Annotated in this window: 217 protein-coding genes, 12 tRNA genes, 6 rRNA genes, 1 pseudogene, 6 riboswitches and 1 other annotated feature (2 of these 243 only partly in view); of the genes and pseudogenes, 189 read left to right on the forward strand and 47 right to left on the reverse strand. The window is 38.2% G+C overall.

Translation table 11 applies throughout. From position 1 onward, the window contains the following. The 3 genes from MKX67_RS01855 to MKX67_RS01865 form a co-directional block, all read right to left on the reverse strand. On the reverse strand, positions 1 to 208 hold the 5' end (the start) of the coding sequence (locus tag MKX67_RS01855; protein WP_342488799.1) for an IclR family transcriptional regulator. The gene continues 554 nt to the left of window position 1, outside the view; 208 of the gene's 762 nt are visible here — the first part of the coding sequence; its start codon is at positions 206 to 208; its stop codon lies beyond the left edge, outside the window. Positions 209 to 405: 197 nt separating this feature from the next. Next, a complete protein-coding gene (locus tag MKX67_RS01860) occupies positions 406 to 1,401 on the reverse strand; it encodes a polysaccharide biosynthesis protein (RefSeq protein WP_322910294.1) in 996 nt (331 codons plus the stop codon). A 40-nt stretch (positions 1,402 to 1,441) separates the two neighbouring features. Continuing rightward, positions 1,442 to 2,041: a glycosyltransferase family 2 protein gene (locus MKX67_RS01865; protein WP_322910295.1), complete on the reverse strand. Its 600-nt coding sequence runs from the start codon at positions 2,039 to 2,041 to the stop codon at positions 1,442 to 1,444. Between the two features lie 154 nt (positions 2,042 to 2,195). On the opposite strand from MKX67_RS01865, the gene MKX67_RS01870 reads away from it, so the two are divergent. Next, the gene (locus tag MKX67_RS01870) at positions 2,196 to 2,516 is read left to right on the forward strand and encodes a hypothetical protein (protein WP_095370923.1); all 321 of its coding nucleotides are present in this window, start codon (positions 2,196 to 2,198) and stop codon (positions 2,514 to 2,516) included. Positions 2,517 to 2,852: 336 nt separating this feature from the next. Here MKX67_RS01870 and MKX67_RS01875 read toward each other — a convergent pair whose 3' ends face one another. Continuing rightward, positions 2,853 to 3,197, reverse strand: coding sequence for a DUF6176 family protein (locus MKX67_RS01875; protein ID WP_322910296.1), 345 nt, complete (start codon positions 3,195 to 3,197; stop codon positions 2,853 to 2,855). 112 nt (positions 3,198 to 3,309) lie between these two features. Between MKX67_RS01875 and MKX67_RS01880 the strand changes: the two genes are divergently transcribed. Continuing rightward, positions 3,310 to 4,173, forward strand: a complete 864-nt coding sequence (locus tag MKX67_RS01880; RefSeq protein ID WP_322910297.1) for an alpha/beta hydrolase — start codon at positions 3,310 to 3,312, stop codon at positions 4,171 to 4,173. A 51-nt stretch (positions 4,174 to 4,224) separates the two neighbouring features. Here the strand turns inward: MKX67_RS01880 and MKX67_RS01885 are convergent, their stop codons facing one another. The 5 genes from MKX67_RS01885 to MKX67_RS01905 all read right to left on the reverse strand — a co-directional run bounded on the left by MKX67_RS01885 (position 4,225) and on the right by MKX67_RS01905 (position 9,602). Beyond that, positions 4,225 to 5,577 (reverse strand): aromatic acid/H+ symport family MFS transporter, encoded by a 1,353-nt coding sequence (locus MKX67_RS01885; RefSeq protein ID WP_095370919.1) that lies wholly within the window; start codon positions 5,575 to 5,577, stop codon positions 4,225 to 4,227. Positions 5,578 to 5,695: 118 nt separating this feature from the next. After that, positions 5,696 to 6,907 carry an FAD-dependent monooxygenase gene (locus MKX67_RS01890; RefSeq protein ID WP_095370918.1) on the reverse strand — a complete coding sequence of 404 codons (1,212 nt, stop codon included), beginning with the start codon at positions 6,905 to 6,907 and terminating at the stop codon, positions 5,696 to 5,698. A 123-nt stretch (positions 6,908 to 7,030) separates the two neighbouring features. Further along, positions 7,031 to 8,140: a cupin domain-containing protein gene (locus MKX67_RS01895; protein WP_322910298.1), complete on the reverse strand. Its 1,110-nt coding sequence runs from the start codon at positions 8,138 to 8,140 to the stop codon at positions 7,031 to 7,033. Positions 8,141 to 8,160: 20 nt separating this feature from the next. Beyond that, positions 8,161 to 8,658: a DinB family protein gene (locus MKX67_RS01900; RefSeq protein ID WP_095370916.1), complete on the reverse strand. Its 498-nt coding sequence runs from the start codon at positions 8,656 to 8,658 to the stop codon at positions 8,161 to 8,163. Positions 8,659 to 8,660: 2 nt separating this feature from the next. Continuing rightward, positions 8,661 to 9,602: a fumarylacetoacetate hydrolase family protein gene (locus MKX67_RS01905; RefSeq protein WP_095370915.1), complete on the reverse strand. Its 942-nt coding sequence runs from the start codon at positions 9,600 to 9,602 to the stop codon at positions 8,661 to 8,663. 340 nt (positions 9,603 to 9,942) lie between these two features. Here MKX67_RS01905 and MKX67_RS01910 point away from each other — a divergent pair, with 340 nt between their 5' ends. The 11 genes from MKX67_RS01910 (at position 9,943) to MKX67_RS01960 (ending at position 19,462) form a co-directional block, all read left to right on the forward strand. Continuing rightward, positions 9,943 to 10,695, forward strand: a complete 753-nt coding sequence (locus tag MKX67_RS01910) for an IclR family transcriptional regulator (RefSeq protein WP_095370914.1) — start codon at positions 9,943 to 9,945, stop codon at positions 10,693 to 10,695. Between the two features lie 4 nt (positions 10,696 to 10,699). Next, on the forward strand, positions 10,700 to 10,825 hold the full coding sequence (locus tag MKX67_RS01915; protein WP_267892260.1) for a hypothetical protein: 126 nt from the start codon (positions 10,700 to 10,702) through the stop codon (positions 10,823 to 10,825). Between the two features lie 366 nt (positions 10,826 to 11,191). After that, entirely contained in the window at positions 11,192 to 11,590 is a 399-nt protein-coding gene (locus tag MKX67_RS01920; protein WP_095370913.1) for a hypothetical protein, read from the forward strand. 87 nt (positions 11,591 to 11,677) lie between these two features. Further along, positions 11,678 to 11,769: riboswitch (SAM riboswitch) on the forward strand. Between the two features lie 287 nt (positions 11,770 to 12,056). After that, positions 12,057 to 13,334: an O-acetylhomoserine aminocarboxypropyltransferase/cysteine synthase family protein gene (locus MKX67_RS01925; protein ID WP_095370911.1), complete on the forward strand. Its 1,278-nt coding sequence runs from the start codon at positions 12,057 to 12,059 to the stop codon at positions 13,332 to 13,334. Between the two features lie 334 nt (positions 13,335 to 13,668). Then, positions 13,669 to 14,163, forward strand: a complete 495-nt coding sequence (locus MKX67_RS01930; RefSeq protein ID WP_322910299.1) for a DUF1648 domain-containing protein — start codon at positions 13,669 to 13,671, stop codon at positions 14,161 to 14,163. Positions 14,164 to 14,323: 160 nt separating this feature from the next. Continuing rightward, positions 14,324 to 14,590, forward strand: coding sequence for a Parvovirus coat protein VP1-like protein (locus MKX67_RS01935; protein WP_095370909.1), 267 nt, complete (start codon positions 14,324 to 14,326; stop codon positions 14,588 to 14,590). A 129-nt stretch (positions 14,591 to 14,719) separates the two neighbouring features. Continuing rightward, positions 14,720 to 15,718: a DUF3231 family protein gene (locus tag MKX67_RS01940; RefSeq protein ID WP_095370908.1), complete on the forward strand. Its 999-nt coding sequence runs from the start codon at positions 14,720 to 14,722 to the stop codon at positions 15,716 to 15,718. Positions 15,719 to 15,848: 130 nt separating this feature from the next. Next, positions 15,849 to 17,054: an MFS transporter gene (locus tag MKX67_RS01945; protein ID WP_322910300.1), complete on the forward strand. Its 1,206-nt coding sequence runs from the start codon at positions 15,849 to 15,851 to the stop codon at positions 17,052 to 17,054. A gap of 53 nt (positions 17,055 to 17,107) precedes the next feature. After that, on the forward strand, positions 17,108 to 18,046 hold the full coding sequence (locus MKX67_RS01950) for a glucosaminidase domain-containing protein (RefSeq protein WP_322910301.1): 939 nt from the start codon (positions 17,108 to 17,110) through the stop codon (positions 18,044 to 18,046). 19 nt (positions 18,047 to 18,065) lie between these two features. Then, positions 18,066 to 18,749: an HAD family hydrolase gene (locus MKX67_RS01955; RefSeq protein WP_307315569.1), complete on the forward strand. Its 684-nt coding sequence runs from the start codon at positions 18,066 to 18,068 to the stop codon at positions 18,747 to 18,749. Positions 18,750 to 18,946: 197 nt separating this feature from the next. Then, positions 18,947 to 19,462, forward strand: coding sequence for a GNAT family protein (locus MKX67_RS01960; protein WP_322910334.1), 516 nt, complete (start codon positions 18,947 to 18,949; stop codon positions 19,460 to 19,462). Between the two features lie 266 nt (positions 19,463 to 19,728). Here MKX67_RS01960 and ade read toward each other — a convergent pair whose 3' ends face one another. After that, positions 19,729 to 21,465 (reverse strand): adenine deaminase, encoded by a 1,737-nt coding sequence (gene ade, locus MKX67_RS01965; RefSeq protein WP_342488801.1) that lies wholly within the window; start codon positions 21,463 to 21,465, stop codon positions 19,729 to 19,731. Between the two features lie 291 nt (positions 21,466 to 21,756). Between ade and MKX67_RS01970 the strand changes: the two genes are divergently transcribed. Next, complete coding sequence (locus MKX67_RS01970) at positions 21,757 to 22,326, forward strand: nucleotidyltransferase family protein (protein ID WP_322910302.1); 570 nt, start codon at positions 21,757 to 21,759, stop codon at positions 22,324 to 22,326. A 35-nt stretch (positions 22,327 to 22,361) separates the two neighbouring features. On the opposite strand, the gene MKX67_RS01975 is transcribed toward MKX67_RS01970, so the two are convergent. The 4 genes from MKX67_RS01975 to MKX67_RS01990 form a co-directional block, all read right to left on the reverse strand. Continuing rightward, on the reverse strand, positions 22,362 to 23,069 hold the full coding sequence (locus MKX67_RS01975) for an ABC transporter permease (RefSeq protein WP_307315563.1): 708 nt from the start codon (positions 23,067 to 23,069) through the stop codon (positions 22,362 to 22,364). After that, complete coding sequence (locus MKX67_RS01980) at positions 23,066 to 23,914, reverse strand: ABC transporter ATP-binding protein (RefSeq protein ID WP_095370900.1); 849 nt, start codon at positions 23,912 to 23,914, stop codon at positions 23,066 to 23,068. The genes MKX67_RS01975 and MKX67_RS01980 overlap by 4 nt, the downstream gene beginning before the upstream one ends. 188 nt (positions 23,915 to 24,102) lie before the next feature. Continuing rightward, positions 24,103 to 25,197 (reverse strand): LytTR family transcriptional regulator DNA-binding domain-containing protein, encoded by a 1,095-nt coding sequence (locus MKX67_RS01985; RefSeq protein ID WP_095370899.1) that lies wholly within the window; start codon positions 25,195 to 25,197, stop codon positions 24,103 to 24,105. Positions 25,198 to 25,439: 242 nt separating this feature from the next. Continuing rightward, positions 25,440 to 27,002 (reverse strand): Vga family ABC-F type ribosomal protection protein, encoded by a 1,563-nt coding sequence (locus MKX67_RS01990; RefSeq protein WP_322910303.1) that lies wholly within the window; start codon positions 27,000 to 27,002, stop codon positions 25,440 to 25,442. A 498-nt stretch (positions 27,003 to 27,500) separates the two neighbouring features. Between MKX67_RS01990 and MKX67_RS01995 the strand changes: the two genes are divergently transcribed. After that, positions 27,501 to 27,959 (forward strand): chemotaxis protein CheX, encoded by a 459-nt coding sequence (locus MKX67_RS01995; RefSeq protein WP_095370897.1) that lies wholly within the window; start codon positions 27,501 to 27,503, stop codon positions 27,957 to 27,959. Here the strand turns inward: MKX67_RS01995 and MKX67_RS02000 are convergent, their stop codons facing one another. Both MKX67_RS02000 and MKX67_RS02005 read right to left on the reverse strand, forming a co-directional pair. Further along, a complete protein-coding gene (locus MKX67_RS02000) occupies positions 27,960 to 28,307 on the reverse strand; it encodes a hypothetical protein (protein ID WP_095370896.1) in 348 nt (115 codons plus the stop codon). 168 nt (positions 28,308 to 28,475) lie between these two features. Further along, the gene (locus MKX67_RS02005; protein ID WP_095370895.1) at positions 28,476 to 29,528 is read right to left on the reverse strand and encodes a lactonase family protein; all 1,053 of its coding nucleotides are present in this window, start codon (positions 29,526 to 29,528) and stop codon (positions 28,476 to 28,478) included. Between the two features lie 245 nt (positions 29,529 to 29,773). On the opposite strand from MKX67_RS02005, the gene MKX67_RS02010 reads away from it, so the two are divergent. The 6 genes from MKX67_RS02010 (at position 29,774) to MKX67_RS02035 (ending at position 34,948) form a co-directional block, all read left to right on the forward strand. Next, positions 29,774 to 30,286 carry a YbaK/EbsC family protein gene (locus MKX67_RS02010; protein ID WP_095370894.1) on the forward strand — a complete coding sequence of 171 codons (513 nt, stop codon included), beginning with the start codon at positions 29,774 to 29,776 and terminating at the stop codon, positions 30,284 to 30,286. Between the two features lie 307 nt (positions 30,287 to 30,593). Further along, entirely contained in the window at positions 30,594 to 31,757 is a 1,164-nt protein-coding gene (locus MKX67_RS02015; RefSeq protein ID WP_095370893.1) for a beta-ketoacyl synthase N-terminal-like domain-containing protein, read from the forward strand. 1 nt (position 31,758) lies between these two features. Beyond that, positions 31,759 to 33,483, forward strand: a complete 1,725-nt coding sequence (locus tag MKX67_RS02020) for an ATP-binding protein (RefSeq protein ID WP_095370892.1) — start codon at positions 31,759 to 31,761, stop codon at positions 33,481 to 33,483. Positions 33,484 to 33,611: 128 nt separating this feature from the next. After that, on the forward strand, positions 33,612 to 34,196 hold the full coding sequence (locus MKX67_RS02025) for a TetR family transcriptional regulator (RefSeq protein ID WP_307315544.1): 585 nt from the start codon (positions 33,612 to 33,614) through the stop codon (positions 34,194 to 34,196). An 87-nt stretch (positions 34,197 to 34,283) separates the two neighbouring features. Next, positions 34,284 to 34,634 carry an SMR family transporter gene (locus MKX67_RS02030; protein ID WP_095370890.1) on the forward strand — a complete coding sequence of 117 codons (351 nt, stop codon included), beginning with the start codon at positions 34,284 to 34,286 and terminating at the stop codon, positions 34,632 to 34,634. Continuing rightward, positions 34,634 to 34,948, forward strand: coding sequence for a multidrug efflux SMR transporter (locus MKX67_RS02035; RefSeq protein ID WP_095373550.1), 315 nt, complete (start codon positions 34,634 to 34,636; stop codon positions 34,946 to 34,948). The genes MKX67_RS02030 and MKX67_RS02035 overlap by 1 nt, the downstream gene beginning before the upstream one ends. Before the next feature lie 427 nt (positions 34,949 to 35,375). Here the strand turns inward: MKX67_RS02035 and MKX67_RS02040 are convergent, their stop codons facing one another. Then, on the reverse strand, positions 35,376 to 36,401 hold the full coding sequence (locus tag MKX67_RS02040) for a cytochrome d ubiquinol oxidase subunit II (RefSeq protein WP_095370889.1): 1,026 nt from the start codon (positions 36,399 to 36,401) through the stop codon (positions 35,376 to 35,378). Further along, positions 36,391 to 37,743, reverse strand: coding sequence for a cytochrome ubiquinol oxidase subunit I (locus MKX67_RS02045; RefSeq protein WP_095370888.1), 1,353 nt, complete (start codon positions 37,741 to 37,743; stop codon positions 36,391 to 36,393). The genes MKX67_RS02040 and MKX67_RS02045 overlap by 11 nt, the downstream gene beginning before the upstream one ends. 330 nt (positions 37,744 to 38,073) lie before the next feature. On the opposite strand from MKX67_RS02045, the gene MKX67_RS02050 reads away from it, so the two are divergent. From MKX67_RS02050 to MKX67_RS02060, 3 genes are all read left to right on the forward strand, one after another. Then, entirely contained in the window at positions 38,074 to 38,952 is an 879-nt protein-coding gene (locus MKX67_RS02050; RefSeq protein ID WP_095370887.1) for a YitT family protein, read from the forward strand. Positions 38,953 to 39,255: 303 nt separating this feature from the next. After that, positions 39,256 to 42,213, forward strand: a complete 2,958-nt coding sequence (gene fdhF / locus MKX67_RS02055; protein WP_322910304.1) for a formate dehydrogenase subunit alpha — start codon at positions 39,256 to 39,258, stop codon at positions 42,211 to 42,213. Continuing rightward, entirely contained in the window at positions 42,206 to 42,805 is a 600-nt protein-coding gene (locus MKX67_RS02060) for a DUF1641 domain-containing protein (protein WP_095370885.1), read from the forward strand. The genes fdhF and MKX67_RS02060 overlap by 8 nt, the downstream gene beginning before the upstream one ends. Before the next feature lie 176 nt (positions 42,806 to 42,981). On the opposite strand, the gene MKX67_RS02065 is transcribed toward MKX67_RS02060, so the two are convergent. Next, the gene (locus MKX67_RS02065) at positions 42,982 to 43,296 is read right to left on the reverse strand and encodes a helix-turn-helix domain-containing protein (protein WP_095370884.1); all 315 of its coding nucleotides are present in this window, start codon (positions 43,294 to 43,296) and stop codon (positions 42,982 to 42,984) included. A 140-nt stretch (positions 43,297 to 43,436) separates the two neighbouring features. Between MKX67_RS02065 and MKX67_RS02070 the strand changes: the two genes are divergently transcribed. Genes MKX67_RS02070 through MKX67_RS02090 form a run of 5 tightly spaced genes read left to right on the forward strand, consistent with a single transcriptional unit; the run spans position 43,437 to position 47,831 of the window. Further along, the gene (locus MKX67_RS02070) at positions 43,437 to 44,291 is read left to right on the forward strand and encodes a VOC family protein (protein ID WP_095370883.1); all 855 of its coding nucleotides are present in this window, start codon (positions 43,437 to 43,439) and stop codon (positions 44,289 to 44,291) included. A gap of 13 nt (positions 44,292 to 44,304) precedes the next feature. Further along, complete coding sequence (locus tag MKX67_RS02075; RefSeq protein ID WP_322910305.1) at positions 44,305 to 45,396, forward strand: FAD-dependent monooxygenase; 1,092 nt, start codon at positions 44,305 to 44,307, stop codon at positions 45,394 to 45,396. Positions 45,397 to 45,415: 19 nt separating this feature from the next. After that, the gene (locus MKX67_RS02080) at positions 45,416 to 46,171 is read left to right on the forward strand and encodes a GTP cyclohydrolase II (RefSeq protein ID WP_322910306.1); all 756 of its coding nucleotides are present in this window, start codon (positions 45,416 to 45,418) and stop codon (positions 46,169 to 46,171) included. Then, positions 46,164 to 47,252: a bifunctional diaminohydroxyphosphoribosylaminopyrimidine deaminase/5-amino-6-(5-phosphoribosylamino)uracil reductase RibD gene (ribD, locus tag MKX67_RS02085; RefSeq protein WP_307315525.1), complete on the forward strand. Its 1,089-nt coding sequence runs from the start codon at positions 46,164 to 46,166 to the stop codon at positions 47,250 to 47,252. Before MKX67_RS02080 ends, ribD begins: the two co-directional genes overlap by 8 nt. A gap of 12 nt (positions 47,253 to 47,264) precedes the next feature. Beyond that, complete coding sequence (locus MKX67_RS02090; protein ID WP_307315523.1) at positions 47,265 to 47,831, forward strand: HAD family acid phosphatase; 567 nt, start codon at positions 47,265 to 47,267, stop codon at positions 47,829 to 47,831. 412 nt (positions 47,832 to 48,243) lie between these two features. On the opposite strand, the gene MKX67_RS02095 is transcribed toward MKX67_RS02090, so the two are convergent. Further along, positions 48,244 to 48,687, reverse strand: coding sequence for a hypothetical protein (locus tag MKX67_RS02095; protein ID WP_095370879.1), 444 nt, complete (start codon positions 48,685 to 48,687; stop codon positions 48,244 to 48,246). A 100-nt stretch (positions 48,688 to 48,787) separates the two neighbouring features. On the opposite strand from MKX67_RS02095, the gene MKX67_RS02100 reads away from it, so the two are divergent. The 17 genes from MKX67_RS02100 (at position 48,788) to MKX67_RS02180 (ending at position 66,977) form a co-directional block, all read left to right on the forward strand. After that, a complete protein-coding gene (locus MKX67_RS02100) occupies positions 48,788 to 50,086 on the forward strand; it encodes a D-serine ammonia-lyase (protein WP_322910307.1) in 1,299 nt (432 codons plus the stop codon). A gap of 4 nt (positions 50,087 to 50,090) precedes the next feature. Further along, the gene (locus tag MKX67_RS02105; RefSeq protein ID WP_322910308.1) at positions 50,091 to 51,290 is read left to right on the forward strand and encodes a DHHA1 domain-containing protein; all 1,200 of its coding nucleotides are present in this window, start codon (positions 50,091 to 50,093) and stop codon (positions 51,288 to 51,290) included. Positions 51,291 to 51,465: 175 nt separating this feature from the next. Continuing rightward, the gene (locus MKX67_RS02110; protein WP_095370876.1) at positions 51,466 to 51,783 is read left to right on the forward strand and encodes a DUF3870 domain-containing protein; all 318 of its coding nucleotides are present in this window, start codon (positions 51,466 to 51,468) and stop codon (positions 51,781 to 51,783) included. A 157-nt stretch (positions 51,784 to 51,940) separates the two neighbouring features. Beyond that, positions 51,941 to 52,765, forward strand: a complete 825-nt coding sequence (locus tag MKX67_RS02115; RefSeq protein WP_095370875.1) for a M55 family metallopeptidase — start codon at positions 51,941 to 51,943, stop codon at positions 52,763 to 52,765. A 12-nt stretch (positions 52,766 to 52,777) separates the two neighbouring features. After that, a complete protein-coding gene (locus MKX67_RS02120; RefSeq protein WP_095370874.1) occupies positions 52,778 to 53,710 on the forward strand; it encodes an ABC transporter permease in 933 nt (310 codons plus the stop codon). Next, positions 53,710 to 54,660, forward strand: coding sequence for an ABC transporter permease (locus MKX67_RS02125; RefSeq protein ID WP_095370873.1), 951 nt, complete (start codon positions 53,710 to 53,712; stop codon positions 54,658 to 54,660). Before MKX67_RS02120 ends, MKX67_RS02125 begins: the two co-directional genes overlap by 1 nt. Before the next feature lie 5 nt (positions 54,661 to 54,665). Then, positions 54,666 to 55,664: an ABC transporter ATP-binding protein gene (locus MKX67_RS02130; RefSeq protein WP_095370872.1), complete on the forward strand. Its 999-nt coding sequence runs from the start codon at positions 54,666 to 54,668 to the stop codon at positions 55,662 to 55,664. Positions 55,665 to 55,734: 70 nt separating this feature from the next. Continuing rightward, positions 55,735 to 57,363 (forward strand): peptide ABC transporter substrate-binding protein, encoded by a 1,629-nt coding sequence (locus MKX67_RS02135; RefSeq protein WP_307315508.1) that lies wholly within the window; start codon positions 55,735 to 55,737, stop codon positions 57,361 to 57,363. 246 nt (positions 57,364 to 57,609) lie between these two features. Then, on the forward strand, positions 57,610 to 58,536 hold the full coding sequence (locus MKX67_RS02140; RefSeq protein ID WP_095370870.1) for an LD-carboxypeptidase: 927 nt from the start codon (positions 57,610 to 57,612) through the stop codon (positions 58,534 to 58,536). 15 nt (positions 58,537 to 58,551) lie between these two features. After that, the gene (locus MKX67_RS02145; protein WP_095370869.1) at positions 58,552 to 59,655 is read left to right on the forward strand and encodes a dipeptide epimerase; all 1,104 of its coding nucleotides are present in this window, start codon (positions 58,552 to 58,554) and stop codon (positions 59,653 to 59,655) included. Continuing rightward, positions 59,645 to 60,574, forward strand: a complete 930-nt coding sequence (locus MKX67_RS02150; RefSeq protein ID WP_095370868.1) for a C40 family peptidase — start codon at positions 59,645 to 59,647, stop codon at positions 60,572 to 60,574. The genes MKX67_RS02145 and MKX67_RS02150 overlap by 11 nt, the downstream gene beginning before the upstream one ends. Beyond that, the gene (locus MKX67_RS02155) at positions 60,564 to 61,580 is read left to right on the forward strand and encodes a dipeptide ABC transporter ATP-binding protein (RefSeq protein ID WP_251162953.1); all 1,017 of its coding nucleotides are present in this window, start codon (positions 60,564 to 60,566) and stop codon (positions 61,578 to 61,580) included. Before MKX67_RS02150 ends, MKX67_RS02155 begins: the two co-directional genes overlap by 11 nt. Continuing rightward, positions 61,577 to 62,359: a serine hydrolase gene (locus MKX67_RS02160; RefSeq protein ID WP_095370866.1), complete on the forward strand. Its 783-nt coding sequence runs from the start codon at positions 61,577 to 61,579 to the stop codon at positions 62,357 to 62,359. The genes MKX67_RS02155 and MKX67_RS02160 overlap by 4 nt, the downstream gene beginning before the upstream one ends. Positions 62,360 to 62,939: 580 nt before the next feature. Further along, on the forward strand, positions 62,940 to 63,896 hold the full coding sequence (locus MKX67_RS02165) for an ABC transporter permease (RefSeq protein WP_095370865.1): 957 nt from the start codon (positions 62,940 to 62,942) through the stop codon (positions 63,894 to 63,896). Beyond that, entirely contained in the window at positions 63,883 to 64,839 is a 957-nt protein-coding gene (locus tag MKX67_RS02170) for an iron chelate uptake ABC transporter family permease subunit (RefSeq protein ID WP_095370864.1), read from the forward strand. Before MKX67_RS02165 ends, MKX67_RS02170 begins: the two co-directional genes overlap by 14 nt. Continuing rightward, a complete protein-coding gene (locus MKX67_RS02175) occupies positions 64,836 to 65,606 on the forward strand; it encodes an ABC transporter ATP-binding protein (RefSeq protein ID WP_095370863.1) in 771 nt (256 codons plus the stop codon). Before MKX67_RS02170 ends, MKX67_RS02175 begins: the two co-directional genes overlap by 4 nt. A 348-nt stretch (positions 65,607 to 65,954) precedes the next feature. After that, positions 65,955 to 66,977, forward strand: a complete 1,023-nt coding sequence (locus tag MKX67_RS02180) for a siderophore ABC transporter substrate-binding protein (protein WP_095370862.1) — start codon at positions 65,955 to 65,957, stop codon at positions 66,975 to 66,977. Between the two features lie 366 nt (positions 66,978 to 67,343). Here the strand turns inward: MKX67_RS02180 and MKX67_RS02185 are convergent, their stop codons facing one another. Then, a complete protein-coding gene (locus MKX67_RS02185; protein ID WP_095370861.1) occupies positions 67,344 to 67,922 on the reverse strand; it encodes a TetR/AcrR family transcriptional regulator in 579 nt (192 codons plus the stop codon). 199 nt (positions 67,923 to 68,121) lie between these two features. Here MKX67_RS02185 and MKX67_RS02190 point away from each other — a divergent pair, with 199 nt between their 5' ends. Further along, positions 68,122 to 68,856, forward strand: a complete 735-nt coding sequence (locus MKX67_RS02190; protein ID WP_095370860.1) for a glucose 1-dehydrogenase — start codon at positions 68,122 to 68,124, stop codon at positions 68,854 to 68,856. A 47-nt stretch (positions 68,857 to 68,903) separates the two neighbouring features. Here the strand turns inward: MKX67_RS02190 and MKX67_RS02195 are convergent, their stop codons facing one another. The 3 genes from MKX67_RS02195 to MKX67_RS02205 form a co-directional block, all read right to left on the reverse strand. After that, a complete protein-coding gene (locus MKX67_RS02195; RefSeq protein WP_095370859.1) occupies positions 68,904 to 69,335 on the reverse strand; it encodes a DUF4395 domain-containing protein in 432 nt (143 codons plus the stop codon). An 85-nt stretch (positions 69,336 to 69,420) separates the two neighbouring features. Then, a complete protein-coding gene (locus tag MKX67_RS02200; protein ID WP_095370858.1) occupies positions 69,421 to 69,744 on the reverse strand; it encodes a metalloregulator ArsR/SmtB family transcription factor in 324 nt (107 codons plus the stop codon). Further along, complete coding sequence (locus MKX67_RS02205) at positions 69,741 to 70,163, reverse strand: SRPBCC domain-containing protein (RefSeq protein WP_095370857.1); 423 nt, start codon at positions 70,161 to 70,163, stop codon at positions 69,741 to 69,743. The genes MKX67_RS02200 and MKX67_RS02205 overlap by 4 nt, the downstream gene beginning before the upstream one ends. A gap of 166 nt (positions 70,164 to 70,329) precedes the next feature. On the opposite strand from MKX67_RS02205, the gene MKX67_RS02210 reads away from it, so the two are divergent. Continuing rightward, positions 70,330 to 70,782 (forward strand): GNAT family N-acetyltransferase, encoded by a 453-nt coding sequence (locus tag MKX67_RS02210; RefSeq protein ID WP_095370856.1) that lies wholly within the window; start codon positions 70,330 to 70,332, stop codon positions 70,780 to 70,782. A gap of 101 nt (positions 70,783 to 70,883) precedes the next feature. Here the strand turns inward: MKX67_RS02210 and MKX67_RS02215 are convergent, their stop codons facing one another. The 3 genes from MKX67_RS02215 to MKX67_RS02225 form a co-directional block, all read right to left on the reverse strand. Beyond that, a complete protein-coding gene (locus MKX67_RS02215; protein ID WP_095370855.1) occupies positions 70,884 to 71,462 on the reverse strand; it encodes a pyridoxamine 5'-phosphate oxidase family protein in 579 nt (192 codons plus the stop codon). Positions 71,463 to 71,600: 138 nt separating this feature from the next. Continuing rightward, positions 71,601 to 72,047 carry a DNA starvation/stationary phase protection protein gene (locus MKX67_RS02220; RefSeq protein ID WP_322910309.1) on the reverse strand — a complete coding sequence of 149 codons (447 nt, stop codon included), beginning with the start codon at positions 72,045 to 72,047 and terminating at the stop codon, positions 71,601 to 71,603. 97 nt (positions 72,048 to 72,144) lie between these two features. Further along, the gene (locus MKX67_RS02225; protein ID WP_095370853.1) at positions 72,145 to 72,720 is read right to left on the reverse strand and encodes a YqaA family protein; all 576 of its coding nucleotides are present in this window, start codon (positions 72,718 to 72,720) and stop codon (positions 72,145 to 72,147) included. Between the two features lie 120 nt (positions 72,721 to 72,840). Here MKX67_RS02225 and MKX67_RS02230 point away from each other — a divergent pair, with 120 nt between their 5' ends. Further along, positions 72,841 to 73,707, forward strand: coding sequence for a sulfite exporter TauE/SafE family protein (locus MKX67_RS02230; protein WP_322910310.1), 867 nt, complete (start codon positions 72,841 to 72,843; stop codon positions 73,705 to 73,707). 213 nt (positions 73,708 to 73,920) lie between these two features. Here MKX67_RS02230 and argS read toward each other — a convergent pair whose 3' ends face one another. The 3 genes from argS to mgtE (MKX67_RS02245) form a co-directional block, all read right to left on the reverse strand. Then, positions 73,921 to 75,600: an arginine--tRNA ligase gene (gene argS / locus MKX67_RS02235; protein WP_322910336.1), complete on the reverse strand. Its 1,680-nt coding sequence runs from the start codon at positions 75,598 to 75,600 to the stop codon at positions 73,921 to 73,923. 63 nt (positions 75,601 to 75,663) lie between these two features. After that, positions 75,664 to 75,881 (reverse strand) — a binding site (T-box leader). A gap of 45 nt (positions 75,882 to 75,926) precedes the next feature. Continuing rightward, a complete protein-coding gene (locus MKX67_RS02240; protein WP_095370851.1) occupies positions 75,927 to 77,114 on the reverse strand; it encodes an FtsW/RodA/SpoVE family cell cycle protein in 1,188 nt (395 codons plus the stop codon). A gap of 158 nt (positions 77,115 to 77,272) precedes the next feature. Beyond that, positions 77,273 to 78,631, reverse strand: a complete 1,359-nt coding sequence (mgtE, locus tag MKX67_RS02245) for a magnesium transporter (protein WP_095370850.1) — start codon at positions 78,629 to 78,631, stop codon at positions 77,273 to 77,275. Between the two features lie 456 nt (positions 78,632 to 79,087). Between mgtE (MKX67_RS02245) and MKX67_RS02250 the strand changes: the two genes are divergently transcribed. The 22 genes from MKX67_RS02250 (at position 79,088) to MKX67_RS02355 (ending at position 100,716) form a co-directional block, all read left to right on the forward strand. After that, positions 79,088 to 79,867 carry a hypothetical protein gene (locus MKX67_RS02250; RefSeq protein WP_322910311.1) on the forward strand — a complete coding sequence of 260 codons (780 nt, stop codon included), beginning with the start codon at positions 79,088 to 79,090 and terminating at the stop codon, positions 79,865 to 79,867. A 53-nt stretch (positions 79,868 to 79,920) separates the two neighbouring features. Continuing rightward, a riboswitch (cobalamin riboswitch) is annotated at positions 79,921 to 80,101 on the forward strand. 106 nt (positions 80,102 to 80,207) lie between these two features. Beyond that, the gene (locus MKX67_RS02255; RefSeq protein WP_307315465.1) at positions 80,208 to 81,170 is read left to right on the forward strand and encodes an ABC transporter substrate-binding protein; all 963 of its coding nucleotides are present in this window, start codon (positions 80,208 to 80,210) and stop codon (positions 81,168 to 81,170) included. Then, positions 81,136 to 82,194: an iron ABC transporter permease gene (locus MKX67_RS02260; RefSeq protein ID WP_095370847.1), complete on the forward strand. Its 1,059-nt coding sequence runs from the start codon at positions 81,136 to 81,138 to the stop codon at positions 82,192 to 82,194. The genes MKX67_RS02255 and MKX67_RS02260 overlap by 35 nt, the downstream gene beginning before the upstream one ends. Before the next feature lie 7 nt (positions 82,195 to 82,201). After that, positions 82,202 to 83,677 carry a heme ABC transporter ATP-binding protein gene (locus MKX67_RS02265; RefSeq protein ID WP_322910312.1) on the forward strand — a complete coding sequence of 492 codons (1,476 nt, stop codon included), beginning with the start codon at positions 82,202 to 82,204 and terminating at the stop codon, positions 83,675 to 83,677. Further along, on the forward strand, positions 83,667 to 84,620 hold the full coding sequence (cbiB, locus tag MKX67_RS02270; protein WP_322910313.1) for an adenosylcobinamide-phosphate synthase CbiB: 954 nt from the start codon (positions 83,667 to 83,669) through the stop codon (positions 84,618 to 84,620). Before MKX67_RS02265 ends, cbiB begins: the two co-directional genes overlap by 11 nt. Continuing rightward, on the forward strand, positions 84,607 to 85,683 hold the full coding sequence (gene cobD / locus MKX67_RS02275; RefSeq protein WP_322910314.1) for a threonine-phosphate decarboxylase CobD: 1,077 nt from the start codon (positions 84,607 to 84,609) through the stop codon (positions 85,681 to 85,683). The genes cbiB and cobD overlap by 14 nt, the downstream gene beginning before the upstream one ends. Beyond that, on the forward strand, positions 85,662 to 86,261 hold the full coding sequence (locus MKX67_RS02280; RefSeq protein ID WP_322910315.1) for a bifunctional adenosylcobinamide kinase/adenosylcobinamide-phosphate guanylyltransferase: 600 nt from the start codon (positions 85,662 to 85,664) through the stop codon (positions 86,259 to 86,261). The genes cobD and MKX67_RS02280 overlap by 22 nt, the downstream gene beginning before the upstream one ends. Continuing rightward, on the forward strand, positions 86,227 to 87,729 hold the full coding sequence (locus MKX67_RS02285; RefSeq protein ID WP_095370842.1) for a cobyric acid synthase: 1,503 nt from the start codon (positions 86,227 to 86,229) through the stop codon (positions 87,727 to 87,729). The genes MKX67_RS02280 and MKX67_RS02285 overlap by 35 nt, the downstream gene beginning before the upstream one ends. Continuing rightward, positions 87,726 to 88,523, forward strand: a complete 798-nt coding sequence (gene cobS / locus MKX67_RS02290) for an adenosylcobinamide-GDP ribazoletransferase (RefSeq protein WP_095370841.1) — start codon at positions 87,726 to 87,728, stop codon at positions 88,521 to 88,523. The genes MKX67_RS02285 and cobS overlap by 4 nt, the downstream gene beginning before the upstream one ends. After that, entirely contained in the window at positions 88,481 to 89,086 is a 606-nt protein-coding gene (locus MKX67_RS02295; protein ID WP_322910316.1) for a histidine phosphatase family protein, read from the forward strand. The genes cobS and MKX67_RS02295 overlap by 43 nt, the downstream gene beginning before the upstream one ends. Next, positions 89,038 to 89,478, forward strand: a complete 441-nt coding sequence (locus MKX67_RS02300) for a bifunctional adenosylcobinamide kinase/adenosylcobinamide-phosphate guanylyltransferase (RefSeq protein ID WP_095370839.1) — start codon at positions 89,038 to 89,040, stop codon at positions 89,476 to 89,478. The genes MKX67_RS02295 and MKX67_RS02300 overlap by 49 nt, the downstream gene beginning before the upstream one ends. Before the next feature lie 16 nt (positions 89,479 to 89,494). Further along, on the forward strand, positions 89,495 to 90,076 hold the full coding sequence (locus MKX67_RS02305; RefSeq protein ID WP_095370838.1) for a cob(I)yrinic acid a,c-diamide adenosyltransferase: 582 nt from the start codon (positions 89,495 to 89,497) through the stop codon (positions 90,074 to 90,076). Positions 90,077 to 90,079: 3 nt separating this feature from the next. After that, positions 90,080 to 90,586, forward strand: coding sequence for an ECF transporter S component (locus tag MKX67_RS02310; RefSeq protein WP_322910317.1), 507 nt, complete (start codon positions 90,080 to 90,082; stop codon positions 90,584 to 90,586). Further along, positions 90,583 to 91,302, forward strand: coding sequence for an ATP-binding protein (locus MKX67_RS02315; RefSeq protein ID WP_095370837.1), 720 nt, complete (start codon positions 90,583 to 90,585; stop codon positions 91,300 to 91,302). The genes MKX67_RS02310 and MKX67_RS02315 overlap by 4 nt, the downstream gene beginning before the upstream one ends. Further along, a complete protein-coding gene (locus tag MKX67_RS02320; RefSeq protein WP_322910318.1) occupies positions 91,299 to 91,904 on the forward strand; it encodes a histidine phosphatase family protein in 606 nt (201 codons plus the stop codon). Before MKX67_RS02315 ends, MKX67_RS02320 begins: the two co-directional genes overlap by 4 nt. Before the next feature lie 734 nt (positions 91,905 to 92,638). Beyond that, a complete protein-coding gene (locus MKX67_RS02325) occupies positions 92,639 to 93,715 on the forward strand; it encodes a D-alanine--D-alanine ligase (protein ID WP_322910319.1) in 1,077 nt (358 codons plus the stop codon). Positions 93,716 to 93,811: 96 nt separating this feature from the next. Beyond that, complete coding sequence (murF, locus tag MKX67_RS02330; RefSeq protein WP_307315433.1) at positions 93,812 to 95,185, forward strand: UDP-N-acetylmuramoyl-tripeptide--D-alanyl-D-alanine ligase; 1,374 nt, start codon at positions 93,812 to 93,814, stop codon at positions 95,183 to 95,185. Positions 95,186 to 95,391: 206 nt separating this feature from the next. Further along, positions 95,392 to 96,078: an alpha/beta fold hydrolase gene (locus tag MKX67_RS02335; RefSeq protein ID WP_095370833.1), complete on the forward strand. Its 687-nt coding sequence runs from the start codon at positions 95,392 to 95,394 to the stop codon at positions 96,076 to 96,078. Positions 96,079 to 96,517: 439 nt separating this feature from the next. Beyond that, positions 96,518 to 97,999 carry a DEAD/DEAH box helicase gene (locus MKX67_RS02340; RefSeq protein ID WP_322910320.1) on the forward strand — a complete coding sequence of 494 codons (1,482 nt, stop codon included), beginning with the start codon at positions 96,518 to 96,520 and terminating at the stop codon, positions 97,997 to 97,999. Positions 98,000 to 98,211: 212 nt separating this feature from the next. Next, complete coding sequence (gene fosB, locus MKX67_RS02345) at positions 98,212 to 98,631, forward strand: metallothiol transferase FosB (RefSeq protein ID WP_322910321.1); 420 nt, start codon at positions 98,212 to 98,214, stop codon at positions 98,629 to 98,631. 176 nt (positions 98,632 to 98,807) lie between these two features. After that, on the forward strand, positions 98,808 to 99,287 hold the full coding sequence (locus MKX67_RS02350) for a PH domain-containing protein (RefSeq protein ID WP_095370830.1): 480 nt from the start codon (positions 98,808 to 98,810) through the stop codon (positions 99,285 to 99,287). Then, positions 99,280 to 100,716 carry a PH domain-containing protein gene (locus MKX67_RS02355; protein ID WP_322910322.1) on the forward strand — a complete coding sequence of 479 codons (1,437 nt, stop codon included), beginning with the start codon at positions 99,280 to 99,282 and terminating at the stop codon, positions 100,714 to 100,716. The genes MKX67_RS02350 and MKX67_RS02355 overlap by 8 nt, the downstream gene beginning before the upstream one ends. Before the next feature lie 56 nt (positions 100,717 to 100,772). Here the strand turns inward: MKX67_RS02355 and MKX67_RS02360 are convergent, their stop codons facing one another. After that, complete coding sequence (locus MKX67_RS02360) at positions 100,773 to 101,498, reverse strand: rhomboid family intramembrane serine protease (RefSeq protein WP_307315423.1); 726 nt, start codon at positions 101,496 to 101,498, stop codon at positions 100,773 to 100,775. Between the two features lie 91 nt (positions 101,499 to 101,589). Between MKX67_RS02360 and acpS the strand changes: the two genes are divergently transcribed. The 14 genes from acpS (at position 101,590) to MKX67_RS02430 (ending at position 112,999) form a co-directional block, all read left to right on the forward strand. Continuing rightward, positions 101,590 to 101,946: a holo-ACP synthase gene (acpS, locus tag MKX67_RS02365; RefSeq protein WP_095370827.1), complete on the forward strand. Its 357-nt coding sequence runs from the start codon at positions 101,590 to 101,592 to the stop codon at positions 101,944 to 101,946. A 227-nt stretch (positions 101,947 to 102,173) separates the two neighbouring features. Further along, entirely contained in the window at positions 102,174 to 103,193 is a 1,020-nt protein-coding gene (locus MKX67_RS02370) for an outer membrane lipoprotein carrier protein LolA (protein WP_095370826.1), read from the forward strand. 275 nt (positions 103,194 to 103,468) lie between these two features. After that, positions 103,469 to 104,617: an alanine racemase gene (gene alr / locus MKX67_RS02375; RefSeq protein WP_322910323.1), complete on the forward strand. Its 1,149-nt coding sequence runs from the start codon at positions 103,469 to 103,471 to the stop codon at positions 104,615 to 104,617. A gap of 217 nt (positions 104,618 to 104,834) precedes the next feature. Then, on the forward strand, positions 104,835 to 105,116 hold the full coding sequence (locus MKX67_RS02380; RefSeq protein WP_095373546.1) for an antitoxin endoai: 282 nt from the start codon (positions 104,835 to 104,837) through the stop codon (positions 105,114 to 105,116). A 4-nt stretch (positions 105,117 to 105,120) separates the two neighbouring features. Further along, on the forward strand, positions 105,121 to 105,471 hold the full coding sequence (locus MKX67_RS02385; protein WP_095370824.1) for a type II toxin-antitoxin system PemK/MazF family toxin: 351 nt from the start codon (positions 105,121 to 105,123) through the stop codon (positions 105,469 to 105,471). 392 nt (positions 105,472 to 105,863) lie between these two features. Next, positions 105,864 to 106,682: an STAS domain-containing protein gene (locus tag MKX67_RS02390; RefSeq protein ID WP_095370823.1), complete on the forward strand. Its 819-nt coding sequence runs from the start codon at positions 105,864 to 105,866 to the stop codon at positions 106,680 to 106,682. Between the two features lie 4 nt (positions 106,683 to 106,686). Then, complete coding sequence (locus tag MKX67_RS02395; RefSeq protein ID WP_066192954.1) at positions 106,687 to 107,043, forward strand: STAS domain-containing protein; 357 nt, start codon at positions 106,687 to 106,689, stop codon at positions 107,041 to 107,043. 4 nt (positions 107,044 to 107,047) lie between these two features. After that, complete coding sequence (locus tag MKX67_RS02400; RefSeq protein WP_095370822.1) at positions 107,048 to 107,449, forward strand: anti-sigma regulatory factor; 402 nt, start codon at positions 107,048 to 107,050, stop codon at positions 107,447 to 107,449. Positions 107,450 to 107,461: 12 nt separating this feature from the next. Then, the gene (locus tag MKX67_RS02405; RefSeq protein ID WP_095370821.1) at positions 107,462 to 108,475 is read left to right on the forward strand and encodes a PP2C family protein-serine/threonine phosphatase; all 1,014 of its coding nucleotides are present in this window, start codon (positions 107,462 to 107,464) and stop codon (positions 108,473 to 108,475) included. Between the two features lie 58 nt (positions 108,476 to 108,533). After that, positions 108,534 to 108,866, forward strand: coding sequence for an anti-sigma factor antagonist (locus MKX67_RS02410; RefSeq protein WP_095370820.1), 333 nt, complete (start codon positions 108,534 to 108,536; stop codon positions 108,864 to 108,866). Continuing rightward, entirely contained in the window at positions 108,863 to 109,336 is a 474-nt protein-coding gene (rsbW, locus tag MKX67_RS02415) for an anti-sigma B factor RsbW (protein ID WP_095370819.1), read from the forward strand. The genes MKX67_RS02410 and rsbW overlap by 4 nt, the downstream gene beginning before the upstream one ends. Beyond that, positions 109,314 to 110,108, forward strand: a complete 795-nt coding sequence (gene sigB, locus MKX67_RS02420; RefSeq protein WP_322910324.1) for an RNA polymerase sigma factor SigB — start codon at positions 109,314 to 109,316, stop codon at positions 110,106 to 110,108. Before rsbW ends, sigB begins: the two co-directional genes overlap by 23 nt. After that, entirely contained in the window at positions 110,105 to 110,698 is a 594-nt protein-coding gene (locus MKX67_RS02425) for a PP2C family serine/threonine-protein phosphatase (protein WP_224938125.1), read from the forward strand. Before sigB ends, MKX67_RS02425 begins: the two co-directional genes overlap by 4 nt. A gap of 135 nt (positions 110,699 to 110,833) precedes the next feature. Next, complete coding sequence (locus tag MKX67_RS02430) at positions 110,834 to 112,999, forward strand: Tex family protein (protein ID WP_342488802.1); 2,166 nt, start codon at positions 110,834 to 110,836, stop codon at positions 112,997 to 112,999. A gap of 73 nt (positions 113,000 to 113,072) precedes the next feature. On the opposite strand, the gene cmpA is transcribed toward MKX67_RS02430, so the two are convergent. Then, the gene (gene cmpA / locus MKX67_RS02435; protein ID WP_095370816.1) at positions 113,073 to 113,192 is read right to left on the reverse strand and encodes a cortex morphogenetic protein CmpA; all 120 of its coding nucleotides are present in this window, start codon (positions 113,190 to 113,192) and stop codon (positions 113,073 to 113,075) included. Positions 113,193 to 113,307: 115 nt separating this feature from the next. Between cmpA and MKX67_RS02440 the strand changes: the two genes are divergently transcribed. The 21 genes from MKX67_RS02440 (at position 113,308) to tsaD (ending at position 123,699) form a co-directional block, all read left to right on the forward strand. Then, entirely contained in the window at positions 113,308 to 113,763 is a 456-nt protein-coding gene (locus MKX67_RS02440; RefSeq protein WP_095370815.1) for a SprT family protein, read from the forward strand. 91 nt (positions 113,764 to 113,854) lie between these two features. Continuing rightward, a tRNA-Asn gene (locus MKX67_RS02445) sits at positions 113,855 to 113,929 on the forward strand. A gap of 4 nt (positions 113,930 to 113,933) precedes the next feature. After that, positions 113,934 to 114,024, forward strand: a tRNA-Ser gene (locus MKX67_RS02450). A gap of 38 nt (positions 114,025 to 114,062) precedes the next feature. Beyond that, positions 114,063 to 114,134, forward strand: a tRNA-Glu gene (locus MKX67_RS02455). Between the two features lie 15 nt (positions 114,135 to 114,149). Further along, positions 114,150 to 114,226 (forward strand) — tRNA-Asp (locus MKX67_RS02460). 11 nt (positions 114,227 to 114,237) lie between these two features. Next, positions 114,238 to 114,312 (forward strand) — tRNA-Gln (locus MKX67_RS02465). 7 nt (positions 114,313 to 114,319) lie between these two features. Next, positions 114,320 to 114,392, forward strand: a tRNA-Lys gene (locus MKX67_RS02470). A gap of 15 nt (positions 114,393 to 114,407) precedes the next feature. Beyond that, a tRNA-Leu gene (locus MKX67_RS02475) sits at positions 114,408 to 114,494 on the forward strand. Between the two features lie 65 nt (positions 114,495 to 114,559). After that, positions 114,560 to 114,636: transfer RNA gene (locus MKX67_RS02480), tRNA-Arg, on the forward strand. A gap of 8 nt (positions 114,637 to 114,644) precedes the next feature. Then, positions 114,645 to 114,721 (forward strand) — tRNA-Pro (locus MKX67_RS02485). Positions 114,722 to 114,746: 25 nt separating this feature from the next. Next, positions 114,747 to 114,820 (forward strand) — tRNA-Gly (locus MKX67_RS02490). 118 nt (positions 114,821 to 114,938) lie between these two features. Beyond that, positions 114,939 to 116,487: ribosomal RNA gene (locus tag MKX67_RS02495) — 16S ribosomal RNA — on the forward strand. Between the two features lie 218 nt (positions 116,488 to 116,705). Further along, positions 116,706 to 119,638 (forward strand): 23S ribosomal RNA (locus MKX67_RS02500). A 232-nt stretch (positions 119,639 to 119,870) separates the two neighbouring features. Continuing rightward, positions 119,871 to 119,987: ribosomal RNA gene (rrf, locus tag MKX67_RS02505) — 5S ribosomal RNA — on the forward strand. The 16S, 23S and 5S rRNA genes sit together here with 12 tRNA genes alongside, the layout of an rRNA operon. A gap of 26 nt (positions 119,988 to 120,013) precedes the next feature. Beyond that, a tRNA-Met gene (locus MKX67_RS02510) sits at positions 120,014 to 120,087 on the forward strand. Between the two features lie 3 nt (positions 120,088 to 120,090). Then, positions 120,091 to 120,167 (forward strand) — tRNA-Asp (locus MKX67_RS02515). Between the two features lie 405 nt (positions 120,168 to 120,572). After that, positions 120,573 to 121,010: a hypothetical protein gene (locus MKX67_RS02520; RefSeq protein WP_342488803.1), complete on the forward strand. Its 438-nt coding sequence runs from the start codon at positions 120,573 to 120,575 to the stop codon at positions 121,008 to 121,010. A gap of 61 nt (positions 121,011 to 121,071) precedes the next feature. After that, complete coding sequence (gene tsaE / locus MKX67_RS02525; RefSeq protein WP_322910582.1) at positions 121,072 to 121,527, forward strand: tRNA (adenosine(37)-N6)-threonylcarbamoyltransferase complex ATPase subunit type 1 TsaE; 456 nt, start codon at positions 121,072 to 121,074, stop codon at positions 121,525 to 121,527. After that, positions 121,524 to 122,231 carry a tRNA (adenosine(37)-N6)-threonylcarbamoyltransferase complex dimerization subunit type 1 TsaB gene (gene tsaB, locus MKX67_RS02530; protein WP_322910581.1) on the forward strand — a complete coding sequence of 236 codons (708 nt, stop codon included), beginning with the start codon at positions 121,524 to 121,526 and terminating at the stop codon, positions 122,229 to 122,231. The genes tsaE and tsaB overlap by 4 nt, the downstream gene beginning before the upstream one ends. Further along, complete coding sequence (rimI, locus tag MKX67_RS02535; protein ID WP_095370811.1) at positions 122,228 to 122,680, forward strand: ribosomal protein S18-alanine N-acetyltransferase; 453 nt, start codon at positions 122,228 to 122,230, stop codon at positions 122,678 to 122,680. The genes tsaB and rimI overlap by 4 nt, the downstream gene beginning before the upstream one ends. Further along, entirely contained in the window at positions 122,677 to 123,699 is a 1,023-nt protein-coding gene (gene tsaD / locus MKX67_RS02540; RefSeq protein WP_322910580.1) for a tRNA (adenosine(37)-N6)-threonylcarbamoyltransferase complex transferase subunit TsaD, read from the forward strand. Before rimI ends, tsaD begins: the two co-directional genes overlap by 4 nt. A gap of 286 nt (positions 123,700 to 123,985) precedes the next feature. On the opposite strand, the gene MKX67_RS02545 is transcribed toward tsaD, so the two are convergent. Then, positions 123,986 to 125,911 carry an ATP-binding cassette domain-containing protein gene (locus MKX67_RS02545; protein WP_322910579.1) on the reverse strand — a complete coding sequence of 642 codons (1,926 nt, stop codon included), beginning with the start codon at positions 125,909 to 125,911 and terminating at the stop codon, positions 123,986 to 123,988. 143 nt (positions 125,912 to 126,054) lie between these two features. Between MKX67_RS02545 and moaC the strand changes: the two genes are divergently transcribed. Further along, complete coding sequence (moaC, locus tag MKX67_RS02550; protein ID WP_095370808.1) at positions 126,055 to 126,537, forward strand: cyclic pyranopterin monophosphate synthase MoaC; 483 nt, start codon at positions 126,055 to 126,057, stop codon at positions 126,535 to 126,537. A 23-nt stretch (positions 126,538 to 126,560) separates the two neighbouring features. Then, on the forward strand, positions 126,561 to 127,199 hold the full coding sequence (locus tag MKX67_RS02555) for a redox-sensing transcriptional repressor Rex (protein ID WP_095370807.1): 639 nt from the start codon (positions 126,561 to 126,563) through the stop codon (positions 127,197 to 127,199). Positions 127,200 to 127,228: 29 nt separating this feature from the next. On the opposite strand, the gene MKX67_RS02560 is transcribed toward MKX67_RS02555, so the two are convergent. Then, positions 127,229 to 127,432, reverse strand: coding sequence for a DUF4305 domain-containing protein (locus tag MKX67_RS02560; RefSeq protein ID WP_095370806.1), 204 nt, complete (start codon positions 127,430 to 127,432; stop codon positions 127,229 to 127,231). Positions 127,433 to 127,438: 6 nt separating this feature from the next. After that, complete coding sequence (locus tag MKX67_RS02565; RefSeq protein ID WP_340977548.1) at positions 127,439 to 128,167, reverse strand: type II CAAX endopeptidase family protein; 729 nt, start codon at positions 128,165 to 128,167, stop codon at positions 127,439 to 127,441. A 266-nt stretch (positions 128,168 to 128,433) separates the two neighbouring features. Between MKX67_RS02565 and groES the strand changes: the two genes are divergently transcribed. Together groES and groL are read left to right on the forward strand one after the other, a co-directional pair. Beyond that, positions 128,434 to 128,718, forward strand: coding sequence for a co-chaperone GroES (gene groES, locus MKX67_RS02570; RefSeq protein ID WP_095370804.1), 285 nt, complete (start codon positions 128,434 to 128,436; stop codon positions 128,716 to 128,718). 60 nt (positions 128,719 to 128,778) lie between these two features. Continuing rightward, positions 128,779 to 130,407 carry a chaperonin GroEL gene (gene groL / locus MKX67_RS02575; protein ID WP_095370803.1) on the forward strand — a complete coding sequence of 543 codons (1,629 nt, stop codon included), beginning with the start codon at positions 128,779 to 128,781 and terminating at the stop codon, positions 130,405 to 130,407. A gap of 75 nt (positions 130,408 to 130,482) precedes the next feature. Here the strand turns inward: groL and MKX67_RS02580 are convergent. Continuing rightward, positions 130,483 to 130,671, reverse strand: a pseudogene (locus MKX67_RS02580) (tyrosine-type recombinase/integrase); the annotation flags it as partial. A gap of 155 nt (positions 130,672 to 130,826) precedes the next feature. On the opposite strand from MKX67_RS02580, the gene MKX67_RS02585 reads away from it, so the two are divergent. Further along, positions 130,827 to 130,925, forward strand: a complete 99-nt coding sequence (locus tag MKX67_RS02585) for a LysM peptidoglycan-binding domain-containing protein (protein WP_340978656.1) — start codon at positions 130,827 to 130,829, stop codon at positions 130,923 to 130,925. A gap of 206 nt (positions 130,926 to 131,131) precedes the next feature. On the opposite strand, the gene MKX67_RS02590 is transcribed toward MKX67_RS02585, so the two are convergent. Further along, positions 131,132 to 132,046 (reverse strand): helix-turn-helix domain-containing GNAT family N-acetyltransferase, encoded by a 915-nt coding sequence (locus tag MKX67_RS02590; protein WP_307318802.1) that lies wholly within the window; start codon positions 132,044 to 132,046, stop codon positions 131,132 to 131,134. 892 nt (positions 132,047 to 132,938) lie between these two features. Between MKX67_RS02590 and MKX67_RS02595 the strand changes: the two genes are divergently transcribed. Next, the gene (locus MKX67_RS02595; RefSeq protein ID WP_307318800.1) at positions 132,939 to 133,130 is read left to right on the forward strand and encodes a hypothetical protein; all 192 of its coding nucleotides are present in this window, start codon (positions 132,939 to 132,941) and stop codon (positions 133,128 to 133,130) included. A 478-nt stretch (positions 133,131 to 133,608) separates the two neighbouring features. Here the strand turns inward: MKX67_RS02595 and MKX67_RS02600 are convergent, their stop codons facing one another. Beyond that, positions 133,609 to 133,956 carry a hypothetical protein gene (locus tag MKX67_RS02600; protein WP_342488804.1) on the reverse strand — a complete coding sequence of 116 codons (348 nt, stop codon included), beginning with the start codon at positions 133,954 to 133,956 and terminating at the stop codon, positions 133,609 to 133,611. A gap of 90 nt (positions 133,957 to 134,046) precedes the next feature. Here MKX67_RS02600 and MKX67_RS02605 point away from each other — a divergent pair, with 90 nt between their 5' ends. The 3 genes from MKX67_RS02605 (at position 134,047) to MKX67_RS02615 (ending at position 136,769) form a co-directional block, all read left to right on the forward strand. Continuing rightward, positions 134,047 to 134,547 carry a hypothetical protein gene (locus tag MKX67_RS02605; RefSeq protein WP_342488805.1) on the forward strand — a complete coding sequence of 167 codons (501 nt, stop codon included), beginning with the start codon at positions 134,047 to 134,049 and terminating at the stop codon, positions 134,545 to 134,547. Positions 134,548 to 135,436: 889 nt separating this feature from the next. Next, entirely contained in the window at positions 135,437 to 136,063 is a 627-nt protein-coding gene (locus MKX67_RS02610; protein WP_322910517.1) for a hypothetical protein, read from the forward strand. Positions 136,064 to 136,139: 76 nt separating this feature from the next. Further along, positions 136,140 to 136,769, forward strand: coding sequence for a hypothetical protein (locus MKX67_RS02615; RefSeq protein WP_322910516.1), 630 nt, complete (start codon positions 136,140 to 136,142; stop codon positions 136,767 to 136,769). Positions 136,770 to 137,213: 444 nt separating this feature from the next. Here the strand turns inward: MKX67_RS02615 and MKX67_RS02620 are convergent, their stop codons facing one another. Beyond that, entirely contained in the window at positions 137,214 to 137,987 is a 774-nt protein-coding gene (locus MKX67_RS02620) for a hypothetical protein (RefSeq protein WP_322910515.1), read from the reverse strand. Further along, positions 137,974 to 138,102, reverse strand: coding sequence for a hypothetical protein (locus tag MKX67_RS02625; protein ID WP_322910514.1), 129 nt, complete (start codon positions 138,100 to 138,102; stop codon positions 137,974 to 137,976). Before MKX67_RS02625 ends, MKX67_RS02620 begins: the two co-directional genes overlap by 14 nt. Before the next feature lie 542 nt (positions 138,103 to 138,644). Here MKX67_RS02625 and MKX67_RS02630 point away from each other — a divergent pair. The 11 genes from MKX67_RS02630 (at position 138,645) to MKX67_RS02680 (ending at position 149,626) form a co-directional block, all read left to right on the forward strand. Continuing rightward, positions 138,645 to 139,997, forward strand: coding sequence for an aromatic ring-hydroxylating dioxygenase subunit alpha (locus tag MKX67_RS02630; protein ID WP_322910513.1), 1,353 nt, complete (start codon positions 138,645 to 138,647; stop codon positions 139,995 to 139,997). Positions 139,998 to 140,032: 35 nt separating this feature from the next. After that, positions 140,033 to 140,593: an aromatic-ring-hydroxylating dioxygenase subunit beta gene (locus MKX67_RS02635; protein WP_095370777.1), complete on the forward strand. Its 561-nt coding sequence runs from the start codon at positions 140,033 to 140,035 to the stop codon at positions 140,591 to 140,593. A 194-nt stretch (positions 140,594 to 140,787) separates the two neighbouring features. Beyond that, entirely contained in the window at positions 140,788 to 141,147 is a 360-nt protein-coding gene (locus MKX67_RS02640; RefSeq protein ID WP_095370776.1) for a non-heme iron oxygenase ferredoxin subunit, read from the forward strand. Between the two features lie 26 nt (positions 141,148 to 141,173). Continuing rightward, on the forward strand, positions 141,174 to 142,055 hold the full coding sequence (gene hcaB, locus MKX67_RS02645) for a 3-(cis-5,6-dihydroxycyclohexa-1,3-dien-1-yl)propanoate dehydrogenase (RefSeq protein ID WP_342488806.1): 882 nt from the start codon (positions 141,174 to 141,176) through the stop codon (positions 142,053 to 142,055). Positions 142,056 to 142,265: 210 nt separating this feature from the next. After that, positions 142,266 to 143,675, forward strand: a complete 1,410-nt coding sequence (locus tag MKX67_RS02650; protein ID WP_307318778.1) for a helix-turn-helix domain-containing protein — start codon at positions 142,266 to 142,268, stop codon at positions 143,673 to 143,675. A gap of 62 nt (positions 143,676 to 143,737) precedes the next feature. After that, on the forward strand, positions 143,738 to 144,673 hold the full coding sequence (locus MKX67_RS02655; RefSeq protein ID WP_322910512.1) for a hypothetical protein: 936 nt from the start codon (positions 143,738 to 143,740) through the stop codon (positions 144,671 to 144,673). Between the two features lie 14 nt (positions 144,674 to 144,687). Then, positions 144,688 to 145,542, forward strand: a complete 855-nt coding sequence (locus MKX67_RS02660) for an alpha/beta hydrolase (RefSeq protein WP_095370773.1) — start codon at positions 144,688 to 144,690, stop codon at positions 145,540 to 145,542. 92 nt (positions 145,543 to 145,634) lie between these two features. Beyond that, a complete protein-coding gene (locus MKX67_RS02665; RefSeq protein ID WP_322910511.1) occupies positions 145,635 to 146,426 on the forward strand; it encodes a 2-keto-4-pentenoate hydratase in 792 nt (263 codons plus the stop codon). Between the two features lie 281 nt (positions 146,427 to 146,707). Beyond that, positions 146,708 to 147,580: an acyltransferase gene (locus tag MKX67_RS02670; protein WP_322910510.1), complete on the forward strand. Its 873-nt coding sequence runs from the start codon at positions 146,708 to 146,710 to the stop codon at positions 147,578 to 147,580. 86 nt (positions 147,581 to 147,666) lie between these two features. Then, positions 147,667 to 148,290 (forward strand): TetR/AcrR family transcriptional regulator, encoded by a 624-nt coding sequence (locus MKX67_RS02675; RefSeq protein WP_322910509.1) that lies wholly within the window; start codon positions 147,667 to 147,669, stop codon positions 148,288 to 148,290. 70 nt (positions 148,291 to 148,360) lie between these two features. Next, on the forward strand, positions 148,361 to 149,626 hold the full coding sequence (locus MKX67_RS02680; RefSeq protein WP_322910508.1) for an MFS transporter: 1,266 nt from the start codon (positions 148,361 to 148,363) through the stop codon (positions 149,624 to 149,626). Positions 149,627 to 149,651: 25 nt separating this feature from the next. Here the strand turns inward: MKX67_RS02680 and MKX67_RS02685 are convergent, their stop codons facing one another. After that, the gene (locus MKX67_RS02685; RefSeq protein ID WP_322910507.1) at positions 149,652 to 150,059 is read right to left on the reverse strand and encodes an NUDIX domain-containing protein; all 408 of its coding nucleotides are present in this window, start codon (positions 150,057 to 150,059) and stop codon (positions 149,652 to 149,654) included. A 173-nt stretch (positions 150,060 to 150,232) separates the two neighbouring features. Between MKX67_RS02685 and murF (MKX67_RS02690) the strand changes: the two genes are divergently transcribed. From murF (MKX67_RS02690) to MKX67_RS02735, 10 genes are all read left to right on the forward strand, one after another. Further along, entirely contained in the window at positions 150,233 to 151,609 is a 1,377-nt protein-coding gene (gene murF, locus MKX67_RS02690; RefSeq protein ID WP_322910506.1) for a UDP-N-acetylmuramoyl-tripeptide--D-alanyl-D-alanine ligase, read from the forward strand. Between the two features lie 117 nt (positions 151,610 to 151,726). Beyond that, the gene (locus MKX67_RS02695; RefSeq protein WP_307318764.1) at positions 151,727 to 152,746 is read left to right on the forward strand and encodes a DUF3231 family protein; all 1,020 of its coding nucleotides are present in this window, start codon (positions 151,727 to 151,729) and stop codon (positions 152,744 to 152,746) included. A gap of 362 nt (positions 152,747 to 153,108) precedes the next feature. After that, on the forward strand, positions 153,109 to 154,536 hold the full coding sequence (locus MKX67_RS02700; RefSeq protein WP_322910505.1) for an aldehyde dehydrogenase family protein: 1,428 nt from the start codon (positions 153,109 to 153,111) through the stop codon (positions 154,534 to 154,536). A 96-nt stretch (positions 154,537 to 154,632) separates the two neighbouring features. After that, positions 154,633 to 154,797, forward strand: a riboswitch (M-box (ykoK) riboswitch). A gap of 242 nt (positions 154,798 to 155,039) precedes the next feature. After that, complete coding sequence (gene mgtE / locus MKX67_RS02705; RefSeq protein ID WP_095370766.1) at positions 155,040 to 156,410, forward strand: magnesium transporter; 1,371 nt, start codon at positions 155,040 to 155,042, stop codon at positions 156,408 to 156,410. Between the two features lie 1,245 nt (positions 156,411 to 157,655). Then, a complete protein-coding gene (locus MKX67_RS02710) occupies positions 157,656 to 158,027 on the forward strand; it encodes a MerR family transcriptional regulator (protein ID WP_224939188.1) in 372 nt (123 codons plus the stop codon). Between the two features lie 39 nt (positions 158,028 to 158,066). Further along, the gene (locus MKX67_RS02715) at positions 158,067 to 159,404 is read left to right on the forward strand and encodes a hemolysin family protein (RefSeq protein WP_095370764.1); all 1,338 of its coding nucleotides are present in this window, start codon (positions 158,067 to 158,069) and stop codon (positions 159,402 to 159,404) included. A gap of 38 nt (positions 159,405 to 159,442) precedes the next feature. Continuing rightward, the gene (locus MKX67_RS02720; protein WP_095370763.1) at positions 159,443 to 160,495 is read left to right on the forward strand and encodes a hemolysin family protein; all 1,053 of its coding nucleotides are present in this window, start codon (positions 159,443 to 159,445) and stop codon (positions 160,493 to 160,495) included. A gap of 216 nt (positions 160,496 to 160,711) precedes the next feature. Then, positions 160,712 to 161,212, forward strand: a complete 501-nt coding sequence (gene queF, locus MKX67_RS02725) for a preQ(1) synthase (RefSeq protein WP_095370762.1) — start codon at positions 160,712 to 160,714, stop codon at positions 161,210 to 161,212. Beyond that, on the forward strand, positions 161,209 to 161,832 hold the full coding sequence (locus MKX67_RS02730) for a queuosine precursor transporter (RefSeq protein ID WP_095370761.1): 624 nt from the start codon (positions 161,209 to 161,211) through the stop codon (positions 161,830 to 161,832). The genes queF and MKX67_RS02730 overlap by 4 nt, the downstream gene beginning before the upstream one ends. A 284-nt stretch (positions 161,833 to 162,116) precedes the next feature. Beyond that, on the forward strand, positions 162,117 to 163,010 hold the full coding sequence (locus MKX67_RS02735; RefSeq protein WP_095370760.1) for an SDR family oxidoreductase: 894 nt from the start codon (positions 162,117 to 162,119) through the stop codon (positions 163,008 to 163,010). A 42-nt stretch (positions 163,011 to 163,052) separates the two neighbouring features. Here MKX67_RS02735 and MKX67_RS02740 read toward each other — a convergent pair whose 3' ends face one another. Then, entirely contained in the window at positions 163,053 to 163,517 is a 465-nt protein-coding gene (locus tag MKX67_RS02740; protein WP_322910504.1) for a hypothetical protein, read from the reverse strand. Between the two features lie 211 nt (positions 163,518 to 163,728). On the opposite strand from MKX67_RS02740, the gene MKX67_RS02745 reads away from it, so the two are divergent. The 18 genes from MKX67_RS02745 (at position 163,729) to MKX67_RS02830 (ending at position 182,844) form a co-directional block, all read left to right on the forward strand. Continuing rightward, the gene (locus MKX67_RS02745) at positions 163,729 to 164,739 is read left to right on the forward strand and encodes an ABC transporter substrate-binding protein (protein WP_322910503.1); all 1,011 of its coding nucleotides are present in this window, start codon (positions 163,729 to 163,731) and stop codon (positions 164,737 to 164,739) included. A gap of 703 nt (positions 164,740 to 165,442) precedes the next feature. Beyond that, on the forward strand, positions 165,443 to 166,207 hold the full coding sequence (locus MKX67_RS02750; protein WP_322910502.1) for an SAF domain-containing protein: 765 nt from the start codon (positions 165,443 to 165,445) through the stop codon (positions 166,205 to 166,207). Between the two features lie 32 nt (positions 166,208 to 166,239). Further along, positions 166,240 to 167,400 carry an AAA family ATPase gene (locus MKX67_RS02755; RefSeq protein ID WP_251163544.1) on the forward strand — a complete coding sequence of 387 codons (1,161 nt, stop codon included), beginning with the start codon at positions 166,240 to 166,242 and terminating at the stop codon, positions 167,398 to 167,400. A gap of 23 nt (positions 167,401 to 167,423) precedes the next feature. Next, the gene (locus tag MKX67_RS02760) at positions 167,424 to 168,752 is read left to right on the forward strand and encodes a CpaF family protein (RefSeq protein WP_251163545.1); all 1,329 of its coding nucleotides are present in this window, start codon (positions 167,424 to 167,426) and stop codon (positions 168,750 to 168,752) included. 14 nt (positions 168,753 to 168,766) lie between these two features. Next, positions 168,767 to 169,693, forward strand: a complete 927-nt coding sequence (locus MKX67_RS02765; RefSeq protein WP_322910501.1) for a type II secretion system F family protein — start codon at positions 168,767 to 168,769, stop codon at positions 169,691 to 169,693. Positions 169,694 to 169,697: 4 nt separating this feature from the next. Next, on the forward strand, positions 169,698 to 170,633 hold the full coding sequence (locus MKX67_RS02770; protein ID WP_322910500.1) for a type II secretion system F family protein: 936 nt from the start codon (positions 169,698 to 169,700) through the stop codon (positions 170,631 to 170,633). A gap of 105 nt (positions 170,634 to 170,738) precedes the next feature. Further along, positions 170,739 to 170,969 (forward strand): hypothetical protein, encoded by a 231-nt coding sequence (locus MKX67_RS02775; protein WP_322910499.1) that lies wholly within the window; start codon positions 170,739 to 170,741, stop codon positions 170,967 to 170,969. Positions 170,970 to 171,000: 31 nt separating this feature from the next. After that, positions 171,001 to 172,395, forward strand: a complete 1,395-nt coding sequence (locus MKX67_RS02780) for a VWA domain-containing protein (RefSeq protein ID WP_322910498.1) — start codon at positions 171,001 to 171,003, stop codon at positions 172,393 to 172,395. A gap of 16 nt (positions 172,396 to 172,411) precedes the next feature. Then, on the forward strand, positions 172,412 to 172,801 hold the full coding sequence (locus MKX67_RS02785) for a TadE family protein (protein WP_322910497.1): 390 nt from the start codon (positions 172,412 to 172,414) through the stop codon (positions 172,799 to 172,801). After that, positions 172,802 to 173,518 (forward strand): hypothetical protein, encoded by a 717-nt coding sequence (locus MKX67_RS02790; RefSeq protein ID WP_251163551.1) that lies wholly within the window; start codon positions 172,802 to 172,804, stop codon positions 173,516 to 173,518. It begins immediately after the preceding gene. Positions 173,519 to 173,543: 25 nt separating this feature from the next. Next, positions 173,544 to 174,794, forward strand: a complete 1,251-nt coding sequence (locus MKX67_RS02795; protein ID WP_322910496.1) for a hypothetical protein — start codon at positions 173,544 to 173,546, stop codon at positions 174,792 to 174,794. 13 nt (positions 174,795 to 174,807) lie between these two features. Next, complete coding sequence (locus MKX67_RS02800; protein ID WP_322910495.1) at positions 174,808 to 175,659, forward strand: hypothetical protein; 852 nt, start codon at positions 174,808 to 174,810, stop codon at positions 175,657 to 175,659. A 13-nt stretch (positions 175,660 to 175,672) separates the two neighbouring features. Further along, a complete protein-coding gene (locus MKX67_RS02805) occupies positions 175,673 to 176,362 on the forward strand; it encodes a hypothetical protein (protein WP_322910494.1) in 690 nt (229 codons plus the stop codon). After that, the gene (locus MKX67_RS02810) at positions 176,362 to 176,568 is read left to right on the forward strand and encodes a hypothetical protein (protein WP_251163555.1); all 207 of its coding nucleotides are present in this window, start codon (positions 176,362 to 176,364) and stop codon (positions 176,566 to 176,568) included. Before MKX67_RS02805 ends, MKX67_RS02810 begins: the two co-directional genes overlap by 1 nt. Before the next feature lie 133 nt (positions 176,569 to 176,701). Next, positions 176,702 to 177,946: a DUF5068 domain-containing protein gene (locus tag MKX67_RS02815; RefSeq protein WP_322910493.1), complete on the forward strand. Its 1,245-nt coding sequence runs from the start codon at positions 176,702 to 176,704 to the stop codon at positions 177,944 to 177,946. A gap of 161 nt (positions 177,947 to 178,107) precedes the next feature. Then, the gene (locus MKX67_RS02820) at positions 178,108 to 179,487 is read left to right on the forward strand and encodes a VWA domain-containing protein (RefSeq protein WP_322910492.1); all 1,380 of its coding nucleotides are present in this window, start codon (positions 178,108 to 178,110) and stop codon (positions 179,485 to 179,487) included. A 618-nt stretch (positions 179,488 to 180,105) separates the two neighbouring features. Beyond that, positions 180,106 to 180,684: a hypothetical protein gene (locus tag MKX67_RS02825; RefSeq protein ID WP_251163559.1), complete on the forward strand. Its 579-nt coding sequence runs from the start codon at positions 180,106 to 180,108 to the stop codon at positions 180,682 to 180,684. 456 nt (positions 180,685 to 181,140) lie between these two features. After that, on the forward strand, positions 181,141 to 182,844 hold the full coding sequence (locus MKX67_RS02830) for a transglutaminase-like domain-containing protein (RefSeq protein WP_322910491.1): 1,704 nt from the start codon (positions 181,141 to 181,143) through the stop codon (positions 182,842 to 182,844). A 41-nt stretch (positions 182,845 to 182,885) separates the two neighbouring features. On the opposite strand, the gene MKX67_RS02835 is transcribed toward MKX67_RS02830, so the two are convergent. Further along, the gene (locus MKX67_RS02835; RefSeq protein ID WP_307319157.1) at positions 182,886 to 183,875 is read right to left on the reverse strand and encodes a choloylglycine hydrolase family protein; all 990 of its coding nucleotides are present in this window, start codon (positions 183,873 to 183,875) and stop codon (positions 182,886 to 182,888) included. Positions 183,876 to 184,209: 334 nt separating this feature from the next. On the opposite strand from MKX67_RS02835, the gene MKX67_RS02840 reads away from it, so the two are divergent. From MKX67_RS02840 to rrf (MKX67_RS02880), 9 genes are all read left to right on the forward strand, one after another. Further along, positions 184,210 to 185,163 (forward strand): MoxR family ATPase, encoded by a 954-nt coding sequence (locus tag MKX67_RS02840; RefSeq protein WP_224939194.1) that lies wholly within the window; start codon positions 184,210 to 184,212, stop codon positions 185,161 to 185,163. Between the two features lies 1 nt (position 185,164). Further along, positions 185,165 to 186,361 (forward strand): DUF58 domain-containing protein, encoded by a 1,197-nt coding sequence (locus MKX67_RS02845; protein ID WP_340977692.1) that lies wholly within the window; start codon positions 185,165 to 185,167, stop codon positions 186,359 to 186,361. Continuing rightward, entirely contained in the window at positions 186,358 to 188,550 is a 2,193-nt protein-coding gene (locus MKX67_RS02850; RefSeq protein ID WP_322910489.1) for a transglutaminaseTgpA domain-containing protein, read from the forward strand. Before MKX67_RS02845 ends, MKX67_RS02850 begins: the two co-directional genes overlap by 4 nt. A 69-nt stretch (positions 188,551 to 188,619) precedes the next feature. Continuing rightward, positions 188,620 to 188,721, forward strand: a riboswitch (purine riboswitch). 175 nt (positions 188,722 to 188,896) lie between these two features. Beyond that, positions 188,897 to 190,450, forward strand: coding sequence for a glutamine-hydrolyzing GMP synthase (gene guaA, locus MKX67_RS02855; protein WP_095370729.1), 1,554 nt, complete (start codon positions 188,897 to 188,899; stop codon positions 190,448 to 190,450). A 72-nt stretch (positions 190,451 to 190,522) separates the two neighbouring features. Continuing rightward, on the forward strand, positions 190,523 to 191,035 hold the full coding sequence (locus MKX67_RS02860) for a GNAT family N-acetyltransferase (protein WP_322910488.1): 513 nt from the start codon (positions 190,523 to 190,525) through the stop codon (positions 191,033 to 191,035). A gap of 165 nt (positions 191,036 to 191,200) precedes the next feature. Then, a riboswitch (purine riboswitch) is annotated at positions 191,201 to 191,304 on the forward strand. Positions 191,305 to 191,432: 128 nt separating this feature from the next. Then, on the forward strand, positions 191,433 to 192,761 hold the full coding sequence (locus tag MKX67_RS02865) for an NCS2 family permease (RefSeq protein WP_095370727.1): 1,329 nt from the start codon (positions 191,433 to 191,435) through the stop codon (positions 192,759 to 192,761). A gap of 769 nt (positions 192,762 to 193,530) precedes the next feature. Continuing rightward, positions 193,531 to 195,079, forward strand: a 16S ribosomal RNA gene (locus tag MKX67_RS02870). A 220-nt stretch (positions 195,080 to 195,299) separates the two neighbouring features. Beyond that, positions 195,300 to 198,232: ribosomal RNA gene (locus MKX67_RS02875) — 23S ribosomal RNA — on the forward strand. 233 nt (positions 198,233 to 198,465) lie between these two features. Next, positions 198,466 to 198,582, forward strand: a 5S ribosomal RNA gene (rrf, locus tag MKX67_RS02880). 78 nt (positions 198,583 to 198,660) lie between these two features. Here rrf (MKX67_RS02880) and MKX67_RS02885 read toward each other — a convergent pair. Next, positions 198,661 to 199,149 (reverse strand): hypothetical protein, encoded by a 489-nt coding sequence (locus MKX67_RS02885; protein WP_095370726.1) that lies wholly within the window; start codon positions 199,147 to 199,149, stop codon positions 198,661 to 198,663. Positions 199,150 to 199,342: 193 nt separating this feature from the next. Here MKX67_RS02885 and MKX67_RS02890 point away from each other — a divergent pair, with 193 nt between their 5' ends. The 14 genes from MKX67_RS02890 to purD all read left to right on the forward strand — a co-directional run bounded on the left by MKX67_RS02890 (position 199,343) and on the right by purD (position 213,285). After that, a complete protein-coding gene (locus MKX67_RS02890; protein ID WP_095370725.1) occupies positions 199,343 to 199,885 on the forward strand; it encodes a DUF5698 domain-containing protein in 543 nt (180 codons plus the stop codon). Continuing rightward, on the forward strand, positions 199,882 to 200,076 hold the full coding sequence (locus MKX67_RS02895; RefSeq protein ID WP_251163305.1) for an NETI motif-containing protein: 195 nt from the start codon (positions 199,882 to 199,884) through the stop codon (positions 200,074 to 200,076). Before MKX67_RS02890 ends, MKX67_RS02895 begins: the two co-directional genes overlap by 4 nt. A gap of 94 nt (positions 200,077 to 200,170) precedes the next feature. After that, a riboswitch (purine riboswitch) is annotated at positions 200,171 to 200,272 on the forward strand. Between the two features lie 142 nt (positions 200,273 to 200,414). After that, on the forward strand, positions 200,415 to 200,903 hold the full coding sequence (purE, locus tag MKX67_RS02900; RefSeq protein WP_095370724.1) for a 5-(carboxyamino)imidazole ribonucleotide mutase: 489 nt from the start codon (positions 200,415 to 200,417) through the stop codon (positions 200,901 to 200,903). Beyond that, positions 200,890 to 202,044, forward strand: a complete 1,155-nt coding sequence (gene purK, locus MKX67_RS02905; RefSeq protein WP_322910226.1) for a 5-(carboxyamino)imidazole ribonucleotide synthase — start codon at positions 200,890 to 200,892, stop codon at positions 202,042 to 202,044. The genes purE and purK overlap by 14 nt, the downstream gene beginning before the upstream one ends. A 3-nt stretch (positions 202,045 to 202,047) precedes the next feature. Further along, entirely contained in the window at positions 202,048 to 203,340 is a 1,293-nt protein-coding gene (gene purB / locus MKX67_RS02910; RefSeq protein ID WP_095370723.1) for an adenylosuccinate lyase, read from the forward strand. A gap of 92 nt (positions 203,341 to 203,432) precedes the next feature. After that, on the forward strand, positions 203,433 to 204,152 hold the full coding sequence (gene purC, locus MKX67_RS02915; RefSeq protein WP_322910218.1) for a phosphoribosylaminoimidazolesuccinocarboxamide synthase: 720 nt from the start codon (positions 203,433 to 203,435) through the stop codon (positions 204,150 to 204,152). Next, the gene (gene purS, locus MKX67_RS02920) at positions 204,145 to 204,399 is read left to right on the forward strand and encodes a phosphoribosylformylglycinamidine synthase subunit PurS (protein WP_095370721.1); all 255 of its coding nucleotides are present in this window, start codon (positions 204,145 to 204,147) and stop codon (positions 204,397 to 204,399) included. Before purC ends, purS begins: the two co-directional genes overlap by 8 nt. After that, the gene (gene purQ, locus MKX67_RS02925; RefSeq protein WP_322910217.1) at positions 204,396 to 205,082 is read left to right on the forward strand and encodes a phosphoribosylformylglycinamidine synthase subunit PurQ; all 687 of its coding nucleotides are present in this window, start codon (positions 204,396 to 204,398) and stop codon (positions 205,080 to 205,082) included. Before purS ends, purQ begins: the two co-directional genes overlap by 4 nt. Continuing rightward, positions 205,066 to 207,282 carry a phosphoribosylformylglycinamidine synthase subunit PurL gene (purL, locus tag MKX67_RS02930; RefSeq protein WP_322910216.1) on the forward strand — a complete coding sequence of 739 codons (2,217 nt, stop codon included), beginning with the start codon at positions 205,066 to 205,068 and terminating at the stop codon, positions 207,280 to 207,282. The genes purQ and purL overlap by 17 nt, the downstream gene beginning before the upstream one ends. Next, the gene (gene purF, locus MKX67_RS02935; RefSeq protein ID WP_095370719.1) at positions 207,267 to 208,679 is read left to right on the forward strand and encodes an amidophosphoribosyltransferase; all 1,413 of its coding nucleotides are present in this window, start codon (positions 207,267 to 207,269) and stop codon (positions 208,677 to 208,679) included. The genes purL and purF overlap by 16 nt, the downstream gene beginning before the upstream one ends. Before the next feature lie 128 nt (positions 208,680 to 208,807). Continuing rightward, positions 208,808 to 209,833 (forward strand): phosphoribosylformylglycinamidine cyclo-ligase, encoded by a 1,026-nt coding sequence (gene purM / locus MKX67_RS02940; RefSeq protein ID WP_095370718.1) that lies wholly within the window; start codon positions 208,808 to 208,810, stop codon positions 209,831 to 209,833. A gap of 16 nt (positions 209,834 to 209,849) precedes the next feature. Beyond that, positions 209,850 to 210,422, forward strand: coding sequence for a phosphoribosylglycinamide formyltransferase (purN, locus tag MKX67_RS02945; protein WP_095370717.1), 573 nt, complete (start codon positions 209,850 to 209,852; stop codon positions 210,420 to 210,422). Between the two features lie 31 nt (positions 210,423 to 210,453). Then, on the forward strand, positions 210,454 to 211,989 hold the full coding sequence (gene purH, locus MKX67_RS02950; protein WP_322910215.1) for a bifunctional phosphoribosylaminoimidazolecarboxamide formyltransferase/IMP cyclohydrolase: 1,536 nt from the start codon (positions 210,454 to 210,456) through the stop codon (positions 211,987 to 211,989). A gap of 18 nt (positions 211,990 to 212,007) precedes the next feature. Continuing rightward, positions 212,008 to 213,285: a phosphoribosylamine--glycine ligase gene (purD, locus tag MKX67_RS02955; RefSeq protein WP_322910214.1), complete on the forward strand. Its 1,278-nt coding sequence runs from the start codon at positions 212,008 to 212,010 to the stop codon at positions 213,283 to 213,285. Positions 213,286 to 213,332: 47 nt separating this feature from the next. Here purD and MKX67_RS02960 read toward each other — a convergent pair whose 3' ends face one another. Further along, positions 213,333 to 213,626 carry a DUF2892 domain-containing protein gene (locus MKX67_RS02960; protein WP_095370714.1) on the reverse strand — a complete coding sequence of 98 codons (294 nt, stop codon included), beginning with the start codon at positions 213,624 to 213,626 and terminating at the stop codon, positions 213,333 to 213,335. Between the two features lie 160 nt (positions 213,627 to 213,786). Here MKX67_RS02960 and MKX67_RS02965 point away from each other — a divergent pair, with 160 nt between their 5' ends. From MKX67_RS02965 to MKX67_RS03005, 9 genes are all read left to right on the forward strand, one after another. After that, positions 213,787 to 215,529 (forward strand): adenine deaminase C-terminal domain-containing protein, encoded by a 1,743-nt coding sequence (locus MKX67_RS02965; RefSeq protein ID WP_180317018.1) that lies wholly within the window; start codon positions 213,787 to 213,789, stop codon positions 215,527 to 215,529. Positions 215,530 to 215,570: 41 nt separating this feature from the next. After that, complete coding sequence (locus MKX67_RS02970; RefSeq protein WP_322910213.1) at positions 215,571 to 216,620, forward strand: DUF3048 domain-containing protein; 1,050 nt, start codon at positions 215,571 to 215,573, stop codon at positions 216,618 to 216,620. A 23-nt stretch (positions 216,621 to 216,643) separates the two neighbouring features. Beyond that, positions 216,644 to 216,952 (forward strand): YerC/YecD family TrpR-related protein, encoded by a 309-nt coding sequence (locus MKX67_RS02975; RefSeq protein WP_095370712.1) that lies wholly within the window; start codon positions 216,644 to 216,646, stop codon positions 216,950 to 216,952. A 14-nt stretch (positions 216,953 to 216,966) separates the two neighbouring features. After that, a complete protein-coding gene (locus MKX67_RS02980; RefSeq protein ID WP_322910212.1) occupies positions 216,967 to 217,269 on the forward strand; it encodes a hypothetical protein in 303 nt (100 codons plus the stop codon). A gap of 423 nt (positions 217,270 to 217,692) precedes the next feature. After that, a complete protein-coding gene (locus MKX67_RS02985; protein WP_322910211.1) occupies positions 217,693 to 218,379 on the forward strand; it encodes a heptaprenylglyceryl phosphate synthase in 687 nt (228 codons plus the stop codon). Between the two features lie 72 nt (positions 218,380 to 218,451). Continuing rightward, positions 218,452 to 220,680 (forward strand): DNA helicase PcrA, encoded by a 2,229-nt coding sequence (pcrA, locus tag MKX67_RS02990; RefSeq protein WP_095370708.1) that lies wholly within the window; start codon positions 218,452 to 218,454, stop codon positions 220,678 to 220,680. Between the two features lie 18 nt (positions 220,681 to 220,698). Then, on the forward strand, positions 220,699 to 222,705 hold the full coding sequence (gene ligA / locus MKX67_RS02995) for an NAD-dependent DNA ligase LigA (protein ID WP_095370707.1): 2,007 nt from the start codon (positions 220,699 to 220,701) through the stop codon (positions 222,703 to 222,705). A gap of 12 nt (positions 222,706 to 222,717) precedes the next feature. After that, the gene (locus MKX67_RS03000) at positions 222,718 to 223,893 is read left to right on the forward strand and encodes a CamS family sex pheromone protein (protein ID WP_342488810.1); all 1,176 of its coding nucleotides are present in this window, start codon (positions 222,718 to 222,720) and stop codon (positions 223,891 to 223,893) included. Between the two features lie 404 nt (positions 223,894 to 224,297). After that, positions 224,298 to 224,759 (forward strand): SRPBCC domain-containing protein, encoded by a 462-nt coding sequence (locus MKX67_RS03005; protein ID WP_095370705.1) that lies wholly within the window; start codon positions 224,298 to 224,300, stop codon positions 224,757 to 224,759. Between the two features lie 66 nt (positions 224,760 to 224,825). On the opposite strand, the gene catA is transcribed toward MKX67_RS03005, so the two are convergent. Both catA and MKX67_RS03015 read right to left on the reverse strand, forming a co-directional pair. Further along, positions 224,826 to 225,476 (reverse strand): type A chloramphenicol O-acetyltransferase, encoded by a 651-nt coding sequence (gene catA / locus MKX67_RS03010; RefSeq protein ID WP_342488811.1) that lies wholly within the window; start codon positions 225,474 to 225,476, stop codon positions 224,826 to 224,828. A gap of 220 nt (positions 225,477 to 225,696) precedes the next feature. Further along, complete coding sequence (locus MKX67_RS03015; protein ID WP_342488812.1) at positions 225,697 to 226,404, reverse strand: methyltransferase domain-containing protein; 708 nt, start codon at positions 226,402 to 226,404, stop codon at positions 225,697 to 225,699. Between the two features lie 161 nt (positions 226,405 to 226,565). On the opposite strand from MKX67_RS03015, the gene MKX67_RS03020 reads away from it, so the two are divergent. From MKX67_RS03020 to MKX67_RS03030, 3 genes are all read left to right on the forward strand, one after another. After that, complete coding sequence (locus tag MKX67_RS03020; protein ID WP_095370703.1) at positions 226,566 to 226,796, forward strand: heterocycloanthracin/sonorensin family bacteriocin; 231 nt, start codon at positions 226,566 to 226,568, stop codon at positions 226,794 to 226,796. Positions 226,797 to 226,991: 195 nt separating this feature from the next. After that, entirely contained in the window at positions 226,992 to 228,890 is a 1,899-nt protein-coding gene (locus tag MKX67_RS03025) for a putative thiazole-containing bacteriocin maturation protein (protein ID WP_342488813.1), read from the forward strand. Beyond that, a protein-coding gene (locus MKX67_RS03030) for a TOMM precursor leader peptide-binding protein (RefSeq protein ID WP_342488814.1) crosses the window boundary here: on the forward strand, positions 228,890 to 230,686 show its 5' portion. 132 nt of this gene lie beyond the right edge of the window; 1,797 of the gene's 1,929 nt are visible here — the first part of the coding sequence; its start codon is at positions 228,890 to 228,892; its stop codon lies beyond the right edge, outside the window. Before MKX67_RS03025 ends, MKX67_RS03030 begins: the two co-directional genes overlap by 1 nt.

Here is a 230,686-nt window from a genome sequence, read left to right on the forward strand (position 1 = left end):
GATAATACAGGTTTGTCCCTTTTTCACGATAGAGCATGTTCAATTGCGTAAGTGTATTTAAATATTTATATAAATTACTTTTCGTAATACCGGTTTCTTCTTGAATGGTTGAGAATTTCATTAGGGTATCTTTTTGATAGATTAATTCGATGATAGAAATGCCTATTTGCAAGGATTGTATCATCGTACTACTTTTTTGTATTTCCATGTATGTAACTCCTCAATATGCTAGTCATGTTGAATCCTAATTTATCAGAAACTACATCAAACAACAACCTTCCTTTAGAGGGTTGGTAGGATATCCCTATAAATTCAGTATATATAAGAATAGTAAGTGAGTTGGCGATTATTAACTTGGTCAATGAAGGTGCTCAACTCACGAAAAATAGGGAGCGGTCAAATATATTAATTTAACCTTTTCCATTTTTTTAGCTCTTTTTGAACATAGGATAATGATTGTAGTTTTTCTTTTAGTTCAGCTACAGAGAGACGATAAGTATTATTGGAGTGATATTCTTCTACAGAGTTTGTATCAGTTTCTATTCTGGTATCTCGAGGAATGCGATAGAAGCCTTCAAGATCAATAGCTTTCGCTGCTTCTTCTTTTGTTAGTAAAACTTCATAGAGCTTTTCTCCCGGCCGTGTGCCAATTAATTCTAAAGGAAGGTTAACGTGAAAAAGTTCTTTAATCGCTTGTGCTAAATCTGTAATATAGGCAGCAGGCGATTTTTGTACCATAATATCCCCATTACAAGCATTCTCAAAAGCGTACAATACGAGTTCGACAGCCTCATCTAAACTCATCATAAAACGGGTCATTAAAGGATGCGTAACAGTTAGCGGCTTTCCTTCCTTTACTTGTTCTATGAGTAGCGGAATGATGGACCCCCTTGATGCCATGACATTTCCGTATCTTGTGCCACATATAATGGTACCACGAGCGTTAGCTTGTCTCGATTTAGCGATAAATGTCTTTTCCATTAAAGCTTTAGACATTCCCATTGCATTAATTGGATAGGCTGCTTTGTCCGTTGATAGGCAGACAATTTTCTTTACCCCTGCTTGTATTCCTGCACTTAATACATGATCGGTGCCAAGAATATTCGTTTTCACCGCCTCTAGCGGATGTGACTCACATGAGGGTACTTGTTTTAAGGCTGCTGCATGAAAAATGTAATCAACCCCGTCCACAGCTGGTAATAAAGTACTCATATCCCGAACATCGCCGAGGATATAAGAGATTCTTCCATCTGCATACTGTTTTTGCATGTCATCTTGTTTTTTTTCATCACGAGAAAAGATGCGTATTTCTTTTATTTCACTATGCAAAAAACGTTCTAACACCACATGCCCAAACGAGCCGGTTCCACCTGTAATTAATAGCGTTTTATTTTTAAACATAAGTATGGAACGCACCTTTCTGTCATTTCCCACAATGGGCTTACTTTAATCCAAAATAGTATAAATAATATTCGGAATTTATTCGTGGATAGTTATACCAGTAAGCGATAATTCCTGTTATGTGCACTGAAGGGTTTTGGTCTAAGAGCGCTTGATGAAAATCACAGTCCCCCGCCATATCCGGTCTTTCAGAAAATCTCGCTTCTCCCACACAGCTTCTCTTAATGATCCTAAATTGCCCACACCATTCACGATAATTTTCTTCCGTTGCTTGAAAGAGCTGGCCATCCTTTGTCACCATGCTGTAATAATAAATGTCGTACTCACCATCTATTTTAGCGAGTACTTCACGAATGGTTGGTAAATAAATATCATCGCTATCAATAATGGCAATATAATCTCCAGTTGCGGCTTCGATACAACGATTATACGAATAGCTAGCGCCACGATTTTCCCCATTTTCTAAGATTTTTAGTTGAGGGTACTGTTGTTGATATTCTTTTAACATCACTAATGTTTGATCGGTTGATCCGTCATCACAAACAATGATTTCATCGGCATATTCTTTAGGAATGCTATCAAGCATCGAGCGAACCCATTGTTCACTATTATAAACCGGGGATAAAAAGCTGAATCTCATGACTTTTCCTCACTTTATTATGCATGATTTTGGGGCAGGTGTTATATCGTTTAGTGTATGCGCCTAATTAAAAGTGGTGAATTTAGGACATAAAAAGAAATTATTTACAATAAATTTCTTTTGGTGTAATATTACACTCAAGAGGGGTGAGGGAATGTTTATGGTGAGTTTACCGTTATGGTTTTGGCTATTGTATTATCTCTTTTTGTTTATTTCATTTATGATGGCGTTAAGAATGTTATGGAGGAAACAAATTAGAAAAACAGCATTATTCGTCATCTTTTTTGTTCTAACAATCCCTTTTATTTCTATATTCAATGCTATTGGTCGCGGTGAAGAAATGAATGAAGGGGAGTTTTTCCTTCATGAGCTTTTTGATGGTGCACTATGGGCGTTGTATAGTGTTTTCGGTTATCTTGTTTTATTGTGGTTTTGGTGGAAGGCTATAATATTGTCTATAAAAAGAAGGGGATGAACACTGACATGAAGATGTTTTTTCGAGTTTTATTTCCCTCTATATGTATTTTTATATTTACGTGGATATGTTCATTTTTTCCGTTTAGCAAAATCTTATTATTAGGGATTTATGTCCTTTTTCCGCTAGCTTTTATTATCCAAGGTATGATTTGCGCGCGCTTAAAAAAGCAGATGATCATAGGCTTTATCTTTTCGTCCGCTGCGATAATAATTCCGGTTTCGTATTGGTTTGAGGTAGGTAGTATGGTGAATGCTGTTATATTATATACCGTATTAGGACTCATTTCGTTCTTCTTATATGGACGGAAGGTGAAAAGTGCTTAGCCTATTTAAGCTAAGTCATATTTGCTCTGATTTTCTCTGGGATCATAACGACTTCGGTAATTAAATTAACTGGTTTGTAGGTTTCATCTATACAATCTTGCCAATATTGGAGATGTTTTTTATCTACCCAGTGGGTGGATTCAGTCACTTCAATCCCATCCCTACCTTGTACAGAATACCAGTAAAGATATTCATTTTCGTTTTGTACTTCGCGAAAAATCGTTTCAATATACATTTTTTCTTCTTCAAGTGTGAGGAGTACTTCTTTCATATGATGATTAAGGAATTGTAACCATTCGTCTACAGCTTTTGTTTTTCCTTTTTTAACCTTAAAACGTGTGAGTTCAACGTTCATACAATCTCTCCTTTTATTAGAATGTTTATGTAATATTTTAACATAAAAAGGAATAAAGATAGCTTTAATCGAATAGTATGAGAGGTTTAAAGGAGAAAGTAGAGGTGTTTAAATGGAATGCAGGTTAAGTAACGGTGAAGTGTATGATTATCTGAAAAAGGATGGGGGAGAGAAGGTTCTACTTCTCGTTCATGGCAATTATGCCTCAGCGAATCATTGGGACGTATTTTTGGAGAAAATACCTTCAAAGTATACGGTCTATGCCCCGGATTTAAGAGGTTATGGCCGATCTACTTACAATCAGCCAATAGAGGATTTTAAGACATTCGCTTATGATTTGAAATTATTTTGTGATCATTTTTCTTTAAATAAAATAACAATCATTGGTTGGTCAAATGGAGGTGGTATTGCGTTGCAATTTGCAGCAATGTATCCAAACCTTGTTGAAAAAATGGTTTTGCTCGCCTCCATGCCAGCCGGTGGATATCCAGCCTATGATGAAAACAATAAGCGCTATCAAACAAGAGAAGCAATAGAAAAAGATCCAATGTTAAATAGGTTAGTAGAAGCACAGAAGATGAAAGAGTTTGCTTTTTTTACCGAAGCGATAGAACAGTTGATGTTTGTTAAAGGCAGGCAGGCATTAGGAGAACGGTTTGAAGGATATATAAAAGCAGCAATACAACAAAGGAATATGATGGATGTTGCACACGCAGCTAATGTGTTTAATATAACTGATATTGATAATGATGCAGCTGAGGGAACAGGAGAAATAAACAATATTCAAGCAGAGACTTTTCTTTTGTGGGGAAATAAGGATGTCTTAACTACAAGGGAAATGACGACTACATTACTAGAGGATTTAAAGAGAGCTGGCGTTAATGTCATTTTTAGAGAATTAGATGCAGGCCATGCGTTCGTTATAGAAGAAGTTGATGAAGTGATAAGGGAATTAGAAAACTTTTTCCAAAGATAAGTAGGCAAAAGAAAAGAGCCAAAATATATGGCTCTTTTCTTTACATCCTCGTTAATTAGCAACTTTTATCGTTTCATTCTCTTTTACCACAGTAGCTTCAGGCTTATAGGCCCGTTTAATTGGGACGAGAGCTAAGGCAATGGCAGCAATCAACCCTGGAATTGCAAATGCGATAAAGTTCATATGAATAGGGAGAGCGGCCGTTAATAAGAATCCGCCGAGAAGTGGCCCGAGCATGCCTCCAAATCTCCCTATTCCTGAAGCCATTCCTAATGCTGTGGATCGAATATTAGGAGGATAATATTGAGAGACATAGGCTTGTACAAGGTTTTGGGCACCGATTGTACTAGCACCAGCTATAGCAACTAGTAAGTAAATGAATAATTCACTACCACCAAATCCAAGTAATGTTAGGCTCACTGCACCAAGTGCATATAAGGGCACGAGCATTTTCTTTGAACCGTATTTATCACAGAGCCAGCCAATAATGAGTGTCCCAACAATGGCTCCACCTTGAAGCGTAATAAGGAAGGCTAGGCTTGAATTTAAGGCATAACCCGCTTCAATCATTAAGTTCGGTAACCAAGTATTTAGGCCGTAAACCATTAATAAGCACATGAAAAACGCAATCCAGAACATGACGGTACTTAGACCGCGATTGTTTTTGAATAGTCCGACAACAGGAACTTTGTTTTCCTCTTGGACTTGTAGGAAGAACTCTGTTTTTTCATCCATCTTTTGTGCAGGGTTTACTTTACGTAGCACAGATAATAGTTCTTGTTTCTTATTTTTCTTAATTAAATGGGCTGAAGATTCAGGTAAAAATTTATATATGACAGGCAACAGTAATAATGGTAGACCTGCAAACCAGAAAATTGATTCCCAACCGAGTGTAGGCATAACGAAGATTCCTAGAATCGGTGCAAGCATCCCACCAAAAGAGTATCCACATAATACAATGGAAACAGCCATACTTTTCATTTTCGTTGGCGCGTAATCTGTCAATAAGGCAATAACGTTAGGCATAATTCCACCTAAACCTAAACCGGCAATAAATCGATAAATAGAGAAGGTTGTAGGTGAAGAGGCAAATCCACAAAGGAACGTAAATAAGCTAAAAAGAATCAGTGAAAGTGCAATCACATTTTTTCTTCCCATTTTATCAGCAAGAATACCAAAAAAGATGGCACCAAACATCATCCCTAATAATCCATAACTACTCATGGCTCCAGCTTGGACCGAACTTAACCCCCATTCTTCAATTAAAACTGGTACGGCGGTACCATAAACAACTAAATCATAGCCATCAAAGAGAATAATAAGGAAGCTCCAGGCAAGTAAGCCGAAATGAAACCGATTAAACTTACTATTATTAATCACTTCCGCTGCGTTTATTTTGTTCATTTGTTTCCCCCATCAATTAGAGATTGCAATCGCTTACACATATATGAAAAGAGAGAAGAAAGGATTAAGCCTTTCTTCTCCAGATGAAACCATTAATGACGACTTTGTGGAGAACGGTTTAAGCTTCAACTAGTTTTGCATTTTTATTATAGCCATGGAATTGATCGACAAATTCAAAGTCATTTGATTGTCTTTTTCCTAGGATAATGTTTCTAAGTAAAATACCTTCGTTTGTTGTATTGTGAATAATTTCACCCCATGTACGTGCAGAACCTTGGACATAGGCTGTTCTCGGTTGTCTTTCTTTTTGGAACGCTGTAAATGCTGCAGGGATATCTTCACCATGTGCACTGAGCATATCTGACATGTATGCAGCATCTTCAAGTGCTTGACAAGCACCTTGAGCAAGATATTGTAGCATTGGGTGAGCAGCATCACCAGTGAGCGTAATGTGACCTTGCGTCCAGTTTTCGATTGGTAAGCGATCGAACATTGGCCAACGTTTTTGACGTGAGATAAATGAAATCGCATTTTGCACTAATTCACATGACCCAGCGAACACAGCGTCCATTTCTTCCGGAGTGCCCCAATCTTCAGTCTTTTCAATTTCGGGACGGTAGTTTTTACTTTTGAATACAACGACTTGGTTATAAAGTTCACCACGACGAACTGGATATTGTACTAAGTGAAGGTCTGGTCCTATCCACATATATACGTCATCCATATCCCCAATAGAGGTCTTCACTTCTTCAATCGGGATTGCCCCACGGTAAGCAACATATCCGGAACAAATAGGTTGGTCATCAGAGAACATTTTACGAACATTAGACCATAGACCATCTGCACCAATTACTGCGATTCCCTTATGAACATCACCGTTTTCTGCTTTAACTGTTACACCTTGATCGTTTTCTTCTGTTGTCGTAATTTTTTGGTTTGTTGCTAGTTCAATATATGGGTTTTCCTGACAAGCTTCAAGAAGCACACGATGTAGATCAGAGCGGTGTAATACAATATAAGGAGCACCGTATCTCTCTCTGTAAACCTCTCCTAAATCAAGTGCTGATAATTCTTTACCAGAGAATGCATCCATAAGTACAAGACGTTTAGGGAATACAGCGATTTCATTGATTTTATCCATTACGCCTAAGCGTTGCAAAACATTTGTCGCATTCGCTGCAAGTTGGATACCAGCTCCAACTTCACCGAATTCAGGTGCTTGTTCAAGCACTTTTACATATTGGTTATTTTCTGCTACACCTAATGCAGTAGCTAAACCGCCGATTCCTCCACCGATTACAATAAATGGATTCTGTGCTGTGTTTGTCATTATGTTTATCCTCCTTTTGTTTTACAAAAATAAATATTCTGTTTTATAAGCGTTTTCATTTACTTTTATATTTCGAATCTTTTAAGAACAACCGAGGCACTGTGCCCGGTTGTTCTTGTGCAATTAACGGAAAGCTTTAAATTCGCCTATGATTTTTTGTTCTCCGTTGTTTTCTTCAAGGTTTTGAGATTTTTCTAAGTCAAATCGCTCCATAATGGGTAGGTCATTTACTGAGAAAAGGTAGCTATCTTCAGCAGGTACATGTTCGTGCCATGCCCAGTTTGGAATACAGAAGTAATCTCCTTTTTTCCAATCGAATCGTTCACCGTTTATTACTGTATAACCAGAACCTTGATGTACTTGGTAAATAGTAGAATGTGTGTGACGATGTGCCTTTGTACGGAAGCCTTTTGGTAATAATTGCATCCAAGCTCCCATTGTTGGATTAGCTGTTTGTCCGTTCGATGGATTGATATATTCAACAGCGTAGCCATCATATGGATCTGGCTCAAATCTAGTTAATCCTTTAATCGCATCTTCTGTACGTTTCCACTTGTAATTTGCGAGTGGTGCCACGCTTGAATAGCGGTCATTAATTGGTCTTACCATTCCGCCACTGTATCTTTGTTCAGAGAAGTTATCTGGGCGAGTCGGCGTTTCAATCTTATTAGGGAATGGTTCAAAGAATGTACCACCGATTGAATAGATGGTAGGAATATCAAGTGCATCCATCCAAATCATTGGTTTATCACCTACATGGCCATGTCCATGCCAGAGGTTCTTTGGTGTAATAAGGAAGTCGCCTTCTTGCATGAAGATACGTTCACCTTCAACAATTGTGTAAGCTCCTTCTCCATCAGTAATAAAACGCAGAGCACTTTGAGAGTGACGGTGTGAAGGTGCTACTTCACCAGGAAGTAGCAGCTGCACAGCAGCATACAATGTTTGAGTAGTTGAAGCCCATCCCCATGGTTGTCTATAAGTCAACCCGGGGTTTTGAAAGTAAATCGCGCGTCTTTCTCCACCACGGTCAGGTGTGAAGATTTTAGCAGCTTCGGATAATTTTTTCTTTAAAAGCTCATCTGACCATAAATATGGCACAGCATGTGGTTTTGGTGTATGGTTCATCAGTGCTGGGATGGCTTCCCATAATGGACCGAGATGATATTCTTGGATTTCTTTCGTAAAGTCCTTTACGTCTTGATCCTCCATATATGCATGTTTTTCAGCCATAATATTTCGCCACCTTAATATTATTTTGCTAGCTTAGACAAGTTACGTTGAATTTGGTTGTAATGACCAGCGGCATGTTCATCGATAAAGTGATCGGCAATAAAGAATACAGATTTATTACCGAATTTTGCAAAGTTACGATGAGGTGATTCCTGAGCCAATGTGTCAGCAGATAAAACAGATAATTTGGTTTGAACATCTTGTTTTATTTGCGATAATTTTTTCAATTCGTCTTCAACTGATTGGTGTTCAGTATTTTCGACTGCTGCAAGGCGAGCAGGGTCCTGTAAGCCTCGTCCCCATTGGGAACCCGGGGCTTTTACAACTGTATCTATTTCACCTAGCCAATAAGGTAGGGCCTCGTTTAAATGAGTAATAACCTGCATAATGGACCATTCTTCTTTTGATGGGTTCCAACGTATGGTTTCTTCAGATAATCCTGAAACGGTTTCAATGATTTGATTTAATGATGTTTGAATAGACTCAATAGATTGCTGAATCGTTTTCGTTTCGCTCATAATTATTTTTCCACCTTTGAAACTTTATTTTCGAGAACGCCGACTTTATCTACTTCAATGCGAACGACATCGCCATCTTTCAAGAATACTTGAGGATCACGAGCAAATCCTACGCCTCCAGGTGTCCCTGTTAATACGATATCACCAGGTTCTAAAGTCATTAAGTTAGATAAGAATTCAACAAGCGTTGGAACATCAAAGACAAAGTTGGCTGTATTCGTTTTTTGTCTTTCTTCCCCATTAACAGTTAAAAGAACACCTAAACCAGATGGATCTTGTAATTCATCAGAAGTGATTAACCAAGGACCCATTGGTGCACTACCTTCAACTGTTTTACCTTGCAACCATTGAAGTGTGCGACGTTGGATATCGCGGTAAGTGACGTCATTAGCGATTGTATATCCTGCTACATAATTGAGTGCGTCTTCTTTTGCTACGTTTCTAGCTTTTTTACCTACAACAAAAGCAAATTCAGCTTCGTAATCTAATTGTTCAGAAATTGGATAGAATGGAATATCATCTTGTGGTCCAATCACTGTGTTGGCAAATTTAGCAAATACTACTGGGTGAGGCGGTAATTCTCTTCCCATTTCTGCAATATGTTCACGGTAGTTATGACCTACACAAATAATTTTTCCGGGTTTTGTTACAGGTGCTTCGATTTTTACATCTTCAAATGCATGTACAAGTGGATGTTTGAACGATTCACGATTATTTAATGCATAATCAACCATTTCCTTTGCGATGGAAAGGCTTTCATTTCCCCCTTGTAGGAAACCTTCCATTTGTGCTGGAATGTACGCTTCAGCAATTAATTCAGAACGTAGTTTACCTTCTGCTTCAAGGAAAGCTTGGTAAGCAAAGTTTAAGTCTACTACTTCATTTCCTTCTGTAACTGCTCCGATACGTGTGTTGTTATTGTGAGTGAAAGTAACTAATTTCATATTCAAACTCCTTTATGAAAAGTTTTTTTTGTCTAGGAATTGCGTGATCAAAGAGTAAAACGCTTTGTGTGGAAGTGTTAGGCATAAAACCTTTATTAATGAGCGTTTATTAGACTCTTTCTTCATTGGTTGTTTAATATTCCATTAATAGTGAACGATGTTATCTATTAATGATAAATTTATAGTATCCTAATTTTCAGATAAACTCAAGAGAATTTGTTGTGGTTTTTTAAACTTTTTGAAAAATAACTCCTTTCAAAAGGATGCAAAACATGGCTGAAATCAGAAAATATAGTGTTTTTCTGATATACTAAAAAAAATATAAAATAGGGGTTTTTACATGAAAAATCAAAAACAAGCTACGATCCAATCGATCCAAGTTGGTATGAGAATTATTGACCTATTAGTTGCTAGCGGAGAACCATTGAGGTTATCTGATATACAGGAAAAAACAGGAATTACAAAAAGTAATCTTTATAAATACTTGAACACTTTTACGGAATTAGACATTCTATACAAGGACAAACATAATGGACAATATCAACTTGGAAGTAAATTAATTGAATATGGGGTGGCAGCTATAGGGCAGGAAGATGTGATTTCACGTGTTCTACCCTATTTGAAGGATTTAAGTCATCAACTAGACAATACGTGCCTATTAACTACGTGGACATATAATGGTCCAATTATCTCGAAAATATGGAACCCGGGACATGCCTATAATATTGGTGCACAGCTCGGTTCACTTTTACCACCGCTTTCATCGACTGGGAAAATATTCGAGAGCTTCCTTGATTCAGCAACAACTAAAGATTGGATTAAGGTTATGGGGAAAGAAGGAAAAGGGAATGCGGTAGAAGAAATCAACCGCGTAAGGCAGGAACGGATTGCCTTTGCTAAGGAGCCTTTGATTCCTACTGTATCTTCTGTGTCTATACCAATCTTTAATTACAATCAAGAATTATTAAGTGCGATAACAGTAGTTGGTTTCTCAGAGTCGATTCCAAAAGACCCCTCTGCAGATAAAAGTCAATCTATTATAAAAGTAGGAAAAGAAATCTCTGCACAATTTGGCTATCGAGCGAGGGGCTGAATGATTGAATCCTACTCTATATGAGGCGGTTGCATCGAAGGGAAAGTTATTTGCCATAGCTAAAAGAGATTTAGTTATGGTCCATGTAAAAGAGCAAAACGAAGCTAAAAAGAAGCAAATCGAAGTATGAGCCATGTAAAAGAGAGAAACGAAGCTAACAAAGAATCAAATTGAAGTATGAGCCATGTAAAAGAGAGGAACAAGGCTAACAAAGAATCAAATTGAAGTATGAGCCGGGTAAAAGGGCAAAACAAAGCTTACATAAATAGCTGGATATGCATCTAGTAGTGGAAGGGTGATTTCACCTTTCATTCAAATGCGTAAGAAAAATTAGAAATTATTGTATCCCCCTTATATCCCAGCTACTTGGTTTAATTTAGACTAAAACTACACACCACCCGACTCCTTAATTGAAAATAGTTTCATGTGATTTTATTGAATATTTAAAAGAGAAGGTCTATAATTTTATATAAATAGTAAAGGTGGTGCTCTAATAGTGAACAGCAAGGATATGTCCAATCATGTATTTTTTGATATATTAGCAGAGAAAATTAAAAGAGATAGTCATGAAGAGTACAATCAATTTGTTAATTATGTAAACGTATTAGCTGAGGATAAAGGGTGGAAGGAATTACAAGAAGAGGTTGTTCATTTACAAGCTTTTCTTTCATATTTAGATGATAAGTTAGCTATCATCGATGATTATGAAGATATTATGAATATGAAAGCAACTTTGCTTGATATGATTGTTAACGATTTAAATGATACGTCTGTTTATCTTTTAGTGGAGGCTCTTATGTATAATAAAGAGCTGAATTATTTGCAATCCTTTGTATCTCCAGTTGAATATTGGGTGTCAGTAATAAAGGCAAAAGAAAGACTTTGTGCTGCATAAAAGATTTATTATAAAAAGCTGTTGACAGCGCCGGATGATAAGGTTATTCTGATTAATAATTAATGACTCTTAAAATTTAAAAAATTCAATTTATCAAGAGAGGTGGAGGGACTGGCCCTTTGAAGCCTCAGCAACCGACCAAAACTAGGTAACGGTGCTAATTCCAAGATAGATAAGTTGAGGATATGGCGATATATCGTGAGCCCCTCTTCTTTAGCAAGAGGGGCTTTATCTATGCCGATTAGACGACTAAAGGCGGCTTTCGATGGAAGAGTACAATCTCTTTTTATTGAAAGTGGTCTTTTTTCTGCTCTTGAAAAAAGGTGTTGGACATAAAAAATTGATGTTTCAAATTCAATTTATGAAAAAACAACCATTGTGCTGGCATATTCAAAAGCTCATCACTGATAGATGGTTCCGAGTCGAGTTTGTTTATTATAAGTGAAATGTGAGAGGAGAATGAAAAATGAATCATCACCAGTTTGATACAATAGCGCTTCATGGGGGGCAAGTGCCAGATCCTGTTACAAAGTCGAGAGCCGTACCAATATACATGACTTCATCCTATGTGTTTGAAGATACCGATCATGCAGCAAGCTTATTTCAGATGCAAGAGCCTGGCTTTATTTATTCAAGGAATGCAAATCCAACCAATGCAGTGTTTGAGGAGAGAATGGCACAGTTAGAAGGTGGCGTAGCCTCATTTGCTGTTTCATCTGGGCAAGCAGCGATTTCCATTGCCCTTTTAACACTTGCAAGAGCAGGCGATGAGATAGTTTCTACACAGGCTCTTTATGGTGGTACCTACCATTTATTTGCAGAAACGTTTAGTAAATTCGGTATCAATGTTCATTTTGTTGATGGGACGGACTTTACATCTTTAGAAGGAAAAATTAATAAAAGGACAAAGGCGATTTTCACAGAGACAATTGGCAACCCGAATATGGAGGTAGCCCATTTAGAAAAGTTAAGTGAGATAGCGAAACGTCACGGCCTACCATTAGTAGTAGATAATACATTTACTACGCCATTTTTACTAAAACCACTTGCATTTGGCGCGGATATAGTCGTTCATTCAGCAACTAAATTTATTGGTGGACATGGTACGGCAATCGGTGGGGTGATTGTAGATGGAGGAAGATTCGAATGGAGTAACGAAAGATTTCCTTCCTTTAATGAGAAAAAGCCTGCTATTGGTAATCGCAGCTATGTTGAAATTTCTAGGGAAAAAGCTTTTATTCTTAAAGCAAGATTTGAACTTGGCCATGACTTAGGGGCAACGCTGTCTGCCTTCAATAGCTGGTTATTTATTCAAGGTCTGGAGTCATTAAGTGTCAGAGTAGAAAAGCAAGTCGCTAATGCACAAGTTTTGGCTAAACGGTTAGGAGAGTTACCTCATATTTCTTGGGTGAACTACCCTGGGTTAGAAAGCCATCCACAATATCATCTCGGGAAAAAGTATTTTCCGAGTGGGGCAGGTGCAATCTTTACATTTGGCATCAAAGGGGGAATCAGTACAGCTAAAAGGTTTATCAACTCACTAAAGCTGGTATCACATTTAGCAAATGTTGGTGACGCGAAAACGCTCATTATTCATCCAGCGAGTACAACACATGCTCGTCTTTCACCTGGACAACAAGCGGAGGCGGGTGTGAGTCCCGAAATGATCCGCCTTTCTGTTGGCTTAGAGGATCCTGTAGATGTGATGGCTGATATCACGCAAGCGTTAAAACAATGTACGTAGGTTTATTACGATTTGCATTATAAAGGGTGAAAAGTGTGAAGTTAAACTGCTTATCAAAGAACCATTCTTTATTCCTTTACCATATACTTTGTTGATCGCATGTCTCAGGCGATTCACCTCATACAGTATGAATGACAATATTTTTCTCAAACAGAGCCATCAACACTGATATCTTACCATTACGACGCGCCTGTTTCCTTTCATGAAAAGGGGGATAGAGCCATCGCGTAATTCCCTGTATGAACTAGTTGCCTTTGATTATCTAATGGATGAAACCTTTTTATCTTTCCTTCGTATGTATTAAAAAGACGAACGGAAAGAGGAGGAATGGGGTATGGATAGACCAGTACTTAAATTGCCTCGTACTAAATGGGAATGGGGATGCGACATACTTGGTCTTATTGTATTCATTGGGTCGATTGTATTCTTAGTTGTTTCTTGGTCAGCTATACCTGAACAAGTACCGGGTCATTACAATGCTTCAGGGGAAGTTGATCGGTGGGGTTCTAAATATGAATTATTTATCTTACCAATTATCGGCGTGTTTCTATGGTTCATGATGGGGATATTTGAACGGTTTCCTCATATTCATAATTACCCTGCACGCATCAATGAATCAAATGCAGCCGCATTTTACTTAACGAGTAGAAAAATGCTAAATGTCATAAAGAATATTTGCCTCGCATTATTCGGCTTTATACTTATACAATCCATTAGAGTAGCATTAGGATGGGCGGACTCTTTAAGCATTTGGTTTCTGCCAGTGTTTTTACTTGCCACGATAGTTCCAATTATATTTACTTTGATTAAGTTTAGTCGAATTCAATAGTTGCCAACTTATCCTTTTTGGATAGGTTGGCTTTTTTATGTTATTTGACCAATAAGCACTGAAATAAATTGATAAAAAAATATTCCCCTATTAGGTAAGGTCACAGGCGAAATGGACTTACTGTTTGTAATATATATAAAAGGATAAGAAGGTGAAAATAGTGAACAGGTTTAATAAAAAAGGTTTTTGTTTGCCTGGAGGTTATCGGTATTGTGGCCCGGGTTGTAGCGGTCCAGGCAAGCCCATCAATTATGTGGATTCTTGTTGTCAGAAACATGATGCCTGCATTGATCGATATGGCCATTGTTATCAATGTGATCAAATGTTAATTGATTGTGTCAATCGAAAGAAGTATGCATCCAGGCATGAAGGAGCGACAGCTAGAGTAATTGATGCAGCTATGCGTTTTCGTATGCTTTGGGGATAATTTAGAAAGCTGGAGGTAAGGGAACGACTATCCCTGTCCTCTAGCTTTTTTGATATAAAGGGAATATTTAGTAGGAGAATAGCAAAACTTAGTCACAAGAATGGTTATTTTATAAAAGTAGGTGACAGAATGGTCAATCGAAGTAAAATGACATCTACAGAAATTGGTGCACTGTGGATTACTTATCAGAAGAAAACAATGATATTAAGGGTTTTAGAACATTTTATAGAAGTGTCCGAGGATAAAAAAGCGAAAAAGCTTATGCAAGGTTTATGGTCTGAGTTAGAGCCAAATGTCCACCGTATTGAACAGATATTTAATGATGAGGGTGCTGTTATACCTCAAGGCTTCACTAATGCCGATGTGAACTTGAAAGCTCCTAAAATTTTTGGAGAGGGATTTGATATTCTTTTGTGTATGGTGTTAAAGGAAATTAGCATGGGACTATACACCCTTCATATAGCAACGTCCTACCGAAATGATATTATTGATTTATATCGTGAGATGACAAATGTAACGCAGAAATATTATCAAAAGTTCTTAAATTATGCGGTTGACGAGGGGTATTACCCATTACCTAATTTGATTAATGTCCCTACAACGGTCGACTTCGTCTCAGATATAAATTATACAAAAGGTTATCGCCTGTTTGGTGACAAAAGAGATATTAATACGATTGAGTTTAGTTATTTAAACCAGTCTATTCAAACGAATACAGTTGGCATGATGCTTATGACAGGATTTGCTCAAACGGCAGTTCATACAGAAGTGAAGGACTATTTTATTAAAGGGAAAGAGCTCAGCAAGGATATTTTGGAGGGAACATATGACATCCTAATTAAGGATGATATTAGGGTGCCGACAATTCATGGGTTATCGCTTACTAAGTCTAACATTCCACCATTTTCTGATAAATTAATGATGTATCTAACCTTTTTGTTAAGTAATTTCGGTCTCGGTAGTCAAGGATTTGGTGCAGGCTTTAGCTTAAGAGATGACATCAACATCAAATTAGGTTTATTTGTAAAAGATATCATGTTGTTTATTAGAGAAAATATAAGAATTATGATCGATAATGGATGGTTAGAGGAGCCCCCAAGAATGAGTGTAAATAATTTGAGAGAATAAAAATTGATTGGAAAGTTTGTTTCGTAATGAAGCACTTTCCTTTTTTTTTTGAAATAAAGATTGCGATTATTCATATATTAGATTAACATCAAATTAGATGATTATCTAATTATATGAGGAGGGGACGAGAATGATCTCCATATTAAAAGAAGAGAAAGACTATGCGCGCTTATTCTTTGCGGGTGTTCTCAATGGAATAGGTGATCGATTTAGTCAAGTTGCGTTGTTAGCACTGTTATTGCAAGTAACAGGATCTGGCCTTGCTGTTGGTCTTGCTTTAGCGATAAGAGTCATTCCGTTTCTGTTATTTGGCCCACTAGGAGGATTGATGGCAGACCGTTTTTCACGGAGGAAAATATTAGTCTGCACAGATTTAGGACGTATCCTGTTTGCTTTGTCGTTTGTGTTTGTAAATGATGTTTCATCTGTCTGGATCGTTTATTTGTCGAGTTTTTTCTTAGCAGCAGGTGAAGCCATTTATGCACCAACAAGAAAATCTGCCATTCCGTTGATGGTGAAGGAAAAAAATATGATAAAAGTTAATAGCCTTGAACAAGTAATGGTAGGAGTTGTTCTTATTGGAGGGTCGTTTTCAGGTGGAGTGGTCACTTCTTTATTCGGTGCTAATTTTACCTTTTTCGTAAATGGTGCTTCCTTTTTAATTGCTGCTGTTTTGTTAGCTAAATTGCGCGTTCTTGATAGAGAAAGAACTGAGGAATCAATGTCCAAAAATAAGAAGAAAGGTTCATTCTTCATCGTTAAAGATGTTATTTTTCATTCGAGTTTATTATTAATCATTTTTCTATCAGAACTGTTAATTCCTCTATTTAATGGCATTGATAATGTGTTATTAAGTGTGTATGCAGTTCAAGAATTTCATTTAGGAGATGTTGGTGTCGGCATATTCTATGGTTCATTAGGAATTGGTTTAATGCTAAGCTTTCCTGTAGCAGAGAAATTGCAAAATCATCTAATGAGAATCGCCTTAATTGCACTGATGTTCGAAGGATTTTGTATTATCTTATTAAGCCAGTCACAACAAGTTTGGATGGCCATTGTTTTTTTAATAACGGCCGCGTTTTTCTCTGGATTATGTAACACCTGCTTTGATACGATGCTAATGAGAGAGACACCTAAAGATAAGAGTGGACTTATATTTGGTCTATTTACAACGATTTCTAATACAATGATAGGTATCTCTATGTTTTTAGCTGGGCTTGCCACTGTATGGATGCCTAATCGCTTGCTTGGATTATTAGGTGGGACTGGGTTTGTTATTTCTAGTATTTTCTTATTTTCTTTGTATTATATTTTAAAATACAAGAAACAGAAATAAAGCCCTAGCAAAGCATCTTGTTAGGAATAGAGTGTGAAAAAGAGGTGTTTATTTTGAACTTTATTGAAGCGATCGTTCCGTTAGCAAAGAAAATAGCTAAACAATATCACATACTGCCTTCACTAGTGATTGCACAAGCTATGCATGAATCTAATCATGGGAAGAGTAAATTGGCAATAGAAGGTAATAATTTGTTCGGTATAAAGGGTGAGTATAACGGACAGTCGGTAAAGATGTTGACTAAAGAATTTATAGATGGGCAAATGGTTACAACGGTAGCGGCATTTAGAAAGTACCCTTCATGGGAGGAGTCAATTGAGGACTTAGCAAAGCTTTATAAGAATGGTGTATCTTGGGATCGAAAAAAATACCTTGCTATTTTAGAAGAAAAAGATTACAAAAAAGCTGCTGAGCAGGTGCAGTTATCAGGTTATGCGACAGATCCTGATTATAGCAAAAAAATCATTCGTATCATTGAGACTTATCAATTACTACAATATGATACTAATCCTAAATATCATTTATCAAGGGACAAAAAAGGTTATGTAACGGTTGAAGATGCAAAGAAAGAGATACGAGAAAAGTCCCTGTACAAGGCAGGGAGTTATTATATTTTTAAAAAGGTAGGAGAAATATTTAATCTATCAAAAGTGGAAGGTATGCCAGGATCTTGGGTGAACCTAAATCAATTAGAGGAGGTAGAGTTTAGCTATACAGTCAAATCTGGCGATACGCTTTCAAAAATAGCAGCTGTGCACGATACAAGTGTCAGTAGCTTGCAAAAAATCAATCATATTCATAATCCTCACTTGATTACTGTCGGACAAATAATCAAGACAGGGGAAAAACATTACTATTACACCGTTCACCAAGGTGATACAGTCACAACTATCATAAAGAGATTTAAACTAACGGCGCAAAAGTTACAAGAATGGAACCATTTGAAAGATATCAATGTGATTACAGTTGGGCAAAAGTTACGAGTGAAATAATTGGAGGTGTAATCAAGTAATGGTAAGAGCAGTGATGTTTGATTTAGACGGAACCCTTCATAATCGAAAGGCAGCTATTTTGTCGTTTATTGAGAATCAGCAAGAGAGACTCTTTCCACATTTAGATAAGAAAATATATGCAGAAAGGTTCATTAATTTAGATCAAGGCGGCTATGTTTGGAAAGATAAAGTGTACCAACAGATGGTAGGAGAGTTTTCTTTAATAAACTTTTCTTGGCAAGAATTACTGCAGGATTATTTATCTCATTTTCCTTTACATGCCGAACTGTATCCTCAGGCAATCACATTGCTTAAAAGGTTGAAAAAGAAGGGCTTAAGGACGGCGATCATCTCGAACGGGTACAGTAAATTTCAGCGAGAAGTAATTAAGTCATTGCAGATAGAAGCATTGTTTGATGAAATTGTTATTTCAGAAGAGGTTGGTGTAAAGAAACCCCATCCTTATATCTTTGAACATACTCTTTCAAGACTTGGCGTATCTCCAGATGAGACAGTATATGTAGGTGACCATCTCAAAAATGATATAGTCGGTGCGGGTGGAGTGGGGATATATACAATATGGAAACAGCCTCGCCCTGCATTTACAACAAAAGGGGATGAGCATGTTTCTGATTTATCGGAAGTATTTGCAGCTATTATGAAAAAAGTAAATACTGAATTTTGTAAGGACCAAATCTTGTAGGATGGATGAGGTCTTTTTATTTTATTCATATTGGTATCGAATAACTTAAATTTAGAGATCCTTACATGCGTTTTTCTTGTGAAGAGAAGGAGAATAGCGAAAAAAATTGAATGAGAGTAGTATCAAAATTTATTTTAAAAGAGGGGTACCTAGTGATATATCATCATAACGAAAATAAAATCGAAACGAACCAATTAATGCTTCGCTTGTTTAATGAGGCCGATGTACCAGAAGTTGTTAAACTATGTAACAATTATAATCTTTATAAAAGTACTTTAAATCTTCCCTATCCTTATTTAACTGAACATGCTCTTATTTGGATGGAAAATCATCTTAGTGATTTCAATCATAATAAGCGGTTTGAGTTGGCAATAACTGATAAAATCACTGGCAAGTTATACGGTGCAATTGCGCTCTCGCATCATCAAACGTTCAATCATGGAGAGCTTGCTTATTGGATTGGTGAGAAATATTGGGGGAATGGCTATGCTACAGAGGCTGCTAAAGCGTTAATTGAATTTGCCTTTAGCGCAAAAAATTACAATAAAGTGTTTGCACGCTCATTCGATTCGAACCCAGCTTCAATGAGGGTAATTGAAAAGACCGGTATGAAGAAAGAAGGCCTGTTGAAAAAACATGTAAGAAAAGATGGAAAATATATAGACCTCGTATGTTATGGCATTCTTAAACCAGAAGCTGATGTTTTGGGTTAAATAGGGACATGTATTAGTTACGAGTTCATATGAGAGTGAAGTTGAAACAGCTAGGGACATAGGTGGGGAAGTACCTTGCTGTTGCTTTATTTAAAACTAATGGAGGACTCTCTAAGAGAGGGTAAGCTGTTTACTGTAATATACAAAAAAATTGTCAGTTTGGCATAGATAGAAAAATTGGATAAAACACAAGAAGGAGTTCTCAAGAGAGAAACATAATATAAAAAGTAACCCGAAACGAGTTCGGGTCATTCTCATTTATTAGGTTATTTCTCTACAGATACAGAGATATGGTTAAAGGTATTGACATCAAAGAGCCCAAGGTCTGTTAGTTTTAGTGATGGAATAACAGGTAGCGCAAGGAAGCTTAATGTTAAGAATGGATTAAATGTATGGTTAGCTCCGATTTTATCCAATGCCTGATTGATTTCCACTAGCCTCTTATTCACTTTCTCATATGGTTCATGTGACATGAGACCCGCGATTGGCAAGTTTAATTGAGCAAGCACCTTTCCTTTATCGACAACTACAAGTCCACCTTGCATGTCGCGGATTGCATTGGCAGCGACAGCCATATCTTTATCAGTTGTACCCGCAAGAATTAAATTATGAGAATCATGGGCTACCGTTGTTGCGATGGCGCCAGATTGTAGTCCGAGCCCTTTTAAGACACCGAGTCCAATGTTGCCAGTATGATGATGACGCTCCATGACAGCAATTTTCAAATGATCTTTCTCGATAGAAGCGATGAAACGATCGCGTTCGTCTTTCTGAACGGTTTCAATAACATGGTCGGTTACTATGCTGTTCGGTATCACTTCAATAATATGGGCTTTTTCTCCGACGATGTCTAAGTGAAACGATTGTTCATTAATGACAGGAAGATGGACGGTATTAGTGAGATGGGAAAATTCCTTTTGCTCTAATTCTTTAGGGAAATCAGTTAATTCTCCTTCACTAAAAACACATTGTCCATTTTTATAAACAGATTGAATCTCAATTTGCTCAAGATCGTCTAATAAAACGAAATCAGCTTTATATCCTGGAGCGATGGCACCTTGTTCCTTAAGCCCGAAGCACTCAGCTGTATTGAGAGACCCCATTTGAATCGCTGTAATCGGATCAATCCCCTTCTTAATCGCTTTCCGAATCATATAGTCGATACTACCTTCGCTAATAATATCATCAAGATGGCGGTCATCTGTAACAAATAGAAATCTACGTGCATTTTTCTCATTAACAATTGGTAGGATTCGACATAATTCTTTTGCTGCTGTACCTTCGCGAATCATGACGTACATCCCTTTTTGCAATCGTTCTTTTGCTTCTTTTGCAGTAGTTGCTTCATGATCAGTTCGGATACCAGCTGTCATATACACATCTAGTTGTTTTCCTTTTAGCCCCGCCGCATGGCCATCCACTTTTTTTCCTCTTTCATGCGCTTCGTGAATTTTACTCAATAAGTCGTGATCGCCTTTCATCACACCGGGATAATTCATGACTTCGGCTAAACCAATCACCATCTCATATTCATAAAAAGGAGATAAGTCGTTTGCTGTTAATGTAGCACCGGCATTTTCAAAAGGTGTGGCTGGCACACAAGATGGTAGCATGAAATAAGCATCAAATGGAATATCATCAGATGCGTGAAGCATAAACTCAATACCTCTTTCACCAACGACATTAGCAATCTCATGAGGATCACAAATGACAGCAGTTATCCCATGCTGCAGGAGGATTTTTGAAAACTCGACAGGGGTTACCATGGAGGATTCAATATGTACATGTCCATCAATAAAAGAAGGAGCTAAAAAACGGTTATGAGCGTCAACTGTTTCTATTCCTTTATAGTCACCAATTCCAACAATATATCCATCTGTGATGGCTACGTCTCCAGAAATAATTTCACTTGAAAACACATCAACAATTTGCGCATTTTTGATGACAAGGTCTGCAGGTGATTTACCTGAAGCTACTTCAATTCGTTTCTTCATCTTTTCCATTAAAGGTCCTCCTCCAAAAGTGGTTCCGTCAATTTCGATTTTTTGAACTTTATTGTACCATTAAGTAGTTGGTTCATTTATGACATTGTTATTGTTTCTTCCAATCATAAGTAAGAAGGCTTAAACTGTTTAGGTCATTATACTAGTGTTCTTAAACTAAGGAAAATAAAAGAGAATTTTGACTTCTCCCTAAAAATTATAATCAAGTGTGAAACCAAATAATGTAAATGTACTCTTATATAAGATATGATGTTAGTTGCTTTTTAATCAATAAAGGTGGTAGATACTACGATGATTAATTATGAAAAACAGTTAAAGGAAATGTTAGAACAAAATGAGGAAATCATTCATTTATTAAGTTGTTTATCGGATTTGGACTTACCCTTTGATTATTATGTAGCTGCGGGATGTGTGGCAAATACCGTGTGGAATCAATTATCTGGCAACGCAATCGACTATGGTATATCAGATATTGACCTTGTCTACTATGACAAGGGAAACCAATTGAGCGAAAGGGAGTTTCAGCAAATATTAAGTAGTATGCTCAAGTCGTTTCCATATCAATTAGATATAAAGAATCAAGCGAATGTCCATTTCTGGTATGAAGAAAAATTTGGTTTTGCGATTCCTGCTTATACAAGCATCAATGAGGCAATCGCGAGCTGGCCAACAACAGCTACTGCGGTAGGGGTGAAAATGGAGAAAAATGACAAGATGACTATGTATGCGCCTTATCATTTAGATGATCTGTTTAACATGAGGATAGTACCGAATAAAGTAATCGTCACGAAGGAGATATATGAGTATAAGGCAAGGAAATGGAAAGCGAAATGGCCCAATCTTGTTGTATATGATTGGTGAGGTCGGAGAGAGGGAACCTATCCGACCTCGATACCTTAATCAAATCTACGTTTCTTATATATTACGATGGTGAGTATGAATGAAACGGCTACCCACAAGAATAAAATGAACAAATTCATGAGGATTTCAGCTGCCCCCTTACCGTCACTTAAACCAAACCAAATCTGATTTAATTGTTCATTAGGCAACAACTCAATTATATTGATCAAGGTTGCATTTTCAACCATTGGTTTAAACATGGAGCTCATGCCGAATATAATTAATACAGGCATACCGATAATACTTGTCTCCATTACTGTCCGTGAAAGCAGTCCAAGAATCGTTCCTGTTGCAAGGTAAAAGACTAAGCCTAGTAAAGTGCTAAGAGAAAATAGTGGAAGGGATGGGACTGTGTATCCTGAGAAAATAATTGATCCGATAATAACAAGGATGGTCATCAGTCCAGACAATGCGCTTTTTCCAATCAATATTTCTAGTGTACTGGCAGGTGATAATAACAAGCCCCTCAAAGTATTTTTCTCTTTTTCTTCTGCAACCATCGCAGCTTGGATAAAAGCACCCGCAATAATTAGTGCGAGATTAATTGGATAAGTAGAAAGGACGTCTGTTGCTGCATTCATGCGACCTAACATCGCTGCAAAAACTAATGGGATGGCTAAAGTAAAAAGAATATATGAATTTCTCTGCAAATCTTTCCAATCTTTAATAAATATAGCGTTGACACGTTTTAATGAAAAGATCATGATAATTTCCTCCCCGTTAATTTTACAAATACATCTCCAAGTGTCGGCTCATCTGAATGAATGGTTACGATTTCTCCGTCTTTTATATAGTTATATATTTCTTTTGCACCTGCTTCGTCTTTTTGCACAACCACTTTACGATTGTTTCGCAATAATAGGGAGATGGATGAAGAACTTTGTTGTGTTTTAATATTCTCTGGTGTATCAATTAAGCTGATTTCACCATTATGTAAGAATGCCACTCGATCACAAATTGTCTCAGCTTCTTGCATATCATGAGTAGTTAAAAATATTGTTGTTCCTTCTTCGTTTAGCTTTTTAAGCCCTTGGTGGATATGCATCGTGTTTACAGGATCCAAGGCAGAAGTCGGCTCATCTAAAAAGAGTAAATCCGGTTTATGAAGCATGGCTCTAGCTAATGTCACTCGTTGCTTCATTCCTTTGGACAGTTTTTGCACGATTTTCTTACTTTCTTCTATTAAATTTACCGTTGTGAGCACTTCATTGATTCTTTTTTTATCTACTTCATATAAATCACAATATAATGCGAGATTATCGTATATACTAAGCCTTTCGTATAAGCCACTATTATCAGTTAATATACCAATTCTCTTCATATAAATGGGATCTTTTAGTTTCGCAATTGGTTCACCAAACACTTTCACTTCTCCGGCAGTTGCATGAAGTTGAGCGGTTAGGATTTTGATTGTTGTTGTTTTACCTGAACCACTCGGTCCTAAGAAACCAATTGTTTCCCCTTTTCTTACTTGAAAACTTACTTTCTTTAAAGCTAGTTGGTTTTGAAAAGACTTTTCAAGGTCTCTTACTTCAATGACATTTTCCATTTAATTGGCCCCTTTTCACGTTTTGCATTTCTTGTCTTCAATATTAACTGTGAAATGGGATGAATACAGTAATATCAAGGTGAAAAGCGTCTATATTTAGATGAATGGAAGCAATTAAGCGGTGAATGGAGCAAGGAAAGTAGGTGAAAATAGGGTGTCATTCGTTGTTAAAGTCAAGATGAAACAACTTATATGCCCATAATCTCTTTCAACTCATTTAATTTTCCTTTTGATAATGGGATTGAACTCTTTTTCGCATCATCGAGAATAAGGCTATAACTATTTCTTGTCCAAGTAATGACTTCTCTCACCTTCTGCAAATTAACAATATATGAACGATGACAGCGAAAGAATCCAAATGGATGCAGTCTCTCAAATAATGTATTTAGCGTAAGAGCACAAGGGAAACTTTCACCATTTACATGTAAATGAGAAATGCCATCATTACTCTCAACATATACAATTTCAGTCGGATCAAAAAGGATGATTTTGTCCTCCACTTTTGCAGGGATTTTTTCAAGACGCAATGGATTGTTCATGTTCTGAATCTTTTCTGAAGAAGCTGGACCGATTTCTTCGCTAGGCAACATATCTTGTTGCGGCTGTGCTTCTTCATCTTCGATATCCTGGTGACTACTCTCTTCATCCATGATCTCGATTTTTTTTAGACCGTGCTCATTTAAACGATACACTGTATCCGTCATTGATAGTGCACTTTCGTAATTATTAGTAATGATAAGGGCGACTCTTCCTTGTTGTTTATGGTCTTCTAATACTTTCTGTAGTGTAATTTTACTTTCGATATCGATGTTTTGGTCGGGTTCTTCTAATATAAGCAAATCTGGTTGATGGAGGATTGCCCTTCCTAAGTGTAGCCTTTTCTTTTCAGAAAACGTAAGTCTGCTAATCTTTGTATTTACTTTGTCTATTAAATTTATTTTTTGTATTAAAGCTTCTATTTCTATATTGACTTCATGCAGGTTCTTATAAAAAGTTAAAAATTCTCTGGGAGTTAACCGGTCGTAGAGAGCGTCGTCTAGTAGAGATAGCCCAATTCTATTAGATAGACTTTTAAAATGCTTATTTAACTCTGTATCTTCAAATAATACATTTCCATTTGAAATACTGTTCTTTCCAATCATCATCATGATGAGATGTTTGCCAACTTCGTTATTGCATTGGAGTGCAACAATTTCATTTCTATATAAAGTTAAATCGAATTTAGGGAAGATAATTGTATTTCCGATTGTTTTTTCAAGTTGATTCATCTGCAATAGCTTCATGTCGACACCTCAGGGTAGATTAATATGGTTTACATTGACTATAAGATTTTCGTTTAAACAAAGGATAAATGATTGAAGAGGAAGAGGACGAATGTCGTAATTCTATGTAGTTAAATATACCTTAATTGGATTTTACAGGATTTTAAAGCTGATTAAAAGTGGAAATAATTAAAATGTTGAGGCTTTATATGAAGAAAAAAGAGGGACCCGAATGTCATACAAGTAGGGTCCCTTTGTAGAACTTATTGCCATTTCTTTTTCTGTTGTAGTAGTTTCTGGAATTCCTTTTCCAGCTCCTCTGTTGGCTCGATACTCAATCGTGAAAGGACTTCTGTTATTTTTGTTTCGATGAGTAAACGTTCTTCCTCATGATCATTCCTCTTCACCTCGGGCTCATAGGATTCGTAAGCTTCGTGATTGCCTCTGAATACTTCAATCTGTTTATTTTTAATAATCAATAACCTGTTTGCTACCTTATTAGTAAGACGGCGATCATGAGAGACGAAGAGAATAGTTCCCTTATATTGCATTAATAGTTCTTCTAATGCTTCTACAGCTTCAATATCGAGAAAATTTGTCGGCTCATCTAGCACTAATGTATTCACTTCACTCACAAGTATTTTGGCTAATGCGACTTTCACTCGTTCTCCGCCGCTAAGAAGTGAGACTTTTTTATATACATCTTCTCGAAAAAAGCGTAGTCTGGCTAGTATTGTACGAATAATCGTTTCTTCCTGAATAGAGGTTTCTTTAACATTTTCAATAATCGTTTTATCCTTGTGTAGAATATCTAAATTTTGACTAAAATAGCCAATTTTTAAAGATGGAGAGACAGTCAATTCTTGCCTCTGTAAAATTTTTTTAATCAAGGTTGTCTTTCCAGAGCCATTGGGACCAATAATCGCCCATTTTTCTCCTCCGCGAATTTGAAAGGAGGCGGGTTCAAAAAGCAGGTGATCAGCTATTTTTCCTTTAAGGTTTTCCGCTCTAATAATAATTCGGTTCTTCGTATTTTTTTCATTAGGTAAGGTCATTTGTAAGGACGGGAGGTCCTTAATTTTTTCAACCTTTTCAAGCTTTTCCAATCTTGTTTCAATTGATTTAGCCGTTTGTTGCAGCTTTTTTTGTTTTTTAGCAAAGTAAGGCTTTGATCCTGTGATCCGTGCTTCAGAAGAACTTAGATTTTTTGGCTTTTTAGTTGCTCTCTCTGCCTTCTTAGCCTTCAAGGTGAGGGCATTTTCTAATTGTGCTTTTTTCTGTTCATACTGTTCGTAAGCTTGCTGCTTCTCTGCTAATGCTAATTCTTTCTGCTGTTTATATTGCGAGTAATTACCAGAATATATCTTTACTTTCTCCTCATCAATTTCCCAAATTTTTGTACACACACGGTCAAGAAAAGTTCTGTCATGCGAGACAAGAATGAGGGCACCTTGCCAATGCTTAAGAATCTTTTCTAACCATTCAATATGGGAGGTGTCCAGATGGGTCGTTGGTTCATCTGCAAGTAATATTTCCGGGTTTTTAGCTAGTGCTTCTTTAATATATTGTTGCGTTGTTTCTCCACCACTTTTGTATTGATCATCATGTTTTAATTGTGGTAATAACTCCATTGTGCCATTGCGGATGATTTGTCCCTCTTCGGCAGTTATTTTTCCTACAAGTGTATCTAAAATTGTCGTCTTTCCTGTCCCGTTCCGGCCAACTAAACCAATACGATCGTTTTGTTGTACAGTTATTCTTTCTGCAGTAGCTAATAGTCGGTCACCTATAGTAATTTTCAAATCAGTGGCTTCTAATAATAGCATATTAATCATCTCCTCTCGTTTTGGGAGACAAATTCTCGAAAAAAATGCCTCCTATTTCTTCAGAATAGGAGGCATAAAGGTACACTAAAAAAGTTGGGAGAATTCCAACGGGTAACCTTATGAAGTGCAATCCTATTCTGAAAACATTGTTTGAAAGCATAGCAAAATAAAGCGTTCCTTTACTCATTACCTTCAATTGTTTGTTTTCGATAAATAGGATTCTTACTTCATTGACTTAGAGTCACCCTTTCGCATTTAATAATATTATCATACTTAAATGGATAGAAATTGTCAAAGTTATGTGTTTTAATGTTTGTTGAAAAGGGAATAAGAGAAGTTAGCGCTCTATAAAACCATTCGTGTCTGAATTTTAAAATAGTTATTTTTGCTCATTTATTTTCAGTTTTATCATGTATTTTTTTAATGAAAAATATAGCAAAAGAACCAGGTATAATATACTATGATACTATCAACTATTTTGATGTGGGGTGACCGGCAATGGAAAAGGTCTTACAGGATAAAGAAAAAATGAACCTTTTATTAAAAGGTGTCCAAACTTCAATTGGACAGCTAATTCCCATGAATCATGAATTAGTGGGTAGGACTGAGCTAGAAGGTTCATTCCTTGTTCGATATGGGGTATTCATCGGTTTCTCAGGGGACATAGCTGGTAAATTGTTCATTGGTGGTGATCGTTCACTTTTTTCATTGCTGGGGAAATCTATGTTCGGGATGGACTTAGAAGGTGAAATGTTAACATCTTTTAGTGGGGAACTAGGGAATATGATTGCTGGTGGTTCAGTATCAGCCATCGAAGGGAAGGGAATGGAAGTAGATATTACCTCCCCGACAATATTGGATGGTCATAGTTTTATATCAGGGTATACAAAAGGGTATATTCTTACTTATAATTTGCCAGATAATATAGAACTTCTTGTCCATGTTTTGATTGACTAACTATTGTTGATACGATAAGTATTCATATTCATCCAATGGAATAGCTTTAATGACTTCCTGCTCGTCATTTCTATAAACCTCGAATTGTTGATATTTTTCAACAATGACATCATCTTTGTAAACTGTGTCCACTAGTTGAAGCTCTAAAGTAGGAGCTAAACCTTCAAGGTCAGTTTCATCAACGGTTTGACTTACTTCTTCGCTGTCATTATTCTCATTAATTACTGGAAAATAGGGATATTTACTTTCTCTTTCGTTCTCATGGTGGAGGATTGAATTAGGGGATTCAGCTAATGAAACAAAGCAAATAATGATGGCTACTCCAACTAGATAAACAACTTTATTCATCATTTCTCCTCCTTAAATAGTCTCCTATTTTAGTTTATGCATGTCCTATTAGTGATAGAACGTTAATAAAGTCATCGCCTATCAATAGAGGGGATACAAAAAAGGGCTATTCATTAGCAGAACACCCCTTTTTTATTATTAGTTATGAAATTAAATTTATTTTTGTACTTATAGTTGTTGAGGTAAAAACTTCACACAAACTGGTTCAGGTACAGGAACATTTTGTTGCAATAGTTGAAGTAACCCTGATTCAGCCTCTCGTTTAAATAAAGTTAAATTATTTGACCGTTCATTGGCTGCGATTAAGTATTCTTCAGTTGGATCTAATACAAAGTCACGTGGCCAATCTCCATATGTCGATGTATGAGCAACAAAGGTTATATGCAATCGATCTTCGGCGACTGCAAATATCGCAATTGAATTATGACCTCTATTGCCAGCGTATAAAAATTTGCCGTCTTGAGAAAGATGGATGGCGCTACCTTGATTGTTTTCTAAAAAATCCTCAGGTATCGTCTTATAATAAGAAATTTCCTTCAATTCTCCTTTCTCAGTGTCATATTGAAGTGCAATAATTTCTGAGCTTAGTTCAGTCATGCAGTAGGCCCATTTCCCATTGGGGTGAAAGGTGATATGTCTTGGTCCAGAGCCTGGCTGTGTTGCCAAAGTAAAATGTTTGGTGAGTTTATCCCCATCCCTACGAAATAGAATGATTTCATCTGCCCCTAAATCGACAGCAACAACATACTTCTCATCCGGTGTGAGTCCAGCGAAATGGGTATGTGGTTTTTCTTGGCGCTCATGTGGTCCCGAACCATGAATCTCTTTTGAAGTTAGCAGGTTTTTAATCTCGCCATTTTGTAGTAGTGAATAATAGTCAACCGTTCCTTTATGGTAATTCGCACTTAATAAGTATTGACTCTTTGGATCTAGACTTACATGACAAGGCGAGGCACCTGGAGAAAGGTGTTTGTTTAATAAAGTGAGCCCACTATGTCTGCTGTCTAACTCATAAGCGGCGACACCGCCTAAATCTCCTTCTTTCATCACAGCGTATAGATGTGATTGATTCGAGCTGATCGTTAAATAAGTTGGGTTTTCAAGTTTAGCAGCAAGTTCTATATTTTTAATTTGATCATCCTCTAAATGAAATGAGTAAATTCCTTGGCTATCCTTTTTTGTATAGGTACCAACATAGCCTGTGTAAGTAGTTGATGTCATAAGTATTCCTCCAACATTTTATGTATAGCTTTACTGTATCATATTTAAAGAGGAGAATGAAAAATAGAAAGAATCGGGATAAATCTATGGTAAGCGGAGAGGAGAAGGATGGTTACAAATTTTATTTAAAGTAATTTGATTTAAAGATTTGTATGTTTTTTGAATTTTTAACAAATACATTTGCTTTTACTTATTAAAGAATGATATCCTTTTACATTATATTGACAGGAGGCCGCGAAAGAATTATGTCACTTGAAAGTGTTAAAGCTCACTTGGGGAAATATGGTCGAGATAAAGATATATTGGAGTTTGATACGACAAGTGCAACTGTTGATCAAGCTGCCGAAGCAATTGGTGTTATTCCAGCTAAAATTGCCAAAACACTCTCTTTTCGAGGTGAGGGAGAAAAAGCACTACTAGTTGTTGCTGCAGGTGATGCCAGAATAGATAATAAAAAATTTCGTCATACATTTGGAATGAAAGCGAGAATGCTCTCTGCTGAAGAAGTGCTTGATCATACAGGGCATGTGGTTGGTGGTGTCTGTCCATTTGGTTTATCAAAAGAAATGAATATTTTTCTTGATACTTCCCTACAGCGTTTTGAAATGGTATATCCAGCATGTGGTAGCAAAAACTCAGCAATTGAACTAACTTGTGAGGAATTATATCAATATGCAGGGGCAAAACAATGGGTGGATGTAACTAAAGATTGGAATGGCGAGGCTAGGGAACAAACTGCGGCTACAACGGAAAATTGATTGTATTTGATGTAATGAAAGAAGGAGAGGTACTTGCCTAACAAAGGTTGGTACCTTTTTATGTGGAGAAGAATTTGAAATACGTGGTGCTTCCTCACTTGGGAATCTTAATAACACACACTAATATTAAGAGGAGATAGCTTAATTCTTTTTTTATTAGAGAAAAAGACCTGAATCTGCGTGGTGTTCTTATGTTACTATAGTACTATTCATGTTGTGTGAAAGGGTTTAGTCATGAATGAAACGTATCTTATTTTCTAGATTAATAGTAAGATAAAGGTGTATATATGCAAAAGGGGTTGCATTTATGGGAGTTGTCGTCACTGGAATGGGATTGATTGGCCCTAACATTACATCAATCAAAGATTTTTCAAATATATTAAAAGATAAAAAGACAACATTAAATAGAGAAGAATTTAACGGTGAGCACATTTTTACTGGAAGAGTAAATGAGAATGATATTAGCCACTCTTATTTAAAGGCGAGTAAATTACCGAAGTCAGCGCAAATGCTCCTTCATGCAACAGATCGGGCAATAGAAATGGCACAGATTCAACCGAGAGATTATGCAACTGCTATCATTGTTGGCTCTTCTGGTGGTGTAATAACGGAGGTTTTTAACCATTCAACTAAGTTAAACAAAGGAAAAAGGATGAGTCCCTATGCCATAGGGAATATGAATGGGCATACTTTGGCGAATTGTTTAAGTACTTCATTGCAAATTGAAGGACCAGCCTTTTCTTTAGCAAATAGTTGTACTTCAAGTTTAGACGCCATTCATATGGCTAAAATTCTTCTGCAAGCAAACGAGGTAGATGTGTGTATTGTCGGTGGGGTAGACTCTACCATTAATGATTTGGTATTGGCGGGATTTCTGCCACTGAGAATCTTGCAAACGGGAGAGACATTCATGGGTCCCTTTTCAACAGGTGAGGGTTTTGCTATGTCTGAAGGTGCAGGCGTATTAGTATTGGAATCAGAGCAAGGAGCGGTTAAACGAAAAAAAGAGATAATAGGGTATTTAGCGGAATCTAGCATGTTCCAATCCGCTTATTCATCTTACATTGCTGATCCAGGAGGTCGGGCAATGGTTAAGGCTGTTGAAAGAACAATTAAGAAAGGGATGCCGACTTATATTAATAGTCAGGCTTTAGGTTCCGAAGCAAACGATGATATTGAGGCAATGGTTTATGGAGAGTTTTTTCTAGATAAGGGTGTGCCCATTACTTCTATTAAAGGGAATGTTGGTCACGCGATGGGAGCATCGGGCATGTTTCAAGTAATGGCCGGTTTAATTAGTATACAGGAACAGTTCATTCCGCCAACCATCAGAGTAGATGTCGGTAAGTATGAGCAGCTTCTGGTTGTTGACGAAGTGATTCATAGCCCAGTGGAACAAGTACTTGTTACTTCACAAGGCTATGGTGGGAACAATAATGCTGCCCTTTTCTCTAAGGAAAGGATGACATAAGATGGAGTTTGTTTTATTATTAACTGTTTCTTTCATCCCCTTGTTTATCTCTGTATCCATATTATTCTATTCTAAAACCTCCTTAACAAAAGCTTTGTCCATTTTCCTCTTAATGTTGTCATTTTGGCAAATGGATATTGCCTTTCTTTATGCTGACCAGATGCTTTCTTTACAAGCGATTGATTTGTTGTTCCGCATTTTACGGATGGGTCCGATTTTTATAATGCCAACGATGTATTATTTCTCATACTATTTAGTAAAAGAAAATCCTTTTTTACATCGCTTTGGGATATTGTTTAATAAACCGGGAATGTGGTTATTTACGATCATTAGTATCATAACGTATTTGATAAACTTTACTTCACTTGGAGTCGAGTCTTACAGATTTGTTGAAGCGGTAAACGTTTCACCTTCTCATTGGATTCCTATCTATGGTCCATTGAATTTTACGTTTATCATTAATGTTTTACTTGTTTTTATTAATTGGTTTTTCTTGTTTATCGTCACCTTACAGTTAAAAGGTGTTTATTATCGAAGCTTTTACTTACAATTAGTAATAGCAGCAATGATTATTTTTATTAATGGTGTTATAAGTGGTTTTTCTTTTGCGCCGCTTTATTTTTCTAGTTTTAACTCTATCATTGCAGCCTTAATCTTATTTCTAGGTTTTTTTCAAATGCAATCGCAAAGAATTCGCAATATCAATATTGAGTTAATTAAACAGAGTGAACTATTAGAAGAAATTATGGATATTAATCCTAATTATCTGCTTGTTACAGGTAGTGATCAGCGAATTGTGAAGGTGAATCGCTCCTTTTGTCAATTATTTGATGAGAAAGAACGTACTTTATTAGGTAAAAAAACATCTACACTTATTCACTTTTTGCCAATGGTTGCATACGGGTTTGAACAACCTTACCGCTATACAGATTATAAAGGAAAAAATTATTATATTCAGTGGGGCATGAAGCAACTATATCAAAATTCCGGTCAATCGTTCACCATCTATTTTGGTAATGATGTAACAGAGCAGAAAAAGAATGAGCAATTGCTTCTTTCATCAGAGAAAATGAAAGTAATTGGTGAAATGGCTGCGAGTGTAGCGCATGAAATAAGAAATCCATTAACGACGATTCGTGGTTTCATACAATTGTTAAGAGAAAGAAACCCTGACTCGGCTTACGAGAGAATTCTTATTGAAGAAATTGATCGGATTAATCAAGTATTAAAAGAATTATTAATTCTCGGGAAGCCTGAGGCTAAATCTGATGAACTGCCTTCTGTTGAGCCATTTGATGCAGTTGATGAAGTGAATAATATTAACCTCCTCTTCAATGCTATGGCGACAGAACAAGGGAAGAAGATTCAACTTACTAACAAATTAAAGCAAAAACATTATATAAATATGGATAAGTCCCATTTCAAGCAAGTTATGATTAATATTATTAAAAACAGTTTGGAAGCCATTCATGAAGGTGGGAAGGTTAAAATTGTTTTAGATGAGCATGAAGAGTATATCCGTATCCGCGTCATGGATAATGGAGAGGGAATTTCTAAAGAAAGATTAGCTAGGATTGGCGAACCGTATTTCACAAGTAAAGAAAAAGGAAATGGCATTGGCTTAACGATTTGTTTTAAATTAATGAACGAAAATAAAGGGAAAATGTTTGTGAAAAGTAAAGAAAGATATGGAACAGTTGTAACAATGCTATATAAAGCACATTAAAAACTCCGAGGGCAATTGGAGGTGGTTAAATATCCTTTGTCTTCGGGTAGAAGTTGTGTTGACATTGACATTTTCTTAAATCCATTTTAAAATGAATGATATTCATTCATGTTTAAGGAGTTTGATAAATGGACAAAAAAGAGCGTATTGTGCATGCCGCAATTGAAGTTTTTCAAGAAAAGGGCATTGAAAAAACAAAAATTGCCGATATCGTGAAACTAGCAGGTATTGCTCAAGGGACTTATTATTTGTATTTCCCATCGAAACTTTCTGTTATGCCGGCTATTGCAGAAGTGATGGTAGAAAAATTAATTGCCAGAGTACATCATGAAGTAAATAGTGAAGCGATATTTGTTGATCGATTAAAGCAACTGGTCGACAGTATCTTTTTATATACGAGTGAGTATCGAGAAGTGCTTGCCTTAGTATATGCTGGTCTTGCTTCTAGCGAACATATTCGTCAATGGGAAACTGTTTACCAACCATTTTACGAATGGATTAGTCATTTTTTGCAGGCGGCTAAAGAAGAAGGAGTCGTACGTTCCAACCTTAATATAGAAAGTACAGCAAAGATTTTGATTGGATTAGTGGAATCGACAGCGGAGCAAATTTACTTGTATGATCACACAGATGAAGACAAAGCAAAGCAACAAAAAGAAGAAGTGCTAACCTTTCTAAAATACGGTTTAGGTTATCAATCTTCTGCTATTTAGCTTATGATTTTTGTAGGTTAAATAAATCTCACCAGTGGTGGGTTTTTGATAAAAATGACTGAAATTCAGTCATTTGGAGGGAAAAAGATGAATCGATCTTGGTTTTATGTTATATTAACGTGTTTATTTGAACTTGTTTGGGTTTTTGGCTTTAATACAGCGTATCTTTGGTGGCATTGGCTACTTGTAGTTGCAGTGATTTTATTAGATTTTCACTGTTTATCCAAAGCATGTGAGAATCTACCAACTGGCACCGTTTATGCTATCTTCGCCGGAGTAGGTACTGTAGGGACGTCTTTAATGGATGTCTTTCTCTTCAATGGAGAAATGGGGTTAGCGAAAGTAGTATTTATTATATTCATTTTAGTCGGTGTTATCGGTTTGAAGCTAGCTGATAATCAAATAGAAGAACATAGTAGGGAGGATCAAGTAGCATGATGGGCTGGATTCTTGTGATTTTAGCAGCAATAAGTGAAATTACTGGTGTTATTGGGTTAAAAAAATATAGTGAACAAAAAAACATTCAGAATGGTGTCATTTATATGGGTGGTTTTGGGATATCCTTTGCGCTCCTGTATGCCTCCTTTCAATATTTACAAGTGAGTATTGCTTATACGGTATGGATTGGTATTGGTACAGCAGGGGCTGTTTTACTTAGTATGTTCCTTTTCGGAGAGCCAAAAAGTAAAAAACGTATCATCAGCGTGTTGTTTATCATTGTCGGCGTAATTGGTTTGAAGGCGACTTCATAATATCCTTTGCAAGGAGGAGGAAGCACCATTCTGAAGTGAAAAAATGAATAATTTGGGTGCGCAAATAAAAATGCGCACCAAAGTTAATAAAAGGGAGTGATTGCCTTTTTCTGTGCTGGGAAAACTCTGTAATCAACGTTTCCCCCTTTTTACATTGTGATATTCATTTCGTACTTACTCCATTTTTTCTCTATTATACTAAACAACATTATTCCTCTTTTATTTATTCAATGTATAGTGCAGGCAGAGTGAAAGAATTAGACTAAAATATTTGCTTTCGTTGTACCTTTATAAACCCGTTATTTTTTACGGTTAACCGCTGATCGATCATATAAAGCAACTCGAAAGCCGATGATAATGGATAGTAAGATGACAATAAACGGCGCATAAAAAATAATAAATGTACTCATCTAAAATGTCTCCCTTCTTATACATGACTATCATTTCGCCCTTGTACATACTCCTTATTAAATAAGAAAAGCCGCAATAAAAGATAGAGCGATGGTAGGAGCAAACCTAAACCGGCTATAAAGGCTATAATCAAAGCGATGGCCATTGCTTCATTTGTGAAACTATCAAATATTGATAAATGGGGATACAGTAAATACGGATAATGTGAAATGCCATAAGCAAAGAAGGCAAGGTAATATTGTCCGCATAACAAAGTGAATGCGAGCCCATAGTTCATCCTCTTATATATAAGGATAAACGTCCCGATGAAAAATAGTACAGACAATGCAAACATCCACCATAAATCAACAAGTCGTTCAAAATGCTCTGGGTTGTGGAACTTTAATTCAACGATAATCCCAATTGCTGTAATGAGTGAAGGGATAGCCCATATTAGTGCATATTTCCTTAATAAAATAGTTGCCTCTTCGTCCTTGGCATAATGGGCATACCATGTTAAGAAAACAGCTGAGATATAAAGAACTGCAGTTATACTCAGTACAACAATACTCCATGTGAGTGGGCTTGTGAAAAGGGAGACTATATCAAGCACAGGTCCATTTTGTTCGATTGAAATAAATCCGCCTTCTGAGATTGTAAAAACAATTGAAAGGGAAGCTGGGATAAATAAGCCAGATAATCCATAAACATATGTATACCTCTTGGGCATACGATTTCCGTATGTTGAAAAAGCATAATAAGATCCACGAATGGCTAATAAAATAATGGCTAAGCTAATCGGCACTAACAGAGTGGTCCCATAATAATAAGCGGATTGTGGAAAAAACCCAACGATACCGACAAAGAAAAAGACGAGAAATACATTGGTGACTTCCCAGACTGGGGATAAGTAACGTTGAATGATTTTATTTAAAATATGTTGATTGCCTCTATATAAGCTGTAGGCATTAAAAAATCCTGCGCCAAAATCAATAGATGCAACGATAACGTAACCAAACAAAAACAGCCAAAGTACAAAAATACCAATTATCTCAAGACTCAAAAGTGTCACCGCCTTTTTCTATTTTTCGATCAGCTAATTCTTGTTCAACCGTGTTTCTATTGAACATACTAGTGAGTACGTAAATACTCCCTGCACCGAGCAAGAGGTATAAACAGGCAAATAGAACAAGCATCCAGCCTACATATTCATTACTAGTTGCCGCTTCAGCTGTCCGCATCAACCCATGTAGAATCCAAGGCTGTCTACCTACTTCGGTGAACCACCACCCTACCTCAATGGCGATCATTGAAAGTGGACCGGAAAGCACCATAATCCATAAAAACCATTTTGAATGAATAAATGACCACTTTCTAATAAGCCCAATAATATAAAGTAAAGCAATTAAAATAAGGAGCATACCTAAAGTCACCATAATATCGAATAAATAATGAATATATAAAGGTGGCGTAACATCTTCATCAAACTGGTCCAAACCGATGACTTCGGCAAATGGATTGCTGTGGGCAAGTATACTTAAAGCGTAAGGTATCCGAATGGCATATTTAATCTCTTCATCATCTAATACACCATAGAGAATAAGAGGCGCATTTTCTTCTGTTTCAAAATGCCACTCGGCAGCCGCAAGCTTCTCTGGTTGATATTCGGCTAAATATTTTCCAGCGAAGTCACCTAACAGGGCGGTGGAGATGGAGAAGACGAGTGCAAGTTTTAAAGTTAAATAAAGCGCTTTTTTATGATAGAGATGTGTTGAACCTCTAAGCATGCGATAAGCAGCAATACTAGCAAGTATAAACGCTGAAGTCATATAGGCCGTGCTTAAAACATGTGCTACCTTTGTCGGCATAGCTGGACTAAACATAGCAAGCAATGGAGAAATATTAACAATCTGTCCATCGACAATATCAAATCCTTGGGGTGAATTCATGAAAGCATTGACCACAGTAATAAAAACAGCCGAAAATGAAGCACCTAAAGCAACAGGGATTAACAATAGTAAATGTTTTTTTTGATTTTCAAATCGATCCCATGTATATAAGTAAATTCCAAGAAAAATTGCCTCAAAGAAGAAAGCAAATACTTCCATAAATAATGGCAGAGCAATAATATGTCCTACTAGTTCCATAAAATGTGGCCAAAGAAGAGAAAGCTGCAAGCCGATTGCCGTTCCTGTCACAACTCCAACAGCTACGGTAATGACGAATCCTCTTGCCCAACGACGAGCAAGTAATATGTAATGGTCATCTTGCTTTTTAATTCCGATCCATTGGGCAATCATAATCATTAGTGGGATTCCTACACCAATGGTTGCATAAATGATATGGAAAGTTAATGTTAACTCTGTCAAAGCACGGCTATATAAAACGCCTTGTTCGCTAGCCAATAGAATCCCTTCTTTCGTTATTATCTTTTATAATTAGTGGAACAAGCGTCCGAGGATGGATAAGCCGAGAATAAAAGCGATTGAAAAGGCTAAGAGAATGAGCTTTTTCTCCTGTTTTTTATACATTTTGTCTCCTCCTTTATTTCAAACTAAGTTTGCCCATAATATGGGATATTATTAAGAATCAGACAGAAACTTGTTACAAAGGATGAGAATAATTGAGTTATAATAGAAGTAACTGTTTTTTAGGGGTAAATTTTCGTTAGAAAGGGATGATAAGGAATTTATTCTAGCCATGTATCAATTTGAAAAAGTAAAGAGGAGATTATTATGGAAACAAAAAGTAAAAAGAAAAGTAAACAAAGTATACTAAGAATGGTGATTAGATGTCTGATTGTTATTATAGGTGGTTTTATCGCTGCTTATGGACTAGAGGCAGTCTTGATTCCTAATAATGTATCAGATGGAGGCGTTACGGGCATCAGCATTGTAGGTTCGCAACTATTTGATGTCCCATTAGGTGTTTTAATCGCAATTCTTAATATACCTTTTGTTTGGTTAGGTTATAAACAAATTGGTAAAACATTTGCCATCTATTCAATTATTGGTATTGCTTCATTAGCTGCAGGTACAAGCCTCATGCATCACATACCAGTCATTATTCAAGGTGATACACTCCTTGTCACAGTTGTAGGTGGAATTATTCTTGGTTTTGGTATGGGGTTAGCATTACGTAATGGTGGGGCACTTGATGGAATCGACATGCTTGCTGTGCTACTTTCACGAAAGCTCCCATTCGGAACAAGTGATTTAATTCTATTCTTAAATTTATTTGTCTTTATAATTGTTTCTACTGTGTTCGGCCTCCAGGGGGCGTTCTTATCTGCGATTGCTTATTTTATTGCAAGTAAAGTGATACATATCGTTGAGGAAGGGTTAAGTGGATCGAAAACATTTAAAATCATTACAACTGAACCAGTGGCTATGGTTGAAACCATTCGCGACCGTCTTGGGCGTAGTGCTACGTATAAAGAAGCTTATGGCGGTTATTCGCATGAAAAGTTCATCGAAATCACTTGTGTCATTAACCGTTTAGAAGAAAGCAAAATGAAAGAAATCATTTCTGAAATTGATGACGGCGCATTTGTCACCGTTTATGATGTAGCAGAAGTGAAAGGTGGAAGCTTTAGGAAAACGAATATTCACTAATTCAGTTTGTTACTCATCCTTTCCCAAACTTGACTGTTTGGGGGGATGAGTTTTTTCGTTTTAGAAATAAAAAAATAGATTTTTAGTGAATAACAATCCTACTTAAATGAGAATTATTAAATTTTCATATGTAGAGTATTGCGATTCATATCGTATTTAATTATTGGTTAAGAGAAGGACATTTGATTATAACCATTAAAATTAACGGAAAATTATAAAAATACAATGCTGTTTATGCAGGGAATGAATGGGTAAAGGGGAAATAGTAGATAGGTAAATAAAGGGATTAAGGGGGGGCTCATAGTGACAGAGAAGTTTGAGGTCACAATTAATGGAGAAACAACAAGTATGAGTAATCAAAAGTCGGTTATGCAGCTATTAAATACAATGAATATTGAGGTACCATCACTTTGTTATCATCCTAGTTTAGGAGCTATTGAAACTTGTGACACTTGTATTGTGAAAGTAAATGGGGAATATGTCCGTTCGTGCTCAACGACCTTACAGCCAAATGATAAGGTTGAAACAGTAGGTGAAGATATCCATGAAGCACAGATGATCGCTATGGATCGCATATTAGGTAATCATGAATTATATTGTACAGTTTGTGACTTTAATAACGGCAATTGCGAAATACATAATACCGTCAAGAAAATGAAGATTTCCCATCAAGAGACTGATCATACATCAAAAGATGCAGAAGTACAAAGAAATGAGTTTTATCGATATGATCCTGATCAATGTATCCTTTGTGGTAGATGTGTCGAGGCATGTCAGAACTTACAAGTTAATGAAACGTTAACAATTGATTGGGATTTAAAGCGACCACGAGTAATTTGGGACAAGGATTCTCCGATTGAAGAATCGTCATGTGTAAACTGTGGTCATTGTTCAACTGTTTGCCCTTGTAATGCCATGATGGAAGTTGGGATGGAAGGAGAAGCCGGATTCTTAACCGGTGTTAAACAACAATCTCTTCGTCCGATGATTGAACTAACGAAGAATATTGAAACAGGTTATGAGTCTCTTTTAACCATTTCGGATATAGAAGCAACTATGCGAGAAGAAAGAATTAATAAGACGAAAACAGTTTGTACATATTGTGGCGTAGGCTGTTCGTTTGATGTGTGGACAAAAGGAAGGCAAATATTAAAAGTAGAACCGCAGGAGGAAGCACCAGCAAATGGTGTATCAACTTGTGTGAAAGGTAAATTCGGCTGGGATTTTGTTAATAGTGAAGAGCGCTTGACCAAGCCATTGATAAGAGATGAAGAAGGTTTCAAAGAAGTGGAGTGGGAGGAAGCGCTTACTTTTATTAGTTCAAAAATGACTGAGATAAAAACGAATCATGGACCTGATTCATTAGCTTTTGTTGCATCTTCTAAATGTACAAATGAGGAGTCCTATTTAATGCAAAAATTAGCGAGAGCTGTCATCGGGACAAATAATGTTGATAATTGTTCCCGTTATTGCCAATCTCCAGCAACAAAGGGACTATGGAGAACAGTAGGTTACGGAGGCGATTCTGGCAGCATTAGTGATATTGCTCAAGCAGAGTTAATCATTTCTATCGGCTCCAATACAGCAGAATCCCACCCTGTTTTGGCGACAAGAGTAAAACGAGCGCAGAAACTAAACGGTCAAAAAGTGATTGTGGCAGATTTACGGAAGCATGAATTAGCTGAACGAGCAGACCTTTTCGTTCAACCTGCACCGGGCAGCGATCTTGTTTGGCTTTCAGCAGTGACAAAATATATTGTCGATCAAGGCTGGCATGATGAAGCGTTCTTAGCTGCGCATGTCAATGATGTAGAAGTTTTCTTCGAAAGTTTAACGCCCTATACATTATCATACGCTTCTGAAGTGACGCACTTATCAGAAGAAGAGCTGATCTCAATCGCTGAAAGAATTCATGAAGCAAAAACAACATCTATCCTTTGGGCGATGGGTGTGACACAGCATGGTGGAGGCAGTGACACAAGTACAGCTATCTCTAATTTGCTTCTTGTAACAGGAAACTATATGAAACCAGGTGCAGGTGCTTATCCACTTAGAGGTCATAATAATGTGCAAGGAACAAGTGATTTTGGCAGTATGCCAGATCGTTTCCCTGGTTATCAATATGTAACCGATGAAAGTGTCAGACAACGTTTTGAGGAGCAGTGGGGTGTGGACCTCCCTAGTGAGCCTGGTTTAAATAATCAAGAAATGGTAGAAGCCATTCATGAAGGGAAATTAAAGGCTTTATATATAAAGGGCGAAGATATGGGGATTGTTGATACGAATATCAATCATGTACAAGCAGCTTTTGAAAAACTAGAACTGTTTATTGTGCAAGATATCTTTTTCTCGAAAACATGCCAATATGCGGATGTAGTATTACCAGCCAGCCCTAGTTTGGAGAAAGAAGGAACGTTTACCAATACTGAAAGAAGAATTCAACGTTTATATAGAGTAATGGGACCGCTGGGTGATTCTAAGCCTGATTGGGAAATTATTATGGCTATTGCTAATCAACTAGGTGGAGATTGGAACTATCAACATCCAAGTGAGATTATGGATGAAGCCGCATCTCTTACCCCGTTAATGGCTGGAGTCAATTATGATCGGTTAGAAGGCTATAAAAGTCTACAATGGCCAGTAGCAGCAGATGGCAAGGATACTCCACTCTTATTCACAGATGGATTTTCACTACCGGGTGGAAAAGCTATTCTCCATCCAGTGAAATGGACACAACCGCTTACTTTCAATGAAGAATATGATATCCATGTCAACAATGGTCGACTGCTAGAGCATTTTCATGAAGGGAATATGACTTACAAATCTAAAGCGATTTCCGGTAAAACACCTAATGTCTTTCTGGAGGTTTCAGGCGAATTGGCAGCGGAAAGAGGGATTAGAGATGGTACGAAAGTTAAGTTAACATCTCCCTATGGCAGTGTAAGGGTAAGCTGCCTCGTCACTGATCGAGTAAAAGGTAAGCAGGTCTATTTACCAATGAATACATCTGGAGAGGGCGCTATTAACTATTTAACTAGTTCGCATACAGATAAGGATACAGATACGCCTGCATATAAAGAGATTTCAGCAAAGCTTGAGGTAATAGAAGAAGATGGAGAGTCTCCATTACCACGGAAGAATCATCGCTTCGGTACACCTCAACCGCAAGTAGGTGTGAATGTGGAAGGGAAATGGCAGAGGAGCGACTATATTTTCCCTGGAGATCTTGTAAGAGAGAGGAGGAGGAGGAGACATGGCTAAAGCAACAACAGTTATACGAAAAATCGAAGTGTCGCCTGAAGAGCAGAGAAATAGGGAATTAAAGGAACTGGAAGATAGTATTGTGAATAACCGCCGAGCAATTATTGATTCTATACACTTAATACAAAGAATCCACGAAAAAGGCATCCTTCATATCGTAGAAAGTATGCTGGGACAAAGTGACAAAATTCTTGATCGTGTCCTGTTATCAATGGAGCATCCTGAAGTTACAGGATCAATTAAAAATTCGTTCCTTCTCCTTGAAGTCTTAGGAAAAATAGATTTAAAGGAATGGGAACCGATGATTGATAAAATAAATACTGCACTTACCCGCATGGTAGAGGTTCAACAATCAGATAAGGAAAAAAAGGAAGTGACCATGCTATCTATGCTAAGGGATTCAGAGGTAAGGGAAGGAATGAGTATTCTACTTGCTTTTGTGAAAGGACTTGGATCAAGTGAGGGTAAGGAAAAGGAAGAGATAGTAAAACAAAATTTGGGCACCAGAAAGTTTAATAAGAATTGGCTCTTTTTTATAGGCGGAGCAGCAGTTATGTCTATCCCGTTATTTTTAAAGAGAAAAAAAGAATGAATTTCCGGCCAATGTGCCGGAAATTTTTTTTGGGGAGGGGAGAAAAGAGGGAGGTGCCTCTGATAAGAATAAAATGCGCATATAAGCGGCTATGGAAGTAGCGAGAAGTGTGGGCAAAAGACCTCACTCATAAAAAAGGTCCCCATAGTACGTATATGGGGATTTATTGTCGTTCTTTATTCGGCTTGCAACCATTCTTGAGACCACTTCTCTATTTCGCGTAAAACGGGCTCTAGGGCCATTCCTTTGTCTGTAAGCGAATACTCTATTCTTACGGGCGTTTCCGGATACACCTCGCGTTTAACAATACCTTGTTGTTCAAGGTCCTTTAATCTTTCGGACAAGACTCTACCGCTAATGCTCATTGAAGATTCTAATGTACAAAAGCGTTTAGGTCCTGCTAATAGTTGATAGATTACTAGACCAGTCCAACGTTGGCTCATGATACTCATGGCTTTTTCGAATCGAGGACATATCAGTGCTTGATTCAAAATGGTCACCCCTATTCGATGATTTCCTTATATCTTAACAATACATGATTATTGTACTTGACACAAGTAGTTAACAAAAATATAATTACTTACATAAAGTAACTAACATAACTAAAAGACAATTAAAGGGGTTAATGCAAATGAATACGTTTCATGCAGAGCCAAATATCTACGCACAGAAAATAGATCTTAAAGTAACAAATTTACAAACATCACTAAGATTCTATCAAGATATATTAGGTTTCCAAGTATTGCATCAAAGCAAGCATGAAGTGTCATTATCAGCTGATGGGAATCAAACTTTAGTGCAATTACATGCGCCAGAAGGTTTGCAGAAAAAAGAGCTGAGAAGAACAGGGCTATATCATTTTGCCATCCTGCTTCCAACGAGAAATGACTTAGCTAAGATCATTCGCCACTTTATTAAAGTGAATTATCCTTTACAAGGAGCGTCTGATCATGATGTGAGTGAAGCCCTTTATTTAGCAGACCCAGACGGAAATGGGATTGAAATTTATGCTGATCGCCCAAAAACGTCTTGGGATTGGAAGGGTGAAGAAGTTGTCATGGGCACCAATGCCTTAGATGTTCAAAGTATTATGAGTGAATGGGACGGTAATGAGTGGAATGGTATGCCGAATGAAACAATTATGGGACATATTCATTTACATGTAAATAATATAGAAGAAGCAAAAACTTTTTATTGTGAGGGTCTAGGCTTTGAAGTAGTTACTCATTATGGTAATCAAGCATTGTTTATTTCTACTGGGAAGTACCATCATCATATTGGCTTAAATATTTGGAACGGAACCATGGCTGTAGCGCCTTCAGCTAATAGTGTTGGGATGGCTTTCTATACGCTCGTTTTCCCGAAAAACAAGCTTGAACAGGCTGTTGAAAGACTTCAAGCGATGAATATAGAGGTCGAAAGGCAAGCGGACAGTTATATGGTGAGTGACCCCGCTGGAAACAATATTAAGTTAGTCGTTGAATAGAAAGGTGAGCCTTATGGATGTTAACTACGATGTATGTATTGTTGGTGCCGGACCTGGCGGCGCATTATTGGGATATTTATTAGCGAAAAATGGCATCAATGTCATCGTGCTAGAACGTAATGAAAATATGGATAAAGAATTCAGAGGAGAACATTTAAATCACTTAGGTGAAAATGTACTTAAAAAATATCATTTGTTTGATCAGGTCAAACAATTAGGTGTATTGCCGATGGAAGGAATAGAGTACTGGCAGAACGGGAGAATTCTTAGAACTGTCTCACCTGCTCCAGATGAAAGACATGTTGGCATCCATGTACCGCAAAAGCATTTATTATCAGTTCTATTAAAAGAATCTTTACAGTTCTCCGCCTATCGCCTATTAACAGGTACAAGGGCTACTGAATTGATGCTCTCAGATGGGAAAGTAAAAGGGGTAAAAGCGAAAAGGAAAAATGGAGAAGAAATAATGATTCACTCCTCCATTGTTATTGGTTCAGATGGTAGGCATTCAACGATTAGAAAGCTAGCTAAAATTCCATTTGAAAAAATTGAACACGATTACGATTTACTTTGGGCAAAATTCCCTGCACCACAAAATTGGCAACCTGTTATACGACAAGGCTTAGTAAACGATCATCAACTAGCGCTTTTTACACAAACGAATTCTTATATTCAAGTGGGATGGAATATAGATAAAGGTGCTTTTGCAGAGATTAGGAAACAACCAGTGGAAACATATATAGAAAAGTTAATTCAGGCATTTCCAGATTTACAACAATCTGTGTTAAAGTATATTCAATCGTGGCAGGATTTTATTTTACTAAATGTACAAAGTTGTCGTTGCCAAACTTGGGTTAAGGATGGCTTAGTACTAATGGGAGACGCAGCTCATACGATGAGTCCAACAGGCGCATTTGGCTTAAATAGTGCCTTGATTGATGCAGAAACTTTATATCCAACGATAGTTAAAGCTTTAGCTGCAAACGATACAAGTGCTGCATGCTTAAATGAGTTTGAAAGATATAGAAGAACAGATATTGAATCTTTACAATTAGAGCAACAAAAGATGGAGGCTTCATACAGAGAGCAGTTTGTCTCTGCCTGAGTCTTAGGGGGAGAAATAAATGAATCAAATAAACATAGAAACAAAAGCAATTGAAATATTAGAAAAAAAGATTCAGAGAATTGATCGAGGTGATCGTTCTGTTTATTTAGTAGGGCCGATTCGCTTACCTGTAAACCTAGATGGAGAAACTGTGCATTTTAAATGGTATTGCTGGTTAGATAGTGCTGAAGTGATGGAAGATACGAGCAAGATTGTCGCTCATTTATCTTCTGCTAATCTTGCTGATTCACAGCAATCAAGTGTCCTTGTTTACGGTGATTTTGAGGATAGTGAAGATGCATTGGTGCGTTTCCACTCGATTTGTCATACCGGGGATATTTTTGGCAGCAAGCGTTGTGATTGCGGATACCAACTTAAGCAATCTATGAAAATGATGGTGGCAAATGGTTCGGGCGCATTGTTTTACTTAGCTAATCATGAGGGAAGAGGCATTGGGTTATTTAGTAAAGCGATGGCTTATGTACTGCAGGAAAATGGTTATGATACCGTCGAGGCAAATGAAGAGCTTGGCTTTGTGGATGACTCTCGAAAATATGATGAAGCAATCACTGTATTACAACAATTGAGGAAAAAGCCTATTACATTAATCACGAATAATCCCAAGAAATTAGTTGCTTTAACAGATGCAGGAGCCTTATTAGTAGGTCGGACACCACTATGGGGGGATATCTCTGATTTTAATGAAAAGTATCTGCAAACAAAGGTGTTAAAATCCGGACATCTTCAGGCAGAAGGGGTGTCGAGAGATGAGTAATGATCAATTTTACATGGAGTTAGCATTGCAAAATGCCAAAGCGATGAAGGGACAAACAGATCCCAATCCGCTTGTAGGTGCCGTAATTGTAAATAACCAGCGGATTGTGGGTATCGGCGCGCATATGAAAGCAGGTGAACCACATGCAGAAATTCATGCTCTCAATATGGCAGGGGATCAAGCGAAAGGGGCAACGATTTATGTTACCTTGGAACCTTGTTCCCATCATGGACGAACGGGTCCCTGTGCGGAGGCCCTTGTTCAAGCGGGGATAAAAAAATGCGTTATCGCTTCATTAGACCCCAATCCTATTGTTAGTGGGAATGGAGTAAGGATATTAGAAAAAGCAGGTATCGAAGTAATTATTGGTATTTGTGAACAAGAAGCAATAGAGATGAATGAGGTATTTAATCATTATATAACTGCTGATCGTCCTTTCATTACACTGAAATCTGGTATTTCACTGGATGGTAAAATTGCTACACATACAGCTAGCAGTAAGTGGATTACTTCAGAAGAAGCAAGATTAGATGTACACCAGTTAAGAAGTAACCATCAAGCGATTTTAGTTGGAATTGGAACAGTGCTTCATGATGACCCAGCTCTAACGTCTAGAATACAAAATGGTAGAAATCCCATTAGACTTGTGTTAGATTCAACTTTACGTATCCCTATGGAAAGTCAGCTTGTTAATGATGGATTAGCACCAACATGGGTTTTTACTGGTTCCTACTATGATCAAGAGAAGAAAGCCCAGCTAGAAGAGAAGGGCATTCGTCTCTTTCATACATCAACAGAAAAAGTAACTATCGCTGAAGTAATGACTATGTTAAAAGAAGAGCAAATTTCTTCTGTTCTGATTGAAGGCGGCGGCAATGTCAGTGCGTCCTTTTTAGAGGACGGTTATATTGATAAAGTAGTAATTTATTTAGCGCCTAAGTTAGTTGGTGGAAAAGAAGCACCAACCTTTTTAGAAGGTACAGGGGTTGCTCTTATGAGTGAAGCGGTAGAATTAGAGCATGTAACGGTGACTCCGATTGGCAAAGACTTTAAGTTTGTTGGATATCCTACTAACAAATAAAGGACTGAAATGATGAGGTTTGGTTTTGATATTGATGATACTTTAATCGATTTAAGAGGACATGCATTAAGTATTTATAATCGGAAATTAAAGAAGGAGATTGAAGCATCTGCACTTCAACAATTAAACACACTTGAAATCCATTCTTTATATGATTTGACTGATGATGAAGGTTTCAAAATGTGGAATCAACATCAAGAGGAAATCTTCTTTACGAACTGCAAAGCTTTTCCTGGCGCACTTGAGCTTTTACAGAAGCTGGCGGCAATGGGGCATGAGATCTTTTATATTACCGCAAGAGATGCGGACTATTGCCAGCAAACGAAAGCTTGGATGATGCAATTCGGTTTTCCAATTGAAGAAGGTCACTTTTTCTGTGGAATGAAGGATCACGAAAAAGTGAATATCATTAAAGATCTTCAGCTAGATTATTATGTTGATGATAAACCACAAATATTGCACACACTAAAAGAGACAAAGGTCACATGTTTTTTAAAGGATCAATCATATAATCAAGAGGCTTGTGATTGGGAAAGAATAAAAGACTGGCAAGTGTATTTAAGAAATATCGACCAATAAAAAAACTGACTCAGATTGTCGTATACGTACGACAATATAGAGTCAGTTTTTTAGCATCTCGTGGAAATAGTAAAAGTGAAGGAATCTAATGAAATGAAATACGAAATACAATTATTGCTTGATGTATACACTTCCAAAAGGTTGATAGAAGTGCTCCATATCGTTAAAATATCATGACTCATTTCCGATAGACTCTCGATTTTTTTAAAATTGGCTAAGAAGTGATATGTTTGTTGAAAAAGTGGAGGGAGAGTTTTGAGTAATTGAAAAAGATATTCACTGTTTGGAACAGCCGCCAGCTCCCCATGGAGAGGCTAGTTTTAAGTGGAGTAAAATTAATCACAAAAGGCTGTAACACAAGATGTGTACAACTCTTTGTGAATAAATTTACTTAAATTGTAGTGAATTAGCTTTACTTCATTTTATCTACTAAAGGTTGTTCAGATGATTGAGTCATGGCTATGAACCCATTAACAATTAATATGTAAATAGGATAGAGAATGACACAAATAAGAATAATGATACTGGTGACTGGGTTAGGTGATTCGATTGTCATTGAAAACGGTAAGAATATTGCAGTGATAAGCATCATGATGGAAAAGAAAGGAATCCAAGTAATGCTAGTAAAATATCTTATTCTTTTATGGTGTAGCCATTTTGTAGTTAAATGAAAAATATAGGCAGTACCTAAGAGAAGGATGATCAGAATAAGTGTATTACTAATAATGATAACCATACTGACATTTATGCCTGTCCAGCGACTGATTCTATTAACATTGCTTGAAAGTTGTACGGGGAAATAAGCGATGAGTGCATAAAATAGGCTCAGCAGATTCATTTTTTTAAATGTAGTCATGGGGGTTCTTCCTTTCTCAATTTTACAATTACACTCGACAAAACCAATGTAGTTCGGCCAAAATAAGGATAAAGCGTAATGATAAGAAGGTGTATAGGATATGATAAATAATCAAATACAACAGTTATTAGCAGATGATTCACTTATTAAAAAGCTAGTTAAATATGAACCAGTACTATGGTTGAATCAACAATATGATTCTACGATTCGTGGTCCTTTATCTAGTGTACATGTTGAAGACGCTATAAGACGTTTAGAAAGATTTGCTCCATATATTGCTAAAGCTTTTCCTGAAACAAGCAAGCAGAAGGGTATCATTGAATCTCCTCTACTCACATTGTTCAATATGAAGGAAAAACATGTAAATGTCAAAGGAGACTTACTGCTAAAGGCAGATAATGAACTTCCTATATCGGGATCTATTAAAGCTAGAGGTGGGATATATGAAGTATTAAAGCATGCAGAACACCTTGCTTTATCTGAAGGGATTCTTAACCTTACTGATGATTATAGCAAATTATTTAATCAGCAGGCATTTTTTTCACAGTATAGTATAGCTGTTGGTTCTACAGGTAATCTTGGTTTAAGTATCGGTATAATGGGTGCAAAACTTGGATTTCGCGTATATGTACATATGTCGAGTGAGGCAAAGAAGTGGAAGAAGGAATTATTGAAGCAAAAAGGTGTACAGGTCATCGAGCATACTTCAGATTTTAGCGCGGCGGTAGCTGAAGGTAGAAGACAAGCAGAGAGCGATCCGACTATGTATTTTATAGATGATGAGCATTCTGAACACCTTTTTCTTGGATATGCAGTTGCTGCCTTTCGTCTAAAGAAACAGCTAGAAGAACAGCAAATTAGCATCTCTCAAGAGTATCCATTATTTGTCTACTTACCTTGTGGGGTAGGAGGGGGGCCAGGGGGCATTACCTTTGGTTTAAAACAAGTTTTTGGTGAGCATGTACATTGTTTCTTTGCTGAACCGACACACGCACCGGCCATGTTATTAGGTTTGCGAACAGGCCTGCATGAGAAGATTTCGGTACAGGATATTGGAATAGAGCTGAAGACAGAGGCGGATGGACTCGCTGTTGGACGCCCCTCTCAATTAGTTGGTCATATGCTAGAAAAAGCGATAAGTGGTGTATATACTGTTTCGGACCGTGAGTTGTATGAAATGATGCATTTTTTGAAAAACGAGGAGGGTATTTTCTTGGAGCCTTCAGCTTTAGCAGGGTTCTTAGGTCCGAAAAAAATCCTTCAATCAATGTATTCTGAGCAAGTTGGTATTACTAATATGAGTAAGGCAACTCATCTCGTATGGGGAACAGGTGGCAGTATGGTCCCTGATGAAATACAGCAACAATATTTACATTTGGCAAAAAAGGCGGGGGAATAAAGAGATGAATTTCACAAAAAAGCTATTTTATAATGATGCTTATACACAAACATTTACAACAAATATCTCTAAGGTAGGTAAAGATACAGAAGGCAGCTACGTCGTATTAGAAGAAACTGCGTTTTACCCGACCGGTGGTGGACAACCTGCTGATAAGGGATGGCTAAATGGTGTAGAGGTAATGAATGTTGAAGAAAAGGAGGGTGAGATTAGGCATTATTTGGCGCAGTTGTTAGACGAAGGGGAGAAAGTCGATGGTAAAATTAACTGGGACCGTCGCTTTGATCATATGCAGCAGCATGCTGGTCAGCATATTCTTTCAGCTGCCTTTGCTGAAACGTTTCAATATCAAACGATTAGCTTTCATTTAGGCAAAGAAATTGTTTCAATAGATTTAGACATTGAAGACGTAACGGATGGAGAACTCGAAAGGGTGGAAAATGTAGCGAATCAAATCATTCTTGAAAATAGAGAAATAGAGACAGTATGGGTAGAGAAAGAGGATCTTTACAAGTATCCACTTCGAAAAGAAACAACGGTCTCTCATCATATTCGTTTAGTGATTATTCGATCATTTGACTATAATGGATGTGGTGGTACACACCCTTCTTCAACTGGGGAAGTAAGTGTGATTAAAATTCTCGGAACAGAGAGACATAAAAAGAAAACGCGAATTTACTTTGTTTGTGGTGCAAGGGTATTGCAGCAATTGCATCAAAAAAATAAAGTTTTGAATGAAGCAACCAAGTTATTAAGTGCACCTGAGGAAGATGTAGCACAAACAATTAAAAAGCTTTTAGTGGATATGAAAAGCTTGCAAAAGCAATTAGAGGTAAATGGAGAACAACTTTTGCAATTTGAAGCACGTCAATTAATGACTACAGCAAAGACAAACGATAACTGCTTGGTTGTCGGTAAGGTTTTTCTTAATCGTTCAATCAGTGAATTGCAATGGATGGCCAAATGGATGACAGCAGAGAAAGAGAATAATCTTATTGTGTTTATTAATGAAACGGAAGACAAGCTTCAATGTATTTGTGCAAGTGGAACACAAGTAGACTTTAGCATGAAGGAAATTTGTAGCAAGTTACTCTTTGAGATAAAAGGTAAGGGTGGAGGCAACCAAACTTTCGCTCAAGGTGGCGGAGAGCGCAGTGTAGAGGGAAAAGTCCTGCTAGACAAGGCGCTTTCATATGTTATATAATCTAACATAAATAAGACAAAATTAAAAAAATATTACGAAAAATATTGAAAATTGATTGTCAAAGCTAGGACGAATGGTTTACAATTCTAAGTAAGGGTCTTATGCATTACAATGAATGTTTATGTTTTTACATAAGCACCTCTTGTAATATCCATACTGGCTAGGAGGAAGAAAAATGTTTCCGCCAAATACCCTCTATATTATTGGAGAGAGTAAAACCTCTTCTAACAATGCGATCATGCAACAATACAATGGTTTTTTCATTGCCTTTGTGGTTGAGAAAGATTCTGGGAAGATTATCGATGCTGAATGCTCTTCAACCATAGGTTTAACATCAGCTTTCATCCAATCTATTTTCGTTGGGCAAAGTTTGTTGGAGTCGGATTTCTTATTAAATGAAATCGAAACGAGATATTTTGGATCATCGCAGAAAGCCATAATGGTAGCGTATCGCAATGCACTTATTAAATATAACCAAATTAAAATGAAATAGCTGCTTTTTCTGTTTATCGCAGATAAAATCCAGCGACTAAAGGTTTATTTCACTCTGCCTTGGTCGTTGGATTTTTTTGATTTCTAATGATGAAGGTATGATATTTATTTGTAAAATATTTTCAATTTTCTGAGAATCATAAGCTGGAGGGGACAAAATGAAATTATATGTGTCAGTCGATATGGAAGGAATTACAGGGCTTGCTGATTATACTCAAGTAGATTCAGCTAAAAACAACTATGAACGTGGTCGGAGAATTATGACTGATGAAGCGAACTATGTAATCACAGAGGCCTTCAATCAAGGTTGTGAAGAGGTGCTTGTGAATGATAGTCATTCGAAAATGAATAATTTAATGATTGAATATCTCCATCCAGATACAAGTTTGATTACTGGGGATGTAAAGCCCTTTTCAATGGTAGAAGGCTTAGATGAATCTTATGCTGGAGCAATTTTTGTCGGATATCATGCCCGCGCTTCCATGAAGGGCGTAATGTCGCATTCTATGTTTTTTAATGTGAGAAATATGTTTATTAACGATGTTGTTGTTGGTGAGTTGGGGTTCAATGCATATGTAGCTGGATACTATGGTGTCCCTGTCATCATGGTGGCTGGTGATGACCAAGCAGCGAAAGAAGCAGAAAGCTTAATTCCTCATATAACGACAGCGGTAGTGAAAGAAACGATTACCCGTTCAGCAGTGAAGTCACTTACGCCAGCAAAAGCAGAGATTTTATTGAAAGAAAAGACAGTGCAAGCAATAGAGAATAAAGAAAGAGTTAAGCCGCTTGTGCCTCCAGATAAGCCGCTCCTTAAAATTGAGTTTGCTAATTATGGTCAAGCAGAGTGGGCAGCATTAATGCCCGGAACTCATTTGGAAGAGGGAACAACAACGGTGCAATTTCAAGCGAAAGACATCTTAGAGGCTTATCGTGCCATGCTTGTCATGACTGAATTAGCTTCGAGAACATCATATTGCTAAGGAGGTGTGTCTATGCTTAAGTACATTGGAAAACGACTCGGGGCGATGGTCATCACCTTATGGGTAATCATCACACTTACATTCTTTCTTATGCATGCTATACCAGGTTCGCCATTTAATAATGAACGTGCAACAAGTGAAGCTGTTCAAAGGAACTTAGAAGCATTCTATCATTTAGATGAACCACTATATGTCCAGTATTTTTCTTATATCCAATCTGTCGTTACCTTTGATTTTGGACCTTCGATTAAAAAGCCGGCGCAGTCGGTTAATGATATGCTCGGTCGGGGCTTTCCTGTTTCTTTTGAATTAGGGATGGTAACCCTCATAGTGGCCGTTATATCCGGGATTACCCTCGGCGTGATCGCCGCCCTTAGACATAATGGCTTTATAGATTATTTAGCTATGACTGTAGCTGTTTTAGGTATTTCCATTCCGAATTTTGTCATGGCAACCATGCTAATTCAGCAACTTGCAGTTAACCTTCCAATTTTTCCTGTAGCAACATGGTCGAGTCCAATGCATATGGTGCTACCGACTCTAGCGCTTGCGACTGGACCGATGGCAATTATTGCTAGGCTTACAAGATCCAGCATGCTAGAAGTGTTAACTCAGGACTATATTCGCACAGCGAAAGCGAAAGGTTTGAAGCCTGTAACAATCGTTTTTAGACATGCACTGCGCAATGCGCTTTTACCGGTAGTAACCGTGCTAGGTACATTAGCTGCCAGTATTCTTACAGGTACATTTGTGATTGAGAAAATATTTGCTATCCCGGGCATGGGGAAGTATTTCGTTGAGAGTATCAATACGCGTGACTATCCAGTCATTATGGGGACTACGGTGTTTTACAGCTCGATATTAATCGTCATGTTATTCCTTGTCGACATTGCTTACGGCATATTAGACCCTAGAATTAAGCTTCATAAAAAGGAGGGGAACTGATGGAGATACAAAAGCAAACGAACGATACATATACAGATATTCCAGATGATTGGTTTTCCCCGAAAGAAAAAGATGAAAGAAAAGCGGAAGCGGTAGTTAGACCAAGTCTTTCTTATTGGCAAGATGCATGGAAAAGGCTATTGAAGAATAAATTGGCTATGTCAGGGCTCGTTTTTCTTGTTCTTTTAACCATTATGTCTTTTGTAGGACCGTTGATTTCCCCTCATAATGGATCGGAACAAATGCTGGCGAATCAAAACTTAGCGCCATCTTCAGAATTTTGGTTTGGCACAGATGAACTAGGTAGAGATGTCTTTACTCGAGTGTGGGAAGGGGCCCAAGTTTCCTTATTTGTTGGTCTTGCTGCAGCACTTATTGACTTTGCCATTGGTGTTGCTTATGGAGGCATTGCCGGTTATAAGGGTGGACGCACAGATAATGTAATGATGCGGATTGTAGAGGTATTATACGGTCTTCCTTATCTTTTAGTTGTGATTTTAATAAGTGTGGTCATGGGACCAGGATTATTCACCATTATTTTTGCCCTGTCGATCACAGGCTGGGTAGGAATGGCCAGGATTGTCCGTGGGCAAGTTCTTCAGGTGAAAAACTATGAATTTGTAATGGCATCGAAAACCTTTGGTACGAAAACGGGGAGAATCATTCGTAAAAACTTACTTCCGAATACGATGGGACCGATAATCGTTCAGATGACTTTAACAGTACCATCAGCCATTTTCGCTGAAGCCTTTCTTAGTTTCTTAGGGTTAGGGATTCAACCCCCACTAGCTAGTTGGGGATCGATGGCTAATGATGCACTCACTTCCATATTAACTGGAGATTGGTGGAGACTATTCTTCCCAGCGTTATTTATTAGTTTAACGATGTTCTCATTTAATGTGTTAGGTGACGGTTTACAAGACGCATTGGATCCTAAGTTAAGGAGGTAACAATCATGGAGAAAATACTTGAAGTGGAAGATCTGCATGTAACGTTTAAGACGTATGGCGGAGAAGTAAAAGCAGTAAGAGGTGTTACCTTCGACTTAAATAAGGGAGAAACATTAGCCATTGTTGGCGAGTCGGGTTGTGGGAAAAGTGTGACCTCACAAAGTATTATGAGGCTCATCCCCTCACCACCAGGAAAGATTGCGTCTGGTGCGATTCGATTTAAAAATAAAGACCTCGTGAATATTTCTGAAAAAGAAATGAGAACTGTACGCGGGAAGGATATTTCAATGATTTTCCAAGATCCAATGACGGCATTAAACCCGACATTGACTGTAGGAAAGCAGCTCATAGAAGGCATTATACAACATGATGGTTCAACAAAAGAAAAGGCAAGAAAACGGGCACTTGATATGTTAAATCTTGTCGGTATTCCTGATGCAGATATGCGTATGAAAAACTACCCTCATGAATTTAGTGGGGGGATGAGACAAAGGCTGATGATTGCCATCGCCCTGGTGTGTGAGCCGGAAATTCTTATTGCTGATGAACCAACAACAGCTTTGGATGTAACAATCCAAGCGCAAATACTTGATTTATTTAAAGAAATACAAAAGAAGACTGATGTATCCATTATTTTGATCACACATGATTTAGGTGTGGTCGCCCAAGTAGCTGACCGCATTGCCGTTATGTACGCTGGTAAAATCGTTGAGGAAGGCACGAGGAGAGAAATTTTTTATCAGCCCCAGCATCCTTATACGAAAGGGTTGTTGCAATCTGTACCGAGACTCGATCTAATTGGCGGGGAACTGGTTCCTATTTTAGGTTCACCCCCTGATTTATTTTCACCACCAATTGGTTGTCCATTTACAGCAAGATGTGATTTTGCTATGGAAGTATGTGATAAGATCATTCCTCGTGAAAAGAAACTTTCCAATACACATAAAGTGGATTGTTGGTTGCAAGATGAAAGGGCGCAAAAATTAAAAATGATGGTCAAGTAAGCAGTCTTAATATTTATCAGCTGAAATAGCTGAAAATATAAAATTTTATAAAGATGAAGGGGGAAATATGATGAAGAAGCTATTCTCACTTGTATTATTACTAGTTTTCGCTCTTGTTCTATCTGCTTGTACAGCGAATGAGGAGGCAGGGAAGGAAACAGATGGTGAAACTGGAGGAGGAGAAGAGGCGGCAGAAAAAGTATTGTATATGAATAATGCCCAAGAACCGACCTCTTTTGACCCGCCAATCGGTTTTGATAGTGTCTCTTGGTCGGCATTGAATAACTTGATGGAAGGCTTAACAAGATTAGGAGAAGATCACCAACCAGCTCCAGCAATTGCTGAGAAATGGGATGTTTCTGAGGATGGTAAAGTTTATACATTCCATTTAAGAGACGATGCGAAATGGTCTAATGGCGATGATGTAACAGCGGGCGATTTCGTTTATGCGTGGAAAAGGCTACTAAACCCAGATACTGGTTCGGCTGCCGCGTTTTTAGGTTATTTCATTGAAGGTGGAGAAGCTTTTAATAACGGCGATGGTTCTGCAGATGATGTTCAAGTAAAGGCTGTCGATGAAAAAACATTTGAAGTAACATTAACAAGTCCACAAGCTTACTTCTTAAGCGTTATCACGAATCCGGCGTTCTTCCCGATTAATGAAAAAGTGGCTGAAGAAAACCCAGAATGGTTCGCAGAAGCTGATTCATATGTTTCAAATGGACCTTTCAAATTAACAGAATGGCAGCATGATAGCCACTTTGTAATGGAGAAAAATGAGAACTATTGGGATGCAACTAATGTGAAGTTAGATAAGGTTCACTGGGCGATGGTGGATGATGAAACAACAGAATATCAAATGTATAAAACTGGTGAACTTGATACATCAGCTGTTCCAGCGGAGTTGAGCGAAGAATTATTTGCTGATGGTTCTGCACAAATGGTCGAACAAGCGGGAGATTATTTCTACCGTTTTAATGTAACGATGGAACCATTCCAAAATGTGAATATTCGTAAGGCGTTTGTCATGGCAATCAATCAACAAGAGATTGTTGATTACGTTACAAAAAATGGTGAAGAGCCAGCATATGGATTTGTTTCCCCAGGGTTTAAAGATCCATCAGGTAAGGATTTCCGTGAAGCTAGTGGTAATCTGGTAGAAACTAATCTTGAGGAAGCGAAGGCTCTTTTAGCAAAAGGAATGGAAGAAGAAGGATATGATACACTTCCTGAAGTCACGTTAACTTATAGCACAAGTGAGAATCACAAAAAAATGGCAGAAGCGATCCAACAAATGCTTAAAGAAAACTTAGATGTTAGTGTGAAATTGGCGAATATGGAATGGAATGTCTTTTCAGAAGAACAAACAGCTCTTAAGTTCCAATTCTCTAGAAGTTCTTTCTTAGCTGACTATGCTGATCCAATTAACTTCCTAGAAAATTTCCAAACAGGACATTCAATGAACCGTACAGGTTGGTCTAATGAAGAATATGACAAATTGATTAAAGATGCTAAGAACGAAGCAAACGAAGAAAAACGTTTTGAAATGATGTATGAAGCCGAGAAAATCCTTTTTGAAGAAATGCCGATCATGCCGATTCACTTCTACAATCAAGTGTATTTACAGAATGAAGATATAACTGGTATTGTTCGCCATCCAGTTGGCTATATCGAATTGAAGTGGGCAGATAAAAAATAATTTTATTAAGATATGAGGTTTGAATGGTGAGGTGAGCCCTTTCGGGGGTTCACTCTTCACATATAGTAAGAAATGATAGCTGAACAGCTCTTATATTTCGACAATATTTCCTGAGAAATAAATAGATTGATGTCTAGATTTGCCTAATCGCGCTTAAAAGATTGCTTGTGATGTTAGGTAGTGATGAAATAACAGAATACACATACGCATATATTGAAGTAATGACAATGAAAAGGATGTGGGGAAATGATCATCAAACCGGCTAGATTACGCATGGGGGATACAGTCGGGGTAATCGCACCTGCAAGCCCACCAAATCAAGAAAACTTAAAACGTTCATTTACTTTTTTGGAGAAAGAATTAGGATTGAAAATAAAGCTCGGCCAGTCTCTCTTTGAACAATACGGTTATTTAGCTGGGCCGAATGAGAATAGATTAAAAGATTTACATATGATGTTTGCTGATAAGGAAGTCAAAGCCATTATCTGTGCAGGAGGTGGCTATGGAACAGCTAGAATTGCTGATGATATTGATTATAAAATGATTGCTGAAAATCCAAAGGTTTTTTGGGGCTATAGTGATATTACTTTTCTACATACAGCTATTCGACAACAGACGGGGTTAGTTACTTTTCATGGACCGATGCTAGCTTCAGATATCGGCTCAGTGCAAGAGGATCAAACGTTATCGAAGACTTTTATGAAGCAAATAATGGAACCAGAAGGTAGGGTATATCCTAAAACATTAGGGAATCTTGAGACAATTGTTTCAGGAGTAGCAGAAGGTGACATTGTCGGAGGTAATCTGTGTTTGCTCACTAGCACAATAGGAACTGCATTTGAGATTGATACGAAGGATAAAATTATCTTAATCGAAGATGTTCATGAGGAGCCGAGATCGATTGACCGCATGTTGAATCAACTATATATGGCTGGGAAGCTCCAACAAGCAGCAGGGTTCGTCATTGGGAATTTTAAGAATTGTAAGCCTGAAAGAGAACAATCATTATCACTAGATGAAGTGTTAGATTACTATTTTAAACTTATCGGAAAGCCAGCTGTGAAAGGCTTCATGATTGGTCATTGTACACCGCATTTTTCTTTACCACTTGGTGTACCTGCAAAGCTTAATGCCGAGACACAAGATTTAACGATTGAACATGGAGTCTTATAAAGGTGGATGTCAAATATGAAAATCAAAAGAATTGAGACACATCGCGTAGCTATACCACTCATAAAGCCATTTAAAACCGCGCTGCGCACAGTAAATACAGCGGATAGTGTCATTATCAAAATAATTTGTGATAACGGAATTGTTGGTTGGGGAGAAGCGCCGCCTACAGCTGTCATTACAGGTGATACGATGGGGAGTATTGAAGCGGCTATTAACGAAGTGATGGCTCCGAATCTAATGCATACGGATTTTTCCCAATATGAACAAATGCTTTCAATAGTTCAAACGGCAATAGTTGGTAATGCAAGTGCGAAGGCAGCAATCGATATGGCTATTTATGATTGCTTATCACAATTATGTAAGCTACCACTCTATCAATTTTTAGGTGGATATACGCATGAAATAGAAACCGATTATACAGTAAGTGTAAATGGCCCCGAAGAAATGGGGGAAGATGCGGTAAACTATGTGCAACAAGGGTTTGATGTATTAAAAATCAAGGTAGGGAAAGATAGTATTGCAACTGATATCGAGCGTATTAAAGAGGTACGCCGTAGAATTGGTAATAAAATTAAGTTAAGACTAGATGCTAATCAAGGATGGGGCAAGAAGGAAGCCATTTTTGCGATACGAAAATTGGAAGATTTAGATTTAGGCATTGAGTTAGTTGAGCAGCCAGTGAAAGCTTGGGATATCGACGGCTTAAAACAAGTAACGGATCATGTTGATACATTAATCATGGCCGATGAAAGTATTTTTACACCGAAGCAGGCGTTGGAAGTCGTTAAAAACCGTAGCGCAGATCTCATTAATATTAAGCTGATGAAGGCTGGTGGGATTTATCAGGCCCAGATGATCAATCAATTGGCAGAAGCAAGCGGGATAGAATGTATGGTTGGTAGCATGATCGAAACGAAAGTAGGTATTACTGCTGCCGCTCATTTTGCTGCAAGTAAAAGAAATATTACGCGATTTGACTTTGATGCTCCTTTAATGATGGCGAAAGATATCGTTGATGGTGGTATTCAATATAGAAGCAAAAAGATCACATTTCCGAACGAATCGGGGTTAGGCATAATAGATGTAGATATTAAAGGAGGGGTTTCTCTTGGTAAATAAATGGATTACGAATGTCCCTGTTGCTACGTTATGGACGTCTGCCCAATCTCCTAGAGCAATAGATGAGCAAGGTATCAAGCAAAATCCTGACCTTAATGCTTGGATTGCATCACTAGATTACGAGACAGCTTTAGAACTATGTAATGCCAATCTCGTACAATCACAACTTTTATATGGTGAAGAAGTCGTCGTGATAGAAGAGACAAATGAATGGTTTCATGTGGTTGTACCTACTCAACCTTCTTCCAAAAATAGTGTTGGTTACCCTGGTTGGGTACCGAAATGTCAAATGACGGCTTGTGAAAGCTGGGATGTCATGCAAGGACCGATTGCTGTGGTCACTGCGAAAAAAGCCAATTTAACTAAAACAAATGAAATCCTCACTCTAAGTTACTTAACGGTCTTACCATTAATTTCAGAAAAAGGTGAGTTGGTTACTGTACAAACACCTGACGGAGAAGGTGCTTTACAGCGGAGTGACGTTGAGATTTTTTCATCTAGATCCGATTGGTCGGTGAAAGATGGTGAGAAAGTGGTTGAATCAGCTGAACAATTTCTTGATTTACCATATTTTTGGGGTGGGATGAGTAGCTACGGTTATGATTGCTCTGGATTAAGTTATACTGCGTGTAAAGCGAATGGTGTCATCATACCAAGAGATGCACATGATCAGTCTGTTGAAGGAGAAGAAGTTTCACTTGATTCCCTACAACGAGGGGATCTTTTATTCTTCGCTTATGAAGAAGGTAAAGGAGCGCTGCATCATGTCGGTATTTATTATGGGGATGGTAAATTACTGCATTCACCAAAGACGGGAAAGAATGTTGAGATAATCCCACTCGCTGGGACGGTATACGAGAAAGAACTAATGGCAGCAAGGCGTTTCTGGAAAAAAGGGGAAGATTCACATGCAAGCTGAAACGATTTTATCAGTCCAACAATTAAAGAAGCATTTTCATTTAGGGAAAGACCGCGTTTTAAAAGCTGTTGATGGGGTTTCTTTTGACATTAAAAAAGGAGAAACTTTTGGGATTGTAGGCGAGTCAGGTTGCGGTAAATCGACTGCAGGCAGAACAATCATTGGCTTATATGATCGTACGGCTGGAGATGTTTTATATGATGGTAAAAATATTCATGAAATGAATGAAAAAGAAAAATTTCAATTCCATCGCAAAATGCAAATGATTTTCCAAGATCCATATGCTTCATTAAATCCTCGCTCAACTGTACAAGAGATTATTTCTGAACCGATGGAAGTCCAAGGACTTTATCAAAATAAAAAAGAACGTCTAGAACGGGTATATCAATTACTGGAGGATGTCGGGTTAAATCGGGATCATGCAAACCGCTACCCTCATGAATTTAGCGGGGGGCAAAGACAAAGGATTGGTATTGCTAGAGCACTCTCGTTGGATCCAGAATTTATTATTGCTGATGAACCTATCTCTGCATTAGATGTATCTGTTCAAGCGCAAGTTGTGAATCTATTAAAAGATTTACAAAAGAAAAAAGGCTTAACCTACCTTTTTATCGCCCATGATTTGTCCATGGTTAAGCATATTAGTGACCGAATAGGCGTTATGTATTTAGGACATTTAGTAGAGTTAACTTCAAGTGAAAACCTTTATCAGAAACCCTTACACCCATATACACAAGCACTACTATCAGCAATCCCCATACCTGATCCTGATGTAGAAGATAGACGGGAACGAATTATTTTAAAAGGAGAGTTGCCAAGTCCAGTCAATCCACCAAGTGGCTGTGTGTTTCGGACGAGGTGTCCACATGCTATGGAAGTGTGCGCGACACAAGCTCCTGTTTGGCAAGAGGTTGATGATAAACATTTTGTTGCTTGCCACTTATATAATGAAGACCTGCAAGACGGTAAGAATGGTAAGCAAGCAGCTGCATCGAGGGAATCATGAGTAAATTGGAGGTAATGAAACAAGCTGTTAATGAGTTGTTGCAGCAACATTGTCTAGATGCAGCTGTACATATAGAAACCGACGAAGGTATTTTATCAGTCAATTCCCATCAAGTGTTTTCGTCAGCAAGCCTAATAAAAGTGCCCATTTTATTAACAGCATTACGTGAAGTGGAAAAAGGTCGTTTACACTTAGAAGAAGAAGTAAAGGGTGGTCTTTCTGTTGGAGGGGCAGGGGTTTTATCAGCTCTATCTCCCAATCCTTCCTTTACATGGAAAGATATCCTTACATTAATGATGATTGTCTCTGATAATAGTGCAACAAATTGGATCATTGATCGCTTGGAGATGGAGACAATCAATCGTTTGATTAAAAGCTTAAATTTAGAACAAACATGTTTAAACAGAAAAATGATGGACTTTCAAGCGATTGAAAGAGGAGTGAATAATCTAACAAGTGCTTACGATATGGTGCAATTGCTAAGAGTAATGAAAGACAAAGGGCGATGGATAAAAGATAGCTACATGCTCATGGAGAGTATAATGGCGAAACAACAATTCACATTATTAACGGCAGAATTAGAGGAAGAGAGCCATCCAAATATTAGTTACGGAAGTAAAAGTGGCTCGCTACAAGGTGTTCAACATGATTGTGCTTACTTCTGTCATGAAAATAAGTATGTTCTTGCCGCTGTTTTAACAGCTAATTTACCTAATCAAATGATTGGTAAACAACTTATTAGTGAAATAGGAATGGCGATTAAGAGGTATATAATATAGTTGTTATAGCAAATTAGGCTCTGAATAACCATTGTGTTCAGAGCTTTTTTTTGTTTAAGTCGGCGATATCAGTATTGCTGTACGATTTGAGGATGGGAGCAGGGAATTACTGCATTCTTCGCATATAGAAACGTGAAGAAATGTGAGTCGATGACAAGGATACGGTAAAACCGTCTTTGCTGAGAAATAGCCAATTCGGATTTGCAAAAGCGGTTGAATTAGCTCCGAAATGAAAGTGAGGAATCAGGTCAAGCATGAAGAGAAAATCGAAAGTCTACCTCTAAAGTATAAGAATCCCCTGAGTCAAAGTGCACACTTCCCCATGCCCCATAAGACCGGAGCCTTTACCGCAATCAATCCATCTTTTGTAAAACATAATGGTACTAAAGATGCCAACAAGTAACTTTGATGGCACAAAATATATTCTCCTTTTTAGATTGAAATTGTCTAACTTTTCTTTCTAACTAGAGGAATTCGCTGTTGTTTTAGGTTTTTTTATACTATATAATGATAAATGGACTTAGATTGATAATCATTTTCAGTTGTCATGATGAGAATAAACAGATAATGAGGTTTACATATGAGAATATGGATGTTAATCTGTGCAGCTATAGTCCTGTCATTTATATCACTATTTATCGGTGCGATTGATATTAAACCAATGGATTTGCTAGATTGGGAGTCTGATGAAACACAAATTTTCCTGATTAGTCGTGTACCTAGATTAATAGCGATTATTTTAGCTGGTGCAGGAATGAGTATTGCTGGATTGATTATGCAAAGTTTGAGCAGGAATAAATTTGTTTCTCCGACAACCGCGGGAACGTTAGATGCTGCTAAACTAGGTATTATGATTTCCATGCTATTTTTTACAAACGTAACGTATACCCAGCAAGTTCTTTTTAGTTTTGCCTTTGCGCTTGTCGGTACGATGGTATTTATGCAAATACTTGATCGTATCAAATTTAAAGATGTTATATTTGTTCCTCTTATTGGAATAATGTACGGGAATATTTTGTCTTCTATTACCACTTTCTTTGCGTATGAAGCTGATATCCTGCAAAATATATCTTCATGGTTAATGGGGAGTTTTACTTTAGTAATCTCGGGCCGATATGAACTTTTATATGTAAGTATCCCAGTTTTCATTTTGGCTTATTTATATGCTAATAAATTTACCGTTGCAGGTATGGGAGAAGAATTTGCGAAAAATTTAGGATTGAGCTATAAGTGGGTTTTAAATATTGGTCTCATCCTTGTTGCTATCATTGCTACGACTGTTGTACTAACTGTCGGTGTCATTCCGTTCTTAGGCTTAATTGTACCTAATATCGTGTCTCTGTATATGGGAGATAATCTCCGAAAAACGATTCCACATACGGCTCTTTTAGGCGTTGTGTTCTTATTAATTTGTGATATTATTGGGCGCATTGTGATCCACCCTTATGAGATACCGGTGAACGTAACAGTTGCGGTAATCGGTAGTGTCATCTTCTTAATTATGTTATTTAGGGGGAGAGCATATGCGAAAAAATAGTACCAAATTAATCGTTTTGGCGGTCATATCTGTCGTTTGTATAGTACTGTATGGTTTTTACGATATAAAAGGTGGGTTTGATTATGCTTTCCCAAGGCGTATGATTCGTGTGGCAGCTATGGTTGTTACCGGAGTTGCGATTGCTTATTCTACAGTTGTATTCCAAACAATCACTAACAATAGAATCTTAACACCTTCTGTGATGGGGATCGATTCTATGTATGAAGTAGTTCAGACGATGATTTACTTCTTCGCGGGTTCGATGTCGATATGGGTATTAAACAAATATTTAAATTTTGGTGCAGCTATATGTGCCATGGTCATTTTTGCATTGTTGTTATACCGCTTCTTATTCAGAGCAGACAAACACCCGATTTACTTACTTTTATTAATTGGGATGATTATTGGTACGCTGCTTGGTAGCTTGGTGACATTCTTACAAGTAATGATCGATCCCGTTGAATATTTAAGTTTACAAAGCAAGTTATTTGCAAGTTTTACAAATGTAAAAGCTGATTTACTAATGATTGCTTTTGGCATATTGTTACTTGCTTTTATATACGGATATTTCATCATGGATAAATTGGATGTTATGTCGCTTGGGCGTGAAAATGCGATTAACCTGGGGATTAACTATGATCGTATGGTTATGAATGTACTAATTCTATCATCAGTCTTGATTGCCACTTCTACTGCGTTAGTTGGGCCAATTACATTCTTTGGGCTGATTGTTGCTAACCTGTCCTATCAATTTCTCTCGTCATATAAGCACTCTACGCTCATTCTTGGTGCTAGTTTAATTAGTATCATAGCTTTAGTCGGTGGACAATTCCTAGTTGAGCATGTATTTGAATTAAAAACAACATTAAGTGTTATCATTAACTTTATTGGTGGTATTTACTTCATCTATCTATTATTAAAAGAAAGTAGGTCAGCCGGATGATTGAAATAAAAGGATTAACGAAGCGTTTTAATAAAAAGCCTGTTGTTGAAGACGTTACAGTCGCAATTGAGCCAGGGACCATTACTTCTTTTATCGGACCAAATGGTGCAGGGAAATCTACACTTCTATCGATGGTTAGTAGATTGTTAGAAGCAGATACAGGAGAGGTATTGCTTGATCAAAATGATGTGACGAAATGGAAGTCCAATGAATTTGCGAAACGCGTATCGATTTTAAAACAAGCGAATCACATTAATGTCAGGTTAACAGTGAGAGATCTTGTAGAGTTTGGAAGGTATCCATACTCTAAGGGTAGATTAAATGACGCTGATAAGAAATTTGTTGATCAGGCAATTGAATATATGAACCTTTCAGATATGGAAGATAAGTTTTTAGACGAGTTATCAGGGGGACAAAAGCAGCGAGCTTTTATTGCTATGGTTATTGCACAAGATACTGATTATGTCTTGCTTGATGAGCCGTTAAATAACTTGGATATGAAGCACTCCGTCCAAATTATGAAGATTCTCCGTAAATTAGTTGACGATCTTGGAAAAACCGTCGTCATTGTATTGCATGATATTAATTTTGCTTCTGTTTATTCCGATCGGATTGTCGCATTAAAAGACGGCAAAGTAGTAAAGAATGGACCGACTGAAGAGATTATTAATTCGGTCGCATTGCGAGAAATTTATGATATGGATATTCCTATTCAAGAGCAAGATGGTTGCCGTATATGTGTATATTTTAATTCGCAAATTTCTTAAAGAGATTCCTTATAGGAAGGGTTACTATCACGCCTTTTTATAAGGAATTATCATAACTTTAAATGCATATTTATTCATTTTTATGCTTCTTTTATTAAAACATCTTAATTTATGCTTCTTTTTTAGCAAACGTTAAAAATCTAAATTTGGCAAGTGTTTCGATAGGTGAAATAAACAGTCAGTAAAATAATTAATTTCCAATTATAGAATATTTTTCTAAAAAAATTCAAAATAATTATGCAAATGGTATTGACGATTTGTCTAAATCAATCTATAATGATTATTGTTATCAGTGATAATGATTATCATTGCTAATAAGAGATTATACAATAGGGAGAGGTCATACATATGAAGAAATGGAAGTTAGCTAGTCTTTTTCTAGCGCTTGTTTTAATGCTTGCTGCATGTGGTTCCAATGACGATACTGCTGAAGATGCAGGCAACTCAGAAGATAAACAAACAGAAAATAATGCAGCGGAAGGTTCTGCTTATCCAATGACTGTGTCTCCGACTGTTGCTTCAACTGAAAGTCGTGATGCCGGAACAACAGTTAACTTTGAAGATGTAGAATTTGAAAGCATGCCTGAAAAAATTGTTGTTTTTGACTACGGTTTCTTAGATACACTAGATGCACTTGGAGTTGAAGGGGTAGTTGGTTTACCTCAAGAGTCTACTTTGCCATCTCACTTAGAGGCATATGCATCTGATGAGTATACAAATGTTGGTTCTTTAAAAGGTCCTCTTTTAGAAGATATTGCTGAACTTGATCCAGACGTTATCTTTATTTCTGGTCGTCAATCAGCATTTTATGAAGAATTAAAAGAAATTGCACCAGTTGTATTTGTAGGTACTAGCGAAGATGCTTATTGGGATACATTCCAAAATTCTGTTGACGTAGCTGCAAAAATGTTTGATAAAGAAAAAGAAGCAGAAGAATATCTTGCAAAATACGATACAGCACTTGAAGAAATTAACGAGTTAGCTGGCAACTATGAAACTTCATTAGTGACTATGTATAATGAAGGAAAACTTTCTGGATTTGCTGAAAACTCTCGTTTTGGTTATATCTATGATGTTTACGGCTTCAAACCAGTTACACAAGATATCGAATCTTCATCTCACGGTTCAAACTTCGGTTTTGAAGCGATTCTAGAATTTGATCCAGAAGTATTATTTGTTATCGACCGTACAGCGGCTGTAGATGGCAATTCTAATATCGAAAAAGATCTTGAAAACGATATTATTAAGAAAACACAAGCGTACCAAAATGATCGTGTGATCTACCTTGATGGTGCTCTTTGGTACTTAAGTGGTGGCGGCTTACAATCTGAGCTTGCTAAAATCGAAGAAGTATTAGCTGAATTAAAATAATCTGCTGTTAGAGTAAGCGATTATCCTATAGAAAAAGAAGCATTCTTAAAAAGATGCTTCTTTTTTGTTTTAAGTATATCCTTTTTGATGGGATTTGCTGTTACAACGATAGCGGAAATACCAAGGATAGCAGAGCAAAAAGGTTTTGTTCGTACATTAAGAGTAGAAAGACTCTAAAAGGTCTTGTATTAAAAAATCCCTATTTTCACAGTTTGTTAAACAGTCACAACTAAAGAAAGATAGGGTGGGCAACAATTGTTGCATCACCCAAAGCTTAATTAACGAGAAATATAGTTGGTATGAACATATCAATGTAGAATGATTTCAATTTAATAGACAAATCTATGTATAGCTTAAGTGTTCATTTTATTTAACAATGGCCTCTCCCAAGCTGGTTGAGTGAAGGAAAGAAAGTCTTTGAGCCATTTCCTCGGGAGTTGTTTGAAAGTCTTCTTTTATCCAAAAGATAAATAGTCCTAAAAGGGCGTAGGTTTCATAGAAATTAATCGCTTCTATATCAAACCATACTTCTTCTTTTAATTGTAACTCACTGCGACTAATGCTAGTAATGGTTTCACAAAAATGGTTTTGTGAACCTGGTATCACTTCGCCAATCAACATTAGGGAGAAGACGAATTGATTTTTTTGTACGTATTCGAAGATGGGGACATTACGTGTTGGGTCAGATAATAAGAAGCTTTTTTTTCCTTTAAAGCTATCACGGAAATATTGAGCGAGTTGTTCTAGGTAGTCTTGAAATATATCTTCTAATAAATGAGAGCTATCTTTATAATGCGAGTAAAATGTCACACGATTACAATTGGCCACTTTAGATATTTCTGTTATTGAGATCTCTTTAAAGTCTTTTTCGGATAACAGCTTTAACATGGCACTTTTTAAATTCGTACGTGTTCGCACGACTCGACGGTCTTCTTTTACCACCATGACTACCACCTTTCATACTGTGTCTTAATAAAGAGTATAACATGAAAAATAGAGCGTTAAGCAAATATTATTTTCATACTCGAAACATTTATTTTGACAACTGATTAGAATTCTGTTAATTTACATATGTAGTATAAAAATAGTGACAATTATCCTGGTTTCATGAATAACTTTTGATAGATTAGAGGAGGAATTATACATGGCAAGATTAGAAGGAAAAGTAGCAATTATTACTGGTGCGGCTCAAGGGATGGGTGCGGCTCATGCGCGTCTATTTATTGAAGAAGGGGCAAAAGTAGTGATTACTGATTTAAACACAGAAAAAGGTGAGGCTGTTGCAAAGGAATTAGGTGAAAATGCTTTATTCGTTAAACAAAACGTAACAACCGAAAAAGACTGGGCAACAGTTGTAGCTAAAGCTGAGGAAGTATTCGGTCCTGTTAATGTGTTAGTAAATAATGCGGGTATTACAATGTCTAAATCATTACTTGAAACAACGGAAGAAGAATATCGTCGTATTGTAGATATTAACCAAGTATCTGTTTTCTTAGGGATGAAAGCGGTTATTCCTTCCATGCAAAAAGCAGAAGGTGGCTCGATCGTTAACATTTCATCTATGAATGGTATTGTTGCCGGGGCAGTCGGTTATACAGATACGAAATTCGCTGTTCGTGGGATTACAAAAGCCGCAGCAATGGAATGCTCTCACTATGGCATTCGTGTAAACTCTGTACATCCTGGAGTAATTGAAACACCAATGATTATTCAAGAGGATACGAAAGCACAAGTAGAAGAATTCTCTAAACATATTCCACTTAAACGCATGGCAAAACCTGAAGAGGTTTCTAACCTAGTATTATATTTAGCATCAGATGAATCAAGCTATTCAACAGGTTCTGAATTCATCGTTGATGGTGGATTAACTGCAATGTAATCAATATAGAAAAAAAGCGGGGTCTCATATTGACCTCGCTTTTTATTTTACGAACGCAAAGAGCGTCTATATTTATACTGATTGTACTGAAAGTGAATAAAACAGCCAATACAAAAGCCACAAAGAGCAATGGTTGCTGCTAATCCGACAATAATGGCGAAAGAGTAAGATAGTATTGTCCACCCAATGATAGAGCTAATGAATGCAATACTTAAACATACTACAGCAATTAACTGATTAAATTGTTGTTGCGCTTTATCTTCAGGTATATAAGAGGATAAAGGTTTTTTGAGAAACTTTTTAGCTATCACCATCACTGGATTATTCCCTGTTAGTAAGCCAATCAATCCAGCAAGTAAGGGAATAAGTAAAATGAAGAATTGCCCAGTTATCAGTGTCGCAATTACACTTAGGACGATAACCCATTGATTCGTTTTAACGAGAGGACGCGGAATAGAAGCGATTTGTTGGTTGTTCATTTTAAAAACCAACCTTTCCAATGTGTTTGGTTCATTATATCATGAAATTTAGTTGATTATACCTATTTTCGCTTCGTTAACACGACTACTCTTCTTTATCATTCTCGACAATAAACTTTAATTTAGTGAGTTTGTTATTCCAGAATTGTTCATAATAATGCAGCCACTGGCTTACTTCTGTTAAAGGTTCTGGATTAATATGATAGATGTTTTCTCTGCCTTTCCTGTGGCTCTTCACTAAGTTGGCATCAGAGAGAATATGCAGATGTTTGACTACCGCCGTGCGACTGATTGGAAAATAAGCACTGATTGCAGCGATAGATAGTTCTTCTTTTGAAAGTAGCTGGAGAACATGTCTTCTAGTAGGGTCAGCAATTGCCTGAAAAACGTCGTGCTTAATTGCTGTCATGATTGCTCTATTGCCATCATTAAACGTTTTTGCACGATGGCTTCCCATCCATTATTCATACGTTCACGAATAATTTCGCTTTTTTCATTTGGTTTAGTAAGAATTGTATTCGCTTCTTTCCAACCACTATGAATGAGTGTGAATTTTGTTCTATTGTCTACTTCTTCTAATAAAAAGGTGACAACCCATCCGTCAGTATCCCAAGAGAAAGATAATTTATTTGGCTCATCGATTTCTAGTACTTGGCAAGGAGAAGGGCCAAACGGAGACTGTATTTCAAATGTGAATCCCTCTGTTGCTTGAAAGTTATTAGGCATAAACCATTCTGCGATTCCCTCACTAGTTGCAACATGTTGCCATACTTTATTTATTGGTGCATTTAAAATGATAGATTGTTGAATATCCTTTATTGTATTCATTTCATATCCCCCTTAGTTATATGACACCTTATGGTTCTATAATTTTGATAATATAACACCAAAAGGTTTTATGTCAATTGATAATCAAATTGAATGGTAAGTCTTAGATTATTTGTCATTTTAAAGCGAAGGTGAGGAAAGTAAGATAAGAGAGGAGGTGATGGTTATGATGATCTTTAGAGAGGCAAAAAGAGAGGATTTAGAAAGGATTGTTCAATTATTAGCAGATGATGTGTTAGGAACAAGTCGAGAAGATGTGTCCAGCCCCCTACATCAGGATTATGAAGAAGCGTTTGAAGCTATTAGTGGAGATAGCCATAATGAATTAATTGTAGCAGAATGGGATGAGAATGTTGTAGGTGTTTGTCAACTGACTTATATCCCTTATTTAACTCATCGTGGTGCTTGGAGAGCAATCATTGAAGGTGTGCGGATAGCAAGTGAATGTAGGGGAGAAGGTTTTGGTGAAGCCCTAATAAAAGAAGCGATAGTGAGAGCGAAAGCAAAAGGGGTGCGACTTGTACAGTTAACAACAGATAAGCAACGATCTCAGGCGAAACATTTTTATGAGAAAATAGGGTTTAAAGCAACGCATGAGGGGATGAAGTTGAAATTGTAAATATACACTTGGGATGAAGTTGAAAAGGTTTGAGATTCCTCCTAAAAGATCTTTCAGAAGGAACCTATAAGCCTATTAAAACAATCGTGAGTCATAGGGATCTATACTTTTTCTATGACATTTGTAGCAATATGTGCAGCGAACATTTTCGCGGGTGAAGGAAGGGACTCTTTTTCGAGCCAAGTTTCAGGCTTCCAAATTCCCGCTCGGTTAAATGAGTTAGCGCAATGGAGGAAACATTCTTCAACTTCAACAGCGATCCCTAAGAGAGGTGCCTTTCCTTTATCGGCCATTTTAGCTAGGATGTCTTCATCTTGAATAATCGAAGCTTTTCCGTTAATTCTTAATGTTTCATTTAGACCAGGAATGATAAATAATAGACCAACTTGTGGGTTGCTTAAGATGTTGTGCATACTGTCTAATCTCCTGTTACCTGGTCTATCAGGTATAACTAGATGCTTCTCATCTAACACTTGTACGAACCCAGGATAATCTCCACGTGGTGAGTTATCACATTGCCCGTCTTTATTGGTTGTTGCTAAAAAAAGAAACGGTGAACGAGCAAGAAAGTCTTTGCAATGTTCATCGATTATAGATATGACCTTATTAGCAGCTCCTTTACTTGGGGGAGTGAATAGAGCTTCTAATTCTTCTTCTGATTGAATGACATTGTTGAACATTTGTTGCCTCCTTTAAACAGTCGTTGATTGTCTTATGTTTATTATAAGGGGGAACAGCTAAATAAAAAAGAAGCGATTGTGAATAGACTGAAAAACTATTAGTCTATTTCGCTCGCTTCTTTTTTATTTCTATTGTACTTAGCCTAGATAGGCATTAAGCATCCAAATATGTTTATCTAAAGAATTAATTAAGCCAACTGCATAATCTTCAACTGCTGGTTCCTCTTCTTCATCTGCTAGCTTTGTAATCTCTTTTAATTCAGCACGTAAATGTTGATAATCACTGATTAAGTTCTCAACCATTTTTTCTGCTGATTTTTCATCAAGATTTTCTTTTAGTGTAGCTACCTCAAGATATTCTTTCATTGACGCAACTGGTTTGCCACCGATTGTAAGAATGCGTTCAGCCATTTCATCGACTACCTCAGCTGCCTCATTATATAACTCTTCAAATTTTTCATGTAGTGTAAAAAAGTGTGGACCTGTTACATACCAGTGATAGCGATGCAACTTCGTATAAAGTAGGCTCCAGTTAGCAACTTGTGTATTTAGGGCAGCGTTTAATTTCGTATCTAATGTAATCATTATTTAGTCATCTCCTCAAGAATGTTTTGTCTTAACTATATTATAACTGATTTAAAATTAAAATCAATACTTAATTATAATAATTATAATTAAGGAATTAATTTAATCTGTTTTTGATATAGTGTGTTGTGATGAAGATAATAATAATGAATATAGCCATATAAATGGTCAATGCCGTAAAGTGGTCTTTTATGAAAGGTACAGCTTTATTGCCTAATTGATGGATGAGAAAAGCTTCAAAATAAAACCTTGCGCCTCTTCCAATCGTTGCCCATAATACAACGGTCTGTATTTTCATTTTTGAGATGCCAGATAAAATCGTAAATATCTTAAACGGTAAGGGTGTAAAGGCAGATATCAGAATGGCCAATGGACCAAGCTTTTGAAAGTACAGTTCTACTTTCATGATTTGTTGCTCTTTAAAAAGTGCTCGTAGGACAGGCCTGCCAACTCGTAATCCGATATACCAGCCAAAGATTGCACCGATAACAGAAGCGAAAGTAGTGAGAAAAGCGTACCAATACACATGATCACTGTCTGCTAGTCCCATTGGAATCAAAAGTAAATCAGGAGGAATGGGGAAGAAAGAAGAGTCAGCGAACGAAACGAAAAAAAGTCCAAACACACCATATTCCAATAACCATTCTTTAAGTAAATGTAAAATTTCTTGCATATATGAAAACCCCTTTTTAAGATTACGTGGTTTGTCCTTTAGAAATTATATGTGCACTTTTTCTTTTCATTACTATGGGGTATGATGGGGATGGTTGTTTGATAGAAAGGTGATGGAATTGTGGAATTGATATTGTTTTTTCTACTAGGTGCCTTAATTAGTGTGTTGTCAGGTTTTTTTGGCATCGGTGGAGGGTTTATATTAACACCATTATTAATGCTCATTGGACTTGCCCCTATTGAGGCAATTGCGACAAGTTTGTTATTTACAATTGGGAGTTCATCTTCTGGGATTATCGGTCATATAAAATTAAAAAATATTAATTGGAAAGCAGGGATTATTTTAGGGGTGAGTGGGATTATTGCTACCCAAATTGCCCATCCTTTTGTTGTCTTTTTAGATGCTCATCAGTTAGATGAATGGGCGATTCCTGTTATGTATATTGTGTTGCTTTCTTTCTTTTCTGTCCAAATGTTTAAGAAGAAAAGTGCGCAGCAAGGAGTGAGCGGGTTAGTTCAACCTTCCATATTAAAAATGGTTTTAATCGGCTTGTTTGCAGGGTTTGTTTCCACTTCTTTAGGTGTAGGTGGAGGGTTTATTATTGTACCAATGTCGATTGCCTTTCTAGGTATGTTACCTAAGAAGGCGGTAGGAACGAGCTTATTTGCAGTCCTATTTATTGTTTCAGCAGGTTTCTTATCCTACGCATTCACTGTAGAAATTAATTATTTTATGGGGATATTCTTACTTGCTGGTGGGCTACTAGGTTCTCAATTCGGAGCTAGATCAACCGATGTTTTTGAAAACAAAGAAATTACTACATTACTATCATTTCTATACTTAACGACGATTTTGAGTGTGGCACTTAAGGCATTTGAACAAAATGTTTTTGGATTAATCATCGTTGTTCTTTATCTTCTCTACTTTTTCACTGTTCTAGGGAAAAGACATATTGCTCATTGGCGAGAAGAAAAAGGGTACTCTTAAACAGGGACATACAGGGTAGGCTTTGGGTTTAGTGTGGATTAGAAATATGACGAAGTAAGCCTGTTTCTAGCTCTTTCCTGGTAGATTGCATTTTTTAAAAAGGCTACATATTGTAGCCGCCGGATATATAGTGGTAACTAACTGTAGACTTTTGTTTCATTCAATCATATAGCTCCCAATTGGCTAAAGAGGGAGCTGATGTACAAGGTGAAATTACATCTCCTGAGGTGCCTTCATACCAAGTAAATGCAGGCCGTCAGTTAAGATGATTGTTACTGCTTTGACAAGACCGAGTCTCGAAGATAAATGTTCATCTTTATGAAGTATTTTTTCGTTAGCATAGTATTTGTTAAAGCTTTGCGCTAGACTAATTAAATATTTGGCAATGATGGACGGTGCTGATTTTTCATGGGCAAGGACGAGCTTATCTGGATAAAGGGATAAAAGTTTAGCTACTTGCCAAGCGTATTCACTTGATAGACCTTCTATTTTATAAGTCTGTTGCTGACTTTTGTTTAAAATAGATTGCGCTCTAGCTTGGGTATACTGTACATACGGACCGGTTTCCCCTTCGAATGTTAACATGTCTTCTAAAGAAAATTCTATTTGTTTCATTCGTTCGTTCTTTAAATCATGGAAAATGATTGCTCCTACACCAACAGCTTTAGCTACCTCATCTTTGTTCTTTAGATGAGGATTTTTTTGTTCAATATTCTCTGAAGCTAATTGTATGGCATCTTGTAATACTTCCTCTAATAATATGACACGACCTTTTCTTGTCGACATCTTCTTACCTTCTTGTAAATACAACCCAAATGGGATGTGATGGATATGTGTCGCCCAGGAATGCCCCATTTTAGATAATACGGCTTTGACTTGTTGGAAGTGGATGGACTGCTCTGGACCAACGATATAGAGAGCCTCATCAAATTGGTATGTTTGTTTACGATAAATGGCTGCCGTAATATCGCGTGTAGCATAAAGAGTCGCTCCATCTGATTTCTTAATTAAGCAAGGAGGTAGATTTTCATCTGATAAGGGTACGATTTCTGCTCCATCAGAGGTAGATAGCAAGTCAGATTGTTGCAGTGTATCGACAACCGCGTTCATTTGATTGTTATAAAAGGCCTCCCCATAATTAGAGTCAAAAGAGACACCGAGCAGTTGATAGGTTTTCTCGAATTCTTTTAAAGATTCGTCTCTAAACCAAGACCAAAGTTGCTTTGCCTCCGCATCATCAAGTTCAAGTTTTCTGAACCAAGCTCTTGCTTCTTCATGCAAGTGGGGATGTTCCTCAGCTTTCTCGTGAAATTTTACGTATAATTGGAGTAATTCCTTAATTGGCTCCTTTTTAATTAAAGCTTCACTTCCCCAATGCTTATAGGCGGTAATGAGTTTGCCAAATTGTGTGCCCCAGTCGCCTAAATGATTAATCTTAACTGTATCATATCCATGCTTTTCTGCTATAAGTGCAAGGGAATGACCAATGACTGTCGAACGTAGATGCCCCATTGAGAATGGTTTGGCGATATTGGGGCTAGAGTAGTCTAATACGATTGTCTTACCTTTACCGCTTCCTGATTGTCCGTAATTCTCTCCTTGATGTAGTACGGCTTGAATAATGAGTTGACTGATTGCTTTTTTATTAAAAAATATATTTACATATGGCCCAACTGCTTCAACATGATCTATCCATTCATGAGTCAGCTTTCCTGTTAAGTCTTTTGCTAATAGATTTGGGTTTTCTTTATAAATCTTTGCTAGTGCAAAACATGGGAAAGAGAGATCGCCATGTTCGGATGTTTTAGGCGTTTCTAACAAGCGACGAATCTCACCTTCACTTAAGGCGTTATCTATTGCAACTTGAATACATGAACTGATTGTCTTTTTCATATCTATCACCTTTTTCACCTCCAAAAAATATAGGAAAACATAAAAAAGCCCGTCTCTCATAATTTGAGAGACGAGCCTTAAACCCGCGGTACCACTCTAATTGTTCGTGACGAACCCCTTTACTACTTGCCTGTAACGGGGCGAACAACCGACATGACCTACTTGGATTCTGCCATGCTTCTATCGAAGTGCGCTTCAATGTGGCTTTTCTTGCAGGCTCTCACCATCCCTGCTTCGCTTTAGAATTCACCTACATCTACTCTCTTCGTCACTGAATTTCCGTTTGATTTTCCATTATTATACGCTAGATTTTTAAAAAAGCAACCTTAAGATGCACGATAATATTTAGAGCTGTCTTGGAACATATAACTCTTCTGGTGAAATCTAATGCTAAAAATAAGCCCCATAGCCATCATATTTCCGATTAAGGAGCTACCCCCATAACTAATGAAAGGAAGAGGAATACCTGTAATCGGTAATACTTGAATGGTCATCCCGATATTTTGAAATACATGGAACGTTATATAACTAATAACGCCAACGCAGACATAAGTATTAAATGGGTCATTGACTGATAAGGCAATTTTCGTTAAGTGGAAAATAAGTATAAAATATAAGCATATCACGACACTTGCACCAATAAAGCCGTATTCTTCGCCAATGACACTGAAAATAAAGTCTGTGTGAACATCGGGGATATAAACTTGTCTCTCATAAAAACCTTTACCACCCAATTCTCCCGAGCCGATAGCATGAAGAGAATTGTACAGTTGTAAGCCAGCTCCTTGTTTATGTGTATACGGATCTAACCAAGCATAAATTCGCATCAATTGGTAGTTATCCACTGATAGATACTTTAATAATGTTTCAGGAGCCCAAATAATGTAATAGATGATGGTTCCACCTACAGCTGCAACTGTTCCGTAAACAGGGAGGATAATTTTCCAAGTAATACCAGATACAAGTAGAATCCCCGTGAAAATAGCGATAATAACGAGCGCCGTACCCAAATCTTCTAAAATGATTAGTCCTAGCGGAACACAAGTAACGAGCCCAAGCTTAATAAACAGTATAAGGTCATTTTTTACCGTTTTCATGGTGTATTTTGCATAATGATCTACAATTACTTTACTTAGTGCGAGGATAAGAAATATTTTAAAGAACTCGGATGGCTGCAAAGAAGGTCCTGGTAGACCGTTGTACCAGAGCTTAGCTCCTTTTACTTCATATGCAAGGGACTCTGGTGCGATAAAAAGTCCTGCTTGAAGTATTGTGCCGATACCGAATAAGATCCAGGTCATTCGCTTTATCTGATCAGAATCAAAGTACATAATGGCGGCAATCACAATCATACCTACACTATAAAAGATTATTTGTTGTAGCACGAAGTTATCTGGATACTGTGCTGTTGTTTGCCCGCTATAAATAGCAGTGCAACTAATGATGCAGAACAAAAATAATATCAGGGCTAATGTCCAATCAAAGCGATCATTCTTTTTTTGTATACGATCCATATATAAACACCTATCTTTATTTTATACATTCAGGTAATGCTACGAACAGAAAAAAACCATTAGGGATCTTCTGCAAAGGAATATGTTTAAACGTATATATAGACGTACCGAATTGAGAAAGAGTTTCCTTATTTACAATATAAAATAAAAAAGTAATGTTAAGTTAAGTAGGAAATAAACATTGTGGCAATACCAAAATACGTAACAAGTGAGAAAATGTCATTTAATGTTGTAATAAGAGGCCCGGAAGCTATGGCTGGGTCTATCCCGAATTTGTATAATAGTAAAGGAATAGTTGCTCCCGAAAGTGTCCCGATAATTAAAGTAAGAAGTAGGGAAACTCCGACAACTAAGCCTAAATAAATATTTCCTTGCCAAAAAAATGCAATCAGTGCGATTAAAATACCACAAGTGACACCAATAATCACGCCTACCCCTAATTCCCTAAGAATCAGTTTCGTAACCACTTTTTTATTTAAATCATTGGATACAAGCCCTCGGACAACTACAGCTAATGATTGCGTACCTGTGTTACCTGTCATACCAGAAATCATGGGCATGAAAAAGGCGAGGGCTACGACTTGCGATAAAGTAGCCTCATACCCGCTTATGATACTGCCTGAAATAATGCCGATGAATAATAAAAGGATGAGCCACGGTAACCTTCGATAAGCGGCGACGAAAGCTTTCGTATCAAAGTCAATTGCCTTACCGGAAGCGGATAGTTTTTCAATATCTTCATTCGCTTCTTGGACAACAACATCCATCAAGTCATCAACAGTGGCAATACCCATTAGCACATTTTCTTCATTCACAATTGGAATAGCAAGAAAATCATATTTTAAGACCATGTTTGCAACTTCTTCTTGGTCTGTCGTCACTGCAGCTGAGATGACCCGTTCATACATAATGTCTTGGATAACCTCGAGGGGCTCTGCGATTAGTAAGTCACGGTGAGAGACAACCCCAACTAATTTTCTGTCTTGATCTATCACGTATAAATAATTAATCGTTTCAGCATATTCTGCAAAGGATTTTAACTTCTCTACTGCTTCTCGGACTGTGTAATAATCACGAATCCATACAAAACGGTTAGTCATTAAGCGCCCGGCAGTTTCTGGTGGATAGGTCATCATATTCTGAATGATGCGAGATTCACTTTGTTTCATACCGGCAAGGAGACCTTCTATTTTCTCAGCTGACATATCATGAAGTAAAAGGGCGAGGTCGTCATTGTCCATTAGATCCAAGACTTTTCCTGTTTTCTCATTTTCTAATTTATTTAAAACCTCAAGCTGCATGTCTTTATTCAATTCCTCTAGCAACTGGGCAAGGCGGTCAGCAGTCATAAATAATAAGAAGCGCTTCTTATGCTTTTCAGGCAGATGATCATAAGCTTGAGCAATATCATACGGTTGCAGTTCATCTAAAATCCTGTTAAATTCTTTTTGTTTATTATCTTTTAATGCTTTGATGATCAATAAAGCGATTTGGTTTTCTGTCATCGTCTGAATCATAAAGCTCAAGTCCTTTCAACCGAGGATATACCTTAAATTGTAAACGGAGATTATATGCTTATCTTACCATTCTTTTACTGGGAAAATCATGATTTCTTAAAGTAATGTATGATTTAAAAGTTAAGATTGTATGCTAATCCATTAGTTATTTTCATAGTATGTGTTAGAAGTGGATTGTTATCATTGGTTTGATATAAAAAGGTTTTTTTAGGGTATGAACAAAACTCAGGAATTGAAATAGTTATTTTGTAATGTTTTTTTAATAATCGTATTTCCTTATCTTTGCTAAAATGAAATGGATGAAATGACGCATTGTATCGGTTGTTTATGATTTACATGTAGTTAGTATAAATTATTGCAGTAAAACGAAATTGTGTGTGGTATGAGGGTAATAACTAAGGTGGTACTATTGAATTTGCTCTTCGTCTTTCTATTTTCAGTTCGGAGGTTTCTAAATTGCGAAAGAAAAATCATAGTGTTCGAGATCTCATCTATATCTTATTAAACGAAAAGGACCAGTCCGTTATTTCTTATGGAATTGAATTTTCTGAGTTTATGCAATCATTACAGAACAGGACAGGGCATCTTCTATTAGTGAAGCATCAGTATGATAATGGGGAACTGAATGTACATACCATGTTTGATTGGGTGGCTCATGAAGACCTGCCAGCACTAATAAACGAAGATGTTTATAGTTATGGTGATTTTTGCTGGATAGATTTCGAGGAGGAAGAATCGTTAAATGAATTGCCTGCTCAAGCAATTGCTGAGCTCCTATATCTTAGTCATGTAAAGGAGCATTTAAAGAAACCTTTCTATAACCATTTAAGCAATCGTTATTGTTATTTAGCGCATGATGACGGTTGGTTAAATAAGGTCTATTACCGAGACTGGCAGGACTTTTACAAAATGCTTGGCGACGTTGCTGCTATGAAGATGGAGCATTTAAAAGTAGAAAAATCTTTATTAGGCCTAAAAAAGAAAAAAACATATCCGCAAGTTCCAGAAGGCGCGTTAATGGCATTAAGAAATTTAATGAAGGAAGGCCTGGTAATTTCTTTTGAACAGAGTGAGCAGACACGTACAAAAATTAATATACCGCTCTGGACAGTTGGAGATTTCGCTAATATGGATGATATGTATGATGAGTTCGAAGCAATGAGGAAGGAAGCCACTCCAGACGCGAGATTGGTTTTTGATAAAAAACTGAAAGAATGGCAAGTAACTGATTCATAAAAATAATAATGCACCACAAAATATGATAAGGTATAATAAAATCGACAGAAAATTGTAGATTTAAGGAAATAGGTGTCAATTTTTGACTTAATAGGGGAAATTGGTGTAAAACCAATGCGGTCCCGCCACTGTAACTGGTTAATAAACAAAGAAAACTCCTATATATGTTGTATAGGAGGAGCCTTTGATTATAAACCATAAGCCAGGAAACCTGCCTATCTTCCATAAACACTGTAACCTACGAGGATAGGGGGTGTTTGGTAAGGCTTCTTTGTCGTGATTATTCCTTCCAAACATCTCCTACTAATGGGGATGTTTTATATTTTAAGGAGGGTCAATCATGAAGAAATGGTATTTATTTTTAGTCTCGATTCTACTATCAGCAGGTATTCTTGCTGGATGTGGGAATGACACAGCTGAACCGAAAAAAGATGGAGAAGAGAAGGTTGAAGAGAGTACTGAAACTAGCGCTTTTCCTGTAACATTAACGGATGCTGCGGATCAAGAAGTGGTGATTGAAGAGGAACCAGAAGCGATTGTTTCATTAATCCCGAGTAATACTGAAATCGCTTTCGAATTAGGGTTAGGTGAGAAGGTAGTCGGTGTATCTGATTTTGATAATTATCCAGAAGAAGTAGCTGATATTGAAAAAATCGGTGGACAAGAATTTAATGTAGAAGCAATTATTGCTTTAAATCCAGATGTTGTATTAGCACATAATTCAGGAGCGCATAATAGTACTGAAGGCTTAGATCAATTAAGAGATGCTGGTATTCCTGTTCTTATTGTCAATGATGCACAGAATTTTGAAGAAGTATATGATTCCATAGAAATGATTGGTAAAGCAACAGGAGCAACAGAAGAAGCAAATCAAACAGTTGAGGAAATGAAAACCCGTTTGGCAGAAATTGAAGAAAAAGCAAAGTCTGTTGAAGAGAAAAAATCTGTCTTTGTAGAAATCTCTGCAGCTCCTTCTTTATATACTGCCGGTCAAAAAACATTTATTGATGATATGCTCAATTTAATCCAAGCGGAAAATGTAATTGAAGAAGAAGGGTGGCCACAAATTGACGAGGAAGCTGTCATCGAAAAAAATCCTGATGTGATTATCACTACATACGGGTATTATACGGAAAATGCGGTAGAAACCCTTTTAAGTCGAGAAGGTTGGCAAGATGTAACAGCCGTTAAAGAGAAGCAAGTCTATGATGTGCACTCTGATAAGGTAACTCGTACAGGTCCTAGACTTGTAGAAGGAGTAGAGGAGCTTGCAAAAGCGATTTACCCAGAAGTATTTAAATAATAGAGGTGTTGCTTATCTCTGTGCGTTCGTTTTCTTATGTGTAGCAATGATGATGGGGATTTCTATAGGGACTGTTTCAGTGCTACCGTTAGATATATTCAATATCATTGGAGCGGAAATCTTACGTTTACCGATAAGTAATGATGTTAATCCAATGCATAGTAATATTGTTATGAATATTCGCTTGCCTAGAGTAGTATTGGCGGGCTTCGTCGGGGCATCACTTGCAATAGCAGGTGCTGCCTTTCAAGGTTTATTAAGGAACCCTTTAGCAGACCCTTATACATTGGGGGTGTCTTCAGGAGCTTCTGTTGGTGCTGTATTAACGATCTTTCTCGGTTTATCCATTCCGTTTGTTGGCACCTTTACTTTACCGTTATTTAGTATTACAACAGCTTTTCTAACGATAATTGTTGTCCTTTTCTTTGCGCGACAAATTGATCGTGGCATGAGAGTAGAGACAATCATTTTAACCGGTATTATCTTCAGTTCTTTTCTAGGTGCATTTATTTCCTTAATGATTGCTTTAACCGGGGATGAACTGAGACAGATTATTGGGTGGTTGTTAGGAAGCGTATCGATGAGAGGTTGGGACTATGTTCAAATCATCCTTCCTTTCTTTATCATTGGTTCTGCGATGCTCATTGCCAATAGCAAGGAATTAAATGCGATGTCATTCGGCGAAGAAAGAGCTCGTCATATCGGGGTGAATGTACAGAAACGTAAGATGATGGTCTTAATTGCCGGATCGATTTTAACTGGTGCCGCTGTAGCAGTGTCAGGTACAATCGGATTTGTCGGCTTAGTCATTCCGCATCTGACCAGATTGCTATGGGGACCAGACCATAGACACTTGCTTCCTTTATCGATGATGACAGGTGCGGGGTTTTTAATACTTGCTGATTTATTTGCAAGAACAGTCATTTCACCTACTGAGTTACCTATTGGTGTCATTACTGCGTTAATTGGTGCACCAGTTTTTGCTATCATTCTAATTAAAAGAAGAGCGGAAGGCAGAGGATAATGTGATGATGTATAGCTTACGAAAAATTAACGGTGGTTATGGAGGCAAGCAGGTCATTCATGATGTTTCCTTTGAAGTAGAGAAAGGACAGTTATTCGGCATACTTGGACCGAATGGGAGCGGCAAGTCGACAGTTTTAAAGATGCTAAGTGGTCTTATACCGGTCACATCTGGTGAAGTTTATTTAAAAGATCAACCAGTACAAAATTATAACACGAAGGAAATAGCGAAAATCGTTGCTGTCCTACCTCAACATGCCGAACATAGTTTTTCTTATACAGTAAAGGAAATTGTATCACTTGGCCGCTATGCTCATCAAAGTGGCTGGTTCCAAACATGGTCTGAAGATGATGAAGAAGTGGTTCAACGATCGATGAAACAAACAGGCGTACAGCATTTTGCACATAAAAATATTACTGAGCTATCAGGTGGAGAGAGACAACGTGTGTTTTTGGCACAAAGTCTCGCACAAGAACCAGAAATATTATTACTTGATGAGCCAACCAATCATTTAGACTTATCCTATCAAAAAGAATTGCTAGATATGTTAAAAGAATGGACTGAGAAAAAGGGTTTAACGGTCATATCCATTTTTCATGATTTAAATTTAGCCGGTTTATATTGTGATCAAATCGTTTTATTAAATGATGGAAAAATAGTCTGCAATGATAAACCTAATGAAGTATTGCAAGAAGCACGTATTATAGAAGTTTATGAGACTGAAGTGAAGAAGCACGGCCACCCGAAAGTACCAGCACCTCAAGTAGTCCTAATACCTGAGGAGAAATGGCATAATGAAGAGATTATTACACCTGCTATATTAATGGTGAATGAAGAATATATTACACTTCAGTCTGCCCAACCTCTAAGGGTAATGTCATCAGGTGTTGTTGGTTCTGGTATTGGCTGGTATCAAACATTTGTTAATCGCCATGTTGATAAAAGTTATAACTGTGATGATTTTTATGAGGAGATGGTAGATTTTCTTATAGAAAAAGGGTTTGAGCCTTCGGAAACGGTTGGTATGATGACAGCGGTATATACGTATGATGTGATCTACGAATTTTACGAAATGGATCTGTTCTCTGTGTTGATCGTGGTCACAGCAGGTGTAGGAAACGCTGTCGATGCTTCGATGGCGAGCAAACATAAAGAGGTAGTAACCCCAGGCACTATAAATAGTTGGATATTTGTCAATGGTCATCTTTCTGAAGAGGCATTTATTCAAGCAATGATGACGGCAACTGAAGCGAAAGCAAAAGTATTAATGGATTTAGAAGTAAGAGACAAAGAAACGGGGACAGTTGCCACGGGCACATCTACGGATAGTATATTAGTTGCTGCAACACAAAGTGGAGAGAAAATAGATTTCGCTGGAACAGTTACACCCCTAGGAAAAATAATTGGAAAAGGTATTTACGAATGTACACAAAAAGCGATTCACAAGAGTCGTAAAAGAAAAAAGGAAACAGATGATGATTGAACATTTAATCGCATTAACAATAGCAGTGGTCATTGACCGATTCATAGGTGACCCACCGCAATGGCCGCATCCTGTAAAGTGGATGGGTTCTTTAATAGGATTTTTAAGGAATAAATGGAATATAGGGGCGCATAGAAAATGGAAAGGTGTAGCTATGATAACAACAGTCTTATTGATTGTATTAGTTATATCGATAAGTATTGTGGTGATTGCTTATGCTGTCCACCCTATCGTTGGAATATTATTTGAGGCGGTGTTAATCGCAACTACCATCGCCCAAAAGAGTTTAAAGGAAGCGGCAATAGAAGTGTACGAGCCTTTAAAGAAGGAACAAATAAGTGAAGCAAGGCAAAAGCTTTCATATATTGTTGGTAGGGATACAGAAGAGCTAGATGAAGCGGAGATTGTTAGGGGAACAGTTGAAACAGTAGCAGAAAATACAAGTGATGGGATTACTGCCCCGTTGTTCTTTGCATTAATTGGTGGTGCACCATTTGCATTAGTTTATCGCGCTATTAACACTTGTGACTCAATGGTCGGTTATCAAAATGAGAAATACATTGATTTTGGCTGGGCGTCTGCAAAGCTTGATGATGTGGTGAACTGGGTACCGAGTAGACTGACAGCATTTTGTATGCTTCTCGTGAATAAGCCGAGATTTATTCGAAAGAAAGAGAGCTTCCGATTAGTGATGAGCGATGCGAAAAAACATCCAAGCCCCAATAGTGGCTGGGGAGAAGCAGCTGTGGCTTATTTATTAGGAGTTCAATTAGGTGGTAAAAATACATATGAAGGGCATGTTTCTTATCGTGCCACGATGGGGGAAGCTAATATGCCATTATCAAGGAATCATATTGTAGAGGCGAATACTATTATTACTAAGACCATTCCACTGTATCTCTTTATCTTATGGCTAGGGGGTGTTTTGATTGCAATGGCCTAAGCATGGTGCGAATCCACAATATTTATACGAAGTATTAAAGTTAGATATGCCCGCAAAGACAATTGACTTTAGCGCGAATATTAACCCATTAGGGCCTCCACAAGCTGTAAAAAGGCAATGGTCAAGCTTACTTTCATCATTATACGAATACCCCGATCCGTTTGCCACACGATTAACAGAGCGTATCAGTAAAACCACATTACTTCCAAAAGAAAATGTTCTCATTGCCAACGGTGGAGCCGAAATCATCTCAATGATTGGGCAGTTATTTGCAAGAAAGCGTGTAATGATTGTCCAACCTGCTTTTTCCGAATATGAGACAGCTTGCCGAGCGAATGTGTGTGAAATTGACTATTTTTTCTTAAATAAGAACTGGCATTTAGATATTGAAGGTTTGATAGCTACTTTTAAGGAGATTGATGTAGTTTTTTTGACGAACCCGAATAATCCGACTGGTAAATACTTCTCGAAAGATTCAATCAAACGTTTGATTGAAGCTGCAGAATGTCTAGGTGTTTACCTCATTGTCGATGAAGCTTTTTATGATTTTGTGGATGAATATGAACCGATCTCACCGTTATTACTGCAGTACGATCAGTTAGTTATTATTCGCTCTATGACTAAAATGTTTGCCATTCCTGGGATTCGCTTAGGATATGTGCTCGCGAATGAACAATTTATAACTGACTTAAGGGCAATACAACCGCATTGGAGTGTCAATAGTGTAGCGCAGGAAATAGGGTTACTGTGTATAGAGGATAATAACTTTCAGAAGGAAACACGTGAGTTGATGAAGGTAGAACGGAAGAGAATCTTTTCTTTTTTAACACATAATGATTACCTACATTCAGATTCATCTACCAATTTTTACTTATTAAAAGATCCATTTTCCAAAGAAAGCGAGAGACTTTTTCTTTTTTTATTAGAAAAGGGACTGATTCCAAGGCATACATACAACTTCCCCGGATTGGAAGGAAATTGGCTTAGACTAGCAATGAAATCACCGGATGAAAACAGTCGATTGATGGAGGCATTAAAGCGATGGCGCGAATCATCTTTATAAGCGGTGGAGTGAGAAGTGGTAAGAGTCGGCTTGCTGAGAAATTGGCCATTGATAGGGTTTACTACCATGGGAAGCAATTACATTACATCGCGACAGCTCAACCAAGCGATAAGGAAATGATGTTGCGCATTCAGCATCATCAAAAGCAGAGGCAAGAGAGTGGTAAGAAGTGGATGACATGGGAACAACCAAGAAAGGTTCACCAACTAGCTACCCACTTCTCTTCAAACGATATTATTCTTCTAGATTGCCTAACAACTCTGCTTAATAATGAGTTTTTTTATGAGAATCGCTGGTCTGATTACGAATTTCAACAACAAATTTATGCAAATCTTGTCCAAGGAATAAAAGAGCTTGCGAGTAAGGTCGATACGTTAATTCTCGTAAGTAACGAAATATTCCATGATGTGATAAGTGATGAACCACTTGTACTTGTGTATGGAAAGATGTTAGGACGACTCCATCAAAAAATCGTGACACTTGCAGATGAAGCTTATCTAGTAGATGCTGGCTGTCTCATTCAGATGAAAGGAGGAGAAGAATATGAAAGGCTTAATGGTCGTTGGAACCGCCTCTGATGTGGGGAAAAGTATGATTGCCACAGCTATATGCCGAGCCTTAGTAGAAGAGGGTGTGCGTGTTGCTCCGTTTAAATCACAAAATATGTCTAATAATTCTTATGTAACGAAAGATGGCAAAGAAATTGGACGGGCACAAGGTGTACAGGCAGAAGCTGCGAAAATAGAGGCAACCGTCTATATGAATCCAATTCTCTTAAAACCAACATCAGACTCGACTTCTGAAGTCGTTTTGTTTGGGAAAGCTGAGACGATTCAGTCTGGTCGTGACTATAGAGCCTCTTTCTATGAAAAGGGACTAGAGGCGATTAAGATAGCACTTAATAAACTAGAAAACACTTATGATGCGATCGTGATGGAAGGTGCCGGGTCTCCTGTAGAAATTAATTTAAAAGATCGTGAGCTAGTCAATATGAAAGTGGCTGAAATGGCAGATGTGCCTGTGTTGTTAGTAGCTGATATCGATCGAGGAGGCGTGTTTGCAAGTATCGTTGGGACGTTATCATTACTAGAAGAAAGCGAAAGAAGTCGAGTGAAAGCCATTATTATTAATAAATTTAGAGGAGATCTGTCTCTATTTGCGGACGGTAAGAAGTGGATAGAAGATCACTGTGGTATTCCAGTTATCGGTGTGATGCCATATTTACATCATCATATGATCGATGCAGAGGATTCCTTATCTATACAAGTTTCTAAAAAGGATAACCCAATAGATATTGCTATATTTAAACCACCGTATCTTTCCAATTTTACCGATATGGATCCGTTTTTATATGAAGATGATGTATCTTTCCGCTGGGTTAATCATAGTGATGAAATGGGCATGCCTGATGCTGTCATTTTACCAGGAACGAAAAGCACGATCCATGATTGGCAATATTTCTGTGATAGAAAGCTCGATAAATGGTTAAAGCATTATATAGAAAATGGCGGCAGAGTCATCGGAATTTGCGGTGGTTTTCAAATGTTAGGTAGGCGATTAGCCGACCCTTATGGTGCGGATACGGGAATTAAAGGGAAGGAGATAAATGGTCTCGGGGTAATTCCAGCTGACACCACTTTTATCACTGAAAAAACAACCATTCAAGTGGAAGGAACGCTTCACCCCAAGTTAAAAGGCTCATTTGTACAATCATTAAAAGGATATGAAATCCATTTAGGCGAAACAGTAGTAGAGAATCATGATAGGCATTATTTTCTGAAAAAAGCGGATGGCCATTATGATGGATATACAAGTAAAGGTGGCAAGGTTATTGGTACATATATGCATCATGTTTTTCATCACGATGAATGGCGTGCACATTGGTTAAATCAGATTCGCGTAGATAAAGGTTTGCCTTTAAAAGACCCGGTTTATATCAGTACCAAGAAGGACAAAAAGTATGCAGAACTAGCAGCACACTTTAAATCAAATGTTGACTTTAATCTTCTTAAAGAAATCATCGGTATAGAGGATCACACCTTATGAAATTATGGCTAAAAGGATTATTAATTAATTTACAATTTTTCACTGCTATTCCGATTCCTCTCCAATTACCGATGGATAATAAGCATTTAAATGGCGCGATTAAAACGTTTCCATTGTTAGGTATCATACAAGGTGTCATCTATGCGCTTATATTTTATTTGTTATTAATGATTTCTCCTTTTTCGCCATTAGCATCTGCCATTTTTCTTTGGGTGACATTAATCGTTGTCACAGGAGGGATTCATTTAGACGGTTGGATGGATGCAAGTGATGCATACTTTTCCTATGGTGATCGACAAAAGCGACTAGAAGTGATGAAGGATCCAAGAGTGGGTGCTTTTGGTGTGCTATCGGTCATTCTCTTATTAGGTACAAAACTATTTTTTATTTATGAAATTGCTATTAAGTTAGAAAGCACATCTGTTTTCTTTTTTATTGCTTGTATTCCTTTTTTTAGTCGTATGGTCATGGGCATGATGCTAGTGAAGGTGAAGACAGCAAAAAATAGTGGGTTAGGTAAAATGTTTCAGGATGCAGCTACTTCGAGAAGTGTTGTGATATATGGTGTATATATTTTACTAGTTGCTATAGGGCTGTTCTTCTTTTTTCCTTCCCTTTTATTCGGATTTACTTGCATGTTAATCATTTCATTATGCTTATTTATGATCATGAAACAAAAAAGCGTAGGTTGGTTTGGGGGCACAACAGGTGATGTCATTGGTGCATGTGTGGAAGGAGTGGAATGGAGTTTATGGATGGTTCTTTGGTTATCACATTATTTCGTCATGGGATGACAGAGGCCAATAGGAGGAAAGCCTATCTAGGTTGGAGTGATTCTCCGCTTGTTTCGGCGAAAGCTATCGTCCCAATCGTCCCACCTTGCGATATCATTGTAACAAGTGATTTAGGTAGATGTATTGAAACGAGTAAGCAATTATTTCCTGATGAACCACTTGTCTTGATGAGTGATTTGAGAGAACTTAACTTCGGTGAATGGGAAGGCTGTACGTATGAGCAATTAAAGAATCATCAACCATATCGAAAGTGGTTAAATCATTGGCAAACATTATCACCCCCTAATGGTGAAAGTTATAGTGAATTTAGTCAACGACTTGATCACGCGTGGGACTCGTTAGTAGCAGAAGCGCTGAGGAAAGCAATTTCAACAATGGCGATTGTCACGCACGGTGGAGTGATCCGCCATATATTACATACGAAAGTGAAAAATAAAAAAGCTTTTTGGGACTGGAAGATTCCTTATAGTGGAGGCTATCAAATCGATGTTAAATTGAAAGGGGGAGAGGTTATATGCACTTTGTTACAGGAGGAGCCTATAACGGAAAGGGAGAATGGGTAGAAAAACAATATGGTATTCACCGAGCAAGCCATTTCTGGTATTCCGCCTACCGTAGTTCATCACCACCTGAAGTAGAAAAATTTACAGATATTGATGGTGTAATTGTATGGGAAGGAATAGAATATTGGGTAAAGGATGTATTAACTTACAGTGGTGAAGAGGAGATACAACAAAGAGTACAGCAACTCCTCGTTGATTTTGCAGCATGGGAAAACAGCAGACGTACACGCAAGGTCATCTTAATTGGTACGGATATAACAAAGGGCATTGTACCAGTAGAAGAAAAAGATCGACTTTTACGCGATGTTTGCGGACGAGTGTATCAAAAAATGGCAAAACAGGCAACGCAAATGGATATTATTTGGTATGGTATAGCACAGAAAATTAAATAAGGGAGTGGGCGATTAGATGAGAATTTATACGAGAACAGGAGATAAAGGAAAAACGAGCATTATTGGCGGCAGAGTAGAAAAGGACGATATACGTGTTGAAGCCTATGGTACAGTTGATGAAGTCAATTGTTTTGTCGGTCAGGCTGTAACTGAGTTGGATCAAGCAAAATTCGCAGACGTCTTGGATGATTTAGAGAAGATACAACATGAACTTTTTGACTGTGGTGGAGACTTAGCAAACGTAACAAAGACACGTGAACTGAAGCTAAAACAAGAGTCCATTGATTATTTAGAAGAGAGAATTGATGTGTTTATTGCAGAAGCACCGGAATTAGAACGTTTCATCTTACCAGGAGGTGCCAAGGCATCTGCTTCTATCCACATAGCAAGAACCGTCACAAGAAGAGCAGAAAGATTAGTCGTATCACTTAAGAAAACAGATGATACTGTTCCAGATGTAGCTGTTATGTTTTTAAATCGCTTATCTGATTACTTTTTTGCATTAGCCCGCGTCATCAACTTTCGCTTAGGGAATCCGGATGTAGAATATGTACGTAGTGCGAAAGTGTTCCGTGGGGGTAAAAGAAAAGGGGAATAAGTGATGGGTCTTTTGAAAGGAATTAAAATAACATGGCTAAGTGTTTTTGTTGCCCTATCGGTGATTGGTGCAGCAATTAAGATTCCAGCTGGGATTGTCACTAGTGTGGCACTAGATTCATTTCCTGCGCTACTTGCTAGTGCCTTATTAGGAGGTCCGGCTGGTGCAATCGTTGGAGGGACGGGTCATTTATTGTCAGCACTATTAGGTGGGTTGCCAATGGGGCCCTTTCATTTGGTAGTAGCGATTGAAATGGCCATTCTAAGTTATATATTTGCATTATTTTACCGCAATGGACATAGATGGATTGCTTCTATTCTCTTTGTACTTGGAAACTCGTTTGCTGCCCCACTTCCATTTCTTTTTATTATGGGGGAAGCGTTTTATTTGGCACTCGTACCTTCGCTTTTAGTTGGTTCTATTTTTAACGTAGCTATAGCGCTTATCCTCATTCCAAGATTGGCAAAAATCATACAACCTGTAAAAACATCCATGGAAAATACCAAATGAGAGATGTGCTAGTGATTCCATATAACAAGGAAGAATCACTTGTCATAGCAAGTGATAATAGCGGTGGTATTGGATTAAAGCATGAGGATTTAATTAAAGTTTCTTATGAGGATGTCGCTTATTATGCTTTAAGGGTATCGATGATGGAATGTATAGCTATAGGTGCAACGCCCTTAGCGATAATTTTACAGAATTTTTCTGGAGATCAAGTGTGGCAATCATTAGTAACAGGAATTGAAAAGGGCTTGCTGGAACTAGGCCTAACCGATTTATCTATAACAGGAAGTACAGAAAGTAACTTTGAGTTGAAGCAATCTGCAACAGCTGTATCTGTTATGGGAAAAATACATGCGAGTAAAGATATTCATACGATAGAGTTTACAGAAGAAAATCAGATAGCAGTTATCGGTAGACCGTTAGTAGGAGAAGCCGTCATTCATGATGCTCTACATATAGCTCCGCTAGCGCTATGTTCAAAACTCGCCAATATGGAAAAAGTGACAGTCATGCCTGTTGGCTCTAAAGGGATATTAGCTGAGTTAAATCAATTATTTGAGGATCGTGTCTTTGCCCTAACTGATATCACTTGCGAATTAGACTTACTCGCTTCTTCAGGTCCTGCAACCTGTTTCATTATTAGTTACACACTTGCGAATGAACAGAAAATAAAAGAAATGGCTACTGGTTATTTTTATCCTGTAAAGGTGAAGGAATGAGTTTAACTGTTTTTATAACAAGGCACGAGCAAACGGAATGGAATATAGAGAAGAGAATGCAAGGTCGATTAAACTCTCCTTTAACTGACAAAGGTAAGCAAGATGCTTTAAAACTTGGCCAGAGATTAGCGCAAACAAAATTTACAAAGGTTTTCTCCTCTCCAAGTGGTCGAGCATTAGAAACAGCACAAATCATTACAAATGGGGAAGCGATTGTTAAAGATGAGCGATTGATGGAGATTATGCTTGGGGAGTGGCAAGGGAAAACTGAAGAGGAAATTTGGGAGAATGATCCTTTATTATTTGCGCAATATTGGCAACACCCTAATGAATATGACAACCCATACGGTGAAAGCTTTCAAAATGTGATTGATCGCTTGCGTGCCTTTCTAGCAGAATTAACTTTAACCACAAGTGGGAACGTGTTAGTGGTCACTCATGGTGTCGCATTGAGAGCTATTTACTCTATTTGTCGCATCCTGCCAGTTCATCAATTTTGGAACGGCGCGCCAGATATTGAGGGAACAAGTTTAACAATCCTTACCTATGAATCGCAGCGTTTTCAAATTGTGAAAGAAGCATGTACGGCACATTGCCAATAACTGGCGTGCGGATGCTTCTTTTTACTTTGACAGTAGTCAATGTGGCATGGTTAGAAAGTGAATATACATAAAGGTGGTAGGTCTTTTGATTGATTTTATTTACCTAATGGCAAATCGTACGATTGTAATCGAAACGATGCGATGATTAATCTTGCCATTTATTTTAGCTAGTATAAAATATATAAATGAGGTAAAATGGGCTGGCAATCATTTGTCCTATTTAGTGAATGATACCTAATGTCAGTTCGTTAAAAAAGAAAATTTTTTATTATATATAGATAACGATTACAGATATTAATCTTTTTGTAATAGAAAACTAGAGCTTTTGTAACATAATGTTAACAGAGAAGTAAGTGAAAAAAAGTATAATAGTGGTATATCAGTAGGTAGAACAACTTCAAAGAACTTAGCATCTATATTGATGCTATCTATAGGTTGTAGCAGGAATGAAGGATATATTATTAAATATTTCAGGATAATGGGAATTAGGTCTTTATATCCTGACATGAGTTCATCTCATTGCCATTAATAGTCGATATGAGGACAATCTCCAATGACGATATCACTTTTTTTAAGAGAGAAATGGCTATTTTTTAATTGAAGTAAGCTCCTTTTCCCATGGTTATACATACATATACTTTTATAGGCATTTATCTTGTTGAAACATTTACTCTCTTATTTTATAAAGTGGTAAAATAAATATAAGTTACTTGTTAAAATTGGAGGTTTTATTGATGACAATTAAGATCGGACTTTTGTACGGTGGGAAATCTGCTGAACATCATGTTTCTATGCAGACAGCGCTTGCCGTGATTAAAGCATTAAACACAAATAAATTTGATATTTATCCTATTTATATTTCGGAAGAAGGTCAATGGATCAAGGGGCAACAACTTACTGGGCCCGTGGAGACAGTGAAAGAATTATCTTTTTCAGAAGGCCAACAGCTATCACCTTTAGCGTTAGCACCAACCCTTTTTGAGTCACAAGAAAGTCGACCTTTTGATGTGATTTTTCCTTTATTGCATGGTCCAAATGGGGAAGATGGAACGGTTCAAGGAATGCTTGAGCTTTTGAATTTACCATATGTCGGAAATGGCGTCCTTTCTTCTTCAGCAGGAATGGATAAAGTGATCATGAAAAATATCTTTGCTCAAGCTGGATTAAACCAAGTTGATTATGTTTGGTACCTTCGAGGGGAATGGGAAACTGCGGAAGAGGATGCTTATCGCAAAGTAGAAGATACCATCGGATACCCGTGCTTTGTTAAGCCAGCAAATTTAGGCTCAAGTGTAGGGATTAGCAAATGTATGAATCGTAGTGAGCTCCATGAGGCATTCGTTGAAGCATTTAAATACGACCGTAAAATTATTATCGAACAAGGTGTAGATGCAAGAGAGATTGAACTAGGTGTAGTGGGAAATGATTATCCTGAGTGCTCTGTTGCCGGTGAAATTATTCCGAAAGATAAAAACTTCTACGATTATACGGCAAAATATGAAGATGGGAATACAATTTTAATGATTCCTGCTGATGTTACTGAAGCTGAATATAGCGAATTAGAAGCGATGGCAATTAAAGCCTTTAAAGCATTAGATTGTTCGGGACTTGTTAGAGCGGATTTCTTCTTAACAAAGGAAGGAAAAGTCTATATAAATGAAGTGAACACAATGCCAGGCTTTACACCATACAGTATGTTCCCATTACTTTGGAAGCATTCAGGTGTTGAATATCCAGCCCTTATTGAACGTCTTGTCAACTTAGCAATTGAAAGACATCAAGAAAAACAAAAAATTAAGCATACAAAGTAACTGTAAGCGGAACAGCTAAGCTGTAACGTATACAGTTACATAGAAAGATAGGCTTTGCACCCCGCAGTGCACCTGTCAAAAAGGAGGCAGGAAAAGTTGATTAAGAGAACCTTGAATGATATAGCAGAAATGATTCAAATAGAGAATGATCTTTCACCATACGGAAAAAAAGAAATTCAAGGTGTAAGTATAAATTCTCGTGAGATTACTCCAGGACAACTATTTATACCCTTTAAAGGAGAGCGAACAGATGGGCATCAGTATGTGTCGGATGCTATCGAAAAAGGAGCTGCGGCTGCTTTTTGGCAAGAGGATGTACCAAATCCACCGACTCACTTACCCATTATCATCGTTAAAGATACGTTAACTGCATTACAAGAGCTGGCAAGAGCCTATCGTAATCAGTTAAGTATAAAAGTGGTAGGGATTACTGGTAGCAATGGTAAAACGACGACAAAGGATATGATGGCGAATCTTTTAGCGTTGAAATATAAAGTCCAAAAAACCGAAGGCAATTATAATAATCATATCGGTCTTCCGCTTACCATCTTAGCGCTAGAAGAAACAACAGAGGTAGCTGTATTAGAGATGGGTATGAGTGGTAAAGGTGAAATTGACTTTCTAACTAAGCTAGCACGCCCTGATGCAACGATTATTACCAATATCGGTGAATCACATCTACAAGATTTAGGCTCAAGAGAAGGAATTGCTGAAGCAAAGCTTGAGATTATAAATGGCTTAAAGTCAGATGGATTGATGGTATACATGGGGGATGAACCCCTTTTAAGAAATTACTTTGATTCATATGAAGGGCAAGCTACGGTTAAAACCTTTGGAAGAACCGAACAAAATGACCTATATCCTGTGAATATCCAACAATTAGACAACGGTAGTAAGTTTCAGGTCAATGCGAGCGAAGTAGAATTCACTTTACCTATTTTAGGTATGCATAATGTCTTAAATGCTCTATCAGCTATGATTGTTGCACAACATTTTAATGTGTCATTTGCGGAAATGGAAGCAGGATTAGTGAAAGTGAGACTGACAAATATGAGGATGGAAATACTACAGGGTCAAAATGGCGAGAAAATAATTAACGATGCATACAATGCAAGCCCTACTTCAACGCAAGCTTCGATAGAATTATTAGCGAATTTACCAGGATATAAGAAGAAAATACTTGTTCTAGGTGATATGTTGGAATTAGGGGCAGATGAAGAGAGATTTCATGAAGAAATTGGGTTATCCATCTGTGCGGAAAACATCGATGCCGTATTTACCTATGGTCGATTAGGACACTTAATTGCAAAGGGAGCCAAGGAAGTATTGTCTGAAGACCGTGTATTTGCTTTTGATGAAAAGGCGCCATTAATTGAAGAACTAAAAAAACATGTCAATGATGAAACAATTGTACTCGTTAAGGCTTCTAGAGGAATGAAGTTAGAAGAAGTCGTTGAGGGATTGCAATAATACTATACTAAAATTCAAAAAACCTTATTGTTTCACATGGAACATAAGGTTTTTTCTATCTTTTGAATTATATTATAATAATTAACATTTTTTGCGTTGTGAGGATTTAATTTTCCGTATAGAGGGTAAAAAATAAACTAGATGTTTATGTTAAAGTTGATAAGCTGTTCAATAGCCTGATAAATTTACCATTGGCGGTGTAAAAGATGATTGGATGTTTATGCATACATGGATTTACAGGTGCACCTTATGAAGTCGCCCCATTGGCGAATTATATAAAGGAACATACGGATTGGGAAATAGCGGTTCCAACATTACCTGGCCATGGAGAAAAGCAGTCCTTAAAGGGGATTGTATTTCAAAAATGGATCAATCATGCAGAGGAAGAATTAAAAAACTTACTAGAAAAATGCGAAGTTGTTTATATAATTGGATTCTCCATGGGAGGCATGATTGCTAGTGAATTAGCGGTAAAATACCCGGTAGCGAAACTGGTTTTACTTAGTGCAGCTGCCTACTATTTAAATCCTAGACAAATTTTCCTTGATATTAAAGGGTTATTAAGAGAAGGACTTCAAGGCACAAGAATAACGCAAAATCCATTATTTATACATTACAAACAAAAGATCAGCTCCACGCCGTTTGCTGCAGCTAGGCAGTTCCAAAAGCTAGTAGCGACGGTTCGCCCACGATTAAAAGAAGTGAAGGTTCCAACTTTCATCGCTCAAGGAGAAGATGATGGCATCGTTCCTGTACGCAGTGCAGATTATCTTTATAAACACATCACCTCAGAACAGAAACACAAAATTATTATTAAACGGTCAAAACATTTAATTTGTCATTGTGATGAAAGTGAGCACCTGTTTAAAGAAGTACTTCAATTTCTTTCATAACCTTTTAGTTAAGGCGATTTTCTTCAAATGAACTCTCTTTTGTCAATTGTTTATTTTTATACTACTGTCATACTATGTCCTGCTAAAGCATTGCAAATCATGCGTTGAGATGGTAATATATACAACAAAGTGTCAACAGGAACTCCATTGAAACCCGGACATACTCCACTGGTAGGAGAATGTCTTTTTTCATTACATGTCTGAATAAAAATTTCTATTTGTAATTGTTCGTTAGATTTAGGATGCGGAAGTCATCATACATTTATTTTTTTATACAAATAAGCATAGCAATTCATGCATTGGTAATAAATTCTCCCTCATCCTCTCTATAGTGGGTTTCTCTTAAATCGTTGTAATTATAACAACTTTGATTGGGGAAATTTCCTGCCTACTTGATGAAATAAAATATTTTTCAAAGAACAGAAGGAGATTGGATACATTGACTAAGTTTCAAGATTTGGGTATAAGCCCTGAAACAATGAAGTCTCTTAAGAGAATGGGGTTTGAAGAGGCAACTCCGATTCAAGCAGAGACGATTCCTTTAAGCTTGCAGAATAAGGACTTAATTGGACAAGCACAAACAGGTACAGGTAAAACAGCTGCTTTTGGTATTCCTATGATTGACCATATTGACTATAATGATAGTTTTATTCAAGGTTTAGTCATCGCGCCGACAAGAGAATTAGCCATTCAAGTGTCAGAGGAATTATACAAACTCGGTTTTGGGAAAAGAACGAGAGTGTTATCGATTTATGGTGGCCAAGATATTAACCGTCAAATACGAGCGTTAAAAAATCGTCCTCATATTATTGTCGGTACACCTGGAAGAATTCTTGATCATATTAATCGAAAAACACTAAAATTAGATCATGTCAAAAAAGTGATTTTAGACGAAGCTGATGAAATGTTAAATATGGGCTTTATTGATGATATTGAAAAAATCTTATCAAGTGTCCCAGAAGAGAAGCATACTTTACTCTTCTCTGCGACGATGCCACCAGCCATTCAACGTATTGCTGAACGGTTTATGAAAGAGCCACAAATCGTTCGAGTAAAAGCGAAGGAAATGACTGTACCACTCATTGAGCAATATTATATTGAAGTACAAGAAAAAAATAAATTTGATGTGTTAACAAGACTGCTTGATATTCAATCACCAGAACTTGCGATTGTTTTCGGACGTACGAAAAGAAGGGTTGATGAACTTTCTGAAGCCTTAAGTTTAAGAGGTTACAATGCAGAAGGAATACATGGTGACTTGAGCCAGGCTAAACGTATGTCTGTCCTTCGTAAGTTTAAAGAAGGGTCCATTGATGTCCTTGTCGCAACAGATGTAGCAGCTCGTGGATTAGATATTTCTGGTGTTACACATGTGTATAACTTTGATATACCACAAGATCCGGAAAGTTATGTTCACCGTATTGGTCGAACAGGTCGTGCTGGTAAAGAAGGAATGGCCATGACATTTATTAACCCACGTGAGAAATCATACTTACGTATCGTTGAAAAAACAACGAAAAAGAAAATGGAAAGAATGGCTGCTCCGACGTTAGATCAAGCATTAGAGGGGCAACAAAAGGCTGTTGCAGAAAAAGTCGAGCAAATCATTGAGGATAATCATCTTCAATATTATCAACAATCTGCACAACAATTACTTGAACACCACGACGCAACAACGGTAGTTCAAGCATTGTTGAAGCTCATGATCAAAGAACCGGACACGACTCCGGTAACACTAACAGAAGAGAAACCTTTACCGGCTAAACGAGACAGAAGATCCACAGATAGAAGTAACCGTCCTAGAGGTGGGTATAGCCCGAAAGGAAGACAAAGTAACTCCTATCGCTCCCGTGATGGTAAACCTTCAGGTAAAAGGAATTATCAAGGAAATAAGAAAACAAATGCAAATAGCTATAGATAATATATTGGGAGAACCGAGCATTGAAATGAAGCTCGGTTCTTTTGTGTTATGTAGACATGTAGCAAAAGGGGTCTGTGGTGGAAGAAAATGAAAAGTCCATATAAAACTTATAGACGTTAAACTAGATGTGTTTTTATCTATAGTATTTGCTGCTGCTTCAGTATAATGGTTAATAGGATGCCAGATAAATTTAAGATGAGGTGAACGGCAGTATGATTAAAGGTTTGAACCATATGTTATTCTCTGTTTCTGATTTAGACCGTTCTATTGCTTTTTATGAGAAGGTTTTTGTAGCTAAGTTGCTTGTAAAAGGGAGAACGACAGCATATTTTGATTGTCAAGGCATGTGGATTGCCCTTAATGAAGAAAAAGACATACCTCGTCAGGAGATTGCCCAATCTTATACTCATATTGCGTTTTCTATTGATGAAGATGATTTTGAAAGTAGTTATCAACGCTTACAAGACTTAAAAGTGAATATTTTATCAGGCCGCATAAGGGACAAAAAAGATAAGCGCTCGATTTATTTTACTGACCCGGATGGTCATAAATTTGAGTTCCATACGGGTAACTTACAAGATCGATTAGCCTACTACCGACAAGATAAAGATCATATGACATTTTATAAGTAAATGAAGTAGATAGGTAAGGGATTAATCAACTTCACTCTAATTGAAACCTTTTCTTTAGATTATCGTATAGAAATAATAAATAAGAATGAAAAAATATCCAAGTTTTTACTGAGAAATAGTATGGCTTTCATGTATACTATAGTTGTTCAATAAGGAATTTTAGGGGGTTTACATATATGTTATCGAAGCCGCAAAAGCGTATTTCTAAACGGGGTCTGACTGTTTGGAAAATATCTGGTGCACTACATTCCCTTATCCCATTTGTATTGGCAATTGGCGCTATTGTTTTAACATTCATTTTTGATTGGCCGATGTGGATAATTGGTGTTGCATTAATTATATTTGCTCTTTATGCCTATTTAGCGATTAAAGTTTTTCCGACTGTGCGGTGGAAAAGGTGGCGCTATGAAGTGAGAGAGAATGAAATAGAACTACAGCATGGAATATTTATCATTAAACGTACACTCGTCCCAATGATTAGAGTACAGCATGTAGATACTCACCAAGGACCTATTCTTCGAAAATATAAACTAGCTACCGTGACGGTTTCAACTGCGGCAACTGTTCATGAAATACCCGCATTAGATCTAGAAGAAGCAGAAGAACTGCGATTTTTTATATCTAACTTAGCAAGGGTGGCTGTAGATGATGTCTGAGCCGAGAAGACTTCATCCGATTGCAGCCGTATCAAATGTACTGAAAACATTAAAGGACTCCATTATTCCCATTTTAATTATTGTCGTATTTGGTAATAGTGAAGGGAAGATTCAGCTTTTTATTACAATAGGTATTATTGCTCTTATTCTTATATCCGGTATTCTTACTTGGCTTCGTTTTACCTACAGAATAGAAGAGGGAGAATTACGAATTGAATCAGGGTTAATTATTCGGAAAAAAAGATATATCCCTTTCGAAAGAATCCAAAGTCTTGATTTATCAGAAGGTATTTTACAAAGACCTTTTGGTTTAGTGAAAATGACCATTGAAACAGCTGGTTCAGGACTAGAGGCAGAAGCTATATTGACTGCTATTTCTAAAAATGAGGCACAGCAGATTCAAGATATCCTATCACAATCTAAAAATGCACATATAGAGTTAGATGAGCAAATCGAAACAGAACAAAAAGAGGAACAAATACTTTACCAAATTAAACCTGGAGAGTTGATTTTACTTTCTTCGACCTCTGGGGGAGTAGGTGTTGTGATATCAGCTGTCTTTGCCTTTTTATCACAATTTGCTGAAGTCATTCCTTATGAGAAGATATTTGATGAATTGAGTGTCTTTATTACAGGTGGTGTTATGCTCATCAGTTTAATGGTTTTCCTTGGTTTCGTTCTTGCTTGGCTTATTGCTCTCATTGGATCAGTGTTAAAGTATGCTAATTTCACTGTAAGAAAAGTGGGAGAAGAATTAGTTATTACCCGCGGTCTATTGGAGAAGAAGCAACTAACGATTCCCTTACATCGGATTCAAGCATTAAGGATAAATGAGAATCCAGTTCGACAAGCGATTGGCTATGCATCTGTTTACCTTGAGAGTGCAGGTGGGTCATTAAAGGATGCGGATAGCTCGAAAGTGATGCTGTTACCGATCATTAAGAGAAACCGAATTCGCGAGAAGATAGAAACTGGACTAAATGATTACCAATTGACAGATATGTTTGTTCCAGCACCAAAAAGGGCTTTACGAAGATACATATTGAGAGGATTATTTATCTCTGTTCCAGTCGCAGTTATCCTTCTTTATTTCTTCTCAGTGTGGGGTTTATTTAGTTTAGTGTTCGTTGGATTGATGCTTATTTTATCTTATTACCGTTATAAAGCAGCTGGTTGGACGATTATAGGAAATCAACTCGTTCTTCGTTCACGATTTATTTCTAAAACAACTGTTTATTTGAGGAAGAATAGAACACAATCAATTTCAATGAAAGAAACGTATTTTCAGAAGCAAAATCAGTTAGCTACTATTTCTGCTAAGGCTATGTCTGGTTCAGGTGCAACTGGAGGAGATGTAGTTGACCTAGAAGTAGAAGATGTATTATCTATATACAAGTGGTATTCTTATACTCCTGAGAATACAGAATGAGAAACACAAATCCGAACATAAATTGTTCGGATTTGCTGTTTGTTTGAACGATTTCATTAACGTGACAATAGACCGATAATGGCAAGAAGAATAATGCCCCCAAAGATAATAATGGTTGATAGGGGGACACCTTTTAATCGTCTAGCTGAAGATTTCCATTGGTTTGTTGGTCTCGTTGCACCATATCCAGCTTTTAATTTCGTTTTAATCATTGCTGAACCAGTGAGGAAACCTGCTAATAGACCAAATAGATGGGCAATCACATTTACATTCGCTTGCAAGAAGGTCATAATTACACCAATAACTGTGATGGCAAGAATGAGCTGAGTATTTTGCTGTGAAAGTAAATCTCTGCGGTACACAATAATAGCAATAAAGAAACCGAAGATACCATAAATCGCCCCGCTCGCGCCAACGTGAATATATGTTAACGGTTCAAGGATGAGTGTTGCGATATTCGCGCCAATACCAGCTAGGAAGTAAACAAGGAGGAAACGCCCCTTGCCAATTGCTCTCTCAAGTGGGGGTCCAAATAACACAAGCGAGAAGCAATTAAATAAAAGGTGAGCAAATCCGCTATGCATGAAGATAGGTGTAACAAGTCGCCATAACTCCCCTTGCATAATATAAATATTAATACCTGCAAAATGCGCCATTAACCAATTGGTTGGTAGGATGGGCAAAACAGTAAGTAAATACAATACAATATTAATAGCGATAATAGAAGTAACGATGGGATAGAAGCGAATAAATTCTCTAAAGCTTTCTGTCCTGATAAACAATAATTGACTCCTCCTAAAATGTTCTCATACATTAAATATACTATAGTTTGTTTTATGCAGCATTTATTTTATTTAGAAGATGGTGATTAGAATGATTAAAGGCATTGGTATCGATATGATTGAAATACAGAGAATTAAACAATTAGTAAAAAGAAAAGAACGGTTTGTCGAACGTATTTTAACAACAAGCGAAAAAAAGAAATATGAGACTCTAACTGGGCATAGAAAAATAGAATATTTAGCAGGGAGATTTGCTGCGAAAGAAGCCTTTGCTAAAGCGAAAGGAACAGGCATCGGACAATCACTTTCGTTTCTAGATATTGAAACAGCTAACCATACGACTGGACAACCGATAATTGTTCGTCCGGTTGATGGCTGTCTTGTACACTTATCTATTTCCCATAGTAGAGAGTATGCCATTGCTCAAGTGATAATTGAAAAAGAGTAGTATTCATTAGGACAGGAAGTAAAGTTGATTATAGCTACTATTCCTAATAAACGCCTGTAATTAATTACATACAAATCATCCCCAGGCTCGAAAAAATATTCTTGATCTATTAGAAGGTCTGGAATAATCTTTGAGGTTGTCTCATATATTCAATAGTGCAATGGAGGAGACAAGGCCACGGAAGCGTTTGATTGCACTGTTGATTATAAGAAAAAGGGGTTGAAGGAATGAAGAAGAAGTTTTTCTGGCTACTCATGGGACTGGCCATAACTGTCACACTAGCTGCATGTGGGACAAAATCCCAGGAGGATGTGACAAAAGATTTATCGAGCAAACTAGAATCATTAAAAAGCTATAAGGCGGAAGCGAAAATGACGCTGCAAACAGGTTCCGAGCCGCAATCCTATGATATAGAAATATGGCATAAGAACCCGGAATTTTATCGTGTGGCACTTAAAAACACTGAAAAAGATCAAAGTCAAATGATCTTAAAGAACAAAGAAGGTGTGTTTGTTCTTACGCCAGCTTTGAATAAAAGTTTTCGCTTCCAAAGTGACTGGCCAAACAATAGTAGTCAAGCGTACCTTTATGAGTCATTAATTGAAGATATTCAAAATGATAAGGAAGCAAAATTTAAAGCAACGGAAGATCATTATGTTTATGAAACAAAAACGAGTTATCAAAACAATCAAATGCTACCTCTCCAAGAGATTACCTTGAATAAATCGGATCTATCTCCAGTTAGTGTAAAGGTAATGGATGCAGAAAGAACACCAGTTGTGACGGTAGATTTCTCCAATGTGAAATTTAATGAAGAACTAGATAATAAAGATTTCGATACGAAGAAAAATATGACAGGTGCGCAGTTAGAATTCCCAGTCATGGCTGAAGTAGCAGAAGAAGAAGATTTCACTGTCTTCTATCCAGAATCGCTACCTGAAGTTGAACTTGTTTCTGAAAAAGAAGTAGAAACAGAAGAAGGTAAACGTGTCATTCTAACCTATGAAGGTGAAGACAAATCATTCACAATGATTCAAGAGAAGGCTGTTATTGTTCAAACCTCTGGTGGTGAAGAGGCGATGATGAATGGTGACCCTGTTGACCTTGGCTTCACGGTAGGAGCCGTATCAGATAATATGGTATCCTGGACGCAAAATGGCGTGGATTATATGATTGCATCGACAAACCTATCGAAAGAAGAAATGATCCAAATTGCACAGTCTGTACAAGGGGAAGTTGTAAAATAAATATAGATAAATAAACCCGAGGTAGATTCCTCGGGTTTCTTTGCGTTGTTTGCGGTTTCTACGGATGATAATTTTGCCAATATTAACGCCATATCATCTAGATTAATTGGTAATCAAAGGTAACTTTAAGTTACCATGTTTAACATACTTCTTAAATTACATCTTACACTGCTTTTACTTCACTTGGTCTAAGAAGAAAGTTTGTCTTTTCTGTTATACGTTAATGTGACATAATCAAATAATAGAAGGAAAAGTATAAAGAGGAAGTGGACGGTATGAATCAACAGGTCCCATATTTTCGTGATACTTGGGCAGAGATAAATTTGGATTATATCACATATAATGTAGAGTCAATGATTAAACATATTGGAGAAGAAGCAGAGTTGTTTGCAGTTGTGAAGGCAAATGCATATGGCCATGGAGATATAGAGGTAGCCAAGACAGCTCTAAAGGCTGGTGCCACATACTTAGCGGTGGCGACATTGGATGAGGCTTTTGCTCTTAGAAATAAAGGGATTGACGCTCCGATATTAGTTTTAGGGCTCACACGACCAGAGGATGCTGGGTTAGCCGAACAAGCAGCAATTACTTTAACTGTTTGCCAAGCTGAGTGGCTGAAGAAAGCTGCACCATTCATAAGTAAAGAAGTAAAAGTTCATGTGAAAATGGACTCGGGGATGGGTAGATTAGGGATTAAATCAAAAGAAGAATGGGGAATATTTCAATACCAACTACAGCAAGGAAAGTTCCATGTTGAAGGAGTTTTCACGCATTTTGCGACAGCAGATGAACTTGAGACATCCTATTTTAATGAACAGTTAAGCACCTTTAATGAAATGATAAGCTGGATGGATGAACAACCAAGATATATTCATGCTAGTAATAGTGCAGCTGGCATGAGACATCCTGAGGCGAAATTTAATGCAGTTAGATTTGGGATTTCAATGTATGGCATGTCACCATCTTCTGAAATTAAAAATCATTTACCTTTTAAATTAAAAGAGGCGTTTTCACTTCACACGAAAATTGTTCATGTGAAAAAATTGCAACCGGGCGAGAAAGTGAGTTACGGAGCAACGTACGAAGCTGAAAAAGAGGAATCAATTGGTACCTTGCCAATCGGATATGCGGACGGGTGGATTAGGAGGTTAGCAACACAAGAGGTCCTTGTTAATGGAAGAAGAGTAAGTATTGTCGGCAGAATTTGTATGGACCAATGCATGATTCGTATTAGTGAGGAAGAGCAAATTGGAGATGTCGTTACGTTAATCGGGACTCAAAATAATCAGACCATCTCTGTAGATGACATAGCTAACACACTTGAAACAATTAATTATGAGGTAACTTGCCAAATAGGTATGCGCATACCAAGAATCTATATGCAGGATCAAACAAAAATTTCTACAAGAAATGGGATTCTTTAATGCATATCAATGAACATGTTGGTAGATAATAGTTATTAATAATTTGGGAAATTATCACTGAAATTCCTAGGAAGACATTGAAAGAAAATGCAACTGTTTTTATGGATAATTTCTTACTAAATAAAAAACCCCCTTTGCAGCCTAAGAGAATAATGGTAATATGAAAATTGGTAGATATAAAAAATATGGTGTGTAGTGATGGTGGAGGTGTATGTTTGTGTCTGAATCCAGCGCAACAACAGAAATAGTGGTGAAGCTGCCGCAACATCTATTAACGGAATTAGATGGTTATGCGAAGCAAGAGAACGTAAACAGAAGTGAGTTTATTTATCAAGCAACGAAAATGTATTTGCGTGAACGGAAGAAAAGACATATTCGTGAGTCCATGAGACGTGGTTACATGGAAATGGCAAAATTAAACTTGACGATAGCATCTGAAGCATTTCAAGCGGAATACGAGGCAGAAAACGCAGTTGAACGTCTTGTAAGCGGAGGCTGATCCTTTGATTGTTAAACGTGGTGACGTTTATTTTGCAGACCTATCCCCAGTTGTTGGCTCAGAACAAGGCGGTGTCCGTCCAGTACTTGTTATACAAAACGACATCGGGAATCGGTTTAGTCCCACAGTAATCATCGCAGCAATTACCGCTCAGATTCAAAAAGCAAAGCTGCCTACTCACGTTGAAATTGATGCGAAGCGATATGCTTTTGAAAGAGATTCAGTAATATTGTTAGAACAAATTCGTACAATTGATAAGCAGAGATTAACCGATAAAATCACCCATCTTGATGACGAAATGATGGATAAGGTAAATGAAGCCTTACAAGTCAGTTTAGGTCTTATAGAATTTTAGAAAACGCTCAAAAAAGTTGGGGCGTTTTTTTATATGCTTCCTAATCTTAAACAAGTCCATTTATTGTAATGATAGGACTTATTAATATATGTAATACACTTATTGAAACGGGCTTAAACTTTAAATCCCCCAATTTTATATTTGAGATATTATTCTGAACAAAAAGAAATAAAAGGAATTTAATGTTTTAGGTTTGATAATAAGCAAAAAAGGGTACACACTTAATTTGGATATATTGTTAAAGACGTTTCAAATAGAAAGCGTTATAATATAAGGCAATAGTTGTAGATTTTTGCTGGATTTTTTACAATCATGTAGATTTTTTTACAATCAATGATAATAAGGAAAAACTAACCAATAGATGTGCTAGTATAGGAGGTAAGGGAAGACAAATGACTTTGAAATATATTCAACACAATAAAGAAGATATTTTTAAAGAATGGTTGAACCGATTAAAAGAGGATTCTGACGAAACAATTACCAATGTCATCCTAGATCAAAACTTCGAGACATATGGAAGAGAGTTAGTGGAGCTCGCTATCTTGAAAATTTCTGGCAAAAAGGACGAGTATGAGCGTCAATCAGAGAATTTTTCAGATAGAATTGTCAGTTTAGGCTGGCCTCTACGTTTTGTCGTAAATGCTCTAGATGTACTGGGCGATGTTGTATTTGATGAAATGGTCAAAGATAAGTATATTCGTCCAGAGAATGAAGCGAAAGTGATGCATGATTTGAATCATTGGTTAAAAGCGATGAATAGTGAAATAATTAATGATTACACTGTTTCTTGGGAAAGAACGATCGCTAATCAAAAGATTGCATTGCAAGAACTATCGGCACCTTTAATTCCTGTATTTGAAGGCATTACAGTTATGCCATTAATTGGGATGATCGATACAGAACGAGCGAAGCAAATTATGGAAAACCTTCTTCAAGGTGTGGTAAAACATCGTTCAGAAGTTGTCTTGATTGATATTACAGGTGTCCCTGTTGTTGATACAATGGTTGCTCACCATATTATCCAAGCAGCAGATGCAGTCCACTTAGTAGGCGCAAAATGCATGCTTGTAGGTATTCGGTCGGAAATTGCGCAAACGATTGTGAGCCTTGGTATCGACTTAAACCGAATTATTACGAAAAATACAATGAAATCTGGCGTAGAAGCAGCATTGGAAATGACTAAACGTAAAATTGTGCCATTGGAGGGGTGACGTTTTGAGAATTCCGATTTTAAAACTACATGATTGTTTACTTGTTTCTATTCAATGGGAACTAGATGACCAGACGGCACTTCAATTTCAAGAAGACTTGTTAAAGAAAATACATGATACGAGTGCAAATGGTGTTGTAATCGATTTAACATCAATAGATTTTATTGATTCTTTTATCGCTAAAGTATTAGGTGATGTGATTGAAATGTCCCATTTAATGGGTGCTAAAGTTGTCATTACAGGCATTCAACCAGCAGTAGCAATTACGTTAACTGAATTAGGAATCGGTCTGAATAATGTATTGACCGCCCTAGATTTAGAAAAAGGTTTGGAGAAATTACAACAGGAATTGGGGGAATAGCCGAATGGACAACCAATCCTGCGTTAAAATAATCAATGAATGGGATATCGTTTCAGCGCGTCAGCTTGGTAGAAATGTTGCAAAAGAGCTGGGCTTTGGGACGGTTGACCAAGCAAGAATTACAACAGCAATAAGTGAACTTGCGAGAAACATATTCTTATATGCAGGTCAAGGTCAAATTTGTATAGAGAAGCTCTATGAGAATGGCAAAACGGGACTAAGACTATTATCAATTGATAGTGGTCCAGGTATTAAAGATTTGCGCCAAGTAATGGAGGATGGATATTCGACATCGGGCGGACTAGGAGCAGGTCTCCCAGGGGTAAAAAGACTGATGGATGATTTTCAAATAGATTCAAGCCCGGGTGAAGGTACAGATATAAGGGCGATTAAATGGCTCCGTTAGGGGGAACTTGAGATGGATTTCAGACAGAAATTGGAGTCCAAATATAGAGAGATATTAACGAATTATTTAGCTGACCGCTCAGAGCAGGCATTATATCAAGGACAAAAGTTAAGTAGGAATGCAATTGAACGGAACATTCCTCCAGAGGAAATTGTCAGCATCCATAGAAATATTATGGCTGAGATGTTTCCAGAAAAATTTAACGATAGAATGCAGGAGTCTTTTGATATACTGCTTGAAGTGATGGTGGCATATGGTTTTGCTTACCGCGAACACCAAAATTTAAAGCATATTCAACAGGAATTAAGAACCGAAATGGAAATCGCGGCTAATGTGCAAAAAACATTGCTTGGGACAGAGATTCCATGTAAAAAAGACATGGATATTGGAGCAATCAGCGTCCCAGCAAAACATATGAATGGTGATTATTTTAATTTTGTTGAGGATGAAAATAATAGTGTGAGCATCGCAATAGCTGATGTTATTGGAAAAGGGCTACCAGCAGCCCTTTGTATGTCTATGATTAAATATGCTATGGACAGTTTACCAGAAAATCGTAAAACGCCTACTCTGGTGTTGGAGAATCTAAATCGTGTTGTGGAACAAAATGTTGATTTAACGATGTTTATTACGATGTTTTATGGCACATATCATATCGATCATCATATCTTTTCCTATGCCTCTGCTGGGCACGAACCAGGCTTGTTTTATCATGCGGAAACACAGACATTTTCTGAGTTGCCTGCAAAGGGTCTATTATTAGGTATTGAAAAGAACACGAAATATAGAAAGTACGAAAAAGAAGTGATGCCTGGGGATATGATTATTTTGATGTCTGATGGCGTAACTGAATCAAGAACAAAAGAAGGCTTTATTGAAAGAGAAGAATTATTAGCCTTAATTGAGAAAAACATACACTTAAAAGCACAAAATATTGTGCAAAACGTATATAAAGAACTTGAAAAATTACAAGATTTCCAATTAAGGGATGATTTTACTTTAATTATATTAAGAAGAAATGTTTAAGCTAAAATTAAAAGGGTAAATGAGGAGTAACCAGCTATTCCTAAAAGGTGGGCAAAATATGAACATTAATATAGATGTAAATCATAATCAAAATATTACTGAGGTAACTGTAGGTGGAGAGATTGATGTATACACTGCACCAGAATTAAAGAAAGAACTTATTCCGCTTTCTGAAAAAGATAATGTGGAGATGATTGTTGATCTTTCGGGTGTTTCCTATATGGATAGCACCGGCTTAGGTGTTTTTGTAGGACTTTTCAAAAATGTACGTGCGCACGATGGTCAATTTAAAATCATTGGGCTTTCTAGTCGTTTAAAAAGGCTGTTCGAAATTACTGGTCTTGCTGACATTATTGATATCAGCACCAAAATGGAAGGTGAAAAGAAATGACCGAGTCGTACGACTACATTGAGATGAAAATCCCATCGAAGCCGGAATACGTCGGTATTATTAGATTAACCTTATCTGGTATTGCCAGTAGAATGGGATTTAACTATGACGAAATTGAAGATTTGAAGATTGCAACGAGTGAAGCTTGTACAAATGCAGTTCAGCATGCATACAAAAACAACGAAAATGGTGAAGTGCTTGTAGGATTCGGCCTTTATAAAAATAAATTAGAAGTCATGGTTGCGGATGAAGGTGAGAGCTTGGATTTTCAACAAGCAAGAGACAGTGCAGGTCCTTATCAAGCAAATGATTCTGTTGAATTTTTACGAGAAGGAGGATTAGGCCTTTACCTAATAGAAACATTAATGGATGAAGTGAAAATTCATCATCAAAAAGGTGTAACAGTCTTTATGACTAAGTACCTAGAAGGAGAGCAGGTGGAGAGTGATGCAGAAGCAATCTCAACCTAAACAACGATCAAAAGAAGAGATTAATAATCTCATACAACAATATCAATTACATCAGGACGAATACGCACAGGAACAACTTGTTGAACAGTATTACAAATTGGTTGAATCCATCGCACGAAAATACTCTAAAGGTAGACCTTATCACGAAGATATTGTTCAAGTAGGTGTGATTGGACTACTTGGTGCGATTCGTAGATATGACGCTTCTTTTGGCAAAACGTTTGAAGCATTTGCTATTCCGACAATCATCGGTGAGATTAAACGTTTCTTACGGGACAAAACCTGGAGCGTGCATGTACCGAGACGAATAAAAGAATTAGGGCCAAAGATCAAAGCTACGGCGGAAGAATTAACAACTACTTTGCAACGTTCGCCTAAGGTCGAGGAAATTGCGGATGCTCTAGAAGTAACAGAAGAAGAAGTTTTAGAAGCAATGGAGATGGGCAAAAGTTATCAGGCGTTATCAGTTGACCATTCCATTGAAGCTGATTCCGACGGTGGTACTGTTACGCTCCTGGATATTGTCGGTAATGTGGATGATGGCTATGAAAAAGTCAATCAAATGCTCGTACTTGAAAAAGTGTTGCATGTTTTATCAGATCGAGAGAAACAAGTTATCCAGTTTACATTCCTAGAAAATCTAAGCCAAAAAGAAACAGGGGAAAGACTGGATATTTCTCAAATGCATGTATCAAGGCTGCAAAGAAGAGCAATTAAAAAATTGCAAGAAGCCATCCATGCTGAAAATGAAGGTTCGGAGTATATTCTATGATGAATGATCCACATCAAATGGACGTCATTACCGATCAGCTTGCTAAACGTGGTCAGTCCGTTTGTGGTGATTCTTTTTATTATCACACAACTGATGATTATTTTATTTGTGTATTAGCTGATGGTTTAGGTAGTGGAGAATATGCAAATGAAGCTTCATCTGCTGTTGTCAATACCGTTAGAGAAAATCACGATTTAGATATTTCAACCATTATGGATTTAAGTAATCAGTCACTTTTACATAAAAGAGGCGCTGCGGTAGGTGTGATTAAGATTAATTTTCACACAAAAGAATTAGCCTACTGTTGTACGGGAAATATTCGTTTTTTCTTTTATGGGGATACTGAGAAGCTCATTTACCCACTGCCAACATCGGGTTATTTGTCAGGAAAGCGTCAAGCATTTAAAATTCACCGTTTTGATTATACAAACGGAATTAAATTCTTGATGTTTTCAGATGGATACCCCATTTCTGGTATAAAAAAACTGATGAATAAATATTTACCAATCGAAGCAACTGCGAAGTTAATTAGGGCGCAGAACATGAATCTTATAGACGATGCAACATTTATAATCGGAAGCTTGCAATGATTGTTTCAATCAGCAAGCTTTTTTTTGCTCTTTAAAACACGAATCAAGACGGGGCTATAGCCAAAAATGCTTTACCTTTAAAATTTTGGTAGAATAAAGCAATAGTACAGTTTGCACTCAGGAAGGTGAAGAGACATGGATGATAAGAAAGAAATTTTTGGACGAATAGCAAAAGAATTTTCATTATCCACAAAACAAATTGATCGAACCATCGCGTTAATTGAAGAGGGAAATACCGTTCCGTTTATTGCGCGTTATCGAAAAGAAATGACCGGTGCGTTAAATGAAGTACAAATCAAAGATATTGTTGAAAGATGGCAATACATACAAAACGTGAAGCAGAGAAAACAAGAAGTACTTAGGTTAATAGAAGAGCAAGGGAAATTAACCCCGGAATTATCTAATCAAATAGAAAAAGCGGAGAAATTGCAGGAAGTAGAAGATTTATATCGTCCGTACAAACAAAAAAGAAGAACAAAAGCAACCGTAGCGAAAGAAAAAGAACTAGAACCATTAGCTACTTGGTTATTATCCTATCAAAATGATGATACGCCTGAAGAAAAAGCAACACACTTCCTAAATGAGGAAAAAGGTGTCACAACAGTTGAAGAAGCGCTTCAGGGGGCGCGAGATATTATTGCAGAAATGGTATCTGATGATGCGCAAAGTAGGAAGTGGATTCGCGAAAAAACATATAAACAAGGAATTATTGAATCAGCTGTTAAAGATGAAAGCATCGACGAAAAGCATGTGTATGAGATGTATTATGAATATAGTGAAAACGTAGGTAAAATTGTTCCTCACCGTATACTAGCATTAAATCGTGGGGAAAAAGAAGGCGTACTTAAAGTCAGTATTAAGGTGGAACAAGAGCCAATTTTACAGTATTTAAATCGAAAATGGATCACTGTATCAAAACATATCAATGCACCATTTGTGGAAGAAGCGATTGAAGATGGTTATAAACGCTTAATTCAACCATCAATTGAAAGAGAATTAAGGGCTGAACTAACCGAAAAAGGTGAGGAACAGGCGATTAAAATTTTCTCTGAAAATCTTAAGAATCTCCTTTTACAACCACCACTAAAAGGGAAAGTCGTCCTTGCGGTAGATCCAGCTTATCGTACAGGCTGCAAATTAGCGGTCATTGATGAAACAGGTAAGGTATTAAAGATTGATGTTATCTATCCTCATCCGCCTGTTTCTAAATTAGGTGTAGCCAAAGACAAAGTCCTTTCCATGCTCAAAGCATATGAAGTGAAGATGGTGGCTATAGGTAATGGAACGGCATCAAGAGAGACAGAACAGTTTATTGCTGACTTGCTGAAAGAATTGAATGAAGAAATCTATTATTTAATCGTAAATGAAGCGGGGGCAAGTGTCTATTCCGCATCTGATATTGCACGTGAAGAATTCCCTGACTTTCAAGTTGAAGAAAGAAGCGCTGTTTCAATCGGGAGGAGACTACAAGATCCACTTGCTGAACTAGTAAAAATTGACCCTAAATCAGTTGGTGTCGGTCAATACCAACATGATGTCTCTCAAAAAAGGTTAACGGAATCATTAGATTTTGTTGTCGAGACGGCTGTAAACCAAGTTGGAGTGAATGTGAATACAGCTTCTCCGTCACTATTACAACATGTAGCTGGTTTATCGAAGGCTGTCGCAACGAATATTGTTAAGAAAAGAGAAGAAGAAGGCAAATTTACTAATCGGAAACAATTAAAGAAAATTCCTCGCTTAGGCGCGAAGACGTACGAGCAAGCCATTGGATTCTTGCGAATTGTTGATGGAGAGGAAGCATTAGACAGAACATCGATTCACCCTGAAACCTATGGGGAAGTAAGTAAATTGCTTAAAATGTTAAAGATGAATTCTAACCATTTAGGCTCTGCACAATTAATAGAAGCGTTAAGCCAGTTATCTATAAAAGAAACAGCAGAAGAATTAAATATTGGTGAATTAACGCTCAAGGATATAATTGATGCATTAATGAAACCTGGTCGAGACCCTAGGGATGAATTACCTGCTCCGCTATTAAAGAAAGAAGTATTAAAGCTGGATGATTTGAAGGAAGGGATGGAACTTCAAGGGACCGTCCGAAATGTAGTTGATTTCGGAGCTTTTGTAGATATTGGCGTGAAGCAAGATGGTTTAGTCCATATCTCAAAGCTAAGTAATCGGTTTGTGAAACATCCGTTAGATGTCGTATCTGTTGGTGATGTTGTGACTGTATGGGTCGATTCGGTTGATCAACAAAAAGGCAGAGTGGCGTTAACCATGCTCCAACAAGGTCAATAAATAAGCATAAAAAGCCGTGGGATTTTTCCAACGGCTTTTTATGTAAATCATTGTGGGTTTGAGAAGGAGTTTCCTACGTACCAGAACAATGCTTCTTTCTATAAAAGTACCAGCATTGATTCAATAATTTGATTTGATAACGGTCCTTCTCTAAGAAAGCACGTTTCATTTGGTTCTGTAACCAAACAGGCATGGAATAGCCTCCTTTCTCTCACTTTCCACGGTCCTTTATGCTATGCTAATGTATATCAATTGTATGCGCTTATAGGTTGTCACGTGCTAATTTTATCCTTGAAAGGAGTGAAGAAATGAGTGATAAGGAATTACAAAGGTTAGTTGAAGAAGTATCTTTGAGGTGGTTCGATCTTCCTTTTCGTCATACAGCGAAATTCAATAGTAGATTAAGAACAACCGGAGGACGATATATGCTGTCTGATCACCGCATTGAAATTAATCCGACATATTATCAGCATCTAGGAATGGAAGAATTAGTTGGTATTATTAAACATGAACTATGTCATTACCATCTGCATTTGGCTGGGGCAGGCTATCAACATCGAGATAGTGATTTTCGGAGGCTAATGGCTAAAGTAGGTGCACCAAGGCATTGTTCGTCTTTACCTCAGAAAGTTTCTTACATTATGTATAAATGCAACCAGTGCAATCAACTCTATAGAAGGAAACGTCGAATAAACACAAACAAGTATAGATGTGGCCAATGTATGGGCAAATTAGTGTTAATATCTACTGATAAAAATAATTGAAATTCATGCTTGACTTTTTACATGGTGGTAATTATAATTTAAAGAGTCGATAAGGCAGTGCTTGTTGACTACATATTCTCTTTTAACATATTCCGCAGTAGCTCAGTGGTAGAGCATTCGGCTGTTAACCGAACGGTCGTAGGTTCGAATCCTACCTGCGGAGCCATTTTGGAGAAGTACTCAAGTGGCTGAAGAGGCGCCCCTGCTAAGGGTGTAGGTCGGGCAACTGGCGCGAGGGTTCAAATCCCTCCTTCTCCGCCATTCTTATATACATATTTGTTTTTCTTTTTTTATGTTATGGCCCCTTGGTCAAGCGGTTAAGACACCGCCCTTTCACGGCGGTAACACGGGTTCGAATCCCGTAGGGGTCATCTTTTTAAAGGTTAGGTCCGGTAGTTCAGTTGGTTAGAATGCCTGCCTGTCACGCAGGAGGTCGCGGGTTCGAGTCCCGTCCGGACCGCCATATCTTAATAATGGGCTATAGCCAAGCGGTAAGGCAACGGATTTTGATTCCGTCATTCGCAGGTTCGATCCCTGCTAGCCCAGCCATTTTTATGAGCCATTAGCTCAGTTGGTAGAGCATCTGACTTTTAATCAGAGGGTCGAAGGTTCGAGTCCTTCATGGCTCATCTTAAACAATTTATGCGGTCGTGGCGGAATGGCAGACGCGCTAGGTTGAGGGCCTAGTGGGTGAATAACCCGTGGAGGTTCAAGTCCTCTCGGCCGCACCAAAAAGATTTAAAAAAATACTTGACTCATTAAAATTAGTATGATATTATAATAGAGTTGCTTCAAGGCGCCCGTAGCTCAATTGGATAGAGCGTTTGACTACGGATCAAAAGGTTAGGGGTTCGACTCCTCTCGGGCGCGCCATATACTTACGGGAAGTAGCTCAGCTTGGTAGAGCACTTGGTTTGGGACCAAGGGGTCGCAGGTTCGAATCCTGTCTTCCCGACCATGCAAAACCAACAAATTAATTAAATGCGGGTGTAGTTTAGTGGTAAAACCTCAGCCTTCCAAGCTGATGATGAGGGTTCGATTCCCTTCACCCGCTCCATTACCAAAAAGATTGTTCTTTGAAAACTGAACGAACGTAAAACGTCAAGCGTAATTCTAAAAAAAGCTGATTTATCAGCAACAAAGCACCATAGGTGCAAATGAGCTAATCAAACACTTTATTGGAGAGTTTGATCCTGGCTCAGGACGAACGCTGGCGGCGTGCCTAATACATGCAAGTCGAGCGAATCTGAGGGAGCTTGCTCCCAAAGATTAGCGGCGGACGGGTGAGTAACACGTGGGCAACCTGCCTGTAAGACTGGGATAACTCCGGGAAACCGGGGCTAATACCGGATAATATCTATTTATACATATAATTAGATTGAAAGATGGTTCTGCTATCACTTACAGATGGGCCCGCGGCGCATTAGCTAGTTGGTGAGGTAACGGCTCACCAAGGCGACGATGCGTAGCCGACCTGAGAGGGTGATCGGCCACACTGGGACTGAGACACGGCCCAGACTCCTACGGGAGGCAGCAGTAGGGAATCTTCCGCAATGGACGAAAGTCTGACGGAGCAACGCCGCGTGAGTGATGAAGGTTTTCGGATCGTAAAACTCTGTTGTTAGGGAAGAACAAGTATCGGAGTAACTGCCGGTACCTTGACGGTACCTAACCAGAAAGCCACGGCTAACTACGTGCCAGCAGCCGCGGTAATACGTAGGTGGCAAGCGTTGTCCGGAATTATTGGGCGTAAAGCGCGCGCAGGCGGTTCCTTAAGTCTGATGTGAAAGCCCACGGCTCAACCGTGGAGGGTCATTGGAAACTGGGGAACTTGAGTGCAGAAGAGGAAAGTGGAATTCCAAGTGTAGCGGTGAAATGCGTAGAGATTTGGAGGAACACCAGTGGCGAAGGCGACTTTCTGGTCTGTAACTGACGCTGAGGCGCGAAAGCGTGGGGAGCAAACAGGATTAGATACCCTGGTAGTCCACGCCGTAAACGATGAGTGCTAAGTGTTAGAGGGTTTCCGCCCTTTAGTGCTGCAGCAAACGCATTAAGCACTCCGCCTGGGGAGTACGACCGCAAGGTTGAAACTCAAAGGAATTGACGGGGGCCCGCACAAGCGGTGGAGCATGTGGTTTAATTCGAAGCAACGCGAAGAACCTTACCAGGTCTTGACATCCTCTGACAATCCTAGAGATAGGACTTTCCCCTTCGGGGGACAGAGTGACAGGTGGTGCATGGTTGTCGTCAGCTCGTGTCGTGAGATGTTGGGTTAAGTCCCGCAACGAGCGCAACCCTTGATCTTAGTTGCCAGCATTTAGTTGGGCACTCTAAGGTGACTGCCGGTGACAAACCGGAGGAAGGTGGGGATGACGTCAAATCATCATGCCCCTTATGACCTGGGCTACACACGTGCTACAATGGATGGTACAAAGGGCTGCAAGACCGCGAGGTTTAGCCAATCCCATAAAACCATTCTCAGTTCGGATTGTAGGCTGCAACTCGCCTACATGAAGCCGGAATCGCTAGTAATCGCGGATCAGCATGCCGCGGTGAATACGTTCCCGGGCCTTGTACACACCGCCCGTCACACCACGAGAGTTTGTAACACCCGAAGTCGGTGGGGTAACCTTTTGGAGCCAGCCGCCTAAGGTGGGACAGATGATTGGGGTGAAGTCGTAACAAGGTAGCCGTATCGGAAGGTGCGGCTGGATCACCTCCTTTCTAAGGAATATACGGAATTAACTTGATGTTAGACTGTTCGTTCAGTTTTGAGAGTATAATCTCTCAATTCAATCGTTCTTTGAAAACTAGATAATGTAATGAAGAAGATTACCGAGTAATCGCCACCTTAGTTATTTTCTCTCTATATAATAGAGTAGAGATACTAAACTTTTTTAAAACACACAACCGTGAGGGAAGCGAAAGCAACCCAAACATATGGTTAAGTTAATAAGGGCGCACGGTGAATGCCTTGGCACTAGGAGCCGATGAAGGACGGGACTAACACCGATATGCTTCGGGGAGCTGTAAGTAAGCTTTGATCCGGAGATTTCCGAATGGGGAAACCCCCTATCCGTTATGGGATAGGATCCATACCTGAATACATAGGGTATGGAAGGCAGACCCGGGGAACTGAAACATCTAAGTACCCGGAGGAAGAGAAAGCAAACGCGATTCCCTGAGTAGCGGCGAGCGAAACGGGATTAGCCCAAACCAAGAGGCTTGCCTCTTGGGGTTGTAGGACATTCTATACGGAGTTACAAAGGAACGAGATAGACGAAGAGGTCTGGAAAGGCCCGCCATAGGAGGTAAAAGCCCTGTAGTTGAAACTTCGTTCCCTCCAGAGTGGATCCTGAGTACGGCGGGACACGAGAAATCCCGTCGGAAGCAGGGAGGACCATCTCCCAAGGCTAAATACTCCCTAGTGACCGATAGTGAACCAGTACCGTGAGGGAAAGGTGAAAAGCACCCCGGAAGGGGAGTGAAAGAGATCCTGAAACCGTGTGCCTACAAGTAGTTAGAGCCCGTTAATGGGTGATAGCGTGCCTTTTGTAGAATGAACCGGCGAGTTACGATTACATGCGAGGTTAAGTTGGACAGACGGAGCCGTAGCGAAAGCGAGTCTGAATAGGGCGAATGAGTATGTGGTCGTAGACCCGAAACCAGGTGATCTACCCATGTCCAGGGTGAAGTCCAGGTAACACTGGATGGAGGCCCGAACCCACGTACGTTGAAAAGTGCGGGGATGAGGTGTGGGTAGCGGAGAAATTCCAATCGAACTTGGAGATAGCTGGTTCTCTCCGAAATAGCTTTAGGGCTAGCCTCATGCGTAAGAATCTTGGAGGTAGAGCACTGTTTGGACTAGGGGCCCTCATCGGGTTACCGAATTCAGACAAACTCCGAATGCCAAAGATTTATCCATGGGAGTCAGACTGCGAGTGATAAGATCCGTAGTCAAGAGGGAAACAGCCCAGACCACCAGCTAAGGTCCCAAAGTATACGTTAAGTGGAAAAGGATGTGGAGTTGCTTAGACAACCAGGATGTTGGCTTAGAAGCAGCCACCATTTAAAGAGTGCGTAATAGCTCACTGGTCGAGTGACTCCGCGCCGAAAATGTACCGGGGCTAAACGTATCACCGAAGCTGTGGATTGAACATCGTTGATGTTCAGTGGTAGGAGAGCGTTCTAAGGGCGTTGAAGCTAGACCGTAAGGACTGGTGGAGCGCTTAGAAGTGAGAATGCCGGTATGAGTAGCGAAAGATGGGTGAGAATCCCATCCACCGAATGCCTAAGGTTTCCTGAGGAAGGCTCGTCCGCTCAGGGTTAGTCGGGACCTAAGCCGAGGCTGAAAAGCGTAGGCGATGGACAACAGGTTGATATTCCTGTACCACCGTATTCTGTTTGAGTGATGGGGGGACGCAGGAGGATAGGGTAAGCGCACTATTGGATGTGCGTCTAAGCAGTTAGAGGGACCATGAGGCAAATCCCATGGTCACATACCTTGAGCTGTGATAGCGAGGGAAATTTAGTACCGAAGTTCTTGATTCCACACTGCCAAGAAAAGCCTCTAGCGAGGAATAAGGTGCCCGTACCGCAAACCGACACAGGTAGGCGAGGAGAGAATCCTAAGGTGAGCGAGAGAACTCTCGTTAAGGAACTCGGCAAAATGACCCCGTAACTTCGGGAGAAGGGGTGCTCATTAGGGTGTTAAAGCCTTGATGAGCCGCAGTGAATAGGCCCAGGCGACTGTTTAGCAAAAACACAGGTCTCTGCGAAGCCGCAAGGCGAAGTATAGGGGCTGACGCCTGCCCGGTGCTGGAAGGTTAAGAGGAGAGGTTAGCTCACGCGAAGCTTTGAATCGAAGCCCCAGTAAACGGCGGCCGTAACTATAACGGTCCTAAGGTAGCGAAATTCCTTGTCGGGTAAGTTCCGACCCGCACGAAAGGCGTAACGATCTGGGCACTGTCTCAACGAGAGACTCGGTGAAATTATAGTACCTGTGAAGATGCAGGTTACCCGCGACAGGACGGAAAGACCCCGTGGAGCTTTACTGTAGCCTGATATTGAATTTTGGTACAGCTTGTACAGGATAGGTAGGAGCCTTAGAAGCCGGAGCGCTAGCTTCGGTGGAGGCGTCGGTGGGATACTACCCTGGCTGTATTGAAATTCTAACCCACATCCCTTATCGGGATGGGAGACAGTGTCAGGTGGGCAGTTTGACTGGGGCGGTCGCCTCCTAAAGAGTAACGGAGGCGCCCAAAGGTTCCCTCAGAATGGTTGGAAATCATTCGTAGAGTGTAAAGGCACAAGGGAGCTTGACTGCGAGACCTACAAGTCGAGCAGGGACGAAAGTCGGGCTTAGTGATCCGGTGGTTCCGCATGGAAGGGCCATCGCTCAACGGATAAAAGCTACCCCGGGGATAACAGGCTTATCTCCCCCAAGAGTCCACATCGACGGGGAGGTTTGGCACCTCGATGTCGGCTCATCGCATCCTGGGGCTGTAGTCGGTCCCAAGGGTTGGGCTGTTCGCCCATTAAAGCGGTACGCGAGCTGGGTTCAGAACGTCGTGAGACAGTTCGGTCCCTATCCGTCGTGGGCGCAGGAAATTTGAGAGGAGCTGTCCTTAGTACGAGAGGACCGGGATGGACGCACCGCTGGTGTACCAGTTGTCTTGCCAAAGGCATCGCTGGGTAGCTATGTGCGGAAGGGATAAGTGCTGAAAGCATCTAAGCATGAAGCCCCCCTCGAGATGAGATTTCCCATAGCGCAAGCTAGTAAGATCCCTGAAAGATGATCAGGTTGATAGGTTAGAGGTGGAAGTGTGGCGACACATGCAGCTGACTAATACTAATCGATCGAGGACTTAACCAATTCGAAATGCGGAGGCGCCTTGCCCAGGTGCGACAAGCATAAGGCGAATTTGACAGGAGGTTGTTCTTTAACCTCATGACAAATTTGACTTATGACCTCGAGCAACTAGGCGCCGCAGCTGGACAGAACTACGTAAGTAGTATCCTACAGCACGCATTCAGGCGATTACTCAATAAATATCTTCTTCAACATTACCTAGTTTTGAGGGAACGATTCCCTTACAATTTCATAGTCCGGTGGCGATAGCGAGAAGGTCACACCCGTTCCCATACCGAACACGGAAGTTAAGCTTCTCAGCGCCGATGGTAGTTAGGGGCTGTCCCCTTGTGAGAGTAGGACGTTGCCGGGCATATGATTTTTATAAAATAATATTATCGCGGGGTGGAGCAGTTCGGTAGCTCGTCGGGCTCATAACCCGAAGGTCGCAGGTTCAAATCCTGCCCCCGCAATCTGGTCCGGTAGTTCAGTTGGTTAGAATGCCTGCCTGTCACGCAGGAGGTCGCGGGTTCGAGTCCCGTCCGGACCGCCAGTTTAATTTTATATGTGAAACGTATCGAAACAGGGAACTTGTTTCGTTTTTTTTGTGTAGAAAACTTAGGTTCTATAGGTTCAAGTAGAATTGATTTGTGCCTCGTAAAAAAGTACATCATGACTAATTTGTAAGTCCTTGATAGAGATATAACGCATTATTATTTACAAAAATCCTTACGTTTAATCTATCCCAATAGCTGTAATGATCAGTTTATCCATCATATTGTATATTACTAGAGAAACTATCACTTTAGCTCGCCATTAGGCGGGTTTTCTTTTTGTCAAAAAACAAATGCAAATTAGGATGCGTAAACCAAAAATATGTTAAGTAATTTCTAAAAACAACTATTTTTAGTTGCCTCTACGGAAATAACCGTTAAATAGTAGATACAGGCAAAAGATAGTGTTGAAAAGTTTTAGGCGGGAACGGAAGAAACGCGCAAAAGAAAAAGAAAGAGAGCAAGGAATTGCGCGCAAAAGGAAGAAACGCGCAAAAGAAAAAGAAAGAGAGCAAGGAATTGCGCGCAAAAGGAAGAAACGCGAAAGAGAAAGAGAAAGAGAGCCGGGAATTGCGCGCAAAAGGAAGATACGCGCAAAAGAAAAAGAAAAAGAGCAAGGAATTGCGCGTAAAAGGAAGATACGCGCAAAAGAAAAAGAAAGAGAGCCGGGAATTGCGCGTAAAAGGAAGATACGCGCAAAAGAAAGAGAAAAAGAGCCGGGAATTGCGTGCAAAAGGAAGATACGCGCAAGACAAAGAGAAAAAGAGCAAGGAATTGCGCGCAAAAGGTTACTGTCCCGACAAAACAAAGTGTTCTTTGATGTCTATGAAAAAATCATGTAAACTACATGTATATGTGTCATTATTATTGTAAATAAATGAAAGACCAAATGTAGGTGATAAAATGGATCAATTCCAGTGGAATACAAAAAATACGGAAGAAACAATGGCATTTGCAAAGAGGCTAGGAGAAAAAGCAGCTGCAGGTGATGTCATTTTATTAGAAGGTGATTTAGGGGCAGGTAAAACAACATTTACGAAAGGGCTTGCGTTAGGCCTTGGTATTGAACGAAATGTGAATAGCCCTACATTCACTATTATAAAGGAATATAATGGTCGTCTACCTTTGTACCATATGGATGTTTACCGGGTGGAGGATGGCGATGAAGATCTTGGGTTTGATGAGTATTTTCATGGGCAAGGTGTGACCGTCGTGGAATGGGCTCATCTAATAGAAGATCAACTGCCAGAAGAAAGGTTAAAAATTGTAATCCATTATACCGGAAATGAAGAACGAAGAATAGCGCTACATCCAAAAGGAAAACGCTATGTGAAGCTGTGTGAGGAGTTAGTAAAATGAAAATATTAGCTATAGACACGTCAAATTATACACTAGGGATCGCTCTAGTAGATGACGACAAAATTATAGGGGAATATATCACGAATATCAAAAAGAATCACTCAGTTCGTGTAATGCCCGCGATAGAAATGCTTTTAAAGGATTGCGATACGTTGCCACAAGATATAGAAAAGATTGTTGTCGCAGAAGGACCCGGTTCATATACGGGGGTAAGAATTGGTGTAACCATAGCTAAAACATTAGCTTGGACGTTGAATATACCTCTTTCAGGCGTATCGAGTCTAGCTGTTTTGGCAGCAAGTGCAGGTAGTTATTTTAACGGTGTCATTTCACCGTTATTTGATGCGAGAAGAGGTCAGATTTATACTGGTTTATATCAATTTCAAGAGAGTCGGTTATTAGATCTAGCATCGGATCATCTAACGTTGACCGTTAATTGGACGCAACGTTTATTAAATAGAGAAGAACCGGTTTTATTTGTCGGTAATGATTTATCCATACACAAGGAACAAATTAAAGCAGACTTAGGGGATCGGGCATATTTTGCACGTTTAACTGAACAAAATCCTCGTCCTTCTGAATTGGCCATTTTAGGTAGAGATAAGGAAGCTGTTGATATCCACAATTTTGTCCCTAATTATATCCGTCTTGCTGAGGCAGAGGCAAAATGGATTGAAGCTTCGAAAGGGAGCAAGCTCCAATGACCAGTAAATTAACGTTTCGGTTAATGAACGAAGATGATATTGATGAAGTATTAAAAGTAGAACAGGCATCTTTTTCTTCACCTTGGAGTAGAGAGGCCTTTTATAATGAAATGACATTGAACCAATTCTCGGTCTACGTTGTATTAGAAGACGGAGAAGAATTGATAGGATACGGTGGGGCATGGGTGGTTACAGACGAGGCCCATGTAACAAATGTAGCGATACTACCCAGATATAGAGGGAAGAAACTTGGCGAGGCGTTAATGGTCCAGCTGATGGATGTTGTAAAAGAAATGGGTGCCCTTAAAATGACCCTAGAAGTAAGGGTGAGTAACATGATAGCAAGACGGTTGTATAGCAAGCTAGGTTTTCAAGAAGGCGGAATTAGAAAAAATTATTATTCGGATAATCATGAAGATGCTTTAGTAATGTGGGTGAATATAAAATGAAAAAAGATCAATATATATTAGGGATAGAAACAAGCTGTGATGAAACAGCAGTAGCCATCATTAAAAATGGTAGAGAGATCATCGCTAATGTTGTCGCTTCTCAAATTGAAAGTCATAAAAGGTTTGGCGGGGTTGTACCAGAAATCGCTTCAAGGCATCATGTAGAACAAATGACCATTGTGTTAGAAGAAGCGTTAAATAAAGCGAGTATGACGATGAACGATATCGATGCAATTGCTGTGACAGAAGGTCCAGGGTTAGTGGGTGCCTTACTTGTCGGTGTAAATGCAGCGAAGGCGATTGCCTTTGCTCATCAAAAGCCACTTATTGGGGTGCACCATATAGCAGGGCATATTTATGCCAATCGCTTAATTAAAGAAATGACTTTCCCGGCGCTTGCATTAGTCGTTTCCGGGGGCCATACAGAGCTCGTTTATATGAAAGCACATGGTGATTTTGAAGTTATTGGCGAAACACGTGATGATGCTGCTGGAGAAGCATATGATAAAGTAGCGCGAGTTCTAAATATGCCATATCCAGGTGGGCCACATATTGATCGCCTTGCCCATGAAGGAGAAGCGACAATTAAGCTTCCTCGTGCGTGGCTAGAAGAAGGCTCCTTTGATTTTAGTTTCAGTGGATTGAAGTCTGCCGTTATCAACACAGTGCATAATGCTGAACAACGTGGAGAGACCATCTTACCAGAGGATTTAGCAGCGAGCTTTCAAGAAAGCGTCATTGAGGTATTAGTGACCAAGACCTTAAAAGCAGTAGAGGCATATGATGTGAAACAACTACTATTAGCAGGTGGCGTTGCAGCAAATAAAGGACTTCGTGAAGCATTAACAGAGACCTTTAAGAATAAGGAAGAGATAGACTTAGTCATTCCGCCATTACATTTATGCACAGATAATGCAGCGATGATTGCTGCAGTAGGGGCAATTATGTTCGAAAAAGGGATGTTCTCAGATATGAGTATGAATGCAAACCCAGGGTTAGATATACAGTTTCAACAATAATAATGAAGACTAGTGAATCATGATCATCTATTCACTAGTCTTTTTATTTTTAGTGATGACACAAAGTTATTCACAATATCAAGTATAGTATGGGTGGCATATCATATTGTGGATAATATTAAAATTTTCAGAGTTTTTGTTGATAAGTATCATAAAAATTGTGGATAATGTGGAAAAGTGTTGTTTCACCTATTGTTAATCCGTTTGTGCTGTGAATAAAAATGTGGACAATTTACTTGTAGAAAGAAAAGCTGGGGATAATTAAATTATCCCCAGCTACGTTTAATTACATTAAATCTCCCAATTCGCTCCATTCTTCAAGTAACTGCTCGAGTTGTGCTTTTATAGCCTCATTTTTAGTTGTAATCTCGAGGACTTTCTCGTGGTCCTGGAAGATTTCAGGGTCACAGAGTTGTTCATCGTAAGTTTCAATTTGCGCTTCTAACTCTTCGATTAACTGTTCAATTTCTGTCAGCCTTCTTTTTCGTTGTCTTTCTAGTTTCTTCGCTTCTTTATCTTGTTGATAACTTTGCTTTTCTGGTTTAGTGATACTTTCTTGTGGCAGGTCTGCTGATTCAAAAAGCTCTATTTCTTCAATTTCCGCCTTTTTATCCACATAGTAATCATAATCCCCTAAAAATTCCGTTGCTCCACTTGTTGATAACTCAATCACCTTTGTTGCGATCCTATTAATAAAATAGCGGTCATGAGAGACAAAGAGGAGCGTACCTGGAAAATCAATAAGTGCATTTTCAAGAATTTCTTTACTATCAAGGTCTAAATGGTTAGTCGGCTCATCTAGTATGAGGACATTTGCTCTTTGCAACATCAACTTAGCTAGTGCTAATCGTGCTTTTTCTCCACCACTCAATGTAGAGACAATTTTCAAGACATCATCTCCAGAGAAGAGGAAGTTACCTAACACGGTACGGACATCTTTTTCAGGCATGAGGGGGTAATCATCCCAGAGCTCGTTTAATACGGTTTTATTTGAACTCAAATCAGCTTGCTGTTGGTCGTAATAGCCAATGCGGATATTTGAGCCATATTGAAACGTGCCACCTAAAGCAGGTAGCTTGTCTACAAGGGTCTTCAATAAAGTCGACTTTCCAATACCATTGGGACCTACTAAAGCAATGGAATCGCCTCGAGACATGCGAAATGAAATGTGATCACTGATCTTTTCTTCTTGATAGCCAATTGCTAAAGAGTCAGCGGTTAGCACATCATTGCCTGATTGACGATCAATTTGAAAGCCGAATGTCGCTGATTTCTCATCCCCTTGGGGGCGATCCATTCGCTCCATCTTCTCAAGCTGCTTGCGCCGGCTTTGTGCACGCTTTGTTGTCGAAGCACGGGCAAGGTTGCGTTGAACAAAGTCTTCTAGTTTCGCAATTTCTTCTTGTTGTTTTTCATACATTTTCAAGTCACGTTCATAATTCGCTGCTTTTTGGTCAAGATATTTGCTGTAGTTACCAACGTATTTTTTAATATGGTTACGTGATAGTTCATATACCTGGTTGACGACTTTATCTAAGAAATAGCGGTCATGTGAGACAATTAAAATAGCACCATCATAACCACTAAGATACTGCTCTAGCCATGACAATGTTTCAATATCTAAATGGTTGGTCGGCTCATCTAAAATCAGTAAATCAGGTTTGGTTAACAATAATTTCGCAAGTGCAAGTCGCGTCCTTTGCCCCCCGCTTAATGCAGAAATTTTTGTATCATAGCTAAACGATTGAAAATTAAGGCCATGTAGTACAGAACGAATGTCTGCCTCGTATTGATAGCCACCTTGTTCTTTAAAGTTGACTTGCATTTGATCATAGGTTTTTAAAATTTTATCGTAAGCTTCACCGTTTTCGATGAGTGTTGCATCGCCCATCTGTGTTTCTAGTAAGCGCAGTTCCTTCTCTTGTTTGCGCAAATAATCAAACACGGTAAGCATTTCGTCCCAAATAGATAGCTCAGATTCTAGTCCTGTATTTTGTGCAAGATAACCGATTTTGGTTTCTTTCGATTGAATAATTTCACCGGAATCATAGGACATATGTCCAGCAATAATTTTTAAAAGAGTTGATTTTCCCGCACCATTACGTCCAACTAATGCAATGCGGTCTCTCGTTTGTACTTCAAGCTTTATATTCATTAATATAGGATCAGCCACAAAACTTTTCGAAAGCTGATTAACCTGTAATAATATCATTATATTTCACCTCTGTTATAGTGATAGTGTACCTTAATCAGGTGAGGTTCGGCAATAAAGTCACTATTTGGATAGAATATATAAAAAACTACATTACACAGATGAATCAAAATAGTGTATCATTTTCATGTGAGGTGTTATGAATGGCTGAATTTACACATTTTAATGAAGAAGGCAGAGCGAAGATGGTGGATGTGAGTGAAAAACCACAAACTGCCCGTACAGCAATTGCTCATAGTAGTATTGAGCTAAATCAAGAAATCTATCAGAAGATTACTGATGGCACAATGAAAAAGGGAGATGTGCTGGCTGTTGCTCAAGTGGCAGGTATTATGGCTGCGAAAAAGACATCTGATATCATCCCGATGTGTCATCCACTTGCCTTAACCGGTATTGATATATCTTTCAATTGGGAAGAGGTAGAGGATCAGTATGTGTTACATATTGATTGTACAGTGAAAACTAATGGGCATACCGGAGTAGAAATGGAAGCGTTGACAGCTGCTACAGCTACCGCTTTAACGGTATATGATATGTGCAAAGCAGTAGATAAAGGCATGGTAATAGGACCAACATATTTAGTAGAGAAAACCGGTGGTAAAAACGGTGATTTTAGAAGGGCTTAAGTAAATGGAATGGAGTGGAGCCTATGTCCAATGAATCAACGAAAATCCCTCAAGCAACGGCTAAGCGATTGCCTTTGTATTATCGTTTTTTGAAAAATTTACACGCATCAGGAAAGCAGCGAGTTTCTTCAGCAGAATTAAGTGAAGCGGTGAAAGTAGATTCTGCAACAATTCGACGAGATTTCTCCTATTTCGGTGCTTTAGGGAAAAAAGGTTACGGATATAACGTAAATTACTTATTAGGATTTTTCCGTAAGACACTCGATCAAGATGAAGTGACAAAGGTAGCGTTAATTGGTGTAGGGAATCTAGGTACAGCGTTTTTAAATTATAATTTTTTAAAAAATAATAATACAAAGATTGAAGTGGCATTTGATGTTTCAGAAAGTAGGGTTGGCACGTCTGTAGGCGAGGTACCTGTTCGTCATTTAGATGACCTAGAAAAGTTGATTGATGAGCACCATATTCAAGTTGTCATTTTGACTGTACCGTCTCATGCGGCACAACCAATTACGGATCGAATCGTTAAAAGTCATGTAAAGGGAATCTTGAACTTTACGCCAGCGCGGTTAACGGTTCCTTCCCATATTCGCATCCATCATATTGATTTGGCGGTCGAATTGCAATCATTAGTATACTTCTTAAAACACTATCCATCATAAAAAAGGAGCTGACCCGCATGGAGTCAGCTCTATTTTTTATCCTCTTTCTTTTTCATACGATAATGCATAGCGATTAATTTAATCCCGCCACCAATATCAAAAGTGGCAAAAATCAAAATGAAGATCGTTAAAAATCCCCAACCTCCACCGTTTTGAAGGTTAATAATTGCAAAATAAATAAATACAAATCCAAAAAGAAGGGAGATAATCCCTGTGAACAAAGGTGTTCTCATCTAACATCATCCTAATCTGCTAAAAATCATTTGTACCGTTTCTAAGTCTGTCATATATTTTTCTAGCTTATCCATATTCAATTGAATCACAACGACAAAGGTATTCATCGCTACATGAGCAATGATCGGTACGAGAATACGATTGGTTTTTACATATAAAAACGCGAACGTAAAGCCCATCGCTGCATAAAGAAGTAAGTGCTCAATTTCCCCATGGGCGAGAGAGAAAATTAATGAACTAATCAGTGCTGATAAAAAGAAGTTCAATCGTTTATGCAAGGAACCAAAAATGATTTTCCTGAAAATGATCTCTTCTAAAATCGGCCCAATAATGGAAACAACAATAATCACAAGAGCAGACGTTTCAATTAATGACATAATTTGCTGCGTATTATCTGACCCCATATCAATGCCGAGCATTAATTCAATATTCGCTGCAACGGTTTGAGCAATAAATGCTAGCGGAATACCTGCAATCGCCCACCCGATAGAAGTCGATAATGGTGCTTGATTCCTCATTGACATCTCTTTGCTTTCTTTCCGTAAAAACCACAAAGTTAAGAGAAGGGTAATTGTAAAACTAATGACAATCCAGAGTGGCGGTGCAATTTTTGCAACCTCATCAAAGCTGTATCCTAACATATTACCTAGAAAAAGAATGGCAGGAACGCCAACGATGGCTGATAATTGCATGGCTATATAAATCATAATGATAAACCAATACTCTTTTTTCAATGGCTAGTCTCCTATTCTTAAAGAAGTTACACTAATATTTATTTTACCTGTTAAACACTATTAGTTTCAAATAGTACATCCTTATGAAGTGCATAAAACAAATAGAAGTTGTATAGAATGGAGAGGTTCGCATTTTTTTTTGCAAAATTGCAAGGTTCTTACTTGCAAAAAAGAGTAGTTTTGATTAATATAATAATTGTGTTAGCACTCAAGACTAACGAGTGCTAATAAAATAATTTTTGAATGAATTGAGGAGGTTGTTTCACTTGTTGAAGCCACTAGGTGATCGAATTATTATCGAGCTTGTTGAAACGGAAGAAAAAACTGCAAGCGGTATCGTACTACCAGATAGCGCGAAAGAAAAGCCTCAAGAAGGTAAAGTCGTAGCAGTAGGTACTGGACGTGTACTAGAAAATGGTGAACGTGTAGCATTAGAAGTTGCAGAAGGCGACCTTATTATCTTCTCAAAATATGCAGGAACAGAAGTGAAATACGAAGGTACAGAATACTTAATTTTACGTGAAAACGACATTCTTGCTGTGATCGGTTAATAAAAAAACAGCTATATACTTATTATAAAGATTTTTAACTATTAGAGGAGGTACTTAATAATGGCTAAAGATATTAAATTTAGTGAAGACGCTCGCCGCGCGATGCTTCGTGGTGTGGATACACTTGCAGATGCAGTAAAAGTAACTCTTGGACCTAAAGGACGTAACGTGGTTCTTGAGAAGAAATTCGGTTCTCCATTAATTACAAATGATGGTGTAACAATTGCTAAAGAAATCGAACTAGAAGATGCATTTGAAAACATGGGTGCGAAACTAGTTGCTGAAGTAGCAAGTAAAACAAACGACGTAGCTGGTGACGGTACAACAACTGCAACGGTTCTAGCGCAAGCAATGATCCGCGAAGGTTTGAAAAACGTAACAGCTGGTGCAAACCCAATGGGTATCCGTAAAGGGATCGAAAAAGCGGTTGCTACAGCAGTTGAAGAGCTACAAGCGATCTCTAAACCAATCGAAGGCAAAGAGTCTATTGCGCAAGTAGCATCCATCTCTGCTGCTGACGAAGAAGTTGGACAATTAATCGCTGAAGCTATGGAACGTGTAGGTAACGACGGTGTTATCACAATCGAAGAATCTAAAGGATTCACAACAGAAATGGATATCGTTGAAGGTATGCAATTCGACCGTGGATACAGCTCAGCTTACATGGTAACAGATACAGATAAAATGGAAGCAGTATTAGATGATCCTTACATCTTAATCACTGACAAAAAAATCGCAAGCATTCAAGAAGTATTACCAGTACTTGAGCAAGTAGTACAACAAGGTAAACCATTACTTCTTATCGCTGAAGATGTAGAAGGCGAAGCATTATCTACATTAGTAGTGAACAAATTACGTGGAACATTCAATGCAGTAGCTGTTAAAGCGCCTGGATTCGGTGACCGTCGTAAAGCAATGCTTGAAGATATCGCTATCCTAACTGGCGGTGAAGTAATCACTGAAGAGCTAGGTCGTGACCTTAAATCTGCTACAATCGACTCTCTAGGACGCGCTTCTAAAGTCGTTGTAACAAAAGAAAACACAACAATCGTTGAAGGTGCTGGTGCAAGCGACCAAATCGCAGGCCGCGTAAACCAAATCCGTAAACAAATGGACGAAACAACTTCTGAATTCGACCGTGAAAAATTACAAGAACGCCTTGCTAAACTAGCTGGTGGCGTAGCAGTCGTAAAAGTTGGAGCGGCTACAGAAACAGAACTTAAAGAACGTAAACTACGCATTGAAGATGCCCTAAACTCTACACGCGCAGCTGTAGAAGAAGGTATGGTATCTGGTGGTGGTGTTGCCCTTCTTAACGTATACAACAAAGTTGCTGCATTAGAAGAAGAAGGCGATGTTCAAACAGGTATCAACATCGTTCTACGTGCAATGGAAGAGCCAGTACGCACAATCGCTCACAACGCAGGTTTAGAAGGATCTATCATCGTAGATCGCCTAAAACGCGAAGAAGTAGGCACTGGCTTCAACGCTGCAACAGGCGAATGGGTAAACATGATCGACGCTGGTATCGTTGACCCTGCCAAAGTAACACGTTCAGCTCTACAAAACGCTGGTTCAGTTGCTGCCATGTTCCTAACAACAGAAGCAGTCGTAGCTGACAAACCAGAAGAAAACGCACCTGCAATGCCTGACATGGGCGGTATGGGTGGAATGGGCGGCATGATGTAATCTAGCTTTTAAAAGCTTGTTATATCAACGTTCACACCATCGGCACCATTAAATAGGTGCCATATTGATAGAATATCAGAGGCTTCTCATTAGTTCTCCGAACTTTTGCGAAGCCTCTTTTTTTCGGTCTTTTGTTATATGCAAATATACTTGAGTTGTCGTTGAATCTTCTGTATGACCTAAACGGTCCATGATCTGAAGTAACTCAACTCCAGCCTCAGCTAAAAGAGATGTATGGGTATGTCTTAATGAGTGCGGGTAAAGGGAGATACTTTCTGTGTTTATCTAAAAAATACGGTACTACTGTAGTGAACTTAAAGAAATAAAATCAGAATGTTAAGGAAGAAGCTTTAAAAATTAGTAGCAAACTAAACATTACAGCAGGTGCAAAGTATCATAAGGTCGTAAAAGGTGATACAATAGCTGCACCTGCTAAGAAATATGGCAGTACGATTAAGCAAATTCGCGAATGGAATAAAATAGACTCAAGTATACGATTTATGTTGGTCAGAATTTAAGAGTGAAGTAACAACAAAGCCCTCTCATTCAAGGGGAGCATTTTAACTAAAGCACCTAAGCTTAAGTGCATTTCTTCACAAAGATATCCTTTTACAGTCCATTTAATACAGGAATGCTGCTACTTTAGCAACATAATAAAAGGAGTTCTCCTTTTATTAACGGACAACTCCTCGATTAACTAGTGGCAACTATCAACTAAGTCGAGTTACTTCAATTCTAAATCCCATCGTTCTTCCACGATTCTTTGCCCCCACAATAATTGTTCCTCTTTTGTCTTAGTGATTTTAAATCCAAATTTAGCATATAATCGTCTAGCCACTGGCAAACTACTTACTGTCCATAAATACACTCTTTCATATTGTTGCTCTTTGCAGTATTTAAGTAATGTTTGAACTAATTTTGTTCCTATTCCTTTTCCACGAATGGATGGATCGACAATGAACCACCTTAACAAAGCTGTTGTTTCATTATCCTCGACTAATCCCACACAACCTGCAAATTTTCCGTTATCCTCTGCAATCCAAATTTTTTTAATTTTCCCCTCAAAGGAATGGTGTAGATAATCTGAAAAGGTTTCATCAAACCCAAAAGTCTCACTATAAAATGCTCTTTGCCTTTCAATAATAGTTTCTTTGTCTTCCTCTGTATATTCATCTCGGATAGAAATTTCGGATTTATATTGATTAATAATCTCCGATAAAATCATTTCAATTATTCTCATTGATTCTATGAGGTTCTGCTGTTTTTTCGGTTCTATATTTTTTAGAAGAGATTTGACCTGTTGTTCGGCTTTCATTTCTAGTTCATGGTAAATTATCTGCCCTTTTTCGGTTAAATGAATATAATATGTACGCCCATCATTCTTCCCTTTCTGCTTAAAGATTATCTCTAGTTCTTCGTAACGTTTTAGGATTCTACTTACATATCCACGATCTAAATCCAGTTCTTCTTGCAAAAACTTTGCTGTACAATTACTTGTACTATTAATTTCAAATAATATCCTTGTTTCAGTTAATGAAAAAGGACTATCGTATACTTGCTGGTTCAGCAAACCAAGAACCTTTGTATAAAACCGATTAAATTTTCTAACTTCAGATACGATTGGAACAGTAGCTTGCATAATATGAACAACCCCCTTTATTAAAATGATTGACTTTAGCAACTATAATAAAAATGATAACGCAATATGATTGCTTTAGTCAACTATTGAATTGTGTTTATTAGTATTTTTATGTGAAGTATTTCACTTAAATAAAACTGTTCCGTTTAACAAAAAATAAGTCTCGTTTAGTTATTTGCTAAGTAAAAGCTGAAAAGTTCCTCACATTTATTCCTAATCCTAGGATTAAAATAATTATGCTAATCATAATATCCTTTATATTGAAACTCATACATAGTTAACGATTCATCATGTCCAATTTGGTTTACTCTCATATTTCCTTTTCTCAATTTATCTTTTACTTCTTTCAGATCACGCTGAACCTTCTTAATTTAATCTAAAACAAGGACTTTTCAATGATCTTTAAATCTCTTTCAAAGATAATAATAATCATTGGTAAGTATATAGTTGCTCAAGAAAATCACGATCAGCTTCATTAATCCTAGTCATGTTGTTAAACCCTTTCGACTGATATCACTTCATCAATATGAAATTTTAAGATTTTTAAATCGTTCGTTTTTAAGTAAAGGTACATATTAATATGATCAATTTTACCGACAATGCCTTCATAAGGTTTTGTGAATCCATCAACCCAAAAGGTCATTTTGATTGTAAGGGTGTAGTTTAATGATTCCATCGTTATTATCTGTATTTCTTGAAGTTCTTGCTTATCTAATTCCGGCCTTTTTACTTTTCATATTTGGCTGGTATCTGCTTAAGTAATTCGGTATGTTCACTCATAAAGAATCCTTGCCATTTCATTTTTCAGCAGAGGACATATTAAGATATGTAAATTCTTATCGATTTGTCCAGTTAGGAACGTAAAGAGCGAAGCTTAAACATGGGAGTGAAAATGCCAAAAAAGTCAAAGTCACTACGACCTTCAATGGATGAATTTGAATTAGAAGAGCTGGGAAATGGAGTAGTTGAGGAGCATAGGGTAAAAGCTGTGGTATTAATATTGTTGTGGCAAAGAGATCCTGTACAAGGGGAAATTGTTAAGCTTGATGGCCAATCTCATATGAAATCGCTATTGATAGTCTGATACAGTAAAGTAGGAAACGTCGTATAAAAAGCACCATTTAAGGTGCTAAAAAACCCTTGCTTTAAATTTACTTGGATTCGAAATCTTAATTGAAAGTACCTCCCCGCAATCTAAGCAGAATGTATAAATTTTTTCAGAACCAATTGTATACTTTTTAACTAGTGGTCGGATATTTATGTAGTCACTTCCTTGGGCAAATGATGTTCCTTCACATTGAGCACATTTTTTGTCTGGTGGATTCATTTTTTATCACCTCTTTATAAATAGTTACGATTGTATTTATAGAAAGGTTTCAAGTAAACAGAAGATATACAGATAGTTAATTAAATAAGTTGAAGAGTTGTAACGTTTGCTTTGCCGTAATTCCGGTACAAAAAGGTTATGTGAGTGGGGAAGAAGGAAGAACAAGCATATGAAAAGTAATTAAGACCACTTTTAAAAAGGTGGTCTTAATTTATTATTATCTAAGTCAACTATATTAAAAGAAAGGAGGACCAAGGCGAACAATGTTCAAGTTGCGATCAGTTATACTAATATCACCTGTTAACTCAGTAACAACCAAAGATATATTGTCTAACGGCTCAATTTGTATTGTAGTACTTCCTGTTGGACTGTCTGGACCTAAGACTATTGTGGAGCCTGGTACAATACTACCGTTAACAGATAATTGTAAAGTTGCTGATCCGGTTCCTTGCGAGACTACATTTGCTGTTGCTTCATAAGCACCAAACACATTAGCGAATATCGTATCAGTACTACTACCAGTATTATACTGAGCTCGTGTTGTATCAAAAGTAACTAGTTGATCAATATTTGATAGAGACAATGGTGAAGTGCGATTGTCTGTCTAAGCGCTTCATATACAAATTGAAAAACTAGCCCAGGATCAATTGGTCCTGGTGGTCCTTCAGGCCCAGTGGCTCCAGTGGTACCAGTAGCCCCTAAACCAGTAGTGCCAGTAACTCCGGTAGCGCCCGTAATGCCAAGTCCAGTAGCCCCAGTGATACCAGTAGTTCCCGTGACTCCGGTAGCACCCGTAATGCCAAGTCCAGTAGCCCCAGTGATACCAGTAATTCCCGTGACTCCGGTAGCGCCCGTAATGCCAAGTCCAGTAGCCCCAGTGATACCAGTAAATCCCGTAACTCCGGTAGCGCCCGTAATGCCAAGTCCAGTAGCCCCAGTGATACCAGTAGTTCCCGTAACGCCAGTAGCGCCCGTAATGCCAAGTCCAGTAGATCCAGTGATACCAGTAACGCCAGTAACTCCGGTAGGACCAGTAATCCCAAGTCCGGTAGAACCAGTTACCAGTTGGCCCAGTAGCGCCGGTCGTTCCTTTGATTATAATTGGTTGACAACATGTTTTTTGACATGGTTTATATCTTTTATTTTGCTGGTGACATCTCCTTTTTTTAGATAATATTGAGATCACCCCTTACTATATAGGTTAATACTATAAGATATAATCAAAAAGATAATCTGTTTGTGCTAATATCACGATATAGGTACAAAGTTTTCATATCATTCTCGTTAGGTAAAAGTAGAATAGACTGTACTTAAAATGTTGTACTGTTTAAGGTATGAACGGAGGTTGGAAGCGAGATTTAAATAAATGACCATTTTTTACTACTTTTAACATATCAAAGGAAGTAAATATAAAGTTTAAATTGTATTAAAAATCAAATGCAGTGAAATATAATATTTTATTAAACGATAACGCACAGGTGAAATGATTTAATCTGCCCTCAAACTTGATAAATAAGGTTTCGTAAGTATGATACGATTGCATGCTAACAATAAGGATTAAGGCTCTTCAAAGGTTCACTGGACTTTTAGGAGGCTCTTTTTCATTTCTTGTTGATCAACTTGTCAGTATTTCTTATAGCCTCAATAATCCTCCTAAGTTTATTAAGCATTTTTGTAGCATCAGAACAAGGTCTTCTTTTTACTCCAACATTTTTCTTCAGCAATCCGGTAAGGTGAAATCGGATTTTTTTTATAATCGTCAAATTGGTTAAAGTGCAAAAAAATAATCTCGACATGAATTGAGCAATACATATACCTAAAAAGATGAGTGAGTGTCTTTATCATAAGAGTTGTTTTTATAGAATAATGTAAAAACTGTAAATTTTATTAATGATATGCCGATAAGTAATATAAAGGCTTCTGAATATGCGGCTTAATATGTACAAAATAATAAATTGAGTGCAAAAATGCCAATAAATACATGGATGTTCTAAAAGTGGATATTAGTATAATAGAAAAGCATTATTGCATTAGTTATTAGAGAGAGATAGGGGGAAACATTTATGAAAAAATTAAGCTGTTTACTTGTACTATTGGTGATTTTCCTTGTTGCCTGTTCGAATGAATCAGCAGAAGGTGAAAAATCAACAGATCAAAAGCAAGAAGAAAAAGAAGGAGCAGTAAACGTCGATAAAGGTCTCTTAAATGTGGAATTAACACTACCAGCTTCTTTTTTTGAAGGAGAAGATATAGACACAGTTATTGCTGAAGCTAAAAAAGAAGGAGTAAGTGAAGTCACAAAAAATGAAGATGGATCTCTCACTTATAAAATGCCTAAATCTGAACACAAAAAAATGATGACAGAAATGGGAACATCTATCACAGATTCAATAGAAGAAATGAAAAGTAGCGAAGATTATGTCTCAATCAAGGATGTTACTCATAATAAATCATTCACAGAGTTTACTTTATTGGTAGATAAAGAATCTTATGAAAATAGCATGGATGGATTTGCTATATTTGGTTTAGGTTTACAAGGTTCTATGTATCAAATGTTTAATGGAGCGAATCCAGAAGATTATAAGGTAACGGTATCTGTGAAAGATGAAGTAACAGAAGAGGTTTTCGATGAAGTTATTTATCCTGATGCTTTAGAAGAAATGGGAGAAACAGAAGAAGGAACAGAGTAGAACCCTGGCCTTAAGTCAGTTTCGTTTTTTATGTTTTATGGAATAGGGTGTTTTTCATTCAAGAGGAGGAAGAAATTTGAACAACAGTTTCAAACTACTTATTTTAGGATTAATAATGGTCGTTTTTCTCGCGGCCTGTGGGCAGGATACAAAAGATACAGAAGTGAACGAAGAGAATCAACAAGGTGAAACTGCACAACCAGAAGAAGTAGAGAAAGAAGAAGAGCCAAAATCAAAACTTGGTTCACGAACAAATCCTGTACCTTTCCAGAAAACGGCTACAGTAGATGATGAGTTGTATGATGATGAAGGTAATACGTACGCAATTAAATTTGATTTAACAGTAAAAGATGTTATTCGCGGGGATGAAGCCTACCAAAAATTAAAATCCATGAATGAGTACAATGAAGCGGCCCCAGAAGGATATGAATGGGTATTAGCCGAAACCAAAGTGAAATTTGTTGAATCTGAAACAGAAGACTTATCCTTCTATATTGATGGGATCATGAACTTTGAAATGGTAAGTGAGAGCGGAGATATTTATAGTGGGGATGTTTATGGAACAACGGAACCGGATTTTAGCTTCGAGATGTATGTGGGGAACGAAAAAGAAGGTTATATATCTGGTTTAGTGAAAACAGGAGAAAATGCGCAACTTCGCTATGAAGAAATGTTAGGCGGACAGGTTTTCTTTAATTTACAGTAACTTAAAGTAGGGAAAATTGAATAAATAATTAGAGGTTATCGGGCGTTGTACAAACAGCTTGGAGACCTCTTTTTATTTTACAAGGTATAATTTATTTCCACAGGTAAACTAGGATTAAATATATTCGGTGCTATTGAGAAGGGCTTTTGTTAATGTGGAAGATAAGGTTTTAGGGGGCAGTTTTAAATTTAAATTAAATCGTCTTTGTTAAAACACAGAAGCATCCTTTTTAATCTCTAGGAGGCTTCTGAAGTAGTAATATTTATTTTTGTTTTCTTTGTAATCCAATTACAACTAAATATCCTGTTACGACAATAATAATACCTCGCAGGAAATTACCTAAAATAAGTCCTATTGAACCACTGTCTTGGTTTTCTACAAATCTACTTAGATAGTAAAATACTATGGTTGCAATAATAAAGTAAATTAAATACCCTAAATATCTCATTTTGTTATATCAATCCATCCGTTATTTTTATACCAATCTCTTCCATCGATAAATCTAGCTATTGCTGTCCCAGGATCGCCATAGTTTAATGCAAATCCAATAGCAGAACCGATTACTGTTGCAATAGCAACTCCTCTTATTGATTTAATCTTAAGTTTTTTAGCCTGGGCTGTAGCAACTCTAGAAAGCCCTTCTTTAGCTTTCTTCATACCCTTCTTTTTAATGTAATTTTTAAGTGCTGATATACCTCCGCCAACTACCCCAGCTATTGCTAAGTTAAAGGCTGCCCCTGCAACATATATACCAACAGCAACTTTTCCTTTTTTCTTTTTTGCTGCATAAACAGTATCTGCACCAAAAAGGACATTTTTCACTGTAGAGACAAAAGCAATTTCTTCACCTTCTAATACTTCTGCATAATTCTCTTCTAACTGGATTTGAGTCGCTTCTAAATCATTAAATGTTTCAGAATTTCCATCAAAGAGACCTATTAGTGCCTCTTCTAATAGTTCTACTTCTTCTGTTCCAGAAATGGCTGCTGTTTCTTTAGCGAGTACTAAGAATTTGTCTTTTTCATTCGCGTCCATTTTGGATATATCTAATTCATCAACAGCTGCTTCAAAATCAAAATCATCATTTAAAATCTCTTCATTAAATTCTTCTGAACCTTCTCCTGTATACAGTCCTAAATCTTCAAGTTCATTATCACTTAACTTATCTAAATCTTCAAATGTTATATTTTCAAGCGTTCCCTTATTAGAAAAAATCATCTTCAAAATTTCTTGATGGGTTGGTATCGGCGTAAGATAGAAGTGGTTCTGAAACGGTTGAAAGGAAAAGAATTAAAGCGGATAAAAATAAGAATTTAGGTAATATTAATTTCATAGAAATCCCCCTTTTGGTATTTAATTACATATAGAACTATATATTCCAACTATGGATCTATCAATAAATATTTGAATATTATTCCAAATTAAAAGTTTTTATAATATGTAGAACTTAATTTACTGTACTTATAATAGTTTATATGTGAGTATTTTGTAGTCTTTCAATCTTTTTAATTTTATTCCCTCCTTAAAGCAATATATTGCTCCTTTTTTAATGGTTTTGATATTCCTAGGATTTCTTTTACCCTCGAGATTATGTTTGATATTTCGATAAGCTTCCACATCAATATTTGAGATGAACTTCTCTTATCACATACATAAAAAAATGGTGCTTTTAATAATAACCCTTTATTATCCTACATCAATCCTTCGTTATATATCTTCAAATGGGATTTTCTGTATAAAATTACATACAAAACATTCAGAAAACACAGTCATAAAAAGCAATTATTGTTGTATTTTTTCGTTGGAAAAGATTTTAAACTTAGTTTAAGAAAGCGATTTCATTTAGGAGTTTAATGGAAAGGGTGGTTCTAGTTTATGAGTTTTAATAATGGAAATTGGACATCAGAATCGATTCATTCACTAGTGGATGCAGAGCAGGGGAAAATCGATCCACGTATTTATACGGATCAGGAGTTATATGAGTTGGAATTGGAGCGGGTTTTTGGTCGCTCGTGGTTGCTTCTTGGTCATGAGAGTCATGTGCCTAAGAAGGGAGATTATTTAACTACTTATATGGGAGAAGATCCTGTTGTGATGGTACGTCAGAGGGATGGCAGTATTAAGGTGTTTCATAATCAGTGTCGACATCGGGGGATGAGGATTTGCCGGGCTGATTGTGGGAATGCGAAGGCGTTCACTTGTACGTATCATGGTTGGGCATATGACACAGCTGGCAAATTAGTGAATGTGCCATTTGAAGAAGAGGCGTTTCCTTCTGATTTTAAGAAAGAAGATTGGGGGCCGTTGCAGGCGCGTGTGGAGATATATAAAGGATTAGTATTTGCCAATTGGGACCCAGAGGCACCGGATTTGTTGACATATTTAAGTGATGCCACACCATATATGGATACGATGCTGGACCGCTCTGAGGCAGGTACAGAGGTTATTGGTACGATGCAAAAGTGGGTGATTCCTTGTAATTGGAAGTTTGCGGCAGAGCAATTTGCAGGTGATATGTACCATGCGGCTACCACTTCTCATTTGGCAGCAGTAGTAGCAGGGTTGCCGGAAGATCAAGATTTGTCTGTTTTTCAACCACATATGAAAGGTCACCAGTTTCTTTCTGAATGGGGCGGTCATGGTTGTGGATTCTATCTTGATACAGCAAGAGGTTCGGTGCGTGTCGGTCCATTAGTAGATAAGTATTATAGTGAAGGTCCGGCATTTGAAAAGGCAAAAGAGCGATTAGAATCTAAAATGCCTTATCACAGAATGGGTGCAAGTCATATGACAATCTTCCCGAACTGTTCATTCCTTCCTTATGGAATGAATACTGTCCGCACATGGCATCCAAAAGGTCCGAATCAAATTGAAGTCTGGGCATTTGTCATTGTTGATAAAGATGCACCGCAGGAAATTAAGGATGAACTGGCTAGACAAAATGTCCGCACATTCAGTGCCGGTGGTGTATATGAGCAAGATGATGGAGAGAACTGGGTGGAGATTCAAAGCGCTCTTCGTGGCTATAAGTCAAAAACAGCTCCACTAGCTATGCAAATGGGGTTAAATGTACAAGGGAAAAATAATCCGGAATTTCCTGGTCAAACATCCTATGTATTTTCAGAAGATGTGGCGAGAGGGTTTTATTCTCATTGGGTCCGTATGATGTCTGAGTCAAGTTGGGATACATTGAGACCGCAGCCGGCCACGACCGCAACTGTTAAGTGAGTAGTGTTTAGTCAAACAAAGGAGGGTGAAAGAGGATGGAAGTAAAAGAGCTGGTTAAGCCGTTTAAATGGGCAGACAGTAGCCCAAGTTTGGAACTGCAGCATGAAATTGAACAGTTTTATTACAAGGAAGCACAGCTACTAGACCATTCGGAGTTTGAGGCGTGGTTAGCGTTAATGGATAAAGATATTCATTATTGGATGCCGATTCGCATGAACCGTTTAGGTAGAGAAATGGCTCAGGAGTATACGGCTATAGGACAAGGTGGGCATTACGACGATACTTATGAAACGATGCGCGGACGTATTCGGGCAAGAGTATCTGGGGTGAACTGGGCAGAGAATCCAGTATCGCGCACAAGGCATCTCATTTCGAATGTGATGATTAATGAGACGGAGGAGCCGAACACGTATGAAGTCGTGTCATCCTTTATCGTGTATCGTAATCGTTCTGAAAATCAGGCAGATATATTTCCAGGAGAGCGCAGGGATGTGCTGAGACGTTCAGAGGGAGGATTAGGTTTTAAAATAGCCCGCCGCACGATTTTAATCGATCAGAGTACACTTTTGTCAAATAACTTATCTGTCTTTTTTTGACATATAAGAAAGTATAAAATTTTTTAGTGGGTTTTCAGATCTAGCTCCAGGCGACATCGGCTCTATGGCCTAAGCCAATCCGCAGGAAAGGTTAAGGAACAACCTTTCCGCCGGCTCATCTTATGCTTGTCGGCGATTACGGGCGCCTTAAGCTTTTCTAAAAACATGATTAACAAGGAAAGGGGATGTATGGAATGAAATATACAAAGGTTTGCACCTTGTCTGATTTACCAGATGATGAGGGATTAAAAGTAGTGGAAGGGGATACGGCTGTAGCAGTGTTTAATGTGAATGGTAAAGTACTTGCCACACAGGATCGCTGTTCTCATGCCAAATGGTCACTGTCCGAGGGCGGTTATTTAGATGGAGATGTCATCGTTTGTTCACTGCATATGGGGAAGTTTTGCGCTCATACGGGGGCAGTAAAGATGGCTCCACCTTGGAAACCTTTGAAGAAATATCCGGTAAAGGTTGAGGGGGAGGATGTATTTGTGGCATTTGAGGATGGTTACTTTGAAGCAGAACAAAGTAAGAGCAAAGTAATGGATGGTTGACTTATTTTCACGAGTGGGGAGCTACAATGATGAAATTGACAAATGAAGTGGCCTTTGTCACAGGCGGAGCGTCCGGTGTTGGCCGGGCGATTGTAGAACGTTTCGTGTCTGAAGGTGCGAAGGTAGCAATATTTGATAAGTCAGTGGATCGTCTAAAAGAGCTTGAGCAGACATTTGGCGATGATGTCATGGGCATTGTTGGAGATGTTCGACAGCTGAGTGATTTGAAGTCAGCGGTCAATCAGTGTAGCGAACATTTTGGCAAAATTGACACCCTCATTGCAAATGTAGGCATTTGGGATTACAATATGGCACTTGTCGATCTTCCAGAAGATAAATTAGATCAAGCATTTGATGAATTATTTCATGTCAATGTGAAGGGATATTTACTAGCAGCTAAAGCCTGTCTTCCACAACTGGCTGAAACTAGAGGGAATATGATCTTTACTGTTTCCAATGCTGGGTTTTATACAAATGGTGGAGGACCGCTTTACACTTCCACAAAACATGCGGTGGTTGGGTTAATCCGCCAGTTGGCCTTTGAGTTGGCTCCTTATGTTCGTGTGAATGGAATTGCGATTGGCGGTGCCATGACAGATTTAAGAGGACCTGCTTCATTAGAAATGGATAGCCGCTCTGTCACAAGCATGTATAAGGAATGGTATGAGGACGAAGATTTGGAAGCAGGTAAAGAGAATATCGCAGCAGCATCTCCAGTCGGCCGTATTTTGCAAGGAGAAGATTATGCAGGTTCTTATGTGTTTTTTGCCTCTCGAGATGACAATATTCCCGCTACAGGCACTGTATTGAATTTTGATGGGGGTTGGGGAATACGCGGGATTCGTAGAAAAACAGGTAGTGAGGGTCTGTTGGAGAAATTAAAGGTTAAAGCTTTTGAAGGATTATAAATGAACGTTCGAGTAAGCGGATCATTGGTGGGCTCAGAGCAATAGAAACCCCAACTTAGCTAAGTTATTTGACTATAGTGTTTTACCTGTTTTGCTTAGGCTCACTAGTCATTAATCGACAGATACTTCCAAAAGAAGTAGAATAATTGTAAAATACTAATTTTTCGGGTAACTAATTCAACTAGTAACTTTCTTAAGTGGGTGAGTATATTGCAAAATAAGGTTCATTATCCTGAAGCTTTAGAGGCATTTGTACAAATGTCTTCAAATTTTGGCAACTTTAACTACACGGAGAAGGAATTCGAATCAGGATTGCCACAAATGCTTTTGAATTGCTTAGATAGAGTGTTAACAGAAAAAAATCATTTACAAGCTGCTGTAGATTTTAATAATGAAGCCATTGGACACTTCCTAAATGGTGTTGGCGAAGCACGATTGGCTGATGTATGTTATCAACTTACCAATAATCCTATTATTCTTGAAGATTTAGGATTTAATTACCTATATTCAGTCGGGTTAGATGCAGAACTGGCTAAACAATATAGTAATCAATTAAAGACCATTGTGAAAAACAATCAGAATAAAGCTATGCAGACGAAATTGAATGAACTGATAGAAAATCAGCAAGTAGTCGAAATGGAGCAATCTAATCAACATAAGAGATTAATAGCACCGATGATTTCAAAGGGGAAGGTGGTAGGATATTGCTCCTTTATTAAGCCTTCTTTTACTGAACTCGATTGGTTGAAAATGAAACAAATGCATTTGGTTGGGTCAGTAAGTAACTACAATAAGGAGTCCATTTTAGATACAGAGCTTAGGTTAAACATTAAAGGTGGACTGTTAGAAGACATGATTCATAATCGTCTAAATCCTGTCGTGTTGTTCAAAAGGGCAAGACATATTGGCGTAGATTTAGGGAAAGAGTATCAATTTCTCGTTTTAAAAGTGGATGCAGATTTTTATCCGAGTGAAAAGGAACCAATTGGTGCAATGAATCTGATTGAAGTTTTCTCAAGATATTTTATGGAACGTAATCTGAATATTCTCATATCGGAGGGTGCACAAAACATTGCCGCTTTGTTACCTATAGATATGTTCTCGAAGCATTTTATAAACGTAGATGAATTTATACGGAAATTACTTCATTTTCTTAAAGAGAAATATCCTCAAAATCCTTTTAAAATAGGCATAAGTTCAAAAGCAACATCGCTTGAAGATATTCCTATTCTATACAATGAAGCACTCATTTCATTGAATGTGAATAATCAACAAAAAGACATCATGTACTTCGATGATTTGGGTGCTGTAGGGATATTATTTCGTACAGGCAAAAATGAAGATATCCGACATTTCTGTAACAAGATGTTGTCAAAGTTAGTTGAGTACGATCGCGGGAAAGAATCAGAACTTACCAAAACATTATACATCTATATTAAAAATGGACAAAATATGTGTAAAACAGCAAAAATCATGAATTTATCACTAGGTGGTTTACGTTATCGTATACAAAAAATCGGAAAAATTTTAGAAGCAGATATTAATGATCTCCAAACAAGTAGTCAGCTTTTCTTAGCATTGCAGGCAAGCATTATTTTAGGAGATCTACATTTTGAATAATCATTGGCGGGTTGATATGTGCCTGCCGTGATATGAACAGTAAAACATAAGAGGTGGGAGTTATGGCTGAAATAGTAGCAGGAGTAGCAATGTCACATAGCCCAATGATCATGACAAATGAAGCTGGCGGTGGTGAAAAAGGACAACGCTTTCTAAATACCGTTACTGAGATGAAACAATGGCTTAAGGATATGGGGACAGATGTGATTGTGCTTATATCTGATGATCACTTTAATAGTTACTTTTATGATCACATGCCCTCCTTCACGATTGGAGTTGATCGCTGTGAAGGATGGGGAGATTGGGAAATTCCTGAATATCAAATTCCAGTCGAGAAAGAGTTAGCGAAGCATGTACTTGATACAGGATTGGGTAATAATGTAGACTTTGCTTTTTCCATGAGAATGAAAGTGGATCATGGTCATACGCAAGCAGTCCACTTTTTAAACGATGATTTAAATATTCCAGTTGTGCCGATTGCGGTGAATACAGCTGCCCCTCCACTTCCGACAATGGATCGGTGCTTCCAAGTCGGAGAAGTGGTTCGTGAGGCAATTGAAACATGGGAAAGTGATAAAAAAGTAGCGATTGTGGCATCAGGCGGCATTTCTCATTGGGTGCCGATTCCGAAGATTGATAGTGAAAAACCTGAGGATCAAGAGCTAATTAAAGTTCTGACAAATGGTCGTCAGCAGATTGAAGAGCTGGATGAATATTTAAACACGCGTAAAACACGTGTGACAAGCTTGAAATCTGGACCGGTCAATGAAGAGTGGGATCGTAAATTTTTACGAAACATTAGAGAGAAAGATTATCAGGCACTTAGACAATGGTCTCCAGATTATATAGAAGAAAATGGGGGAAATGGCGGCCAGGAGATACATAATTGGCTTGTGCTGCTTGGAATTTTGCAAGAGTTTGAACCAGAGGTTGCTTGTTATGAACCCATCCCTGAGTGGGTGACAGGAATGGGTGTTGTTAAGTTCCATAAAGTATAAAGGAGGATGTTCAGATGACAATTTGGAATGATTTAGCCGATTTAGCTTTTAAAAATTATTATGTCGATGCCAATGGAATAAGAACGAGAGTGCTAGAAGCAGGAACTGGTGAACCACTTATTTTGCTTCATGGTACAGGTGGTCATATAGAAGCCTATGCTCGGAATATTAGAGGATTAAGTGAGCACTTCCGCGTCATTTGTATTGATATGCTTGGGCATGGATACACGGAGAAGCCTAACCACCCATATGGAATTGATAGCTATAGTGATCATCTATTAGGAGTGATTCAAGCTTTAGATTTGAGGGAAGTCTATTTATCTGGTGAATCCCTAGGCGGATGGGTTGCAGCCTGGTTTGCAGCCCATCACCCTGGCATTGCTAAAGCTTTAGTATTAAATACGCCTGGAAATGTAAATAACAAAGCTGAAGTGATGAAAAAACTGAAGGAATCTACCGTTAAGGCGGTGCTAGAAGCAAACTATGAAAATGTGAAAACGCGGCTTGAATGGCTAATGTATGATAAGAGTCAAGTGACGGATGAACTGATAGAGGCACGATACAACATCTATACCCAACCATCCTATCAAAAGGCAGTTGATCATATTGTCGCCTTACAAGAAATAGAATTTAGACAAAAATATAGCTGGGACCCCTCTTGGTGTGGAAAGATTGATGTGCCAACCTTATTAGCATGGACCGACCATGACCCAACTTCAACTGTTGAGGAAGCTATGCCGATTCAAGAGATGATACCCGGAAGTGAATTAATCGTTATTAACGACGCGGGCCATTGGCCGCAATGGGAAAAGGTTGATGCGTTCAATAAGGTCATTATTGACTTTTTTAGCAAAATACCTGTGAAGTAAGTTTGTATTGTCTTACCTGACTTTGATAGTACAAGTGTAAAAATGTACTATCAAAGTTTTTTTGATATTCACAAGAAAGGGAGTTTAATCATTTGAGTAATCAAAAGACGATTAGTATACAGCAAATATACGAGCATTTACTTCATGCTGAACAAACGAAAACAGCGATTAAGCCACTAACTAATCAATATCCTAACCTAACTATTCACGATGCATATCAAGTCCAACTAAGAGCAATTGAACAGAAAGTGAAAGACGGTCATAAAGTTGTTGGTAAAAAGATTGGTTTAACATCCTTTGCGATGCAAGAACTTTTAGGAGTCGATCAACCTGATTACGGTCACTTATTAGATAGTATGAGCATACCCAACAAGGGATCAATCGATATCGATTCACTTTTCGAACCAAAAGTTGAAGGGGAAATTGCATTTGTACTTAATAAGGATTTAAAAGGCTCACATGTGACAGCCGAGGAAGTTTTATCCGCAACTGAATATATTATTCCTTCATTAGAAATTGTAGATAGCCGTATTCACAATTGGGAAATCAAATTAGAAGACACTGTTGCTGATAATGCATCTTGTGGGCTTTATGTATTAGGAGATGAGAAATTTAATGTTAGTGGTTTGGAGCTAAATAAAATCGAAATGAGCCTTTATAAAAATGGTGAATTATCGAATAAGGGAACAGGTGCAGATGTCTTAGGCCATCCAGCTGCATGTGTAGCATGGTTAGCGAATAAGTTATTTGAATATGATGTTGTTTTAAAAGCGGGAGAAGTAATTTTATCAGGTGCCTTATCCGCAGCAGTCGTTGCGCAAAAAGGAGATGTGTTTACTGCGGAATTCAGTAAGCTAGGAAAGGTGGAAATTGTTTTTCGTTAAAGGTACATACAAATAATCTATTATGCACCCTTATGAAGTATCAGTCTGATTACTCCATAAGGGTTTTTGCACTTTAATAGAATGGATATGGTTCTTTTGTTCATAATAAAGGAATAAATAACCATTTTAGGTTACGTTTTATACGTGATTATTACAGGTGATGTAAAAATTAAAGTATCTTAAATACAAAGTCGTTAAGTTAGGATTAAAATGCGTATGATGAATAGATTCTTTTGTATAATAAATGCGTTTTAATGCTAATAAAAGTAGGTGTGTAAATAATGGAAACCATCACAGATATATTTAAAAAACCAACTTCAAATAATGAAATTCAATTAATAGGGATGAAAGAAGAGGAAATTGCATTTGATCATTCGAAGGTGAAGTTTGTCGGAGAGGGCAATACATTAATTGTTGAACGTGGCGCCAAATTTAAAAATACGAATATTCATTTTAATGGCAATCATTCAGTTGTCATTATTGGTAAATCCAATCGACGTGCGACATTTAATGTTTCAGTATGGAATAATAGTGCCTTCTTTATTGGGCGCAATTATTCTTTTAATGGGAGTGCTAGATTTATTCTTTCAGAGCAAAAGAATCTTTTCATTGGTCATGATAATATGTTTTCCACAGGTGTGGTTGTAAGGTTAGCAGATCCACATTTGATTTATGATGCAGCAACGAAAAAGCGCATCAATCCAACTAAAAGCGTTTATTTAGGTGATCATATTTGGATTGGACAAGATGTGATGATATTAAAAGGTGTTAATATTGGGTCTGGTTCTATTCTTGGAGCAAAATCACTTGTGACAAAATCATTACCATCCAATGTGTCAGCAGCGGGAAGTCCGGCTCGAATTGTGCGCAATGATGTGTTTTGGGCTCGCCCATCTGTACATGCGTATACAGAAAATGAAACGGAAGCCGCAGAGCAATTTGCCGATGATCGGTTCATTTATAGCGAAGATGGAAGTATAAAGGAACCTATGAAGGTTATTGAAAAGCAATTAATTGATGCTGCTAACTGTGATGAGAAAGTAAATATCTTATTGCCTTACTTAGAAAATACTCCTAAAAATCGCTTTTATACTTCTGTGAAATCGAAACAGAAAGAGCCATTACTTAAAGGGATATTTTCAAAAGGAGAATAATTACTTCACATAAGTTGGTAATTGGTATAATATAATTATAAAATAATTGATGATTGATTAATCAATCATTTCAAGAAGGTGTTCAAATGCCATTATCGGAAAAACAAATTCAAAATATGGAGCTCCGGAAAAAGAAGATTTTAGAAGCGGCTATGGGGTTATTTGCGACTGAAGGGTATGAGGGTACGACAATTAAGAAGGTTTCTGTTGCTGCCAATGTTAGTTTTGGTAGTGTGTTTACTTATTTTAAAGATAAGGAAGCATTGTTTTATACCGTTGTTGTTGAACCATTAGCGGAATTGAAGGAGCGCGTTTTATTTTTTGATGAGACGTCTGCTGATCCTTTATTGGAAACAAAACAGATGTTAAGAGAGCATTTTAGAGCATTTGCAGAAATGAACCGTTATTTGCAATTGGTTGTACAAGTTGTGGGACAGCATGAACGGTATGCTGATGTGTTTAAGGAATTAGATGAGTTCCATGATGTATTTCGTGTGAAGGTCGGGAAATTGGTACAAAACGGGCAGCAAATAGGGGTGTTTAAAAAACAAGATCCGCTTATTGTTGCTACGTTGTATACGAGTCTCTTAATAGGCGTTCGTTTAAATTCGACTGATAATCGCTATAGTGATGTGTGGGAACAATATGCTGTCACTGCACTAAATCTTTTTGCACCAACTGAAAAAGTAACAGATAAAGGACTTTCTTAGTTTAGGGAAGTCTTCTCATTCGTTTCAACAATGATTGATTAATCAATCATTAAAAAGAGGAGGAATATGTATGAAAAATCTGCACCCAGCCATCCGTATTAGATTACTGTTACAATTCATTTCATCTATTTCAACAATGGCGATTTTACCTTATATCATTATTTATTTTGCTGAGGAAGTTGGGAAGGCCGTGACAGGTGTTCTATTTCTATGTGTGATGTTGGCAAGTGTTTTAGGCTCCTTATTAGGTGGATTTACTTCAGACAGAGTAGGGAGAAGGAAGGTAATATTGCTTGCAGAACTGTTTGTATTTATAGGGTATATAGGTGCTGCAGTTGCCAATACATCCGTTGGTGCCTATCCTTACATCACTTTTCTATTTTTTATAATCATTCAATTTAGCACAGGTGTCGTCAATCCAGCCTATCAAGCATTAATCATTGATGTGAGTTCCCCTGAAGAAAGAAAAATCATTTACACTTATGCCTATTGGGTTCGAAATTTAGGGATTGCTATTGGTAGTATGGTCGGCGCTTTCTTCTTTTTTTCCCACCTTGTCTTATTACTCCTTAGTGCAGCTCTTGTGTCCTTCCTTTCTATTTTGATGACAAAGGTGTTTATTAAAGAAACCTATCAACCTAACGTGCAGCGGCAAAAAAGTAGTCAAACGATTCAAGTGTATAAAGAGTATTTAAATATATTAAAGCATAAATTTTTTATCATATTTATTCTTGCTAGTGTATTAATTGTAGCTGTGGAGGAACAATTAACGAATTATATTGGTATTCGTTTAAAAGAACAGCTCCCAAATCCAATACAAATCATTACCGCCATTCCTATGGAAGTAGATGGTGTGAATCTACTAGGATTTTTGAAGGCAGAAAATACTTTACTTGTTGTTGCGCTTACGTTCGTTGTTATCACAGTCATAAAAAAGTGGAAGGAACGTGTGACATTTTTGGTTGGACTTTTGCTATTTTTCACCGGTTATACAGTTCTTAGCTTTACAACCATTCCCATGCTGCTTATTGTTGCTATGTTTCTTGCATCTATTGGTGAGATGATGTATATCCCGATGCAGCAGGCCTTGCTCGCTAATAGTGTGCCTGATCATGCGAGAAGTACTTACATGTCGCTGTATGGTGTTGCCATTTTCTTAGGTGTCAGTGCTGCAGGTGTCGTTGTCATTGTAAGTGAATGGGTTCCGCCTCTTGTTATTACTGGTGCAATTGGTCTAATGGGCGGGTTGAGTTTTATTTTGTTTGCGCGGTTAGTAAGCATAGCAAAGAAACAAGAAGAAACAAATATAACTAACCTAAAATCAGTCTCTAGATAGTAGGTTAGGTCAAAATGCAATATGTTTAAAAATCGACAAAAAAAGGGTGCCTACCTTCATCCAAACAATACTCGACCCGTTGCCTGTAGTTTTGCCATCCAATCATTTGTAATGCCTGGTCAATAGGGAAGTAGCCAACTGCTAAGCTTTCTGAGCTTGTGGTTAGTTCTCCGCCGGTAGGTTTGGCAAGGAATAAGGTGTTACAGATGGATTTTTCTACGTTTTGGAAGATGCCACAGAAGCGTATGATCTCTACGTCGATTCCAGATTCTTCTTTTGTTTCGCGGATGGCTGCCTCTGTGATGGATTCACCTTCTTCTACTTGTCCACCAGGCATTTCCCAACCTCTTAGTGGCCCTTTTATGAGTAGGATTTCATTATGATCGTTTAAAACAATCGTTGCTGCTGAGACAATATGTTTAGGTGTAGCCATAAAATCTCCCCTTGTATTTTTTAGATAATTTATTCCATATTATCATGAATGGATGAGATTTTTTCTAAAAGTTAAATCTATTAAAACATTTCAGCTTTACCTTACTAAAGAGTTTTCTTTTTCTGCAAAAAGGTCTACAATTTGATGTAAGTAATCATTGTGGAGGATTTAGGATGATAAAGCGAAGTTTAGTTGAAATTCAGGATATGTTAAATGGTTCAGGTCTGCAAGAAGAGTACGCTGATATCCGTGTTGACGGGGTTTCGATAGATACAAGAACATTACATAAGGGGAATTTATTTATTCCTATTATGAGAATTGATGATGGTCATAACTATGTAAATACGGCTTTCGATCGGGGGGCTACTGCAACCCTTTGGAAGAAGGGGCATAAGCATCCACCAGAAGGAGTACCTGTGATTTACGTCGATGATCCACTTCAAGCATTACAAGAGTTGGCAACTGCTTATCGTGAGCAATTAAATATAAAGGTTGTCGGTGTAACGGGGAGTAATGGAAAAACAACAACGAAGGATATGGTTAAGTCCATCTTACAGACGACATATAAAGTCCATAAGACAAAGGGGAATTTAAACAGCCAAATCGGGTTGCCTCTTACCATTCTTGATGTCGCAGAAGAGACAGAGGTCCTTGTTCTAGAAATGGGTATGAGTGAAAAGGGACAAATTCATCGTCTGTCAACCATTGCTCAGCCTGATGTTGTAGTTATTACGATGGTTGGTTTGGCACATATTGCGACACTAGGTTCAGAAGAAAATATCGCCAATGCTAAACTGGAAATTATTGATGGTTTAAGAGATGGCGGCTTATTTATATACTATGGCGATGATGCTCACTTAAAGCAGGCGTTAGCCAATGTTGATTTACCCATGCGTGTTAAAACATTCGGTCATGAGGTAACGAATAATTACTACTATGAAAAAGTAAAAGAATATAAAAAATATCTTGAGTTTGATATCGCAGGAGAGCAGTTATTTAAAGATCTAAAAGTATCGATCATTGGTAAACATAATGTGAAAAATACGTTAGCAGCGGTAGCTGTCGCTCTTGAATTGGGAGTGACACCTGAAAACATTATCGCTGGATTGAAGAACTTAGATTTGACTGCCATGCGAATGGAAACAATTCAAACAAAAAAAGGATACACCATTATTAATGATGCTTGGAATGCGAGTCCTAACTCTGTACAAGCTGCGATTGAAACAGTACAGGAAATGGAGGGCTATCATCAGAAAATATTAGTACTAGGAGATATGCTAGAGCTAGGTGATAGTGCTGAAACTCTCCATAAACAAATGGCAAAGGCAATTGACCCGAATGAAATTGATTTTGTCGTCACATATGGAATATTAGCCTCTGCAATTGCTAAAGAAGCGAAACAAATGATGGGGGAAGACAAAGTGGTGTCTCCTTATACAAAATCGGAAATCGTCCAATTTATTAATAAAATCGTGAAGAAAGAAGCCCTCATTCTATTTAAGGGCTCCAGGGAGATGAAATTAGAAGAAGTAGTGAAAAACTTAATCTAAGTTTAAAAGCAGCTCACTTAAAATTTATGTGAGCTGCTTTTTTATTTTCCTATTTGGTATAATTCTCCTTTCAATAACAAATAGTAAGGTCAGAATATTGTGAAGGGAAGTGCACGCATGACAGAAGAAAAGATTAACCTTTCTTCTTCGGAGTTAGCGTCTTTATGGACATCTTATATGCAGAATACGATGTCCGTTCAGTTTTTAAGTTATTTGCGAGAAACCGTTGAGGATAAGATGATATCTCAACTAGTACAAACTGCTTGTCAGATTTCAGAAGACCATATAGCAAAATTGAAAAGTATCTTTCAACAAGAGAAAATACCCATTCCAAAAGGGTTTACTGCTGAGGATGTAAATATTCATGCCCCGAAAGTGTATACAGATATTTTTATGTTAACCTACATTCATCATATGGCTAAAGCTGGCATGCTTAGTTATAGTGGCTTTCTTGCCTTAAGTGCAAGAAAAGATATAAGGAAGCTTTTTAATAAGACACTTTTTGCGACAGCTGATTTATTTGAGCAAAGTTCAGAAATCCAAATCAATAAAGGTGTATTTGTACGATCGCCTGTTATTCCTTATCCAAAAGAAATTGATATGGTGGATGATAAAAGTTATTTCAAAGGATTAAATCCGTTTGCAGACAAAAGGGCGTTGAATGCTGTGGAAATCTCTCATCTTCATCTTAATTTTTTCAATAATGTTGTTGGGCTAAAATTAGCTACAAGCTTTGCCCAAATGTCACCAAGAAAAGAAGTACAAAAGATATGTATACAAGGCAAAGATATTTCAGAAAAACATGTGGAATTATTTGCTGTTACTTTGATTAACAATGGTCTCCAAGCACCAATTGATGGAGATGTTAGTATTACCAATTCAACTGCCGAAGTATTCTCGGATAAATTAATCCTTTTTCAATTAGGGATGTTAACAGCTGCCGGGAGTGGAAACTATGCGACGGGTGCTGCAGCAAGTCAAAGGCATGACCTGATCATCAATTATGAACGTTTAGCTATGGAAGTGGGTCAGTATGCAAAGGATATAGGGAATTTAATGGTGGAATTGGGTTATCTTGAACAACCACCTGGAACATTAGATAAAGAAACATTAGCCAAAAATAAAGAAAAACATTAGTAAGGTAAGCATCGTGAAGATGCTTACCTTTTTACTATCCGTGATTGGTAGAACGTCTACTTTACGCCATTGACCTAGCTCTATTTATTCTTAGGAGGCGATTAGATCTCTTGTAGATAGAGTAGTTTAATTTCACTAACCATCTTTGGATTAGATGAATCAAATGAGCAATAAATTCCAACGTCCATCCCTCCACACCGATATTACGTGACGAGCACGTAGCCCTATCTTTTCCTAAAGAATAAATGTTATACAGATGAAAAGTTGGTAATAAATGACGAATGTGACATGTTTAATAAAGGAGAGAAAGGGAATGGGTTAAGTAGAATCAATAATATCCCTAAAGGAGCTTGATTATACTTATGCGAAATTATACTAAGCAATATATTAATGGCGAATGGGTCACATCAACGGGATCTAAAACCATTGATGTCATTAATCCAGCAACGGAAGAAGTAATGGGAAAAATTAGTTCAGGAACAGAAGAAGATTTAGATAAAGCAGTGGCAGCGGCCAAAGCTGCATTTCCATCATTCTCTCAAACATCAGTAGAAGAAAGAATTGAGTTACTTGAGCGAATTTGTCAAGAATACGAAAAACGTAAAGACGATATTATAGAAGTGATTACAGAAGAACTTGGCTCTCCTGTTAAGCGAAGCAATAAAGTCCATTATCAAATGGGTTTACAACACTTTAAACAAGCGGTAGAGGAATTAAAAACGTTCAAATTTGAAGAAGAACGAGGAAACACATTAGTTCGCAAGGAAGCGATTGGTGTAGCAGGACTCATAACACCATGGAACTTCCCTACGAATCAAACCTCTACTAAACTGGCAAGTGCGTTTGCTGCTGGTAGTACCGTAGTGCTTAAACCAGCATCTAATACACCATTTGCAGCGATGATTTTAGCGGAAATCTTTGAAGCGGCAGGTTTGCCAAAAGGTGTCTTTAACCTAGTAACAGGTTCAGGTTCAACAATCGGTAATGGCATTAGTTCACATCCTGATATTGATTTCGTATCCTTTACAGGATCTGGTGAAGTCGGACAAAAAATTATGGAAAACGCAGCTTCAACTATCAAGAAAGTTTCTCTTGAGTTAGGTGGAAAATCACCACTTATCGTGTTAGATGATGCAGACATTAAAGGAGCGGCAAAAACAGCCGTTGCGCTCGTCGCAGGAAATACAGGTCAAGTTTGTACAGCGGCAACAAGAACACTCATTCCAAAAGGAATGCATGATGAATTCGTTGAGGCTGTAAAAGAAGTGATTGAAAACTTCCCAGTCGGTGATCCAACAAGTCAAGATGTTCAAGTGGGTCCTCTTGTCGATGCAGATCAATGGGAAAGGGTACAATCGTATATTAAAAAAGGATCAGAAGAAGGAGCAGAATTAATTGCCGGTGGTCCTGGAAAACCAGAAGGACTGGAGAAAGGTTATTATACGAAAATCACTGCTTTTACAAATGTGAAAAACGATATGACGATTGCCCAAGAAGAAATCTTTGGACCAGTAATGAGTATCCTCACATACGATAACTTGGATGAAGCAATCGAAATCGCTAATGATACCATTTATGGATTAGCTGGATACGTTTACGGTGGCGATCGTAACACATTACAAAAAGTGGCCAAAGGCATTCGCGCTGGACAAATCCAAGTCAATAATTCAAAAACTGATTTCTCAGCACCGTTTGGCGGCTTTAAACAATCAGGCATTGGACGTGAATGGGGAGACTTTGGTATCGAAGAATTTTTAGAACCTAAATCCATCATCGGCTACTATGCTTAAATCTAATAGGTTCCCTTGTACCGGGGACCTTTATTAATTTTTCTAAAGGTGTTGACAGAATGTAACACTAGATGTAAAGTGAACATGGCAATCCATATGAATCCTCGTTAGGTGAGGCTCCTGTATAGAGATATGCTACTGCCCAAAAATGTCCAAAGACGCCAATGGGTCAACAGGAACCATCGACATAAGGTGGTTTTTAATGTAGCTGGTATTTACCTATGCTGTACAGTGCTAAAGCTCTACGAATGGAGGGGTAATTACTGCTTGTACAATACACGTACATGTTGTATTTTCTATGCATTTTATGCACCTCCACGGTTAGTTGGAGGTGCTTTTTCATTTTAAAAAAACAAGGAGGTGGTGCGGGATGGATAGTATTCCCAATCCGAGGTCGAGTAAACAGGAATTGATCAATAGGGAGAAAAGAGGAGGGTATTTGTTCTGCACCACTCATCTTATACAGAATAAATAGGCTCTTCTTCAGAAATGGAGGAGTCGAAATGAACCAATTATTAAAATTAAAACAAAAAAAAGATTACCAAAAACAAGTATTAAAATATATCACTGAACGCAACTTAAAAATGTTTCGTGAGACATTCCTTGAATTGCATCCGACGGACCAAGTAGAAGTGTTTAAAGAAATGGAACTGCCATTACAAAAACAATTGCTACTTTTTCTGACACCCGAAGAGTTCTCTGATATTTTCCAAGGGCTAGACTTAGAGGATCAATCTGAGGTTTTCACTCATATAGGCTTTCAATATGCTGTCGCGATGTTTAATTATATGTCCGCTGATGACGTTGCCGATTTCTTGCTTGAAATGGAAGTAGAAAATGCAGATGATATCCTTCAATCCATGGATCAAGAAGAAGCCAATAAAGTCATCGAGCTGATGACTTATGCACCGAGAACGGCCGGTGCCATTATGACGAAAGAATTCATTCGCATTTCAGTTGAGTCCACTGCCGCCCAAGTCATTGAAGAACTAAGAGAAACGGCAATGGCTGCTGAGACGATTTACTATTTATACGTCGTCGATATAGAGGAGCGTCTTGCTGGGGTTGTTTCATTAAGAGATTTAATTATTGCACAGCCTGATCAAATCATTGATGATATTATGAGCACACAAGTGGTTTCTGTACCGGTCAATGAAGATCAAGAAAAAGTGGCACGTTTGATTAAAGAATATGATTTTCTAGCGGTTCCTGTCATTGGGAAAGAAGGAAAGCTTGTCGGTATTATTACAGTCGATGATGTTATCGATGTACTAGAAGAAGAGACAGATGATGATTTTGGAGAATTTGCTGCTTCTAAAGGGGCGACAGATTTAAACTTAACGGCTTTTAGTGCCGCAAAAAAGCGTGCACCTTGGATTGTTTTATTGATGTTTTTCGGTATGATTACCGCTAACATCATCGGTCGCTTTGAAGAAACATTACAGCAAATTGTCATCCTCGCTGCATTTATGCCATTGATTATGGGAACGGCAGGTAACACAGGGACACAATCATTAGCTGTTGCAGTCCGTGGATTAGCCACTGGATCAGTAGAGAAAAACGGTGTATGGCAAATAGTGAAAAGGGAATTGGGTACTGGTTTGATGCTCGGTGTCGTATGTATGATCGTATTAACAGGTATTATTGGTCTATTCTACCAAGGAAATTGGCTGCTTGCTTTTATCGTTGGTGCGTCACTATTTTTAGCATTAAGTATGGCCGCAGTGATTGGAGCAGTTGTTCCGCTCATTATCAACCGCTTAAAAATTGATCCAGCCATTGCATCCGGCCCTTTTATTACTACATTAAATGATATTCTTAGCCTACTGATTTATTTCTCTATTGCAACGACCATGATGGACAAAATTATATGAAAGAACCAACACTTCCATTTAAGAATGGAGGTGTTTTTTTATGGGGAAAATACAATACAAAAAGCAAGTGGAGAAAGATAATTAGGAAATCGGGGAAGATAACTTTGTATCATTCTTGGCGTGTTTCCGTAAATTCGCAACGAGCCAGGATTTGTTGAGAGTACGATTTTTGGAGCGTTTATTCCTTAAATGAGTCAAGATTTGCAGAAAGTCCAAAATTTTGGAGCGTTTACTCTTTAAACGAATCAAATATAGAGAAACCCCATTTTATTTGATACGTTTCCAGCAAGAAACGAGTCAGGATTCTGAGATTGGTGAAGAATTTGAAGCGTTTGTATGTTAAACGCGTCAAAATTAGTAGAAGGTTCAAATGTTTGATTCGTTCCTTTCCAAAACGAGTCAAGATTTACAGAATGTCCAAATTTTTGGAGCGATTACTTGTTAAACGAATCAAATATAGAGTACCCCCCTTTTATTTGATACGTTTCCAGCAAGAACGAGTCAGGATTCTGAGGGCGGTGAAAAATTTGAAGCGTTTATCTGTTAAACGAGTCAAAAATAGTAGTTGGTTCAAATGTTTGATTCGTTCCTTTCCAAAACGAGTCAAGATTTACAGAATGTCCAAATTTTTGGAGCGATTACTTGTTAAACGAATCAAATATAGAGTAACCCTATGCTATTTGATACGTTTCCAGCAAGAACGAGTCAGTATTCTGAGAGCGGTGAAAAATTTGAAGCGTTTGTCTGTTAAAAGAGTCAAATATAGTAGTTGGTTCAAAATAATTGCCGCGTTTCCAACTATTACAAAAGCTAGCTCGCCTATTCTGATTCGAGTTCACTAGAACAAGCCAATATTTCCGGCTGAGTACAATTCAGGCACCGTCATCTCATCAGCCCGTTTATCATTCTATATCATCCTCCGAAAAGTATCATAGAGGTAAAATAATCAATCATATCTTTCTTTATCAAGTGAGAGATATATAATATGAAGTTTCTTTTTTTGTGATCTATCCTGTTATCAGTTAAAATATAATTGAGAATGGGGAGTTGTGGACTGAAAAAGCTACCACTTGATTTCAGTTACAGTCCATTATATAATTTTCTCATAAACTATAACGTAATAGTTTGTGTTTTTTCTTAAAAAGTTTCAACCTATAAACATAGGTTTTAGATAAAACTGAAACGTAATACTTAATATAGAAAGGGGGTTACTTCATTGGGAAGGCGTTATTGCGAATTGGTCAGGTGGCGAAATTGAGCGGTTTAACATCACGGACGATTGATTATTACACAAAAAAGAATTTATTGAGTGTCGAACGTTCCTCTTCAAACTACCGTCTTTATCCTGAGGATGTCCTGAATACGTTAGAAAGGATTAAAGCTTTGAAGAAAGAGAGATTATCAATTCTAGAGATTCAGAGAGTACTTCATACACAGGATAACCAAGGAGTAGACCCCATGGTAATAGAGGTCCAAGAGGAAATCAATCGTTTAAAAGGGAAGCTTGAAATCGTAGAACAACGATATCAACAATGTTCCGAAATCGAAAAAAAGCGTGTGTTTCGCTTACTTGAAAAAGAATTATCAGATTGTTTCAAACGATTGAATGAGTGTTAACTATTTTGGAGGTGAATCCCTCAGTTAAGAGGGAAATAATTGGACATAATAACCATTACGAATTTAATAATGCTTGTAATTTTACTTGCTCTGACGGCGTTTTTCGTTGCGTCTGAGTTCGCAGTAGTCAAACTCCGTATGTCGAGAATTGACCAGTTAATTGCTGAAGGAAATAAAAAAGCGGTTCTTGCTAAGAAAGTAGCAGCGGACCTGGATTATTATTTATCAGCTTGTCAACTTGGTATTACGGTAACAGCCCTTGGTTTAGGTGCATTAGGTAAACCGGCTGTAAGTGCTGTGTTGTATCCTGTTTTTAGTTGGTTAAACATTTCTGCTACTATTGCTGATGTTGCTTCTTATGCAATTGCTTTTGCATTAGTAACTTATTTACACGTGGTAGTCGGAGAGATGGCACCGAAAACTTTAGCTATTCAATTTTCGGAAAAAGTGACGTTAATGCTTGCTCCTTCACTTTACTGGTTCGGTAAGATTATGTCGCCGTTTATTTTTGCTTTAAATGGTGCTTCTCGTCTTTTATTGCGTATGTTTGGTGTCGCGCCAGCTCCGCAAGAAAAGGCATACACTGAGGAAGAATTAAAAATCGTTATGGCACAAAGTTTCCAAGGTGGAGAAATTGATCAAACAGAACTGAAGTATTTAGAGAACGTCTTTTCTTTTGATGAAAGAGTAGCAAAAGATATCATGGTTCCAAGAACAGATCTTGTGACAATTGATAAGGATATGACTCCAGATGAACTGATCGCCATTTTAGATGAACATAATTATACGCGTTATCCCGTTGTCGAAAATGGGGATAAAGACCGTATTATTGGTGTTGTCAATGCGAAGAAAATGCTCAGTCACATTGTGAGTGGCAGGGAAGTAAAGTTAGAGCAATATATGCGTGATGTTCCATTTGTTGTAGAAGTAACAAGTATACAAGATGCGCTGGTGAAAATGCAGCAAGAACAAGTCCATATGACTGTTGTTATGGATGAGTACGGCGGAACTTCTGGTGTTTTAACGATGGAGGATGTACTTGAAGAGCTAGTTGGCGAAATTCGCGATGAATTTGATGAGGATGAAGTAGCGGATATCCGTCCAGCGGGTGAACAAAAGTATATCATCAATGGACGTGTGTTATTGACTGATTTGGAAGACCGGTTTGGCCTAACATTTGAAGATAGTGAAGATATCGACACAATTGCTGGTTGGATACAATATAAAAACCTTGAAGTAGTAGAGCAGGGTGACGAGGTTCATCACGATAATCATGTGTGGGAAGTGGCTGAAATGGATAATTATCAAATTAAACAAGTCATGTTCCATCAATATTTAGAAGATCAAATAGCAGAGGAAACCCCTCAATCATCGTAATCATCTTGGAGGTGAATCCCTCAGGAAGAGGGAAATAATTGGACAGTATAATCATATTAAACTTGTTTTTAGTTGCATTATTTATTTTGTTTACGGCATTTTTCGTAGGTGCCGAGTTTGCTATATTGAAAGTGCGTATGTCTAGACTCGATCAATTGATCGCAGAAGGAAATAAAAAAGCAGTACTTGCTAAAAAAGTAGCTCATAATCTTGACTATTATTTATCTGCCTGCCAGCTAGGTATTACCATTACAGCGCTTGTTTTAGGTGCTTTAGGTGAACCAACTGTACAGAAGATTTTAGAACCTTTGTTTATTGAATTTGAAGTATCTGCCGCTGTAGCGACAATACTTTCTTATATTATCTCACTGACTATTGTCTCGTTCTTACACGTCGTTATTGGGGAACTTGCACCAAAAACATTAGCGATACAATATGCAGAAAAAATGACACTTCTACTGGCGCCAGCTTTATATTGGTTTGGTCGCATTATGAAGCCAGTTATTAGTTTATTAAATGGTTCCGCAACGTTTATTTTAAGACGATTCGGTGTTGAGCCAGCTGGTCATGATACTGTGCACTCGGAAGAAGAGTTGAAGTTGATTGTCACACAAAGTTATGAAGGTGGAGAAATCAACCAAACAGAACTTGCTTATTTGGAGAACATCTTTGCCTTTGATGGTCGTCAATTAAAAGATATTATGATTCCGAAAGAAGAAATGATTACACTGCAGAAGAATCAGTCATTGGACAGCATGTTAAAGGTCATCGATGAACATGAATATACAAGATACCCTGTTACATCTAAGACGAAGGAATATATCGGCTTCATTAATACGAAGGAAATGTTAACGAGTTTAGCTGCAGGACGTAAGGAAGATTTTAAAGAATTTATGCATGAGATTCCAAGCTATAAAGAAACTATCTCCATTAAAGAGGTTTTCTTGAAAATGCAGCAAACACGTACACATATGGCCCTTGTAACAAATAATCAAGGCAAAACCGTCGGGTTAGTAACAATGGAGGATATTCTTTCTGAAATTGTTGGTGAAATTAAAGATGAATCGGATGGCAATGAAGTGTACGCCTAACAGAAAAGATTGACAGTGATCACAAGCTTATATAAACTGAGAAAAGTAAATGAATAGACTGGAAGATATCCAGAAGAGGTTCATAGCTTTAAACCCTCTATAAAAAACTATGGATGCATGAAAAAAACCATGTCCATATTCGGGCGTGGTTTTTTGTTTCTTAGTTGACAGATGGTTTTAGCTCCCTGAACGAAATTGATTCAAGGAGGCTTTTTTATGTCAGGAAGAAAAGAAGAACAAGGATTAACGGATTTAACTTTATTAGGTAATCAACAGACCCAATACCCATCAGATTACGCACCAGAAGTACTTGAGGCTGTGGACAGCTTACATAGCGGCAGAGATTATTTTGTCAAATTTAATTGTCCAGAATTCACAAGTCTTTGCCCCATCACAGGCCAACCGGATTTTGCTACGATGTATATCTCTTACATCCCTGATGAAAAAATTGTAGAAAGTAAATCATTGAAACTGTATCTCTTTAGCTTTAGAAATCATGGCGATTTTCACGAGGACTGTGTCAATATTATTATGAATGACCTCATTGATTTATTGAACCCCCGATATATTGAAGTTTGGGGGAAATTTACGCCTCGTGGTGGTATTAGCATTGATCCATGGTGCAATTATGGCCGACCGGAAACGAAATACGAAAAGATGGCAGAGCATCGATTAATGAACCATGACCTCTATCCAGAAAAAGTGGATAATCGATGATTCTATATTTAAACGGCATCTATGTGGGCTTGCTTATATTAGCTAATATAGTTGCTGTGAAATTATTCAGCCTTGGCGATTTAGCGATTCTTCCAGCAGCAGTGGTCGTTTTTATTTTTACGTACCCAATCATTGATATTATCGTCGAATTATATGGGAAAGAAGCTGGTAAACAAACGGTGAAAGCTGGTCTTATCACACAAATATTGGCGATTATCTTTATTATGATCACCATCCAATTACCTGCTGCTCCCGTATTCGGCGAACAGGCATCATTTCAAGCGATTTTAGGTGGTAGCTTTCGTGTAATAGTTGCGAGTCTTGTGTCTTATTTTATTAGCCAGCATATTGTTGTGTATGTTTTTCATAAACTAAAAATGCGTCATGGTAAGAAGAAGTTATGGTTCAGAAATAATATGTCTGTAATGATTAGTCAAATCGTCGACACATCGATATTTATTACGATCGCCTTTTACGGAACGATTCCAACTACCGCATTATTGGGATTGATTCTCTCGCAATATTTATTTAAATTTATTGCCTCAATTTGCATCACACCGCTTGTTTATTTAGTTGTGCATATGATTCGTAAGCGTGAATTCATCATGGAAAAAGTGTAATTCGATGAAAAATTAGAGTCTTGCTTCCTTTTAATTGAAGCAAGGCTTTTTTTATACGGTTCTATTGGTTTTTTCCCCCACTTACATAACTGTTCTAAAATAGGTACAGACTTAGGTGGTCATCGATTTGTTCAAAGAAAAGTTTAGACCAAAAGGCGATAATTATGTAGATATCACTTCTTATCTTTCAGCAATCGTACCCAATAGTTTAAGAGCTAGGTATTTTCGCGTTTGCACCACCTTCTCTCAATTAAAATAATATGATGAAGAGGAGGGGAAGCCCTATGGAACGAGGAAATTACGGAAAAGAAACAAAATGTGAGGAGATTGTATTTAGCTTTCCGAAACAAAAGCAGAATAGACAGCCAGGGATGGAATACGAAATGGTACCAAGACCCATATATGATAATCCGCAATATAGAGGTACCGGCAAGCTAAAGGATAGAGTAGTAATTGTAACTGGGGGCGATAGTGGGATAGGGAGAGCCGCTGCGGTCGCTTTTGCGAAAGAAGGAGCGAATTTAGTAATTGCCTATTATGATGAACATCGCGACGCAGAAGAGACGAAACAGGCAATCGCTTATTATGGCGGGAAATGTCTTCTTATTCCAGGTGATCAAAGGGAGGAAGCGCATTGTAAACGAATTGTAGAAGAGACCATCCAAACCTTTGGCAGATGTGATGTGCTTGTGAATAATATCGCTGTACAGTTTTTGCAAGATGAATTTACAAATATTAGTTCAGATCAGTGGAACATAACCTTTGACGTGAATATTCGGTCGTATTATTATATGACAAAAGCAGCCATGCCTCACTTGAAAGATGGGGCCAGCATTATTAACACAACCTCAATTAATGCCTATATCGGTAGAAAAGATCTCATTGATTATTCGGCAACAAAGGGCGCAATTGTTAGTTTCACACGAGCGTTAGCTAATAATGTTGTAGACAAAGGCATTCGTGTCAATGCCGTTGCACCGGGGCCAATTTGGACGGCACTCCAACCTGCAAGCCAATCCCCGGAACAAATCCAAACATTCGGTCTCGATGTCCCAATGAAAAGAGCAGGGCAACCGTATGAATTAGCACCCGTTTATGTCCTTTTAGCATCTGATGACGGCTCTTACATCACAGGTCAAACCATCCACGTTAACGGGGGAGATTTTGTTGGCTCCTAATAAAAAAGCCGAGCGACTTTAACTAAAAGTGCTCGGCTTTTTTTAAGAGCTTTTCTGTCCAGATAGCTTCCCATTCAAAAATTCAATCGTTTCAGCAACAGTCTGTTTATACGCAACAGCCTTGTGAAGCTGATAAATCGCACGATCTTCAGCTGCAACTATTTCTTCAAAAGAAATTGTTCCAAGCAAATTCTTAAAAGGGTGGTCTTTTTTAAGAAGCTTGATCTCTTTACTTATATGTTCCGCATTAACTTCATTGATGATATAAAAAGGGAACTGCAGCTGTTTTTCATTCATGATCTCGTGAAGTTTTACACGTTGCCCCTCGTTCCACTCACCATCGAGTATTTCTGTTGTCACTTCTACGTTATCGAGGTCTCCGACAGGAAAGGCAAATTGGGTATCGTATGTTTCTTGACTTGAATTCTTATCCGTATAGCAGGAGACTGCATAGTAGGTAATTTTAGCTTTTTTCAACTTTTTTAAGTTAAACATGCCCTCATTCATTCAAAAACTCCTTTATGTAAGTATCTGATATAAGAATAGCATACATAATTGTAAAATTTCACCACGATTTTTCTATGAAAAAGAAGGGGAATCAATATGTGTGGAGTATCATTACTATAATGAAAACGCATGCAAAAAAATTCATTGCTTTAAATCAACAAAGCGTGTTATTATCGAAATATTAAAAATTTTATAAGTGGGGAGTTAGGTCATGAGAAAATTATTAGCAGGTTTGATTGGTAGTTCAATGCTGCTTCTTAGTGCATGTGGTTCTTCAGGTGCTGATGAGGCAAGTGGCGGTGGGGACAATGAAAAAGAGCAAAAGGTTGTTAAAATTGGTATTACACAAATTGTTGAGCACCCTTCATTAGATGCTGCAAGAGAAGGTTTTATGGCTGCTTTAAAAGATGCAGGCTATGAGGAAGGAAAGAATTTAGAGTTAGATTATCAGAATGCTCAAGGGGACGCTAATAATAATATGTCTATTGCTCAAAACTTGGTTACTGCTGACAATGACCTAATTCTTGCAATAGCAACAGCAAGTGCTCAATCTGTTGTTCAATCAACCAAGGATATACCTGTTCTTTTTACAGCCATTACCGATCCAATTAGCGCAGATCTTGTAAAAGACTTGGACAAGCCGGGTGCAAATGTAACTGGTACTTCTGATACCCATCCAGATGCGATTAAAAATACGATTGCTTCTATTAAAAAGTTTGTCCCTGAAGCAAAGACGGTCGGAATCATTTATAACGACGGGGAAGCTAACTCAATTGTTAATGTAGAAAATGCGAAGAAGGCATTAGAAGAGAATGGACTTGAATATGCGTTGACGGCAATTTCAACTAGCTCAGAAGTGAAGCAAGCAGCAGAATCACTTGTTGATCGCTCCGATGTCTTTTATATTCCAAAGGACAATACCGTCGTTTCAGCTTTAGAATCAGTGATCACAGTGGCTAATAAAGAAAAAATCCCTACATTTGTTGGTGAAAGTGATTCGGTTGAAAGAGGCACGTTCTCTTCCTATGGCTTTGAATACCATGACCTCGGTTATAAAACAGGTGAAATGGCTATAGAGATATTAAATGGCAAAAAGCCAAGTGACATCCCAGTTGGTTTCCCTGATAATCTAGAATTAATCGTTAACAAGGATGCAGCTGAGAAACAAGGTGTTGAATTAACAGATAAACTATTAGAAGGGGCAAAGGTCATAGGTGAATAATTATATTCGGGTTAAGAGAGGTGTAGTAATTAACTACATCTCTTTTTGTATGGAAAAAATGTCGATTCTTGTCAACTATTTATCTTGTGTTTAATTACTTTGTCCTAGGTTAGCATTTTTTGTATCTATGTCGTTTGAAATGGGACGATACTATATTGATAAAATGACTATAAGGTATAAAAAGGAAATAAATATAAAATTTTACCTAATAAACAATTGTTATTTAACTTTTTATTATACTTTTAAAGAAAATAAATCACATGGAGTGAAAAATTACTCTCGATACCCCGAGGGGAATTTTTCAGAGAAATTTCCAACACTTATATGAGTATATTTTAGGTTGAAACCCACTTTGCTTACAAATTGAGTCTAAAAGACTATAAAAATATATATTCCTCAATTATTTGCAATAAAGTAATTAGAATTGTTTCTCTGCTCCTGTACTGACATCCTTCCAAAATCACATAAAAAATCTCGAATTTGAGAGAAAACTAGTACGAAAATCACAGACAAATTTCGACATGGACAAAAGTGGATTTGACGGAAATTTCTACTCATGTTAGTAAATATATAGCAGGAAAAAAGAAAAAACTTCAAATTATCAGGTTTAAAATTTTTTAAACGAGGTAAAAAGTAGTAAATTATTTACCAAATTTTACTTAAATATAGAAAAATATGAATGATGTGGGAGAGAAGAAGCAGAATGTTGGAATCGAAGAGAAGAGCCATAATCTTTATATCTATTTCATTATTATTAGCAGTGGCAGCTGGTTTTTTCGTCCTTCAAAAAGTGAGCGAACTTAATGCTGATCTTGGTGGGATGACGGAAGTTTATGTAGCAGCAGATGATATTCCTTCTAGAACAGTTATTAAACCAGAACAAGTGAAAGCCATTGAAATACCTAATAGGTATGTAAATGAATCATATGTATTAAATGTTGAAGATCTAATTAACAAAGTTTTAGTCGTACCATTAAAGGAAGATGAAGTGATTACACAACCAATGATTAAACCTGTATCAACAGCTACTGATGAGAATAGTCGTCTCGTGATGATAACGCAGACTGAAAATGTAAGCTTTGATACACAGTTAGAGGCACTTGATCGAGTGGACATTATTGTTTCACACAAGTTTGACGGTAATCCAGTTACTGAAAGCTTTAAGAAGGATGTAAAGGTTGCTCGTATCTTACAAAGTGATAAAAAGTTTTCAGGAATTGTCGTGGAAGTCCCTTTTGAAGCTGCGCCAGAAATTATACATATGCAAAATTACGCTGATAGTATGAGAGTACTAAAGGCAAATGTTGGTTTAGAAGAGGAAGTGCAAGAAGTCGATGGTGAGGCAAAAGAAGCGGCTTCTGTAGAGAAAGAGGAGAAGGTAGACGAAGCTCCTGCTAATGAAGAGAAGAAAGAAGAACCTAAAGAAAAAGAAGAGAAGAAAGAAGAAAAGTCAGATAAAAAAGACTGATTATAAGGTATGTCAAAAATGAGGTGGTCATGATGGCTGAACAAATCAATATCCTGATAGTGAGTGATAGTGATGAATCGCTTACTAATATTATGGGGTTATTTAATGAATATAACAAAATAGATACACTTAATTATTCTGATATAAGGTCAGAATTGGATCGATTATCTCCAGATTTAATCTTTCTAATCGAATCCTCTTCAGAATCAACAGTGGATACGATTGAATATATCCACACTTATAATCATATACTCCCAATTGTTTATATCTCCTTCTCAAGAGACTTTGACACATTAAGGGATATAACAAGAGCAGGAATTACTGATTATTTTGTTTTACCGGATGAAAATACCATGCTTTATGGCAGAATGGACAGCATTATACAACTGGCTATTCAAAAAAGAGAGCAGTTGGAGGAAACAGCTTCAGCTAATCAATCTTTTAAACGGGGAAGAGGAAAGATTCTCTCGTTTTATAGTGGTAAAGGTGGAAGTGGCCGCACGATACTATCGAGTTCTTTTGCACAAACATTAAAATTAGAATCCACTGCACAAGTGATTTTAATCGATTTAAATTTGCAGTACGGTGGTACGGAAACTTATCTTTCGATTGAATCGAACAGGTCGCTTGCAGATCTTCAACCAGTTATTAGCGAATTAGCGGAAACCCATATTAGAAACGTATCAGAAAAGGAAAAATACTCAAAGCTTGAAGTGTTATTAAGCCCTAAAGATGCTGAGGTAAGTGAAAGTCTCCCTTCTGATTTTATTTCTAAATTATTGAGGACCTGTAGAAGGAGCTATGATTTTGTCATTGTCGATCTTCCTACATATGTGAATGAACAGACATATATTGCATTGGAAGAGTCAGATAAAATCTATTATGTGATGAATTTGGATGCACCATCTATCAATATGTTAAAACAAGTAGAAAATCTTTTTGTAAGGCTTGGTATCGAAACACAGGATCGTATGGAATTGTTATTAAATGAAGTCGGGAGAGAAAATGAAATAAAGCCGAATGATTTAAAAGATATTATTTCTTACCCTATAGCATTTAAGATACCAAGAGACATTAAAGGGGTTCAAACACATATCAATAAAGGTGAACCATTTAGAAAAGAAGCTGTCGAAAAGAAGTTGATACCATTTACTAAGAGCGTGAAGAAATGGGTTAACCAAATGTTAGAATAATATAATTTAAGGATTGATGATTGATGTCTTTGTTTGATAAAAAAACAGAAAATAATAATCGAAATCGAACGATAAAAAGGTCGTCAGTTCAAAATCAATACATTTCAGAGCTTGTAGAGCATTACAAAACGCGCATATTAAAAGAAACGAATCTTGAACTGTTAACCAGCTTGCCACAAGGGGAAATGAGACTCAGAATTGAACAACTTATCAGTCAATTTATGAGTGAGGAAAAAATCATTCTTCCGAGGCATGATAAAGAATTACTGATTACAAGGATTATAGATGAGTCCATTGGCTACGGCCCCCTCGAACCATTATTAAATGATCCGAGTATTACGGAGATTCTTATCAATAACTTTAATGAAATCTATATTGAGCAATATGGAAAGTTGCAACTTTCGCCCATCTCATTCAGAGATGAAAGCCATGTTAGACATGTCATTGACCGTATTGTAGCTCCACTTGGCAGAAGAATTGACGACAGTTCGCCGATGGTTGATGCCAGGTTACCCGATGGAAGTAGGGTGAATGCAGTAATACCTCCAATCAGTTTAGGAGGATCTGTCGTTTCCATTCGAAAGTTTCGCAAAGAACCATTCCGCATTCAAGATCTATTAAACTTTGAATCACTAAATGAAAATATGTCTCGTTTTTTAGATGCGATTGTAAGGGCAAAAATGAACGTGCTTATTTCAGGAGGAACAGGTAGCGGTAAGACAACATTATTAAATGTTCTTGGCGATTCTATTCCTGTAGGTGAACGAATAATTACGATTGAAGATTCCGCTGAGCTTCGCTTAGATAAACCAAATGTCGTGGGATTGGAAGCCCGCCCTGAAAATATGGAGGGCGAGGGCGAAATCTCTATTAGACATTTGGTGAAAAACTCATTACGGATGAGGCCTGATCGTATCATCGTCGGTGAGGTTCGTGGCTCTGAAGCATTTGATATGCTGCAAGCGATGAACACGGGTCACGAAGGGTCGATTACAACAGTACACGCCAATACCCCATTTGATGCACTGAGAAGGGTCGAGGGAATGGTTGTCATGGCGGGTATGGATTTACCATCACATATTGTTAGAGAGTATATTGTGGGCGCATTAGATATTATCGTTCAAAGTACACGATTAACAGATGGAACAAGAAAAATCGTTTCTATTTGTGAAGTTTATAGGAGTGAATCAGGTGAAATCAATATTGATGAAATATTCACCTATAGACGTAAAGGACTAAAGGAAAATGGTCAGGTTGAAGGTTCGTTTGAACCAACAGGAAAAATACCTAAATGTTTAGAAAAAATTAAGATGTATGGAATAGAGCTAGATGAAGAAATTTTTAAAGGATAGGAGGTGGAGTAACTATGGAGGCAGCCATACTTTTTGGATTAGCAACATTGCTCTTTATATGGGGTGTTTATAATTACTTAGGTTATCGTAGTGATAAGAAAGAAATTATTAAAAAGCAAGCAAAGGAATTTCAAGAAAAAGAAGAACGTAACAGCTTTATTGCAAAATTGGGTGATAGGTTTGATAAAACTGATTTTGCCGATAACTTTAAGCAAAAGTTAGTAAAATCCAATATATCTATTCTACCTTCTGAATTTTTTGCCATTCTATTATTTATCGCCTTTACTGTCACCATCATGTTATTCGGCTTCTTTAGTATACCGCTTATCTTAAGCTTAATCATTGCGGTTGTGCTCTGTGCAGGGGCTTATTGGATTTTATTTTTAATAAGGAAGAATAAATACATAGAGAAGTTAAACAATCAATTGTCTGAGGTATGCCGAATTCTCGGGAACGCAACGAAATCTGGCATGACAATTGTCCAAGGGCTTGAAATCGTAGCGAGTGAAGTGAGTTCTCCTGCTAAAGACGAATTTAAATCATTAACCCAAAATATGAGATTAGGTGTCGATTTCGAGCGAGCGTTAAAAGAATTAGAAGTTCGAGTACCTACGAGAGAGTATAAACTATTTATCTCTGCTCTATTAATTCAAAAAAGAGCAGGGGGTAACTTAACACAAGTTTTATATGAAATGGCTCACACGCTTGAGGAGAGGAAGGTACTCAGACAAACAATTTCAACAGCTACCGCTGAACAAAGGTTTGTTTCGTATATCTTACCTGCTCTGCCCATCTTCTTGTTGTTCATGTTAAACAATATTATGGATGGATTTATGGAATTGTTATTCACTGTTCCAGGAGCTATATTAATGATTATTTTTATTATAGGGATGGTAATCGCGCTATTACTTGTAAGAGCTGTTACCAACATAAAGGTGTAGCGTTATGGATTCTTTCATATTATTCGCCGTTATATTATGTTGGCTATCTCTCGCTCTCGGATTAGCTAGTTTATATCAGTATTCTAAACAAAAGCAATACTTGAAAGCTCATTTACAAGAAATAGCAGTTACCTCTTCCGTACTTGTAGCTGGCAAGAAAGGCAGATTGGAAAAAATCATTCAATTTCTCGCCAGATATGCTGATGACTTCTCCACATTAGGAGAGAGGATTAATTTTTATAGTGAATCTGAAGAGGTAGATAAGCTACTAAAAAGATCAGGTAACCCTTATGAATTAAGCGTGAAGAGATTTCAAGGATTTAAAATCGTGTTTATTTTATTAGGACTTTTACTTGGTTTCTTTATGGTAATTATGGGGTTCCCCCTAGCAAATATTGCTTTTGTTACTTTTCCAATTTTAGGTTTTTTTATACCCATTATTTGGGTGAGGTCATTAGGTAAAAAAAGACAGGATCTATTAAGAAAGGACTTACCAGACTTTTTAGATACGGTAAGTATTAGCTTACAAGCAGGATCGAATTTAGATAGTGCCATCAAAGAGGTAATTAAATATTTTGATGGTCCAATAAGAGAAGAATTTGCCCAATTCCTTCAAGAAATCGATCTGGGTGTCCCTCGAGAAAAAGCTTATGCTGGATTATTAGATAGAAATGAAAATGAAGACTTTCAATCTTTAATTAAATCACTTATTCAAGCAACGAGATTAGGTGTTCCGATGGCTTCGACTTTTAAAGCACAAGCTGAGGATATTAGGAAAATAAGCTTAGAACAAGTAAAAGAAAAAGCAGCTAAAGCATCTCCAAAAGTCACTTTAATCACATCATTCATTATCGCTCCACTCATTATGTTGCTGATTATTGGATTAGTGATTCTCAACATGATCTATGGTGAGAACAGTATTATGAATATCTTTAGTTAATAAAATATAAATCTTTGAAAGGGGTGATTATTTCTAACTGAAGGTTAGCTCACGCCATCAAAAAAATTAGAAGTAATAAAACCAATTATTTAGGAGGAAAAACAAATGAAAAATTTTATTGAAAAAGTAAACGGGAAAATGCACGCTCTGTATTCGAGAACACAAAAGGCAGTTAATAACGAAGACGGAGTATCAACAATTGAATGGGTAGGATTAGCGGCAGTAATCGTTGCTTTAATGTTTGCGGTTGCGACGGCTATGGATGGTCAAGGAAGTGGTTTGGCAGAGACAATTGTTACTAAAATAAGTGATATGCTAGAAAGCATAGGTAGCTAATTTAACTATAACAATGGTTGGAGGCTTTAATGTGAAAAAAACAGTTTATATTTGTCTGCTTCTACTATTTTCCGTAATGGTTGTAGCTTGTTCGTCTGATGAAGGGAAAAGTAATGATACACCACAGCAAACCCAAAATCAAAAGGAACAGACAGATGCTGAAACTCAAGAAACATTACAGAAAGCTTCTGAAGAAAATGAAATAGCTGAGGAAGCCATCAATGAAGAATTAGTTGCAAAAGAACTGCCAAAAAATATAGAAGAAATTATTGAATATCCTATTGGCATACTAGGTTCTGAAGATACAATGTTCGGTGATAGGAATGTAGAAGCGGTACTTAATGATATTCCTGCTTTACCAGAGGATGCAAATGATGAGGAATTACAGAAGCTGACGAACTATTTGTATTCAGTATTTAAGATGCCATACGAAGACCCGAAAGTTTCTATTGAAGAAAGCAGTTTAAACAAGCCTGAGGAAGCCGAAGAATTAGCATCTAAAGAACAATATAATGTAGAAATTGTATTGGACGCCAGTGGAAGTATGGCGAATTATATGGGTTCTAAAACAAGGATGGATTTAGCTAAAGAATCAATCGAGGAGTTTGCATCCACATTACCGGAAGATGTGAATTTAAGTTTAAGAGTGTATGGCCATGAAGGATCGGGCTCAGATGAAGATAAGAAAATGTCCTGTGCCGCCAATGAGTTAGTATATGAGTCAAAAACATATAATGAGTCTGAACTGTCCAACGCACTTGATTCCTTTGATCCAGCAGGGTGGACACCATTAGCTCAATCTATTAAGGAAGCGAAAGAGGACCTATCAAAGTACTCTGGAGAAGAGCATAAAAACGTTGTCTATATTGTCAGTGACGGAATTGAAACATGTGATGGCGATCCGGTAGCAGCTGCGAAAGAATTAAAAGATTCGGGAATCTCACCAGTGGTTAATGTCATTGGATTTGATTTAGCCAGTAAAGATGAACAGCAACTGAAAGAAATCGCCAAGGCAGCAGATGGTAGTTATGTGAATGTAAACAATCAAAATCAACTCAATGATGAATTAGGTAAAACAGTAAATGATACTCTGAAGTGGATTGGATGGAAGAACAGTGAAACGTTAAGTGCTATTAGTACGAAAAACAAAGAAATACTGGAAATCATTAGTGTCAATAATAAATGGAAAAATAAACTACGTAAAGAAAAAAATCTAACTAAACAATCGGTATATAGTCTGAAGAATGATGACAAAATTTCCGATGACCAATCCCAAAAAATTGTCTCTAATGTAGAAGAATTTTATAAGAAACATAATGAGTCTATAGAAGAACTAAAAACAGTCTTAATGGATTTATCAAAAGAAAACTTAAAAGAAACTTTAGATGAAATTGATAAACTTTATGAAAAAAATGTCTCAAACTAAAAAGGAGGGGCATCAAATGAAGAAAAAAATCAATAATGAAGATGGTTCAGCGACAATCGAGTTCTTAGCAATGGTGCCCCTTGTTTTCTTGATTATGATGATTTTGTGGCAGTTTTTGGTTGCGGGTTATGCGGCAATTATTGCCCAATCTGCATTGAATGAAGCAGCAAAGACATATGCAGTCACTGAGGATATAGCTGATGCAACCAGTTCTGCAAGAAATCTTGTTAATAAAGCCGGAGGTAACATACAGATAATGGATCTCGATCCGATGAATAACGGTAACAATCATTTCACTTTAAGGATGCATGTGAACCTAGATTTGGTTTTTATCCCAGATAGCATAGCGGGATATATTCCGAAGGTTTCGTTTACGAGAGAAATAAGTGGCAGGGTGATGGAGTAAATGAAATATTTAAAGAATGAAAAAGGAAACACCATGCTATTTATCATTGGATTGTTTAGTGTGTTCTTTTTAATGTTTCTTTTAATCCTAAGCTTTGCCAATGTGTTTATTGAAAAAGAACATGCGTCCAATAATGCTGAGCAGGCAAGCATTGTTGCTTCAGGTATTATAACGAAGCATCTTGCTTTATCGATAGAAGATTATGATGAGTATTTAGAAGATCAATTTAAAGAAGCGGAAGAGGAAGCCAAAGAGGAAGCAGAGGAAAACGAAGATAATGAAGATTATGAACCACCAGAGCTAGAGGAACCTGAATTATTATCAAAGCAAATAGAAGAGCTCCTTCCTACACTTCCCAACTACTTAAAAGAATCTGAAAAGAAACATCAAGCAATCAATAAAATAATTAAGCGTGAGTTAAATAAACCAGATAGCCATGTTTTAAGAATGTTCATTGCTTCATCATTAAGTAATGCGGAAAGTGAGATTTATAGTGAAGTAAGTACGAATATTCAAAGAAATGGTGGCCAAGTATCAGAAACAGAAATCTGGTTAAACGAAAACCAAAGAATTGAAGTGAAGACAGCTACTAAGTACGAAGCCTTTAAGTATGATGAATACTTTTCTGATAACCAACGGCATGTGAGACAAACAGGACAGGGGCCATCTTTCGAATTATTCGATTCGTTCGCATGGGGACTGAATATTAGTTATTAATAAAAAAGATTAGGAGGTGTTGTCAATGAGAAGGTCATACCGTGTCCTCATTGCACTATTATCCATATTTGTTATCATGTTTATGAATATAGGTAGTTATGCCAGTGTTGCACATGCATGGGGGACTTGGAATAATGCGCCAACTTGGAGTGGACCTCAATGGGAGACACCACCAGAATGGGAAACCCCTCCCGAATGGGAGACACCGCCCGAGTGGGAACAATCTCGATGGGAAACTTCACCAGAGTGGAATGAACAATTATGGCAAAATCAATCTGAATGGGTAACGCCGTATTGGAATACCTCACCGGTTTGGGAACATGCACCATGGGAACAAAATTTAAATTCCGATAATAGCAATAATAACACTTCTAATGATCCAAACAACCCAAACAATCCAAATAACCCAAATAACCCAAACAACCCAAACAATCCAAATGATCCTTCAAACTTACCCGAAGGACCCATTGCAGGCAATCCACAACCACCATATAGCCCAGACTATCAAAATCCGACACTGGATACATTAGATAGGTATAATAATACAGTATCTGATAATCAGTCGTTTTTTGAGTTTGAAGATCCAAAGGCTTATGACGGTATAAAGTTTGTTACAAATGACGTCATCGGTAATACAGTTAACTTTGCTGATGAAATGGTTCGTGCTGGAGATACAGCTGGCTTTAGCAATTATGCATCCAGTCGTTCCAATCTTGTCCTAGCAGGATTCAAAACTTTCGCCAAAGGTGACGCGACAATTGATGCTGCTTATGATGTAGCGGATGTTGGGCTGAAGGGGAAGGAAGTTTATGATAATTTAAAAACAGTTAATGAATTTAGAAATATCGAAATGATAAGATCCTCTAGTGACATAATTGATATTGCCAGCGTTGATGATTTATATAATGCTACAAAAACTTTCACACCTGCAAATGCTGTTGTGTCCGCAGTTACATTACCTTTTGCTATTAAAGATACAGTTGATAATGTTGGGAAGTTAAACTCAGCAAGTACTTCAGAAGAGAAAACAAATGCTGCATGGGACCTTGTTGGTAATACAGGAGAAATCATTACTGGACTTGCGCCAGCAGTTGCTATGATACCCGGTGCTCAACCAATAGCTGCTGGGATGGTAGTGGTTGGTGGGGTATTATCAATTGCTAGTTTAGGTCAAAAATTATATAGGAATAGAAAAGAAATTATCTCAAATGTTAAAGATAAGTTCAATAAAGCTAAAGAGTCTGTTACAGGGTTCTTTAAATCTGTATTTAGTTAAATGAGGTATATGTATGATAAATGTTAATCCAACACCTGAACAAATAAAGAATATAAAAAGGCACAAAAGGCTATTTGAGAAATGGGATATGTGGAAATTTGCTTTCTTTTATAAAGGTCAACATTATTTTATAGTGGATTATGCAAAATTAAATAATAAAGTTAGTGGTTATCTAATTATGGATAAAGCTGGGGAAGTATTGTCCTTAGAAGAAGCAAAACTACCTGCTTATTATTTGTTACTTTTTAATACGATGGCGAACAACGCTGGTAGAGGGATGGCCATTCAAGCAAAGAAAGAACCCCTAACCTATAAGGAAATGAACCGTATATTATTAGATAATCAAGAAAAATTATTGACTGAATATCCTCATATGGTACAAGTGATTAATAGAATTGTAGAACATAATGAAAAAGTAATTGAACGACCTAAGAGAATAAAAGAAATTATTTACAATTTAGGCTATATGCAAAGAGAAGTAACAAGAAATATCGGTTATTTTGATATCCCATTTATGGACAGTTTTGAAGATGAATATGGGAAATATAGTGCGATGATGTATACCATAGCTAAAAATGAAATTTCATTAGAAAGGGATTATGAAGAGTTAAAAAAAGTAATGTCTAATGAAACTATCTTTTCTTCAAAGAAAGATAAAAATACATTGCAAACACTTTTAAATGACTGGTTAAAAACAAATGATACATTAAGGAAATCGATTGCTACATTCGAATTAGACGAGAGAGGAAATAAGCTACAAATAGATGAAAGAAATATAAAGCAGTCTTTATCAAAAAACAGAGAAGACATAGGTAAAAGGGATTTCGAAAACAAAATAGTCCCCGTCTTAAGAAACCCAAAATAACCAGGAGGACTCTATGAAAAGTATTCTATCAAGCTCCTTCTCTTTATATATACAAGACTTTTTAAAGTTAATGTTGTTGTCAGTTTTGACATATGTCCCCTTGTTATTTTTGCATGCGATAATTGTTAATTATATTTATGCCGAGACAAGGTTTGCTGAATATCCCGGTTTGATTGGGGATGTGGCTAATGGGATTTTCATGATTGTTTTTCTTACGATTGCTCAGTTGCCATTCATTAAGTATACGCTTTTAGAAAGTGAGGATGCTGATCATCCCCTCAAGCAAGCGATTTCGTTCGCGATAGAAAAAGCATTACCTATTTATTTGTTTGCTTGCTTGTACTCTATTTGCATTTTTATCGGTGGCTTATTATATGTGATTCCTGGTCTAGTTGTCCTTGTATTATTTTATTTTGTTCCTTTTTTCTTAGCGGAGAATGGAAAATTAAGAACCGCTTTGAAAAAATCAGTTGAATTTATTAAAGCTCATTTTTTCAAAGCGATTTTCGTTATTTTTATATTAAGTATTATTCAATTGGTATTCGAGAATATCATGATTTATTTATTATCTCTGTATACTGACGTGTATTTCACAACTTTAGCTTTAAAAATCGTACTACTCATGTTTTTATTACCACTTCAAGTGATTTTTCTGACAAACATTTTTAATAGTTGGCGGGAGACAGAAAAAGGAGGGATATAATGTCGCAGAAAGAACGTAAATGGAGAAGAATCTATTTATTTATTATGTTATTTGTCTACATCCTCTTCGTTCCCATTTCACTTTTTGAATGGTTATTATCAAGTGATCGCTTTCCAATTGCTGCAGCGGTAGTGGCCATTGCTTTGCCGTTTATGCGTAAAAATCATTTAAATACCATTAGAAAAGAAGAAAGTAGTAGTTTATGAAGTTAAAAGAAGCTTCTTAAAGTAGACTTATTAATGTAATGTATGTTGGGGTCTACTTTTATGGTGTTTCTAACTAACACAAGGACCATACAGAAAGCGAATATTTTAATAAACAGAATAAGGTCGTGAGTGAATGAAACAGAAAAGACTTTTTTTGATTACGCTTATTTCTTCCGTTATGCTAATGGCGGCATGTGGAAATGCAAAAGAAACGAATAGCACACCTAAGGAAGAAACAAAAGAAGTTAAAGCAGAAGAAACAACAACGGAACCAGAAGTGGAAGAAGAAAAAAAAGAGGAATCTTCAAATGGTAATGACGGCATGCTTAATCCTAATATTGAAGAAGAATCCCAAGGTAATGTTGAAGTGGTGTTCACGAACAAAGATCCTCAATTTATAAATGATTTAGATGGATTTAAAGTAAGTGTAGATGAGTACCAAATTGTAAAGGTGACAGATGTTAGCGCCGATTATACTATACCATTTAAAGATCAAACAGAAGGCTATGTAATGACAGCCAAAGTAACTATTGATAATACGACAGATAAAGGTATTTATTATAATAATATATATAGAGTGCAGTTCGGAAGTGAGTTTGATTACATAACTAATGATATTAATAAAACTTTTGTCCGAGAAGAATTTCCGAAATCAGAAAAAGAGACAGAAGTAGGGAAATTCGCACCTGGAGAGAAAGTATCAGGTTTGATTTCTTTTATTTTCACTAATGATGAGTTTAAAGCGTTAGATTCTGTAAAACCTAAATTCATTATTGAAGGCGGAGCAGCCGATAATAATCAATTCTCAGGTAGCAATAAACAACAAGCTGTTTTCGACTTCCCTTATAGCGGCGGTCAGCAAGAGGAATTAAATAACGCTACATCATTTTATCCAGATAGGTTAACAACTGCAAATATGGCGAATAAAGAAATGATTTTTGAAGAAACAGCTATTAATGAAACAAAACAATTAGATGATGTAAAAGTGACTTTAGCAGGTGTTCAATATACAGAAATTGAGCCAACACCAGATAATAAAGAGCGCTTCAGAAACTTTGGAGATAAAGGGATCGTTGCTATTACTGTTAAATTGAATTTAGACAACCAAACAGATTCACCTATTAGTCTTTGGAATATTAGCTCCAAAGTCGATTTAGATAAAGATAGAGGACATATTAGAGCACAAGGTATGGTAGAACCTGAAGAACCTAAAGAATTAAAAGCTGGAGAGCAGAGTGAAAAATATCATGTTTTCTTAATGAACAAAGATGAGTTCGAGCTATTTGCATCATTTGACTTACAGTTTGGCCCGTTTGTTGGAGAAGACGGTAAAGATATGTTCAAAGGTGAAAGTGTAGAGTTCAATTTACCAAGATAGTGCTAAATAGAAATAAGTATAATGGAGGAAAGCAGTCTTACAGGCTGCTTTTCGGTGTTTATATTCACAAAAAACAGCGATATCCGTAATGATAAATGAGTGAGGCACCTCAAAAAATCACTCGATTGCATTTTTTAATTATATATTTGGAGGATTGAATCATGAAAAAACGATCCACACTCTACCTCCTTGTTCTTTTCTTTCTCTTGGCCGCCTGTTCAGCAGAAAAAGAGGCGAGTAATCAAAATGAAGATGACCAAAAGAAAGCTGGAGCGGAAGTAGCAGAGGAGCAACAAAAATCGGACGAAGAAAATGAATCAGTGGAAGACGTAGATAATGAAGAATTAGTTGTGAGAGAACTGCCTAAAAGTATTGAAGAAGTTGTTGAATATCCTATTGGTGTGTTAGGTGTTGAGGATATCATGTTTGCTGATGAGCGGATAGAGGCGATCTTAAAAGATATTCCTGCTTTACCAGAGGATGCAAGTCATGAGGAATTACAGAACTTGACAAACTATTTGTATTCAGTATTTAAGATGCCATACGAAGACCCGAAAGTTTCTATTGAAGAAAGCAGTTTAAACAAGCCTGAGGAAGCCGAAGAATTAGCATCTAAAGAACAATATAATGTAGAAATTGTATTGGACGCCAGTGGAAGTATGGCGAATTATATGGGTTCTAAAACAAGGATGGATTTAGCTAAAGAATCGATCGAGGAGTTTGCATCCACATTACCGGAAGATGTGAATTTAAGTTTAAGAGTGTATGGCCATGAGGGGTCGGGTTCAGATGAAGATAAGAAAATGTCTTGTGCTGCCAATGAGTTAGTATATGAATCGCAAACATATAATGAGTCAGAATTATCCTCTGCGCTTAATTCTTTTGAACCAGCAGGATGGACACCGCTAGCTCAGTCGATTAAGGAAGCGAAAGAGGATCTATCAAAGTACTCTGGAGAAGAGCATAAAAACGTTGTCTATATTGTCAGTGACGGAATTGAAACATGTGATGGCGATCCGGTAGCAGCTGCGAAAGAATTAAAAGATTCGGGAATCTCACCGGTGGTTAATGTCATTGGATTTGATTTAGCCAGTAAAGATGAACAGCAACTGAAAGACATCGCCAAGGCAGCAGATGGTAGCTATGTAAATGTGAATAACCAAAACCAGCTTAATGATGAATTAAGTAAGACAGTAAATGATACTCTGAAATGGATTAAGTGGAGTAGTGGTGAAAAAATAAGTGCAATTTCAAAGTCTAACGAAGAAATAATGGGAATTATTAGTCTGGAAAATGAATGGAAATCTAAATTATTTAAAGAAGAAGACATGATTATGCAATCAATTTATGAATTACAGAATAATAATAAACTTACCAAGGAACAGGTAGATAAAATGATTTCATCTGTTAAAGAGTTTTATAAGAGCCATCATGCTTCTATAAACATGTTGAATGATGTATTAATTGATTTATCATATGAGAATCTAGATGAAACTTTAGATGAAATTGATAAGTTATATGATGAAAATATACCAAATTAATTAGTGTATACTTAGTATGAATTAAGCAGTGCTGCGAAGGTGGGAACCACTATTTAGATAAGAGGTATAACCAGTGATTAATGTAAAACTAACTAAAAATCATAAAAAAAATATTAAAGCTTATAAACGTTTATTTGAAAAGTGGGATATGTGGACTTTTGCTTTTAAACAAAATGATGAATATTATTTCATCACTTCCTATACACAAAGAATAACCGATAAAGTGAAAAGGTTATTTAATTTTAGATAGTAATGGGAATGTTCCTTCATTAGAAAAAGCGAAGGTACCTTTATACAGCTTGGTTTTATTTAATACAAAAGCTGATAATGCAAGGACTGAGATGGTCCATCAAATGAAAAAGATTCTGAAACCTTACAAAGATATGTATGAAGTCCTTAAGACAAACAAAGATCATATTCTCAATGAGAACCCTCAAATGGAATTCACTATTAATGCCATAATGCAGCAAAGTAAAGAAGGGATGAAAGGCCGAAAAAAATTAGAGAGATTGTGATGAATTTAGGTAATATGCAAAGGGAGGTCACTAGGGGTACGGGTTTCTTGGAGACTTCCTTTTTACGCTAATGCATAATACGATTAACGGAATAGGTCCTCAAATGAAAAAAGGTATGAGTACGTATGAAAAAATGTATCAACTTTTAGAGAAAAATCGAGATAGGATTATTAAGAGTAATCCCCAATTTAAAGAACAATTGGATCAAATGATTGAACATAATAAAGAAGCAGCAAAAAGACCAGAGAAAATTAAAGAGATTTATTATAATATTGGGGAAATGCAAAGAAAAGTAACTAGGGGATCTGGATATTTTGATATTAACTACTTAGTAAGATTACAGGATGCATTTGGAAAGTATGGCACTTTAATGTATACATTCGGAATAGGAGAGCGAGCATTAAAAGGTCCTTATAAAGAATTAAGTCAATTGTTATCCACAAAGGGACTAGGTGTTCCGTCTAAAGATAAATCTACAATTAGAGCCCTAATAAAGGCATGGTTGCCAACAGTGGAAACAAACTTAAAGAAGTCCATGGCTACCTTTGAATTAGATGAGAGAGGAAAGAAACTTTCTATCGATCATCAAAATATAAAACAATCATTAGCAAATAATAGGGAAGAGATTGCTAAGCGAGATTTTAATAAAAAGATATTACCTTTACTAAGAAACCCACAATAATGTTGAGACTAACTCGACTTCGACCAAACCCAAGCCAAAGGAGGGAATCTCTCATGCTAACTAATAAGAGAATAACCCTGCAGACTCTCTCCGATGCTTTTTTTTGTAATACCTAGGGGTGTTAGTGTTGAATAATAAGTTCATAGTGTTTTCCAGTTTCATTCCCTTGGGTAAAGCGATTTGAACCAAGGTAATAGCTGACAATATCCAACTTATCAATTGATATTTGCCAATCCCAAACCATCTACCTCCAAGAATCAACCCCCAATATCCACATTTACTCCTTTCTCCTTTTGTAAAGCAAAGGAAAATCTTTTATTGTTATTCATATAGTGGTAAAAGTGTGAAAAAAGGGGTAATTGGATAGAGAAACTTTTTACCTTTTATATCGTAAGTATGATTGAACTGATTTTTGTAATGATATGTTTGATAATTAGGGTTCGTAAGGAGGTTAACATGTTAAAACGAGTTTCGTTGTTTCCTATATTACTTGTGATGGCAGGTATGGTGCTGATCGGTTGTAATGATAAGGGAGCCGTGAGTAGCGAAGAAGTGAAAAAGCAGGTTGATCCGTATGAACAGTTAGTGGAAGAAAAGAATAAGGAGTTAGAGCTAGAGCCTTTGACATTAACGACGTATAGTGATGAAATTGGTGCAACGTTTGATTCGCCGGAGTACCGGGAGTTTGCGGCGAATGGTACGGTGACGATTGAGGGGAGCATTGAGGATTATCGAGGATTGAAGTCTGGTTATGCTTGGATTAGTGTGACGGCAGAGGAAGACGGGGTTGCCGGAAGAGAGCATGAATATTATGCGCCTATAAAAGAGGGTCAAATCAAGCAGGATATTCAGTTTTTTAATGGCGAAGGTACGTATCATATAAAGGTACAATTACCCGATGATGAGCGGGAGAATTATTATTATGATACAGCACGGTTTACTGTTCATAATGTGAATCCGGATGTGAAGAGAGATGTGACGTATACACCATATGGTCAAGAAGTAGGACTTTCGGTAGGGTTGGATACAAGCTTCTTTGAAGCAGAAGAAGTTTTCCCATTAAAAGGTGTGGCAGAAGGATTGGATGAGGAAGATACAGTAATGCTTCGCGTGTCGAAGGGAACGGATAATTGGAATCATGTACTCGCCGTTAATCAAGAGCACCAATTCGATTATGAGGTGCCTCTCTTTTATGGCGAAGGCTTGCATAAAGTGGAAGTCATGGTACCGGATGGTGACCGAGAGAATTATTATCAAACGGCTACGACTCTCATGGTGAATAATACATCTCAGCAAACGATGGAGCCAATCGAGTACTCTAGCCTTTATAATGAACGAGGGGTAACTTTAGAAACGCCTGCATACAGTGGAGATGAATCGAGTGGAGATTATACCATCAGTGGAATGATTCAACCTGAAGCTGAATTAGCGAGTGAGACAACACACCTTTATGTATCAAGTAAAAAGGGTGAGGATACGGCATTAGATGTGATTCCAGTTCAGGATTTTCGCTTTGACGATTCCTTTTATTTGAGGTTTGGACCAGGTACTTATGATATTACGGTTAGTGTACCTGAGATTACGAAAGAAAATAGTGATACCTTTCGCTTTTATAGCGTAGCTAAATTTCAGGTGGAAAATACCGGTGAAGATCGCCGGGATTTGTTACCGTCTCGTGGAGTTCAGTCCGACCATCCGAAGATTAATAGTTTAGCAGAAGAACTGCTTCAAGGGGTGGAAGGCGACCGTGAGAAAGCAAAGGCGATCTATGACTATGTGGCCGAACATATCGCTTATGATGTGGAGAAGTATAATACAGATGACTTTCATTGGGATGACAGTGCTATAAAGGCATTGGAAACGAAAAAAGGTGTTTGTCAAGACTATGCCTACTTAGCCATTGCTTTGCTGAGGGCAAGTGACATGGAAGCAAGGTTTGTTGAAGGTAATGCTGGTTCTGGTTTTACAAGGGGGGCACTCGGTGGCCGCCATGCGTGGGTAGAAGTGAAGGTGGATGGTGAATGGCTAACAATGGATCCTACTTGGGGTTCTGGTTATGTAGAAAATGATACCTTTGTTGCAGCTTATAACGAAGATTATTTTGACCCGGAACAAGCCACTTTTGAGGAGACCCATTATCGTACAGGAATATCTTATTAATAAAGAAACGACATTCCCGAGCGAATGTCGTTTTTTATGGCTCATTTATGTTGAAAATGGATGGATTCCTTGTTAAGAAAAGGATATTTTTTTACTTTTTTTGCGTTAAGATCATGTTTAAATAGATTGATTGCGTTAATCTGGTGATTATTGTAAGTATTATAGTAATAGGTACCTGATTGGGCACACATGGCATTTGTGTAGATGGTGTACCATGAGAGGTTATCACTTAATTCCGCTCCTTTTGCTACCTCACAGTATTCTAAAGTTTTGAATGTGTTCCGGACACCGCCAACCTCGTTAGTAACTGGCTCAATATGATTTCGCATGAATGCGGCTCTCACGAAACGGGAGGGGGAGGAGAAGTCGCCAGGTATGCCGAATGTACCGCTTAATAAATCCCCGCCTTCTAATGGATATCTACCCCAAGTGGCTTCTTCAGGATCATCTGCACTTACTGTTGAATAGATACCAAGGTGAGTTAATTGCCATTCAAAATCAGGACTGTTCGTCATCACACCAATTTTATTTGCATGAACCTTTAATCCCTTTTTAGTTTTTTCGACAACGATAGAACGACCAGATCGGTCACTAAAAATCCAATGCATGGGAGGGATGCTGTCAAGAACCTCGATTTTTGCACCAACTATATTCACCTGGGCGATATGTTCGGCGAGTTCTTCTATTGATTGAAATTGTGATAAAGCCCAAAAGAGTACATCATAGCAAGCAAGGTTGATCACGTTGTTTTTTGGGGTGCTATAGTAAGCATATCCTTCAAAATAGAGAACCGCACCCATCAGACCTTGTTCATTCATGCCGTCAATCATGGCGAATTGATTTTGACCCATTAATCCCATACCTATTATTGCATATGGGTTCGTAATGGTTTTTTGATCCTCACGATTTACCCATTGATAATTTCGAGGGAACACATAGATGTTATAATCCGCCGGAAGATCCACAAAGTCCATATTCCTACCAAGGAAACTCAAACGATTCTTCGTACGTAACGCTACGCTTGTGCACATTAATAAACAACTCCTTTCCTTTAATATCCTTATAACGATATATGATATGTAGGAAGGGGATTGTATTAGTCGTAACTTGTGAAGGGATGAACATTTATATAACCATTTATAAGCCAACTTAACCGAGTCTGAATGATTTATCTTAAGTGTTAAATCATATAAAATAAGAATTATAAATGTTTGTTCATTTTTATTTTTTTCCTAAATCATAGGAAGAAAGAAGATGAATTTGTGCGAAGAATGGTAGATTTCACAGGAATTTAGCAAGATTTAGCGAATAGAAGTATAAGTAAGGAGAAGAATGCCCTTTATTAAAAAATCAGGAGGATGGTCAATGAATCATAAAATGAATCCGGTTGTCGAGCAAGTGCTCATTAATATAGATAAAGTAATGATCGGTAAAAGAGAAGTGGCAGAATTGAGCTTGGTTGCCTTATTATCTGGTGGTCATGTGTTACTTGAAGATGTGCCTGGTGTTGGTAAGACGATGATGGTTCGAGCGCTGGCAAAATCGCTAGGTGCGAACTTTAGAAGAATTCAATTTACCCCTGATTTATTACCATCGGATGTGACAGGCGTTTCAATTTATAATCCGAAAGAAATGGCATTTGAATTCCGCCCGGGTCCAATAATGGGTCAGATTATATTAGCAGATGAAATCAACCGGACATCCCCTAAAACACAGTCCGCCTTATTAGAAGGGATGGAGGAGAAGAGTGTAACAATTGATGGAGTGACTCATCAATTAGGTAGCCCTTTTTTTGTGATGGCGACACAAAATCCGATTGAATATGAAGGAACTTACCCGCTCCCAGAAGCGCAGCTTGACCGTTTTCTGTTAAAAATGCGTATGGGTTATCCTGAAGGAACAGAAGAGATTGAATTATTAAGTCGTGTTCAAAGTGCACTCCCGATAGAAGAAATACAGCCAGTAATGGAGTTAGAACAGCTGAGAGACATGCAGGCGAAAGTAAAAGAGGTGTATGTCGATCATTCCATTAAAAGCTATATTGTTCATATGGCTGAGCAAACAAGAAACCATAAACATGTGTATTTAGGCGTTAGCCCTAGGGGGTCTATTGCTTTAATGAAAGCATCACAAAGCTATGCGTTTATGCATGGAAGAGATTATGTCCGTCCTGATGATGTGCAATATTTAGCAAGTGCGGTCTTTAGTCATCGCTTAATTCTCAAGTCAGAAGCAAAATTTGAAGGGGTCAAAGCAGAACAAGTGATTGAGAAGATTATCGATGTTACACCGGTACCAGTGCAAAAGGCTGTGAAATAGGATGAGGCGATGGTTATTCGCAGTAAAGGGTGTATGGAAGTTAATGTTATTGTTCCTTTTACTACTCATTACTTTTTCATATGCGATGTTTCAAGGAGGATTTGTCAGCTGGTTCTTATTTTATAGCTTTTTACCGTTTGGTTTATATGCATTTGCACTGGCAATGTATCCGTTGCATCGTATCCATGTAAAGAGAGAACTTTCCAGTCAAGAGGTGAGTGCAGGAGATACACTATCGATACGTCTTTCTATTCATATGGATACGATTTTTCCGTTATTTTTTCTTGTTATCGAAGACCATATAACATCTTCGCTACAGATGAAGAAATATCTGTTATTTCCTGGATTTCGTAAAAATCTCGTTGTTTCGCAATCATTTAAGGAAATCCCTCGCGGAGAGCACGTTTTCCGATATGTTCGGCTGAAAATAGGTGACCCTCTTGGATTAATCGAACGTGAAGTAAACATGTCACTTGAAGACCGCATGATTGTGTATCCAACTTATGAAGAAATAGTTTATCAACCATTTAGTCACCAATTTGATCAAGGAATGACGGCTTCAGATGAAAGGGTGCAGAGAGATACGTCTATGGCTACAGGCGTCCGTGAATATCAACCAGGTGATCGTTTTTCTTGGATTAACTGGAAAACATCCGCCAAGCGTAATGAAATGATGGTTAAAGAATTTGAACAACGCAAATCGCATGATGTATATCTTCTCATCGATCGTTTTCCTGATGTACATTTTGAAGCAATCGTTTCTTTTACCGCTTCTCTTGTATATGCAATTCTGCGAAAAGGGGCACAGGTAGGGTTCCTTTCAGCGGGGAGAAATCGAGTGGAGTTCCCTATTCTTGGTGGTGAAGGGCAGCTACAACGAATCTTTTATCATCTAGCTACAGTGAAGGCGGATAGTAAACGTCCTTTAGAACAAGTGTTAGATGTAGAAAAAAGTCTTGCCCAACAAAATGATCAACTACTGCTTGTTACTGCCAAACTAAACAAACGTTTGCTTGAAAAGGCGAGCTTTTATTCTCAAAAAGGAAGTGTGACGATTTTTCTTGTGAAAAAAAAGGAAGAGCAAGCAGTACAAGAGGAAATTCGTTTAAAAGACACCGCTACTTCAAGAGGAATACGTATACAAATTGTGCATGAAGGTCAATTTTCTGCCGCATTCTCGGAGGTGAGGAGCGGATGATGAAAAGATTTTCTACTTTGGTTCTTTATCTCTTTGGTTTTCTCCTCATTTGGGAGTGGATTAGGCCGTTAGAGCAATTAACGGATACAGGGAATGTGTGGGTGTTCTTTCTTTTCCTATGTATTGCCCTTGCGATGGATTTTTTAAAATGGCATTGGGTCCTTCGCTTTGTCATTAATGGAGCGATTATTTTCTTCAGTTTAATGTATATTTATTTTCTTGATCAATATGGACTGATTGGCTCGATTCCTATGATGATTCAAGAGTTATTTGATAACTTTTTGACGATGTTACAAGCGCAATGGACCGCTATAACAGACATGTTTAGGACTTTATTATTCTTCATTCTTTTATGGTTGATGTCTTACCTTATTCAATATTGGCTCATCCAACGGAGACAAATTTTTATTTTCTTTTTCATGACATTGGTCTATATTACTGTCCTTGATACATTCACACCATATAATGCAGAAATGGCAATTATTCGAACCGTAATTTGTGGATTTTTAATGATGGGGATTCTCGCCTTCTATCGTCAACTAGAGAAGGAAGATATTGAAGCGAAAACATCGAAACTAAGCAAATGGATGATCCCTCTAAGTGGATTGGTGCTCATGAGTTCTCTCATTGCCTTTGCTGCACCAAAGGCAGATCCAATTTGGCCTGATCCTGTTCCTTATATCACTTCATTTAATGAAGATAGTAGAAATGAAGAAGCTGGAGGGGTGCGGAAAATTGGCTATGGTGAGGATGATTCTTTATTAGGTGGCTCTTTTGTTCCTGATGATACTCTCGTGTTTGTTGCGAAAACGGAAGATCCCCATTATTGGAAAGTAGAGACCAAAGATGTCTATACAGGTAAGGGCTGGGAACTTTCAGAAGAAAATCGTGGCAGCGAGTTTTTTGCATCAGGAGAAGAAGTGCCGTTGGAATCATTTTCAGAGAATGAAAATGTCGTTGTTGAGGAAAGAGTCAGTAATGTACAAATGAACAGAGCACGTCCTCAAATTGTCTATCCATTAGGGATAAAAAGTTTTCAAAGTGAAAACATCCCATTTGAATTGAATGAAGCGCTTGAGAAATTTTCAATTAGATATGCAGAGGATTCTCTCATGCCAACTTATGACGTAATCTTTAATGAACCCACTTATAGTGTAAATGCATTAACGGCAGTTAATAATGATAATCACGGTTTAGATTCAGCGTTTTATGAAAGGTATACGCAATTACCAGAAGATCTCCCTGATCGTGTGCATGAATTGGCAGAAGAAATTGTAGCAGGGCATGATAATTGGTTTAACCAAATTCGTGAGATTGAAGGCTATTTTGCTCGATCGGGTTTTGTTTATTCACAAAGAGATGTGGCTGTGCCAGGACCAGATGAGGATTATGTCGACCAATTTTTGTTTGATACGAAGTTAGGTTATTGCGATAACTTTTCAACAGCAATGATCGTGCTAGCCCGTTCTGCTGGTATTCCGACTAGATGGGTTAAAGGGTTTACTGAAGGTGAAAGAACCAACGCAAATGGATTAACTGTTGGTACTTATGACATTACGAATAACAATGCTCACTCATGGGTGGAGGCTTATTTTCCTGGCGTTGGATGGATTCCGTTTGAGCCAACAACAGGTTTTAGTAATCCTGTAGAATATGAGTTTGATTTAGATGAGGAAACAACGCCTAATAACGCGGAGGAAACGGAAACACCGGAAAGAGAAGAGAGACCAGATGAAGCAGAAACGACTGAACAAACAGAAACAGCGTCAAGCACTTTTAGTTTGACGGAGCTATGGGATTCGGTAAAGGAAGCGGTTCAACAACACTGGAAAAAGATTATTTTAATAATCATTGTGCTTGCTTTCATCGGTTACCTAACGTATATCAAGCGGGGTAAATGGCTACCTTACTTCTATATTTGGACATACAAACATCGTAATAATGATCGGGATTTTGAGAAAGCGTACCTTGTTTTATTACATGCATTTTCACGGTTCGGGGTGAAAAGGAAACAAGGACAAACCTTACATTCTTTTGCCAAAGAGGTCGATCGTTTGCTTGGGCATCAACAGATGAGTCAGCTAACGGATAGTTACGAGGCTTATCTATATAGTGGTAAGCAAGAAAAGGGCATTTGGAAGAGAAATAAGGAATTGTGGGAAAATTTAATAAAAGCCACAATCGCTTGACCGTTAAAATAACCTGTTGTTAAAATAGTTGAATGAGAAGTCATGGATTCATATGCATGATGACTATCAATAATTTTAACGAATAACCTTCATATATCCTTGGTAATATGGTCCGAGAGTCTCTACCAGACTGCCTATAACAGTCTGACTATGAAGGCAGAATATATTTAGCCTAGCTAGATTTCTGCCTTCTGACTATATTTTCGGGGGGAAGAACTCTAGTTTTTTGTATGAAATAGTAGGTGTTGGATAACCTACAAATGATACATTCGGAGTCACTCTTCATATATGAAGTGGAATAAAAGAATGAGGGAATCATTCTATCAATGTTGACGAGGTGAACAGCGTGACGGGGAAAGTAGAATTGCATGACCAGGAAATGATCGTTGTACTAGACTTTGGTAGTCAGTACAATCAGTTGATTACACGCAGAATTAGGGAGTTTGGTGTTTATAGTGAATTACATCCGCATACCATTACTGCACAAGAAATCAAAGAAATGAATCCAACAGGAATCATCTTCTCTGGTGGTCCAAACAGTGTTTACGGCGAAAATGCTTTTCGTTGTGATCCAGAAATTTTTGAATTAGGTCTACCAATCTTCGGTATTTGCTACGGTATGCAATTAATGACGATGCATTTCGGAGGAAAAGTAGAAGGTGCAAAGCAGCGTGAGTACGGTAAAGCTGTATTAAAATTACAAAATCAATCTAAATTATTTGCCGATCTTCCTGAAGAGCAAGTGGTTTGGATGAGTCATGGTGACTTAGTCGTTGAAGCACCAGAAGGTTTTGCAATTGATGGCACTAACCCTTCTTGTCCTGTCGCAGCGATTAGTGACGAAGCACGTGGGTTATACGGAGTTCAATTCCACCCAGAAGTACGTCATTCTGTATACGGTAATGATATGCTGAAAAACTTTGTTTTCGGTATTTGTGGCTGTAAAGGCGATTGGTCTATGGAGAACTTTATTGAAATCGAATTGGAAAAAATTCGCCAAACAGTTGGAGATAAGAAAGTCCTTTGTGCACTTAGTGGCGGAGTAGATTCTTCTGTTGTTGCTGTTCTTATTCATAAAGCGATTGGTGACCAATTAACATGTATTTTTGTTGATCACGGTTTATTGCGTAAAGATGAAGCAGAAGGCGTTATGAAAACTTTCTCTGAAGGCTTCAATATGAATGTCATTAAAGTAGATGCTAAGGAGCGTTTCTTAAGCAAACTTGAAGGTGTCAGCGATCCTGAGAAAAAACGTAAAATTATTGGTAATGAATTCATTTACGTATTTGATGATGAAGCACATAAATTAGAAGGTATTGATTATTTAGCACAAGGTACACTTTATACAGATATTATCGAAAGTGGTACTGCAACAGCGCAAACAATCAAATCTCACCACAATGTAGGTGGACTACCTGAAGATATGCAATTCCAATTAATTGAGCCGCTTAATACTTTATTTAAAGATGAAGTGCGCGCACTTGGAACAGAATTAGGTATTCCAGATGATATCGTTTGGAGACAACCATTCCCAGGTCCTGGTTTAGGTATCCGTGTTCTTGGTGCAATCTCTGAAGAAAAACTTGAAATCGTCCGTGAATCAGACGCGATCCTTCGTGAAGAAATCAAAAATGCTGGTCTTGAAAGAGATGTGTGGCAATATTTCACTGTCCTACCTGACATTCGTAGCGTAGGTGTAATGGGCGATGCGCGTACGTATGATTACACAATTGGTATCCGCGCCGTTACTTCAATTGATGGAATGACATCCGATTGGGCACGTATTCCTTGGGATGTGCTTGAAGTTATCTCAACAAGAATCGTTAATGAAGTGGACCATATCAACCGCGTAGTGTATGATATTACTTCTAAGCCACCAGCAACGATTGAGTGGGAATAAAACAATACACCTTAGAATCCTAGTTTGGATTCTAAGGTTTTTTAATAAGTATTCTTTTTGGGAGGGTGTTAGGTGTTATATTTAAAACAGGCACAATTAGAAGAGTTGGATGAAATCATGTCCATTATTGACCGAGCAAGGGAAACGATTGTTAAAAGAGGTATTCCACAATGGCAGGATGGAGATGGACCCAATCGAGAAATCATTACACAGGATATTTCGAATAAGGAAGCCTACGTGTTGATGGCGGATGAACGAAAAGTCGGTATTGGCACGATCTTAACTGCGCCAGAAGAACCGTATGAGCAATTAGTGAATTGGGAGAAAGCAGAAACGCCGTATGCTTCGATTCATCGAGTAGCGATTGACCCAGAGATACAAGGAAAGGGTTATTCGACGATATTGCTTCAACATTTAATTACCGCTGCAAGGCTCAATGGATTTCGTGATATTCGCATTGACACCCATCCCGAAAATGAAGTCATGCAAAAGGTTATTCAGAAAGCTGGTTTTTCCTATATTGGGGATGTGGAACTAGATGTTCCAAATGGTAATCGATTTGCCTACCAAATATTGCTTAAATAAAAGAAGTATTGCTTCATAAATCTAGTTGGTTTATAGTTAAACCAAATGAAATTACGTATATAAAGTGGAAAATAAACCTAATTCCGAACAATGGTAAAAAACGGACTGAAAAATGTTCGTTTTTTATATTGACTAGGACTTTTTTAATTGCTAATATAATAGAGAATTAAATATTAAAAACATCTTCGTATAATGTTGGGAATATGGCCCAAAAGTTTCTACCAAGTTACCGTAAATGACTTGACTACTTGATGTGTGTGCGTAATAAAGGAATGTGCTTTAGATATTATACTAATCTTATTTTTTACATTCCATGTTACTTATACCATCCCTGTTGTCAAGACTTCGGTTACTTTCCGAAGTTTTTTTAATGCCAACTTTAGGGGGAAAATTAAAAATGAAAAAGTACTTCCAATTCGACGAACTCGGCACCAATTTTCGCCGTGAGATTATTGGCGGGATTACAACATTCTTAGCTATGGCTTATATATTAGCAGTTAACCCTGCTGTACTATCGTTAGCAGATGTACCAGATCTTCCAGATGCTATGAGAATGGACATGGGGGCAGTCTTTGTTGCTACAGCTTTAGCAGCCGCGATTGGTTCAATCCTCATGGGGGTTATCGCTCGTTATCCAATAGCTCTTGCTCCAGGTATGGGTATAAACGCATTTTTTGCCTATACTGTAGTACTGACAATGGGTATTTCATGGCAACATGCTTTAGCTGGAACATTTATTTCGGGTGTGATTTTCATTCTATTATCACTATCCGGTATTAGAGAAAAAATTATTAATGCAATTCCAGCACCATTAAAATTTGCTGTATCTGCAGGGATTGGCTTGTTTATTACATTTGTTGGTGCGCAAAACGCTGGTCTTATTGCAAATGATGACGCAGTGTTAGTTGGTTTAGGTGATTTCTCTGATGGTAATGTGTTATTAGCTATTTTTGGTATTATTATTACTGTTATTTTAATGACAAGAGGTTTAAAAGGTGGTATTTTCATCGGGATGGTCGTAACGGCTGTTGTTGGTATGATCTTTGGTCTGGTGGATGTGCCTCATAAAGTCGTTGGAGCAGTACCAAGTATTGCACCAACTTTTGGTGAAGCGTTCGGTTCTTTTGGAGATGCATCATTCTACTCAACACAAATGCTTGTGGTTGTTTTAACATTTTTATTCGTAGACTTCTTTGATACAGCAGGTACACTTGTAGGTGTAGCGAATCAGGCGGGATTAATGAAGGACGGTAAATTACCAAGAGCAGGAAAAGCTTTACTTGCTGACTCAACAGCAACTGTTGCAGGTTCAATTTTAGGAACATCTACAACGACTTCTTATGTAGAATCTTCTTCAGGGGTCGCTGCAGGTGCAAGAACAGGTTTCGCTGCTATTGTAACAGGTGTCTTATTCTTACTAGCAATCTTTTTCTTCCCGATTGTGTCAGTAGTTACATCAGCAGTTACAGCACCGGCCTTAATTATAGTAGGGGTATTAATGGTTGCTTCATTAGGTAATATAGATTGGACAAAATTTGAAATAGCGGTACCAGCGTTCTTAACTATCTTAGCCATGCCTCTTACCTATAGTATTGCAACAGGTATTGCAATTGGATTTATTTTCTATCCAATTACAATGATTGTTAAGGGGAGAGCTAAAGAGATTCATCCAATTATGTACTTCCTATTTGTAGTATTTGTTCTTTACTTTATTTTCTTGAAATAATATCTAGGAGGAAATATCCACTCCTTAAATAGCCAGTTCCCATCATTTAATGGGACTGGCTATTTTGTTATTTATAGGGTGAAAATTTCATTTTTGGTAGCAGATGTTTGCAACTTAGCGACTGGTAGTTGCAAAGGTCTCTTACTTTCTCTATTATGTATGTTCTATTTCTACATATATTTTTCCTGAGATTTTACAAGTTAATTCTACTAAACTGATACAATCATGATGGAAATGGTGTGATCAGGTATTTCAAAGTGATGTGACAAGAATCCATCAGCCAAAGAGAAACAGTTAAGCTTATAAAGCGAAGAAATGAGTAGCGAGATTTTGAGTTTTTGACAAAAACATTGGTTCTATTCTTCTTACTCAAATGGAAGGAGTGAGGAAATCTAATTGCTTTGTAAGAAGAATAAGAGTTTCTCGAACGATTAAGAAATAAATGTTTAAATGCCTTATAAAGGAGGTATATATACAACAATAGTATTTTTATAAAAAAACTTTATATTTGTTGTTGACGAAAGTAGATAGGGATGATACTATTATAAAGCAGTCGTTGATAACGCTTTCTTAGATTACTTTCGAAAAAAGAATTTTAAAAAGTTGTTGACAATAGATTGCGAGAATGTTATATTAATAAAGTCGCTTCTGAAGCGAACGAGATTGTTCTTTGAAAACTGAACGAACGTAAAACGTCAAGCGTAATTCTAAAAAAAGCTGATTTATCAGCAACAAAGCACCATAGGTGCAAATGAGCTAATCAAACACTTTATTGGAGAGTTTGATCCTGGCTCAGGACGAACGCTGGCGGCGTGCCTAATACATGCAAGTCGAGCGAATCTGAGGGAGCTTGCTCCCAAAGATTAGCGGCGGACGGGTGAGTAACACGTGGGCAACCTGCCTGTAAGACTGGGATAACTCCGGGAAACCGGGGCTAATACCGGATAATATCTATTTATACATATAATTAGATTGAAAGATGGTTCTGCTATCACTTACAGATGGGCCCGCGGCGCATTAGCTAGTTGGTGAGGTAACGGCTCACCAAGGCGACGATGCGTAGCCGACCTGAGAGGGTGATCGGCCACACTGGGACTGAGACACGGCCCAGACTCCTACGGGAGGCAGCAGTAGGGAATCTTCCGCAATGGACGAAAGTCTGACGGAGCAACGCCGCGTGAGTGATGAAGGTTTTCGGATCGTAAAACTCTGTTGTTAGGGAAGAACAAGTATCGGAGTAACTGCCGGTACCTTGACGGTACCTAACCAGAAAGCCACGGCTAACTACGTGCCAGCAGCCGCGGTAATACGTAGGTGGCAAGCGTTGTCCGGAATTATTGGGCGTAAAGCGCGCGCAGGCGGTTCCTTAAGTCTGATGTGAAAGCCCACGGCTCAACCGTGGAGGGTCATTGGAAACTGGGGAACTTGAGTGCAGAAGAGGAAAGTGGAATTCCAAGTGTAGCGGTGAAATGCGTAGAGATTTGGAGGAACACCAGTGGCGAAGGCGACTTTCTGGTCTGTAACTGACGCTGAGGCGCGAAAGCGTGGGGAGCAAACAGGATTAGATACCCTGGTAGTCCACGCCGTAAACGATGAGTGCTAAGTGTTAGAGGGTTTCCGCCCTTTAGTGCTGCAGCAAACGCATTAAGCACTCCGCCTGGGGAGTACGACCGCAAGGTTGAAACTCAAAGGAATTGACGGGGGCCCGCACAAGCGGTGGAGCATGTGGTTTAATTCGAAGCAACGCGAAGAACCTTACCAGGTCTTGACATCCTCTGACAATCCTAGAGATAGGACTTTCCCCTTCGGGGGACAGAGTGACAGGTGGTGCATGGTTGTCGTCAGCTCGTGTCGTGAGATGTTGGGTTAAGTCCCGCAACGAGCGCAACCCTTGATCTTAGTTGCCAGCATTTAGTTGGGCACTCTAAGGTGACTGCCGGTGACAAACCGGAGGAAGGTGGGGATGACGTCAAATCATCATGCCCCTTATGACCTGGGCTACACACGTGCTACAATGGATGGTACAAAGGGCTGCAAGACCGCGAGGTTTAGCCAATCCCATAAAACCATTCTCAGTTCGGATTGTAGGCTGCAACTCGCCTACATGAAGCCGGAATCGCTAGTAATCGCGGATCAGCATGCCGCGGTGAATACGTTCCCGGGCCTTGTACACACCGCCCGTCACACCACGAGAGTTTGTAACACCCGAAGTCGGTGGGGTAACCTTTTGGAGCCAGCCGCCTAAGGTGGGACAGATGATTGGGGTGAAGTCGTAACAAGGTAGCCGTATCGGAAGGTGCGGCTGGATCACCTCCTTTCTAAGGAATATACGGAATTAACTTGATGTTAGACTGTTCGTTCAGTTTTGAGAGTATAATCTCTCAATTCAATCGTTCTTTGAAAACTAGATAATGTAATGAAGAAGATTACCGAGTAATCGCCACCTTAGTTATTTTTCTCTCTATATAATAGAGTAGAGATACTAAACTTTTTTTAAAACAAACAACCGTGAGGGAAGCGAAAGCAACCCAAACATATGGTTAAGTTAATAAGGGCGCACGGTGAATGCCTTGGCACTAGGAGCCGATGAAGGACGGGACTAACACCGATATGCTTCGGGGAGCTGTAAGTAAGCTTTGATCCGGAGATTTCCGAATGGGGAAACCCCCTATCCGTTATGGGATAGGATCCATACCTGAATACATAGGGTATGGAAGGCAGACCCGGGGAACTGAAACATCTAAGTACCCGGAGGAAGAGAAAGCAAACGCGATTCCCTGAGTAGCGGCGAGCGAAACGGGATTAGCCCAAACCAAGAGGCTTGCCTCTTGGGGTTGTAGGACATTCTATACGGAGTTACAAAGGAACGAGATAGACGAAGAGGTCTGGAAAGGCCCGCCATAGGAGGTAAAAGCCCTGTAGTTGAAACTTCGTTCCCTCCAGAGTGGATCCTGAGTACGGCGGGACACGAGAAATCCCGTCGGAAGCAGGGAGGACCATCTCCCAAGGCTAAATACTCCCTAGTGACCGATAGTGAACCAGTACCGTGAGGGAAAGGTGAAAAGCACCCCGGAAGGGGAGTGAAAGAGATCCTGAAACCGTGTGCCTACAAGTAGTTAGAGCCCGTTAATGGGTGATAGCGTGCCTTTTGTAGAATGAACCGGCGAGTTACGATTACATGCGAGGTTAAGTTGGACAGACGGAGCCGTAGCGAAAGCGAGTCTGAATAGGGCGAATGAGTATGTGGTCGTAGACCCGAAACCAGGTGATCTACCCATGTCCAGGGTGAAGTCCAGGTAACACTGGATGGAGGCCCGAACCCACGTACGTTGAAAAGTGCGGGGATGAGGTGTGGGTAGCGGAGAAATTCCAATCGAACTTGGAGATAGCTGGTTCTCTCCGAAATAGCTTTAGGGCTAGCCTCATGCGTAAGAATCTTGGAGGTAGAGCACTGTTTGGACTAGGGGCCCTCATCGGGTTACCGAATTCAGACAAACTCCGAATGCCAAAGATTTATCCATGGGAGTCAGACTGCGAGTGATAAGATCCGTAGTCAAGAGGGAAACAGCCCAGACCACCAGCTAAGGTCCCAAAGTATACGTTAAGTGGAAAAGGATGTGGAGTTGCTTAGACAACCAGGATGTTGGCTTAGAAGCAGCCACCATTTAAAGAGTGCGTAATAGCTCACTGGTCGAGTGACTCCGCGCCGAAAATGTACCGGGGCTAAACGTATCACCGAAGCTGTGGATTGAACATCGTTGATGTTCAGTGGTAGGAGAGCGTTCTAAGGGCGTTGAAGCTAGACCGTAAGGACTGGTGGAGCGCTTAGAAGTGAGAATGCCGGTATGAGTAGCGAAAGATGGGTGAGAATCCCATCCACCGAATGCCTAAGGTTTCCTGAGGAAGGCTCGTCCGCTCAGGGTTAGTCGGGACCTAAGCCGAGGCTGAAAAGCGTAGGCGATGGACAACAGGTTGATATTCCTGTACCACCGTATTCTGTTTGAGTGATGGGGGGACGCAGGAGGATAGGGTAAGCGCACTATTGGATGTGCGTCTAAGCAGTTAGAGGGACCATGAGGCAAATCCCATGGTCACATACCTTGAGCTGTGATAGCGAGGGAAATTTAGTACCGAAGTTCTTGATTCCACACTGCCAAGAAAAGCCTCTAGCGAGGAATAAGGTGCCCGTACCGCAAACCGACACAGGTAGGCGAGGAGAGAATCCTAAGGTGAGCGAGAGAACTCTCGTTAAGGAACTCGGCAAAATGACCCCGTAACTTCGGGAGAAGGGGTGCTCATTAGGGTGTTAAAGCCTTGATGAGCCGCAGTGAATAGGCCCAGGCGACTGTTTAGCAAAAACACAGGTCTCTGCGAAGCCGCAAGGCGAAGTATAGGGGCTGACGCCTGCCCGGTGCTGGAAGGTTAAGAGGAGAGGTTAGCTCACGCGAAGCTTTGAATCGAAGCCCCAGTAAACGGCGGCCGTAACTATAACGGTCCTAAGGTAGCGAAATTCCTTGTCGGGTAAGTTCCGACCCGCACGAAAGGCGTAACGATCTGGGCACTGTCTCAACGAGAGACTCGGTGAAATTATAGTACCTGTGAAGATGCAGGTTACCCGCGACAGGACGGAAAGACCCCGTGGAGCTTTACTGTAGCCTGATATTGAATTTTGGTACAGCTTGTACAGGATAGGTAGGAGCCTTAGAAGCCGGAGCGCTAGCTTCGGTGGAGGCGTCGGTGGGATACTACCCTGGCTGTATTGAAATTCTAACCCACATCCCTTATCGGGATGGGAGACAGTGTCAGGTGGGCAGTTTGACTGGGGCGGTCGCCTCCTAAAGAGTAACGGAGGCGCCCAAAGGTTCCCTCAGAATGGTTGGAAATCATTCGTAGAGTGTAAAGGCACAAGGGAGCTTGACTGCGAGACCTACAAGTCGAGCAGGGACGAAAGTCGGGCTTAGTGATCCGGTGGTTCCGCATGGAAGGGCCATCGCTCAACGGATAAAAGCTACCCCGGGGATAACAGGCTTATCTCCCCCAAGAGTCCACATCGACGGGGAGGTTTGGCACCTCGATGTCGGCTCATCGCATCCTGGGGCTGTAGTCGGTCCCAAGGGTTGGGCTGTTCGCCCATTAAAGCGGTACGCGAGCTGGGTTCAGAACGTCGTGAGACAGTTCGGTCCCTATCCGTCGTGGGCGCAGGAAATTTGAGAGGAGCTGTCCTTAGTACGAGAGGACCGGGATGGACGCACCGCTGGTGTACCAGTTGTCTTGCCAAAGGCATCGCTGGGTAGCTATGTGCGGAAGGGATAAGTGCTGAAAGCATCTAAGCATGAAGCCCCCCTCGAGATGAGATTTCCCATAGCGCAAGCTAGTAAGATCCCTGAAAGATGATCAGGTTGATAGGTTAGAGGTGGAAGTGTGGCGACACATGTAGCTGACTAATACTAATCGATCGAGGACTTAACCAAAAACGAAAAGCGAAAGCGCCTTGCACAGGTGCGACAAGCATAAGACAGATTTGACAGGAGGTTGTTCTTTAACCTCATGACAAATTTGACTTATGACCTCGAGCACCTAGGCGCCGCAGCTGGACAGAACTACGTAAGTAGTATCCTACAGCACGCATTCAGGCGATTACTCAATAAATATCTTCTTCAACATTACCTAGTTTTGAGGGAACGATTCCCTTACAATTTCATAGTCCGGTGGCGATAGCGAGAAGGTCACACCCGTTCCCATACCGAACACGGAAGTTAAGCTTCTCAGCGCCGATGGTAGTTAGGGGCTGTCCCCTTGTGAGAGTAGGACGTTGCCGGGCAAGATAAAAGAGCACATCATTTGATGTGCTCTTTTTTTGTGGTTATTTACTAGGTCTCTATAAGATTACAAGCTTTTTCTATTTAATCTGTAAATACCGATAAAAGTGATATAATTCTGTCCGCATTAGATAGTTTTCTTGTTGTAGGGTTGATGTAATGTTCTTTAGTTGGTTCAACTCTTCTTGCATATATTGGAGTTGTGTTTGTATATTTGTCATATTGGTTTTTGCTATATTCTTTTCCCTTGCTTCTTCGCGAGAGATAATTTCATCTTCTCTAATCCCTTTTATAATGGATGCTGTTCCGATACTTTCTCCGGCAGCTACAATAATACTTCCAAGTAAGGCTAACCTAAATGACTCTAAACTAAGTATTCCTTCACTTTCCGATTCAGTTATGCCTTCTTCATCTTCTTCTAGTTGATCAAAAAGACCAATGACTACGATTATGCTCCCAATTGCAGAGAGAGCGCCGCCTAGTAATGCCAGTCTCTCACTTTCACGAACCCCTTCGCCTTCAGTTTGGAAATTTGCATGATGTGCGTAAAATGGATACCAAAAGACCATCTCTCTCCACCTCTTTTCCGATCATTAGGCATACATCCTGTATAACAGAGTATTCTTTTTTATGTAGATGGTACATTGTTTCAAGCGTTTAATTTAGGAAATTTGGGGAATCGAACAGGAAAGTAGTCATTTAACCTTGAAAGTTTGGGTATAAAGGTAATAAGAAGGTTTGAAGTGAGATAGGAGTGTTAAAATGTTAGAGAATGGCCTTGTAATGGTAACGATTATTTTGGTTATTAATATTGTGTATGTGTCCTTTTTTACGATTCGTATGATATTAACATTAAAAGGGCAGCGTTACCAGGCAGCATTTATTAGTATGATTGAAATTGTTATTTATGTCATTGGTTTAGGCTTAGTGTTAGATAATTTAGACCAGATACAGAACATTATCGCCTATGCAGTCGGGTATGGTATAGGCGTCATTGTTGGGATGAAAATTGAAGAAAAGCTTGCACTTGGCTATATTACTGTTAATGTAATAACGAAGGAGTATGATAAAGATTTGCCAAAGGATTTACGGGCCAAAGGATATGGTGTAACGTCTTGGGCTGCGAATGGGCTTGAAGGGGACCGTATGGCACTGCAAATCTTAACTCCAAGAAAGTATGAATTAAAGCTGTATGATACGATTAAAACACTTGATCCGAAGGCCTTCATCATTGCTTATGAACCAAAAACGATATATGGTGGCTTCTGGGTTAAATCTGTTAAGAAAGGTAAGTTATTTAAGTGAGTCAAAAGAAAAAGAAATTTGAAGTGTTGGAAAATGAAACCATTGATCAATGCTTAGATCGCATGAAGCAAGAAGGGTATTTTCCAATAAGAAGAATGGAAAAACCGTACTTTAAAGAAATGAAGAAAAATGGGAAGACAGAATATGAACCTGCAGGGCAAAAAATAGTCTTTGAAGGACAACTTTTGTAGCAAAACACGAACATTAATTTTCTGACTTCTTTAATCGTTCGAGATTATCATTGACGGACAATTCGGAAGTTGTTAAGATGAAATTGAAAGAAAACCTAACAACATTTTAACCCCTCATATAATAATGGGAATATGGCCCATGAGTCTCTACCCGGGAACCGTAAATACTCGGACTATGAGGGAAAGCTTCTTGTTTGTCCAAGGGACTAGTGTCTCTAAATTCATAACATTTCTATTTATGAATGAATGGCTCAGACAGAATCTTTCTCTCTTAGATTAGAGCGAGGATTCTATCTGGGCTTTTTCATTTTTTGGACAAAAAGGAATGGAGGAGAAGGATGAAAATCGAAGTTGCCGTCATCATGGGTAGTACATCAGATTGGGAAACGATGAAACATACTTGTGACATTTTAGATGAGCTTGAAGTCGGTTATGAAAAAAAAGTCGTATCTGCACATAGAACGCCTGATTTGATGTTTGATTATGCAGAAAGTGCAAGAGCTAAAGGAATCAAAGTCATTATTGCAGGAGCAGGGGGTGCCGCACACTTACCTGGCATGGTAGCCGCTAAAACAACGCTACCAGTCATTGGTGTCCCAGTTCAATCTAAAGCGTTAAACGGGATAGATTCCTTATTATCCATTGTACAAATGCCTGGCGGTGTCCCAGTTGCTACAGTTGCTATTGGTAAAGCAGGGGCAACAAATGCAGGGTTACTGGCAGGGCAAATCTTAAGCGCCTTTGATGAGGAAATTGCTAAACGGTTAGAAGATAGGCGAGAAAGAACAAAACAACAAGTGTTAGAAAGTAGTGATGATCTTGTCTAAACAAACCATACTACCTGGTCAAACAATCGGCATAATTGGTGGAGGGCAGCTAGGTCGCATGATGGCATTATCGGCCAAAGCGAATGGTTTTCGCATAGCTGTACTGGATCCCACGGAAGATTCTCCATGTGGTCAAGTGGCTGATGTGAAGATTGTTTCAGCTTATGATGATATGAATGCAATAAAACAATTAGCATCTATAAGTGATATTGTGACATATGAATTTGAAAATATTAGTGCTGAGGGGCTTGATTGGCTTTGTGAGAATGCTTATGTGCCTCAAGGTTCACATGTATTATCACAGACACAGGATCGTATAAAAGAGAAGGTAGCGATCACAAAAGCAGGTGCGACTGTTGCCCCGTACGCAGAGATTCACGCAACGGAAGATATTTATGCTAATATAGAAGCGCTTGGCTTTCCTGCTGTTTTAAAAACAGCAAGAGGTGGATACGATGGCAAGGGACAATATGTAATTCATAACGAAGCTGACATAGAAAAGGCGAAAGAATTATTAAATCATGGTGCATGCGTCTTAGAGAAGTTCATTCCTTTTCAAAAAGAAATCTCAGTGATTGTTTTCAGGAATCCCAATGGTGAAACAGCTTTCTTGCCAGTTGGGGAAAATGTTCATAAAGATAATATTCTACATCAAACGATTGTACCGGCGAGAATTTCCAAATTAGCTTCTCAAACGGCCTTAGAAGAGGCGAAAAAAATTGCCGATGATTTTGAGCTAGTTGGTACACTTGCGGTGGAAATGTTCCTTGGAGAAAATGATGAGATCTATATTAACGAACTAGCCCCAAGGCCGCATAATTCTGGTCACTACTCTATTGAAGCATGTGAAACTTCACAATTCGAACAGCATATTCGTGCAGTTTGTAATTGGCCATTAGCAAATACAGAATTACTAAAACCAGCTGTAATGGTCAATATATTAGGAGAGCATGTTGAACCTCTTATTCGGTCCATTCCTACGGTAACGGATTGGAAGGTTCATTTATACGGGAAAGCAGAAGCGAAGTTTAAACGAAAAATGGGTCATGTGACATTGCTTCGCGACAATGTAGAGGAAGCTTTACGTGAAGTAGAACAAAGTGACATATGGCAAATTGCTGCAGAAAAGATCGGAGGATAAATCATGATTGATCGTTATACTCGCCCAGAGATGGGAGCTATTTGGACAGAACAGAACCGTTTCCAAGCTTGGTTGGAAGTGGAGATTCTTGCTTGCGAAGCCTGGGCTGAGCTTGGAGATATTCCTAAAGAGGATGTAGCTAAAATCCGTGAAAAAGCTTCATTTGACATTGAGCGAATTAAAGAAATAGAAGAAGAAACAAGACATGATGTCGTTGCCTTTACACGTGCCGTTTCCGAAACACTCGGTGAAGAACGTAAATGGGTCCATTATGGCCTTACTTCTACAGATGTTGTCGATACTGCACTTTCATATATAGTAAAGCAAGCAAATGATATCTTACTAAAAGACCTCGAGCGTTTTGTAGAAATTCTTAAAGTAAAAGCACAAGAGCATAAAAACACAGTAATGATGGGACGTACACATGGTGTGCATGCGGAGCCGACTACTTTTGGTTTGAAAATGGCATTATGGTATGAAGAGATGAAACGTAACTTGGCACGCTTTAAAGAGGCGGCTGCTGGCGTTGAGTTCGGTAAAATTTCCGGCGCTGTCGGTACGTATGCGAACATCGATCCATTTGTTGAACAATATGTTTGTGAAAAGCTTGGTATTCAGCCAGCACCTATTTCTACACAAACACTACAACGTGATCGTCATGCACATTATATGAGCACGATTGCATTAATTGCTACGTCCATCGAGAAGTTTGCCACAGAGATACGGGGCCTGCAAAAGAGTGAAACACGTGAAGTGGAAGAATTCTTTGCAAAAGGACAAAAAGGTTCTTCAGCCATGCCTCATAAGCGTAATCCGATTGGATCAGAGAATATGACAGGGATGGCAAGAGTCATTCGTGGTTATATGATGACCGCGTATGAAAATGTGTCATTGTGGCATGAGCGTGATATTTCTCACTCTTCAGCGGAGCGCGTGATTTTACCAGATGCAACGATTGCATTGAATTATATGCTTAACCGCTTTGGCAATATTGTGAAGAACTTAACGGTATATCCTGAGAATATGAAACGAAATATGGATCGTACGTTAGGGCTTATTTATTCTCAACGTGTATTGCTCGCATTGATTGATAAAGGCCTTGTGCGTGAAGAAGCGTATGATACTGTTCAACCAAAAGCAATGGAATCATGGGAAAAACAAGTACCATTCCGCAGCTTAATTGATCAAGATGAAAAGATCACTTCCCTTTTAACAAAAGAAGAGATAGATGATTGCTTCGATTATCATCACCATTTGAAGCATGTAGATACGATCTTTAATCGTTTAGGTTTATAAAAAATAATGGGGAGAAGAAGTTTTTCCTCCTCTCCCCATTCATTTCACCTAGTAAGAATATTGCTAATTTTCATGATTGGGAGGCGCAAGTCATGCAAAAAGGTTCACTTGTTTATGAAGGAAAAGCAAAAAGGGTTTACAACACAGATGATGCATCTATCGTTTGGCTAGAATACAAAGATGCTGCTACTGCTTTTAATGGAGAGAAGAAAGCAAGTATTGACGGCAAGGGCCGTTTAAATAATGAGATTACTAGCTTGCTATTTTCAAAACTAAAGGAGCTTGGTATTGATTCTCATTTTGTGAAGCAAATTTCTCCGAATGAGCAACTTGTAAAGAAAGTGGACATCATTCCATTAGAAACTGTTGTGAGAAATACTTCAGCAGGCAGCTTTGCAAAAAGGCTTGGCGTGGAAGAAGGAAAACCATTAACAAGACCAATTGTCGAATTTTATTATAAGGACGATGATTTAGGTGATCCATTATTAACAGAGGACCATATAGAAATCATGGATTTAGCAACCGAAGAAGAAGTCGCATTTTTAAAAGAAAAAGCATTGAAAGTAAATGAAGTATTATCACAATTTTTTAAAGAGTTGGGCATCCGCCTCGTCGATTTTAAATTGGAATTCGGTAAGGATGCATCAGGTGCTATTCTGTTAGCAGATGAAATTTCACCTGATACATGCCGCTTTTGGGATTTAAAAACGAATGAAAAGCTCGACAAAGATGTTTTTCGTCGCGACCTTGGCAATTTAACAGATGCTTATGAAAATATTTTATCCAGACTGGGAGGAAAACTTCATGTATAAAGTAAAGGTGTTCGTCACATTAAGAGAGAGCGTATTAGATCCACAAGGAAATGCTGTTAAGCACTCCTTGCATTCCATGAATTACAACGAAGTGTCAGATGTGCGCATCGGAAAATACTTGGAGCTTTCGATTGAAAAGTCAGAGCGTCCTGTTGAAGAAGTAGTAAAAGAAATGTGTGAAAGATTACTTGCGAATGTCGTGATTGAAGATTATCGTTTTGAAATCGAGGAGGCTGTTGCTCAGTGAAGTTTGCTGTGATTGTTTTTCCAGGATCGAACTGTGATATTGACATGTATCATGCAGTAAAAGATGAGCTGGGCTGTGATGTGGAATATGTTTGGCACGATGAAAAAAGCTTAGATGGTTTTGATGGCATTCTATTACCGGGAGGATTTTCATACGGTGATTATTTGCGAAGTGGAGCCATTGCACGATTTAGTCACGTGATGAAGGAAGTGATTAAAGCGGCTGAGGCAGGGAAACCGGTATTAGGCGTCTGCAACGGTTTTCAAATTTTACTAGAAGCAGGCTTACTGCCAGGGGCGATGAGAAGAAATGAAAGCTTAAAATTCATTTGTCGTCCAGTTCAATTAAAAGTCGAAAACAATCAAACAATGTTCTCGCAAGGATATGAACAAGATGAAGTGATTACCATACCAGTAGCTCATGGTGAAGGAAACTACTATTGTGATGAAGTGACACTTGCTAGTTTAAAAGAAAACAATCAAATTGTTTTTACTTACCATGATGCCAACCCGAATGGTAGCTTAAGTAATATTGCTGGTATTACGAATAAAGCGGGCAATGTGCTTGGCATGATGCCCCACCCTGAGAGAGCGGTAGATGAGCTAATAGGTGGCGCTGATGGGTTAAAACTTTTTCAATCAATTGTGAAACAATGGAGGGAATCACATGTCGTTAATGCTTGAACCAAGTCCAGAACAACTAAAAGAACAACAAGTCTATAAGGAAATGGGTTTGTCAGATGACGAATTTGCAATGGTTGAAAAGATTTTAGGTCGCCTACCTAACTATACTGAAATCGGACTTTTCTCTGTTATGTGGTCAGAACATTGTAGCTACAAAAACTCTAAGCCTGTATTAAGTAAGTTCCCTACAAAAGGCGAGCATGTGTTGCAAGGTCCAGGAGAAGGTGCCGGAATTGTTGATATAGGAGATGAACAGGCTGTTGTATTCAAGATTGAAAGCCATAATCACCCATCTGCGATCGAACCTTATCAGGGGGCAGCAACGGGTGTGGGCGGTATTATCCGCGATGTATTCTCGATGGGCGCAAGACCTGTTGCACTCCTCAACTCTTTACGCTTTGGAGAATTGGATACTCCTCGTGTTCGCTACCTTTTTGAAGAAGTAGTAGCGGGGATTGCTGGATATGGTAATTGCATAGGCATTCCAACAGTCGGTGGAGAAGTGCAATTTGACGCTTCCTATGAAGGGAATCCACTTGTTAATGCGATGTGTGTCGGCTTAATTGATCATAAAGATATTAAAAAAGGGCAAGCGCATGGGGTAGGTAACACAGTCATGTATGTGGGAGCCAAAACTGGACGTGATGGCATTCACGGTGCTACTTTTGCTTCTGAAGAATTAACGGATCAATCAGAGGAGAATCGTCCGGCTGTTCAAGTAGGTGATCCATTTATGGAGAAGTTGCTATTAGAAGCATGCCTTGAACTTGTAAAATCTGACGCATTAGTAGGGATTCAAGATATGGGCGCGGCAGGATTAACGAGTTCATCTGCAGAGATGGCAAGTAAAGCTGGTTCAGGGATAGAAATGAACCTAGACTTAGTTCCACAACGCGAAACAGGAATGACTGCTTATGAAATGATGTTATCGGAGTCACAAGAAAGAATGTTAATTGTAGTGACGAAAGGAAGAGAGCAAGAAATTGTTGACCTTTTCTCCAAATATGATTTAGAAGCAGTGGCAATCGGCCGTGTGACTGATGATAAACAACTACGTTTGATTCATAAAGGCGAAGTAGTGGCAGATGTACCAACAGATGCACTAGCAGAAGAAGCACCTGTATACCATAAGCCTTCCAAAGAACCAGCTTATTACCGTGAATTCCAGGCGATGGAAAATGATATTCCCGCAGTTGATGATCATAGAGAAACTCTAATGTCATTATTACAACAACCAACGATCGCTAGTAAAGAGTGGGTATATGACCAATATGATTATATGGTAAGAACCAATACAGTCGTAGCTCCAGGGTCTGATGCCGCAGTTATCCGTATCCGTGGAACGAAAAAAGGACTAGCGATGACTACGGATTGTAATTCACGCTATATGTATTTAGATCCTGAAGTAGGCGGAAAAATAGCTGTAGCTGAAGCAGCACGTAATATCGTTTGTTCTGGTGGCGCGCCGTTAGCAATTACGGACAACTTAAACTTCGGTAATCCGGAAAAGCCAGAAATCTTCTGGCAAATTCAAAAATCTGCTGATGGCATCAGTGAAGCTTGTCGTACATTAAATACGCCGGTCATTGGTGGTAATGTTTCATTATATAACGAAACAAACGGCACAGCGATTTATCCTACGCCAGTTATCGGGATGGTTGGTCTAGTGGAGGATATTGAGCATGTGACAACACAAGACTTCAAACAAGCAGGCGACCTGATTTATTTATTAGGTGATACGAGAGCGGAATTTGGTGGCAGTGAACTACAGAAGCTAAGCTACAAAAAAATCTTCGGGCAAGCACCAGCAATCGATTTAACAGTAGAAGCAGCCAATCAAGAAAAAGTCTTAACAGCTATTCACCAAGGGTTACTATCATCTGCACATGATCTTGCAGAAGGTGGGTTAGCAGTGGCAGTAGCTGAGAGTTTATTTGCGAATCAATTAGGTGCAAAACTTAAGTTAACTGGTGAAGCAACAACACAATTGTTCAGTGAATCTCAATCTAGATTCCTTCTAAGTGTGAAGAAGGAGAACAAAGAAGCATTTGAACAATTAACAAATGCTACACTCATTGGTGAAGTAACAAATGAGCAAGCACTTGAAATTACTGTAAACGACGAACTTGTAATCAAAGAGCAAACAGAAGTGCTAAATAAGGCGTGGAAGGGAGCTATACCAGCATGCTTGCAGAAATAAAAGGTTTAAATGAGGAATGTGGTGTCTTTGGTATTTGGGGTCATCCGGAAGCAGCACAGATTACTTATTACGGATTGCATAGCCTTCAGCATCGTGGTCAAGAAGGTACAGGTATTGTTGTAACAGATGGAGATAAGTTGAAGGGTGTAAAAGGAGAGGGCCTCGTCACTGAGGTTTTCTCTCAAGATGCTATTCAAGAACTAAAAGGAACTTCAGCAATTGGTCATGTCAGGTACGCTACTGCAGGTGGCGGGGGCTATGAGAATGTGCAACCACTTTTATTCCAATCACAAAATGGTGGTCTAGCTCTATGTCACAATGGAAATTTAACGAATGCTACAGCCCTTAAATATCAACTAGAAGCACAGGGAAGTATTTTTCAAACGAGTTCAGATACCGAGGTATTAGCTCATTTAATTAAACGAGGCGGTGTATCTTCTCATAAAGAGCGTGTGAAGAATGCCTTGTCCATGGTAAAAGGCGCTTATGCTTTCTTAATTATGACTGAAAATGAAATGATGGTTGCGGTTGATCCGAATGGTCTCCGTCCTCTATCTCTAGGCAAAATTGGGGATGCTTACGTAATTGCTTCCGAAACATGTGCTTTCGATATTGTCGGAGCTGAGTTTGTTCGTGATGTATTACCTGGAGAGTTATTAGTCATTGATGATAATGGGTTCCGTTCTGAAATGTTCGCAATGGCTTCAAATATATCTATGTGTGCGATGGAATATGTGTATTTCTCCCGACCAGATAGCAATATTAATGGCATCAATGTCCATACAGCGCGAAAAAATTTAGGGAAGCAGCTTGCTGTCGAGGTTCCGATTGAGGCAGATGTCGTAACTGGTGTACCTGATTCAAGTATTTCCGTAGCCATTGGTTATGCTGAAGCAACAGGGATTCCTTATGAGATGGGTCTCATTAAGAATAAGTATGTTGGTCGGACATTTATCCAACCATCACAGTCATTGCGGGAACAAGGAGTGAAGATGAAGCTATCACCTGTAAGAGGTGTTGTTGAAGGGAAACGAGTTGTCATGGTGGATGACTCCATTGTACGTGGAACAACGAGCCGCCGTATTGTGACGATGTTAAAAGAAGCAGGCGCGACTGAAGTACATGTAATCATCAGCTCGCCACCGATCAAAAACCCATGCTTCTATGGCATTGATACTTCAACAAAAGAAGAATTAATTGCTTCTGATCGTTCTGTAGAAGATATTCGCGAAATTATTGGTGCTGATACACTTACTTTTTTAAGTCCAAAAGGGATGATCGATGCCATTGGAAGAGAAGAAGAAGGCGAGACAAGAGGTCTTTGCTTAGCTTGCTTCACAGGGAAGTATCCAACGGAGATCTATCCAAGCACGCTACATCCGTACGAAAAAGTATAAATAATAAAGTAGCAACATGGTTTGCTACTTTTATTCTTAGAAATTAACAATACGTTTTGGTGCGAATACTTGGCGTATGATGCTAGATTGAAAGAATACCTGTTAATAAATTGGTGAGGTGGATAGGAATGGCGAATGCTTATAAACAAGCTGGCGTAGATATTGAAGCGGGTTACGAAGCAGTGAACCGTATGAAGAAGCATGTGGAGAAAACGATGAGACCAGGTGTAATCGGTGGTCTTGGCGGTTTTGGAGGCATGTTTGATTTGTCATCACTTGGCTTAAAAGAACCTGTGCTTGTATCAGGGACAGATGGTGTCGGAACAAAGCTGATGCTAGCTTTTATGATGAATCAGCATGACACAATTGGGATTGATGCCGTTGCTATGTGTGTCAATGATATCGTTGTTCAAGGTGCAGAACCTCTTTACTTCTTAGATTATATTGCTTGTGGGAAGGCTGAGCCAGAAAAGATAGAAGCCATTGTCAAAGGGATAGCTGACGGTTGTGAACAAGCAGGTTGCGCGCTTGTTGGTGGAGAAACAGCGGAAATGCCTGGAATGTACAGTGAAGAAGAGTATGATTTAGCGGGATTTTCTGTCGGTGCATGTGAAAAGAGTGATTTAATCGATGGTTCAAATATTCAAGAGGGTGATGTTTTAATCGGCCTTGCATCGAACGGAATCCATAGCAATGGTTATTCTCTCGTACGGAAGATATTTTTAGAGGATGCGAAACTCTCATTGCAAGAGTTTAGAGAGGAACTAGGGAGCACGTTAGGTGAAGAACTCCTAAAACCAACGCGAATCTATGTGAAATCAGTGTTATCGGCATTAAAGCAATTTGATGTAAAAGGCTTCGCTCATATTACGGGTGGCGGATTTATCGAGAATATCCCTAGAGTGTTACCTCAAGGCTTAGGAGCTGAATTAATCGAGGGTAGTTGGGAGATTCAGCCGATTTTCAAGCTGATGGAAGAAGTAGGTAAGCTTGAGCGTAAGGATATGTACAATATATTTAATATGGGCATCGGAATGGTGGCAATTGTTTCTGTTAAGGATGCTGAAAAAGTAGTCAATCACTTTAATAAGATTGGTGAAAAAGCAAGTGTGATTGGTAAAGTTACACAGCAAGAGGGGATTTCAATCCTTTAAATAGACGGAGGTTATCATGAAAAATATCGCCATTTTTGCATCTGGCAGTGGAACAAATTTTCAAGCGATTGTTGATGCCTTTAAAAACGATGAATTGCAGGTAGACATTAAACTACTGGTAAGTGATAAGCCAGAGTCTTACTGTATTCAACGTGCTGTAAATGAAGGGATTCCAACCTTTGCTTTTCGTGCGAAAGATTTTACGAGTAAAACAGCATATGAAGAACAAATATTAGTAGAATTAGAGAATGCAAACATAGATTTTATTGTTCTTGCAGGTTATATGCGTCTTATTGGGGATGTTCTTTTACGTGAATATGGCGGAAGAATTGTAAATATCCATCCTTCTTATTTACCAGCATTCCCTGGTAAAGATGCTATTGGACAAGCGCTTTCTGCAGAGGTGAAACAAACAGGTGTAACCATTCATTATGTAGACGAAGGGATGGATACGGGTCCGATTATTGATCAAAGAAAGGTAGCCATCCTACCAGGTGATACGAAAGAAGCATTGCAGAATCGAATTCATAAAGTAGAGCATCAATTTTATCCAGAAGTATTACAAAAGCTTTTAAACGAAAACGCCTAAGAGGAACATCTTACAGGGAGGAAAATGGACGATGAAAAAACGTGCGCTTATTAGTGTATCAGATAAAAATGGTGTAGCAGCATTTGCGAAAGAACTTCACGAATTAGGGTTTGAAATTGTTTCAACAGGTGGAACAAAAAAAGCAATAGCTGAAGCTGGGGTTCCGGTAATCGGTGTAAGTGATGTTACAGGATTTCCTGAAATTTTAGAAGGAAGAGTAAAAACATTAAATCCGCTTATCCATGGTGGATTACTAGCTAAGTTCGATGATTCATCTCATCAAGCACAGTTAGAAAAACATCAGATTAATCCGATTCAAGTGGTATGTGTGAATCTCTATCCTTTCCAACAGACCATTGCTAAGCCAGATGTGACAGTGGAGGATGCAATTGAAAATATTGATATCGGTGGTCCTGCGATGTTACGTGCCTCTGCTAAAAACCACGCACATGTGACAGTTGTTGTAGATCCCATTGATTACGAAACAGTCATTACACAATTAAAAGAAAATGACATTGTAGATGCTGCAACCAAACGCAAGCTAGCAGCAAAAGTATTCCGTCATACAACTGCTTATGATGCAATGATAGCTGAATATATGACAGAATTAGCAGAAGAAGAGCAGCCAGAAAAGTTGACAGTTACGTATGAATTAAAACAAGCATTACGTTATGGAGAAAACCCTCATCAAAAAGCTTCCTTTTATCGCAAACCATTAGGGTCGGTCTTTTCGATTGCTAACGCTACACAGCTACATGGCAAAGAGCTGTCTTACAATAATATTAATGATGCTGATGCAGCGTTACAAATTGTTAAAGAGTTTGACGGACCAGCTGCTGTTGCAGTAAAACATATGAACCCATGTGGTGTCGGTATTGGCACAGATATTTATGATGCTTTCTCTAAAGCTTTTGCAGCTGATCCTGTGTCTATTTTTGGGGGGATTATTGCCCTTAACCGTGAAGTAAATGCACAAACAGCAACGAAACTTCATGAAATCTTTCTAGAAATCATTATAGCGCCTTCTTTTTCAGCGGAAGCACTTGAGATTTTACAAGGGAAGAAGAATTTAAGACTATTAACTATTCCTTTTGAAGGAAACAAAAAGACGGAAAAACGTCTAACTTCTATTGAAGGCGGTTTATTAGCGCAAGATTACGATACTTATGGTCTTGAAGAAGCGAATATTACTGTGGCGACAACAAGAGAACCAACGGAGGAAGAGTGGCAATCACTCAAACTTGGCTGGAAAGTAGTGAAGCATGTGAAGTCGAATGCGATTGTTGTCAATAATAGCGACCAAACATTAGGTATTGGTGCAGGCCAAATGAATCGTGTCGGCTCTGCGAAAATTGCGATCGAGCAAGCAGGAAAAGCAGTTGAAGGAGCAACAATGGCATCCGATGCCTTTTTCCCAATGAATGATACAGTTGAAGCAGCAGCTAAAGCTGGTATTACGGCTATTATTCAACCCGGTGGTTCGATTAAAGATCAGGAATCGATTGAAAAAGCAAATGAGTATGGCCTGGCAATGGTATTCACTGGTGTGAGACATTTCAAACATTAAACTGGGGGAGAACATGAAATGAACGTATTAGTAATCGGTAGAGGCGGACGTGAGCATGCCATCAGTAGAAAGTTAAGTGAAAGCAGCCAAGTGGAAACAGTGTTTGTTGCACCAGGAAATCCAGGAATGGAAGATGTAGCAACGATTATTGATATTTCCGAGAACGAACAAGAAGAACTGATTGCTTTTGCGCTCGATAATCATGTTGAATTAACAGTTATTGGACCTGAAGTTCCTTTACTTGAAGGTTTGGCTGATAAGATGGAGGGAGCTGGACTTACTGTTTTTGGACCGAAAAGTCGAGCGGCTGAAATTGAAGGAAGTAAATCCTTTGCAAAAGAGCTCATGAAGAAATATGCCATTCCAACAGGAAGCTATGAAGTGTTTGATCAGTATGAGGCTGCAAGTGCTTATGTGAAAGAACAAGGAGCGCCAATTGTTATTAAAGCGGATGGATTAGCTGCTGGAAAAGGCGTCGTTGTTGCGATGACAGAAGATGAAGCATTAGCAGCGTTAGCGGATATGTTAGTTGGAGAAAAATTTGGAGAAGCTTCTGCTACAGTCGTTATTGAAGAATTTTTAGCTGGTGAAGAATTTTCATTAATGGCTTTTGTTAATGGAGAGACAGTTATCCCCTTAGAAATTGCTCAAGACCATAAACGCGCTTTCGATGGAGATAAAGGACCAAACACAGGAGGAATGGGTGCTTATTCACCTGTTCCACATATCAGCAAGGAGACGGTTGAAACAGCGATTGAAACGATTTTAATTCCAGCTGCAGAAGCATTAGTTAAAGAGAATCGCAGTTTTTGTGGCGTTCTCTATGCGGGACTTATCGCGACAGAACAAGGGCCAAAGGTGATTGAATTCAATGCCCGCTTTGGTGATCCGGAAACACAAGTCATTTTACCTAGAATGAAGTCAGACTTATCCCATGTCATGTTAGAAGTAATTGCTGGAGGTAAACCAGTGATTGAATGGGATGAGGAGGCAATGCTTGGGGTTGTGGTCGCAGCCAATGGTTATCCGGAAGCATATGAGAGTGGTGCCGAACTAAAAGGAATCGAAAAAGTAGCAGAAGAAGCATTTGTCTTCCATGCAGGAACGGCGAAAAATGCCCAAGGTGCATTCACAACAAATGGCGGTCGAGTCTTACTTGTTGGTAGCAAAGCAAATGACTTAGTATCTGCACAAAAGCAAGTGTATGATGCGCTAACGTATCTAACAACAGAAGAAGTCTTTTACCGCAGGGATATTGGCTATAAGGCGATAGCACATTCGACTATAGAAAAATAGATAGGGAAAATGAAAATGCCCCCCAAAAAAATAAGGGGGCATATTTTTCATTCAAAATCAGTATCCTTTAATAACTTTTGCTCTTTTAAAAAATCCATAGGTGGTTTAAACTGGTGGTCAGAATCTTTTATATTCTCTTTCCCTTTTTCAAATAAGGCAATGATAGGACAATAGCGGACAATACCTTCTGCAACCTTCATTGCACCAAGTGAAATAAGAATGAGAAAGCGATCACTCCAAGGTTTTTTAACGAGCTTTGTGGCACTCCAAGCAATAATGGTTAATCCACAAGTAATACGGATTAATGCCTGAATGATACCAATATTGGGCTTAACATTCATAAAAGGACCTCCTTCACAAAAAATTAACAAATATTTGTTATTCTTTACTGCGTTAAAAAGTTATATATGTTATGATAATAGGCAACATGAATGCTGCTTCATTATCGTAAACGAAAAATAAAAATAGATAATTGTAGTTACCATAAAAGGAGGAAACAGAGTGCTAGAACAGCGATACCGTTGGAAAAACAAACATCTACGTGAACATGTATCTGTTCTAGATGGGCGTATTGCACCAACGATGTTACTGAAAAATGCTCGTTACTTAAATCAAGCAATTAAAAAATGGGTACATGCGAATATCTGGATTCTCGGTGATCGTATTGTTTATGTCGGTGAAAAGCTTCCTGACAAGTTAGAAGGCTGTGAAATTGTTGATTGTAATGGAATGACGCTTGTTCCAGGATATATTGAACCACATGCACATCCATTTCAGTTATATAATCCCCTTTCCTTTGCTCGTTATGCAGCGCAATTTGGCACGACCACTTTGATTAATGATAATATGGTGCTAGCATTACAATTAGAGAAAAAGAAAGCGTTTTCATTTTTGAAGGAAATGAGAAATATTCCTTCAACGATGTATTGGTGGTGCCGATTTGATGCGCAAACAGAAATTCAAAATGAAGAGACAACATTTTCGCATGGTAATATTAAATCTTGGTTAGAGCATGATGCAGTATTACAAGGTGGAGAGTTAACTGGCTGGCCAAAGTTACTCGACGGTGATGATTTAATGCTCCATTGGATGCAAGAAGCGAAAAGAATGAGAAAGCAAATCGAAGGTCATTTTCCTGGGGCGTCAGAAAAGACTTTAGCAAAGTTAATGCTGCTCGGGGCTGATTGCGACCATGAAGCGATTAACGGACAAGAGATTATGAATCGTTTGATGCAAGGATATACTGTATCGTTGCGCTATTCATCAATTCGACCTGATTTACCGCAGTTATTGGATGAAATGCATGAATTGGGCATTGATCATTATGAATCATTTATTTTTACGACAGATGGCTCTTCTTCATCCTTTTCCGATCAAGGGATTATTGATCAGATGATCCGAATTGCCCTTGAAAAAGGGGTACCGACAATAGATGCGTATAATATGGGTACAATTAACGTAGCTAAGTACTATAACATCCAACATCTGCATGGAAATATCGCTACAGGTAGAGTGGCTAATATCAATTTCCTAGAGAATGAAAGTAACCCAACGCCTGTTAGTGTGTTAGCAAAAGGTAAGTGGATAAGGAAAGATGGTGAAAATACACCATTTGAAGATAATATGCCATGGGAAGAGTATGGATTTGAACCGCTAGAAATGAACTGGGAGCTTACATCTCATGATATGCAATTTTCGATGCCGTTCGGTATTAAAATGGAGAGCGCTGTTATCACAAAGCCTTACTCATTAGCCATTGATATTTCCGGCGATGAGCTAAGTAGGGAGCATGACGAGTGTTTCTTCATGTTAATTGACCGCAAAGGCAAGTGGCGTGTAAATACGGTGATTAAAGGGTTTGCTAAGGAGCTAGACGGTTTAGCAAGTTCTTATTCTAATACCGGTGATATTATCTTAATCGGTAAAAGCAAGAAAGACATGATGAATGCTTTTAATCATATGAAAGAAATAGGTGGTGGAATTGTTATTTCTGAGCAAGGGAACATTGTTACAGAAATCCCACTTAAATTAAAGGGAATCATGTCGAATAAAAGAGTGGAAGATTTGATTGAAGAAGAAAGAACCTTATTAGCCTATTTGCGGGAAAGAGGTTATCGTTTTGCCGATCCAATTTATACATTATTATTTTTTTCCTCCACTCATCTCCCTTATATCAGGGTTACACAGCGAGGAATGTATGATGTCATGAATAAAACTGTACTCTTTCCAACTATGATGCGTTAAAATGTAAAAGAGGGTAATCATATAGTGATAAGGGGTGCATCATGCTGAACAAATGGGTGACTACGTCTCTCGTAGCAATACTTTTGGTGACAGGATGCAGCAAGAATGAAACAGTTGAGGATCCAGCAAACGAAGAGTTAAATGGTGTGGATAATCAAGGTGAAGAAAGTATGGATTCGCCTGAAGAAAAGACAGTTTATCCTCTCACAGGCATAGCTCAAGAGGGAAATGGGAATCAGCGTGCTATAGCAGTTATGATTAACAATCATCCGAAAGCAAGACCACAATCAGGATTGACTCAAGCGGATATTGTTTATGAATTACTGGCTGAAGGTGAAGTCACGCGATTCCTTGCTATTTTTCAAAGTGAGCAACCGGATAGAGTTGGGCCAGTACGCAGTGCCAGAGAATATTATATTGAACTGGCGAAAGGGTTTAATAGTCTTTATATTGCTCATGGAAATAGTCCAGAGGCAAAGAAGATGCTTGCTGATGAATATGTGGATCATTTGAATGGCTTATACTATGACGGCACACTTTTTGAACGTGTGAGCGATCGCCAGGCACCTCATAATTCATATATTTCTTTTGCGCATATTGAACAAGGGGCTAAGGAAAAGAATTATGAGCTGGACGGGGCACCAGCTGCTTTTGCTCATTTAACTGACGAAGAAGCGGATAAACTGAGTGGCTCTGTGGCGGGAGAGATTGCAGTGAGTTATGGAAAAGATGAACGTTTTGATGTCACATATGATTATGATGAAACAACGAAAGCATACAAAAGATCTTCAGATGGTGAATGGACAACAGACTATGACACAGGTGACCCTGTGTTATTAAGCAATATTTTAATCATAGAAGCGAAGCATACAGTGATAGATGGAGAAGGCCGACATGACATTGATTTGACTTCAGGGGGTAAAGGTTATCTTATTCAAAGAGGTATGATGTCTGAAGTGAACTGGGTGAATAAAGAAGGAAGAATTTATCCAGTAATCGATGGAAAAGAACAACCACTTGCTCCGGGGAAAACATGGGTGAATGTCATTCCACAAGAGCCAGGAATCAATCAGTCGGTAACAATTAACTAAAAAATGAAAAAGGGGTAAATATTATGCAAATTAATAAACTAAGAGGACAAGAATTAGATCAATTATTTCAGGCGGTATTATCACTAAATGATTTAGACGAATGTTATCGATTTTTTGATGACTTATGTACTGTGAACGAGATCCAATCATTAGCGCAAAGACTAGAAGTAGCTCGTATGCTTAGAGAAGGAAAAACTTATCATAAGATTGAAACAGAAACAGGTGCAAGTACTGCAACAATCTCCCGTGTGAAACGTTGCCTAAACTACGGAAACGATGCCTACGAAATGGCATTAGAAAGAATTAAAGAAGAAGAAACAACAGAAAAATAATAGAAACCACAGCAATGGAAACGACCGAACCGAGGGAATCAGCACCCACGGTTTTTTTGTTTTGGAACGGAGATTTAGGTACTAGTAGAAAAAGCGCGATTGAAATAAGAGAGAAAGTGAGTCAGAAACTGGACTTCATGAGGAAATTTGATTGGATTAAGGGAGAAGCGTCTCAGAAACTGGACTTTATGAGGAAATTTGATTGGATTAGAGGAGAAGCGAGTCAGAAACTGGACTTTATGAGGAAATTTGATTGGATTAGAGGAGAAGCGAGTCAGAAACCGGATACCAAGAGGAAATTTGGTTGGAATAGGTGAGAAGCGAGTCAGAAACTGGACACCAAGAGGAAATTTGATTGGATTAGAGAAGAACCGCGTCAGAAACTTGGAACCATGGTGAAATTTGATTAGATTAGGTGAGAAGCGAGTCAGAAACCTGAACCCAAGGAGAAATCTGGTTGGAATAGAAGAGAAACGGCTCAGAAACCCGGTCCCAACTGGAAATCTGATTGGAATAAATGAGAACCGCGTCAGAAACCTGAATCCAAGAGAAAATCTGATTAGCCAAAACAGAGTTTGCATCCGAATCCGAATGAATCATTTACATGGTGAATGGCAATGTCTGCAATGATGTTAATTTAGCCAAATAAATCCATTCTTACTTCATTAGCGGTTTCCTTTTTGAAATGCTCCTCAAATGATATAATGATTGAATGGAAAGATAGAATGGAGGAACTATGTATGTATGATGTTCGCGCGTGGCACCATGCGTTTAAGCTCGACCCTAATAAATATATATCTGATGAAGATTTAGAGAAAGTGTGCGAGTCTGGCACGGACGCGATTATTATTGGGGGGACAGATGGCATTACGCTTGAGCGGGTGCTTGATCTTATGGGGCGTGTTCGTAGATATACAGTTCCATGTGTGTTAGAGGTTTCCACAATTGAGTCGATTACACCTGGGTATGATTTGTTTTTTATCCCGACGGTTTTAAATAGTAAAGATTCCAAATGGATTAATGGAATGCACCATCAAGCAGTTAAGGAATTTGGCGAGATCATGAATTGGGACGAGATTCTTATGCAAGGATATTGCGTGCTAAATGAAGATTGTAAAGTCGCTCAATTAACGAGTGCGGATACGAATTTAACGATTGAAGACGTCAAAGCCTATGCAATGATGGCGGAAAAAATGTTTCATTTACCGATTTTTTATCTGGAATATAGCGGTACTTACGGCAATGTAGAAATAGTGAAAGAAGTAAGTCGAACATTAGAAGAAACAATATTATTTTATGGTGGCGGGATTACCTCTGTGGAACAAGCAAGAGAAATGGGCGCTTATGCAGATGTAGTTGTCGTTGGAAATGTCATTTATGATGATATTAAAATCGCATTAAAAACAGTAGAAGCTGTGAAACAATAAATCTTGATTAACCAAATTAATCAAGATAGACTAAAAATAGAACAAATGTTTGTATGGTGGTGAAGAAAAGGAATGCAATATTTATCTAATAAATTATTAAATGGTTTGAATAAGGAGCAGCAACAGGCTGTAAAGGCAACAGATGGACCTTTGCTTATTATGGCTGGAGCAGGAAGTGGTAAGACGCGTGTACTTACCCATCGCATTGCTTATTTAATGGTAGAGAAGGGCGTGAATCCATATAATATTTTAGCAATCACGTTTACGAATAAGGCCGCAAGAGAAATGAGAGATCGTATTCGTGCGATGATGGGCGGTGTGGCTGAAGAAATCTGGATTTCTACTTTTCACTCTATGTGTGTGAGAATATTACGTCGTGATATTGATCGGATTGGGTTCAATCGTAACTTCACAATATTAGATTCTACTGATCAGCAATCTGTTATTAAGAATATCTTAAAAGAGCGGAATTTAGATCCGAAAAAGTTCGATCCTAGAGCAATTTTAGGGACGATTAGTTCTGCAAAAAATGAACTAATTGAACCAGAGGAATTCGCCAAGACTGCCGGTGATTATTTCTCCCAAGTGACAAGTGATGTGTATACAGATTATCAAAAACGTCTGCGAAAGAATCATGCATTAGACTTTGATGATCTTATTATGAAGACGATTCAATTATTTAATCGCGTCCCTGAGGTATTAGAATACTATCAACGTAAATTCCAGTATATTCATGTGGATGAATATCAAGATACGAATAGAGCGCAATACATGCTAGTAAAATTATTAGCGAATCGTTTCCAAAATATATGTGTGGTTGGAGACTCGGATCAATCTATTTATAGATGGCGCGGGGCAGATATTGCCAATATCTTATCCTTTGAAAAAGATTATGCGCAAGCACAAGTCATTTTGCTAGAACAAAACTATCGATCCACACAAAGAATTTTAAACGCAGCTAACGGTGTCATTGATAAAAACATGAATCGTAAAGCGAAAAACTTATGGACGGAAAATCCTGAAGGAAATAAAATTCAGTATTACCGTGCAGATAGTGAGCAAGGCGAAGGACAATTTGTCGTAAGTAAAATAAAAGAATTAGCGCAAAGTCAGAATCGTAAGCTTGCCGATTTTGCTATTCTATATCGCACAAATGCCCAATCCAGGGTTATGGAGGAAATGCTATTAAAGTCGAATATTGAATATGCGATTGTTGGCGGAATTAAGTTCTATGATCGTAAAGAAATTAAAGATGTATTGGCTTATTTACGATTAATTGCCAACCCTGATGATGATATTAGTCTACAGCGAGTGATTAATGTGCCTAAAAGAGGGATTGGTTCTGGATCAGTTGATAAGATTGCTAATTTTGCAACCATGCATGATATGACAATGTTTGAAGCACTCGAATCCATCGAATTAATTGGCTTAAGCCCAAAAATCACAAAATCTGCTATAGAGTTTCGTGATTTAGTAAAGAATTATACACAAATGCAAGAATACTTATCTGTGACAGAATTGGTAGAGGAACTGTTGGACAAGTCAGGCTATCGTGACATGTTAAAAGCGGAGAAATCGATCGAGTCTCAAAGTCGTTTGGAAAACTTAGATGAGTTTCTATCTGTAACGAAGAATTTTGAAGATGCGTCCGAAGATAAAACACTTGTTGCCTTCTTAACAGATTTGGCGCTTGTTGCCGATATTGATAAATTGGATGATGACGGTGAGAAAGCGGATGCAGTTGTATTAATGACGCTTCACTCTGCAAAGGGATTAGAATTTCCAGTTGTCTTTTTAATGGGTATGGAGGAAGGTGTATTCCCTCATAGCCGTTCATTAATGGAAGAAGCAGAAATGGAAGAGGAACGTCGCCTTGCTTATGTAGGGATTACGAGAGCAGAAGAGCAGTTATTTATAACAAATGCGCAAATGCGTACACTATTTGGCCGTACAAACATGAACCCACCGTCCAGATTTATTCAGGAAATTCCGGCTGATTTATTAGAAGGATTAGAGCCAAAAGCAAAACCCCTTAATCGAGGTCAGTCCACGTTTAATAGTTCTTCAGGAAATCGTATGCAACCTGCTCGTAAAGCGGTTGTTCGCCCAGCTGTACAAAATACAGGTGGTAGCGGTATGAATTGGATAGTTGGAGATAAAGCTGTGCATGGTAAATGGGGTACTGGAACAGTTGTAAGTGTCAAAGGTGAAGGTGATGGAATGGAGCTTGATATTGCTTTTCCAAAGCCAGTAGGTATTAAAAGATTACTTGCTAAATTTGCCCCGATTTCGAAAGGTTAAAGGAAAGGGTTGAACGTCTTGGAGGAAAAGAAGGTAGAACAAAGGGTCAAGGATTTGCAAAATCTCCTTAATCAATATAATTATGAATATCATGTACTTGATCAACCATCTGTGCCTGATGCAGAATATGACCAGCTTCTTCATGAGCTAATTGCACTTGAAGAGCAACATCCAGAGTTGAAAACAGAAGATTCCCCAACGCATCGGGTCGGTGGGCAAGTATTAGATATGTTTGAAAAAGTTGAACATCGCACGCCGATGCTCAGTTTAGCCAATGCATTTAATGAGCAAGACTTAAGGGATTTTGACCGTCGTGTTCGCCAGGCAGTGGGTGAGAATATCTCATATGTCTGCGAGTTAAAAATTGATGGACTGGCTGTCTCTCTTCGCTATGAAGATGGATTGTTTGCAATCGGAGCAACGCGTGGAGATGGCTCCATTGGTGAAAACATTACCGTTAACCTTCGCACCATTCGTTCCATACCTCTGCGGGTAAAGGAAACGGTAACCTTTGAAGTACGCGGAGAGGCGTTCATGCCTAGAAAATCGTTCTTAAGTTTAAATAAAGGAAAAGAAGAACGAGGTGAGGAACCCTTTGCGAACCCTCGAAATGCTGCTGCGGGTTCACTTAGGCAATTAGATCCAAAAATCGCTGCATCAAGAAATTTAGATATATTCGTTTATGCTATGGCTGACGAGGGGAAAACGGGTATTCGTTCTCATAGTGAAGGTCTGGACTTTCTTGACTCTCAGGGGTTTAAAACGAACAAAGAGCGCCAGAAGTGTAAAAATATAGATGAGGTCATTCAATATATCGAGAAATGGACAGAAAACCGACCAGACTTATCGTATGATATTGATGGAATCGTTATTAAAGTCGATTCATATGACCAACAGGATGAACTCGGGACAACAGCAAAGAGTCCGAGATGGGCGATTGCTTATAAGTTTCCTGCTGAAGAGGTAGTCACGCAGTTAAGAGATATTGAATTAAGTATCGGTCGCACCGGTGTAGTGACGCCAACAGCATTACTTGAACCTGTTAGAGTTGCAGGTACTACCGTGCAACGTGCATCCCTTCATAATGAAGACCTTATTCGTGAGAAGGATATTAAGCTAGGTGATTACGTTGTGATTAAGAAAGCAGGCGACATCATCCCTGAAGTTGTCAATGTATTACCTGAAAGAAGAACGGGAGAAGAAGTTGATTTTCATATGCCAACTCATTGCCCGGCATGTGAAAGTGAACTTGTGCGTTTAGAGGAAGAAGTCGCACTTCGTTGTATTAATCCGAAATGTCCTGCGCAAATAAGAGAGGGGCTTATTCATTTTGTCTCACGAAATGCGATGAATATTGACGGGCTAGGGGAAAAAGTAATTAGCCAATTATTTGCAGAAAAGTTAATTGAAGATGTGGCAGATATTTATCATCTTACGTATGAACAGCTTATTCAATTAGAGAGAATGGGCGAAAAATCTGTTAACAACTTGCTAAAGGCCATTGAAGTCTCTAAGGATAATTCTTTAGAAAAATTATTATTCGGACTAGGGATCCGTCATGTGGGGGCGAAAGCGGCAAAAACACTTGCGCAAACATTTGGAGAGATGGGCAAAATCCAGCAGGCAACCATGGAGGATTTTATTAGCATTAATGAAATAGGCGATAAGATGGCTGATGCACTCGTCACATATTTTGAACAAGAAGAAGTAACATCTCTCATTCAAGAGTTACAAGATGTTGGAGTGAATCTGACTTATAAGGGACCAAAACCTGTAAATATAGCGGAATCTGATTCTGTTTTTGCTGGTAAAACCATTGTGTTAACGGGTAAATTAGAACAGCTTGCTAGAAATGAAGCCAAGGAAAAAATTGAAGCTCTAGGAGGCAAGGTCTCTGGCAGTGTAAGTAAGAAAACAGATTTAGTCATTGCCGGAGAAGACGCAGGCTCGAAATTAACCAAAGCTCAGGAATTAGGCATTACTATTTGGGACGAGGAAAAATTGATTGAGGAATTAAATTCGTAAGAGGTGAAAATCGTGAAAAAACTCATGGCAGTGTCGCTGTCATTCGTTCTTTTACTCGCCGGTTGTGCACCTAGTTTTAACCAGCAAGAAGAGGTTGTGCAAAATGAAAATGAGAGCAGCGAAGAAGAACAGGCGATCATACCAAACTTTAAAATATCCGATTCGTACTATCGGACAATCCTACCTTTTAAGCCAAGTGAGTCACGCGGTTTAGTCGTTAATAATGTGAATACAAAATATGATATTAATGAATTCGAAACAGGTTTAATGAGAGTGGCTCAGAACCATTTTGATACGGAAAAGTTCTTCTTCCAAGAAGGACAATACCTTGATAAAACCACGATTTCATCATGGTTAAGTCGCCAATATACGAAAGAACAATTAGAAGAAAAAGATATGACGGAGGAAGAGAATCTCGGTCTAAACCCTGTTGATGATGGGAAAGGGACTAAAGAAGAAAGAAACGCCCGTGCACCTCTTTATTTAGCCCATATTTTAGAACATAACTATCTTGTAAAAGATGGCGATAATAAGGTGAAGCTTGGCGGTGTCGTCATTGGTTTGGCACTTAATTCCGTCCATTATTATCAAAAAGAAGCCTACGGTGCCACGTATGAAGAAGATATTTCTCATAGTAAAGTAGAAGTAGAAGGCAAAAAGATGGCTGAGGAAATTATAAAGAGATTAAGACAACAAGAAGGGCTTGAGAACGTACCGATTACCATTGCCCTATTTGAACAATCGGAAAGAACGTCTGTCGTCCCAGGAAACTTCTTCGCCTATGCGCATGCCGCTGAGGGGAGTAACCAGCTAAGTGGTTGGGAAGATGTAAAGGAAGACTATATTTTATTCCCATCTAATACAGCCGAAGAGAAGTATCGTGAAGACTATACGAATTTCTTGAATTTCAAACAAGATGTTGAAAAATATTTCCCTAATTTTAACGGTGTCATTGGAAAAGGTTTCTATATTGGTGATCAATTGCAACAGCTAAATATAGATATACCTATACAATTTTACGGTAAGTCAGAAAGTATCGGATTCACCCAATATGTAACAAGCAAAGTTGTTAGTATGTTTCCAGAATATATCTCTGTCCAAGTAAGCGTCACATCAGTTAACGGACCAGAATCATTAATCGTCCGAAACGCAAACGAAGCTGAACCATTTGTTCATATTTATCAATAAAACGAAAAAACGCCGCTATTTTTAAACGGCGTTTTTTTATTTGCAATGGGATTAAGGTGGTTTGAACAAAAAGACAAGGATTAAGTGCCCCAACATACTTTTCGAAGATTTTTAGAGAGTACTCTAAAGGTAGCGGAACGAATTCCACCCGCAACTAGGTATTATTCCGACAGTGACAACAAATGATTTTGCCTGTGCACTTGTACACCCCGCGTGAATCGGTCCAACCAAGGTGAAAGCAATCGAAGAAATCCATCTATCAACATCGTCATTATTATCAAATAGGTCAGCTTAGCTGAGGAAGGAGTAATCTATGCTTCCGTAGAAGAAATAGTAGAACTTTAAGGTTATTTGTGATATCAACATTTATTGCATAGAAATGATAGACCGAAGGAGGTTTTGTTATGGAAAATAGAACAGATACAGCTTCAAGAGTGATCATGGCAGAATCACACACGATTTATGAAGCATTTCTCCATCCGAAAGCTTTAGTATCATGGCTCCCACCTAAAGGAATGTCAGGTTATGTTGAAGATTTTGATCCGCGGGAAGAGGGAACTTACAAAATGACACTCTTCTATGAAGGAAACCAACCCTCATATGGAAAAACAACTGAGAACAGTGATGTGTATCAAGGGAAATTTTTAGAATTAGTTCCTGATAAAAAGATAATACAACTAGTAATATTTGACTCAGAATCGCCGGAATTCACTGGTGAAATGAAACAGACATGGCTATTTGAACCTCTTGCAAAAGGGACAAAAGTCACCATTATATGTGAAAATGTCCCTAAAGGAATAAACAAGGCAGATCATGATATCGGTTTACATTCAACATTAGAAAATCTAGCTCTATTTGTGGAATAATTTTAGGTATGACCTTTACTAAAAAAACACCGACTAAATTTATGTAGTCGGTGGGTTATTTCTCATTCACTTAAGCATTTGTTTAGGATTTCGAACAAGGCGCTGAAATGTGTCCATAAAAAGAGCGGTGTGATAACCGTCACAGACAGCATGATGAACCTGTAGTGAAAGTGGTAAATAAATATTTCCATTCTTATTGAAAAATTTACCCGCAGTAACTATTGGCAGGAGGTAATTTGGATTTGTATTTATATTTAAGTTAAATCCAGTGAAAGTAGTCCATGGAATCATAGATATATTAACGACATTTTCAGGTACGGGTGCTTTAGGAAACAATTTTCCTGTACCAGTATATAACTCAGTATCGGTCACATAATCCATGTGGAACCTTTCAAAGCCTTCATCGATATCGGTGAAAATAGCGGAAAATAACGCTGACTCCTTGTCAAAAATCGTATACATAGGAATCACTCTGTTCCAGTACCCTAACTCACCTTTAGCAGTAACATTCATTCTAAAATGTTTATTTGTATTGACAACTTGTGTGATTAAAAAAATAAAAGCAGGATAAAATTGATATCCTTTTTCTTTAGTAAATTGGTATAGCTCAGTAATATCAATGTTATTAGTGATACTAAAGCTAGTTTGTTGGTTTAAGAAATGATTGAAAACCTCTTTACGTTCCCAATTATTTATGTCGATTTTAGTGAATTTCATCTTTTAATGCCTCCTAAAATATATTCTGATTTTAGGAGGCTATAAGAACTGCTTTTTTCATTGGTCCCATTCCTTTAGTTTATTTAAATAATCCTAACATATGTAATATGCTTTAGCACCTATATATATGCAATCTATATTCAAAAAAGGAGTAGCCACCCGTTGGAACTCCTATTAACAATGAAATCATGTATATCACGGGTGGGTAGATAATAATTGTTTATTTTCCACATGCAAATATCCGGTAGCCCAATAGCTCATTATATTTCAATAATAGGTTAAAATGTTCGTTCATTACGGTATAAAGCTCTCGTTCAATGTGCTTTGAATAAAGAAAATCAGGGTTGGGATTGTATTGGAGCATCGACTGATTTTGACCACTTACGCGAATGTTCGTAAATCCTGCCCCTTCAAATAAACGCTGCCATTCTGCTTCGGTGAGGACAGAGTTGATCCCATAGAATCGATTGATTTCATCTGCTATCCATGAAGGGAGTGAGACATTGGCAGTAAACTCATTAGAAATAAACCGCCCCCCTTTTTTTAATAAACGAAAAATCTCTTTAAGCGCTTTCGGTTGATTGACAAAAGTAAGGACTGATTCGCACATAATTAAATCAAATTTCTCATCTTCAAGTGGGAGTGCCTCGATAGAACCTTGGAAAATACGTACTGGAAGTTTAGCTTCCTTCATTCTATGGGTTGCTTTTTCCACCATAATAGGATTAATATCAACCCCAGTTACGTTTGCCCCTGACTGAGCAGCCAAAAAGGCGGCTGTTTGGCCAGTTCCGCAGCCTACATCTAAAATTTCCGACATAGCGTCTAATTCTTCATTTATTAGAAGCGCCTTTGTTAGTTCAAAACCACCCGGGTGTGCTCCTCCAACACCAAACTTTGATAAGAAATCTAAATAAATGGGAACCACCTCCTTTTGTATTTCTATAAGGTATGAAAAAAACAAATCTAATGTTCTTTGCCAAATGGGCTTTTACATCAGTAACAACTACCTAAAAACATCATAGTTTGTTACAGAGAGCGGTTTTAGACTCTCATTCTACGGACTAAACCTAAAAAGGGGAAGAAAAAATGCAAAATTTTCAAAATGAACTTCAATCACTTGGAATGGATCAATATCAGGTGGGTGAATTAACACCTATTCAATATCAAGCACCAGTACCAGTTCAATTTAATGATATGCGTCGCTGTGGCGGCTGTGGTGGTTGCGGAGGTTGTGGTGGTTTTCGCTGTGGTGGTTGTGGCGGTTTTAGATGTGCAGGCTGTTTTGGTTGTTTTGGTTGCTTCGGGTTCTTTATTTAACAATTCCTTTTTTAAAGGCAAGTGTCAGTGTAAGTTACCTTCGTTCTCTCGTCACAAAATGAATAATGAAGCGTGTGTAAACACTCTACAAGTCCCTATGTTAGGGGCTTCTTTTTCGTTATTCATAATGGACAAATACAAATACATAAATTATAAGGAATATTTAATGAATGCTCAGATCGAAGGAGGGGCTACATGACGAAATTGAAAGCAACCTCACGTCTCAAAGTGAAGAATGATACATTTTATCTACCAGACCCAAAGGGAGGCGTCTATTTTAGGAATAACGCCAGTTCATTTTGGATGGATGGAGGCACTATTTATCAATGGATTGAAAAGCTGATCCCTATGTTTAATGGAAATCATACTTTGGAAGAACTCACTGCGGGTTTGACCACTCCCTATCGAAACAGAGTATATGAAATTGGTGAGGCTTTACTGACGAAAGGTTATGTTAGAGATACGAGTCAAGATCAATCACACCAATTACCAGCAAGTGTTCTAGAAAAATACGCTTCACAAATTGAATTCATTGAGAGTTTTGTTGATTCAGGTGCGTATCGTTTTCAAAGGTATCGCCACGCAAAGGTATTAGTGATGGGATCTGGTTCTCTATTCGTTTCGCTGACATCTGCATTGTTGGAATCAGGGCTACCAACCTTTCATGTGATGAGGACAGAAGCAGTCCCAACAGACCATAAGCGGATTAATGAAATAGTGAATCATGCCAAAAAGGATGATCCTACCGTGAAAGTGGAGGAAATTCCTTACAGTAAGAATTGGAGAGAAGTAGTACAATCATTTGATTGGATATTATATGTTTCCCAAAATGGAGATATAGACGAAGTGAAGGAGATTAATCAGGTTTGTAAAGAAGAAAAGAAAGCCTTCCTTCCTGCTTTATATCTAAAGCAGGTGGGAATGGCAGGGCCTGTAGTTGATTCAGAAACAGAGGGATGCTGGGAATCTGCATGGCGTCGAATGCATGAGGCAATATTGGAACAAGAACGTAAGCAACAGCCTTATTCTTCGACCGCAGGTGCTTTATTGGCGAATATTATTGTTTTTGAGTTTTTTAAGCAGGTGACAGGAGCAATGGATAAGAAAGAAAACAATCAATTCTATTTGCTAAATCTTGAAAGTTTGCAAGGTGAATGGATTTCGTACTATTCACATCCATTAGTTGAAAATCTTACATTTAAACCTGAACTTGTCGATGATTTAAACACCCGACTTCTGAGAGAGAATACGGAACAGCCCAACACAAACAGACTGTTAGAATATTTTAGTTTATTAACTGCTAAAGAAACAGGGATTCTTCATATTTGGGAGGAAAAGGACTTAACACAGCTTCCGCTTTCACAATGTTATGTTCAAGCAGTAAATCCATTGGCAAAAGGACCGGCTACTCTTTTGAAGAAGGCTTTATGCTCGGGTCTAACACATGAAGAAGCAAGAAGGGAAGCAGGGCTTACTGGACTGGAGATGTATGTTTCACAAATAGTGAGAGGTAGAATAAGTGGATTTATGGGCATTGGTGCTGGTGAATCCCTTGCAGAAGCGGTTTGTCGTGGACTACAAGCGTATTTGGAAGAGGAAAGGCGAGGTCTTCCAGTTGACCAGCAACAATCGCTGTTACCAGTAAATCTTGAGAGGATAGAGGATCGTAGTTGTAGATATTATTTACAGTCACTGACCACCTTAAATGGTCCACCCACTATCCGTATGGGAAATGAAATATTAGGCTTTCCTGTTATATGCATAGAGTCAAATGGTTTTAAATATAGTAGTTCTGGTTTAAATATCACACTGGCACTAAGTCACGCTTTGCAAAAAGCAGTATCGAATGTACAAAATGAGGCAACGTTCCATGAGGGGGAAATAAACTCTCATTATGGTATAAGAGGGAAAGAGGCAAAACTAAACATTCCTTCATGTGAGCATTTGACAAAAAAGGAGTTATTACAATCTGCTGTTTACAAATTAAATGAGGGCCATAAAGAGATCGTTGTTTACGATCTTTCTTTTGAACCATTTTTAAGAAAAGAGTTAGCTGGAGTTTATGGTGTACAGATTTGTAAGGAGGTACGCTAATGATTGTCATCGTCGGTAATGGTAAACTGGCCGATTTTGTCTATAGGCAATTGTCTAGTAATTATACAGTCGCGCGGCAAGATCTATTAACGGATTTCCCTGAAGATACAACATTGGCGCTCGTATTGCATGATAATTGGCAGCCCTCCGTTCATCAACAAGCAGAAGAAAAATTCAGAAGGGAAAATATTCCATGGCTCCGTGGCTTTGTTTCTTTTGGTGAGGGAATTATTGGTCCATTTGTACAACCGGGAAAACGGGGATGTTCACGTTGCGCCGATGTAAGGCGCATCATAGGAGGTACAGATTCTAAAGAAATGTGGGGGCTTTATTATAAATTATCAGGAGAAAGTCGCCCGCAAGACGCATGGGCATCACGAACGGGACTTTGGCAAATGACAACTTTATTATGTACAGAAGTGGATTATATTCTTCAAGGAGAGATCAATCATTTAGAAAATCAACTGTTCATTACAAATCTTAAAACGTTCATGCATTCATCTCATCATTTTTCCTTTGATCCAATGTGCCCAATATGTGGAGACATTCCAGAAGATTCAGCGGAATTAGCAGAAATTAAGTTGCAATCTAGTCCGAAAATTCAAGGTGCTGGTTATCGCAGTCGTTCAATTGAAGAATTAGAAACCGTGCTATTAAGAGATTATTACGATCATCGGACGGGGGTAATCAATGGAAAAATACAGGATTGGACACTTCCTTTTGCTGATGTTCTTATGAATATGCCACTGTTTGGTGCAAGCGAGGGAGTGGCTGGAAGATCTAACTCTTATCGAATGAGTGAGTTAACAGCTATTTTGGAAGGCTTAGAACGGTATTGCGGTATCGAGCCTAGGGGAAAAAGAAGGGTTGTACGAGGAAGTTATCTAGATGTTATGGATCAAGCCTTAAACCCTTCAACTGTTGGTTTACACTCACCTGAGTATTATGAGAATCCTCATTTTCCGTATCAATCATTCGAACCTAATAAACCAATGAACTGGGTTTGGGGTTATTCATTCTTACAAGAACGATCTATTCTTGTCCCAGAATTACTTGCTTATTACAGTTTAGGTTGTGGGGAAGGTTTTGTTTATGAGACTTCAAACGGATGTGCAATCGGAGGTAGCCTGGAGGAAGCTATTTTTCATGGAGTAATGGAAGTCGTTGAGCGAGATTCCTTTTTACTCACTTGGTATGCGAAACTGCCATTGCCACGTCTTGATTTAAGTTCTGCAGATGACAAGGAATTGCAATTGATGGTTGATCGGGTACGTGAGGTGGCAGGGTACGACCTTCATTTTTACAATTCGACGATGGAACATGGTATCCCAAGTGTGTGGGCAGTAGCAAAAAATAGAAAAGAAACAGGTGTAAATATTATTTGTGCTGCAGGTGCTCATATGGACCCAGTAAGGGCTGTCAAAAGTGCCATCTATGAGCTAGCGGGCATGATGTTTGTTCATGATGAGAAATTAGCAACAAATAGGCAGAAATACGAGGAGATGCTTGAAGATCCGTTTAAAGTAAGAACAATGGAGGATCATGGTATGTTGTACGGTCTACCCGAGGCGGAAGAATACCTAACGTTTATTTTGAATAATCAAGGGCCATTACGTACATTTGCTGAAGAATTCAAGAAGCCACCAGTATACAACGATTTGAAAGATGACCTTCACGAAGTTCTTCAGACGTTCCGTGAAAATAATCTAGAAGTGATTGTCGTTGACCAAACAACACCAATTATTCAAGAGAATGGATTGTATTGTGTGAAGGTCATTATTCCTGGGATGTTGCCA

The sequence above is a fragment of the Cytobacillus sp. FSL W7-1323 genome (genome assembly GCF_038595015.1).
Classification (GTDB): domain Bacteria; phylum Bacillota; class Bacilli; order Bacillales; family Cytobacillaceae; genus Cytobacillus; species Cytobacillus kochii.

Excerpts from the sequence above, each read along its gene's own strand:
- MKX67_RS01860 (WP_322910294.1), bottom strand. The coding sequence starts at position 1,401 with ATGTTTAAAAATAAAACGCTATTAATTACAGGTGGAACCGGCTCGTTT.
- MKX67_RS01865 (WP_322910295.1), bottom strand. The coding sequence starts at position 2,041 with ATGAGATTCAGCTTTTTATCCCCGGTTTATAATAGTGAACAATGGGTT.
- MKX67_RS01870 (WP_095370923.1), top strand. The coding sequence starts at position 2,196 with ATGTTTATGGTGAGTTTACCGTTATGGTTTTGGCTATTGTATTATCTC.
- MKX67_RS01875 (WP_322910296.1), bottom strand. The coding sequence starts at position 3,197 with ATGAACGTTGAACTCACACGTTTTAAGGTTAAAAAAGGAAAAACAAAA.
- MKX67_RS01880 (WP_322910297.1), top strand. The coding sequence starts at position 3,310 with ATGGAATGCAGGTTAAGTAACGGTGAAGTGTATGATTATCTGAAAAAG.
- MKX67_RS01885 (WP_095370919.1), bottom strand. The coding sequence starts at position 5,577 with ATGAACAAAATAAACGCAGCGGAAGTGATTAATAATAGTAAGTTTAAT.
- MKX67_RS01890 (WP_095370918.1), bottom strand. The coding sequence starts at position 6,907 with ATGACAAACACAGCACAGAATCCATTTATTGTAATCGGTGGAGGAATC.
- MKX67_RS01895 (WP_322910298.1), bottom strand. The coding sequence starts at position 8,140 with ATGGCTGAAAAACATGCATATATGGAGGATCAAGACGTAAAGGACTTT.
- MKX67_RS01900 (WP_095370916.1), bottom strand. The coding sequence starts at position 8,658 with ATGAGCGAAACGAAAACGATTCAGCAATCTATTGAGTCTATTCAAACA.
- MKX67_RS01905 (WP_095370915.1), bottom strand. The coding sequence starts at position 9,602 with ATGAAATTAGTTACTTTCACTCACAATAACAACACACGTATCGGAGCA.
- MKX67_RS01910 (WP_095370914.1), top strand. The coding sequence starts at position 9,943 with ATGAAAAATCAAAAACAAGCTACGATCCAATCGATCCAAGTTGGTATG.
- MKX67_RS01925 (WP_095370911.1), top strand. The coding sequence starts at position 12,057 with ATGAATCATCACCAGTTTGATACAATAGCGCTTCATGGGGGGCAAGTG.
- MKX67_RS01930 (WP_322910299.1), top strand. The coding sequence starts at position 13,669 with ATGGATAGACCAGTACTTAAATTGCCTCGTACTAAATGGGAATGGGGA.
- MKX67_RS01940 (WP_095370908.1), top strand. The coding sequence starts at position 14,720 with ATGGTCAATCGAAGTAAAATGACATCTACAGAAATTGGTGCACTGTGG.
- MKX67_RS01945 (WP_322910300.1), top strand. The coding sequence starts at position 15,849 with ATGATCTCCATATTAAAAGAAGAGAAAGACTATGCGCGCTTATTCTTT.
- MKX67_RS01955 (WP_307315569.1), top strand. The coding sequence starts at position 18,066 with ATGGTAAGAGCAGTGATGTTTGATTTAGACGGAACCCTTCATAATCGA.
- MKX67_RS01960 (WP_322910334.1), top strand. The coding sequence starts at position 18,947 with ATGCTTCGCTTGTTTAATGAGGCCGATGTACCAGAAGTTGTTAAACTA.
- ade (WP_342488801.1), bottom strand. The coding sequence starts at position 21,465 with ATGGAAAAGATGAAGAAACGAATTGAAGTAGCTTCAGGTAAATCACCT.
- MKX67_RS01970 (WP_322910302.1), top strand. The coding sequence starts at position 21,757 with ATGATTAATTATGAAAAACAGTTAAAGGAAATGTTAGAACAAAATGAG.
- MKX67_RS01975 (WP_307315563.1), bottom strand. The coding sequence starts at position 23,069 with ATGATCTTTTCATTAAAACGTGTCAACGCTATATTTATTAAAGATTGG.
- MKX67_RS01980 (WP_095370900.1), bottom strand. The coding sequence starts at position 23,914 with ATGGAAAATGTCATTGAAGTAAGAGACCTTGAAAAGTCTTTTCAAAAC.
- MKX67_RS01985 (WP_095370899.1), bottom strand. The coding sequence starts at position 25,197 with ATGAAGCTATTGCAGATGAATCAACTTGAAAAAACAATCGGAAATACA.
- MKX67_RS01990 (WP_322910303.1), bottom strand. The coding sequence starts at position 27,002 with ATGCTATTATTAGAAGCCACTGATTTGAAAATTACTATAGGTGACCGA.
- MKX67_RS01995 (WP_095370897.1), top strand. The coding sequence starts at position 27,501 with ATGGAAAAGGTCTTACAGGATAAAGAAAAAATGAACCTTTTATTAAAA.
- MKX67_RS02000 (WP_095370896.1), bottom strand. The coding sequence starts at position 28,307 with ATGAATAAAGTTGTTTATCTAGTTGGAGTAGCCATCATTATTTGCTTT.
- MKX67_RS02005 (WP_095370895.1), bottom strand. The coding sequence starts at position 29,528 with ATGACATCAACTACTTACACAGGCTATGTTGGTACCTATACAAAAAAG.
- MKX67_RS02010 (WP_095370894.1), top strand. The coding sequence starts at position 29,774 with ATGTCACTTGAAAGTGTTAAAGCTCACTTGGGGAAATATGGTCGAGAT.
- MKX67_RS02015 (WP_095370893.1), top strand. The coding sequence starts at position 30,594 with ATGGGAGTTGTCGTCACTGGAATGGGATTGATTGGCCCTAACATTACA.
- MKX67_RS02020 (WP_095370892.1), top strand. The coding sequence starts at position 31,759 with ATGGAGTTTGTTTTATTATTAACTGTTTCTTTCATCCCCTTGTTTATC.
- MKX67_RS02025 (WP_307315544.1), top strand. The coding sequence starts at position 33,612 with ATGGACAAAAAAGAGCGTATTGTGCATGCCGCAATTGAAGTTTTTCAA.
- MKX67_RS02030 (WP_095370890.1), top strand. The coding sequence starts at position 34,284 with ATGAATCGATCTTGGTTTTATGTTATATTAACGTGTTTATTTGAACTT.
- MKX67_RS02035 (WP_095373550.1), top strand. The coding sequence starts at position 34,634 with ATGGGCTGGATTCTTGTGATTTTAGCAGCAATAAGTGAAATTACTGGT.
- MKX67_RS02050 (WP_095370887.1), top strand. The coding sequence starts at position 38,074 with ATGGAAACAAAAAGTAAAAAGAAAAGTAAACAAAGTATACTAAGAATG.
- MKX67_RS02060 (WP_095370885.1), top strand. The coding sequence starts at position 42,206 with ATGGCTAAAGCAACAACAGTTATACGAAAAATCGAAGTGTCGCCTGAA.
- MKX67_RS02070 (WP_095370883.1), top strand. The coding sequence starts at position 43,437 with ATGAATACGTTTCATGCAGAGCCAAATATCTACGCACAGAAAATAGAT.
- MKX67_RS02075 (WP_322910305.1), top strand. The coding sequence starts at position 44,305 with ATGGATGTTAACTACGATGTATGTATTGTTGGTGCCGGACCTGGCGGC.
- MKX67_RS02080 (WP_322910306.1), top strand. The coding sequence starts at position 45,416 with ATGAATCAAATAAACATAGAAACAAAAGCAATTGAAATATTAGAAAAA.
- ribD (WP_307315525.1), top strand. The coding sequence starts at position 46,164 with ATGAGTAATGATCAATTTTACATGGAGTTAGCATTGCAAAATGCCAAA.
- MKX67_RS02090 (WP_307315523.1), top strand. The coding sequence starts at position 47,265 with ATGAGGTTTGGTTTTGATATTGATGATACTTTAATCGATTTAAGAGGA.
- MKX67_RS02095 (WP_095370879.1), bottom strand. The coding sequence starts at position 48,687 with ATGACTACATTTAAAAAAATGAATCTGCTGAGCCTATTTTATGCACTC.
- MKX67_RS02100 (WP_322910307.1), top strand. The coding sequence starts at position 48,788 with ATGATAAATAATCAAATACAACAGTTATTAGCAGATGATTCACTTATT.
- MKX67_RS02105 (WP_322910308.1), top strand. The coding sequence starts at position 50,091 with ATGAATTTCACAAAAAAGCTATTTTATAATGATGCTTATACACAAACA.
- MKX67_RS02110 (WP_095370876.1), top strand. The coding sequence starts at position 51,466 with ATGTTTCCGCCAAATACCCTCTATATTATTGGAGAGAGTAAAACCTCT.
- MKX67_RS02115 (WP_095370875.1), top strand. The coding sequence starts at position 51,941 with ATGAAATTATATGTGTCAGTCGATATGGAAGGAATTACAGGGCTTGCT.
- MKX67_RS02120 (WP_095370874.1), top strand. The coding sequence starts at position 52,778 with ATGCTTAAGTACATTGGAAAACGACTCGGGGCGATGGTCATCACCTTA.
- MKX67_RS02125 (WP_095370873.1), top strand. The coding sequence starts at position 53,710 with ATGGAGATACAAAAGCAAACGAACGATACATATACAGATATTCCAGAT.
- MKX67_RS02130 (WP_095370872.1), top strand. The coding sequence starts at position 54,666 with ATGGAGAAAATACTTGAAGTGGAAGATCTGCATGTAACGTTTAAGACG.
- MKX67_RS02135 (WP_307315508.1), top strand. The coding sequence starts at position 55,735 with ATGAAGAAGCTATTCTCACTTGTATTATTACTAGTTTTCGCTCTTGTT.
- MKX67_RS02140 (WP_095370870.1), top strand. The coding sequence starts at position 57,610 with ATGATCATCAAACCGGCTAGATTACGCATGGGGGATACAGTCGGGGTA.
- MKX67_RS02145 (WP_095370869.1), top strand. The coding sequence starts at position 58,552 with ATGAAAATCAAAAGAATTGAGACACATCGCGTAGCTATACCACTCATA.
- MKX67_RS02155 (WP_251162953.1), top strand. The coding sequence starts at position 60,564 with ATGCAAGCTGAAACGATTTTATCAGTCCAACAATTAAAGAAGCATTTT.
- MKX67_RS02160 (WP_095370866.1), top strand. The coding sequence starts at position 61,577 with ATGAGTAAATTGGAGGTAATGAAACAAGCTGTTAATGAGTTGTTGCAG.
- MKX67_RS02165 (WP_095370865.1), top strand. The coding sequence starts at position 62,940 with ATGAGAATATGGATGTTAATCTGTGCAGCTATAGTCCTGTCATTTATA.
- MKX67_RS02170 (WP_095370864.1), top strand. The coding sequence starts at position 63,883 with ATGCGAAAAAATAGTACCAAATTAATCGTTTTGGCGGTCATATCTGTC.
- MKX67_RS02175 (WP_095370863.1), top strand. The coding sequence starts at position 64,836 with ATGATTGAAATAAAAGGATTAACGAAGCGTTTTAATAAAAAGCCTGTT.
- MKX67_RS02180 (WP_095370862.1), top strand. The coding sequence starts at position 65,955 with ATGAAGAAATGGAAGTTAGCTAGTCTTTTTCTAGCGCTTGTTTTAATG.
- MKX67_RS02185 (WP_095370861.1), bottom strand. The coding sequence starts at position 67,922 with ATGGTGGTAAAAGAAGACCGTCGAGTCGTGCGAACACGTACGAATTTA.
- MKX67_RS02190 (WP_095370860.1), top strand. The coding sequence starts at position 68,122 with ATGGCAAGATTAGAAGGAAAAGTAGCAATTATTACTGGTGCGGCTCAA.
- MKX67_RS02195 (WP_095370859.1), bottom strand. The coding sequence starts at position 69,335 with ATGAACAACCAACAAATCGCTTCTATTCCGCGTCCTCTCGTTAAAACG.
- MKX67_RS02200 (WP_095370858.1), bottom strand. The coding sequence starts at position 69,744 with ATGACAGCAATTAAGCACGACGTTTTTCAGGCAATTGCTGACCCTACT.
- MKX67_RS02205 (WP_095370857.1), bottom strand. The coding sequence starts at position 70,163 with ATGAATACAATAAAGGATATTCAACAATCTATCATTTTAAATGCACCA.
- MKX67_RS02210 (WP_095370856.1), top strand. The coding sequence starts at position 70,330 with ATGATGATCTTTAGAGAGGCAAAAAGAGAGGATTTAGAAAGGATTGTT.
- MKX67_RS02215 (WP_095370855.1), bottom strand. The coding sequence starts at position 71,462 with ATGTTCAACAATGTCATTCAATCAGAAGAAGAATTAGAAGCTCTATTC.
- MKX67_RS02220 (WP_322910309.1), bottom strand. The coding sequence starts at position 72,047 with ATGATTACATTAGATACGAAATTAAACGCTGCCCTAAATACACAAGTT.
- MKX67_RS02225 (WP_095370853.1), bottom strand. The coding sequence starts at position 72,720 with ATGCAAGAAATTTTACATTTACTTAAAGAATGGTTATTGGAATATGGT.
- argS (WP_322910336.1), bottom strand. The coding sequence starts at position 75,600 with ATGAAAAAGACAATCAGTTCATGTATTCAAGTTGCAATAGATAACGCC.
- MKX67_RS02240 (WP_095370851.1), bottom strand. The coding sequence starts at position 77,114 with ATGGATCGTATACAAAAAAAGAATGATCGCTTTGATTGGACATTAGCC.
- mgtE (WP_095370850.1), bottom strand. The coding sequence starts at position 78,631 with ATGATTCAGACGATGACAGAAAACCAAATCGCTTTATTGATCATCAAA.
- MKX67_RS02255 (WP_307315465.1), top strand. The coding sequence starts at position 80,208 with ATGAAGAAATGGTATTTATTTTTAGTCTCGATTCTACTATCAGCAGGT.
- MKX67_RS02265 (WP_322910312.1), top strand. The coding sequence starts at position 82,202 with ATGTATAGCTTACGAAAAATTAACGGTGGTTATGGAGGCAAGCAGGTC.
- cbiB (WP_322910313.1), top strand. The coding sequence starts at position 83,667 with ATGATGATTGAACATTTAATCGCATTAACAATAGCAGTGGTCATTGAC.
- MKX67_RS02280 (WP_322910315.1), top strand. The coding sequence starts at position 85,662 with ATGGCGCGAATCATCTTTATAAGCGGTGGAGTGAGAAGTGGTAAGAGT.
- MKX67_RS02285 (WP_095370842.1), top strand. The coding sequence starts at position 86,227 with ATGAAAGGCTTAATGGTCGTTGGAACCGCCTCTGATGTGGGGAAAAGT.
- cobS (WP_095370841.1), top strand. The coding sequence starts at position 87,726 with ATGAAATTATGGCTAAAAGGATTATTAATTAATTTACAATTTTTCACT.
- MKX67_RS02295 (WP_322910316.1), top strand. The coding sequence starts at position 88,481 with ATGGATGGTTCTTTGGTTATCACATTATTTCGTCATGGGATGACAGAG.
- MKX67_RS02300 (WP_095370839.1), top strand. The coding sequence starts at position 89,038 with ATGCACTTTGTTACAGGAGGAGCCTATAACGGAAAGGGAGAATGGGTA.
- MKX67_RS02305 (WP_095370838.1), top strand. The coding sequence starts at position 89,495 with ATGAGAATTTATACGAGAACAGGAGATAAAGGAAAAACGAGCATTATT.
- MKX67_RS02310 (WP_322910317.1), top strand. The coding sequence starts at position 90,080 with ATGGGTCTTTTGAAAGGAATTAAAATAACATGGCTAAGTGTTTTTGTT.
- MKX67_RS02315 (WP_095370837.1), top strand. The coding sequence starts at position 90,583 with ATGAGAGATGTGCTAGTGATTCCATATAACAAGGAAGAATCACTTGTC.
- MKX67_RS02320 (WP_322910318.1), top strand. The coding sequence starts at position 91,299 with ATGAGTTTAACTGTTTTTATAACAAGGCACGAGCAAACGGAATGGAAT.
- MKX67_RS02325 (WP_322910319.1), top strand. The coding sequence starts at position 92,639 with ATGACAATTAAGATCGGACTTTTGTACGGTGGGAAATCTGCTGAACAT.
- MKX67_RS02335 (WP_095370833.1), top strand. The coding sequence starts at position 95,392 with ATGATTGGATGTTTATGCATACATGGATTTACAGGTGCACCTTATGAA.
- fosB (WP_322910321.1), top strand. The coding sequence starts at position 98,212 with ATGATTAAAGGTTTGAACCATATGTTATTCTCTGTTTCTGATTTAGAC.
- MKX67_RS02350 (WP_095370830.1), top strand. The coding sequence starts at position 98,808 with ATGTTATCGAAGCCGCAAAAGCGTATTTCTAAACGGGGTCTGACTGTT.
- MKX67_RS02355 (WP_322910322.1), top strand. The coding sequence starts at position 99,280 with ATGTCTGAGCCGAGAAGACTTCATCCGATTGCAGCCGTATCAAATGTA.
- acpS (WP_095370827.1), top strand. The coding sequence starts at position 101,590 with ATGATTAAAGGCATTGGTATCGATATGATTGAAATACAGAGAATTAAA.
- MKX67_RS02370 (WP_095370826.1), top strand. The coding sequence starts at position 102,174 with ATGAAGAAGAAGTTTTTCTGGCTACTCATGGGACTGGCCATAACTGTC.
- alr (WP_322910323.1), top strand. The coding sequence starts at position 103,469 with ATGAATCAACAGGTCCCATATTTTCGTGATACTTGGGCAGAGATAAAT.
- MKX67_RS02390 (WP_095370823.1), top strand. The coding sequence starts at position 105,864 with ATGACTTTGAAATATATTCAACACAATAAAGAAGATATTTTTAAAGAA.
- MKX67_RS02400 (WP_095370822.1), top strand. The coding sequence starts at position 107,048 with ATGGACAACCAATCCTGCGTTAAAATAATCAATGAATGGGATATCGTT.
- MKX67_RS02405 (WP_095370821.1), top strand. The coding sequence starts at position 107,462 with ATGGATTTCAGACAGAAATTGGAGTCCAAATATAGAGAGATATTAACG.
- MKX67_RS02410 (WP_095370820.1), top strand. The coding sequence starts at position 108,534 with ATGAACATTAATATAGATGTAAATCATAATCAAAATATTACTGAGGTA.
- rsbW (WP_095370819.1), top strand. The coding sequence starts at position 108,863 with ATGACCGAGTCGTACGACTACATTGAGATGAAAATCCCATCGAAGCCG.
- sigB (WP_322910324.1), top strand. The coding sequence starts at position 109,314 with ATGCAGAAGCAATCTCAACCTAAACAACGATCAAAAGAAGAGATTAAT.
- MKX67_RS02425 (WP_224938125.1), top strand. The coding sequence starts at position 110,105 with ATGATGAATGATCCACATCAAATGGACGTCATTACCGATCAGCTTGCT.
- MKX67_RS02430 (WP_342488802.1), top strand. The coding sequence starts at position 110,834 with ATGGATGATAAGAAAGAAATTTTTGGACGAATAGCAAAAGAATTTTCA.
- cmpA (WP_095370816.1), bottom strand. The coding sequence starts at position 113,192 with ATGCCTGTTTGGTTACAGAACCAAATGAAACGTGCTTTCTTAGAGAAG.
- MKX67_RS02440 (WP_095370815.1), top strand. The coding sequence starts at position 113,308 with ATGAGTGATAAGGAATTACAAAGGTTAGTTGAAGAAGTATCTTTGAGG.
- tsaE (WP_322910582.1), top strand. The coding sequence starts at position 121,072 with ATGGATCAATTCCAGTGGAATACAAAAAATACGGAAGAAACAATGGCA.
- tsaB (WP_322910581.1), top strand. The coding sequence starts at position 121,524 with ATGAAAATATTAGCTATAGACACGTCAAATTATACACTAGGGATCGCT.
- rimI (WP_095370811.1), top strand. The coding sequence starts at position 122,228 with ATGACCAGTAAATTAACGTTTCGGTTAATGAACGAAGATGATATTGAT.
- tsaD (WP_322910580.1), top strand. The coding sequence starts at position 122,677 with ATGAAAAAAGATCAATATATATTAGGGATAGAAACAAGCTGTGATGAA.
- MKX67_RS02545 (WP_322910579.1), bottom strand. The coding sequence starts at position 125,911 with ATGATATTATTACAGGTTAATCAGCTTTCGAAAAGTTTTGTGGCTGAT.
- moaC (WP_095370808.1), top strand. The coding sequence starts at position 126,055 with ATGGCTGAATTTACACATTTTAATGAAGAAGGCAGAGCGAAGATGGTG.
- MKX67_RS02555 (WP_095370807.1), top strand. The coding sequence starts at position 126,561 with ATGTCCAATGAATCAACGAAAATCCCTCAAGCAACGGCTAAGCGATTG.
- MKX67_RS02560 (WP_095370806.1), bottom strand. The coding sequence starts at position 127,432 with ATGAGAACACCTTTGTTCACAGGGATTATCTCCCTTCTTTTTGGATTT.
- groL (WP_095370803.1), top strand. The coding sequence starts at position 128,779 with ATGGCTAAAGATATTAAATTTAGTGAAGACGCTCGCCGCGCGATGCTT.
- MKX67_RS02590 (WP_307318802.1), bottom strand. The coding sequence starts at position 132,046 with ATGCAAGCTACTGTTCCAATCGTATCTGAAGTTAGAAAATTTAATCGG.
- MKX67_RS02595 (WP_307318800.1), top strand. The coding sequence starts at position 132,939 with ATGCCAAAAAAGTCAAAGTCACTACGACCTTCAATGGATGAATTTGAA.
- MKX67_RS02610 (WP_322910517.1), top strand. The coding sequence starts at position 135,437 with ATGAAAAAATTAAGCTGTTTACTTGTACTATTGGTGATTTTCCTTGTT.
- MKX67_RS02620 (WP_322910515.1), bottom strand. The coding sequence starts at position 137,987 with ATGATTTTTTCTAATAAGGGAACGCTTGAAAATATAACATTTGAAGAT.
- MKX67_RS02625 (WP_322910514.1), bottom strand. The coding sequence starts at position 138,102 with ATGAAATTAATATTACCTAAATTCTTATTTTTATCCGCTTTAATTCTT.
- MKX67_RS02630 (WP_322910513.1), top strand. The coding sequence starts at position 138,645 with ATGAGTTTTAATAATGGAAATTGGACATCAGAATCGATTCATTCACTA.
- MKX67_RS02635 (WP_095370777.1), top strand. The coding sequence starts at position 140,033 with ATGGAAGTAAAAGAGCTGGTTAAGCCGTTTAAATGGGCAGACAGTAGC.
- MKX67_RS02640 (WP_095370776.1), top strand. The coding sequence starts at position 140,788 with ATGAAATATACAAAGGTTTGCACCTTGTCTGATTTACCAGATGATGAG.
- hcaB (WP_342488806.1), top strand. The coding sequence starts at position 141,174 with ATGATGAAATTGACAAATGAAGTGGCCTTTGTCACAGGCGGAGCGTCC.
- MKX67_RS02655 (WP_322910512.1), top strand. The coding sequence starts at position 143,738 with ATGGCTGAAATAGTAGCAGGAGTAGCAATGTCACATAGCCCAATGATC.
- MKX67_RS02660 (WP_095370773.1), top strand. The coding sequence starts at position 144,688 with ATGACAATTTGGAATGATTTAGCCGATTTAGCTTTTAAAAATTATTAT.
- MKX67_RS02670 (WP_322910510.1), top strand. The coding sequence starts at position 146,708 with ATGGAAACCATCACAGATATATTTAAAAAACCAACTTCAAATAATGAA.
- MKX67_RS02675 (WP_322910509.1), top strand. The coding sequence starts at position 147,667 with ATGCCATTATCGGAAAAACAAATTCAAAATATGGAGCTCCGGAAAAAG.
- MKX67_RS02680 (WP_322910508.1), top strand. The coding sequence starts at position 148,361 with ATGAAAAATCTGCACCCAGCCATCCGTATTAGATTACTGTTACAATTC.
- MKX67_RS02685 (WP_322910507.1), bottom strand. The coding sequence starts at position 150,059 with ATGGCTACACCTAAACATATTGTCTCAGCAGCAACGATTGTTTTAAAC.
- murF (WP_322910506.1), top strand. The coding sequence starts at position 150,233 with ATGATAAAGCGAAGTTTAGTTGAAATTCAGGATATGTTAAATGGTTCA.
- MKX67_RS02695 (WP_307318764.1), top strand. The coding sequence starts at position 151,727 with ATGACAGAAGAAAAGATTAACCTTTCTTCTTCGGAGTTAGCGTCTTTA.
- MKX67_RS02700 (WP_322910505.1), top strand. The coding sequence starts at position 153,109 with ATGCGAAATTATACTAAGCAATATATTAATGGCGAATGGGTCACATCA.
- mgtE (WP_095370766.1), top strand. The coding sequence starts at position 155,040 with ATGAACCAATTATTAAAATTAAAACAAAAAAAAGATTACCAAAAACAA.
- queF (WP_095370762.1), top strand. The coding sequence starts at position 160,712 with ATGTCAGGAAGAAAAGAAGAACAAGGATTAACGGATTTAACTTTATTA.
- MKX67_RS02730 (WP_095370761.1), top strand. The coding sequence starts at position 161,209 with ATGATTCTATATTTAAACGGCATCTATGTGGGCTTGCTTATATTAGCT.
- MKX67_RS02735 (WP_095370760.1), top strand. The coding sequence starts at position 162,117 with ATGGAACGAGGAAATTACGGAAAAGAAACAAAATGTGAGGAGATTGTA.
- MKX67_RS02740 (WP_322910504.1), bottom strand. The coding sequence starts at position 163,517 with ATGAATGAGGGCATGTTTAACTTAAAAAAGTTGAAAAAAGCTAAAATT.
- MKX67_RS02745 (WP_322910503.1), top strand. The coding sequence starts at position 163,729 with ATGAGAAAATTATTAGCAGGTTTGATTGGTAGTTCAATGCTGCTTCTT.
- MKX67_RS02750 (WP_322910502.1), top strand. The coding sequence starts at position 165,443 with ATGTTGGAATCGAAGAGAAGAGCCATAATCTTTATATCTATTTCATTA.
- MKX67_RS02755 (WP_251163544.1), top strand. The coding sequence starts at position 166,240 with ATGGCTGAACAAATCAATATCCTGATAGTGAGTGATAGTGATGAATCG.
- MKX67_RS02760 (WP_251163545.1), top strand. The coding sequence starts at position 167,424 with ATGTCTTTGTTTGATAAAAAAACAGAAAATAATAATCGAAATCGAACG.
- MKX67_RS02765 (WP_322910501.1), top strand. The coding sequence starts at position 168,767 with ATGGAGGCAGCCATACTTTTTGGATTAGCAACATTGCTCTTTATATGG.
- MKX67_RS02770 (WP_322910500.1), top strand. The coding sequence starts at position 169,698 with ATGGATTCTTTCATATTATTCGCCGTTATATTATGTTGGCTATCTCTC.
- MKX67_RS02775 (WP_322910499.1), top strand. The coding sequence starts at position 170,739 with ATGAAAAATTTTATTGAAAAAGTAAACGGGAAAATGCACGCTCTGTAT.
- MKX67_RS02785 (WP_322910497.1), top strand. The coding sequence starts at position 172,412 with ATGAAGAAAAAAATCAATAATGAAGATGGTTCAGCGACAATCGAGTTC.
- MKX67_RS02790 (WP_251163551.1), top strand. The coding sequence starts at position 172,802 with ATGAAATATTTAAAGAATGAAAAAGGAAACACCATGCTATTTATCATT.
- MKX67_RS02795 (WP_322910496.1), top strand. The coding sequence starts at position 173,544 with ATGAGAAGGTCATACCGTGTCCTCATTGCACTATTATCCATATTTGTT.
- MKX67_RS02800 (WP_322910495.1), top strand. The coding sequence starts at position 174,808 with ATGATAAATGTTAATCCAACACCTGAACAAATAAAGAATATAAAAAGG.
- MKX67_RS02805 (WP_322910494.1), top strand. The coding sequence starts at position 175,673 with ATGAAAAGTATTCTATCAAGCTCCTTCTCTTTATATATACAAGACTTT.
- MKX67_RS02810 (WP_251163555.1), top strand. The coding sequence starts at position 176,362 with ATGTCGCAGAAAGAACGTAAATGGAGAAGAATCTATTTATTTATTATG.
- MKX67_RS02815 (WP_322910493.1), top strand. The coding sequence starts at position 176,702 with ATGAAACAGAAAAGACTTTTTTTGATTACGCTTATTTCTTCCGTTATG.
- MKX67_RS02820 (WP_322910492.1), top strand. The coding sequence starts at position 178,108 with ATGAAAAAACGATCCACACTCTACCTCCTTGTTCTTTTCTTTCTCTTG.
- MKX67_RS02825 (WP_251163559.1), top strand. The coding sequence starts at position 180,106 with ATGAAAAAAGGTATGAGTACGTATGAAAAAATGTATCAACTTTTAGAG.
- MKX67_RS02830 (WP_322910491.1), top strand. The coding sequence starts at position 181,141 with ATGTTAAAACGAGTTTCGTTGTTTCCTATATTACTTGTGATGGCAGGT.
- MKX67_RS02835 (WP_307319157.1), bottom strand. The coding sequence starts at position 183,875 with ATGTGCACAAGCGTAGCGTTACGTACGAAGAATCGTTTGAGTTTCCTT.
- MKX67_RS02840 (WP_224939194.1), top strand. The coding sequence starts at position 184,210 with ATGAATCATAAAATGAATCCGGTTGTCGAGCAAGTGCTCATTAATATA.
- MKX67_RS02845 (WP_340977692.1), top strand. The coding sequence starts at position 185,165 with ATGAGGCGATGGTTATTCGCAGTAAAGGGTGTATGGAAGTTAATGTTA.
- MKX67_RS02850 (WP_322910489.1), top strand. The coding sequence starts at position 186,358 with ATGATGAAAAGATTTTCTACTTTGGTTCTTTATCTCTTTGGTTTTCTC.
- MKX67_RS02865 (WP_095370727.1), top strand. The coding sequence starts at position 191,433 with ATGAAAAAGTACTTCCAATTCGACGAACTCGGCACCAATTTTCGCCGT.
- MKX67_RS02885 (WP_095370726.1), bottom strand. The coding sequence starts at position 199,149 with ATGGTCTTTTGGTATCCATTTTACGCACATCATGCAAATTTCCAAACT.
- MKX67_RS02890 (WP_095370725.1), top strand. The coding sequence starts at position 199,343 with ATGTTAGAGAATGGCCTTGTAATGGTAACGATTATTTTGGTTATTAAT.
- purE (WP_095370724.1), top strand. The coding sequence starts at position 200,415 with ATGAAAATCGAAGTTGCCGTCATCATGGGTAGTACATCAGATTGGGAA.
- purK (WP_322910226.1), top strand. The coding sequence starts at position 200,890 with ATGATCTTGTCTAAACAAACCATACTACCTGGTCAAACAATCGGCATA.
- purB (WP_095370723.1), top strand. The coding sequence starts at position 202,048 with ATGATTGATCGTTATACTCGCCCAGAGATGGGAGCTATTTGGACAGAA.
- purC (WP_322910218.1), top strand. The coding sequence starts at position 203,433 with ATGCAAAAAGGTTCACTTGTTTATGAAGGAAAAGCAAAAAGGGTTTAC.
- purS (WP_095370721.1), top strand. The coding sequence starts at position 204,145 with ATGTATAAAGTAAAGGTGTTCGTCACATTAAGAGAGAGCGTATTAGAT.
- purL (WP_322910216.1), top strand. The coding sequence starts at position 205,066 with ATGTCGTTAATGCTTGAACCAAGTCCAGAACAACTAAAAGAACAACAA.
- purF (WP_095370719.1), top strand. The coding sequence starts at position 207,267 with ATGCTTGCAGAAATAAAAGGTTTAAATGAGGAATGTGGTGTCTTTGGT.
- purM (WP_095370718.1), top strand. The coding sequence starts at position 208,808 with ATGGCGAATGCTTATAAACAAGCTGGCGTAGATATTGAAGCGGGTTAC.
- purN (WP_095370717.1), top strand. The coding sequence starts at position 209,850 with ATGAAAAATATCGCCATTTTTGCATCTGGCAGTGGAACAAATTTTCAA.
- purH (WP_322910215.1), top strand. The coding sequence starts at position 210,454 with ATGAAAAAACGTGCGCTTATTAGTGTATCAGATAAAAATGGTGTAGCA.
- purD (WP_322910214.1), top strand. The coding sequence starts at position 212,008 with ATGAACGTATTAGTAATCGGTAGAGGCGGACGTGAGCATGCCATCAGT.
- MKX67_RS02960 (WP_095370714.1), bottom strand. The coding sequence starts at position 213,626 with ATGAATGTTAAGCCCAATATTGGTATCATTCAGGCATTAATCCGTATT.
- MKX67_RS02970 (WP_322910213.1), top strand. The coding sequence starts at position 215,571 with ATGCTGAACAAATGGGTGACTACGTCTCTCGTAGCAATACTTTTGGTG.
- MKX67_RS02975 (WP_095370712.1), top strand. The coding sequence starts at position 216,644 with ATGCAAATTAATAAACTAAGAGGACAAGAATTAGATCAATTATTTCAG.
- MKX67_RS02980 (WP_322910212.1), top strand. The coding sequence starts at position 216,967 with ATGGAAACGACCGAACCGAGGGAATCAGCACCCACGGTTTTTTTGTTT.
- MKX67_RS02985 (WP_322910211.1), top strand. The coding sequence starts at position 217,693 with ATGTATGATGTTCGCGCGTGGCACCATGCGTTTAAGCTCGACCCTAAT.
- pcrA (WP_095370708.1), top strand. The coding sequence starts at position 218,452 with ATGCAATATTTATCTAATAAATTATTAAATGGTTTGAATAAGGAGCAG.
- MKX67_RS03005 (WP_095370705.1), top strand. The coding sequence starts at position 224,298 with ATGGAAAATAGAACAGATACAGCTTCAAGAGTGATCATGGCAGAATCA.
- catA (WP_342488811.1), bottom strand. The coding sequence starts at position 225,476 with ATGAAATTCACTAAAATCGACATAAATAATTGGGAACGTAAAGAGGTT.
- MKX67_RS03020 (WP_095370703.1), top strand. The coding sequence starts at position 226,566 with ATGCAAAATTTTCAAAATGAACTTCAATCACTTGGAATGGATCAATAT.
- MKX67_RS03025 (WP_342488813.1), top strand. The coding sequence starts at position 226,992 with ATGACGAAATTGAAAGCAACCTCACGTCTCAAAGTGAAGAATGATACA.